This is a genomic window from [Clostridium] innocuum, from assembly GCA_012317185.1.
GTDB classification, from domain to species: Bacteria; Bacillota_I; Bacilli_A; order Erysipelotrichales; family Erysipelotrichaceae; genus Clostridium_AQ; species Clostridium_AQ innocuum.
In genome coordinates, this window is record CP048838.1 from 1 (window position 1) to 230,686 (window position 230,686).

Consider the following 230,686-nt stretch of genomic DNA (forward strand, 5'->3'; position numbering starts at 1 on the left):
ATGTCTAATTTTGCCAAGGTACAGCTTGAGCAGATCTGGCAGAAGACACTTCAGCTCATAAATGAAAGTGCACATTTCGATGATGCCGTATTCAACGCATGGTATAAAGAAGATTCTCATCTCTTTGATATAGAGGATGATTTTGCGACCATTGTTGTTCCTTATAAGATCAACAAGCAGATCATGATGGATTCCATCGATCTGATTCAGCAAAAGCTGTCTGATGTTCTGGATATGAAGGTCTCCTGTCAAATCCTGCTCAAGAGCGAAGTGGATATGCTTCAGCCATCATCTGTCATTAAAAGAAGAAATGAAATTTTATTTGAAGACAAAGTAAAAAAAGAGTACACCTTCGACAGCTTTGTCGTAGGGAAAAACAACCGGGAGGCTCACGCTGCGGCATTGTCCGTATGCTATTATCCCGGTAAATTCAACAATCCGTTGTTTATATTCGGAAATTCAGGCCTGGGGAAAACCCATCTGCTGCATGCCATCGGCAATTACGTCAAGGCAAACAAGGCGGATGAAAAGGTTTTATACATTTACAGTGAGGACTTCGTCACCTTGCTGATTGAGGCGATGAAAAACAAGACGGTTGAGGACGTAAAGGAAATGATCTGTTCGGTGGACTATCTGCTGATTGATGATATCCAGCGTCTGAAGCAGAGCACCTCACAGGAAATCTTCTTCAATATGTATAACAAGCTCATTTCCGACAACAAACAGATTGTCATTACCAGTGATATTCATCCTACAGAGCTGAAGGGAATTGAAAACCGTCTGATATCCCGCTTTTCCAGCGGTCTGTCCGTATCGGTAGGGTCTCCGGAATTTGAAACTGCGAAAGCTATTCTGCAGAAAAAGATGGAAGGCCGCAGCGATGAAATCATGATTGATGACGAGGTTCTCGATTATCTGGCAACCCGCTTTGCAAGTGATGTCAGAAAACTGGAGGGAACGCTCAACGAGCTGTTCTTTAAAGCAATATTATATAATCCCGAGCGGATTGATATCACCTTCGCGAAAGAAATATTCAAAGAAAATCCGATTGTTGTAAAGCAGGAGGATGAACTAACGCCGAAGAGGATAAAGAATGCGGTATGCGAATACTATGGTCTGACCAGAACCCAGATCGAATCAAAATCAAGAACCAAAAATATCGCCAATGCGCGTCATATCGCAATATACCTGTGCAGGACGCATCTGGAAATGCCGTTTGCCAAAATCGGTTTTGAATTTGGAAACCGTGATCATTCCACGATCATGTCCTCGTATGAAAAAATGATGAAGCTGTTAAAGGAAAAGGAAACATTTCAACAGGCAGTCATGCAGATTGAAAGTAATTTGGGGATAAAATAGCTAAGATATCCACATGTTTAAACTTTTCATCCACAGCAAAATTTGTTAAAATAAGCCTATGTTCAAAGTGTTTTTATAGCTTTTCCACACTTTCCACATACTTATTATTGTTTATTTACTTATAAAACATAAAAGAAGGGAGCATCACCCATGTACTTTAAGGTGTCTAAAAAAGAATTCTACAATGCATTATCTGTGGCATCCCGTGCCATCTCTACATTTTCACCACTTCCTGCGTTCTCCGGTATTAAGATTGACGCAAAAGAAGATTGTCTGATTCTGACCGGAAGTGATTCGGATGTATCCATTCAGACGAAACTGACAAAATCGGAAGAATGTGTTCTTGAGATTCGTGATATGGGATCAATCGTTATTGAAGCTAAGTATATTCTGGAAATCGTTCGTAAGATTGATGCTGATGAAATCGAGTTTGAAATGATTGACGGTTCCCTGACTAAAATCAGTGGAAACACTGCAGAGTTCAGAATCAATGGAATGCGTGCAAATGAGTATCCGGCTATCGACTTCTCCAAACCGAAGGAATGCTTTGCATTAAAAGAGGAAACACTGAAGAAAGTGATTTTGCAGACCAGCTTTGCGACAAGTGATAAAGAAACACGTCCGGTACTGACCGGTGTGAATTTCCACTGTGAAGGCAATACGCTGCACTGTGTCGCTACCGATTCCTATCGTCTTGCAAAGAAAACGATTGATATCAGCGAATCCCTGAACTTCAATATCACCATACCTGCCAAATCCCTGTCCGAGGTTGTTAAAACACTGGAAGGTGAAGGAGAGGTGGAAATTGCAGTCAATGATAAAAAAGCGCAGTTTATCATTCATGACACAATCGTACAGACGCGACTGATTGACGGTGTATATCCGGAAACAAGCCGACTGATTCCTTTACAGTTTGACTACGAGCTGACAATCGATTCCCGTGATCTTCTCAATGCTATTGACCGTGCAAGCTTTATTAAAAATGACGGGGTTTCCGTTATTAAATTCAGTCTGAGTGAGCAGGAATGCGTGCTTTCCAGCAAGTCCGTGGAAGTAGGATCCTCCACTGAGGTTTTAAGCAGTGCCAGCTTCACAGGAAACTCTCTGGAAATCAGCTGTAACGGACGATATGTCTTTGACGCAATCAAGGCATTGAGCGGCAGTCTGGTAATCTTCCGCCTCTGTGGAGAAATGAAGCCGTTTATCATTAAATCTGTGGATGATGATAATGTTTTACAGCTGGTACTTCCAGTCAGAACCTATGCATAAACAACAGGCAGTAAGGGGAACATCCTGCTGCCTTTTTCTATGTATTTTAACAAAAGTAGACCTTTTTCAGGAATGGAACGCAGCGTTTGAAAAGCGAATAAATTTACATGTGAAAAATGATGCAGAAAAGTTTGAAAACCATAGGAAAAACTAACAAAAAACCTTTAAATATGATATAATATATAGGAATGTGAAAGAGGTTTTATAATGGATATAAAGATAACCGGTGAATACATAACATTAGGTCAGCTGCTTAAAATGACGGATTTTATCCAGAGCGGCGGTGAAGCAAAATTTGCGGTAAAATCCCTGAAAATCAACGTGAACGGGGAACAGGAAAACCGCAGAGGACGCAAGCTGTATGCAGGTGATGTCATTGACATTGAGGGCAGCGTATTTTCTTTGTCATGAGACTGGAATCACTTCGTCTTCATAATTTTCGCAATTATGCAGATGTAAATGTCAGTTTTACCGACGGCATTCATATTCTGACAGGAAAGAATGCACAGGGAAAGACCAACCTGCTGGAATCTATCCTTTATTTATCAACGACCAGATCCCATCGAACCAGTGAAGATAAAGATCTAATCAAAGAAGGTGAGCAGGCCTTCTTTATTAAAGCCTTGATTGCAAAGGAACAGAAAACGGAGGAAATCCGTGTGACAGTAAATGAAAAGGGGAAAAATCTTTTTATTTATCAGAATCCCGTGAATCGCGTCAGTGACTTCATAGGTGAATTTAACTCCGTTATGTTCTGTCCGGATGATATGAATCTGTTTCAGGCCTCTCCCCGCGTCAGAAGACGCTTTGTGGACATGGAGCTGAGTAAGATAAGTAAGAAGTATGTATCGACGCTTTACGTCGCTACACGGCTCTTAAAAGAGCGGAATGCTTATCTGAAGCAGGAACGGGTGGACCGCTCCTATCTCGAGGTCTTAACCTCACAGCTTGTGGATGCATCTGTTGTCATCATGAAGCAGCGGCATTTCTTTCTGGAGGAGCTGCTGGACAAATGCAGGACATTTTACCGCCAGCTTTCCAATGATGATACGGATATAACGGTTCGCTATCTCAGCTGTGTTCCTTTCTCGGACAGTGAGGAAGCGCTGAAGGAAGCTCTGCTGAAGAAATATCAAAAGCATCAGGATCGTGACCTGCTGTTGAAACAGACGACGGCCGGTATTCATAAAGAGGATTTTATCTTTGAAATGAACGGGCACGAGCTTGTCAGCTTTGCTTCCCAGGGACAGAAGCGAAGTGTATTGCTGGCATTGAAAATCGGTATGATTCATATGATCCATGAAATCATACAGGAATATCCGGTGTTATTGCTGGATGATGTATTTTCGGAGCTGGACAGCTATCGAAAACAGGAATTATTAAAATCTCTGCCCAAAGAGGTGCAGATTTTCATCTCCACAACAGATTTTGTGGAAATGGATGATATGAAAAGTGATCGCAGAGTCACGTTGTGGAATGTAAGCAACGGTACAATCGAGAGATGTTAGGAGGATGAACTATGGATGAGAATCAGATGAAAGAAATCGAAGAAATGGAAGATAAGGTTGATCATTCTTATACGGCTGATGATATTCAGGTCCTGGAAGGACTGGAAGCTGTACGGAAACGACCTGGTATGTATATCGGTTCTACCAGTGAGAGAGGTCTTCATCACCTTGTCTGGGAAATCGTTGATAACTCGATCGATGAGGCTCTTGCCGGATTCGCTACGGATATTGAAATAACGATTGAAAAAAATAACATCATCCGTGTTGAGGATAATGGTCGAGGTATGCCGACGGGAATCGTTGAAAAGACAGGAATATCCGGTGTGGAAACGATTTTTACTGTACTGCATGCCGGTGGTAAATTCGGCGGTGGTGCTTATAAGGTTTCCGGAGGTCTGCATGGTGTCGGTGCCAGTGTTGTTAATGCATTGAGTGAATGGCTGGAGGTTAACGTACATCAGAACGGACATGAGTTTTTCCTTCGTTTTGAAGACGGAGGCAAGGCAACAGGACCTTTGAAAATCATCAATGACAGCGAAAAGCATGGTTCCATTGTGCGTTTCAAGGCAGATCCTGAAATCTTTCAGGAAACACAGGAATATGATTTTGATACTTTGAATGCACGTATTCGTCAGCTGGCTTTCCTGAACAAAAGCATTCGTCTGGTGCTTTGTGATGAACGGGAAGCGGAGCCGAAGAGAATTGAATATAAATACGATGGCGGTATTCGCCAGTATGTGGAATATCTGAATAAGAACAAAACACCGCTGCATGAAGAGGTTGTGTATGTGGAAGGGATAGAGGACGGGATTCTTGCGGAAATCGCCATGCAGTATAACGATGGCTACATTCCAAGCATCTATTCCTTCTGTAACAACATCAACACGATGGAAGGCGGAACGCATGAGGATGGCTTCCGACTCGCTCTGACAAGGATTATCAATGCCTATGCGAGAGAGCAGGGAATGATAAAAAAAGACGAGACACTGGCTGGAGATGATGTGCGTGAGGGATTAACGGCAATTATCTCGGTAAAGCACCCCGATCCGCAGTATGAAGGACAGACAAAGACGAAGCTGGGAAACTCAGAGGTACGAAAAATTGTTTCCAGTATACTGGGTGAACAGCTGGACCGTTTCTTCATGGAGAATCCGGAAACAGCAAAGATTATTGTAGATAAGGCGATTCTTGCGAGCAAGGCACGTCTTGCGGCAAAAAAGGCAAGAGAGCTGACAAGAAGAAAATCAGCCCTGGAAATCACATCACTGCCCGGTAAGCTTGCGGATTGTTCCAGCAAGGATGCCTCAGAATGTGAAATCTATATCGTCGAGGGTGATTCCGCCGGCGGAAGTGCAAAGCAGGGAAGAAATTCCAAGTTTCAGGCAATTCTGCCACTGCGTGGTAAGATATTGAACGTCGAGAAGGCACGTTTGCAGAGAATCTTCGAAAATAATGAAATTCGCTCTATGATCACAGCATTCGGCTGTGGAATCGGAGAGGAAATGGATGTCAGTAAGCTGCGTTATCATAAAATTATTATCATGACCGATGCCGATGTCGATGGTGCGCATATCTGTACACTGATGCTGACATTCTTCTACCGTTACCTGCGTCCGATCATTGAGGGTGGCTATGTATATATCGCCATGCCTCCGCTGTTCAAGGTTGCCAAGGGAAACCGTGTGGAATATGTATATAAAGAGGAAGAAGTGGAAACGGTACGTGCTTCTATGGGTGAGAATGTAAACGTACAGCGATATAAAGGTCTGGGAGAGATGAATCCGGAGCAGCTGTGGGAGACAACCATGGACCCAGCATTCCGTACGCTGAAGCAGGTAAATATTGATGATGCTATGGAAGCTGACAGTATTTTTGAAATGCTGATGGGAGAAGAAGTTGAACCAAGACGTGACTTTATTCAGGAAAATGCAATCTATGCAACACTAGATATCTAAGGAGGTGTAAGGGAACATGGATTTAAACAAGGAAAAACTGATTCAGGTAGATATTTCAAAAGAAATGAAAACCTCCTTTCTGGACTATTCAATGTCTGTAATCGTAGATCGTGCACTGCCTGATGTTCGTGATGGAATGAAGCCTGTTCATCGCCGTATTCTGCATGCGATGAATGAGCTGGGAATTGTGGCAAGCAAGCCGTTTAAAAAGTCAGCGCGTATCGTTGGTGAAGTAATCGGTAAGTATCATCCGCACGGTGATACAGCCGTATATGACGCCATGGTTCGTATGGCACAGGACTTCAGCTACCGCTACATGCTGGTACAGGGACATGGTAACTTCGGTTCCATGGATGGTGACGGTGCGGCGGCAATGCGTTATACCGAAGCCCGAATGTCTAAAATCGCTATGGAAATGATGAAGGATATCAATAAGGATACCGTTGATTTCATACCCAACTATGACAATGAGGAAACTGAGCCGGCTGTGCTGCCTGCCAGATTCCCGAATCTGCTGGTAAACGGTTCTGTCGGTATTGCGGTAGGTATGGCGACCAATATACCGCCGCATAATCTTACAGAAACGATAGACGCAACCTTTGCCATTATGGATAATCCGGAGATTTCCGTTGTGGAGCTGATGGACAATTATATCAAGGGTCCTGATTTTCCAACAGGCGGTATCATTCTGGGAAGAGCCGGAATTCGACAGGCATTTGAAACAGGACGCGGCTCCATCATGGTACGCAGTAAGCATCATCTGGAGGATATGGGCAACGGTAAGACAAGAATTGTTGTGACTGAAATCCCGTATCAGGTGAATAAAGCGAACCTGATTACCAAAATCGCAGACCTAGTAAGAGAAAAGCAGATTGAAGGTATCACTTATCTGAATGATGAATCAAACCGTGAGGGTATTCGAATCGTGATCGAGCTGCGTAAGGATGCTCAACCGGATGTTATTTTGAATCAGCTGTATCGTATGACACAGCTTCAGACCTCTTTCGGTGTCAACATGCTGGCACTGGTAGAGAAAACACCGAAGCAGATGGGAATCCGGGAGGCACTTCAGCATTATGTGAATCATCAGATTGACGTTACGGTACGCCGTACAAAATTTGAATTGAAAAAAGCTGAGGATCGTGCTCATATATTGGAAGGTTTGCGTATCGCACTGGATCACATTGATGAAATTATTCGTCTGATTCGCTCCAGTCAGAATGATGCGGAAGCAAGAACTGGTCTGATGGAGCAGTTTAAACTGACGGAGATTCAGGCAAATGCAATCCTGGAGATGCGTTTGCGTCGTTTAACAGGCTTGGAACGCGATAAGATTGAAAATGAATATCGAGAGCTGATGAATACGATAGCAGATTTACGTGATATTCTTGCAAACCATGATCGTGTTCTCGGGATTATCCGTGATGAGCTGACTGAGGTTAAAAATCGCTTTGGCGATGAGCGTCGTACAGAAATCAGTGAGGCAGATTACGATATGCAGGATGAAGATTTAATTCCTGTTGAGGATGTTGTTATCACAATGACAACAAACGGTTATATCAAGCGTATGCCGACAGATACCTATCGTACACAGAACCGTGGAGGCCGCGGTGTGAAGGGTATGTCTGTAAATGAGGATGATATTGTTGATCTGCTGATTACAATGTCCACTCACGACTATCTGATGCTGTTTACCAATCTTGGCAAGGTTTACCGTATCAAAGGGTATAAGGTGCCGAATTCTGGTAGAACGGCTAAGGGCCTTCCGGTCGTGAATCTGTTAAATCTGGACAAGGAGGAGAAGGTGCGTGCACTTGTTCCTGTTCGTCCGGATAGTGAATCCTCCTTCCTGCTGTTCGTCACAAAGAATGGACTGGTTAAGCGAACACCGATGAGTGAATTCGATTCTATACGTCAGAATGGTAAAATCGCCATTACACTTCGTGAATTTGATGAGCTGGTTGGTGTGAAGGAAACAACCGGAGATGATGAAATTATTATCGCAGGCTCCAATGGTAAGGCAGTTCGATTCCATGAAGATGATATTCGTGCTATGGGACGTACGGCAAGCGGTGTGAAGGGCTTTAATGTTGATGGCTCAATCGTAGTAGGTGCTGCTACTTCTAAAGAGGGAACACATCTGTTGGCTGTTAGTGAAAATGGTTATGGTAAGCGTACCGCTATTGAGGAATACCGTCTGACAACACGTGGAGCGAAGGGTGTAAAGACAATCAATGTTACCAATAAAACCGGTGAGCTTGTTTCCGTTCGCGCTGTAAATGGTGATGAGGATGCCATGATTGTTACAAACTCCGGTATTATTATCCGAATATCTGTTGATGATATTGGTATTTACAGCCGTAATACTCAGGGTGTTAAGCTGATCAACGTGGCAGATGAAGAATCTGTTGCCAAGGTGGCTATTGTTGAAAAGGAAGAAGAGGAGCCGGAAGAAGCTGCAGCTGGTGAAGCTTTGGAAAATAATGAAGAAACTACGGAACAGATAATTGACAATCCTGTAGAAGAATGATATAAAATAATAAAACGTTGAAAAGGTCAAGTAAGAAAGCAGGCTACTTTCAGAGATATAACGGTAGGTGTGAGTTATAATAGCTGCTTATGAAATCCGCCTTTGAGTGAATCAATGAACTATTAGTAGTTGATTACGGTAGCACCGTTATAGCTATGAGAGGGTATATCTTTATAGGTATATCAAAAAGGGTGGCAACACGAGGTATCGTCCCTTTATGGACATACCTCTTTTTTATATTCTAGGAGGTTATGATTATGCTTGATATGAAATTTTTACGCGAAAATCCTGAAATTGTAAAAGAAAACATAAAAAAGAAGTTTCAGGATCACAAGATTGAGCTTGTAGATAAAGTGATTGCTATGGATAAAGAGAATCGCTCTCTTAAACAACGAGGGGATGAGCTGCGAAGCAAGAGAAATGCTATGAGCAAGGAAATCGGCGGTCTAATGGCCAAAGGTTTAAAGGATGAGGCAAATGCTATTAAAGCCAAGGTTCAGGCTATGGCAGATGAAATGAAGGAAACAGAGGTTAAGGAAACTGAGCTTGCTGAGAAAATCAAGGAAATGATGATGCAGATTCCAAATATCATTCATCCTACGGTCCCGGTTGGTAAGGATGATTCAGAAAATGTTGAACTGCAGAAGTACGGCGAGCCTGTGATTCCTGATTTTGAAATTCCATATCATACAGATATTATGGAACGGTTTGAAGGTATTGATCTGGATAGTGCAAGAAAAGTTGCAGGGAACGGGTTCTATTATCTGATGGGAGATATTGCACGACTTCATTCTGCTGTCATTTCATATGCACGTGATTTTATGATTGATAGAGGATTTACATATGTTGTACCGCCTTTTATGATTCGTAGTAATGTTGTGACCGGGGTTATGAGCTTTGCGGAAATGGAAGGAATGATGTATAAGATTGAGGGCGAGGATTTGTATCTGATCGGTACCAGTGAGCATTCTATGATTGGAAAATTCATTGATACAATTCTTGATGAGAAAAAACTTCCTTATACTTATACAAGCTATTCTCCTTGCTTCCGTAAAGAAAAAGGTGCACACGGTATTGAAGAAAGAGGAGTTTACCGCATTCACCAGTTTGAGAAACAGGAAATGATTGTTGTTTGCAAACCGGAAGAAAGTGAAGACTGGTTTGTAAAGCTGTATACGAATACTGTTGATTTATTCAGAAGTCTGGATATACCAGTGAGAACCTTAGAGTGCTGTTCCGGTGATCTTGCTGATTTGAAGAATAAGTCTGTTGATGTCGAAGCATGGAGTCCACGTCAGAAAAAATATTTTGAAGTGGGAAGCTGTTCTAACTTGACAGATGCACAGGCAAGACGTCTTGGCATTCGCGTAAAGGGTGAGAATGGAAAATATTTTGCTCATACTTTGAATAATACGGTGGTAGCTCCACCTCGAATGCTGATTGCTTTTTTAGAGAATAATCTGAACAAGGACGGCAGTGTGAATATTCCGGAAAAATTGCAGCCATATATGGGAGGCACAAAAATATTGATGCCAAAAAATTAAGCAGTATTGAAAAGGTGATTTTTATATAAATTTCACCTTTTTTAGTATCTAAAACAGCTTATTATTTGTTGGTTAAAAATAGCAGAAAAGCCTTTGTTTATCGTGTTATTTGGATAAATAATACGATATTGTGACTCTCTGATTTACATCGGTATTTTAATAATTGGACGATTGGTAATGTCGTTGCAAATGATTGCACAGCTTTTTTTAGGCATTTTTGTTTCACGTGAAACAATTAAGGATAAATCAAGAAATTTCAGCTGTTACTTATGATTGTTTCATAATGTTTTAAAAGAGATAATAAAAAATGTGTAAGCAAATAGAAGATAAGATATAATGATGCTATACAAAAAAAGGTAACCTTATATATGAAAATTATTTTTATACGAAGTAGGCGCAAATCCAATGTTAAGACAATTTCAAACTTTCTTATGTATGCACTAATGATTTTCTAATAATAAAATAAGAAAGCTTCCTCTAGTTGTATCGTGTTTGAGAAAAGGAAGAATCAAATTCTGTTGAAGAATATAATGGTGATAAGTACTCAATGTAGTTATGTTCAACCTGAGTTTATGAACTGTTTAGAAAATTAGCCTGCTCACTTTTTTAAAGAGGATAAAAAGTATTCCGTTTCATTACAATATATTGTATCTGAAATACAATTCATATTACTATCTTGTTAATAGCTCAGATAAAAAAATAGTGTTCGTCTTATAGATAAAGGAGTTTCCTTTATGAAATACAGGATAGACTTGTTCATCACTTGTAAAAGTCAAAATGGCAATTATAAAATATGTGAAAGCAAATTAACTGTTGAAAAAATCAGAGAATATGCTATAATATATAAGCTACTACAATGGTATCTACTGAATTAGGTCAGATTGGGAACAAAGCAGCCTTAAGGGAGCTCTATCATGTGTGGTAGCCCTTTTTTATATCTGAGGTAATTTTATGAAAGAAGAATATATGCGGGCTGCTTTAAGAGAGGCAGAGAAGGCTAAAAAAATAGATGAGGTACCCATTGGCTGTGTTATTGTTAAGGATGATAAAATTATTGCAAGAGGTCATAATCTCAGAGAAACAAAACAGCAGTCAATAAACCATGCTGAAATCATTGCAATTCAAAAAGCTTGTAAAAAGGTAGGAAGCTGGCGTCTTGAGGATTGTGATTTATATGTTACTCTGGAGCCCTGTTGCATGTGTGCAGGTGCTATTCTGCAATCACGTATCAGAACTGTTATCTATGGAACTACTGATCCAAAGGGTGGAAGCATTGAAAGTACCTTGCATATGTATGAACAGCCGGGATATAACCATTATCCGAAAGTTGAATCCGGTGTTCTTCAAAACGAATGTTCACAGCTCTTAAAGAATTTCTTTAAAGAAAAAAGACTAAAAAGGAAATAAAAGCAAATACTGTAAGAAAGAAAAGTATTTGCTTTTCTTATGTAAAATTCATTGTCAGCATGATATAATTGACAGTGGAGAAAGCAGGTGAAGTATGGCATATAAAGCGTTATATCGTACTTATCGTCCAAACAGTTTTGATGAAGTAGCAGGACAAAAGCACGTTGTACAAACCTTGCAGCATGCAGTGGAACAGCATAAGATTGCACATGCTTATTTGTTCTGCGGCCCCCGTGGTACAGGAAAAACATCAATTGCGAAAATCTTTGCGAAAACAATAAATTGTGAGAATCCAAATCATAAACCATGTTTGGAATGTGATAACTGTAGGGCAGTACAGGATGGAAGCCATCCGGATATTATTGAGATAGATGCTGCCAGCAATAATGGTGTAGAAGAAGTACGTACACTGATAGAAAAAGTTAAGTATGCGCCATTGAAGGGTAAATATAAAATTTATATTATTGATGAGGTCCATATGATGTCAACGGGTGCATTTAATGCGCTGTTAAAGACGATTGAGGAACCACCGGAACATGTTATTTTTATTTTAGCTACGACAGAGCCGCATAAGGTGCTGCCTACGATTATTTCACGTTGTCAGCGGTTTGATTTTACTAAAGTTCCACGTGATGAAATCGTTCAGAGGATACATACTATTCTAGAGAGAGAACAGATTACGTGTGAAGAGGAAGTAATTCGGATTATTGCACAGCTTGCTGATGGCGGATTGCGCGATGCTTTATCTATTCTTGATCAATGTATTGCGTATGCACAGAATCATATCCAGGTGCATCATATTAATGAAATTTATGGCATTACAACCATACAGGAAAAATTAGATTTGTATCGTTATATCTATGGAAAAGATGCAGTATCCCTGTTAAATGCGATAGATCAGCTTATTGAAAAAGGTATTGATATCAAAAGGCTGACTGTTGATTTAATTGAAATATTAAAGGAGAGTATCATTTTCGAGTATACAAAGGATGCATCTCTGCTGCATATTCTAAATAGTGAAGAGGTTTTAACTCTGATTGATGGAAAATCTATTGCAGAGAGGTTTCAAATGATACATCTTCTAATGGAAACATATGATAAATATAGAAGTGCAGCAAATGCAGGATCTTATTTTGAGGTCTGTTTACTGCAAATGCTGGATGTAAAGGCAACTGTGGTGACAACGACATCACATCCATTGGAGACTCCTAGGCAGGAACAAAAACCAGTAAGCACTGTTAATAATGTTTCACGTGAAACATCTAAGAAGAAACCTATACTTGAGGTTCCTATGGATGATGAACCATTTACACCATATGATACACCAGTATTAGATTCACCAGTAACAAAGAGTGCGAAGTCTTCACATATACCGGAAAATATAGTAAGCAAGGAAATTACTGCTGTTTCAACAAAAGCTTTAAAGCCATTGGAGAATGAATTTGTTCTTGGACTTCTTGCCGGAGCAAATAAACCTGAAAAAGCAAAGGATAGTCAGCATTTTCAGAAAATACCTGAATTCATGCTCGATTTTAAATATGCTAAATATGGAAGTCTTTTAAAGAATGCAAGTATTGTAGGCAGTGGTAATACCTATATAGTTGTATGTGTCGATAATCAGGCAGTAGCAAATGAAATAAATGAGATGGACAGTAAAAATGAATTTCATGATTTCATTACTGAATTGATGGAAAAGAATAAAAAAATATTTGCTATTTCTGCTGATCAGCAGAAATATGTTATCAAAGAGTTTAAAGACCGTATGATTGCAGGTACATTGCCAGATCCTATACAAATTGAAGCTGTGACGATTGAAAGAAAAGAAGTAAAAGAATTAACACAGGAAGAAGCTGTATTGGATTTGTTCGGTCAGGAAAATATAATAATTACGGAGGAATAAGATTATGAATATGCAGGGATTATTAAAACAGGCACAGAAAATGCAAAAGGAACTTACTAAGCTGGAAGATGAATTAAATGAAAAAGTATATGAAACAACAATGGGTGGTGGTGTTATCAAGGTAGAAGTAAAAGGAAGCATGTCTGTAGAAAGTATCTCAATCGATGAAAGCTTGCTGGAGAAAGATAACAAAGAAGATTTAGAGGATATGCTGAAATCTGCCTTGAATGATGCATTCGCTAAAGCAGTCGAGGATAAAGAAAAAAATATGAATCAAATTACAGGCGGAGTGAAAATGCCAGGTGGCTTCTAATGTATCCTAAGAAATTTGAAGCACTTGTTGAATGCTATCGGAGACTACCGGGTGTAGGAATAAAAACTGCAGAACGCTATGCATTTCAGACGCTCGAATGGGATGATGAAACTATGGACTCTTGGATTCATGCATTTCAAAACGCAAAAGAAGGCTTAAAAAAATGTGCGGTATGCGGCAACTTATCGGAAGATGACACATGTGATATTTGTGGAAATCAAAGTAGAAATAGTCAGATTATATGTGTTGTACAAAGTCCAAAGGATGTTATTGCAATGGAGAAAACAAAAGAATACTCTGGAGTATATCATGTGTTGAATGGTGTAATCTCAACATCAAAAGGTATACTGCCTGAGGATATCAACATAGACTCTCTATTAAACAGAATCAGTGAGGAAACCGAGGAAATTATTATTGCAACCAATCCGACAGTCGAAGGTGAAACTACAGCATTGTACTTATCAAAGCTGCTGGAAAAATATCCGGTTACTGTAACAAGGATTGCACATGGTCTTCCAATGGGCGGACATTTGGACTATGCGGATGAATTAACCTTGATTAAAGCAATTGAAGGAAGAAAGAAAATGGAACCATAATGTTGGTTCTTTTCTTTACTGTATTATAAAATGTAAGAAGTATATAGTAAATGAGGAAGGACAGGAATACCATGCTTTCAAATGTATGGATGTTTAAATAGCGTTTAAATCAAGAATATGAAAAAGGGAACAACCTCCTACAGCAACAGCAAAATAGGCGATACACAGAAAAAGCATCATCTCTATATGAACTAATTGTATAAATCCTAAATCACCATCACCTTATATATAAAAAAGAAATATTTTCATTTTACTGCAAGCGCTATCATGGTAAAATGGATATATAGGAAGAAGGTGATCATATGGGCTCAATTGCTTATATTACTGATAAAAATATGATGGAGTACCATAGACTTCATGGTAACTCTGTTATCAATTTCTGGAAGCCAAGTATCAAAAGTATTACTGATTTTAAAAAGGGAGACATGCTGTTTTTCTTGACAAAGGGGACAGAGCGTGGGAAAAAAAGAGAAAAGGGAATACTTGGATATGGTCATCTTCGAAAGCAACAAAACATGGGGTTTACACAAATGTGGAATGTATATAAAACTCTGAGTGGCTATCCGGATAAGGAATCATTAAAGCAGGCAATCTGCAAAATTACAAAACAGGAGGAAGTACCAGAGCTACTTTCCTGCATGGAATTAGAAAATGTTATCTATTTTCAATATCCGATTTACCTAAGTGAAATCGGTATGAAAATTTCCAATAATATAGAAAGCTTTTTCTATATAGATAAAGAGGATATACAAAATACAGGAAGACTACTGCATCTGGCATCCTCTATTGGTACGGATATGTGGGTGAACAGTACTGTTATTACAAAGGAAAAGAATATGCAGGAGGATGCTGTACTTCAAATACTGGAGAACCTGAGCAGACGTATAGAGACTAGCTTCTATTCAGAATATGAAGAATCAAAAATACGTCATTATATACAAAAACTTCAGGATGCAAATATACAGTCAATTAGAAACAGTAAAACAGAGTATTGGACAAAATGCGATGGAAAAATAATGATTCTACTTCCATGCCTCTTAAACTTTATAGATGCTGAAAGTAAAATGCAGTATAGCATTGGTCATTATCAGCTATTTAAAGTATATATAAATCAAAGTGAATATGCTGATCAGATTTCCATCAAACTATTGTTTAACCAAAAGATCCACAGTAATTGGAGACTTGCTCTCAGCTATTTAAAGATAGAATATGAAGAAAGGCTAGTCGAAGAGGACTAGCCTTATAGCTATTACCTGAAGAATACAAAAGAAAGGGACCATAAGAATGAATTTTGTTTTCCTTATTTTGTGTCGGAAAGCAATCATTCCAAGACCAATACCAAAAGCTCCTCCAAGGAATGCATACAGTAACAGAAATCGCTCAGGTATTCGATAACGCTTATGGATGGCTTTCCATTTATCAATTCCCATCATACAAAATGAAATCACGTTCCAGAAGACGAAGTAGATCATTTCTCCACTGCCTGCAAAGCACGCTGAATCTTAGATGTGCAGTTTTTTTCATAAACAAGCTGCACATGAGAAAGAAGCTTCTGAAAAACAGAGAGCCCGTCATGTGGCTGCTTATATTCATATTCAATTTCATAATCTGTATGATTTCCATAGGTGCTGATATCAAAGCATAGTTCAGCATTCTCTGTTTCTACAACAGCTCTTTTTGTCACCAGAGTAGTTAACGGAATGATTGCAGCTTCAATTTGATACTCATGCAATAGCTGAACAATTTCCTCTGATTGCAGAGCATGAACACTGTTTTCAGATACTTCACACTCACACTCGCACAGCCCATCAAGATTCTCCTGCCGCATCTTTAATGTAAACAGAAACCTTCCATTTCGCTCCCGTATACGCATTGCACCCTTCTTTTTCTGAATGTCCCCGTTTACCGTATCATAATAGGTATTGGTCTGGGTTATAAAATTCAGATTTTCATACAAACCACACAGCTTATCAAACTGTTCCTTGTTCACAAGCATTTTATATTCTTTTTCAACATGTTTATTCATCTTTCATCACCTTATAGGATATGATACAATAGTACCATAACAAAAGGAAGTGATTTGTGATGAAATATTCAGTAGTTGCGAAAAAAGATGCAAAATCACATGCAGTAGAGGAGAAAATCAAAGAGCGTCTGCAGTCTTCTGGCTGGATTTATGACAAAGCAGAACCACAGCTTGTTATCTGTGTGGGAGGAGACGGTACACTGCTGTATGGCGTGCATCAGTATCTGCATCGAATCAGCGAAGTAAACTTCCTTGGCATTCATACAGGAACCCTTGGCTTTTTCACGGACTATACGGAAGAGGAACTGGAGGAATGCCTGCATGATGTATTGGAAAAGGAGCCTGTGATATTTGAATCCGGTTTATTGAAAATAAAGCTGGATAATAATCCAAACCCTTATTATGCATTAAATGAGATGCGTGTTGAGAATATTGTGAAATCTCAAATCATGGATATATATGTAGACGGTGAGTTTTTTGAAACCTGCAGAGGCTCCGGAATCTGTCTATCCACTCAGGCAGGATCCACTGCATATAATCGATCTCTGGGAGGAGCAGTTATAGACTGTGGATTATCTCTTATGCAGCTGGCGGAAATAACAGCTATTCAGCACTCCAAGCACCGCTCCCTCGGAAATCCGTATATCATGATGGAGAACCGTCATGTAACAATGAAAAGTGAAACCTTTGATACAGCAATACTCTGCTATGATCATTTGAATGTGCCGTTGGAAGCCACCAAAGAAATCTATTGCGAGATGTCTAATCGGAAGGTTAGATTCGCACGTTATCGTCATTACAGTTATTTGAGAAGATTAAAGAATTTATACTGACAGATAGTTTTGAAGAAGGGATATGATTTAGTCATAAGCTGCTTCATTAGTCTATTCAGCTGCAGAGAGAACGAAGATTATCGCATCATGAAAAGTAAAAAAACAGATACGCGTGGAATCTGTTTTTTTATCCGTTTTTTCCTGTATCAACCATTATTTACTTTTGAGAAATGTATCAAATATCAATAAATTGAAGTAGCATGCGCATTTCATCCGTTATAAAAAAAGCAAGCAAAATAAAACCAATCACAAAACTTATGATTGGCTTATTCATATACATAATCAGAGAGCTTTTTTGCTTTTGCACTGGCATTCATAATGATTCCAAATGCAATCAGATATGACAGTAATGATGAACCGCCATACGATATCATAGGAAGCGTGATTCCGGTAATCGGCAATAAACCGATTATCATCCCGATATTTTGTATCTGTTGATACAGCAGCATCCCCAGAATACCCAGAATGAAATACTTTTCAAACATATTCTTTGACATGCTGGCAATACGGCATAAATGAATATCAAGCCCAAGACACAGAACCACTATGAATAATGTTCCGATCAAGCCCCAGCTTTGTCCGATAACAGCAAAGATAAAGTCGGTCTGTGCTTCCGGTATGGATACCAGCTCGATTCCCATACCATGACCTGTAAGGCCGGCCGAGCCAAGAGCAAGCAAGGCCATATACAGCTGATGCCCCTCTCCATTGATATCTGTTTCCGGATTCAGCCATGCTGTTATTCGTTTCAGACGATATCCTCCTTCACCACCAATCAGCTCATTCAGAACATTGAAATGATAGTAATACATATAGAAGAATAATACCAGCACAATGACAATCAGGATACCTATGATGACAAACCATTGTTTTTTTATACCGGAACATACGATCATCGCCACCAGTGAAATAGCGATAATCAATACCACTCCGGTATCTGGCTGAGCAAGAATCAGAAGGATAGGGGGAACTGCCCATTTCGCTACATTCATAAACAAAGAGAAATCCATTTCATAGGACTCTGTTAATTTGTTATTGTTATGCTCATCAATCACACCGGCAGTTATTAAAATCAAAACGATTTTCATAAACTCACTGGGCTGAAAAGAACCGAACGGCCCCAGCTTAAACCAGGATGTGGCACCGTTTGTTGTGATGATCATTCCCAGCAGACTGCCTCCGGTCAACATATTGTATACCTTACCAATCAGCAGCACCACAAGACAAACCATAAGAAACCAGTATCCTATTTTTGCGAACTGCAGCATAGAATCATTACCGAGATACATAATCACACCGATCGCGATTGATCCGATAATAAACCACATTGCCTGCTTCATCATATAGTCTATACCGGCTGCCTGACCGATAATACCAAAAGCGGAATAGATGGATAGAAGACTCATGCCAATCATTAAAATCAAATATGTAACTAAAACAAAATCGAACTTATCCGGACTCTTTGCCCTGGATAATCCTATTTTCATTTGCACCACTCCAGACAAAAACCTTTTCGAAACAAGGTTGTACTTATTATAACACGGTTTATATTTCTTATGTTGCAGCATGGTCAATTATTTTCTGAATTTCTATTAAGAAATGAGAATAAGCATACACTGCAGGTTAGGATGATTGTATGAAAAAACAAAAGCATATAGGATTATACCCAATGGTCATGTTATAATAATAAGCAGTGAGTGGAGTTGATAAAATGACTAAAAAAGCTACCTATACACCGATGATGAAGCATTATCTGGAATTAAAAGAACAGCATGAGGATGCAATCATATTCTATCGTCTCGGTGATTTTTATGAAATGTTTTTCGAGGATGCAAAGACGGCATCCAGTGAGCTTGATCTGGTTCTGACAGGAAGAAATGCCGGTGTTGAAGAACGGGTACCGATGTGTGGAATTCCACATCATGCCGCAAAGGGATATATACAGCGACTGATTCAAAAAGGATATAAAGTCGCAATTGTTGAGCAGTTGGAGGATCCGGCACTGGCAAAGGGACTGGTGAAGCGGGATGTCATCAAAATCGTTACACCCGGAACCATCATGGATGAAGTAAGTGATGAGAAAACAACTGTCTATATTGCTTCTCTGCATGACTTTAAATTCGGTCTTGCCGTCATACTCTGTGAAATGACAACTGGAGAGCTGCGTGCACAGTTGATTGATAAGCATGTCATGGCAATACAGAAGGTTCTGCTGGGAAACAATGTACGAGAAATTGTAATACAGGAGAAGTTTGATAAGAAAATCGTGAAGATGATAGAAGAAATGCAGACAATTACCGTTTCCTATCATAATGATAACGCATTAAAGGAAGAATACCGTCATTTGCTGAATGGAATTGAAGATGATCGTGTGGAAACTGCCTTTGGCGTTCTCACCAATTATCTGGATGAAACACAGAAGCGAAATATGGCTCATCTGAATGCTGTTGAAATGGTGTATGAAAATGATTTTCTTCAGATGGATTTTTCGACAAAGCAGAATCTGGAGCTGACCTCCAGTCTGCGCAGCAATTCACGCTCACAGACATTATGGAGCTTTCTTGATAAATGCCGCAGTTCCATGGGCTCTCGGTTATTAAAAAAATGGATTGAATACCCGCTGGTTGATACAGCGATGATTAACCGGCGTCTGAATGCTGTTGAATATTTGAATGATAACTTCATTACGAAGGATGAACTGCGTGAGCATCTGGGCTTTGTCTATGATATGGAGAGACTGAGTGCCAGAGTGGCCTATGGATCTGCAAACCCGCGGGATATCCTGCGACTGATCAAAACGCTGGAGCATACACCGCAGATTTTTGAATTATTTCATGACTGCAGTGCCTATGAGGAATTTCAGAGTATCGATCCATGCCGGGAGCTGTACGATATGATTGAGGGTGCCATCATCGATAATCCTCCTTTGACATTAAAGGATGGCGGTGTGTTCGTGGAGGGCTATAATGAAGAGCTCGATCAGGTGCGCGAAATCGGTAAAAACGGGAAGAACTGGATTCTTGAGCTTGAAAACAAGGAGCGGGAAAGAACCGGTGTAAAGTCTTTGAAAATCGGATACAACCGTGTATTCGGATATTATATTGAGGTTACAAAAACCAATCTTGATTCTATAAAGGATGAATTTGGTTATGTCAGAAAGCAGACACTGACCAACGCAGAACGCTTTATCACGCAGGAGCTGAAGGATAAAGAGGACGCGATTGTACATGCGCAGGAAAGAAGTATCCGTCTGGAAGCAGAGCTATTCAATCACCTTCTGAATCAAATCAAGGTATATCTGCCTAAGCTGCATGATCTTTCACATGCATTGGCCACGATTGATGCATTATATGCCCTTGCAGAGATTTCCAGTGAAAACGGATATACACGGCCACAGTTTCATACCGGTCATTCCATTCACATGAAGGAAGCAAGACATCCAATTCTGGATCGAATGATGAAAACAACACGTTATGTTTCCAATGATCTGGAGATGGGTGAGGACAATGACATTCTGATGATTACCGGACCGAACATGGGTGGTAAATCCACCTATATGCGACAGACCGTTCTTCTTGTCATCATGGCCCAGATAGGCTGCTTTGTCCCTGCAAAGAAAGCGGAAATGCCAATCTTTGATCAGATATTCACACGGATCGGCGCAAGTGATGATATCATGTCGGGACAGTCAACCTTTATGGTGGAGATGATCGAAGCGAACAATGCATTACAGAATGCCACAGCAAATTCACTCATTTTATTTGATGAGATCGGGCGCGGTACCTCCACATATGACGGTATGGCACTGGCGCAGGCTATGATTGAATATATAATGCGAAATATCAAAGCGAAAACGCTATTTTCTACCCATTACCATGAGCTGACAGAAATGGCAGAAAAGAATGCAGGTATCCGCAATGTGCATGTGGATGTACATGAAGAGGATGATAAGGTTACATTTTTATACCGCGTGCTTGACGGCAAAGCAGATAAATCCTATGGAATCAATGTTGCACGTCTTGCACATCTTCCTTCCTCCGTGCTGGAGCGTGCCAAGCAGATTCTGGACAATCTGGAGCTGCAGCCGAATATGGTAAAAGAGGTGAAGCCACCACTCGTCATAGAAAAAGAGAATCCGCAGCACATGCAAATCATCAATCAGGTTAAACAGGTAGATGTAAATAAAATGACACCGATGGAAGCCATGCAGTTTCTGTATGAGCTGAAGGAAAAAATGTCATAGAAGAGAACTCTGTAATCCCGGATTACAGGTTTTCTGTTTTATAAGAAAGAAGGTGTACTTATGGGTAGAATCAATCGACTGGACGAACATCTCAGCAATATGATTGCGGCTGGAGAGGTCGTGGAACGTCCGCAGGGTATTGTAAAGGAACTGGTTGAAAACTGTATCGATGCACACGCATCAAATATAGAAATACAAATATCACAGGGTGGTATTGCGACCATTACGATTATAGATGATGGTGACGGTATGGATCCTGAGGATGCCACGCTGGCATTTGAGCGGCATGCCACAAGCAAGCTGAAAGAGGTTAATGATCTCTGGAATATACATACAATGGGATTTCGCGGGGAGGCACTGCCTTCCATCGCATCTGTTTCTCATGTACTGCTGCGAACAAATGACGGCACAAGCTCTACAGAGGTGGAGATCAACTACGGCAAGCTGATCAGTGCCAGACCATGTGGGACTCCGAAGGGAACCATGATAGAAATTCAGAATCTGTTTCAGAAAACACCGGCACGCTTCAAGCATCTGAAAAGTCCGCAGTATGAATTTTCTCTTATTTCGGATGTAGTTCAGAAGTTTGCCCTTTCCCATCCGGAAATCGGATTCTGCCTGTCTCATGATGGAAGAACGGTTTTTAAAACCAAGGGCAGCGGTAATCTTTTGGAAGTACTTATGCAGATTTATGGAAGAGACAGTGCGAAGAGTGCGATTTCGCTGGATGGAAGTGATCAGGATTATAAGATAAAAGGCTATATCATGCAGCCGCAGTTTAACCGTGCAACAAAATATTATATGCTGCTGTACATCAATGGCCGTATGATACGTAATTACCATTTGCAGAAGGCAATACTGGATGCATACTCACCTTATATGCCGAAGGACAGATATCCTATCGTTGTCATTGATTTACTGATGGATGCACAGCTGGTGGATGTCAATGTACATCCGTCCAAATGGGAAATTCGTCTGTCCAAGGAAAAGCAGCTGGAAAAGCTCCTCTATGAGACCATTCGCAAAGCACTGCAGGAACAGCTTGAGGTTCCACGAGTTAATATTACAAAGGAAACCGTAAAAGAGAAGGTGGAAGAGCAGGAGCTGCAGTTTACGTATGAACGTGATGATAGCATTTCAAGACTGCATGAGGAAGTAAACGACAGCTTTATACATCCGGAAAAGAATGAAAAGCCCTCTCTGGATATGAAAGAGCTGCGTAGAAAAATCGAAGCAGATAAAAACCGGAGAAAAGAATCAGCTGCTTCGATACAGCCTAAGACTAAGGAAATTCTTCCTGAAATCCGGGAAGAAACAGCATCCTACGAGTCTGAGGATTCAACATCGGTAAAGGCGGTGACAGAGGAAGCAGATGTTAAGGTTCAGCATGAGGACACTGACAAAACAGAAGTGCTGCCTGCTGCCGACACCGGGTCTGAGGCACACACACAAGCTATAGAACCAGACATTTCTTCGGATGCAGCTGTTGCATACAAGGAAATCAGTCAGTCCGAGGAGCTTGTCTATGAGAAAAAGGCAGAGGTGGAACAGCCACAGCCTTTGAATCCGAGTCTCCCACAGCTTCGTGTGATTGGTCAGTTCCACAGCTGCTATATCTTGGCAGAGGGTGAAAAGGGTCTGTACATAATTGATCAGCATGCAGCACAGGAGCGCTATCATTATGAAATAATCAGAAAGCAGATTCTTGACGGAAACAATGATACCCAGCCGCTGCTGCTGCCTATAACAATAGAATCTACGATTTCTGCTGTTTCGCAGGCAGATGATTTGAACGCTTTGCTGGAACAGCTCGGCATTCATCTTGAGGTCTTTGGAGATCATACCTTTGTGTGCCGTCAGCTGCCGCTGTGGATGAAGGATGTTGAAGAAGAGGCTTTTCTCTGCGATATGATTGATATATGGGAAAAGGATAAGGAAATCAGTCTGGATAAGCTGCGGAAGCATGCAATAGCTACCATGGCATGTCACAGCTCCATACGCTTTAACCGCAGTCTTACACTGGATGAAATGAAGCGTGTCATAGAGGATTTAGCACATTGTGAGCAGCCGTTTCATTGCCCGCATGGAAGACCGACAATGATCTGTATGGAGGATAAGGCATTGATCCATGAATTTGAACGTGGATAAGCAGCAGGAGGAAACAGCCTGCAAGCATATAGCTGCTTGTAGTCGCTGCCTTTTGAAATGGCATACCTCTGGCTACAGTGAGAACGGATACTGTGAATACTGAGGATATCTTGTGAGAGAACGGAGTTAATTATGGAAAAAGTACTGGTGATTGCAGGTCCCACAGGCGTAGGAAAAACAAGTCTTAGTGTGGAGCTGGCAAAAGCCTGTCATGGAGAGGTTATCAGCGGAGATTCCATGCAGGTTTATAAAGAAATGAGTATCGGAACAGCAAAAATAACAAAGGAGGAAATGCAGGAGGTACCGCATTATCTGATTGATTTCTGTTCCTTTACAGAGGAATACAATGTTAAAATTTTTCAGGAGAAGGCCAGAGAATACATAGCGGAAATCACCAAACATGGGCATCTTCCCATCATATGTGGAGGAACAGGGCTATATATAAAGTCCTGTCTGTATGATTATCAGTTTGTCGATCAGCCGCAGGATACGGAGTTTATGAATTTTCTGGCAGAGCGAAGTACGGATGAAATATGGGGAATGCTGTCAGTCATCGATCCAAAAGCCTGTGAGAATCTGCATCCGCATAACAGGCAGAGAATCGTTCGTGCTCTTGCGATGGCACATACCGGAGAGAAAAAAAGTGAAATCGTTGAGTCACAGGAACACCGTCCTGTTTACGATGCCTATATCATAGGTCTTACAATGGATCGTTCGCGGCTGTATGAGAGAATCAATGCAAGAGTCGATACCATGATGGAGCAGGGACTGCTGCAGGAAATTGAACAGCTCCATACCCTGCAGGAGGATGTCTGGAGTCTGCAAAGCTTTCAGGGAATCGGCTATAAGGAATGGAAAGCTTACATAGAGGACAGGGAATCAGTTGCCACCTGTGTGGAACGTATTAAGAAAAATTCACGTAATTTTGCGAAACGCCAGTATACATGGTTCCGCAATCAGATGCAGGTGCACTGGTATGATGTTGAAGATGAGAACTATCGCGAAAAAATTTTAGAAGATGTAAAAGCATGGATGGAGAACTGAGATGGAAACACCTTTACAGAGAATGGAGCTTCTGATTGGAGAAAACAATCTGGAAATATTAAAGCGTTCCACCGTCATGGTTGTAGGTGTCGGAGGTGTTGGCTCCTATGCTGCGGAGGCACTGGCAAGAAGTGGAGTCGGAACCCTGATTCTTGTTGATGGTGATACCGTTGCACCCAGCAATCTGAACCGTCAGATACATGCCGTCTATGCTACCATCGGTCGATCAAAAACAGAGGTTATGAAGGAACGGATGGAAAGCTATCGCAGGGACTGTACAATCATCTGCAAGGATATATTTTATAAGGAAGAGGAAAATGCAGTCCTCTTTGATAAACCGGTGGATTTCGTTATCGACGCAATTGATACCATGAGCAGTAAGCTTTCCTTAATCACATACTGCCTGAAACATAAAATACCCTTTATCAGCAGCATGGGGATGGCAAACCGTCTGGATCCGACAAAGGTGGAGTGCTGTGAGCTTATGAAAACAAGCTATGACCCTGTTGCGAAAATTATGCGAAATCTGATTCGGAAGCATCATATAAAAGGAAAGATTCCGGTTGTGTTTTCCAGCGAACAGCCCAGCGTACAAACCAAAATCATAAATGAAAACGGTGTTACCAGAAAGCAGAAAATGCCGCCTGCCAGCTCACCGTTTGTTCCGAGTGCTGCCGGTCTTGCAGCGGCTTCCTATGCTATGCGCATACTGCTTGAGAAAGGAGAACACCATGGACAATGAAACTCTGAAGGTTATTCGTAGCCGTACATCCCTGCGTACCTACGCTGCGAAACCGCTGCGTGAGGAAGAAGAAAATGCCATTATCGAGAGTGCTCTTCTTGCCCCTACTGCTGGAAATCAGATGCTGTATTCCATGATCATCATCCGTGATCAGGAAAAGAAAAAGAAGCTAAGTAAGCTTTGTGACTATCAGATGTTTATACAGGATGCCCCGCTTGTTATTGTATTTGTCGCAGATCATCACCGCTGGTTTGATTATTATCGCATGAACGGCGTAAAGAGGTATGCGGAAAAGCACGGATTATCATTTACATCACCTGCGGAGGGGGATTTAATGCTTGCGGTGGAGGATGCGATGGCTGCAGCGCAAAACAGTGTCATAGCTGCGGAATCTATGGGAATCGGTTCCTGTTATATTGGTGATATACTGGAAAATTATGAAACGGTAAAGGAACTGCTTCAGCTTCCCGATGAGACCTTCCCCATCGCAATGCTATGCTACGGACATTATAAACAAGAGCACAAAAAGGTGTTTAGAAAACGCTTTGATAGAAGGTTTGTGGTATTTGAGGATTCCTATCGGCAGCTGCAAAAAGAGGAATATGAGCAAATGTTTGCCGAGCGTGCGGAAAAGGAATTTCTGACACAGAATAAATACGCAGCGAAAAACTATGCACAGCAGTTCTATGCGAGAAAAACGGGAGCCTCCTTCAGTAAGGAAATGACTAGAAGTGTAAAGGAAGCCTTAAAGGCCTGGACAGGGAAATAACGTCTTATCGCTAACAGACTTTATTTGGAAAGGATATTATGAGACAAATAGATGTTGTCTATTCGCCGATGTGTGAAGCTACAGCTGCAATGATTGAAAAGCTTCGGATCTGGCTGGAGGGCACAGACATACAAATCAATTTAATTCCATATCATCAGCTGCCATCGGATAAAAAAAATTTGCGAAAATGTGAAAATTGCTTTATCGATGTATACGATCGTGGTCGAAAAATAGACACGGTACCGTTGCATTAGCAACAGCTGTATGCAGCCCTGCAGATTGAAAGAAATGCAGAGGATGAAGAACCTGTATTCTCAAAGTGGAATGGTTTGACAGCTGAGCAGTTTAAAAATTGTTTACATAAGGTTGAAATTTCATTCATACCTATCACAAAACATAATTATCTCAGAGAAATGTCGATGTGTCTTACCAATTATCCCTTTGGTAATCCCTCTGAGCAATATCATCAAAGCTGTATATCATTAAAATCCAAGGTGTTTTCAGAGGTATGGCAAAAGGAAGATATTGCTGGAATTTTCGCAGTTTTGGATGATAGGGTAATTGGCTTACTGGAGGTAATGCCAAGAGAGATTTTACAAAAATACGGCTATATGACAGGAACAGCAGGGAATAGCGACAGCTATTTGACAATAGGCTGCTTCGAGGTTGGATATGGAGTTCCTCGGGTTGAAATGCTGGATGCTCTGATGGAGAACTTGGAAAAGGTATATCCGCTCTTCCATCGGAAATACCTCGAAGGTATCGGTATTTATGAATGGAGGGATGGATTCAATCCATACTGGGTATATGAAAAATATGGGTACAGCAGAACGGAAAAATTAGCTGATAATATTATTGTAATGTCAAAGAAGCTTTGCATGTAGTGCGATCCATAGCAGATGAGAAGAGGAACAGCTGTTAAGGATGCAGGGTACTCTGTGTCATATTAAAAATATAACATATAAGGAATCAAATTTATCAGTTTATGATATTTGATTCTTTTTATTATGTTCGCTTAATTTCTTGTTGTTATAGAAAAGCCTTATGATCACTGATTGTTCTATAAATGAATAAAAGGAATGAAATATGCAGCAGCCTTTGAGACAGCAGAGTCAGTTTCTATTGACATATAGATAGCACTGCGATATAGTATATATAGAGATTCGATATATAGAGATACAATGTAGTTGGAGGTTATCTATGGATGAAAAAATAAGACGTGTTTATGTGCCGATGACAGAAACCGGTTTTTATATTCTGTTTTCCCTGCAGGAGGAACGCCATGGTTATCATGTAATTCAATATGTGAAAAAAATTACAGATAACGAAATCATTATAAGTGCAGGAACCTTGTATGGAACTCTTTCAAAAATGGAAAAGGATCAGCTGATCAGGTTTACAAGAGAGGAAGAAAAAAGAAAATATTATCAAATTACAGAGCTTGGCAGTACGGTACTGCAGCTGGAGCTGGCCCGTATTAACCGCTTATATATCAACAGTAAAGGAGGATGCTATCATGGAAACAAAGAGAATCTTTAGATTCTTCTCACTTGCGGAATATGGCGAAGAACAGAAGTTTCTGGAAGAAATGCATCAAAAGGGCTGGAAGCTGAAAAGCTATACGGTTTTCAGGGGGTATGTCTTTGAGAAATGCATACCGGAAAACTGGATTTATCAACTGGATTATCGTGATGAAGTAGAGGATCTGAATGCTTATATACAGCTGTTTCAGGATTGCGGCTGGGAATATGTCATGATGTTTAATTCCTTCTATTATTTTCGCAGAAAAGAGAATGGGGAAGAAAACAATTCGGAGATTTTCAGTGATCGTGAAACGCGGCGGGAATATTGTGAGTCTATTTATAAGCGAAGTGTATTTCTTACCTTGTTTTGTGCAATCATATTTTCTATTATCATAGTTCCCGGTCTGTGGAAGGCTTTACAAATGTTTGACAGAGATCCATGGTTTCTTGTTGTATATTCTTTGATTTCCGGTATTATGCTGTTTGAACTCCTGTTTTTAATAAGATGCACGCTGAAATTATATGCGGCAAAGAAGGAGCAGGAAAGCACTTAAGGCGATGCAGTATGCTTCATAATCTGTTACTTTGTGTTTATGAAAAAACCAGAGCTTATTCATAATGAATGTTCTCTGGTTTTTATTATAATTGTATTACTTATGCTCAGGAGTATTTGTTTTACTGGTTACGTGAGATCAATCAGTATAATAATCAACAGGCTTTATGAATATGATATGCTTATATAGAATAATTTCGCTTACCGAAAATCACAGTACCCAGGCGAATCATATTCGAACCATGCTTCAAAGCAATCGGATAATCATCACTCATCCCCATGGACAGATAGCGGATCTGCTCACTGCCATATTCACTCTGCAGCTTGTGAAAGAGGATGTTCATCCTTTCAAAGCATTCCTCAATACGGTCACGATCCGCATCCAGTGGACCAACACACATCAGTCCCTGAACATCCAAGTGTTTATACTGCATGCACTGTTTTACAAAGGCAGGACATTCTTCCATATACACACCAGTCTTGTTTGCTTCTCTTGATATATTTACTTCAATCAGTACCGGCATAATTTTATCGATTTTCGCACACTGCTTTTCTATTTCCTCAGCCAGACGCAGACTGTCGAGACTTTGGATCATATCAGCGAGAGGAACAACATCCTTTACTTTATTGCGCTGTAAATGACCAATCATATGCCATTGATAGCGATCATCATATTTTTCTTTTAATTCCTGTACCTTATTTTCACCAAACACCCGACATCCGCAGGCATAGGCTTCATCAATTTCTTCTTTCGTATGTGTTTTACTTACTGCGATCAGTGTAACATGATCCGGAAGATGTTTCTGTATTTCCTGAAGTTTCTTTTTATCCATTTTGCATCACCTGTATCATATTATAGCACTATTTTGTATAGATAGAAAAGAATCTGTTTCATATGCGGGAAATGAAGAAGAAATTAGTTGTCGGATTACCAAAAAGTTATGCTTATACGCGTTTGCAGTAATCCTTTATTTTACAGTTATTTTGTATAGGATAGGCAGTGAATGTATACTGCAAAGAAAAATTCAATATATGAAATGGCAAAAGACATTAGGAAGAGGCGAACATCAGAGAACAGAAAAGACAGAATCTATTGACTCTGTCCATCTGGCAGGTATGCTGCCTGTATGTTGAAGGGAATGAATGAAGTTCCCTAACACTATCTTATGCAGGGACTGGTGTTTTATACGAAAATTTTGATCGATAAAGAAAAAAGAGAATGCAGGAGCAAACTAGTAATATTTTATGCATTTTTAAGTCTGTACTGTGACAATATAAAAACCTATGCGTGTATTTTTATTATCCATGTGTATTGTATCCAGGTATCATTCATCGGAACCGGTACAGATTAGACCAGAGCAAAGAACTTAATAGAAAAGCTGGGAGGCTTTCCTTATGATGGAAAATTCAAAGCTTACTCCTCAGTATGAGTTCATAATTATGTCTGAAAACATATTCTGCAGCTTATCAGTACACAATGCTGTAAATAGCATGAGAAATCTCTTTGTAGTGCAATAGCTGATTATGCTATAATGATAGGGTCTAGTTAAAGGAGTGTCAGGCTATGAACAAGGGATTGTTTATCACATTTGAAGGAAATGACGGAAGCGGGAAAACAACCATCAGTAAGCTTGCATATGAAAAGCTGAAAGCGATGGGGTATCCTGTACTATATACAAGAGAACCGGGAGGCATAGATATTGCGGAACAGATTCGCAGCATCATACTGGACCCGGCTAATACGGCAATGGATGAACGCTGTGAGGCATTGCTGTATGCCGCCAGCCGCCGCCAGCATCTTATAGAAAAGGTACTGCCTGCGCTGAAGGAAGGAAAAATCGTTCTCTGCGACCGCTTCGTGGACAGCTCTCTGGTTTATCAGGGAATTGCCAGAGGTATCGGTGTTGAGGAGGTCTTTGCTATCAATCAGTTCGCAATTGAAGGGCATCTGCCGGATGCTACGGTATTTCTTTCTGTTGATTTTGAAACAGGACTGTCCCGCGTCACAAGCCGTGGCAATAAGGATCGACTGGACAATGAAAGTATGGAGTTCCATAAGCTGGTTGCACAGGGCTATGAGCTGATCAAAGACAAATTTAAGGAACGTATGCATATTGTGGATGCCAATCCGGATGTGGATACAGTTTTGAACAATACAGTAGCCTGTCTTATGGAGATTATAGAAAACCATGTTTAAAGATATTCTGAGAGAACAGCAGCCGGTGGTATATCACACTCTGCGAAATGCTCTGGAGCATAACCGTCTTGCGCATGCCTATATGTTCAGCGGTCCCAGCGGTACGCCCAAAAAAGAAACTGCATATCTGCTGGCCCAGAGTCTGGTTTGCAGGGAATCAGGCTTCGCCTGTGAAGTATGTGATACGTGTGAGCGTATTGCACACAACGAATATGCCGATATGATATATCTGGATGGAACAAGTGTTTCCATTAAGAAGGACGATATTCTGAAGCTGCAGCATGCATTCGCAAAAACTGGTCTTGAAAAAACCGGAAAGAAAATATATGTGCTGGATCATGCGGAAAATGCGACACCGGATGCATTAAACTCCCTGTTGAAATTTCTGGAGGAACCGGGAAGTGATATGATTGCAATACTGATTGTGGAACAGCTGGACAGAGTTCTTCCTACCATCATTTCCCGCTGTCAGAATATCCCCTTTACCCCGTTGAGCGCATCACAGTGCTATGCGGCGGTACAGGAAGATCTGGAGGCGCTGGATGCCTATCTGCTCAGCAGCATGATCCGCCAGAAGTCGGAAATTCTGGAGGCTTCGGAAAGTGAGGATTATCAGCATGCCCGCTTTTTAATGAAGGGAATGCTGGAGCGTTATCTTTCCTCACCATATGATGCTTTGCTGTTTCTGCAGTTGGAAGGCTTTCCTTCAAAACAGAAAAAGCACGGAAAGCAGGCAATGCTCTATCTGCTTGATATGCTTACTATATTCTTCCGTGACTGTCTGCGTGGCAGTCGTCGGCAATCGGATACATGGTATCAGAATATGCTGAAGGAATATCAGAAGAAAAACATGGATATGGCAGCAATTCTGCAGATTCTCATGCAGACGAAGGATACATTACTGCGTTCGGTCAACCTGCAGCTGCTCGTTGATCAGATGCTATACAGAATGAAAGAGGTGACAGAATGAATCAGTCGGAAGACAGGAACGGGATTTCAAAAGGAAATCCGAATCCGAAGCAGGATAAAAAAAAGCATCATGACAGAGGCTTTGAACAGAAACGGGATATGAAGCATCATCCCAAGCATGATGGAAAACCCAATGTGAAGTCGGAAGCGAAGGAACCACGACAGGAAGTAAAGAAGGAAATGAAGCAGGAACAAAGGCCTGCACAAAAGCCGGAGCACAAGAAGGCAAACCACAATGAGCGCAAGCCGGAAGGCAGAGTTTATAAATACATCGCGTTTGTATCCTTTAAGGATTCAAAAAAAATCTATACCTTCGGTACCGATGTGGATGAGTACCGGGTGGGTGATGATGTGGTGGTTGAAACGATTCGTGGTCTGGAGCTTGGAAAAATCGTTAAGGAAACAGAAACCTTTTTGTCCAACGGAATGGAGATCAAGCCAATCACACGCAAAGCAACAGAGCGTGATTTAAAGCAGGCACAGGAAAATATTGAAAAGGCCGGTAAGGCTATGGAGATATGTGCGGAATGTATCCGTAAGCTTGGATTGGATATGAATCTGATTGAAGCGGAGTATACGCTGGATTGCAGTAAAATCATCTTTGTTTATGTTGCGGATGAGCGTGTGGATTTCCGTGAGCTTCTCAAGGAGCTGGCAAGTATTTTTAAATGCCGCATTGAGCTTCGTCAGATCGGTCCCCGTAACAAATCAAAAATCATTGGTGGTCTGGGAACCTGCGGTATGGAAACTTGCTGTTCCAGATTTATGAATGACTTTGATGTCGTATCTATCAATATGGCAAAGAATCAGCTGCTGGCATTGAATATTCAAAAGCTGAGCGGACAGTGCGGCAAGCTGATGTGCTGTCTGAAATTTGAAGACAGTCAGTATAAGCGGCTGCGTGAGGGTCTGCCGAAAATGAATTCCCAGATTGAATACAAGGGAAGCCGATATCGAATTACCAGTATGAATGTACTGCTTCAGCAGGTAAAGATTGAAAATAAAGAGGATGTACAGTTTCTTTCCTTTAAGGAATTGTGGCCGGATATAGATTTCTCCGATCGGTAGGTGAACAAAATGAATCGTCAGAAGAGCTTCGAAAACGAGAAAGCAACCCTGTATGTGGTGGCAACGCCAATCGGGAATCTGCAGGAAATGACACCAAGAGCATTGAAAGTGCTGGAGTCTGTCGATGTAATTGCGGCAGAGGATACCAGAAACACACTGAAGCTGTTAACGCATTTCGGTATTCATACCAGACTGATTTCCCATCATCAGCACAATGAGGCTCAAAGTGCAAACGGTCTTTTGGAGCTGCTGCGTCAGGGACAGGATATCGCGCTTGTGAGTGATGCCGGCTATCCTTTGATCAGCGATCCGGGCTGTGTTGTAACACAGAAGGTAATCGAGGAGGGCTTTAATGTCGTTCCGATATCCGGAAGCAATGCGATGCTGAATGCCCTGGTATCCAGTGGCATGGACACCAGACATTTTCTGTTTTACGGATTTTTGAAATCCGGTGAAAAGGAACGGATTCGTGAATTGTATGAATTAAAATACTATCCGTTTACCATGGTCTTTTATGAAGCACCGCACCGTGTGAAAAAAATGCTTGCTTCCTGTCTTGAGGTACTGGGCAACCGCAATATCTGTCTGGCTCGTGAGCTTACAAAAAAGCATGAGGAGTTTCTGAGAGGCACTATCGAAGAAATTCTGGAAATTGCGGAGGAGCTTAAGGGTGAAATGGTAATTGTTATGGAGGGCTCCAGAGAAACCAAGGATCCGGGAGAGGATTCCGCAATGCCGCTTGTTCATGAACAGATCAATACCTATATTAAAGAAGGATTGACTACCAATGAAGCAATCAAGCGTGTCGCAAGAGAGCGCGGCCTCAGTAAAAATGAAATATATAAGCAGTACCACGGATTATGTTAAAATACCTGAACGTAAGTGAATCAATTGTTTGAACTACGTTATTGAGCTGTTAATAAGGATTGATTTCTGTATGAAACAGGAGTTAATCCTTTTTTAAAAGGAGAAGAGCATGAATTTAACAAAGGAACCCTGTCTGTATGCGGATATGCTGCAGTGCAGGAATGCAGGCGGGTTAGTTTTATATGAAACAGAGACAGCCCTGCTTTTACAGGGAAGAATTTCAAAGATTTTATACAGTGCTGCGGCAGATAATCAGGCAGGGAAAGAAATCGTGGAGCACCTGCCAAAGCAGTTTGGCATACTGGTTGCCCATGACACCTATACGGATCCCTGGCTGAAATCCATGCGAAAGCTGGAAAGCGAGCTGGAGTGTGTTCACTGTGTATATGTTGAGGATGAACCCCCTGCAGTAGCCCTGCCGGAAGGCTTTGTAATAAATAGGCTGGATGCATCACATACACAGAAAATCATTGCATTATACAGGCATTCAATGGAATCTCTGGCAAATGAACAGTATATCGGTGAATGTCTGCAGGATGGTATGTATGGTGCATTTTACAAAGGTGAGCTATGCGGATTTATCGGAGTACATGAGCAGGAAAGTATCGGAATTCTGGAGGTTCATCCCAAATGGCGGAGAAAAGGACTTGCTGTGGCTCTGGAGCAGGTGATGATTGGCAAACAGCTGGAGCGCGGCAGACTGCCCTATGGTGAAATTGTAAAGGATAATACTGCCAGTATCCGGCTTCAGAAAAAAGCAGGGATGATTACAGATGAAAAGCTTACCTACTGGTATTTTCCCTGAATATTCATAAAATCATCACATAAGGGTATGGCATTCAAGTTATAATACAGATAGAGGTGATAACATGAGCAAACTGCTGGTTGTGGACGATGAGGAACGTATCAGAAGCATGATTCGTAAGTATGGTGAATTTGAGGGACATGAAATTGAGGAAGCAGTGGATGGAATGGATGCCATCGAAAAGTGTAAGCAGACGGAATATGATCTAATCATTATGGATATCATGATGCCAAATCTGGACGGCTTTTCTGCGGTAAAGGAAATCCGTAAGGATGTGCAGACTCCTGTCATTATGCTCTCCGCAAGAGGAGAGGAATATGATAGAATCCACGGCTTTGAAATCGGTGTTGATGATTACGTGGTAAAACCGTTTTCTCCTAAAGAGCTGATGATGCGTGTCAGTGCCATATTAAAGCGATATCATGGTGATGTAAACACCAGAAAAAAGGATATCTATACCTATGAAGGCTTGAAAATCGATTTTACGGCACGCAAGGTCTTTATTGATGATAAAGAGGTGGAGATGTCGCCAAAGGAATATGTTCTATTATTTTATCTGGTACGCAATGAAGGAATCGCACTGACAAGAGAACAGCTGATTCATGATGTATGGGGGTATGATTTCTATGGGGATGACAGAACGCTGGATACGCATATCAAGCTGCTGAGAAAAAGTCTGCAGGGTTACAGCCGCCTGATTATTACACTGCGCGGAGTAGGGTATCGTTTTGAAGCTGAAAAATAAACAGGTGGCAGGCGTCGACAGAAAAGAGCGAAAACCAATCAGCGTCAAGTGGAAGATTTTTGTCACACTGGTGTTCTTTATTGTCATTATCATTGCAGTACTATGGTTTTTTCAGGTATTTTTTCTGGAAAAATTTTATATGTTTATCAAATCCAATTCCGTAAAAAAGGCCGCCAGTGAAGTAAATGAAGTCATTACGCAGAAGCTGGATGGCTCACTGGATATGGAATCCTATAAAACAAAAATTTCAAACATTTCCCGCAATGGGGATTTCTGTGTCATCGTTTATGATGAGGATACGAGCAAGGATCCGATTATGGGCAATGAAAGCGATGGCAAATGTATGCTCAGCAAATCTGCCAGCTATGCTGCCCATGCAGATGTTATTGATGAACTGAAGGGGGAAGCCCTGTCACAGAAGAATGGAATAGCTTCCAGACTGATTGAGGATACTGCCAAGGTGGAGGTGCCCTTTGAATCCTTTCGTTTCTCTTTGACAAAGGAAGGTCTTATGATACCGCGTCCGGAGGCATTTCCATCACGGCTTACATCGGATATCAGAGACAACGGCAGGAATAAACAGAATATGAAAATTTCCAAGGGTGTGCAGAATATGACCTACATCAGTGTGGTCACAGGAAGCAATTCCCATATGAAAATCAGTGTGATCAATGCACAGCTGACACCGGTAAATGCTACGATTGAAACAATCAAGACACAGTTTATCATCATTGCGGCAATATTGACTGTAGTGGCGCTTATGCTGGCCTTTTATCTTTCAAGAAAGATTGCACGTCCCATCATCTCCATTAACAACGGAGCGAAAACGCTTGCGACCGGTCAGTATGATGTTGCCTTCAGCGGTAAGGGATATCTGGAAATTGAGGAGCTGAGCAATACGCTGAACTATGCTTCCAGAGAGCTGAGGAAGGTGGAGAATCTGCGGCGTGAGCTGATTGCGAATATGAGCCATGACCTGCGAACACCGCTGACAATGATCAGCGGATACGGGGAGGTTATGCGGGATATCCCCGGTGAGAACACACCGGAGAATGTACAGATTATCATTGATGAGACAAAACGTCTGACCAATCTGGTGAATGATATGCTGGATCTATCCAAGCTGCAGGCAGGTGTACAGGAGCTGCATGCGGTTTCCATGAATCTGACGGATGAAATCCGCAGCATCATCGAACGCTATGAAACTCTTTTAAAGCAGGATGAGTATGATATTCGCTTTGAATATAGAGAAGATGTCATAATTCAGGGAGATGTAATCAAGCTTGATCAGGTTATCTATAATCTGATTAACAATGCCATCAACTACAGCGGAGAGGATCATCAGGTCATCGTGAAGCAGCTTCTTGAACAGGGAAGGGTTCGTATCGAAATAATCGATCATGGTCCGGGTATCGAAAAGGATAAGCTTGCGTATATCTGGGAACGGTATTACAAGGTGGATAAGACGCATGTGCGCTCCCGGGTTGGCAGCGGTCTGGGTCTGAGCATTGTTAAAGCTGTTCTGGAGCTTCATAAGGCTGAATACGGCGTACTTAGTGAAGAAGGAGTAGGAAGTACCTTCTGGTTCTCTCTGCCTTACAGCAAAAGCCAAAATGCAGAAATAAGGAAATAGCAGCTTTACTATTGCGGTAATATCCTGTTTCCAAAATTTCAATGGGAAATCACCGTAAATAAGAGCATGTATCAGATTATAATCTAGCAAAGCGTATGATACTCGTATGAGTACTATACGCTTTTTTATGAAATGAAACCTCAAGATAGAGATTCAGAAAAGCTTGTCTGAAATAGCAACAAGAAAGAAATACTTTTTTATGATAGATAACTTGCAGGCTGTACAGGTAAAGCAGGTTTGAAAACGAAGCTTAAAGGTTTCGCACACGAAAATTGAAATTACAATTATTCTATAGGTGGAAAGGTTATAGAAACTCTGTTTACTGGTATAAAAACGGTATGGTCCAATAGGAAAGGACTGTTAAATAAAATGTGATAAGAAAAGGCTTTTGATAAGCTGTGAAATTGTCCTATGCTTTGAGATATGCTTGGCTTGGTGAATCGCTGAACAGACTAAATAAAAATACCATTCTTACAATAGTGAAATTGAAAGCTATATATTACATATAGATTCATAAACATTTGCTCAATCATGTTTTCTTTTCTGATTTTACAGCTTGATATCTGTGTGATGTTTCGATAGGATTATCAATATCTATATCATCATTTTACGTACACGAATAGAAAAAGAGAATACAGTGGTAACGCCTAAAGGCAGCGTCCCTGTATCCTCTCATTATCAATTTGCACAGATTATGCAATATTTTCATCTTCTGTTAATCCAGATCCTCACCATTGGATGCAATTACTTTTTTATACCAATAAAAGGAGTCCTTTCTGCTGCGGTTATAAGTTCCGTTCCCTTTATCATCTGCATCCACATAAACAAACCCATAACGCTTTTTCATTTCCCCTGTACCGGCACTGACAAGATCAATACATCCCCATGGACAAAAGCCGATTAAATCTACGTTGTCTATATCAACAGCATCCTTCAGAGCCTTAATATGCTCTCTCAGATATTCAATACGATAGCTGTCATGAATTTTACCATCCTCTACTACATCGATGGCTCCTAAGCCATTCTCCACAATCATAAGTGGTATTTGATATCTTGCATAAAGTTCATTCAGTGTATAACGCAGCCCTAAAGGATCGATTTGCCAGCCCCAATCATTCGCCTTTAAATATGGATTTTTAACACCGCCAAATAGATTTCCTTTTGTTTTTAAAAGGGAATTATCCGTTGAAATACAGTTACTCATATAATAGGAGAAGGAAAAGAAATCTACTGTACCGGCCTTTAAAATTTCGGTATCTCCTTCCTCCATTTTAATTTCTATATTATGTTCTTGCCATATTCGTTTTGCAAAATAAGGATATTTCCCTTTTACCTGTACATCCCCGCAATAATAATTGCAGTATTCCCATGATTTTTGATTTGCTAATTGATCTTCAGGATTACAGGAATAAGCATAATTCGCTGTTAAAGCCACCATACACCCTATCTTGAAATCAGGATTGATTTTATGTCCTAACTGAACAGCTTTTGCTGAAGCGATGAACTGATGATGCAATGCTTGAAACCTCTGCTGTGGAATGTCTACCTGATCATAATTAGAGGTTGTTCCTTCATTAAGGATACCTAATCCCAGATATCCACCAAAAGAATATACTCCTGCATTGATTTCATTAAATGTCAGCCAAAATTTAACTTTATGCTGATATCTTTTAAAAATAGTATCACAATACTTAATATATAAATCAACTAATCTTCTATCTACCCATCCATTATACGTTTCTGTTAAATAAAACGGATTTTCATAATGTGATATGGTCACGATTGGCTCTATGGAAGCCGCAATCAGTTCGTCGAAAACATTGTCATAAAACTGTAAACCTTCCTCATTTGGAGTTTCTTCAATTCCCTTTGGAAATATTCTGCTCCAAGAAATGCTCATACGAAATGCCTTGAATCCCATCTCCTTCATCAATGCAATATCTTCCTTATAATGATGATAAAAGTCACTTGCTTTGTGATTTGGATAGAACAAGTTTTTGTCAATCGTTTTTGTGATATATCTAGGCTCCTTCAATGAGCCGTTCGTCATCATATCACAGATACTCGGACCTTTTCCTCCTTCGTTCCAGCCTCCTTCGAACTGATTAGCAGCAGTAGAGCCGCCCCATAAAAAGTTTTTTCTCATGTTCTCTATCTCCTAACTAATAATTTTCTTTTTCTTTAAATAAAATCAGGGTTAAAACAAATGTAATAACCATAGCAATAACAACGCCGATTATATAATTTACAATGTTCATAATTTCTTTTGACATGAATCCTGCCAAGGCGAATACACCCAAACCACTCATTGCGACTAGTTTTGAACCCATGATTCCCGCATAACATCCACCAATAAAGCCGCCGATAACAGATGCGATAAGTGGCGTTTTAAATCTGAAATTGACCCCGAAAAGCGCAGGCTCTGTAACACCGGCCAGAAAGGCAGTTAAGGATGCAGAGCTGGCAACACCTTTTGTATTCCTATTTTTGGATTTAATGGTTACCGCAAACGCTGCAGCAGATTGTGTAAAGTTCGCAATATAACAAGCTGGAATTATCAATGGGTCATAGCCGAATTTAGTAAAGAATGACATGCAGACCGGAGCCAATGTAGAATGCATTCCTGTTACGATTAGAATAGGATATATTCCTGATAAAATACCTACTCCTAAAAATCCGACATTGTTATAGATTTCTTCAACAATCCAAGTGATTCCATCACCTAAAAAGATTCCTGCGGGAGCTATCAGACAAAGTGTAAGAGGCAGCATAACAATAACAGTACACAGAGGAACCATCATAATTCTAATGATTTCCGGCATCACTTTTTTAAATAACCGTTCTACATAGCTCATTACAAATACAACCATAATTGATGGGAATATCATATTCGTATATGTAGCTGCATAAACAGGCAATCCAAACAATGTAACTGATGTACCTTCTGTAAAGGAATTCATCAGAGAAGGAAATACTAATAAACAGCATAAGCCCATCGCTAGGCTGGGATCGGTCTTAAACTTCTTAGCTGCTGTATATGCTACAAAAATCGGCATAAAATACAATGGAGCATCACTTGCATATCCTAAAACAAGATAGGTGGAGGATTCTGCCGGAAGAATACCTACCAGATTCGCCAGAACCATTAAAACCTTAATCAATCCAGTTGCCATGAAAATAGGAATCAAAGGTATGATAGAACCTGTGATACCCTCTAATATTGCGGCAAAGCTGAATTTCTTTTTCTCACCATCCAAATTTTCGTTAACGGCATCCTGTTGTGCCAACCCTGTTTTCTTACATATCAGCTGATAAGCATCACCTACAGCTTGACCAATAATAATTTGTAATTGCTCACCAGACCATTGACAACCCATAACCCCCTGTACTTGTTCTATAGCTTCTTTTTTCACTAAGCTTTTATCCTTTACATTAAAACGTAAACGTGTAATACAATGGGTGAAAAATGTTATATTTTCTTTTCCACCCACCAGATCAATAACACTATTTGCTAAATCTTCGTATTTTTCTTTCTTCGCCATAAATCTTTCTCCTTTTTTTCTGAATATATATGCAAACAATGTATTTCGCGCGATAATACATTGAATTTGCCTAAAATAAAACCTCAACACAAAAACACATGAAAATACTGTGTTCTTATGTTGAGGTAATGCCCAACTTAATGGTTACAATCCTCTCTGCTACATAATTGATTAATATGTAACATTAGATATAATAACTCTTCTTCACTAAGGGTCCAATCCAATGCTTCTATCAAATATTCCTTAATATGAAGGACACAATGAAATGTGTTTTCATATGCTTCTCTCATATAATCGTACATTTTTTTATTCTCACTTGCTATTGCTGTGTCTTCTTCTCTGCGCTTAAGTAAATACTGCAAATGTGAAACGAATCGGGAGTAATTAAAGCCTTCCTTATCGATATGAATAGCAAAGTCCTCTTCTATCATATTCGTAAGATCGTTAATAATCTGCTTTTCATTGACTTCGTCTGTTTCATTTCTCTGCATATTCTCAGCATTGATGAAATGCAAAGCAATACTGACAGCCTCATCTTTCGATAAATGAACATTCATTTCTTTATTGATAAGTTTAACGGCGAACTCGCCGATATACATTTCATTTTCATATAAATACTGAATATCATATACAAACGGCATTTTGATATCCATATTTTTTTTATATCGGTCAATTGCGAAATTGATATGATCCGCAAGTGTAAATACAATATTCGAATTAATTTCATTCATAATTCGCATTTTTGCCTGATCTGTAATTTTTATGCTTAATGCAAATACATCTTCCGAAATCTCATTCAACAATCCTAAATAGCTGGGATTGATACCATAATAGGTCCTCCAGATTTTATTCAAATCTGTAAGCTCATATGGGATTTTAGGAAAACCGATTCCTTTTCCAAAGGCGATCAATTCATGTCCATCATTATCGATACAAACTGCTACATTGTTGTTGATTTTCTTAATGACCTTCATGAATATTTCTCCCTTCTGCTCCTAATCAAATGAAATAACTTTATCCTCCCCCATTATAACATGACCTCCAGCGTCTTCGATAGTCATTTTGTATTCGCTGGTATTCGTCACAACCATTGGTGTTGTTAGATTAACGCCCTGTTCTTTCATAAATGCTCGATCAATTTCTATCAATGGTGTCCCTTTTTTTACCTTGTCCCCTGTCTGCACGAATGCATGCAGTCCCTGACCATTCAGATTCACTGTGTCCAGTCCAATATGAATAAGTATTTCCGCACCGTTTTTTGCTGTAATTCCCACTGCGTGTGAGGTATGAGCGACCGTTGCGATGATGCCGTCACAAGGTGCATAGACGATTGCATCTTCAAATTGGAAGCCAATGCCTTCACCCATCATCTTTTCAGCAAACACTTTATCAGGAACCTGTGTGATTGCAATTGTTTTTCCTGTAACTGGAGCATATAATGTGATATTTTCTTTCTTTTTAAATACACTAAACATAGGATTCCTTCCTTTCTGACAAATAAAAAACTCTTCAGCTGCTTACACAAAAAACAGATTTAATCCTGTTTAAGGTAATGCCTCCCGAAGAGTTACAATCCAATATCTTATTTGCACCTATATCTTAGCACTCGATGAAAACGTTGTCAATAATATTTTTTGGTAATGTAAAAATGTAAAAAAGTAAAAATGTAATAGGATGTTTTACTATTCACCCATTCATCAAGCTGAAAAAAAGAAAGAAACAAAATGTTCTTTTTATGCAAAGGACACTATTTTACAGCTTATAAAGAGTCTGTATATATTTTCAATATTTTAATTGACATCCTGTAGAAAGTCATACAAATCACATACCTTTAAATTAATTAGGGAAGGGGTAAGCATATAAAAGTAACAAAATAGCTGTTTAAGCATCCTGAGATCATGGAAAGAGCGGTTATAGTTTGTCTGAAAATTACGGATATTTCTTATCTAAAAAGCAGGCAGAATACCCCCACCTCAGTGGTCGATGAACAGGTGGGGGATGAATGCAGCCATCTTTCTTTTCATCCCTGTTTTCTTTCTATTTTCACGAATCTTTCCTTAAGCTTTTCTTACGTTCGTGGTATAATGATGTCAACAAAAGGAGGGGTTCCAACATGAAATCATATCGTACATATTCTAGTATCCTATCTGCTAATCACCCGCAAAACCCCCGGCTTTTCTGCTCTTACGCATCGTGCTAAAAATCTGTACAACATCGCTTCATTCTATATAAGAAATGCGTACAGTGCTTCCATCAAATCAAATGAGGATCGCTTTCCACATGAGTTACAGGTTCTGGAAGAACTCAATGGTGTCGTTGATGAATTGAATGTCATACGTCAAAAGCATCATAGCACACCATTCCACATCATTGATCATGAACATCGCTTTGTTTCCATGCAGCATCTGGATGGTTTTTTCAAATTGCGTGACCAGATCGATTACCGTGCTCTTCCTGCGCAAGAAAATCAGAATGTTTTGCATATGCTGTATCGTGACTGGAAAAGCTTTTTTGCTGCTTTAGCGGATTACAAAGCACATCCTGACAAATATGAAGCAGTCCCTCATATTCCTCGATATGCAGATAAAGACGGTTATAAACCCTTGATCTTCACCAATCAGATATGCAAACTGAGAAAAGACAAACATGGTTGGTATGTAAAGTTTCCTAAGGCAGTGCTGCAGACAGGGTGTATACGTGACCGATATGATCTTGGTAGGATGGACCTGCATGAACAGAAGCTGAAGGCAGTACGTCTGATTCCCAATGAAGATACTATCAAGCTTGAAATCGTATGCGAGATAGAAATCAAGGAACCGGCGATACCAATCCATGAGGCAACCAGAGTAGCCGGTATAGATATTGGTGTCGATAATCTGACAGCGATTGCGTTTACGAGCGGACACCGCCCTGTGCTGATAAAAGGAAATGAAATAAAGGCAGTCAATCAATACTATAACAAACAGATCGCACATTATCGCTCACTGCTAAGAATCGGAAAGAAGGATAGCAAAGGGATCCATCAAACAAAACGAATGAAACGTATCAGCGAAAAGCGAAATCGACGTGTAAAGGATATCCTACACAAAGCATCAAGAAAAATAATAGATCTATGTGTGGAGGAAGGAATCGAAGTTATCGTCGTAGGAAATCATGCGGGTTGGAAGAAGCTGAAAAAAATTAAACGAGGATTGTACAGAAGCAAAAACGGCATTCTAATGAATGCTGATATCAACGGAGCAAGCAATATCATACGAAAAGTATATCCATGTATGCCAAAGCGAGAGCGATGGAGTAGAGGTACGGTGAACGTACCAGTTACGTGTATCTGAACACGGACAAAAAGTTTTGATGAATGTGCAGGCTTTCATTAGAAGCCGCTTGCTCTTTAGCTGGCGGTAGTTCACTAAACATCACGTAAATGGAAGAAAAATATCAGGAAAAATGCTTACACTTTTTCATGTAAATAAAAAAAAGCATTTACAGTCCCACAAACACTGAAATTGAGGTATAATAAGTGTCAGAGCAAATAGAGATGAAGGTTCATCTACAACATAAACAATCTGAATACACGTAAATGCCGCGTGTATTTTCTATTGTCATTGTTCTAGGTTAAGGAGGATTCTATGATCACTAGCATTAAGAAAAGGGACGGACGTGAAATACATTTCTCTCCAGAAAAAATCACAAGAGCTATTTTCCTGGCAGCAAGCAGAGTAGCACAAGAGGAAGGCAGCAAAGCAGATTATGAAACAGCGGAAATACTGACGGAGAAAGTCGTAAATCTTCTGAATAATACATACCAGGGCACAACACCAACCGTGGAAAATGTGCAGGATGCAGTTATTAAGGTATTGATTGAAACCGGTCATGCGAGAACCAGTGAAGCATATATCCTGTATCGTGCAGAACGTACAAGAATCCGCAGCATGAAGACAAGACTGATGAAATCCATTGAGGAAATTACGTTTGCGGACAGCAACGATGCGGATATCAAGCGTGAGAATGCCAATATTGACGGAAATACGGCAATGGGTACCATGCTGCAGTACGGAAGTGCTGTATCCAAGGAATTTTGTATGAGTCAGCTGATGAATCCGCAGCATGCGGCGCTTCATGAAAACGGAGATATCCATATTCATGATATGGATTTTATGAATATGGGGACGCTGACCTGCTGTCAGATTGATTTGGAAAAGCTGTTTGACGGTGGTTTTTCAACCGGTCACGGGCATTTGCGTGAACCGCAGGATATCACCAGCTATGCAGCTCTTGCGGCAATCGCAATCCAGAGTAACCAGAACGATCAGCATGGCGGTCAGAGTATACCTGCCTTTGATTTCTACCTGGCAAAGGGTGTCGCAAAAACCTTCCGCAAGGAATATATCAGTAATCTCAACAAAGCGCTGGAGCTGTTTATCAATCTGGATGCTGATGTGAGAGAATCGTTCAAGGCAGTGGAGAAGGAAACAGGAAAAACTGCAGCTATGATCATGGACGACAGCTTCCTGAACAGCCTGAATGCCATGCTGAAGGAAACCTTCGGTCTTGGTGAGGAACAAATCGAGCTGATCAATAAATTCGCTTATAAAGAAGCAAACGTTGCCACAAGAAGAAAAACCTATCAGGCAATGGAAGCCTTTGTACATAATCTGAACACCATGCATTCACGTGCCGGTGCACAGGTACCGTTTTCCAGTATAAACTTCGGTACGGATATGACACCGGAGGGTAGACTGATCAGTGAAAATCTGATGCTGGCACAGGAAGCAGGTTTAGGGAACGGAGAAACACCGATTTTCCCGATTCTGATTTTCAAGGTTAAGGAAGGCATTAACTATAATCCTGAGGATCCTAACTACGACTTGTTTAAGCTGGCAATGCGTGTATCCGCAAAACGTCTGTTTCCGAATTTCAGCTTTATGGATGCTCCGTTCAACAAACAGTATTACAAGGAAGGACATCCGGAAACAGAAACAACCTATATGGGATGCCGTACCCGCGTTATGGGAAATATCAACGGTCCGGAAATTGCGACAGGAAGAGGAAACAACTCCTTTACCTCCATCAACCTGCCGCGTCTTGGAATCAAGCACGGAGTTGCTGTAAATGGTGATTTCAATGAGGCTGCTTTCTTTAATGAGCTGGATGAAAAGATGGAAATCGTTATTCAGCAGCTGCTGGAGCGTCTGGAAATTCAGGGAAGAAAGAAAGTGAAAAACTTCCCATTCCTGATGGGACAGGGTGTCTGGATCGGCAGTGAGAATCTGAGCTGGGAGGATACGCTGGAGGAAATCATCAAGCAGGGAACGCTGACGATTGGTTTCATCGGTCTGGCGGAATGTTTAAAGGCGCTGATCGGAGAACATCAAGGAGAAAGTGAAGAAGCGCAGAAGCTCGGTCTGAAAATTGTAGGGCATATGCGTGAAATCTGTGATGAAGCTACAGAGAAATACGGTCTGAACTTCTCTCTTATTGCAACTCCTGCAGAAGGTCTGTCTGGAAGATTTACACGGATTGATAAGAAAATCTACGGTATCATACCGGGTGTTACAGATCGGGATTACTATACAAATTCCTTCCATGTACCGGTATACTATCACATAACAGCATTTAAGAAGATTCAGAAGGAAGCTCCTTATCATGAATTCACAAACGGCGGACATATCTCCTATGTGGAAGTGGATGGAGATCCTACCAATAATCTGGAAGCATTTGAATCCATCGTTCGCTGTATGAAGGATGCGGGAATCGGTTACGGCAGCATCAACCATCCGGTAGACCGTGATCCATGCTGCGGCTACAGTGGTGTAATTGAAGGGCATGTCTGTCCAAAATGCGGAAGAGACGAGCGTGAGGAAGAATATAAGTTTGAGAAAATTCGCCGTATTACCGGTTATCTGGTAGGTACGGTAGACCGTTTCAATGATGCAAAGGCATCTGAAGAACGGGATCGTGTAAAGCATGGATAACAAAACCATCCGACTGGCTTCCCCTATGCAGGAGGACAGCTTTGTAGATGGTCCCGGTGTTCGTATGGTTATCTGGACGCAGGGGTGCAGACATCACTGCCCAAACTGTCACAATCCGCAAACCTGGGATACGGAAGGCGGCACCCTGTATTCCGTGGAACAGCTGCAGCAGCAGATTCGTGATGCACAGCTGCAGAGCGGTCTGACACTTTCAGGTGGAGAGCCGTTTCTGCAGGTTGATCCATTGCTGGAAATCGTAAGAACGGCAAAGGAAAAACAGCTGAACATCTGGGCTTACAGCGGGTTCACCTATGAAGAGCTTCTTGCGGATGAGCGTAGGAAAAGGCTGCTTGTGCAACTTGATGTGCTGGTTGACGGTAAGTTTGTGAATGAGCGGAAGGATTACCGTCTTGTCTTTAAGGGAAGCCGGAATCAGAGAATCATCGATGTACAGAAATCACTGCAAAGCGGCAGTGTCATCCTGTCAGAAAAGGATGAACAGAATCAGAAGCTGAAGGAAGAGGATATGATCAATGCATGACCATATCCTTTCTTTTATCTCTTTCTATAGCATAAGAGGAATAGCTGAATCATCGATTCTCTGTGAAACTGCAAACAGCGTCATATGAGCCAAAAGGAAGAGGGAATGCGGCTGTTCTTAAGTATTGCATGCCTTTTTCCAAAGGAGATGCTTTGTGCCCTTGTTATTATGATACAGAAAACTTTATAGATAATTATTTTGATGTGTGAACTATGCAGGCACTGAAGATGACAGCAGCAAGATTGCATATATGCAATGGAAGTTCTTCCATAAGATTTTAAGGAATAGATTGCATGACAGATAAGTGTGTTGATACGAATATAATGTAAAAGGCTGTTGTAAAAGGAAATATGGGGAATTCTACTATTGGTTGAGAAGCAGACAACGAGCAGTTGTGACATTCAACCAGCTCTATCTTCCTTTAGGAAGGAATCATTTCTATAATGAGGGTGTGAAGAAAGGTGGAACACTATATGAAAGCATTAGGAACCAAAATAAGTGAATTGAGAAAAGCAAGGGGTATGACACAGGATGAGCTTGCAGATAAAATGGGAGTTTCGCCGCAGGCTGTATCAAAATGGGAGAATGATCTTTCTATGCCGGATCTTCCAGTATTGATTGAGCTGTCAGACTTCTTCCATATTTCTCTGGATGATTTTCTAAAAGAAAAGGTGCAGACAGTCGAACTGCTTCCGGAAGATAAGCGAAAGGATATCGAACAGATGTTTTTGAGAGTGTATGTGGATTCAGAGAATGGAGACAGAGTACGTGTCAACCTGCCGCTGGCTCTGGTAAAAATGGCCAGAGATATGGGGCTGGACATCCCGCAGATGACAGACAATCCAATGATGCAGAAAATCGATCTGGGAATGATTATGCAGCTGATAGAGAGTGGTGTGATCGGGAAGCTTGTAGAAGTCGATTCTGCAAACGGAGATCATGTCGAAGTGATTGTCGAATAGCATGAAGATACGGATACATGCACAGTCCTGCCGTCTAAATCTTCGCATTCCCGATAACATGCTTTATAATACGCTCACCTGTACAGTGATTAGAAAGACAATACAGGAGAATACGGAAATAGCATGGACAATGGATAAGGAGACCACAAGAAAGATGATGCGGCTTCTAAAGCATTTCAGTAAGGAATACAGGGGATTAACCATCGTTGATGTAGAAACGGCTGATGGGGAAATTGTGCAGATAACATTATAAAAGGATCATGGCTATGATCTTTTTTCTGTTTACACCTGTGCTCCTGAACAAAGAAGAGAAGCATTTTGAAAAAAGAAACAGGTGCCGTTGACCTGTTTCTAAGCTACTTCCTATCTTTTACTGATTATGTAACATGCAAAGCTGTAGTTTTATCTTCAGCTAATGCTGCATTCTTCCAGCAGCTGCAGACAGCCGTCCGGATTGTCTGAATGAAGAAGCGCATTTGTAAATCCCAAATCCATCAGCTTTCTTGCCAGGTTGGAAAGGATTCTAAGATGCTCATTCCCGCTGTTTTCCTTGCGTACAGCAATACCGAATACCATCTGAACCTGATCATCATCCCATTGAATTGGATTTTGTAGTCGAAGAAAGACCAGAGATGTATGCCTGACGCCCAATGACAATGCATGCGGTATAGCGATGCTGGAGCCCATGGCTGTAGATATTTCGTCCTCTCTTGAATAAACATCGTCTATATATTGCTGCTTATCACACAGCCGCTGATTATTCTCCAGTGTATCCGCAATGCAGGAAATAATATCATCCTTGGACTGCAGATTCATATCAAGGAGAATCAGATTCTCATTGATCAACTTCATGTCTTACTCCTGATCCGGTTCATTTCTGATAAAGAAATAAATCATACAGACAGCAACTGCTGTTCCTGCTGCAAACGATAACAGATATAATGGGATATTGCTGACAAGAAGCAATGTTTCCAGACCGCCAATCGGTGCAGATAGTGTAATTCCAAACATGGCTACCAAGGCTCCTGTTACTGCTGCTCCAACACATAAGGAAGGAAGAATTTTCTTAGGCCGGTCTGCTACAAAGGGAATGGCTCCTTCAACAAAGAAACTGAGTCCCATAATATATGCAGCAATTTTTGCCCCCCGTAAATTTTCGCTGAACTTTTTAGGAAACAGCGTACAGGTGACAGCACAGCTTGTAGCAATTACCATGGCACTGCAGCCACAGGAAGCCATGACAACAGACGGTACGGTTCCTCCATCTGCTGCAGTCAGTGTTGCAACAGAGAACAGATATGCAGTTTTGTTGATGGGACCGCCAAGATCAAGTGCCAGCATACCGCCGATTACTGCCCCAAGCAGTGCAGCATTTGTACCGCTGAGACCGGACAGGAAATCTGTAAGCGCATTGCTGACAGGGGCAACGACGGAATTGATTGCCAGCATGGCAAGACTTGTTAATGCAAGACCCAGTATCGGGAATATCAGCAGTGTTTTGATTCCCTCCAGAGATCGAGGTATCCCAGCAGTCAACTTTTTCAGACCGAGAATGATATAACCCGCTGCGAAGCCGCCGATCACAGCGCCAAGAAAACTGGAGCCGCCGTTTGCTGCCAAAGCACCGGCTACCATACCGGTCAGCAGCCCCGGCCGATCCGCTATGGAATAGGCAATATAAGCTCCCATAATCGGAAACATATACCCCATAGCCAGCCCGCCAATCTGATTCAGCCAGGAAACGAAAACATTGGATGAGCCGAAGGTCGCTGTGTTGGCATTCTGAAAATCAAACAGATAGGCACATGCCAGCATAATTCCACCACCTACAACAAATGGCAGGAAGTAAGAAACACCGGACATCAGATGATTATAGCTTTTTTTCCAATTCATAATTTTCTCCTCTTTCTCATTTAATATTCTTTTAGTGCATCATTCAGTTTTTCATATACGCTTTCTACTTTTCTCACGGCATCTGTTACAGAAACCTCCAGGAGCTTTTTCCCTCGAAAGCGCTCCATTTCCACACGGGTATCTGCCGCAATGATAACGTAGTCTGCTTCCTTAATATCTTCCTCACGTAATCGGTTCTCTACACCTCCGGAACCATTTGTTTCAATTTTTACCTGAAAGCCCAGTTTCTTACCCTGCCGCTCCAGATTCTCAGCGGCCATATACGTATGGGCAATTCCTGCCGGGCAGGCACATACTCCGATAATGCGTTTCATAAACAAGTCCTCCTTTATGTTCTTTCTATCTGTATCATTCTGAGTTCACCCTTACGCAGAGGCTCCAGCTCATTGGACAGCGGTTTGTGTATTGTATGATCCAGTGTCGTCAGTGTGTAAACAAGCGCTTCATCACTATGTATTATGCCGCAGGATACCGGCTCTATTTCATTGTTATACAGACGAAGCAGCCAGTAATCTTTTTCCTTCACCAGTGATCCGAAGCAGCCCTGTAACTCATCCATATTCAGAAAGCTCCAGGAATCCGGAAGTCTCTGCTCTGGTGGATTGGTAGGAAAATAGGATATCGGATGCACGGACTTATCAAAATGCTGTCCTTCAAAACAGAGTTGCGGGCAGGCATATTGAATGTAATCTTGGCAGATACGATTACCGTCATAGCTTTCATACCACGTTAAGGCCAGATCAAAGCTGCTTTCTTTCAGCATCTGACATTTCGGTGTTTGGAATATCATGTAGTCCAGACCGCTGGGCCTGCCTGGACGACGATGCAGATCCGGATAGCCCATAGCACCATAGGAACGAAACAATACTACAGCGATATCCTTGTTACCTTCGTCTATCAGCTCATATTCCTTACTGCTTTTCGTCATAACAGTCATGACTTCATCATCCTCTACCGATACATAATTCAATAACGGCCATGTTGGACTGGGCTCTTCAAACCAGCCATCCGCCTTCCAGTTCTTTAAAGCTGCCGGAGTGCTTTCGCGTTTGATGTAGCTGTATTGTGTCCCTGCAAGTGAATACGTATGCGGTGCCTGTCCGGTGAAAACCAGACGTACACGATGATCCATTGCATGATTATCAATCGTTCCCGAAATACGGATACTATTCTTATCTATCAGCTCAAGCTTAATTTTATATCGCATACCGGAATTTCGTATTCTATCTTTTCTATTCTTCAGATTCTGAGGTATCTCCATGGTACCTGTCAGGGTCATGCAGCTGTAAGTCATATTCTGTACGCAGGAAACTTCTGCATGTTCAAAGTAATCTGTAAGAATCCAGTCATATTCTGGAGGAGAATAGTCAAAGCTGTCTCCCTCATCCCCGGATTCCTCCAGATAGATAGCGCTGCGATGCTCCCTATGACTCCTGTAATCAAAGATATGTACACCCTCTTCATCCTTGTGAATACGGAAACGGTTATTTTCAATATAAGGAACCTGCGCCAGTTCATAGCTGACAGATGGCTGATCAATATCCTGAATATACAATGTGCGATAGGAAAAGCCCTTCATATGATCAATCTGCAATATGATTTCTGTTTCATAGAAATAGCCCTTAGGATCCATATCACGGATATCTTTACGTAAAACACCACAGTTCTTTTTTACTGTCTCTGCACGCGTATACGGCAGCTCCTTTCCATCCAGAAGGATTCGGAAATCAGGTTTTCCAGTCTGTACAGTTGTATGCAGTGTCTGTGTTCTTGTATATGGCAGCGTATTGCATACCAGCAGCGGATATCCATCCTCCTTCTTCTGTACAGAAAGAGAAAGCAGCTTCATCAGAAATACCGTTTGAGAGGTTATCAGATTGTAAGCATTCTGTGTTTCCTGCTGAATATAATCATTTGTTTCATCTGTCAGTGTCGCAGAGGAATGTGTCTGGCAGCGCAGCAGACGATTCCATATTTCATCGATCAGTCCGTGGTCATACGGGATACCCTGTGCATCCAGCATGGACATAAGAGGCTGAAGACCGTATGTGATTTTTCGCTCACAGGCATCCTGCAGTGCTTTGATATCTGCGCGTGCGGAGAAAATGGAACGGTGAACCCGATGATACTGCGTCGAGAACAGTTCATGCTCATGGCATTTTAAATTGTGACCATGTTCTCTTACACGATTGCAGAAGTCCTGCCATGTTGTTGATACAAATGCAATGTCTGTTTGCTGTGCGTTATACTCTGCTATTCGTTTTGGTATATCCAGCATTGCCGGATTTTGATCAAAGCCCAGCGGAAATACAAATTCGTGATCCAGTGTGGAATAGGACAGGAGCCGGTCAATCAGACTTTGTACACTGATTTTATTGTAGTCAAGAGCTGATTCATCAAACAATGTACCATTACGGAATGCATAGCATCCGTATCCATAGCCTGCAATCATTGTGCATACCAGCAGCTCACTGCCGTCATTTGATTTCATGTAAAATTCGCTGCCAAGCTTATAATCATCTCCAACACCGCGTGTTATGACAAAATCCTTAATTCCAAACTGATGAAATATCTTGGGAAAATCCCAGGAATGTCCAAAGGAATCCGGCAGATATGCAACCCTGGAAACATATCCGAGATTTTCGGCAGACTGCATGCCGAGTCTCAGGTTGTTGATGACAGATTCACCATTGCAGATAAAGCAGTCAAGCTGCGAGTGAAAGGGTCCGATTACGAGCTTTTTTTCCGTTACGAGAGTTCGTATGTATGCTTCGTCCTCCGGGTGAAGCTTTCTGTATTCATCCATCGGCGCACTCTGTCCGTCGAAAAAGAAATCTGTAATTCTTCCGCTTCGAAAGCCTTCCAGCATCTCCTTCATATTATAGCACAGCTGAACGGTTGCATCCTGTGCTGTGAAATACCAGATCAGATCCCAATGTGTATGATGAATACAATGTGCTGTTTTCTTCATTGCTGTTCCTCCTTGCACCTTTACTATATCAACCGCTGTCTTCAACAATCAATAGAGCACGGCACTTCCTTTTTTCAACATCTACAGGTATTCCTGCAATTTTTTCCAGACAGCTGTATATAGAAATTATGATATAATTTCTATGGAAGAAAGCGGATATCAGATGCTGTTTATTTTCGGCATACAGCTCTCACCTTCGGTATGCGTTCCGAAAGAAAAGCAGAAATTAAATCTGTATCTTTTCCGCAGGATCGAGATAGATACCGTATGGAAGGCTCTTGGCATACTATAATGGGTGATAAAAAAAAGGACAGTGAACTGGAGGCTTATCATGAAAAAAACACAAAGGTGGATGGAACTTCTGAATATACTTGTAGAGGAACAGAATTTTCAGACTGTGGCAGAGCTTGCAGAACAGGTCGCAGTATCTTCGCGAACGATACACAGCGATTTGCAGGATACCAGTTTTCTACAGCTCCTTCATGGTGCCGAGCTGATAAAAAAACCGAACATCGGAATACGTCTTCACTGTACACAAAAACAGAGAGAGGCGATTTACCGGCTGCTTCAAAAAAATCGCTTTGAGACATCTGTCCCCTTGGAAAAGGAAAATGATTTGCATACGGTTTTGCATATGCTTTTAACTTATAGGGATGCGATCCGTATGGAGGATCTTGCAGATGCATTATACCGTTCAAAGTCCTCACTGACCACTGTTCTTGAGGAAGCTGAGAGACTTGCTGAGAACTATGACTGCAGACTTCGAAAACGTTCAAACTATGGTCTGTCTCTGGAAGGACACGAAGAGGATATCCGAAATCTTTTTTACCGTTTTGTAGACACTCTTCCGGTGCAGGGATATCAGCATAATGATCTGGATGTCCGTCTGCCGGATGCATTATATGAAAAAATGAAAATGGTATTTGATGTTCAGATGATTCGTATGATTATCCCGATTGTAAAATCATCGGAAATCAATCTGAATACTCATTATTGTGATTATGATTTCGGTATGCTGATTCTCAAATGCTGTATATTACTTACGCGCTGTCAGATTGACAGGTCAGTTCAAAAGCAGACAACCATCAGCACTGATCTACAGGAATATTATGTAGCCACCATCATGAAGCTGAAAATGGAGCAGACATTTCATGTAAGCCTACCCGAAGAGGAAATATATTATCTGGAACGGGTGATTCTTTCAACCCGCAAGCAGCAAAACCAGGATCAGTTTCAGGAGCTGGACAGTGCCATGCTGGATAGATTCATTTATCTGGTATCGGAACGTCTGAATGTCGATCTGTCAGAAGATAAACAGCTCAAACAAAACCTTTGCAATCATATGAAGCCGGCAATCCGGAGAATGAAGTATGGTATCTCAAGTGAGAATCCTCTGCTGGAAGCAATCAAAACGAAATACACGGAGGTCTATGTCGCAATCATGACAACGATTGATAAGATAGAGGAAAGGGAACACATCTATTTTGACGCCAATGAGCTTGGCTTTATCTGTTTGCATATCGTCGGAGCCTTAAACCGCTCCAGGAATATCCGTTCCATACGCTGTTTATTGATCTGTGATGCCGGAATCACCTTTGAATCCTATATTAAAAGCATGGTTGAAACATCCTTTCGTGAAATAGAAATTGTGAACATTATAGGCAGTGATGAAATGAAAAAAGAAACGGGGCACCAGCATGATCTTATATTGAATGCTACAACGAACCGTCTGCATGCTTCCAATATTATAAATATCGATCACTTGTTTACAGAAGCATCCTGTTCGCAGATTCGTCATTGGATTTTTGCAAGAGAAATCAAGCATACGCTGGAGCTTCGCACAAAGTTTGACAGCTATCTTTCTTATTTTCAGGACAGCTGTGAAAATCGCAGAAGTCTCATTCATAAATACTGCACATATCTGGAGGATAACGGATATGTTACAGAAGCGTTTGAGGCGTCGGTTTATGATCGTATTCAGTATTCTTCAACAGCAATCGGACGTGGTGTTGCAGTCCCTCACGGTACGAAAAAAGCAGTGAAGAATTCCGTTATTTTAATTATCAAACTCGATCATACGATCACATGGGATGATCAGCTTGTTGATCTTGTATTCTTTGCGGCCATCGGTGAGGATATCAGTACGGAATACAGTAAAATATTTCGCCGCATTGTACGGATTGTCTCTGATGATGAGCAGACGCACATGCTGAAAAGCTGTAACAGTCTTGAAGAAATCAGAAAATATCTGTTTGATACCGAACAAAAAGCATAAGCTTTTTATATTTGCTCTTGCAATCCTTTCAGCTGCGTGTAGGATTTATGGTGAGGTGAGGTGGTTACTATGAAAGAATTAAAAAGCTATATACAATCCGTCAATACCTGCAGTGATTCGCTGATTCGTGAGGTGTGGAGTGATCAGGATGAATGCTCCATGATATTTCCAAAAGGGGAAGTGGAAGGACTGGATGCTATCCTTGCTTCCTTTTATCACGGAGCGATGGCTCAGTATGAAACGCGCGACCTTCAACAGGATGATGTTAAGGTTCAGGAATTCTGTGATATTACAATTGTACGCTTTTACTGGACGCTGTATGCGACGATGAAGGACAGCGGGGAACATATCATGAACAAGGGAAGGGAAACACAGATTTACCGCAGCTATCCGCAGGGGAAAAAGCTGGTGCATGTGCATTATTCCAGACTGCCGTAAGGCATGGCGTTAACACCTGTGAACATTCGTATATATCGATATATTGGCTGAACAGCAGAACAAGAAAAAAGCACGATTTTTCACAACCGTGCTTTTTCTATTGTCTGGAATGTAGTGTTTCACGAGTCTGTTCATCAAAATCCAGACCTTCAAACTGCATATGATAATAACTGGCATAGGTGCCGCCCTTCGCAAGCAGTTCATTGTGTGTTCCTCTTTCTTCCATGCCGTTTTCAGATATAACGATAATTTCATCTGCATTGCGTATGGTGGAAAGACGGTGCGCAATTGTGATACAGGTTCTGTTTTTTGCCAGCTCTTCCAGACTTTTCTGAATATGCCGTTCACTTTCATTATCCAGTGCACTTGTGGCCTCATCCAGAATCAATATTCTTGGATCCTTCAGGAAGACGCGGGCAATACTGATGCGCTGCTTCTGTCCTCCGGACAGTCGTGTGCCACGCTCACCGACATAGGTATCATAGCCATCCGGCAGTCCCATAATGAAATCATGAATATTTGCCTTTTTGGCTGCTTCGATAATTTCCTCATCCGTGCATCCGGGTTTTCCATATGCAATGTTTTCTTTTACACTTCCGGTAAACAGATATACATCCTGCTGAACGATACCGATTGCCTTGCGAAGGCTTTCCAGTGTCAGCGTTCGAATATCCTGACCATCCACACGCACAGCTCCGTTCTTCACATCATAAAACCTTGGAAGCAGGGAACAGATTGTCGTTTTCCCTCCGCCGCTTGGTCCAACCAGAGCAATGGAACGGCCTGCTTCGATATGTATAGAAACATCATCCAAAACATGCTCTTCCTCATTATAAGAGAAGGTCACATGATCATAATCTATGACACCCTGAACATTCTTCAGCTCCTGTGCATCCGGTGCATCCTGAATATCCGGCTCTGTTTCAATGACTTCAAGGAATCGTTTAAACCCGGAATAGCCCTTTTGAAACATCTCTGTAAATTCAACAAGCACCTCAATCGGAGCAACAAAGATGTTGATATACAGGGCATAGGTCGCAAGAGAAATTGGATCGAGTGTTCCGTTGGCAATAAAATATCCACCCGCAACCAGAATCGTCAGGTACAGCATCCCCTGAAAGAAATTATTTCCTGCATGAAACAGTCCCATCCGGTAATAGTTATTCGTCTTGGATTGCAGAAACAGCTGATTGCTGTGAGAAAATTTATCACGCTCAATGTCTTCATTGGCGAAGGATTTGACAACACGGATACCGGCCAGAGAATCCTGCAGACTTGCATTGACACCGGCAATCTTACGGCGGTTATCCATAAAGGTTGCCTGCATTTTCTTATTCTGAAGCATACTGAAAATCAGCATGACCAGCGTTACCGCAATCAGAATCAGGGTCAGCGGTACGTGGATGTACAGCAGCAACAGAAAGGAACCGATAATTTTCAATAGCGAGATAAATACATTTTCCGGTCCGTGATGCGCGAATTCTGAAATATCAAACAAATCAGAAACCAGCTTGCTCATCATTTCCCCGGTATTGTTACGGTCATAATAGGAGAAGGACAGGCGCTCAAACTGATCAAACAGATCCTGACGCATATCGCTCTCCATACGTGCTCCCATAATATGTCCCTGCGCTGTTACATAATACCGGCAGATTGCACGAACGATATACATCACAAGCAGTCCTACCCCAAGCAGAAGCAGACTGTCCATAATCATATCCTTTGGTTGAATATAAAATGTAGTATTCAGATAGCTCAGAATCTGCGGAAATGCAAGATCAACCGCACTTATCACAAGTGCACAGAACATATCAAGAAAGAACACAGTCTTATATGGCTTATAATAGCTTATAAATTTCTTCATAACTTCCATTCAAAAATCCCTCCGTTTCGCATACTGCATTATTATACACGAATTAGAAGCGGCTTACAATTCATATCCACTGATTCCAAATCGTATAAAAACAGCTGTAAGCAAAAAAGGAGATATCTCCCTTCTGCATGCGGTCTGTGAAAACATACGCATGCAATCATGCAGTTTAGATTTCTCATTCCGATACAATGGTAATATGATTATCGTATTTTTTAAATCTGGCGGCAGACGTATCCTGTTCGATAAGAATGATATCGCCATTGGAATCCTTAACGATGTAGGCATCCTTCAAATGCCCGGATAGCAGCTTGAAAACCTGTTCATTAAGCTTTTTATATGTACCATGAGATACACGATCACCAGATAAATAATAAAGCTGATCCTCATCATCCAGACTGATATTCGTAAAGCTATCGGCACTGGTATAGGTTCCACGAATACCTTTTGCGAATCGATGCTCTTCCTTGCGTTCACTGACATAGGTGCCTATGGCATACAGCACGGTAAAAAACAAGCAGGATACGAGGATGAAAGAGATTTTAATAATACGGTACTTTTTCTCTAAATTCATGATTTTCCTTTCTATGAATACCTGACTGCGATCTACAGCCTCTGAAAATATATTGTATACAGCTGTGTAATCATCAGTAATCATTTCAACCGTAATCATCATAGCATACCGTCTATAGGGATTAAACTCCATTTAAGCATTATTAAGATTGTTTCAGGCAAGTCTTTTTGCATAAAATGAGAGCTGCATGCAATATAAAAAGATCTAAGTATTTACTTTGAAAATAATCAAAAACCCCTTATAATGAAAAAAAGGGTGATACGATGGGCATACGAATGTTAACAATCAACGTGAATGGGTATGACATACAGGCAAAATACAAGGAAGAGGATATCAAAACAGTATTTATGCCATTTCTTCAACATGTCATACAGCTGCAAAAGGAATCAGGAAAAAGACTCATAGTCTTTCTGGCGGCTCCTCCTGCAACAGGGAAATCCACACTTGCGATAGCACTCTGTCAGTTCGCCAGAGAATTGGGCTGTATGGATATGCAGTATGCCGGTATGGATGGATTTCATTATACGAATGCCTGGCTCGATAACCATTTTCAGGATGGAAAAAAACTAAAGGAACTAAAAGGTGCTCCGGAAACATTTGATGCAGAAGCAATGTATGCATTGATAAAGGAAACAAAAGGAAGCGATACCTGGTGGCCGGTATATGACCGTAATCTGCATGAGCCGCTGAAGCATAGGCTGCATATTACAGGCAGTATTCTTCTTGTGGAAGGTAATTATCTTCTGTTGGACGAGAAACCCTATCGCTCCCTTTCTGCACTATGCGACTATTGTGTGTTTATTCAAGCGGAGGAAAACCTGCTGCGTGACAGACTCATTGACAGAAAAAGCCGCGGCGGGCTAAGCAATGAGCAGGCAGAGGTTTTTTATGAAAAAAGTGATCGCTGCAATGTACAGCGTGTCTTACATAACCGTTTGAATAGTGATGAGGTGTGGAAGCTTTGTACAGATGGAGGGTATCGGCTCATTTCTCGCAGCTTCGACGAATCGTGGCAAACATTCTGTGAATGAGAAAGGAAGCGATACACATTGCCGTGATATAAAGGAGATTGCCTATCCATATGCCGGTACGCTTCATAATTTGAGAGAATACAGGCTGGGTAGTGATTTTGTAAGGACTGATATAAAACATATTGATATCCCCGTAGGAATGAAATAAAACATTGAGCAGTGTGGCAGCTCCTATGCAGATAAGTAAAATCGGAAGGGTTTTTATAAACCCTGAAAGAGAGGTATCACCGTGTCTTGAAAAGCCGATGAAAAAGCTGACAAACAGAAGAAGAAAGTGCCAGACAAAGGCATGCAGCGTCAAGGTGATATAAGGATGCATGAGGCCATCCGGAACCAGCAGCGCCATAAGACCGCCAAGCAGATTGAAATCCATCAGGAAGGTTTCCAGAGGAATCAGCCATCTGCTTTTTTTTCATAAAGGGAAGAATTGCACAAAGATACATAGGAAGACTGCATAGCTGAAAAGGGAAAATCCACCAGTCATAGGTTTTGTTATCCATAACATAAAAATGAAAGAGCTGCTTGTATAATTCGGAAAGCAGTAAAATAACTGCAATAGCAAACAATATACGGTGATAGCTGCGATCACTCACCCTGCGCAGCTTCCATGCCAGCGCAATAGACACAGGGATACCAACTAGCAGCATAACGATATGAAATAGTCCATAGGGCTTTGGCTCAGCCATTGTCCATGCCGTCGCATTCAGAAAATTCTCCATGCGATCACCTCCTGCCTATAGTATGGACACGATAGTATGAAACTGCAATAGAAAAAAGTGTTTTCACTGGAAGCAGCATTGAAACAGAGGTATTCCATACTGCTTAGCAATTTTCCTTCCTGTATGTTCACCCTTGTGATACATAGGGATCGTTCCATGATTTCACTTGATAAACTGCATACCCGCTTTATGGTTCATGCAGAATTGAGAAACTCAAATCATAACAGCATACTGCGGCTATCAATTCTGTTATACACATGTCCGCGAAGAAAGAAATAAAAGGGATGCTCCTTTCTGTCGTGAGTGTGCAGGCAGGCGCATCCTTGTTTTATGTTCGTTGAAAGCTTGTAATCATAATGAAAACACATAAGACCAGAAAGAGGATCGATATCCAGTTACTGAAAAAGGTACGAACACGGGAACCTCTGTTATGAATTATATAATTCCGTATGATCAGTCTTTTCTGATAGAGAGTAAACATCGCATACAGTAGAAACAGCGCTTCCAGTATAAGAAAGACTGTAGAAATCTGGCCATTGTCTGAAAGCAGTGAGACTTCCATGATTGCGAAAGCGTTATTCAGAAAATGAATCGCTATACCTGGCAGGATACTACCCGACGTTAAAACAACATAGCAAATCATCATACTGAGAGCAAAAACAGGGACACTCTGCGGAAGATTTCCATGCAGCAATGCAAACAGCAGACTTGTCACAAGAATAGCGAAGACATTTCCATATCTTTTCAGCGTTTGCAGTATCAATCCGCGAAAGAGAAGCTCTTCCATGATCGGCGCAATGATACAGGCGGAGAGTACAATGCTTAGATTGTAGGCGATATCCGGCTTCATGGAGAAATCCGGCGTTGTCATGACCCAGCCAAAATGGATGAGGATCTGATTTATCAGCTGTATAAGGATTCCTGCTGCTCCAGACAATCCCATAGCGATAATCGTATAGCGAAGGATGGAAAGAAAATTCCACTCCTTGCATAGAGAGTACGGTATTGTTACATGCAGCTTCTTTTTATATATTACAAGCGTTAAAATCGTTACAAAGCAGGTTGCTATCATACTGAAGATGTTTGTGATTGTTTCAAGCTCTGTTTGCGAAGCGCCTGACATGATGTATGCACTGCTTATGATTCCTAAGGTAAAGGCACAGGCAAATAATAAAATATAGTAGAAAAGCAGAGAGCCGGCTATACGTTTACAGTCCTCTTTGCATAGCTGATCTTTATGTTCCTCTTCCAGATACGGCTCATGTTCCATACGGATACCTCCTATCGGTCAAAGAGCTTACGTCTTGCGGTAGATTGAATAAACAGCTCCTTTAGCCCCTCCACATCATCCTGCTCCAGGGTTGCTTTCAGATGATTGACCTCCTGTATGAAATCATCAATTTCCCGAATCAGGTTCTCTTTATTCAGAAAGAATACCTCACTCCACAGATTCTCGTTGATTTTCGCAATTCTTGTCAGATCACGAAAGGAGTCACCGGTGTATTCTACCAGGTGGGTGTTGTCATTGGTGTTCATAAGAGAAACCGCAATAGCATGTGTCAGATGTGAAACAAAGCCGATCATTTCATCATGCTGTGCAACGGTCAGCTCGGAGATATTACTGAATCCGAGTATTTCGGCAAACTGGCGCATGGTCGCAACTGCTTCCTTCGTATTGCTTTCTGTAGGCAGAATAATGAAGTTGGCGATATGGAAGATGGAATCGTCTGCGAATTTTACTCCGCTGACTTCCTTACCTGCCATTGGATGGGAGCTTATGAACTCCACATCCCTGCGAATGATTTTCTGAATGGGTTCTACAACACCTGTTTTCACAGAGCTTACATCTGTAATCAGAGCACCGGGCTTGAAATATTTCTGATAGGTGGTTATCCAGTCTACCGTCATATTTGGATATAGTCCGCTTATTATGATATCAGCTTCCTTTATATAGTCAATATCAAATGTTGAACCGCGATCGATGATGTTATGCTTGATTGCATAGTCAATGCTGAGCTGGTTGATTTCAATGGCATCAACATGATAGCCGTTTTTCTTTAAGCCCATGGCATAGCTGCCACCGATCAGACCTAATCCGACAATAAGAAATCGTGTATTCTCCTGTATCATAGCAGCTCCACCTTTCCACCAATGGACTGTAAATCTTCAAAGAATGTAGGATAGCTTTTTTGGATTGCCTGAGCACCATCAATGATGCAGGAGGTATTGCTGCAGGCTGCTGCGACACTGAGTGCCATAACGATACGGTGATCATTATGGGAGGAAAGCTCGCTCGTACAGGTATAGGAGGAGTTGCCGGTAATAAAGATTTCATCCTCTGTGGAATGAATATCCACACCGAATTTGCGCAGCTCCTGTTCCATTGCTTCAATGCGGTCACTTTCCTTGATACGCAGTCTGCCTGCATTGTAGATATTGGTATTTCCCGGGGAATACATAGCAAGGACAGTTAGGATCGGTCCGAGATCCGGGCAGTCCGCAAGATCGATTCTACAGCCATGCAGGCTGCTTTTATAAATATGGTAGCCGTTTTTTACCTCTTCAATGCGTACACCAAAGTCCTTCAGTATCGAGAGAATTTTTTTATCTCCCTGCCTGGAATCGTGATGAACACCGGTAATGGTAAGATCATGATTGCATGCGGCAAGCACAGCAAAGAAGGCAAGCTGGGAATAGTCTCCTTCGATCGTATAGTCACATGCTGTATACTGCTGATTGCCCGGAATATGAATGGTCAGATCATCTTTGAAGGAAGCTTGTATGCCATAGGTTTTCAGCATTTGCAGCGTGAGATCAACATAGCTTCTGGATTCAAAGGGCGGAAGGATGTGAATGGTGGAATCCTCCTGCAGGAGTGGCAGTGTGAACAGCAATCCGCTGATAAACTGTGAGCTGACATCACCTTGTAATGTAATATCACCGGATTTCAGACATTCACGGATCGTGATACCGGATGCTTCCTGTCGGAAGGTGATCCCCTGCGCGTGGAACAAATCCTCATAAACCTTCTGCGGGCGCTGCAGCAGTCTGCCCTGACCGGTGAAGGTGATTTCCTGATTGCAGAGAGAGAAAATCGGAATGAAGAAACGAAGAGTGGAGCCGGATTCACAGCAAAACACTTCTTTGTTCTTTATTGTAAAATCTTTGATTCCGGTAACAGTAACCTGATCTGCTTCTATGCGGATATCGGCACCAAGCTGCTGCATGCCGGCAATCGTGGTTTTGATATCCTGCGAATAGGCAACGTTTTTTATGACGCTGGTGCCGTTCGCCAGAGAGGCACAGATAATCGCACGATGTGCCATGCTTTTACTTGGCGGAATGACAACATGACCACTGCAGATGGATGGTGCTATATGGGCTTTCATTTACATCGCCCTCCCGATTACACCTGCGATAGCCTTTCCCTTGCGGATCAGCTCTTTAAAGTTATCCGGCTTGAGAGACTGTGCGCCATCACTCCATGCGCATTCCGGATGATCGTGTACCTCCACAATCAGTCCGTCGGCCCCTGCTGCGATTGCTGCAAGCGAAGCTGCCTCCACCAGCTCCCAATCACCGGTCGCATGACTTGGATCAATGATAATCGGAAGATGTGTTTTTTTCTTGATAATAGGAACTACACTCAAATCGAGGGTATTTCGTGTATAAGGTTCAAAGGTGCGGATACCGCGCTCACACAGCATGACATTCGTATTTCCTTCAGAAAGAATATACTCTGCGGACATGATCCATTCTTCAATCGTATTGGCCAGTCCACGTTTCAGCAGTACCGGCTTGTTTGTTTTTCCAACAGCCTTTAAAAGGTCAAAATTCTGCATATTTCTGGCACCGATCTGAATGACATCGACATGCTCTACAAATTCATCCAGCTTATCGGCACTCATCAGCTCAGTAACAACAGGAAGCCCGGTTTGCTTTCTTGCCTGTGCAAGCGCGAGAATTCCTTCTGTTCCCATACCCTGAAATGCATACGGACTTGTTCTTGGCTTGTAGGCTCCCCCACGAAGCATCATTCCTCCTGCATCCTTTACCTCATGAGCGATATGACAAATCATATCTTTCCCTTCAACAGAGCAGGGACCGCCAATGACAACGATTTTTTCCTTTCCACCGATGTGAATGCCGTTTACCTCTACTATCGTATCCTCCGGATGAAACATCCGGCTTGCCTTCTTATACGGGGATGATACGCGGACAACACTTTCCACATGCTTGTTCGCCTCAATGCGCTTCGGGTCAACCTGTGATGTATCTCCAACAACGCCGAAGACATTAAGGTTTTCACCAATACTCTCATGAATCTGAAGTCCCTTATCCTTCAGCTGCTTCATGACATGCTCAATATCTGCTTTTGTTGCACTTTTCTTCATTGTGATAATCATATCTGCTTCCTCCTCTTATATATGTTACTGTGCCGGTGTTTTTTTTATTTCATTGTCAGGGTTGCTGATCGCTCCATCAGCTGATCCAGAATGCCGATGGCAAGCACACTGTCCACGACGATTCTTGCCCGATGGATAATTGCCGGATCATGACGCCCCTGAATCTGAAGCTTCACTGCTTCGTGAGTCTTTAAATCCACCGTATTCTGTTCCTTATATATAGACGCTGTCGGCTTGATAACCGTACGGATGCGAATCGGCATTCCATTGGAAATCCCGCCATTGATTCCACCATTGTTATTTGTAGCGGTATGAAATCCCTTGTCATAGGTGATCGGATCATTGGCTTCACTTCCATACACATCCGAAAATCCAAAGCCCAGACCGAATTCAATTCCCTTTACCGCTGGAACACTGAATAACAGATGACTCAGTGTGCTTTCCAGCGAATCGAAGAACGGTTCTCCCAGACCTGCCGGAACGTTCAGAATACAGCTCTCCAGAATACCGCCCACACTGTCGCCTTCATTTGCCGCTTCCTCTATCATCGCTTTCATATCTGCAGCTGCTGTATCATCCAGTACCGCAAAATCCATTGTATTGACACGTTCCATCTGTTTCTGTAATTCCTCTATATTCTCAGAAAACGGAATATCCTCTATGGTTCTGCTTTTCTGAATATGGCTTCCTATCAGAATTCCCTTTTCCTTCAGTACCTGCATAGCGATTGCACCTGCCGCTACCAGCGGCGCAGTGATTCTGCCGCTGAAATGACCGCCACCGCGATGGTCCTGCCAGCCCATATACTTTTCATTGGCAGTATAGTCTGCATGAGAAGGGCGCAGCCGATATTTCGTCTTTTCGTAATCATGACTTCTTGTGTTTGTATTTTCAATGAGAATCGTCAACGGTGTACCGGTTGTATGACCATTGAAATAGCCACTGACGATATGCAGCTCATCTGCCTCTTTTCGCTGTGTGGATATTCTGCCCTTTGCTTTTCGCTTTTCCATGACGGAGGCTATAAAATCCATATCCAGTTTAATTCCCGGCGCAAGACCGTCAATCACGCAGCCGATGGCTTCCCCATGGCTTTCTCCAAAAATTGTCACAGAATAATTATGTCCGAATGTATTTTTCATGCTTGTGTTCCTTTCAATATAGTACGTACTTCATCAAGCGGGGTTTCTATCAGTTCCGCTGTTCCTGCCTTTGGAACATGAACGATCGTTACATGATCACCGTCCGCTTTCTTATCTCTGCATAAAAGCTGATATACCGCTTCCGGGTCAAAGTCCACATGTGTGGGGATACCCAGACGCTCATACACGCTTATAACACGCTGCTTCAGCTGTTCATCCTCGATAAAATACAGCATTCCCAAAGCAACACATTCCCCGTGCAGATACTCACTCAGGTGATAATAGCTTTCAATGGCATGTCCGATGGTATGACCGAAGTTCAGAATCTTACGCAGTCCCTGTTCCCGTTCATCCTGCTCGACAACACTCTTTTTCACATACAAAGCTTTTTCAATAATCGTATCCAGATCTTTTTCAATATCTCCATGCTCAAACAATGCAAACAGGGAGGCATCATAGATCAGTCCGGCTTTCAGTGCTTCCATCAGGCCGTTGATATAGTGTCTTCTGGGAAGCGTATGCAATGTTTCCGGATCGATAAAGACCATTTTCGGCTGATAGAAGGCACCGACGATATTTTTAACCTCATCCAGATTGATAGCAACCTTTCCACCAATACTGGAGTCTATCTGTGAAAGTGTGGTTGTCGGTATCTGTATGAAGTCGATTCCCCGCATATAGGAGGCTGCCACATAACCTGCCAGATCACCGACAACTCCTCCTCCAAGAGCGACTACACAATCCTTTCTGGAAAACTTGTGTGCCAGCAGATCCTCATTGATTTCCTTGAAGACGGCAAGGTCCTTGGAATCCTCCCCCTGTTCTATGACATGCACATACCCTTTCTTACATTGTTCCCGTACGATATTTGCATAGGCCTCCGGTACGCCGCTGTCTGTAACAATCATCACCTTGCGGTTTAAATCAATATAGTCATTTAAACGATACAGTATCCCGTGTTCCATCAGGATGTCATATCCGTTCTCCTTTAAATCAACGTGTAATTTCATAACAATATCCTCCCTTTTATGAAAAAAAAGCATCCTGTGTGTATCGCAGATGCTTTTGTGTGCTCGTTATAAAGTGAAAATAACCATGACTTCTTCAATGGCTTTATAACGGACTATTCAAAGTAATAAAAGTATGCTTTCTGTATCATGGTCAAATCACTCCAATTACCAATATGATAATATACTTTATGCATAATTACAAGAAAAAAACACAAATTTATGAAAATAATTTCAGTTTATGAAAATGTAATGAAAACATGATGCCGCTATTGCTGATGACAGAGTTAAGACGGTATAGGAGGACTCTATATAGCTATCCGTTACAGCACAATGAGTTTTGGATGATACTATTTGCACACAATTTGTAAAACTTTTCATAAATTTATGTAAGTTTTGGATTTATGATAGGAACTTAAATGGAAATATTGTATAATATTGAGGAAACAGGGGTGAGTTTATGAGTTTATTGGATGATGCCCGAAAACGGATCAATGCGATTGATGAGGAAATGGCAAAACTTTTTGAACAGCGCATGCAGGCGGTTGAAGATGTTATCCGTTACAAACAGGCGCATCAGATGAAGGTTTTGGATACATCAAGAGAACAGTATGTTATTGAACATAATACAGCATTTATCCAGCGTGAGGAATACAGGGACAGCTACATAGAATTTATCAGTGAAATGATGGCAATCTCTAGAAAATATCAGCGATCGATCATCAACCGGGATCTTATCGGTTATTCCGGGACAGAAGGAGCATTTTCCCATATTGCTGCTGAGCGGGTGTTTTTGGATCACCGAAAGAAAAGCTATGCCTCCTTTGAAGACGTATTTCATGCAGTAACGGAGCGGGAAGTGGCCTATGGAGTCATTCCGTTTGAAAATTCATATACTGGTGAAGTGGGAGAGGTACTGGATCTTCTGATGCGTTATGATGTATATATCAATGATATATACGATTTGCAGATATCACAGAATCTGCTAGGTGTAAAGGGAGCATCTCTAGCGGATATCAAACAGGTGTATTCCAAGGATCAGGCGATATATCAGTCAAAGAAATTTCTAGAGGGACGCGGCTATGAGCTGATACCATATCCGAACACTGCGCTTGCGGCAGAGTATGTTGCGAAAGAAAATGATAAATCCAAGGCTGCCATTGCCGCGAAGGAAAATGCAGAGCTGTATGGTCTGGATATACTTGCGGAGGATATCAATACAAGTGAACAGAATACGACACGCTTCATCATCATCAGTAAACAGCTGATACAGCAGGGCAATCGCTTCTCGCTCGCTTTTACAACACACCACAAGGCAGGTGCACTCGTACATGCGATGAATATTATCGCTCAGTATGGATTTAACATGCAGAGTATTAAGTCCAGGTCGATAAAGGAACGTCCATGGGAATACTATTTCTATGTGGAAATAGAAGGAAATCTGAAGGATGCAAAGGAACAGCATCTGATCCACGATTTAAAGGAAGCATGTGAAGAGGTAAAGATACTCGGAGCATATCAAAATGATGAAAGAAAGCAGGGATGAATATGAGTTTTGTGAAACAGAACGTCAATAAGGCGCCAATCGAAGATACAGTATTCGCTATTGTGAAAAAGGCAAAGGAAGCCAAGGCTGCCATCGGTGCAGAGCAGGTTGTCGATGCGACCATCGGCTCTTTATATAATGAAGAAGGGAACATCGTTGCCTTTGACAGCGTGTTTACACCTTATAACGAAATAGCAAAGGAAACAAAGGCTGCCTACGCGGCCAGCTTTGTCGGCAATGATTCTTTCCGTAAGCAGGTTTATGAATGGATCGTAGGCGGCACGGGCTCAACTCTGGCACACAGTGTGATTGCCACACCGGGGGGAACCGGGGCAGTAGCGATCACCATGCAGGAAATACTGGATGAAGGGGAAACAGTTATTCTCCCTGAAATCGCATGGGGCAGCTATAGGCTGATGGCGACCATGGATAATCTGAAGGTGAAAACCTATTCTCTGTTTGAGGGAGATCATTTCAATGTAGAGTCCTTAAAGGAAGCCTGCCGTGAGGTTATGAAAACGCAGAAGAAGCTGCTGCTGGTAATCAATGATCCATGTCATAATCCAACTGGTTACTCTATGAGTATGGAGGAATGGCAGGAGATTGTGGCATTCCTGAACGAATGTGGAAAGGAAGTGCCGGTGGTGCTTCTCAATGACATTGCTTATATTGATTTTTCTTATGATTTAGAGCATTGCCGAAATTATATAAAGACATTTAATGATTTTTCAGAAAATGTTATGGCTGTAATTGCCTTCAGCTGCAGCAAGGCGCTGACCTCCTATGGCTTGCGTTGTGGTGCCGCTATTCTGTTAGCACAGACAAAGGAAGCCGTACGCGATGTGGAAATCGTATTTGAGAAGGCGGCCAGAGCTACCTGGAGCAATGTGCCAAATGCTGCTATGGAAAATTTCACATATGTTACAACAACCAATTATGATGCATATATGAAGGAAAAGGCGATGTATGTGGAGCTTCTGAAAAAGAGAAGTGACATCTTTACAGAAGAAGCAGATGCCTGCGGATTGGATTACTATCCTTATAAAGAGGGCTTCTTCGTAACTGTGAGAATCGAGGACAATGCATTGCGTGATGTTTTCCACGAAAGCCTGATGAAGCAGCATATTTATACAGTAAAGGTAAATAAGGGCATTCGTGTTGCGGTGTGCTCCCTAAGCAGTGAGAAATGCAGAGGGCTTGCGAAGCGCATGAAGGAAATACTTGATACATGTAAATAGAAGCATATTACATTAGCATGAAATAGATAAGCAGACCGGGTATTGCGGTCTGCTTTTACGCTTTTCGTAATCCGATGTATTCACTTTGTATATCGTTTTTTTAGCTTTTTTCAGTTCAAAAAATATAATCGGTAAATCGCTTTTTGTAATTATCTTCGCATTCTGACTTTAAAAGCTGCATCCTGAATACCATCTTCTAAATCCGGTAAGACATTGTAAAAAGTGCCGTTTTTTTCCTGCTGCTTTTCTGAATTACTATCATGGAGATACGGAGCTGTTATATATGACAAAATCAAACACGCCTGTTGTTGTCTGTCTGTCTGGGACAAGTCACCATGAACGCTTATTCCCATACATAATTCCTTCATCAGAGTCATTGTTATCGTTCAGTACTTCTCAGCTTCCTGTAACTTTTCCACCCTTATAATGACGTAGTTTTGCAGCTTTACCAACCATTTATAATTTCAATTTTACAATTTTCACATCTTTTCAGTATTCGAAGGAATATGTAAATCAGAATATACATCATAGAAACCAAATTCGTGCAGTTCGAATGAAGGTTATGGTATAGTATAAGAAAAGAAATGAGGGATAGCATGATACTTTTTGTAAGCGGACGCTGTGATATACCGGCATTCTACAGCACATGGTTTTTCAATCGGCTTCAGGAAGGCTTCGTGGATGTTAGAAACCCGTTCAATCCTCATCAAATCAGTCGTATTTATCTGAATGAACAAAATATTGATGGTATTCTGTTTTGTACAAAAAATCCGATTCCCATGATGAACAGACTGGAGGAAGTACCCTTTCCCTATCAGTTTCAGATTACGCTGACACCTTATCATGAGGATATCGAGGAACATGTAGCATCCAAAAAGGAAATCGTAAATGCGGTAAGAGAAATGTCACTGCGACTGGGAAAGGATCGTATAATCGTTCGCTATGACCCGATCCTGCTTACTCCCAAGTATACCGTGGAGTACCATCGGCGGGCATTTGAAAAGCTGTGCAGCCAGTTGGAGAGCTATGTGGACACAATTATCATTTCATTTGTGGATATGTATAAGAATACGGCAGGCAATCAGAAGCGTATGCAGCTACAGGAAATGCGCCGACAGGATATGCTGGATGTCGGAAAGGCACTGGGCAGTGTCGCTGAGCGCTATGCTGTACATGTACAAACATGTGCAGAGGATATTGATCTTTCCCCCTATCATATTCACAAGGGACTCTGTATGGATCGTAAAAAGCTTGAGAGACTGGTACAGCATTCCTTGGATCATATTCAGGGAAAGGGTGTGCGATCTGTCTGTGGCTGCATGCCGACGGTTGATATCGGTGATTATAACTGTTGTCCGCACGGCTGTCGGTACTGCTATGCCAATTATAATGAAAAACAGATTGCGGAAAGAATGAAGCTCCATGATCCGCAAAGCAGCGTCCTGCTGGGACACCTTGATGAAGAGGACAAGATTACGATACGGGAGGATAAGCATATCCGTCAGATTTCACTGCTGTAGGACGAAAATATTTTCAGGTATGATAAGGAAATCCTAACTTGAAGTTTCTATTGCATAGCTTGTTCTATCCATGCCATTTTCTTTTTGTTCGTGATTCATAGCGTGGTATAATAAACACACAAGGGAGAATGAATTGTTTGCCAATTGGTATAGAGAACTTCAAACTATGATAGATGAAGGTTATTATTATGTTGATAAAACCCTATTCATTAAGGAAGTGCTTAATGAAAAAGTTGCACTGTACACAAGACCGCGTCGGTTTCACAGAATAGTATCGCGATACCTTTGGTATCCGACAAGAGGCGCGCTAGTAGCGGGAAAAACATTAAATATGAGTAGGCGCTGCCCGCCCAGGCGTGCTATATTATTTCTTTTCTATGAAAGAGAAAGAGAATGCGTATCTTTTTGATAATCTTGAAATTTCAAATGATTGTGATGCTTTGCTTCATCAGCATGCATATCCAGTTGTATTTATCACCTTAAAGGATATGAAAAGAGCTGATTATAAGATGCAGATTGAGAAATTCAGTTTTATAATTTCAGACATTGTTAATGCAAATTCGGAATTGCTGAATAGTCCAATGTTAAATACTGCACAGAAAAATTTGTTGACACAGTATCAAAATGAGACCTCAACCATAAGCAACTTAATGGATGCTTTGTTTAAAATCAGTATTTGTATGCAACTGCATTTTCAGAAAAAAGTCATTATTCTGATTGATGAATAGGCGCGCCCGCCCATGGCGTGATGTTCCTTTACAGACTGCATATTTGAATGGCTACTATGATGAAATGGTAGACTTTCTCAGGCATGTGTTTAGTGCAGCCCTTAAAACAAATGATGCTTTAGAAAAAGGTATTTTGACAGGTTGTAGACCTAAAGCCGATGGCAGAAAAGGCTTGTGAACAAATCAAAAATCAGAAATATATAGAGGGATTGTATGCAGATAGCTATGAAGATATTATAGGATATGGAATAGCATTCCATAAAAAGTCCTGTGTAATTACATCCTTGAAAGATATTTGAATGCTTTACATTAAAAAAAGCTGTGATAACTAGAAAGTCTGGTTTCACGGTTTTTTTAAATAATTGTTTGCTATTTTTCATCGCTTATTTGTTAGTCGAAATTATAATGTTCTCTGAAACCTCTTTATTGCGTCTTATGATCCAAAAATTATCATAATAAAGATGCAAGAAAATGCTTTTTATGGATATAGGATGCGTATGGAGTTGATATAATACGATATGATAAATAAATTGGATAGGATAATTTTGAAAGTATATAGTTACAAAGCATGAAAAAGAATACGCCTATATTCTGAATAAACCGCATACATATCCCGTAGTTTCCTCAGGAATCCGAAATTGAGAAAATCAGATAAGAAAATTCACTTTATCTATTGTAATAAAATCAGGTTTCTAGTAAAATAGACATGTATTGACATACATGCTTGTATATACCCTGTAATAAGGTCAGGGAGTTTCTAGCCGTTCACCGTAAACGAACGGGCTACAAGCAAACAATTACTCTTTCTTTTTGTTCTGGGACGTACTTGTTTGCTTTTTATATTGCAGGCAGGTGCGTCTTTATAATTTTTATAGGAGGTCTTACTTATGGTCTTAAGAAGATACGCTATAACAATTACACAATTTAACGGTTTTTAGTGTACATATTGGTGAAAACGATATGTATTTTTTTATTTCAAGGAGGAAAAACAAATGAGTGAAATCAAACCTGTCGTCAGTATTTTAATGGGAAGCCGTTCCGACTTGCCAACAATGGAGAACTGTTTCAACCAGCTGAAGGAATTCGGTATTCCTTTTGAAGCACACGCATTAAGTGCCCATCGGACACCGAATGAAGTTATCAAACTGGCAGAAGGTGCCAAGGATCGTGGAATCAAGGTTATTATTGCGGCTGCAGGCGGAGCTGCTCATTTGGGTGGAGTTATCGCATCCAGCACAACACTGCCGGTAATCGGCGTTCCGATTCAAACAAGTGCACTGGGTGGAATGGATTCCTTGCTGTCCACTGTCCAGATGCCTGGAGGAATACCGGTCGCAACAGTTGCAATCGGAAAAGCAGGCGCAAAGAATGCCGCTATTCTGGCAGCACAGATGCTTGCGTTAAGCGATGAAGCAATGGCTGAAAAAATGGTCGCATTCAAGGCTTCCATGGCAGAAAAAGTAATCAAAGATTCCGTGATTGAAGTGGAATAGGGAAAGGTGAATATACTATGAATTATCGCGTATTTGTGAAGAAAAAGGAAGCATTTCAGGTGGAATCCGCTTCTTTGTTTCATGAACTGAAGCAGAATCTGAATCTTGCAGGATTGCAGGGTGTACAGATGTATAACGTATATGATGTATTCCATGGGGATAAACATGACATGGAGCTTCTGAAAGAAAAGGTTCTGAGTGAGAAAGTAACGGATGAGGTTTTTGATGAAATTGATCTGAAGGGAAAAACCTTCATTGCATATGAATGCCTGCCAGGACAGTATGATCAGCGTGCGGACAGCGCACAACAGTGTCTGATGCTGTTGAATAACAAGCAGGATGTTGTAATCAAAAGCGGACGTATCGTCATTCTGGAGGGCAGTGTTACAGATGCAGAAATTCAGGCTGTCAAGAAATACCTGATCAACCCGGTAGAGATGAGAGAAAAGGATCTTGCCGTACTTGGGTATGAGGAGGATGTGGAGATTGAACCGGTACCTGTTTTAAGTGGCTTCCGTGATCTGGATGAAGCAGGTCTGGAGGCATTGCGCAGTGAACAGGGGCTGGCTATGACGCTGGCGGATGTACAGCATATTCAGAAATACTTCAGGGAAGAGGAAGAGCGTGATCTGACACTGACAGAGCTGAAGGTACTGGATACCTACTGGTCTGATCACTGTCGTCATACAACCTTTGAAACGATCCTTCAGAATGTAAAGATTGATGCAGGCAGTCTGCAGGATACCATACAGAAGGCATATGAGCTGTATCTGAAGCTGAGAAAAGATGTACATGATAATAAGAAATTTGTGACGCTGATGGATATGGCTACCATCGCGGGTAAATATCTGCGGAAAACAGGTAAGCTGGATGATATGGAAATCAGCGATGAAATCAATGCATGTTCCATTGAAGTAACCGTGGATGTAGATGGTGAGGATCAGCAGTGGCTGTTGATGTTTAAAAATGAAACACACAATCATCCGACGGAGATTGAACCGTTCGGCGGTGCAAGCACGTGCATCGGCGGAGCAATTCGTGATCCGCTGTCCGGAAGAAGCTATGTATATCAGGCAATGCGTATCACAGGTGCCGGAGACATTACAAAGGATATTAAAGAAGCACTTCCAAACAAGCTGCCGCAGAGCCGCATATCAAAGGGGGCTGCCGCAGGATATTCCTCCTACGGGAACCAGATTGGTCTGGCAACTACCTATGTAAAGGAAATCTTCAATGACGGCTATGTCGCAAAACGTATGGAGGTAGGTGCAGTCGTAGGCGCCGCACCAAAAGAAAATGTTGTGCGTAAAAAACCGGAAACCGGAGATATTGTCGTACTGATTGGTGGAGCAACCGGTCGTGACGGTGTCGGTGGAGCAACCGGTTCTAGTAAGGAGCATAACGATACCTCTCTTACAAAATGTTCCAGCGAGGTTCAGAAGGGAAATGCGCCAATCGAGCGTAAGCTGCAGAGATTGTTCCGTAATCCGAAGGCAACGAAACTGATCAAAAAGGCAAATGACTTCGGTGCCGGCGGTGTGAGTGTCGCAGTAGGTGAAATTGCGGATGGATTGAGAATTGACCTGGATAAGGTTCCTGTAAAATACAGTGGTTTATCCGGAACAGAGCTTGCCATTTCTGAATCACAGGAACGTATGGCTGTTTTGATTGAAGCGGATAAATTTGAGGAATTCAAGCAGCTTGCATATGAAGAGAATCTGGATTCCTGCATTGTCGCAGTCGTTACAGAGGAGCGCCGTCTGGTGATGAGCTTCCATGGAGAAGAAATCGTAAACATCTCCCGTGATTTTCTGGATACCAACGGTGTCCGCGGACTCCAGGATGTACTGATCCGTGAGGGCCTGAGTGATACCGACCCATTCCACAGCAAAGTGACCTCTGTGGAAGAAAACCTGAAGCAGCCCAATGTGGCGTCCCAGATCGGACTTGCGGAAATGTTTGATGCTTCCATTGGAAAATCAACCGTCCTCATGCCATTTGGCGGAAAATATCAGTTAACGGAAACTGAAGGAAGTGTACAGAAGCTGCCGGTATTCGGCTTTACCAATACATGCTCCATCATGACACACGGCTATCATCCGGAGCTGTCGCTATACTCTCCGTATCTTGGTGCCAGCTATTCTGTTGTTGAAGCACTTGCCCGTGTTACTGCCATGGGTGGCAACTATGAAACCTGCCGTCTGACAAATCAGGAGTACTTTGAGCGACTGCATACCGATCCTGAAAAATGGGGAAAACCAATGCAGGCACTGCTGGGGCTGATTGAAGCGGAAATGGCATTTGAAACTCCAGCCATCGGTGGTAAGGATTCCATGTCCGGAACATTTAACGACATCAATGTTCCGCCAACCTTGATTACCTTTGCGGTCACAACGGAAAAAACAGAGCATATTATTTCACCGGAGTTCAAGGAAGCCGGACATCATATCTATTACATAAAGCATACACCGAACGATAATCAAACACCGAATTATGAAGAACTGAAAGCAAACTTCGCCAAGGTGCGTGAGCTGATTCGTAAAGGCGTGATTTGCTCAGCCGCAACTGTGAAATTCGGAGGACTTGCGGAAGCACTATGCAAGATGAGCTTCGGTAATAAAATCGGTGTTGAGGTGAAGACAAGCGAACATATCTTTGATCTCAGTATCGGAAGCATTGTTGTGGAGAGCAGTGAAGCGATTTACGATGAAGCATTTGTATTACTTGGGAAAACGACGGATGCCGACACGATCTGCATCAATGAGGAATGCATCACAATCGATAAAGCTATCACCGCATGGTGTGAGCGCTACAACACCATGTATCCAATGACAGTGGATCAGGAAAAGGGTGTTATTGAAACACCGGAGTATACTGCAAACGAGCGTGTTCATGCGAAAAAGACGATAGACAAGCCTAAGGTTATTATTCCGGTATTCCCTGGACAGAACTGTGAATATGATACAAAACAGCAGTTTGAGCGCGCAGGTGCGGAAGCTGAAATCTATGTCTTTAACAATCTGAATGTAGAAAGCATTGAACGCAGTTTGAAGGAGCTGAGTGAAAAAATTGCATCGGCTCAGATTCTGATGGTTGTCGGCGGCTTCTCCAGTGGGGATGAACCGGATGGAAGCGGTAAATTTATCGCCAATGTCTTAAGCAATCCTTCCGTAAACAAGGCTGTGCAGACACTGTTGGCAAATGATGGTCTGATTCTCGGTATCTGTAATGGATTCCAGGCACTGATCAAATCCGGTCTGCTGCCATATGGAGATATTACCAAGCTGAGTGAGGAATCACCAACTCTGTTCAGAAACAATATCAATCGTCATGTATCCCATATGGCGACAACGAAAATAACCTCCAACAAATCACCATGGCTGTCCAGCTTTACACCGGGACAGGGACATTCCATCGCGATGTCACATGGCGAAGGTAAATTTGTCGTTAGTGATGAGGTTGCTAAGCAGCTGTTTGAAAACGGACAGGTTGCTACACAGTATGTAGATCTGGATGGCAATCCAACGATGAATGGTACTTATAATATCAACGGTTCCAGCTATGCCATTGAAGGTATTACTTCCTTGGATGGCAGAATCTTCGGTAAGATGGGACACAGTGAGCGTTATGAAGACGGATTGTTTAAAAATATTGATGGGGATAAATATCAGAATATTTTCCAGAATGGTGTAAACTACTTCAGAAATAAATAAAAACAAAACCTATATAGGAATAGGCAAAATGCGTAAAAGAGAAGCAATTGAAGCAAAACCTATATAGGATAACGCAAAATGCGTAGAAGAGGAGCAATTATGGATATACAATCCTTACTGCCTTATATCGGTGGGGCGATCGTTATTATTTTGCTTCTTCTGATCGTAACAATAGGCTATGTTAAGGCACCGCCTGACACAGCCTATATCATTTCCGGTTTGAGGAAGAAAATTATCGTGGGAAAGGCAAGTATCAAGATTCCGTTTCTGGAGCGTTTGGATAAGCTGAGTCTGAAGCTGATTCCAATTGATGTTAAAACAAGCAGTATGGTACCTACCGCTGATTATATCAATATTCAGGTAGATGCTGCAGTAAATGTTAAGGTTGGCAGTGACAGCAATAAGCTGGAGCTTGCAGCACAGAACTTCCTGAATCAGAACAGTGACTACATGGCACGCGTTGCCCGTGAGGTTCTGGAGGGAAATATGCGTGAAATCGTTGGACGTATGCGTCTGGAGGAAATGGTGAGTGACCGTCAGAAATTCGCTGAGCTGGTAAAGGAAAATGCGATGCCGGATTTAGCGGCCATGGGTCTGAATATCGTCAGCTTCAATGTTCAGAACTTCACAGATGCAAACGGGGTTATTGACGATCTGGGTATTGATAATATTTCACAGATCAAGAAAAAAGCCGCAATCGCAAAGGCGGAAGCAGATAAGGAAATCGCTGTTGCGAAGGCGGATGCCGATCGTCAGGCAAACGATGCCAGAGTTGCGGCAGAGCGTGAAATTGCAATCAAGAACAATGATTTGAGTATCCAGAAGGCAGAGCTGAAAAAGGTTGCCGATGTGAAGCAGGCGACAGCAGATGCGGCTTATGAAATCGAAAAGGAAAATCAGAGAAAAACGATTGAGGTCACCTCGGCGGATGCCAATATTGCGAAGCAGGAACGGGAAGTTCTTCTGAAGTCAAAAGAGGCAGAGGTTAAGGAAAAGGCACTGGAGGCAGAGGTCAAGAAACAGGCGGAGGCTGAAAAATTCGCAATACAGCAGAAAGCAGATGCAGAGCTGTATACGCGTCAGAAGGAAGCAGAAGCAAAGAAGTTCGAAATTCAGCAGGAAGCGGAAGCACAGCGTGCAAAAGCGGATGCGGACCGATACAGCCGTGAACGGGAAGCACAGGGTATTCAGCTGGTTGGTGAAGCGGAGGCGGAAGCAATTCGCGCAAAGGGTATTGCCGAGGCAGAGGCAATGGATAAAAAAGCAGAGGCATACCAGAAATATACCGGAGCTGCCGTGGCGGAAATGCTGATCAAGGTTCTTCCGGATGTGGCAGGTAAGATTGCAGAGCCGTTAACACAGATTGATAAGATCACCGTTATCGGTTCCGGAAATGATTCCAGCAGCATTGATTCTGTGGCCGGAAATGTTCCCGGTGTCATGACGAAGCTGTTTGAATCCATGAAGGAAACGACCGGTATTGATCTTGGTGAAATCGTCAGAGCGAATACATATGATGCCAAGGTCACAAGAAATGTGAATTTCTCCGGAATCCCAGCCAGTGATAACGATACAAATGTTGTGGTACAGGCAGCGGACAGCGTAAGGAAGCAGGATGAAAAAAAGCCTGAAAAACCGGTAAAGCCGGTAGAGGAAAAACCGGTTGAAAAGAAAGCGGACAATGATAAAATGTCCTGGGAAAAATAAAAGAAGAAAGCGAGAACGTGTATGAGTGATAAGTATAGAGAAGCCGGAGTCGATCTGGAAGCCGGATATGAATCCGTTCGTCTGATTAAGAGTCATGTCGCTAGAACAAAGGTGAAGGGAGCAATTGATTCCATCGGAGCCTTTGGCGGTATGTATGATCTTTCCGTATTAAACATGAAGGAACCGGTTCTGGTAAGCGGAACCGATGGTGTTGGTACAAAGCTGCTTGTGGCATTTGAAATGGATAAGCATGACACAGTTGGTATTGATGCTGTGGCAATGTGCGTCAATGATGTTCTGGTACAGGGGGCAGCACCAATCTTCTTCCTGGATTATCTGGCAGTAGGCAAAAATGAACCAAAGAAAATCGAACAGCTGGTAAAGGGTGTAGCGGATGGCTGTGTGCAGGCAGAGTGTGCCCTGATTGGCGGGGAAACTGCCGAAATGCCGGATATGTATGATGTGAAGCATTATGATATTGCCGGCTTCTGTGTGGGTGCCGTGGATAAATGCAATCTTCTGGACGGGCAGAAAATCGAGGAAGGCAATGTACTGATCGGTCTTCCAAGTACCGGCGTACATTCCAATGGATTCTCTTTGATCCGCAAGGTATTGTTAAAGGATGCCAAGCTGGATCTGCATAAGGAGTATGAAGAAATCGGAAATCAGAAGCTGGGAGATGTGCTGTTAACACCGACGAAGATCTATGTCAAGGCAATCAAGCATCTGCTAGGCAAGGTTGATATCAAGGGAATGAGTCACATCACCGGAGGCGGCTTCTATGAAAATGTGCCTAGAATGCTGAAGGAAGGACAGGGTGTTACCATTGATACAACAGCTTATCCTCACAAGCCTATCTTTGATATGATTGCGAAATATGGAAATATTCCGATGGATGAAATGTGCAATGTATTCAACATGGGTATCGGCTTTATGATGGCTGTCGATAAAAAAGACGTGGACACCGTACAGAGCCTGTTGAAGGAAATTCATGAGGAATCCTATGTCATCGGTGAAGTTACAAATAGTGGAAGCGTGGATGTAAAATGGTAAATATTGCAATTTTTGCGAGCGGAAACGGCTCCAATTTCGAGAATATTATTCAGGAAATAAACAACGGTCATGTAAACAATGCAGTCTGCAAGGTTCTGATTATCGATAAGGAGCATGCCTATGCGAAAGAGCGTGCTGAAAAGCTGCATATACCCTGTGTATACGTAAATCCGAAGGCATATGCAGGCAAGGAGCCTTACGAACAGGAAATTCTGAGTATATTGAAGGAGCATCAGGTGGAGCTGATTGTTCTTGCCGGATATATGCGTTTTATCGGTAAGGTCCTGCTGGAAAGCTTTCCAAGACGCATCATCAATCTGCATCCGGCATATCTTCCCAATTTCCCGGGAGCCCACAGTATTCAGGATGCGTATGAGGCAAAGGTCGATTTCACAGGGGTTACCGTTCATTTTGTAGATGAAGGTGTGGATACGGGGGAAATCATCCATCAGGAAAAGATTACGATCGATTCCACCTGGTCACTGGAAACCCTGGAAGATCATGTGCATGCCCTGGAGTATGACATATTTCCAAAAGTAATAAAGCATGTATGTAAAATGATAGAAAGCGAGGAAGCATAATGAAGCGAGCATTAGTCAGTGTTTCTGATAAAACAAATCTGGTTCCGTTTGTATCTAGTCTGGTAGAGCTGGGATATGAAATCATCTCTACCGGTGGTACAAAAAAAGCGCTGGAAGCTGCAGGTATCAAGACAATCGGAATTTCTGAGGTAACGGATTTTCCGGAAATCATGGATGGGCGTGTAAAAACACTGCATCCAAAGGTTCACGGGGCATTGCTTTGTGTGAGGGATAACCCTGATCATGTACGACAGATTGAAGAGCTGGGAATCCAGTATATCGATCTGGTATGTGTGAATCTGTATCCATTCAAGGAAACCGTACAGAAGCCGGGTGTCAGTCATGAGGAAATCATTGAGAATATCGATATCGGCGGTCCAAGCATGCTGCGCAGTGCTTCAAAAAATTATAAGTTTATTCCGGTTCTCTGTGATCCGTCAGATTATGATGCTATAGTAAAGGAGCTGCGTGAAAACGGGGAAACTTATCTTACAACAAGAGAATACCTTGCAGCGAAGGTATTCCGTCATACCGCAAGCTATGACACGATGATTGCAAGCTATCTGACAGAAAGAACAGGCGAGAAATATCCGGAGAAGTTTACCATCACCTTTGACAAGGTACAGGAGCTTCGCTATGGAGAAAACCCGCATCAGAGTGCTGCTTTCTATAAGGGAATGAATCCACAGTATTCTCTGGCAAATGCAAAGCAGCTGCATGGCAAGGAGCTTTCCTATAATAATATACAGGACGGCAATGCAGCGATTGAAATTTTGAAGGACTTTGAAGGGCAGCCGGCAGTTGTCGGCTTGAAGCATATGAATCCTTGCGGTGTCGGTATCGGAAAAACGATTGAGGAAGCATGGGATAAGGCGTATGAGGCCGATCCGGTTTCTATCTTCGGTGGTATTGTTGCCTTCAATGAACCGATTCATGCGTCAGTGGCAGAAAAGCTGTCTAAAATCTTCCTTGAAATTATTATCGCACCTGCATTTGATGAAGATGCATTTGAAATTTTGTCCAAGAAGAAGAATATCCGTCTGATGCAGTTGGATACCTCATTGGAGGTAAATGCCAAATACAAGGTTACCAATGTAAATGACGGTCTGCTTGTGCAGGATATTGATGATCATAAAATTACAGCAGAGGATCTTCGCTGTGTGACAAACCGCAAGCCAACGGAGGAAGAGCTGGAACAGCTGTTGTTCGCATGGAAGGTGGTCAAGCATGTCAAATCCAATGCCATTGTTCTTGTAAAGGACAATATGACCATTGGTGTCGGTGCCGGTCAGATGAACCGTGTCGGTGCTGCGAAGATTGCCATTGAACAGGCAGGAGAAAAAGCAAAAGGCTCTATTATGAGCTCCGATGCGTTCTTCCCGATGCCGGATACCGTTGAGGAGGCTGTAAAAGCAGGCGTTACAGCTATCATTCAGCCTGGTGGTTCCATTAAGGATCAGCTATCCATTGACGTATGCAATGAGCATGGAATTGCGATGGTTTATACAGGAGTACGACACTTTAAGCATTAAATTATAAAAAGAGGCTTAGCAAAACAGATTCTTTCCACGTATAGAAAAAAGAATTCAACAGCCGTATGCTATAAACGGATTGAATTCTTAGCTTCTATAAGAGTGTATGAATTTGTGATGCAGCTTCTTTTTTTCTGTCCGCAGCTTTTGACTCTGTGAGATATCTGTATTTCACAATTTTCAAAAGACTGTGATCCATGGTTTTAAAGGTTTTATGAATGAGATAAGCAGAAACTGACAATATGCAACAAGCGGCTGGATGAAAGAATAATAACGTGGTCTGGTCTGTGGATAAGGGGTGATTTAATGTGCTTATCGTGAGAATACATAACAGTGATAAGAAAATTTCTCCACCAAGGCAGATCAGTATTTTATAGGTGCCTGCCTGTTTCAGAAAAAACTTTTTATAACTATGATATGATAAAAGCAGGAACAGGAGCAGCGCTGCAGGATAGCTGTCAATAATGATCAGGACATCAAATACAAATGCAGCAATCCATGCTGCATAGGGGATTGCGAATATTTTACCTTGCACAGACAGACCTCCTCATATATTTATTTCTTTACAGCTGGTCGATAAGGATCCAGCAGAGCTCGTAAATCCTTACCACTTTCATTTAGTTCATCCATTGTGATATCTTCTTTGATCATTCCATCATCTAGGACAACACAGCGGTCAATCACAGCTTCAATCTCTTCTATGTTATGCGTGGAAATCAAAATGATGACATCTTCTTTCACCTGCTCGATCAATTGTCTGACAGTATCCTCCTTGGCATAGATATCCAGTGTGGTAAACGGTTCATCCAGAATAATGAGCTTTGCGTTCATTGCAAATCCGGCACTGATTTCCACCTTTAGCTGCTGACCCTTGGAAAGCGTGCGTATAGTATCTGTTTTGCTTACCTCAAATTGATCGAGTAATTCAAAATAGCGTTCTTTGGAGAAAGCAGGATAATACAGAGATAGAAAATCTCCGTATTCCTTTGAAGATATATAGGGGAAATAACTGCCATCCTCTGTAATGAAGGCAACCTTGTCAAACTGCTCCTCTACGGATTTATCATTCCATGTAATGATTCCATCATCCAGAGGCAGAAGGTTTAGAATACCTTTCAGCAATGTAGTCTTACCGCTGCCGTTTCTTCCCAGAATGCCTGTAATCTCACCTTCTTGAAATTCAATAGTGGTATTGCGCAGACCCCGGTTATTGGAGTACAGCTTTTTTACGTTTTCCAGCTTCAGCATTTGTAACCTCCCGGCTGTTTATAATCACAGCATTTTTTAAGTTGTATGATAAATATTGCACTGTACAATAAGGAAATAAACAGCATGAGTAGATATGATTTCCATGAGGTATAGCTCAGATACATCAACAGCAGATAGCTCGGATACAGCCAACCACTCATGCAGGATATTTCTGATCGGCACGCATATATCACAGAGGTGCCGCCTGTAACAACAGATATATAAAAACTGATTAGAAACAGTATAGATGTAACAGAGGTAGGATATAAGAAGGGGAAAGCAAGCTGCATGGAAAGCATTGTTGTAAATGATTGATATTTCTCAGGGAGAAACAGATGCTGATTTTCCAGCAGCTGTAAGTGATACTGAAATCCAAAATATAAAATTGTTAGACTAATCAGATAAAAGACAAGCAATAGGATGGCCAACAGGAGAGCATCTGCGACAATGCGCGGCTTTTGTGTATAAGCCAGTAGCATCCATCGCGTCTTGCCCTGACGGTAATCAAACAGTGTCCGCAGGATATAGTAGAAAAATATAAGTACAAAGAAACAAACCGTAACACCATAAAAGAGGTTATAGACTAGCGGCAATAGCTCAATCCATGAATCGCTGCTGTATAGCAAACGGATATTTGATGCGATACTCTGCATGATGAAGGCAGAGACCATGAAATAGGCGAGAATGGTTATCAGCAGAATTCTCCAAAGGCGGCGTATATGTTGTATAAATTCACGTTTCAGCATGCTCCTTCACCTCCTGAATTTAACTGGAAAACAGTCCGCGGGCAGTTCTGTAAGAGAAGGCTTTAGTTTTAAGAAATCCAGAGAACCGACATACAGGGTCTTACCGTTTTCTATAACAAGGACCTTGTTCATAAAGTATTCAGCATCTGCGTTCATAGAAACATAAATTCTGCCATTCTTATATAAAATATCATAAATGCTGACATACTCCTGATTAACGCTATCTGAAAGAAGCTGCTTGTTTTTAACACTGATGAGCTGCATGGTATCTGTATTCAATATCTGAATAGTATCATCATAGCTGAAGCAAAGATAGTTGTCATTCTTATAAATGGTATCAAAATAATGGAAGTCCTTTATGCTGATTTCATCCTTCAAATTACCGTTAAGATCATACTTTGTGATATACAGCTTTTGATTTTTTTCGCTGAATACGAACAAATGGTCTGATGAAATCTGCAATGCAAGATAATTTCGGTCCATGCTTACGTTTGTCAGCTTTTCTGCCTTCAGAGATGTGCTCATATCGTAATAGCTATGCTCTGAATCTGCATTGATGCTATAGCTTTCAGGATATTTCATTTTTTTTGCACGGTAGATATAATTCTGACCGCTCATCGCCGTGGTACTCGGTGGAAGAATATAATAATACCCATTATGATAAACAGGCTGCGTGGTACCACCGGATTCTGCCATATCTTCCGGCTGAATCGATCCCGGAATGATCTGTTCTTCTTCAGTATTGTACGTACCGTCTTCTTTCAGAATATGCTCCTTATCTGCAATATAAGTTAACTCTGTCTTGATAAATCCGAAATCGTTAACCAGCTGTTGATTTTCTGTCACCATTACAGATACATACAGGGATGCTTTATTCAGCTTTCGTTTATAGTAGGCTACATCTGTCCGGTTTTGATCCTTTTCCTTCTCCCAGCCACTGATTACCTTGCAGTCATCCTCACATACATACGTGAAGGATGTATAGGAGGAGCTCGGATAAATCTGTGGTTTTGTAATCTTATGAGACTCTCTGGCACGCTCATCATAGGATATCAAAATGGATGCCTCCTCCAGATTTACGGTACCATCAAAGCTGACACCATGCAGTGCGGAGGCATTTCCTATTACATCCTGTAAAGGAAAGGCTGCCTGTCTGGCAATTATAAGAGGCAGGCTCAAACATAAAATGGAAACAAGAGCTATGAAAATCATAAAATTCGTTATCTTTTTCATTTCATCACCCTCCTTTTCCACATGAAGAAAGCCTTCAATTGTATTGCATGTATAGGGAGAAGCAGCAGCATAGCAGCAACTGCGTACCAGTCCTCAATTGCCTGAAAATCCGGCATCATTTGTGCCAGAATCAACTTAATAAAGAGGAAAATAATCAGAAGACCAACATATAGCAGTACTGTTTGTAATCCTTTATATGTTTCCATACCGATTAACAAAAGGGTACTGATACAGGTTAGCGTGATCAGCTTTAATAAATCAAGAAGAATGACAGCTGCAGTAAAGGGCATATAGGTAGCTGCGGTTGCCTGAGAAAGCTGAAAAAACAGAAAGGTGTTGCTTAGGAACGGCTGTTTATCTGCCATAAGGAAGTAAAGAGCAGTCCATGTCAGAAAATGCGTGCAAAGCAAACCGAGATAGGTCATGAATTGAAACAGCAGTTCACTGTAAAGAAAAGTGGATTTCCGGATTGGCAGAAGACGAATCCGGGTTAAGCCTCCTTCACTCATAAAGGTTTTATAGCGCTTCCTGTGTATCAGAAACAGGAGCAGAAAGCTTGGATAGAATGTCAGAAGCATAATAGCGTTGATATCCTCAGTAATTCCGATAAAGCATAGCGCGACCTGAACGAGGAAGATATCCACGTACAGGAATATGATCTTATTCACATAAGGCGCAGAGGTATTTTCAATAAATAAGCGAATCTCTTTCATCGCAGTCTCCTTTCTGTATTGCGTACGCAATACACTTGATGGAAATAAAAATTACGTGTTCCATAGCTTTGTAAGCCAGACAATCGTCTGCTGAAAATCCAGGCCGCTTGTCTGACACTCCTTTACAAATTCCTTCATCGTTTCCTCTATCATTTCACTGCGCAGCTTTTCCAGAATTTTCTCATTGACGATAACTACACTTTTCACATTGCTTATCGTCTTTATAATACCTTCATCTTCCAGCTGTTTATAGGCTTTTTGTACCGTGTTAGGATTGATGGAGAGCTGAAGTGCAAGCTCACGGCGGCTTGGCAGCTCTTCATAATGCTTCAGCTCATCCGCAAGGATTAGCTTTTTGATATAGCGACTGAGCTGTGGATACATCGGTTCTTTCTTGTTAAACTGTATATCCTGTAAGTTCATGCACATTCACCTCTCTTCAAGTGTATTATAACCGCAATACACTGTACAGTCAAGAAAAGCCTGTTTGTTTTTACAGACAGGCAGAAGGTAAATACATTAGAAATTGGTTTCCTCAGCATTAAGAACACCGGTTTTTATCCATTCTGATAGATACTCGCGAATCAGATGCTCGTGTGTGTTTTTATCATTGGACACATAATTCGCAAGGAATGTAGCGAGTGTAACATGCTCCGTACGAAAGGCTCTGCTTTTATCCTTTGTTGTGTTCTGAATCCAGAAAATATAATTGTATGCTTTATACCAGGGGGAAACATATACGTTTATATGATATTGAACATTTGAACGCATATCGATGTAGGCATGAAAAATAGGCTGCTCAGATACAATCATATGCTTATAGTTCTCGAATTCTTCCTTTTGCATCATACTGTCCTCCTTTCTTTTCATCACAGAGGTTAGAAAGCATTTGACAGCGGAACAACTGCGGATGGACTGACCTCTGTACTTAATCATAAAGAATATTATGAAAAAAACAAGCTTTCTGGGACAAGCGGTATTCTACAGGGTGGAAACGGTCATTTTATGCTGTTAAAATGAAAACTCTATGAGTTCTTTAGCTTTCAGAAAATACAGCATTGCAATTCCCTTTGAACCGTGGTAACATTTTATCGTGATAAAAAAGGGGAGCTGGAAACGGCTGAGAGGAAGCGCTCGCTTCGACCCATAACCTGATTCGGATAATGCCGACGTAGGGAACTGTGTACAATATGAGTGACTGCATATTGAGATATGGCCTGCGTTTGCTGTATCTCTTTTTTATTGCTGCATACGGAAGGGGAGCTCCAACCGTACAAAGAACTTCAGCGAGGGAGCCTGCCAGACAGGCTGAGAGGAAGCTGTATGGCTTCGACCGATCTTGGGATATCAACCGGAAAAGCTGTTTTCTTTGTGCTTCCTGTTCTTATCCCTAAGGAAAGCAAACAGGAGGTAAGTAGAAATGAAAAATGAGAATCGTGTTTTCCGCCATGTATTTCTGGCGATGATGGTGGCCGTCGGAGTTGTCATATCGCCAATTCTGCGTGTGGAGGGAATGTGCCCGATGGCACACTTTATCAATATTACAGTGGCAGTGTTGATGGGACCCTGGTATTCGTTTCTGTGTGCGGTACTGATCGGGGTGATTCGTATGGCAGTCATGGGGATCCCACCGCTTGCATTAACCGGAGCTGTATTTGGTGCAGCATTGTCAGGTATCTTTTATAAAATCAGTAAGGGAAACATATGGGCAGCTGTGCTGGGAGAGATTATCGGAACAGGAATCATCGGGGCGATTGTTTCCTATCCGGTCATGGCGTTGCTATGGGGAAGAAACGGTCTGACCTGGATGTTCTACGTTCCTAGCTTCTTTATGGGAACAGTTATCGGCGGTAGTATTGCATTCGTATTTCTGACATCCATGCAGCACAGCGGAATGCTGCTTAAGATGCAGAGAAAGCTGGGAGGAGAACGGAATGTACGAGAAACTCTGGAGTCTGAGAAAACAGCTGCAACACAGTCATAATCTGATTCACTGCATCACCAATCCAATCAGCATGAACGATTGTGCAAATGCTGTACTGGCACTGGGAGCGAAGCCGATTATGGCACAGCATCCGATGGAATGTGAACAGATTACCGCATGCAGTAAGGCACTGGCACTGAATCTTGGTAACTTTGATGACAGTCGTGCGATTGCTATGAAGAAAAGTCTTCATTGTGCAAATGAGAACGGTATTCCGGTTATTATTGATATGGTTGGTGCTGGCTGCAGTGACCTGCGTGAAGCGTTTGCAGAGAAGCTGTTGCATGAAGGTAAATTCTCCATTTTAAAAGGTAATCTTTCCGAGCTGAAGGCAGTTAGTGGCCGCGACAGTCATGCTCTGGGGATTGATGTGGGTGATGATGATCGGGAAGCTCCTGCAAAGAGTGCTGAATGGCTGGCTGAGCTTGCACGCAAATATGGTACTACTGTCTTGTGCAGTGGAGAGGTGGATATTCTAACGGATGGAAAGCAGATATATTTTGTAGAGAACGGGGATTCCATGATGACGCTTTGTACAGGAACAGGCTGTATGCTGAATGTGATTGCAGCAGCATTTTTATCCGTTACAGAGACTGCGCTTGATGCAGCATTGGCAGCGTGTATAACCTTTGAGCTGGCTGCGGAGAAAAGTGTTTCAATCACAGAGGGACCGGGCAGCTTTCATGCATCACTGTTTGATTCTTTATATGAAATAAATGCGCTGGATTTTGCGAAAGCAAGGATTAGGAGAGAGCTATGAGATTTGATTTAACATTATATCTGGTAAGTGATTCAACAGGTTTATCAGAAGAGGAGTTTCTTAGACGACTTGAACAGGCGTTACGCGGCGGTGTTACTCTATTGCAGTTAAGAGAAAAAAACAGAACAACGCTGGAATACTATGAGCTTGCCCGCAAAGTAAAAAAGCTGACGGATGCTTATGGGGTACCGCTTATGATTGACGATCGTGTGGATATCGCTCTTGCAGTGGATGCGGCTGGCGTCCATGTCGGTGCAGAGGATATGCCAGTCAAAGAAGCACGCAGACTCATGGGGCCGGATAAAATTGTAGGTGCAACAGCGAAGCGTGTGGATACTGCCATGCAGGCAGAAGCAGATGGGGCTGATTATCTGGGAGTCGGCGCAATTTATCCGACTACGACAAAGGTGAAAACAGTATTAACCAGCGTGGAAACACTGCAGGATATCTGTGCACATGTTTCAATTCCGGTTGGTGCTATCGGTGGCTTGAATGCAGAGAATTGTGAGATTCTAAAGGGAACGGGTATTAAGGGAATCTGTGTTGTATCTGCTATTATGAAGCAGGAAAATTCCTATGATGCAGCGAAAGCATTAAAAGCTAAAATCATGACAATCTGTAAATAGCATTGTGGATAAGATAAGAAAAAGACAACTTCTAAGGGGTTAAAAGCTCTTAAAAGATGTCTTTTTTATGAAGCTTCCTACAGCCTTTCAACAGTTATTGCAGATGCTTCAGATAATTCATACTGTGTAGTATTCAACCTTACCTTTCTGTTAACTTGTAATCCGATATAATATGAGGCACATTCTAGTTAGCTACTTCCGTAATTCTCTATATCATAGCTGTTATCTATTGTTATTCATATGAAAATATAGTAACAGGATATCCAAAAAAGCAGCTGTAAAAATCCCATGTATATAAAATGTGCATAAATATTTTTATTTGATAAATATCGTTTCGTTAGATTCAAAATGATGAGTGGTGCTATCGAAGTTAATAACAACAACAGCAAATAGAGAAAAACAGGCAGTTTCGTTAGCAGGTTAACAAAGCTTACTATGATACATAAATTTGTAAGAAATAAATATATCTTATGAAAACCGATCGTTGAATTTGATTTCAATCTTGAAAATGCAGAGGCATATACCGGTATCTTAAAGAGAAGTGGAAGAAACATAAGGAATTGAAATATTGATTCTAATTCTCCTTCTACAAATTTCATATAAAATCCTATCCTTTATATTGCTAAAACAATCAGATCAGGAGTCTTTGGAAAGTGTCAGATTGTTATCAGAAATATAATCTTTAATTTTTCCGTAAAACTTAAAGGTATGATATAGCCTTGTATCTTGAATGAAGGCTTCTGTAACATCTTTATTTTCCTCATTTACTACTCTATAGGATTTATCTCCTTCATAAATAGGGTTGATAAATCTTTTCAGATCATCGAATTCCGGATTCATAATGTACATTATATAACCAAAGCACACAATGCATACAATCGCCAGACATACATACCATTTTTTCAGCTTCATACAGCATCCTCCTTATTTGTTTTTTGTACAAGTAAAGCATTTGTAAATTCATCCTGTTATTGTAAGTTTCAGAAATAGCAAGGTGTGTAAATTCTTTATCATACACGCATCTCTGTATCACTTTCATACTATATCCTTACCTATGAAATGACCAGTATTTGGTATTGAATGGCATAATAGCGGGAATCAATGGTTAACAGAATATAAAGCAGTTAATTCGTATGTATGCCAGCTATGCAACCATCCTTCATGGTATAGACAGTATCGCAGCGCTTTGCCAATTCCATATTATGAGTCACAAATACAATTGCCTTCTCCTGCTTTCTTAAGTCTAAGAGTATCTGAAAAACGCGTTCAGAATTTTCGGCATCAAGCGCTCCTGTGGGTTCATCCGCCAGCAGTATCGACGGATTATTGACTAGCGCTCTTGCGATTGCAGTTCTTTGGCGTTCACCACCTGAAAGATCATGGGCTTTTTTCTTTAAAAGCTGCTGTATTCCCAGTGCTTCGCTCAAAGATGATAGTATCGTTTGCTGTTTCGTCTCCGGGATTTTCTTCTTACTATATACGAATGGCAATGCAATATTTTCCATCACTGTGTCCTGTTCCATTAACGCATATTCCTGAAATATATATCCGAAGCTTTCATTGCGTATCGCCGGAAGATCTTTTCCTTCTTTCACCTCCTGTCCGTTTATGATGATTTTTCCCTCATCCGGCTTCATGAGCAGACCGAGCATGTGAAGCAGGGTTGATTTTCCGCATCCGCTGAGACTGCAAATTGCAGTTATTTTATGCGGACAGATATCCATGCTCACATGATTAACTGCTGTAATTGCCTGTTTTCCCTGATGAAATCTTTTTGTTAAATCTTCACAATGTATGAGTGCCATAAAATTCCTTCCTTTCAGTTATCGCATATTTCAATAAGTAAATGTTCAAGCTCGATGGAGCGGATGCTAAAATAACAAATACCTCCCTGAACGAGCAGGAGAATAACAGCAGTTATTAGTATCAGTGCAAAGGACAGATCTTGTGCACTGAAGGTAAAAAGCAGAAGGAAGGGAAGGCCGAACAGGAATGTTATGTACCAATAAAGCCGAAGCCATATATTCTTTCTGCAAGCACCGTAAATCAGGTGAATTGTATATTCTTTTCTATTATTTCGAATCAATAGCTTCAATATATAAAAGAGAAAGATTATGCAGAATATAAACATGGCAGCATAATAAAGCAGAAAATACAGGTTCTCCTGATAGGTACTTTGATAAAGACGGCTTTTAACCACATTATTTTGCGGAACCATGGTTCTGGATTCAGGAAGAGAAGTAAGTAATTGATTTATTTCTGCATTCTGATTTTTTGTAATCGTCAGGTGATCCAGTATTTCCATGTCATAGCTGCTATCCATTGCGTGAAAGGAATTAAAATCACAGATCAGAACCAGCTCGTTGTCCAGGGATATCCTACCCATACCATTATCCAGATAGCTGCTTCCTTTTTTCAGCTTGTCGATTACCGGTATTTCTTTTCCATGGAAGGGGTAGCCTGTCTGATCTGATTGCTTATCATTACCAACAAGTATGCCGATTGCGTTTATATCTTTTCCAGTAAGTTGAAAGAAAGCCGGAAAGGAACCAAAGGCTATAAAATATTCATTTCCAACTTCATCAAAGTAATCGAATATATAAAAATATGCATTCCCGTTGTATCAAAGAGCTGTGGAAAGATACTGCAGAGTATCCCTGTTGCTTTCACTATCATCTACCTGAAAAGAGGAAAACTGTACCGGTGCCGCTTTCTGTATATGATTGAAAAACTGATACTCACGATAGCTGCTTGAAATCTGAGTGCTGAAGATACCGTAGCATGTCGCCGCAATCATAATTACAAACAGTGCCGTAGTGAAGGAGCGCAGCTTATGATATTTGATATCCTTTAATGCAAAGTGAATTTGCTTATTCATAAAGGTAGCCCTCCTTGTTGATGTTCCTGAAAAGGATGAGTATACACGCCGCTGTTAGAAATAGTAAGGAAATTAGCATTGCAAACAGGTTGATCCAGATGCTTTCACGGATAAAAGTCAGCTGTAGCTGTTGTATAATCCAATGATGAAATAAAAGAGCAGGGATACAGCCAATAAAGCCAAGAAAGAATATTTCACGCAGATTTTCTAGTAATAATGCTTTTCTGGACGCTTCCAGCGCCTGTTTTATAAAATATTCTCTTTTCTTACATGCAAAGGAATGGTAAATGAAATAGCTGAGACCAATGAAAACAAATACATAGGAAAACAGCATATAGGCAAAAAATGGATTGTTGATGATGCCGGATAATTTACTCCAATAGGAAAAGGTCTCTTCAGTGTATTCATAATGATGTATATCCAGATTCTGTCGTATAATATTTAACAGCTCATCCGAACCCTTGACAATGAGATTTCCCTGAAGCTTGGAATAGGAGAACAGATTATATATAAGATAATGGTCACTTGGGATTTCCTTCACCGCTCCAAGAACAGTGCCTGTTTCTATTTTATATAATTGAGGATGCTCAAACAAATATGAATTTTTCAGGATATAGGAATAACGCTCATCAGTAGAAAGGCTGTTTGCTTGAAACGTATTTTCAGGAAGTCCATACGCATTTATTAGCTTATGCGATGGGTCATACAATCCTAAACCAATATCATCAACAAAAATCAGTATATCGGTATCCTCATTCAGCGTTTCTCTAATAGAAGCATACAACTGCTTCCCTGAAAGTGGATGTGTGGTATCTGTTTCACGGATTTGCAGAAGCTTGTAGCCTGAGCGTATCTGATATATGTCATCCAGCACACCATTCCTGCATGTGATCAGAGATAAAAACATGATAACGGTAAACATGAGCAGAAAAGATATACAGATATATACAAATCTAGTTGCTCCCATAAGGTCTCATCAAAGCTGTGGTTTTTATTAGGGCTGATTTTTTCATTACAGTTATTTCCTTTTTGATAGCATATATATTGCAATATTACCTAATATAAGGATCAGCGCATTTAAATTAAAAGCAATAGAGGATGTTATTGTGTGACAATCATATAAATAACGTATTGTAAATAGTGAGATAAGACCTAATGCTATAATCATCAATATAATATATAAATTTTTCATATCAAGCCCTTGTTACCCTATATTCCCAGTAGCCACTATTGCATGGACCTGAATAACTAGGCTCACAGCCAGGTATTTTTCCAGGTATGAATCTTCCAGTTAATTCATATTTAACAAGATTTTTTTTCTTAGTGCCTAAATATCTCAGTGCTATTCTACATGCATCTGTTCCAGTTACATAATATACTGCAGAACAAACCCCTACTGCATTCCATATAACCTTGGCAATCGTGATCCATGCGATACGTGTTTTTCCGGTGCTTTTAATATCAAAGGTATTATCATAATTATGACCGTAGTCTCGGATAATTATAGCATCATTTTCCAGATAAGTAACTTCGACATTCTCTTCAAACATTTTTACCTCATTACCGCTTTCATTGATTACTTTTGAAGGCGCTACTGTGCAATCGGAGCAAGGTTCTGCGCCATAAATTTTAAATGCATTTGAATTTAATGCAACATTTATTAACAAAGCTGATAATAACAAATAGCATATGATTTTTTTCATAATATACTCCTTTCCCACTTGAAAATTAAACAAACGTTTGTATATACATATATTACTGCTTCAACGTATGAAATCAATAACTTTGTCATCTAAAAGCATTCCTTGTCATCTAAGGGGATGAAATATCACGTTGACAAATCAAATATGTATAGTAATATGTAGATGATAAGGGATATGAAGGGGAGTGTAGCATATGGGGAAAAGAAAACTGTTATTATGTGATGATGAATTGTCATATGCTGAAGATATTAAGAAAGTGATCGATGATTTGTATCCTGATTTATATGAAATTCAGACAGCAACAGATCAAAGCTTTGATATTGATGCACAATTTGATATTTATTTTTTGGATATAGATATGCCTAGTATCTCAGGTTTTGATTTAGCAGAGAAAATTCATAATCGTTATCCGGAGGCATTAATTGTATTTTTGACTACACATGAAGAGCTTTCCATGGAAGGCTACCAATATCAGGCATTTCGATTTATAAGTAAATTACGTCTTGATAGTATGCTCCCCAGAGTATTAAAAGCGTTAAAAGAGTATTTTGAACAATATGACCAGATGATATATGCAAAAGATGAAAATGATGCCACTGTGCCATTACTGATTAAAGATATCACCTGTTTATTGGCAAAAGGTAATTATACGGATTTCAATACAGAAAAAAATGTGTTTAGTAAAAGAATCAAAGTGAAGGAGTTTTTGAATAGCTATAAGACAGAGGTTTTCATACCTATAGAAAGAGGTCTATGGGTAAACATGCGACATGTAAAAAAATATGACCCAAAAACAGGAGTATTATTTATACAGGAAGGTGTACACCTAACAGTAACAAGAAAATATAAAGCAGAATTTTTAAAACAATATATAAAAAGAGGCACTTTTTGTACTTAGATGACAAAAAGTGTTTTTAAATGACAAATATATTGTGGTCTTTTTAATAAATAATTATGCTATAGAAGAAAGACGAGGGAGTGTTTATATGATGAAGAAGCTGTTAATGGTATTGTTTTGTTTTCCAATTCTTTGCAATATCAATGTATTTGCATCAGAGTATGTGCAAGATGAATTACTGGAAGAGGATTTAGATTTGACAGAAGAAATTGAAATGTTTGATTCCTTTTATCAACAGCCGGACCGCTATATTTTTCAGGATATCAATGGTGATGATTTAAACGGTTTTGTTATGCAGTATAAGGATGAATTCTATAAGAATCAATATCAGACCACTGATTTCCTTATGGAATATGTTAGAAGTGTACAGGACTTAGGAAGTGTTATTTCATACTATTCAGGAAGATCAAAAACATGGGCTAATCAGAAGGTCTATTATACAAAAACCAAATATGCCGTTTATAGTGCTACTGGAAGTTATACAGTAGCAAATAACAAAATCACAGCAGGGAAATGTGCTACAAAAATAATCACAAAAAATAATATGATGTATAATATTTTAAGCACATCTTATTCAATAGAAAAAAATGGAAATAAAATCACTTATACAATTACTCATAGTATAAACAGGAAGATTGTTAAGACAAAGCACGCTATCATGATATAGTTATATTATGTTATAATAAAATTGGTGATAGCTATGGAATACATTGATGCTTCTTTGATTATAACTATTTTGCTGTATTATCTTATTTCTTTCTATATAAAATAATGGAACTGAAAATAAATAAAAAATCAAAAAGGCAAACCTTAATCTTCTTATTATTTCTTTTGATTTTATTCATTGGAAATCTAGCTGTTTTTGCTTTTATTTCATGGGAAGATGAGTTTGGGATTGTTAGATACTATCCGGATATTATAGAAGATATTCTTATGATGTTGATTATTATAACTGTTTTTCACACAAATATATGGAAAAGCATATATTACATCGTTTTCGGTTATGTGTTCGTATTGTCAGTACAGCTTTTAGGAGGAATCATTGATTTCATATTATTAGACTCTATTTTTCATATCATTTTAACGCCTGATCAGGAAGCGATATTATATTTATTAGAAATAGGTCTATTATTCATTATCTACCTGATTATTAAACACCGAAATAATCGCCAGTACATGATTGATGAAAAAGACTGGCCTTTATTTGCCGTACTGGCAATTATTGTATGTGCATATTTCTATTATATCCAGAATGTTGTACCATATATCGATCCGGAAAACAGTATCATGTATGTATCCATGGATTACATTCAACTTGGTTTTATGGTTGGGATATTCTTTCTGTTTGGCAGATATCATATCATCTTGGGGAAAAAGAGTCAGGAGCTTCTAAATACACAGTTGAAGCTGCAAAGTGAAGAATTTCAGTTGAAATTAAGAGATGAGCTTACACATGCGAATACAGAGAACAAAAAGCTTCGTCATGACCTTAAGCATCACTTTACGGTACTTCAGAGTAAAATTAAAGAAGATCCTGAATATGCATTGGAATATGTTAAACAGCTAAGTGACCATGTGGAAATTGTAACGTATGCAAATACAAACAATGAAATCCTGAACTATATTCTGAATACAAAGGCCGCAATAGCACATCAAATGGACATACCATTTGAATATAAAATAAGTGATGCTCTCTTATTTATTAATGATTTTGATTTAATATCCATATTGGGAAATGCATTGGATAATGCAATCGAGGCACTGCAGTTTGTGAAGGAAGCATGGATTCATATGGAAATTGCGAGCTATGAAGACACGGTCATTATTAAGATTGAAAATCCATGCGACTCTGCAAGAATAAAATGGAATGATGATGTATTATCAACATCAAAAAAAGATAAAGATAAGCATGGATATGGACTGAAAAATATAAAAGAGCAATGTGAGAAATATCAGGGCTCTATGGAAATCAATATAGAAAATGCTATATTTCAGCTGATACTGTCATTTCTTAAAATATAGAGGTGTCTAGGAAGGACACCTTTTATAATGTTTGTTTAAATGACAAAACTTGTGCTTAGATACCAAAACAGTAGTTAAAATAACGTTTTTTTGTTATGATGCACTTGGGGTGGTACTATGCAAAATCAGGAAGTTATGAAAGAAGAATCTGTTGGCTTTCTTTTAATTCAATATAAGTATGTTCTTGAATATCTGCAGCTTTTAGCTGAAGATAATTGGAGATTAAAAAAGGTAAAAGATACTTCTTTTTATTTTGAAAGAGGATATAGAGTACAGCATTCCTACTGTTTGATTCCGGTTGACATGTTTGACAGAGAGCTTGAACTGAGGGCAAAGCAATTGGATTGGAAACGAATAGGTGCATGGAAGCATCTTCTTGTTTTTGGAAATGAAACACTGAATGCAATTCCTTTGATAGAAGAGCGTATCCTGAATGAATACATAAAAGCAAGCAGATATAAATGGGAAGACTTTGTTCGTATAGTATGCTATATTATTGGTTCTATAAGCTGTTTTTTATCCTCGTTTTGGTGTGTGTTTCATAAAACTGATTTCATTTCATTTTTCTTTCTCAGTTTGTTATGGTGTGGTGTCTCTGTTTTTCAATTTTGGGTTTTGATTCGCGCAAGCAGATGTATATGGAGGTTTGATTTTGAGACAGTAAAGGATATCGAAAAGGCTAAAAAAACGATATTGGGAATAAATGAAAATATGATTATTAGTATTATTGCTTCAATTCTTATACTTATAGTCGGCTAAGCATCCCCTAAATTCAGGCATTTTAATTTCTTTTTCATCTATATTCATCCATAATATAAGCAGCATTGACAAAAGTGAATGATTTTCTATAGGAATTTACGCCAATCTGTTTTATAATCATAACGTCAGGGATGAATGTAATAGAAAAGGAGGAGCTTATGCTGAACAAGGAAAAAATATATATCACCGGTCACAGGCATCCGGATACGGATTCCATCGCATCCGCCATCGCCTATGCAAAACTCAAGCAGCGTCAGGGCTTTCATGCAATTGCCTGCCGCCTTGGTCCGGTGAATGCGGAAACTGAATATTTACTTGAACGCTTCCACATGGATTTGCCTATGCTGTTCGAGGATGCGCGCGCCACTCTGGATGAAATTGAAATTGACGGCCCGCTGGCAATCAGTCCGCAGACAACCATTATGGAAACACTGGAGCTGATGAGTGAACAAAACAAGCAGTCCTACGGTGTTATCAATGCACAGGGAAAACTGATGGGGATGGTTACCAAATCAGACCTCGCTACGGTTGGTCTGGGAGATACTGCTGTCGCTATTCAGCTTCTGCAGGAGACTCCGCCGGAATATATCGCGAAAACGGTGAGCGGGAAAATGATATACATGGATAAAGCGTATCATTTTAATGGAAAGACAAGCGTCATTGCGATTGCGGAAACAAAGCTTAACAACTATGAACTGCAGGACCGTCTTGTCATTGTAGGGAATGACTCGGAAGCACAGGAAGCAGCAATTCGCAAGGGAGCGGGAATCCTGGTTGCGGTATGGACAGAGCATATTGAAGACAGCGTGATTGCACTTGCGAAGGAATATCACTGTCCTATCATCCTCTCCGGGCATGGAACAATGAATACCTCCCGTTATCTGTTCTTTTCTCCGCCGGTCAAGCTGCTTATGAAAACCGATCTCGTCAGCTTTAACAAAAATGAATTTGTTGATGAGGTGGGAAAGAAAATGCTGAAATCAAGATACCGCAGCTATCCGGTGATTGATGATGAAAACCATCTGATCGGCTATGTTTCACGCTATCACATTTTGAATCAGCATAACAAGAAGGTTATTCTGGTGGATCACAATGAATATGCACAATCAGTGAAAAGTATAGAAAAGGCTGACTTGCTGGAGGTTGTGGATCATCACCGTGTATGTGATATTTCCACTAACCGGCCAATTTCCTTCCGTAATGAAATCATAGGCAGTACGGCATCCATCATAACTTCCATATATCTGGAAAATCAGATGAGTATACCTAAGGATATTGCCGGTCTGCTGCTTGGCGCAATACTCTCCGATACGCTGAAATTCAAATCACCGACAACAACCGCAAAGGATAAGGGACTTGCCAGAATGCTGGCAGAAATTGCGGAGCTGGATATCGATGTATTTGCGAAAGAGATGTTCAAGGTAAGCTCCAATATCAGTAACAAGACACCGCGTGAGCTGTTGAATCAGGATATCAAAAAATTTGAAATCGACGGCAGAACTGTCATGATCTCACAGGTGATTGCCTATCAGGTAAGTGAAGCCAAGGAAATCGAGGATACTCTGCAAAGCGAAATGGTGAAATTTGCACAGGAAAAAGGACTTGATCTTCTGGTTGTTGCATTTACGAGTATACTGGAGAACGGCTCTGTCTTCTATGCTGCCGGTGATATTGCGGATGTGGTCGCTGAGGCGTTTCCAAACCACTTTGAAGAAGAGCATAGCTTTCAGGAGGATATATTATCCAGAAAAAATCAGATTGTGCCATTGCTTTCCCGGGCAATCATCAATTCTGTACACTGATTATCAAAAAAGACAATCCCAGAGAGGATTGTCTTTTTTACAGTGTGTCGGGCATGGATATATCTAACCCGTGAGAACAAGGATGAAAGTGCAAGCCTACAAAAGTTAGAAAAAAACGGTTATATACTATAATTAAAAAGGCTTTCAAAAGAAAACATGCCGGTTCCGAGCCATTAGCAAAGACATTACAAGAGTAAATCAGGTTGTGAGGGGATGGATAAACTATTCCAAAACAGGAAGCATGAAAATATTCCTTAGTAAGTTTGGACAATGGTTACGCCATAAGATAAGATGTGTCATCATAAACAATGGAAGAAATCAAAACGATTTTTAAGAATCCAATGAAATTAAATATTGCATGTAAGGGTAAATTTAGAAAAGAAGATATCTACAAATGTGCAATCACAGAATTAGGATGGTATAGAAGAAGTACGATGAAGGTCGTAAATTTCACATGATCTTCAAAAATTCTAGGCATTAAGAAAGGGGACAGACCTGACCTGGTGCATCCCCTGGATTCTTAAGAGTTTGTAATACCAATATAAATGTAGGACCGTATACGTGACCTGTACGTATAGTTCAATGGTATAAATTTAAGTTTATTCCTCTACCCTATTCCGCAGATTGTTTATTTTGCGCTTTCTATATAGTCCTTTACATTTTCTTCAACAACATGGAATGGTGCTGCACCGCTTTTCAGAATTGCTTCATGGAAGTCCCTGTCATTGAATTTATCCTTTAGTTCCTCCTGTGCATCCTTCTTCAGATTGGCAATCTGGACATATCCTACATAATAAGAGAGGAATGCTGTTGGATTTGCCTGCAGCTGGTTATAGAAATCACTGACATCGGAAACGCCAAGACCGTTTTCCTCCAGGAAATTTGATAAATCTTCCTTTGTCCATCCTTCATAGTGAATACCGATATCGGCAAGAGCTATCAGGCAATCCTGATAGACAACCATATTCTGCTGCAGCTTTACAGCATCCGCAGATACACCGTCAAGATACTTTAATGCATACAGCTCGGTATATGTGGCATAGCCCTCGGTATAACCAAGGAAGCTTGCCATACTGTTTCTCCATGGGTCTTTTACATTCTTATAGGCATATGCAATCTGATACATATGTCCCGGAATCCCTTCATGCGCAACGGTAGAGAAGGTTTCCAGTGACTGTACATCCAATGCATCCTCCATCATATTCACGCGTATCTGTTTCGGTGTCGTACCATCCAGAGCAGGAATGTTGAAGTAAGCCGCAACACCGCCGGATGCCAGATCCTCACCGATCGGCCTGATTCGATAATTCAGTGTTCCCACGGATGGAAAGTCATCCTTAATATCCTTATCAAGATCCTTCAGCATGCTTTCAAAGTCCTTGTACTTAGTTTTGATTTTTCCGTTTACATATTCATCATACAGATTCTTGTTTTTGGAGATCACAGACTGTACGGCAAGCAGGGATGAACGTGACATACTGTTTAATTCTTTTTTAATATCCTCAATGGATTTATCCGTGCCGGTTGCCTGCTTGAACAGAAGCTCATAATACTCTTTTCCGTTCTTCATATGGCTCAGTCCCAGCGTATTGTTTTTAGAGGAATCCAGCTCCTTCATCGTTTTGATGATATCACTGTACGCAGGCAGGAAATACTCCTGAAATGCTTTTTTCAGCTCAGCCTTGTACTGCTTTGTCTTATCATCCCCAAGCTTCAGATTGTCGATACTTTCATTCAGCCCGGTAAGTACACTGCTGTTTACATCCTCCTTAACAACCTTCTCGCAATACTCTTTTACAGATTTGATATCCAGCATCAGTGTGCCTTTTTCTTCCTGCTTTTTCGTATAGGCAAGAATACTGTCCATATACGGACGGACTGATTTCATCAGTGTGATAACATCCTTTACATCCTGCTCATTGCGAAGTGTCCAGTCGGAGAACAGGGTTGGCAGCTGTGTGTGCATACCTGTCATGGATTCCAGTGGCATACTCATATAATCAAACTTGGAATCGTTCATTTCTGTAGTGTAATCCAGCATGTAGCTGTAAATATCATAAGTTTCCTTCTGCTCATCGCTTAACGTATCGCGGTCAAATTCCTTGAAGGCCTTCGCGGATTTCTCATTCAGCTCCTTGTTTTCCTTCATGGTTGTTTCATTCAGTTCTTTATCGATCTGAACCTTGGTCTTGCTTGTATCTACTCCGTAATCCTTTGGGTTTTCCAGAATAATGTGCGTATTCGGATAGCTTTGTTCCATAGATTCCACGAATTCCTGCTTCATAAATTCATCAAATTTTTTCTGTTCTTCTCCGGAATCCTTTTTTGAGCATCCGGTGAATGAAAAAGCCATGATTGCAGATAACATCAATAATGTTATTTTCTTAACGTTCATATTTCCTCCATTTTCTCTCTGTTTCTAAGTAGAGTGCGTTTGTACTACAGATATTTTATGTATCTTACTGTTATTATATCGTCTAATCATGGATTTCACAATGAATTATCCACGGAAACGGGTTTTGTTATGAATCAAGTTGTCGAGTAGAAAGGTTTATGATATTCTAATATAGAAAAGAGTTGATGATTGTGCATGAACGACATACAAAAATACTGGAGCTTCTCTCTCAATATAAAAAAATAGAGGTAACCAGATTATCTGAGTTGCTTTCTGTTTCACAGGTGACGATTCGCAAGGATCTCATGCAGCTGGAAAGCAGTGGTCTGATTCTGCGGGAGCATGGATATGCAGCTTTGCATGACAGTGATGATCTGGCAAACCGGCTCGTCTATCATTATGAAATCAAGCAGAGAATTGCCAGTCTGGCGGTGGCGGATGTTCAGGATGGGGAAACGCTTATGATTGAATCCGGTTCGTGCTGTGCACTGGTCGCGCTGGAAATCGCAAAAACAAAAAAAAATGTGACCGTGATCACCAATTCCGCTTTTATTGCTGATTATATACGTAAGCAGGGAACTCTGCAAATCATTTTGCTGGGAGGCGAATACCAGCAGAGATCGCAGGTCATGGTTGGACCGATGACGAGAAGATGCATGGAGCCGTTTTATGTAGATAAGCTGTTTATCGGTACCGATGGATTCACAGCGGATTCAGGTTTTACGGGAAATGATTATATGCGCAGTGAAACAGTGCGTGATATGGCTCAACAGGCAAATCATGTCATTGTAGTTACAGAATCCACTAAGTTTTCACAGAAGGGACTTGTTCATCTGATAGATACCGATCATATTCATATGGTTGTCAGCGATGATCGTATACCGGAGGAATGCGAGCAGTACCTCACGGAGCAAGGTGTGGAAGTAAAAAAAGTGAAGGTATAAAAAAAGGAGCATCTGCCCCTAAAAGAAACAATCAATACCCTGATTCAGGAAGATTTGCTGATAATCTCTTAAATCTTCCGGATACAGGGCTTTTTTATGCTTCATTTCATAGTCGCGATTCAGCATTTCATATTTCTTTTCGCCGAACTGATGAAAGGGAAGCAGCTGTACCCGTTGAATTGAGAGTGATGTAAGCAGTGCAGCAAGGCCTTTTGCATCCTGCAGGGATGCATTATATCCCGGGATGATGGGTATGCGTGGAAGAACACAGAGCTGATGTTTCACACTCCATGCAAGGTTTTCCAGTATCAGATCATTGTTGACGCCGGTCCCAAGAACGTGCTGTTCTGTGTCATAATGCTTGATATCGAACAGTAAAAGATCAAACAGCGGGGCAAGCTTTTGAAATACAGCGGGCTGGATATATCCGGTAGTTTCAACTGCGACATGGATTCCCTCCTGCTTCAGGCGTAAAACAAGTGCCTTTGCAAATGACGGCTGTGCCAGAGCTTCTCCGCCGGAAAGTGTAACACCACCCTGAGATTCTTCATAAAAGTCGCGGTCCTGCAGGCAGGTTGCGACAACCTCATCAGCATCCCTGCAGACGCCTTCCACCTGCAGGGCTTTTGCTTTACACGTAGCGATGCAGCGAAGACAACCAAGACATTGTGCATCGTCGATCACAATACGGCTGCCCTTTCTTTGAACTGCCTGCTGCGGACATGCCTTTATACATGCGCCATCCTGTATACAAACAGATGCATCATATAATATCTGTGTCTTTGAAAGCTGAGACTCCGGATTGGAACACCAGCGGCAGCGAAGCGGACAGCCTTTCAGAAAAACGGTTGTCCGAATACCGGGACCGTCGTGTATGCTGAATTTCTGGATATTGAATACCATACCTTTACACATTAACATCACTCCTTACTACCGTTATCATAGCACAGGAGTGATAAATTGTAAAATAAATATTTCAAATGAAACAAATATTGTATTCAAATGAAATATTCATCTTGACTTAACTCAATAATATGATACTATAATAGTGTATTGCTTGAATTTATATTTCATATGAAACTAAAAATAAGCGTGGAGGAAAGCATATGGAAAACAGAGAACACTTTGGAACACTCACAGAAAGAATGCATAGCTTCAGAGAGGAGCTTCTGAATACAGAGGCATCCATTGACGCCACACGTGCTGTGCTTGCGACACAGGCATATCAGGAGCATGCGGATAAGCCGCTGCTTGTAAAGCGTGCTTTCATGCTGAAAAATATTTTGGAGAATATGCCGATCTTTATCGAGCCGCAGACACTGCTCGCTGGTAATCAGGCTAAGAAAAACCGGGCAGCACCTGTCTTCCCGGAATATGCGATGGATTGGGTTATAAAAGAGCTGGATGAATTCGAGCTTCGTGACGGGGATGTTTTTCAAATCGATGATGAGACAAAGGAGGAACTAAAAAGCATCGCTCCTTACTGGTATCATAATACAACACTGGATAAAGGACTTGCCATGATTCCTCCGGAAAGCAGAATCTTTTATGATCTCGGTATTATCAAAGCGGAAGGAAATATCACAAGCGGAGATGCACACATCGCTGTTGACTATGGAAAAATTATGCGAAAAGGGCTCAGGTATTATGAGCAGCGAACCTTGCAGGAGAAAAGGAAGCTGGATATGACAGATCCGGATAGCATTTCCAAATATCATTTTTATGAGGCGATTCTGATCGTCATTGCTGCCGTACAGGCATTTGCAAAGCGCTATGCTGAGCTTGCGCTTGCACAGGCTGAAGCAGCACAGGGAAAACGAAAGCAGGAATTACAGAAAATGTCGCAGATACTGGACAGGGTGCCGTATGAACCGGCTGAAAATTTTCATGAAGCTATACAGTCCATGTGGCTTGTCCACCTCGTTTTACAGATAGAATCCAATGGACATTCTCTTTCCTATGGACGTATGGATCAGTATTTATATCCATACGTAAAGCATGATCTGGATATGCGAGTATTGCAAGAGGATCAGGCCGTAGAGCTTTTAACAAATCTGTGGCTGAAAACATTTACTATCAATAAGGTAAGAAGCTGGTCGCATACACAATTCAGTGCCGGTTCTCCCCTGTATCAGAATGTTACGATAGGAGGACAGACTCAAGATGGAAAGGATGCTGTAAATATGCTGTCCTTTCTCATTCTGAAATCTGTTGCACAGACCCGTCTTCCACAGCCTAATCTGACTGTACGCTATCATAGAAATTTATCTGCTGCGTTTATGGATGAAGCAATCGAGGTCGTAAAGCTGGGAACCGGGATGCCGGCTTTTAATTCCGATGAGGTTATAATTCCATCCTTCATGGAAAAGGGAGTTGGTAAAGAAGATGCATATAATTATAGCGCGATTGGCTGCGTGGAAACCGCAGTACCCGGAAAATGGGGATATCGCTGTACCGGTATGAGCTTTCTGAATTTTCCGAAAACGCTGCTGATTGCCATGAATGCAGGTGTGGATCCTGCCAGTCGGGTAAAGCTGGTGAAGGGGCTTACACATTTCTGTGAAATGACATCCTACGCTCAGCTACAGGAAGCATGGGATATAACAATACGTGAGTTCACAAGACATTCTGTAATCATTGAAAACTGCTGTGATCTCGTTCTGGAGCAGGATGTTCCCGATGTATTATGCAGTGCATTGACGGAGGATTGTATCGGACGGGGGAAAACCATTAAGGAAGGCGGCGTTGTATATGATTTCATATCCGGGCTGCAGGTGGGAATCGCCAACCTTGCGGACAGTCTGGCAGCTGTAAAAAAGCTGGTATTTGAGGAACAAAAAATAACTGCGAATCAGCTATGGGATGCATTGATGGATGATTTTACATCACCGGAGCATAAAGCGATACAACAGATGCTGATTTCGAATGCTCCCAAATATGGAAATGATGATGATTATGTAGACCAGCTGATTGTGGATGCCTATGATGTCTATATCAATGAAGTGAAAAAATATCCGAATACGCGTTATGGAAGAGGACCGATCGGAGGAACACGGTATGCCGGTACCTCCAGTATCTCTGCCAATGTCGGTCAGGGAAAGGGAACTCTTGCTACTCCGGACGGGCGTAATGCTGCCACACCGCTTGCTGAAGGCTGTTCCCCATCACATGGTATGGATAAGAACGGACCTACTGCTGTATTCAAAACCGTTTCCAAGCTTCCGACACATGAAATTACCGGCGGGGTGCTGTTAAATCAGAAAATGACGCCGCAGATGCTGTCGAGCGAGGAGAATAAGCAGAAGCTGGAAATGATGATACGTACCTTCTTTAATCGCCTGGACGGTTACCATGTTCAATATAATGTAGTTTCCCGTGATACACTGCTTGATGCACAGAAGCATCCGCAGAAGCATCGGGATTTGATTGTCCGTGTTGCCGGTTATTCTGCTTTCTTTAATGTCCTGTCCAGGCAAACACAGGATGATATAATTGAGCGTACAGAACAAACGTTATAGTCCGTGAAGAAAATCTGTCTGCGTTTATAAAGAAAAAGAATCGTGATGTCCTGCACTATACAGGTTCACGATTCCTTTTTAATGCTTATTGCTATACAGATGTCTTGCGACATAAACGCCGCTTGCACTTGCATGTGAGAGGGAATGGGTAACACCGCTGCAATCACCAATCACATACAGTCCTTCATGCCTGGTTTCCAGATTATGATCAATTTCAACCTCCAGATTATAGAATTTTACCTCTACACCATACAGCAGGGTATCATCATTGGCAGTTCCCGGTGCCACCTTGTCCAGTGCATAAATCATTTCGATAATGTCATCCATCTGACGTTTAGGAATTACCAGACTCAGATCACCCGGTGTAGCGGATAAGGTTGGTGTGACGAAGCTTTCCGCGATACGGGAATCCGTGCTTCTCTGTCCGCGTATCAAATCACCAAAGCGCTGTACGATGACACCGCCCCCAAGCATATTGGAAAGACGCGCAATGCTTTCCCCATATTCGTTGCTGTCCTTAAACGGCTCTGTAAAGTGATTGCTTACCAACAGGGCGAAATTCGTATTCTCTGTATAGCGGGAAGGGTCTTCATAGCTGTGTCCGTTCACCGTTACAATTCCGTTGGTATTTTCACTGACGACAACACCGCGGGGATTCATGCAGAAGGTACGGACCTTGTCCTGAAACTTCGTCGTACGGTATACGATTTTGCTTTCATACAATTCATCCGTCAGATCGGAAAAAATGCTGTAGGGCAGTTCTACACGCACACCGATGTCCACACGGTTGCTCTTCGTGGCAATTCCCAGGCTTTTACAGATGCTTCCCATCCATTTGCTTCCGCTGCGGCCTGTGGATATAATGCATTTGCTGCCGGTAAAGCTTTTATCCCTGCTCACCAGACGATAGCCGTTCTCCAGCTTTTCCACTGCATCTATATGCGTATGGAAGTGGATTTCAATTTTATCCTTCAGCTGATTGTACAGGTTTTCCAGAACAATATAATTCACATCCGTACCAAGATGGCGTACGCTTGCCTCCAGCAGATGTAAATCATTCTGCATGCATTTCTTTTTCAGATGCGTATTTTCATTTGTATAAAGCTTTGTCCCCTGTCCACCGTTTGCCACATTGATCTCATCGACATAATTCATCAGATCAATTGCTTCTTTCCTTCCGATATGTTCGTATAAGGTACCGCCAAACTGGTTGGTGATATTGTATTTTCCATCAGAAAAGGCTCCTGCTCCGCCAAACCCGTTCATAATGGCACAGGTCTTACAGTTGATGCAGGATTTAATTTTCACCCCGTCAATCGGACATTTTCTTTTTTCCAGCGGGTTTCCTGTTTCGAATAAAGCAATCTTCAGCTCCGGGTTCAGTTTCATCGCCTCGTAGGCAGAGAAAATACCGCCGGGACCGGCCCCGACAATCAGTAAATCAAAATCCATATGTTACCTCCATCGTTATATGTATAACTTCCGGGAAATCTTGAATTTCCTATGGTATTTTATCACAGAAACAGAAAAAAGCCAGCGGTATTCGTGAAAACTTTATGAAAACGGTTACTATTCACTAACCTATATTGTATATAACGCTTAGATAAGGGCAAAAGAAAGCTTATATTACTTATGGGTTTTGATTGAAACTGCGTATCATAAGCATAAATAACTCTCCACACTTGTTATGCAGAGAGCCTTTCATTGTATGGAGATATGGTTAAAGGTGTTGCTCTTATACGATCACTTACATCGTGTCAGGTATGTACTTGTTTTTTAATAGCCTCCAGGGTATCACACTTTAAAATTAAACTCGATACGATATGCAACTGGTCCTCGGTTAATGACTGCAGCCACGCTGTGCAGTCTTCCTGATATTTGGCTTCCATAAGACTATGTAAGAGCTGTCTCTCTCCTTCGATTCTACCTTCAACCTTACCTTCAGCTTTCCCTTTAATGATTCCTTCCTTCATCCCCTCTTCAAAGCTGTCCTCCAAGCCGTAGCGATAACGTGCCTCTCCCATCTGAATCGCCATTGCGGTTGACCACAGCTCATCATCCTTCTGCATTTCCTCGTACTTGTCCATGAATACCTTCACCAGCCTTTCCTTTGATTCCAGTATATCATTTTTCGCATTGTTTTCAAACAGGAAGCACTGCTGTTCAAAGTCATCCATCTGCTGGATGGCCTTTTTCTTAGCGATTTCATTGATAACAGGCAGATGGATGTAGGTTCTTCTAATCAATGGGTGTTTACTCTCATCTTCCCCCTGCTCATTGCGCATCTGATAGTGATTGATCAGATTTTTATTATTCCATGCGCATTTTTCAATGAAAATAATCTGATATACCGGCTTTAAATCCTTGTACTTTTCACTGCTATCCAGCTGGTTGTTCAATGCTCTGGCCCCATAAAATTCAAAGCGCATCATTTCCGCTACTCCTGCATAGGTAGTCTGCATTTCCAGGTTAAAAAAACGACCTTTCTCATCCTTCACATGAACATCCAGAATAATGCGTTTCTTCCCGATTGTTCCGGGATCCAGATTCGGATTCTGTACAATGCTTTCCTTTACCTTAATTCCGGTAACACGTTCAATAATGGTGTTGCGGGCGTACACAGAGCCTTCATCCTCACGTGACAGTGTGTACTTGAAGAATACATCATTGCAGTAATCCAATACAGTATTTGCTTTCGTATTTTCCATGACGAAAACCTCCTTCTGTAAGCTCATCATCACTTACATACTTCTATACGTTAAGAAGGTATGAAATTCCAAAAAAATCCACATATTCTTGATTTTTTCCTGCTTTAAAAGGATTGTCAGCTTGCATTTTACAGAGTTGCGATTTCGATCACTTCTATCTAAATGTATATAACAGAAAAAGATGAGGCGATAAAATAGCTTTTCTGCCTTTATAAAGAAACAGGTATAATCCTGCAATCGATGTCCATACTTCAGCTATGAGGTGAAGAAATGAAACGTTATGCAATAATCGGCTGTCTGTGGTTTCTTATGGCATCTGCTATGATTCATGGAAATGCCAGAGCAGAGATTGATTATGAAATCCGCTATGACAGCAATACGAAGCAGACCTATGAGCTGAAACAGAAAATTCAGGATATCTATTCCGAGCTGGTTCGTGGTGTACATAAGGAATCCTATATTCTGATGGTGCTTCATAATAAGGAATTATTTGCTTACCGAAAGGATCTTCAGGCTGACTGGAAACAGAATCAGCTAGTGATTACTGAGGGTGATGGAAAAGGAGATACGATTACCGGTACGCTGCGAACAGAAAGTGTGTGTGTTCCGGAGGTTCAGCCGCGTTCCCTTTTTCAGGAGATATTTCAATAGATATATTTGCAAACATCAACGGCTTTTTCCTGTTGGTGTTTTTTTTTTCTTGCAGGTGAGTCACGGTTTCCTGCAACTTGGTTGAATTTTATAGCTTTTCTATTCATGTGCAAATATAATAAAAACAGGAGGATGCGGTATGAAAATCATTGAGGGTAAGGATTCACAACAGCTGGATGTTCGCATCCGGTTTGACTCGGAGGAGGAAAAACAGGCAGCTTTCCGCTTGCTGGCAGCTATGCATCAAAAGCTGATCGGCTTGCAAAGAGATAAGGAATACCTGCTGCGTCTGGAGGATGTCTGCTTTATCGCTTCCAGTGACAAGCGTACCTTTTTATATACTGCACAGGGCTGTTACGAGTCTATGCTCTGGCTTTATCAGATGGAAGAACAGCTGAATGATGATTTCATACGAATCAACAAAGCAACAATTATCAATATGGAACATGTAACCAGCATGCATGCAGACCTGAGGTCAAGAATCCGGGTATATCTGGATACCGGTCATCAGCATATGGTCACAAGGACCTATGTAAAGGCGTTTAAGCAGAAGCTGAAAGGGGAATAATGGCATGTATAACTATCTGGTTAAATTTTTTAGAAATGTAACAATGTCCTTTTTTACTGCGATTTGTGTAATTGCATTGGCAGGTGTCACATGCCGGGATGGAATTATGAAGGTGTCAAGCTTTTATGTGCAGGGCGGTATTTCCTTTTCTGCTGTTTTTGAGCTTTTATTGCTTTCCTCTCTTCTGGCATTATGCAATTTGCTTCTGGATAAGCCCACAGTATTTCCTGCAATGCGCCTGACCTACAAAATTATTTTGCGTATTGCAGTTGTTATGATGCTGATTCTACCGTTTATTTATGTATGCCGCTGGTTTCCTGTTGATGATCATGCAGCATGGATCGGCTTTGTTGTCTGCTTTCTGTTAAGCTTCTCGGCAGCAACTCTGCTAAGTGTATATGCCACACGAAGAAAGGATCGGGAATATCAGAAGCTGCTGGAGGCCTATAAGGCTAAGAAAGAGGAGAGGAAAAAATGACAATACTGGAAGCGGATCATATACAGAAGAGATTTGCGGAAAAAATGGTTTTAATGGATATCAGCTTTTCCATTGAGAAGCCGGAAATCTTTGGACTTCTGGGACCGTCAGGGTCAGGAAAAACAACGCTGATACGGATTCTACTTGGCTTATTAAAGAAGGACGGCGGCAGCTCATATGTTCTGGGAAATGATTCCGGACAGCTAAGTGATGATACGTATGCACAGATTGGTATAATGCTGGATGAAGCTGGATTATATGATCGTTTATCCTGTATAGATAATCTGGATATATACAGAAGGCTCTATCAGCTTCCTTATAATGTCATAGAACCGGCACTGCGCCGTGTATCTCTGTATGACAGCAGACAGAAAGCAGTCATTAAGCTGTCAAAGGGAATGAAGCAGCGGCTTTCCTTTGCCAGAGCATTGCTTCATGAGCCTAGGGTTTTATTTTTGGATGAGCCTACCTCGGGACTGGATCCGGCAACAACATCCAACATTCATGAGCTTTTGTTTGAGCTGAAGGAAAAGGGTGTCACTATCTTTCTGACAACACACGATATGGAGGAGGCAACACGCCTATGCGACAGAGTGGCCTTTTTGAATGAGGGCTCTATCATCGAATGTGATACGCCGGAAGCTATCTGCTACAAATACAATACGACGAATCAGGTTAACATAACGACAGCGCAGGGAGAGAGTATTGTGCTGGATATCAAGAGAGATGCAGAAAAGATTATGCATCTGATGGAAGCCGGACATGTGAAGACCATCCATTCCATGGAGCCTACACTGGAAACTGTATTTATCTCACTGACAGGAAAGGAGCTGGTCTGATATGAAGCCTTCTCATATATATGCAATCATCCGTAAGCAGCTAAAGGACACCTTTCGTAATAAGCCTACGCTTGTACAGTTTGTGATGTTTCCGGCAATCGCAGCAATTCTGACACTTTCCGCCGGCGAATTTGAACTGCCGAAAAGATACTTTGTAAATCTGTTTTCTGTTATGTATGTATGCATGGCTCCGATTCTCATCCTGTCTGCAATCATCAGTGAGGAAAAGGAAAAGGGCTCTTTACGTATGCTCATGATGTCGAATGTAAAACCGATGGAATATCTGCTGGGCATCGGAGCGTATGTGTTTGTATTTTGTATGGCAGGTGTGCTGTTTATGGGATTACTGGGGAAATACTCCCTGCAGGAGCTGTGGATGTTTCTGCTGCTGAATGCATGCGGTATTCTGATTTCCTCAGTTATTGGCGGACTGATTGGGGTTGTGAGTGATAATCAGACGGCTGCCAGCGGTCTGTCCGTTCCTGCCATGCTGCTTACTTCCTTTATTCCCATGCTGTCAATGTTTAATGCCTCCATACGCAATGTTGGAAAATTTCTATATTCTCAACAAATTTATGAGCAGATCAACAACAGCTCTACGATCGTTCTGTCCGCGCAGTCATTTGTTGTGGTACTGATAAATTTTGCTCTTGTGCTTGTGTTATATGTGTATATGTATAGAAAGAAGCAGCTGCTTGCCTGAGTAGAGAACAAACATGTATAGCTCTTTATGCAGTATTCTTTTGAATAAACCAAACGTATGCCCTTTTCATAAAGCTTGTAAATGAAAACTGCAAGTATCCTACACATACCTGTAGTTTTTTTTGTATACTTCTCGGAAAATTTCACAAAATAGAAAAGAGTTTTTATTCCTGGCATAAAAAGTGTGTGAAAAAAATGCTATAATGAAAGAGCATGAAAGAGAGAAGGGATACTTTTGAAATTAAGCAATAAAGAATTGGTGCAGGATACGTTGTGGATCCTTGCGGGAAATATTGCTCTGGCCATGGGGGTTGCCTGGTTTATATTGCCCAATGATGTACTGACGGGGGGCCTGGCGGGTGTTGCAATCGCACTGGAGCCGCTGATTCATTTAAATCCTGAACTGGTGATCAATGTATTGACCGTCGTACTGTTTCTTGCAGGATCACTTGTCCTGGGGAAAAAGTTTGCGGCAAAAACGATTCTGAGTACAATCTGTTATCCGCTGCTGCTTACTTTACTGTCCTATCTGGCAAAACATGTGATTGCTCCGGATACCTTTATCATGGATAAATATTTAGCCACCATTTACGGCGGTGCGCTGATGGGTATCGGTGTCGGCTGTGTGTTTCGTACAGGTGCCAGTACCGGAGGTATGGATATTCCACCACTGATCATTAACAAGTATACCCATATACCGCTTCCGACACTGGTTTTGATTGTGGACGCGCTTACCGTACTGCTTGGTGCTGCCGTATACGGACTGCAGGCTGCACTTACAGGAATTCTGTCAGTCTGGGTAAGCAGCTATATGATCAATAAAACCATGATGATCGGTGGACATGATGCGCGTAATGTGATGATTGTATCCAATAAGCATACGGAAATTATGGACCGTATTCATGAGGTGTTGGAGCGCGGGACTACGATTCTGGAAGCAACCGGCGGTTATTCTTCCGAGAAACGACCGGTCATAATGGCTGTGGTATCCAAAAAGCAGCTGCCGGAGCTGGAGCATCTGGTGTCGCATATTGATCCGGAGGCATTTGTTATCGTTATGGAAGCAAATGAAGTACAGGGTCTTGGGTTCACTTATGAGGAGGAGCTATAGCTTTTCCTATATAATATAGAAGTTTATGAAAGGAGGCGGAAATATGCAGAATTTTAACTATCACAGTCATACAGAACGGTGCGGGCATGCTGTAGGAAGTGATGAAGCGTATGTAAAGGAAGCGATAAAGAATGGGTATCGGTATATGGGTTTCAGTGACCATGCCCCGTATCGTAACGGTGATGCACCGGGAGAGCGTATGCGGGTGGAAGAGCTTGCAGACTATGTGAGCAGTGTGAGAAAGCTGCAGCATACTTATCAGGATCAAATCGAAATCCGTCTGGGGATGGAAATCGAATATTTTGAGGAACAGCTGGATGAGCTTATGCAATATAAGGAAGAGATGGACTATCTCATTCTCGGACAGCATGGCCCTGCATTGTATGCGCCGGAATTTTATGATAATCACAGCGATGCGGATGTACTTCACTACGCTTCGCTGATTGAAAAGGCCTGTGAGAAGGGATTACCGGATATCATTGCGCATCCTGATCTGTTTATGTTCGGAAAGGAAGTCTGGACAGAAGCCTGTTGTGAGGCTGCCCATAGAATCTGTGCGAATGCACAAAAGCACGGGATTATTCTGGAGGTCAATCTGAACGGCCTGCGCTATGGGAAACGCAAGCTGGGAGAGGAATTTCGCTACACCTATCCATATCGCAGCTTCTGGGAGATTGCCTGTACCTATGATGTGGATATCGTCTATGGTCTGGATGCACATGCACCTCAAAAGTATGCCGATCAGGATTGCTTTGCTGTTGTGAATCAGGAAATTCTATATGATCTGCCGTTGATATTTCGTAATGAGCTGCGGTTTGAAGACAGGAATAGGGGGAACTGAGATGCTGAAGGAAGCTATGTATAAAAGACATTCCCGAAGAAGCTATCTGCGAGAGAAATTGCGGGATGAGGATGCAACCTTTTTAAAGGAACGCATTCATATGTATAACCAGAAGCACGGATTGCATATGAAGCTGGTATGCGGACATCCGGAAATCTTTAAGGGATTTCGCAACAGCTACGGCATGTTTCACAATGTTGAGAATTTCATTATGATGATGGGCAATTCCCGTGATGTATATATGCAGGAGAAGCTGGGATATTTCGGTGAACGACTGATTCTGGAGGCGGTAGAGCGCAATATGGGAACCTGCTGGGTTGGCGGTACCTTTGCGAAAGATGCTTTAAAGCCCTATGTAAAGGAAGATGAGAAGCTGTACTGCGTTATCGCGATCGGCTATACCGCACATAAGAAAACCTTAAAGGAACAGCTGATTTCGCATGCAACACGGCGCAGAGGAAAAACCGTGGAGGAAATGTCAGATATCACAGCGCACAGTCCGGATTGGATGAAAAACGGAATGGAGGCAGTGCAGCTGGCACCCTCAGCACTTTTTAAACAGCCGGTGCGCTTCCGTCAGGAAAAGGATTGTGTTTATGCTGAAGTTGCCCATACGGATTCCTTTGAAATGGTGGATTTGGGAATCACCATGCTGCACTTTGAAATCGGTGCACAAAAAGGTACCTGGACATGGGGAAATCCTGCTGTCTATGAGAAAAAATAAATAGATGAAAATTCAGAGGCTGATTTGCCTTAGGATATAATAGAAGTAGCTTTTTATGAAATTTTATAATATTTATGAAAAGGAAGATGTGGCAGCCTTAGCCTTATATCATCTTCCCTTTTATTCATCTCTTCAATTTACTACGGTTAAGCATTTGTCTGTGACATCAGAATCTCTTTATCAGACACCTTTTTCTTTTAAACAGCTTAATCATTTATATGTTACTGTGTTAGAACTAAAAACCGCTGCACCGCTTTTTATAACAGGCAATACACGCAGCGAGAAAACTTGTCTGTATTGGGTGGAGGTATCTTCGTTTGCACAGCTGCATCAAAGACGGGAGTGAGAGCCCTTGTTTTTCAGGCAGGGTGTATGGTATGCATTTACTTTTGAAAGATGGATATCTCATTTTTTTCACCGATAATCTGCTGTCGTTGTCATAGCTTGTCATATAAATGCCATGTCTGTGGAAAATTCTGAATCCAGTTGCTGCTGCATGCATAAAATTAAAGGAAAGGTAGGGCATCATCCTCTTTGAGTCTTGCAAAGCAAACTTTTCTGTGTTAACGTTTACAATGGCTAGATGTTTGTAACTATGGAGGAGAGTATATGGAATTACTTCGTTTTTCTTATACGAATCTGAGGCGAAAGCCTGCAGATGCGTTCTTTTTCGCATTCTCGATGTTCTCCGCTTCCCTTGTGATTACAATGTTTTTCGCAATCATCGCAAATCCCTATTACGGAAGTGAGTCATTGCGTGATGCCTCTGCAATGTCACAGGGTGGAATGTCGCTTGTTGCTTCCTTTGATGGAGGCATCGGATCCGGAATCTTTACGATGATGCTGTCTTTGTTTATGATTTTCATCTGCATACTGACAGTCTTTTTTTCAAACAAATTTTTTCTGATGTCAAAAACACATGATATTGGTGTAATGATGATCAGCGGTAGCAGTATTATTCGAATAGCCAAGTTCCTGATTGTGCAAAATTTTATGATCATGGGAATTGCAGCACCGCTGGGAGCTCTTGCCGGCTGCTGTGTGTTTCCGCTGGTGAATCATGTCATCTATCTGTCGATGAATATACAGGCACCTGTGTTCACCTTTTCTTCCGCAGCCCTTGGATATTGCATCGCTACCCTTGTGATTGTTTCCGTATGGCTGGTTATTGTCGATGCAGGCTTTGTCTATCGCATGGATTCCATGAATGAACTGCTGCGTGCCAGACGGTCGATGAATCCGATTGGAAAACAGAAGCAGGTATTTATGAAAATCGTATATGTATGTGTGTATGCGCTGACCATATATCTGCTGTTCTCGATTGATTATCATTATATGGATGCCATTTTTCTGATATATCTTGGTGTAGCCATCGTATTCGGCGCAGGGAATGTATTTCGTTATATACTTCCGGATGTATTAACCCTGATGAAAAAACGGATGTTTGCAGAAAATCGCCATTTTCTGATATCTTTGGGAAATCTGCGCTACAGCATGGTCAACGGAAATCTTCTGGTTACGATTATTTTATTGTCAACAGCGGTATTATTTCTATATCTGTGTAAATTTTATAACGACACGGCAACCTTTATGGTTGTTATGATCGCCTTTCTCGTATCGATGCTTCAAATCAGTATCTGTCTTGTTTATAAGCTGTCTGCCGACGGATTGAGTAAGTGTCAGGTCTTTCGCAATATGACGGCGATCGGGTATTTGAAAACGGATATCCGAAAAATTATCAAGCAGGAAATCGTCGGCTTTTACGGCATCATTCTGTTGTTATCTCTGCCGCCTTTACTGGTCATAACTTCATTGTTTGCGGCAGGAGGGGATGTGGCGTGGAGCTTTGTATTACAGCTGCACGGCTTGTATATCGGCTTTTTGCTGGTGGCGGCTGTGGTGATGTATCGCATTTATATGAAACTGATTTTCCGTCAGGATCTGATGGAAGCATATATGGAGGAATAGGAGAGCAGAATATGAATACTATATTGGAAGCTAAGAATATAACGAAGATTTATAATCGTCATACAAAAAATGAATTTGAAGCATTGCGCGGCATTTCACTGGAAGTGCACGAAGGAGATTTTATATGTATTATGGGACCCAGCGGTTCCGGGAAGTCCACGCTGATCAACAACCTTTCCACAATTGATATGCCGACAAAGGGAAAGGTCAAGATCAATGGTGTTGATGTCTACAGTATGCTGGAATCTCAAACGGGAAAATTCCGGTATGAAAATCTAGGATTTATCTTTCAGTCCTTTAATTTGATGGATACTCTGACGCTGAAGGAAAATATCGCATTGCCTCTTACCCTGTCAAACATGTCGAAGGAGGAAATCGGAAAACGTGTGCAGCAAACCGCAGAGAGGCTGGAGCTAGTGGATGTACTGGATAAATATCCGGTGGAATGCTCCGGAGGACAGTGTCAGCGATGTGCTGTCGCAAGAGCCCTGATTAACAAGCCCAAGCTGATTGTGGCAGATGAACCAACCGGCAGTCTGGATTCCAAAAATTCACATACACTGCTCACAATCCTAAAGGAGCTGAATGAGCGTGAGAAGGTCACAATCCTTATGGTGACTCATGATGCCATGATTGCGAGCTATTCCAGGCGGCTGCTGTATCTGCGGGATGGCTGTATCGAAGAGGATCTGGAGCGTGCGGATATGGATCAGAAAGAATACTTTTATAAAATTGTTCAAATCAACAGTAAGGAATCTATGGAGTTGCTGTTTTCGTAAAGCTCTCATCAGTCAACTGAAAATATCATATAAAAAATGTTTCTATACGCAGTTCATCTGCATATGGAAACATTTTATATTTTCTTAGGAATGCGGCATACGATTCCTTTTTTATAAGAGAGGATGCTCTTAGAAAACTCGAAATACCGTTACAGTCACTGCGGCCGCATACCGCATCTGCATGGAGCATTACTTCCTTGTCCGCATGTTCCATGGTAATACCCAGACACACGTCCTTTAGCATGGGAATATCTGTTCTGGTATCGCCAAAGCATAGATAATCGTGTCCGGGAAACCTCCACAGCTTCATCAGCTGGTGAATGCCTGTGGCTTTTGTCACGCCTGCCGGAAATAAATCGTATTGCGATTGCCGGAATAGGTAATTGCGACATCCAACAGCTTCTCAAAATAGGGCTCATAGTGAAAGTCTTTTTCCTGCAGTCTGTGTAATGCATCTATATTTGCAGGTGGAATCTGTCCATGCACCTGATTAAAGCAGGTGTTGCCGATATCAAAGAAAGCGGCTCTGAAATCGGTCAGGTGCCTGCCATATTTCATTTTCATACCTATTGTATAGTAGAAATTGTATACTAAAAAATACAGTCTATTATCAAATACTGTGAGCCCTCTAATGCAGATGGTGAATGAAAATCTAACCCTTTGGTATAGAAAATGTATGGTATTGGGAGGGGAAAGACCCTCTTATATATAAGGAAGCGTAGATTCCCATATGTTTTCTGCACATTTGACAGTTTGTATGATATAATGCATAATTGTTAACACCGGAGGTAGAAAAATGATAGAAACGCAAAATGTCAGTGTACGTTTTGGATCACGGACACTGTATGATAATGTAAACTTAAAATTCACAGATGGTAACTGTTATGGCCTGATCGGGGCAAACGGTGCCGGAAAATCCACATTCCTGAGAGTACTCAGCGGTGAGCTGAAGCCGGATACCGGCTCTGTCATCATCAAGCCGAATGAAACAGTATTTACTCTGAAGCAGGATCACTTTGCTTTTGATGAGTACACGGTCCTGGAAACGGTACTGATGGGAAATACAAAGCTGTATGAAGTAAAACGGGAAAAGGATGAAATTTACTGCAAGGAGGATTTCAGTGAAGCAGACGGTATCCGTGCCGGTGAGCTGGAAGCGGCCTTTGCGGATATGGATGGCTGGAATGCGGAAAGTAACGCGGCAACGCTGTTAAACGGCCTGGGGATTTCGGTGGACCTGCATGATGTATTGATGAAGGAGCTGTCCGGTAGTGATAAGGTAAAGGTGCTGCTGGCACAGGCGTTGTTTGGAAAGCCGAATACGCTGCTGCTGGATGAGCCTACCAACCATCTGGATATCAAGGCATGCTCCTGGCTCGAGCATTTCCTGATGAATTATGAGAACACGGTAATCGTAGTCAGTCATGACCGTCACTTTTTAAACAAGGTATGTACACATATTGCCGATGTGGATTATGGTAAGATTAAGCTGTTTGCGGGAAATTATGATTTCTGGTATGAATCCAGCCAGCTGATCAGCCGTCAGCTGAAGGATGCCAACAGCAAAAAGGAAGAGAAAATCAAAGAGCTGGAAGACTTTATTGCCCGCTTCTCTGCCAATGCTTCCAAATCCAGACAGGCGACATCACGTAAGAAAATTCTGGATAAGATAACACTGGATGATTTACAGCCATCAACTCGAAAATATCCGTTTATTGAATTTAAACCGGAGAGGGAGAGTGGTCGTTCTATATTGTATATTGAGGATGTAGAGAAACAGGTCGAAGATTGCAGACTGACTAATATCTCCTTTAACATGATGAAGGGAGATAAGGTGGCGCTGATTGGCAATCCACTGAAAACCACTCTGCTGTTAAAGCTGATTGCACAGGAGCTGACACCGGATGCCGGAAGCATTCAGCTTGGACAGACCATCAGGGTTTCCTACATACCGGATGATAACAGTGCGTATTTTGAAGGTACGCAGAGTATCTGTGAGTGGCTGAGCCAGTATACGGATATCGACGATATGTCCTTTATCCGCGGTTTCCTTGGAAGAATGCTGTTTAGCGGAGAAGAACCGCTGAAGCCTGTCAATGTGTTATCCGGTGGAGAGAAGGCGCGCTGTATGCTGTCCAAGACGATGCTGGAGGCGGGAAATCTGCTGTTGATGGATGATCCGATCAACCATCTGGATCTGGAATCCATTCAGACACTGAATAATGCTCTGATAAAATATCCGGGAGAACTGATTTTTGTGAGTCATGACCATCAGTTCATTCAGACAATCGCAAATCGTATCATAGAAATCAGAGATGACGGTATCATTGACCGTAGAACAACTTATGATGACTATCTGGAAAAGGAATACGGAATCGAAGAATAGAAATAAAAATGTCCGGAAAAGAGGGGTTGAATTAGGGATTTAATAAATTCATGATTAATCTAGCCTTCTAACGAGACTCTTAAAAACAGAATGACCATACTAGAGTATTAACTTACTCCAGTGTGGTATTTTTATATATTTTTGAACTCCAAATTGCAATTTGTCGCAGTCTGATACATAAAGAGCGAATTCATCTTGAAGTTGCTTAGGTGGGAGGAACTTTAATTTTTTAATAGGGTAGTCATTAACTTGTCATTTTCAATATGATTTACGTGTTTGTATGCAATTTTTCAAGTATGTATGCAAGGTATTTCATATTCACCACAGAATGATCTTTTGCTTTTAGAGTTCCGCATACATTTGTACAATTAAATTACACATCTCTATATAACACAGTTCCTGCATTTACACCGTCAGTGATTTAAGTAATGTACTCTCCTTCAAAATCGTAGGTGTTAATATATTCAAAAATTCCTTCGTTTGTTGTTTATGATGAATACACTGGATATTCCCCGTGATTTGCTACAATGTAATCATTACTAATAACTCTACCTCGCCCATCCTCACAAATTAATCCAATTGGCATAAGTCTATATTTGGAAGTAGTTTCATCCAAAATAAAATTTTCAAAATCAAACATTTCGACAAATTTAACAAGTAGTTCATTATTTAAAATGCCTATCATTCTCTGTTCGATAGAGTTTATCAATTCCTTTTTCATAGAAAAATCTACTTAAGTTTAATTTTTTTTGAAGAGGAATACAGGTAATGTTAGGCATTCTTTTTTATCTGAAGTGTTTGTCTATAAGTTCTTCACGTGCGTTTTTTAGTTTTCCTAGTCTTTCTTGTGCTTCAAATTTCAATTTGTCGCATGAATCAGCGAAATCCTCGAATTCAATTTGCAGTGGTTTCGGTGGAACCATAATTTGATATCTAGAAAAATCGGGTATTGTAAGTTGACCAGCTCCAGAACCATTTTTTTCGAGATTTAAATTATCAATACTACATTGTAAATATCTCAAGTTAATGTCGTCAGTAGGAATTAAAGTTATCAATCTTACAACAGGCGTAAAATAAGCCTCTCTTATTGTTGTATACCCAATAGTACCTCTAGCTGATATTGTCAACGCTGGCTCAGATACACGATATTCTTTGCTGTAGCATAATAAATCGTTTCCTAACTTTCCATTTGAAAATACCGGATATTTATATACATCATTGTATTGTGACGAATAATCATTCGGCTTATCTCCACCCGCGAAAAGTTCTTTTGAAATTTTTTCTATAGACTTATGAACAAAGGACTTTCCTCCAAACATTTCGACAAATTTGGATTTAACCTTCTCAGATTGTTCAGTGATAATTGCTTGCTCATCGGCGATTTTCTGATCAATAGTTTTAATTTCATCGACTATCTTTTGTTGGTCTGCCACAGAAGGAATTTGAATAATTAAATTAGCAATTCTCTGTGTAGATGCTCTATTGCTACGAGAAAATCTTTCAAATTCACCTTCTACCTGGAGTGCTAAAGCCATATATTTAGGCATAATATCATCCGTTTTTATACGTAAAACACCACAGTGGTCTGTCGGGTAGAATGGTTTATTGGCAGGCAGAATGTTTACCATCCAATCACCATCGATTCCCCATAGAATAGAAGGCATAGAAAAATCAGTTATATTCTGTTTATCTATTTTCCCAAATTCCTCAAAAACATTTGCACTATAAATAGGAATACTACCATTTTCAACTACTTCATCTGAAAGTACACGGTTGCCTATGCTTAAATCAAAATAGTTCTTATCAGATAATCTGTAATTTGTGAGTCCCGGAATATCCTTAAGCACTCTTGTGGGAGTGGTTTTAATAGACTTGCTAAACGCTGTACCTGAAAAATCAAGCATATCTTGCAATCTCAGACGATAATAGTACTGATCTAATTCTTCGACATCAAACATATCTCCATCAGAGAAAGCATTTCTAATTAGCCCTGCAATGGAGTTTTTGTCTGCACGGTCAAATGCGTTATATAAACATCCTCCAGCCTTTATTATCTGAATTCCTTCTTGTCCTTTTCTATTGCTCCATTTATATCCTAAAAACTTTTCTTGTTCTTTGTTTTCATCTGGAGCAGAAATTATCAACGTATTTTGATTGTAAACTAATGAATAATAGAATAACTTTTCTTGTTCAACAGAAACAGCGTATTCATAAAACTTCTGATTAAACCATTTTTTCTGTTCTAAACCAGATAGTTTTATAAAAGTTTTCTGATTGCTTTTTTTAGTGTATTCTGATGAGCTTACAAATTGGTTATAGTGTTGATTAAAATAATTATCGGTTTTCCAAAAAGCATAATCTTTGTTTTTGGATAAAAATTCGTTGTAAGTATCCTTTTTTACACCTATTTTCTTTAGGTAGCCTCTCAAAATGGTTTCATCTTCCCAGCCATCAATATCAGCTTTAGAAAGTATAGCTTCAACACTATCAATAACCATATCTGTGCGTTTTGGCGGTTCATTAAACTTTTGTAAGAAAAGAATTACTGTATTAGTTCCAGTAGCTCCGAATGTTTTACTTCCAAGAGTTGAGATAGCTATAATGTTAAAATTCTTAAGAAGCGATTCTCTTGCAGAAATAAAACTTTCGTTTTCCTTGTTTAATATGCTACTAGGCAGAATCACAGCGGCTACTCCATTAGGCTTTAGTAATTGTGATATTCTTTCTACAAACAGTGTTTCAATTTCTGAACCATCATTTGAAATCTTATCTAAAATATCTAATTGATTGTTTGATAACTTCAAGTGAGGCTTGAACGCTTTTACTGAATAAGGTGGATTAGCTACAAGAACATCAAATGATTCCGGTACTATCTCTTTATCAGGATAGTTTTCAAGTCCATCACCAAAAATTATATTTCCATCCCCTGCACCATGCATAAAAAGAGAGATTTTAGATACTCTTGCTAATCTGTAATCCTTTTCGATGCCAAATATTTTTTTCTCTACCCATCGATTAAAAGTCTGCGTACTACTATTTATCGCATTAGCATGGACTTCCACCGCTTCAAAACCTTCAGTTAAGAAATGACCTGCTCCACAGGCATAGTCTATGATCTTAGGATATTCAATACCATCAGTTTTTGTCATTATTTGTTCTAAAGGAAGACTATCCCAAATAAAGCGTGTAATAGGGATAGGTGTGAAAAATTGACCTTCATTTTGTTTGAAACCTTTGTTAAGCAGTTGTTCAAACAAATCACCAAGCATTTGCATATCTGCTGAGCCGATTATTCTATAATCTTGAAAGAGTTGTACTATTTCTACTAAAATTTTACCATTTTGATAAAATAATTCTTCATTGTGGACATCTTTAAAAGCAAAGTCATTATTTGTATAGAATTTGAGTATACGAAGTGTATTTCTCAATTCTTCAATCATTTTAACTCTCTTTTGTTTCGTATATTGTTTTACAAGATTTTCTGCATAATCATCAGACACATAGAAAATTTCTTCACGCATAAATTTTTCCATACCTTCCTTATGAAGTCTTTGAAGTCTATCCTGAAGAGATTCATATGTATCTGTGCCTACTTTATATTGAAATTCGACAATGTCATTATCTGTTTTTTGTATTTCGTCTACTAATTTGCAGATAAATAAGGCAATCAATCGATTAAATGCGTTTTCTTTGTCTGACACATTATTGTGTCTTAAGATTTCCTCAAAACGATTTACTATCTTATCGTTTTCAGAGAAATCTTTTAAATCTTTCTTTCTAAGAGGTTTTGCTCCAATATCATAAGCGACTGAATCATCTCTGAAAATAACATCACCGCTGAATCTTCGCTCATAGGTCTCTTTCCATGCTTCGTAAAGTTCTGAAACAGTATGAGCATTTTTATATAGAAGAATAGTGGAATCCTTTTTTGCTAGATTTATGATATTATCGTCATCTGAGCAGTCAATGCTATCTGTTGTATACTCAATCTCATTCTTGTCATTTATATTTGATGCATATAAGACTAACCATCTACAACCACGTTCTTGTTGCCAGTAAGAAATTAACTGCCCTCCATCAGAAAGTATGTTTTTCATTTCTTTATTATATTCAGTACCAAATGTCTTACATTCAACAATGAATAGCATTTTTCCATTTTGATCACATACACAAATATCTGCTCGACCACTTTTTTGTTCATGACCAAGAGCCCAAGTGCGTTCAAGTTCAATATTTTCAGGTCTATAACCTTTATCAAGTAACCTGTTTACACATTCTAATACAACAAAGTTTTCTGGTTCAGAGAAATTTGTTGTAGTTGCTACATTGACTTTGAACCCTTTATCTTCAGGATAAATTATTTTTTCATTTTTAAAATCCACAGTAATAGAACAGTCAGAAAATGGATAATATTTTTCAAATTTCTCATTAGAAGTATCGCTAAAACCTGTTGAGATTAACATATTCTTCATATTATATTTTGTTATCATTTTTCTTTTGCCTCCATAGTATAGTTTAGCCATGCTTCTTCAACATCTTCATAGGGAAGACCGGTTGTTTCACAGTAGGCTTTAATATTCTTCATAGTTCTAATATTTGGTCTGGCTTTTCCCGCTTCCCAGCGGTTGACTGTAGAAAATACTACACCAACAATATCAGCGAACTCTGTTTGTGTTAACAAAGCACGTTCTCTAAGTTTTTTTATTTCGTTTGGAAAATTCATGTCTATTCAACTCCTTAAATTCCATATGCACCAATATAGCGTTATTATAACATAAAAACTATAAATATTTCTACCCTCCAAGTCCATCTGTAACTTTTACAGGTGGTTCTAAAAAGCTTAAGCTATAAGAAAAGTAATAAAAAAAGAAAACCTCCGATATAATGTAAGTGGCTTGGCGGTCACAACAAAATAAAGGAGGAACCACAAAATGAAATTGCAATTATCACATCGTTTTCGCGCCTAAGTATAGAAAGCAAGTAATATATGGATAATGGATGCAGTCGCATGCAGACATTGTCGTAAAAGACATGAGCCGATTAGAGCATGATTACCTTAAAGTCAGTTACTATACGGAAGTGGCATTCCCAGAAGCCGAAGTACGATTTATTACAACAAACAACGGTGTCGATAATGCCAATCAGCAAGACAGTGACTTTATTCCATTTCTAAATATCATTAACGAATGGTATGCAAAGGATACAAGCAAGAAAATCAAAGCTGTGTTTAAGGCTAAGGGAGAATCTGAAAAACCACTGTGTACTAATCTACCCTATGGATATATGAAAGATCCGGAAAATAAAAAACATTGGATTAATGACGAGCCTACCGCTGAGGTAGTAAGACATATATTTGATTTATGTATCGAGGGCTTTGGTCCAAGCTAGGTTGCGGATAATCTACAAGATGATAAGGTGTTTTCACCATCTGCTTATCTTAAATCAAAAGGTGAGAATCTAACAGCCGTGTCCTATGACGAATGTGGGTGGACAGCTACAGCAGTTTCAAAAATCCTAGAAAGGAAGGAATATCTTGGACACTCTGTCAATTTTAAAACAAGAAGAAAGTCATTCAAATCAAGGAAGAAAAATGAAAACGATCCTTTACAATGGAAGATATTGGAAACACCCATGTGGCAATTATAAATCAAGACACCCTTGATGCCATACAACGCATTTGTTATGGCAGACGAAAAAGTAACCACTAGGTAAAATGCCAATACTATCTGGAATGATATATTGTGCAGATTGTGGTGCTAAATTGTATCAAATACGAGGTAAAGATTGGACACAGGAAAAGGAATAAATGGTATGTGCAACTTATCGTAAAAAAAGAAAAGAAACTTGTACATCTCATCAGATTAGAAATGTAGAAATTGAAGCTGCATTACTTTATGCCATTCAGCAAGTCACTGTGTTTGCGAAAGAAGGTGAAGATGAATTTATTGAACTTGTAACAAAGAACAGCGCAAAGACTGTCGAACGAGCTATTCGTGACAGCAAGAATAACGAGCAAGGCACCTGTAGAACGAAAAAACTAGATACCTTTATCCAGAAATTGTTCGACGACGATGCAGAAGGTATAATCAGTGATGAGCGTTTTATGAAAATGACCGCTGCTTATGAAGCTGAGCAAAATCAACTAAAAGAGCGATTGGCAAGGTTAGAAGTAATCATTAATGACACCAAAAAGAAATCAGCTAACATTGATAGTTCCCTTGACATTGTACATACCTACACTGATATTAATGAGTTAAACGCAGAAATCATAAGAACCTTTATCGAAAAGGTATATGTGTATCAATCAGAAAAGTTATGGTCACGCAATACCAAGAAGATAAAAACTATATTCAATTTTATTGGCGAAATTGAAATCCCATCTAATGTAAAAACGGCATAGCCGCTATTAACGACTATGCCGAATTTTAAAAACCCTCTAAAATCCCTAAGTTTGGACTACAGATCGGGCTTTTTTTTCGTATTTTCTTCACAAGTGGAGAAAACGGTGCGATAAAGCGATAAACAGGGGAGCGACAGCGGTTTCAGAAAACTGAAACAAATGAAAAAACAAATATCATTTGTGAATAGATACCGAATTATCACAAATAAATTTTCACATAAAAATCAGATATCTGACATAATATAGTTCATAGATACCTTTATTTAAAGGGTCTGGCATAAATGCCTCTGCAAATTCATATGTATAAAATACAATGTAGAGGGGAAAATAAACATAAATACATGTTAAAAAATAAAAATATTGGACAAGTCAAAAAAAGTATGCTAGACTAGTGTCTGTTTCGTAAAAGGAGGAACATCAATGAACTCAAAACGAATAAAATTCGCTTTATTCATCTGTGTTTTCGCTTTATATGGATGTGCTTCCAGTGCCTCTGTACCGCAGAAGTCACTGAACACTGTGAATAACAAACATACGGTATCTCAGGATACCCTTCATACAAACAGTCTGATTCAGACAAAGGATACCAGCATGGCCGCCATGGCTTTTCATGCCTATGGTCCTATGCAAAAAAGTGGCTCCATGTTTCGCAGCATGAGGGATGAGCATGGTGTGCTGCTGATGAAATCCGATGTCGAAGGCTATGCGAAAAAAATGAAAGAAAAGGTTGTAAAGGAACGGAAGCGTCAAGTGCAGCTGGAGAAAAAAAGAAAAGAACAGGAACGCCTGAAAAGGATGGAAAAGGAGTCCTCACAGGCATTCAGTCCGAAAATCACAACCTACGGCGTTGACTGCTATGGATGTGGCGGCGAAAGCGGCCGCGGCGGTACTTCCCTAGGTGTGGCACTGGATTTAACCCTTGGTGTACAGATGCCGGATGGCTCATGGCAGCCGGGTATCCGGTATGGTAATTACTATATCGTTGCCGCAGACCCAAGCATTCCACTTTGCTCGATACTGAAAATCAGTGATCACGGTCTGAGTGGAAGTGGTATTACACCGGATCAGCCCTACTATGCCATTGTACTGGACCGAGGCGGGGCTATTCAGGGAAATCATATCGACCTGTATATCGGCAGTGAGAACTCCGGTGCTATCGTACCGGTGAAAAACACACAGGCAAAGGCGCAGATCATCCGTGAGGGTGGTAAAAACGGAGCCAGAAGCTGTGCATTATAATCATCAGGACATGGAAGCTGGTTTTCTGTGTCCTTTTGCTTTTACAAAAAGCTAAGCTGGTATTCTCTGTATTTAACATGATATAATTATGGTACTATAGTAATTAAGGAAAGGCTGATGCTTGTGAAGATGAAAGAAATCCTTGTGGTTGAGGGAAAAAACGACACAAATGTACTGAAAAGCTTTCTGGACTGTGATACCATAGAAACAAACGGTACGCATTTGGGGAAAGAAATCCTGCGACAGATCAGACTTGCTCAGAAAACGCGCGGTGTGATTATATTTACGGATCCGGATTTTCCCGGAGAAAAAATACGTTCCTGCATCAATGCGGCAGTACCCGGCTGTAAAAATGCCTTCATTGATAAGGCAAAGGCCAAAACAAACAAAAAGGTTGGTGTGGAGCATGCCTGCAAGGAAGATATTCTGGAGGCATTAACGCATCTGATGACCTTTGATGAACATCTGCAGGATACACTGAGCTATGAGGAATATCTGGATCTGGGACTAAACGGCAGAGAGGACAGTGCCGAAAAGAGAGCGCAGATTGCCCGCTCCCTGTATCTGGGAAAGCCGAATGCCAAAACACTTTTCAAGCGTCTGAATATGCTGCAGCTGCATAAAACAGATGTGGAAAAGCTGCTTGGACAGCCATATGAATGAGCTTGTTAAGGTAACGTTTGCCCTGCGTCCCAAGGAACAACTGGAAAGCTGGGTATCTGAAATCCTGCAGGAGGGATGGGAATTGTCCTCCTTTCGCTATGTCATGCTTGGCTCTTTAATGAATTTTCGTTTTGTAGAGGGAAAACGACGGCATGTGAAGGTTTGCTTCTACGATGTGAAATACGATGCAGACGAAAGCATCTTTCTGGCTGAGGGATGGAACGTGCTTTGCCGAAACGGTCTGAGCGTTATTTTCTATCATGAAAATCTTGATCAGCCGCTGCCGCTTCTGGATATGAAGCTGTATACGAAGCGAAGAATCTTCAAAATGACATGCAATTTGCTGTATCTGTTTTCATTGCTGTATTGTGTGCGTGTGGAGGAGGAGGCATTGCGGAAGCCGCTTCTTTTCGTCTTTACCCTTCTATTGTTTGCGCTGCCGCTGCTGTTTGATGTCAAAAGCACGACAAAATACAGTAATCTGATTCGAATTATAAAAAACCTGTTGTATGCAGTGCTTTTAACAGGTATTGTATATCTGCTGATAGAATTGCTGGTATCCACCTTCTATCTGCTGTTTTAGAAAGGATAAGCTTATGAAGAAACCCATTGCGACACCTTCCAGAACAAAGGAAATTCTGGAAACACATGGAATGTTTGCGAAAAAAAATTACGGACAGAATTTTCTGATTGAATCCGGAATTGTAGATAAAATTGCACGACATGCAGTCCTGTCGGATCACTGCGTGGTATTTGAAATAGGACCCGGTATCGGTGCATTGACACAGTATCTGTGTGAGTATGCAAAAAAGGTTGTATCCTTTGAAATTGATGAGCGGCTTCCTGATGTTCTGGCAGACACGCTGCAGGAATATGACAATTTTGAGCTGGTCATGTCTGATTTTTTAGAAATCGATTTGAAAGAATGGTGCAGAACGTACAGGAAAGAGGGCTATGATGTCGTCATTGCTGCCAATCTGCCATACTATATCACGACACCGATTCTGTTTAAAATCTTTGAATCCAAAGCGGACGTTGCGGCAATCACCGTCATGATGCAGAAGGAGGTCGCAGACCGCTTCGCTGCTGAAGTAAATACCAAGGATTACAATGCGTTAAGTATTATCACACAGTATCGCTGTGAGGTAACCCCGGTGATGAAGGTGCCGAAAAACGTTTTCCTGCCAAAGCCGAATGTGGACAGCGCAGTCTTGCAGTTCCGTTTCAGGGATACACCGCAGAATATCGAGGAAGAAAGTTTTTTTTCATTGGTCAAGGCTTGCTTTCGCCAGAGAAGAAAGACCATACTGAACAATTACGGGGAATATTGTCAGGATAAGCAGCAGGCGCGTGCAGAGCTTGAGAAAAGCGGTATAGACTGCACAAGACGGGCAGAAAGCGTCACACTTGCGGAATTTATCAACTTATATGAGGTACATAGAAATGAAAGTAAAAGCACATGCGAAAATTAACATCTGCCTGAATGTCGTATGCAGGCGGGATGACGGGTATCATGAGCTGGAAATGATTATGGTTCCTCTGATGCTCCATGATGAGCTTACCATAACACTGTCCAGTGAGGACTGCTATACGTGTAGTGATGCACAGCTGCGGATGGATGAAACGAATACAATCATTCAGGCGGTGGAGCTGATGCGAAGGACCTTTTCTCTATCGGAATGCTTCCATGTGCATGTGGAGAAGCATATCCCCGCACAGGCAGGACTTGCCGGAGGAAGTGCAGATGCCGCTGCAGTCATGCGTGGAATCCGTGATTTGCTGAAGCTGGATATCTCACTGGAGGATCTGGCACAGCTGGGAAAGCAGGTTGGCGCAGATGTACCGTTCTGCATCATGGAAACCTGTGCTTTGGTAAAGGGGATTGGCGAAAGGATAACACCGTTCGCCATGCCTTGCGATTTTCATATTCTTCTGGTGAAGCCAGCGATGGGCGTACCTACCGGGAAAGCTTTTTCTATGCTTGATTTTGAGAAATGCGACCATCCGGACTGCAATGAGGTTATCCATGCATTACAGCAGGGCGACCTTGCGCAGCTTTCAAGTGTCATATCCAATTCCCTGGAATACAGTGCCTTTCAGCTGGTTCCGGAAATTGCGGACATCAAACACCAGCTGCAGAGTATGGGGTTTGATGCGGTGCTGATGAGTGGCAGTGGAAGTACAGTATTTGCAATTACAAGGAAGAAGGAACTTCTGCGGCAAGCAGAGAAGCGGTTCCATAACAAAACGTATTTTGTATGCTGTACAGCGATCAAGCAGTAAATGGAGGTTAAGGCTATAGACAAACAGGGGATATCTCTTCTTTGATGTCTGCCTGAAAAGCAGCAGTGCTGGCTTCATAAAGAAAAAACGGCATAGGATTACCGGTTTCGGTTTGTCTGTGCCATTTTCATATTATCCGTATGAAAGCCTTCATAGATCCCCACAGGATTCAAAATGCTACAGCTTGGATATATCCGGCTTTTGAATGGGTGGATTCGGCAGCGTGCTTTCTCTGATATCCGTAAGCAGAAGCTGTTCATGCCGAAAGAAATATGGGTGATGCCGAAAACGGGTGAACAGGAAGAGCAGGCTTATGAAAAGTCCTGTATAAAGCAGGACAGCATACAACAAATCCAGAAACATCATAAACAATAGGAAACAGGGAACACCGGTAAGTAATATAAAGACGCCCATTCCGATATAGGTGAGAACACGGTTTCCATATGTTATCATAAGAGAATACAACCGATCCTGCCAGGTGATCAGACTGCGCTCCAGCTCCGTATAAGGAAGCCATACAGTCCCGGTATCATCCTGCAGCAGTATTTTGCGAAATGCAGAGATATCCTCAGTCTGTAAAGCCTCACCGACATATTCCCTGCGCAGAAGCTTAAAAAAGGGCTGCTTTCGCATATGTCTGTTACCGGTAATGAGGTCGCCGCCGCAGCATTGCGTCCTGCCACAGAGGGTTCGGTACAGCTCCGGTATGAGATAGGCGGGATGACGGGTGTCGGTGAGCATAAGAAAGTCACCGTTTGACAGCTGTGCTCCCAGAAATATAGCAGACACCGGCGTAACACGGTGATTCAGTGATACGTAATGGCATGCATAATCCTGCTGTGACAGCAAGCGCAGAATAGCGGAGCTTCCGTCTCTGGACGCATTGTCAATAAAAAGAAGCTCATAGCTGACCGGCAGCTTCTTTACTTCCCGCAGGACATCCGTATACACTCTGCGTAATGCTCCCGCATTATTATGACAGGGTATAATGACACTGATCTTATCCACACCATCACTCCTTCTATAAACATTATGGCATACTATTGTGATAAATCCAGTTTTGAAATCTTAAAAAGTCTTAACACTGATTTAACAAATAACAGGCAGAAGTCCCCCATCTCTGCGACGATAAGCAGATGGTGGGATGAATGCAGCCATTTTCCTTTATCCTTCACACCAGATAAATACGATTAAATTTCTTAGATTCAAAAAAAGCAAAAACATTTGAGAAAGGATTTTGCTCATGCTTTTTATGACTGTTGAGTGAAAATATCAAGAGATGAGCACAATTACATATAATTGATATGACTTTGTTAAATAAGGAATGCCTGAATAAATTTCCATCTATATCTTAAGTCAAATAAATGCGTAAGTTCTGTCCCTTTTCTTTATAAATATGGTAAATCAGACCGCCTTGTGGTATACTATGAGTATAAAAATAGTTTCGGTCGATATTATGAAATGAGGTGTATTTATGCTAGATTTAGACAGTAATGCTCATTCAGTATTTGCTCTCCGTTATCATTTGATCATGACAACCAAATATCGGCGTCGTGTGTTCGATGATGTCATCAGTGATCGTGCAAAAGATATCTTTCTTCATATTGCCAGATCCTATAACATCTCTCTTCAAGAATGGAATCATGATGTCGATCATATTCATATCCTGTTCTCTGCTCACCCTAACTCTTGTCTTACGAAATTCATCAATGCGTATAAGAGTGCCAGTTCACGTTTATTGAAGAAGGAGTTTCCTGAAATTCGTGAAAAGCTTTGGAAAGAAGCATTTTGGAGTCAGAGCTTCTGTTTGATCAGTACAGGAGGTGTCACCACCGACATCATCAAAGCTTATATCGAAAGTCAAGGTGAGAAGAATGGTGTCAAGAAAAGGGTATCAGTTTAGAATCTATCCAAACAAGAAGCAAGAGATTTTCTTTACCAAAACATTTGGTTGTGTCCGTTTTCTGTATAATCATATGTTAGATGACAAAATCAAATATTATGAAGAAACTAAGAAAATGAAGCAAACGACACCTGCATCCTATAAGAAGGATCATCCATTTCTCAAGGAAGTAGATTCTTTGGCATTAGCAAACGCTCAACTACATTTAGAAGCTGCTTTCAAAAAGTTCTTCAAAGAAACAGATATCGGTTTTCCCAAATGGAAATCAAAGCATCAGGCGAAACAAAGTTACACGACAAATATGGTCAACGGAAATATCCGATTGTTTAGTACGATACAAAACCAAACGACCTATCTACGTTTACCAAAGGCAGGTGATGTAAGGATCCATATGCATCGCATACCACAGGGGATATTAAAAGCAGTGACGATAAGCAAACAGCAGGACCGTTATATTGCGACATGTCTGTTTGAATATGAAAATAAAGTAGAAAGTAAAGAAGTAGTACATGTGTTAGGTCTTGATTATTCGCAAAAACATTTATATGTAGATAGTGAAGGTCAGGTATGTGACTATCCCCATTTTTACTGTGCGAGTGAGAAGCGATTAGCAAGAGAACAACGCAAACTTTCCAAGATGGTCAAAGGAAGTAATAACTATAAGAAGCAAAGAAACAAGGTAGCCAAGCTGCATGCCCATGTAGCACAGAATGAAAGAATCTATCAATGTCCGAAGTGTGGTCATATAGAGGATCGTGATATCAATGCAGCGAAGAATATACGTGATGAAGGTATACGATTACATAGAGGTTAGAAAATAAGGATTACAAAGAACCGCTGGACGAGCGGGGATAGCTTGCTTATGCTTAGGATATTGGTTCTATCGAACACACTCTGCGCACCCGAAGGGTGAGAAGCTCCCACTTCTATGCTAGTCATAGCATATGTGGTGAGAGTACGTCACTGAACATTAGGTAGTAGGAGCCTGTATTTTGATATATAATGAAAGAGAAAAGAAATGAGGTGTGGACGATGGGAAGCAGAATACTCATTGTGGATGATAATCAGGAAATTCGTGAGGTAGTAACTGTTCTTCTGGAGAACGAGGGCTATGAGGTGGAGGAAGCCGGTGATGGAGAAGCAGCAATAGCTAAAGCAGAGGATATGGACTTAATCATTCTGGATGTTATGATGCCGAAAATGGATGGCTTTAAGGCATGCCGTCAGATTCGTGAGGTCACGAATGCGCCGATTCTGTTTTTGACTGCAAAGACCATGGACCAGGACAAAGCGCTTGGATTTTCCAGCGGCGGAGATGATTATTTGGCGAAGCCGTTTTCCTATAATGAACTCATTGCCCGTGTGAAAGCACTTCTGCGCAGATATTGCATTTACAAGGGGAAGGAGGAGCCGCAGGAGGGCGATCAGATTATCATGCATGATCTGGTCATCAGCCGAAACAGCAATCAGGTGAAAAAGAAGGAGGAAGCTGTAAATCTGACAGAAATGGAGTATCAGATTTTGTTACTGTTGGCGGACCATCCGAAAAAAATTTTCTCCAATCAGGAGCTGTATGAAGCTATCTGGAAGGGGCCGTATATGTATTCCGCAAATAATACCATCATGGTGCATATCCGAAATCTGCGCAAGAAGCTGGGAGTGGATCCGCAGAATCCGGTGTATATAAAAACCGTCTGGGGAAAGGGGTACCGTTTTGATTAAGAAAATAAGCCCTGTCGGAACAAGAAAAAAGCATATCTCCAAGCTAAGCCTGAAATTTATCGGTATCGTTATACTGGCGGCAGTTGTTTCCGTATCACTGTTCGGGTTTTTATTTTTTAACCGGTATCGTATGTTTCATCTGGCTGTCGGTGAAGAGGCAGTAAAGAAGGAAACGAGTGAACAGATTCAGACCCTGCAGGATACGATAACGAAAAAGGATATTTCGAAAAAGAATAAAAAAGCCATCAAACGGGAAATGAGAAAATACAAGGATCTCACGCTGTATCTGTATGATGATGAGGATACGCTGAGTGAAACATCATTCAGTACGATGGAGGATCAGGCATATGTGGGTACCATGTCCTTCTGGCTGAATCTGTATGAGCCGGACGATCAGGAATATACGCTGAAATTTCATGATGGTGAAGCCTATCTTGTTGTCTATTCCTTTATCGGTCTTTCCTTCATGATTCGGTTTCTCATTGTGGCGGCAGTTGCTTCAATCCTGCTGTTCATTGTAGTGATTATGCAGTTTGTACACCGCAAAATGAAATATGTCCTCAGTATCGAAGAGGAAATGCAGCTGATTGAAGCCGGTGATTTTCACCATACGATCATTTACAAGGGAAATGATGAATTGACGGATCTTGCCCGGCAGCTGAATCATCTGCGCAATGCATTGTATGATAATATGCTGAAGGAAGAAGAAGCACGCAATGCCAATCAGGAGCTTGTTACAGCCATGTCACATGATCTTCGTACACCCCTCACCTCTCTGCTTGGATATCTGGATATTCTTCAAATGAAAATCTATAAGAGTGATGCAGCGAGGGATGACTATATTCGAAAAAGCCGGCAGAAGGCCGAACAGATCAAGGATATGTCAGATAAGCTGTTTAATCATTTCCTTGTGTATTCCCGTGATGAGGAGCTGCAGCTGCATCCCATAGAGGAGCAGGCGGTACTGAATATGCTGGAGTTCTATTGCGAGGAGCTGCGTGAACAGAAATTTGAGATATTGACAAAATTTGAAAGGGGCAGCTGGAAAATCATGGGGGAGGAAGCCATGCTGATGCGTGTGTTTGATAATGTATTTTCCAATATCCGAAAATATGGGGATAAACACATTGTGACTGTTTCTTTACAGGTGGAGAAGGGGAATGTGCTGATTCGGTTAAAAAATCGTAAGAAAAAGGACGCATCCCGGGAGGAAAGCACCCAGATTGGTCTGAAAAGCGTTAATAAGATCATGAAAGGGATGAATGGCAGCTTTCTATATGAAAATGATGATACGGAATTTGTTGTAGAGCTGTTCTTTCCTTGCCGTCAGGAATAGCACTGCTATATTCGTGTTAGACATGTAAAAAGAATAGTTCTGCATTTCTGCAGCATATATGTAACAAGGCATCTGTTGTCTGTCCTGCACAAACACAGCTGCTTTTTTATGATTAGTTCTGCATTAAACGGTAAATTGACCTTCTAACGGAAAAAGGATGAAATGCGGAAGGGAGTAAAAAAACAGCCTGGATAACCAAGCTGTCATAATGCAGGGGATTATAAATCCAGCAGCCTCATCTGCCGCAATGCATGATATATGCCATCCTCGGATACATCCCTTGTGATGATGTCGGCAGCGCGCTTCGCTTCCTCATGGGCATTTCCCATTGCGACTCCGATTCGTGCATGCTGCAGCATTTCCACATCGTTCAAACTATCTCCAAAGGCTAGATAGTCCTGCATCTGAAAATGATCAAGAATAAAGCGGATACCGATCGCCTTGCTAAAGCCCTTCAGCACAACATCTGCATAGGTCGACTGCCCGATCATAACATCAACGCTGGGTATCGCCATATATTCCTCATAGGCATATCCCATAGGACCATAGGCAATCATCATAATGACATCACTGCCGTCATATGCTTCCACATCCGGTATGGATTCCTTAAAGAATTCTGCAGAGGTAATCACGTATGCATTCGGCTTGCGGGTAAGAATCTGCTTCTTTCCCATAATCAGCAGCGGAGCCTCCTGCGTTTCCGCAGCCTGAATGCAGGCCTCGACGCTTTCTCTTGGAATCGGTGTCATATGCAGAAGGCTTTTGTCGTGATTGTAAATAGCCTGTCCGTTATTGCAGAGAAAGATGTCCCAGTCAATCAGCTCATCAAAGTGACCGTCTGTTACAGATTGCAGAGATCGTCCGGTAGAAATGCATAGAATATGGCCGGCCTTCTTCAGCTTCTGCAATGCGGCTCTGGTGGATGCAGGAACAATATGCGTGGTACTATCCACCAAAGTACCGTCTATATCGAAAAACAGAATCTGTCTGTTCATAAGGTAACCTCCCATCAACACGGTTATGATAGCACAACTATTCACATATTGTAATCATTTCCGGCATATTTCATTATTCCAGTGTCCGAAATCCAATTTGCATGATGGTAAAGTATACGGGAGCATGCTGTTTCCTCCATTCTTTGCTGTGATTGTATGCTTTTTCCTTAATTCACGGTGAAACCTTACAATTCGTCCATAAAACGTATAGGAAATAGGCACTTAGCCTTTTTTTTACTGTCACTTTTTGATAAAATAGTAACGGAGGTATGTTTTTATGAAATCTGCTATTGTTTTAGCTGCCGGAAAAGGCACAAGAATGAAGTCAGCTTTGAACAAAGTGATGCATCCCGTCTTAAACAAACCGATGATCGGACACATTGTTGATACCCTGAAAGCAAGCGGAGTGGAACGCATTGTTGTTGTGGTTGGACATGGTGCTGAAAGTGTAAAGGAATATCTGCAGGATTCTGTAGAGTATGCTATTCAACAGCCTCAGTTAGGAACCGGACACGCTGTCATGCAGGCAAGTGTTCTGGAAGGTCTGGATGGAGATACCATTGTTGTTAACGGTGATGGACCCTGCATTCAGAAGGAAACGATTCAAAAAGTATTTGAAAGCAACCGTGATGCCGCTTGTACCGTACTGACGAGTGTGCTGCCGGATGGAGAACGCTACGGCAGAATTATTCGAAATGCACAGGGCATGGTCGAGAAGATTGTTGAAGCAAAGGATTGCAGTGAAGAAGAATTGGAAGTAAAAGAGATCAACACCGGAATTTTCTGTTTCAATAACAAGGCACTGTTTGAAGGTCTGAAGGAAATCACCAACAGCAATGCACAGCAGGAATACTACCTGACAGATCTTGTGGAAATTTTTAATAAAAAAGATCTGTGTGTCAATGCTATGATTGTGGATGATCCAAAGGAAGCCATGGGTGTCAATGACCGTGTGGATTTAGCGAAAGCAAATGCATGGATGAAGCGTCATGTAAATGAAGCACACATGCGTGCAGGGGTAACGATTATCGATCCGGATAACACATACATTGATGTGGATGCTGTGATTGGTGAGGATACGGTCATTTATCCCAACGTACACATTCAGGGGAAAACTGTCATTGGTAAGAATACTGTGATTTTACCGAACTCGTTCCTGCGCAATGCTGTAATCGGTGATGATGTAACGATTGACAGCAGCAAGATCGTTGAAAGCAGTGTTGGAAACCATTCCACGGTGGGGCCGATGTCTCATTTAAGAAACAATACAGAAATCTGCGAAGACTGCCGTATTGGGAACTTTGTGGAATTTAAAAACTCTCACTTTGGTGATAGCTCCAAATGCGCCCACCTGACATATATCGGAGATTCCGACTTTGGTAAGAAAATCAATGTCGGCTGCGGTGTGGTTACAGTCAATTATGACGGCAAGCACAAATTCCGCACAACGGTACATGACGGTGCGTTTATCGGAAGCAATTGTAACCTGATTGCGCCTGTGACCATCGGTGAGAATGCTCTGCTTGCGGCAGGCTCTACGATCACGGATTCTGTAGATGACGGTGATATGGGGATTGCCAGAGCACGACAGTCCATTAAAAAGGGATTCGGAACAACTTACAAGAACAAATAGGAAAGGAACAGGATTGTAGAACAATGGAAAACAAAACAGTAGTTTTTGCGTTAACTTCAAGCGTTGAGCTAGCAAATGAAATCGTGGGAGAATTAGGGATACCTTTGGGTCAGTGTGATGTAAAGCACTTCTCCGACGGGGAAATCATGGTAGAATTAGGGGAGTCCGTGCGCGGGAAAAACGTCTACATCGTTCAATCCACATGTGCACCTGTCTCCAGCAATATCATGGAGGTACTGATTGCCATTGATGCCTGCAAACGTGCCAGTGCCGGTCATATTTCTGTCGTTATGCCATATTTCGGATATGCACGTCAGGACCGCAAGGCAAAACCGAGACAGCCGATCACATCCAAACTGGTTGCGGATCTGCTGGAACGGGCAGGGGCAAACCGTGTCATTACCATGGAACTGCATGCAACGCAGATTCAGGGATTCTTCGATATTCCTGCAGATGACATCTCCGCCATCTGTATTATCGGTCAGTATTTCAAGAGCCTGAATCTGAAAGATGTTGTGGTCGTATCACCGGACCATGGCGGAACTACTCGTGCGAGAAGACTTGCGGAAATTCTTCACGCTCCATTAGCAATCATTGATAAACGTCGTCCGAAACCAAACGTGGCAGAGGCTATGAACATCATTGGGGATGTAAATGGCAAAATCGCTATCGTGGTAGACGATATTGTGGATACTGCAGGGACGCTGACTGCAGGTATCCAGATGCTGTATGACAAAGGCGCTACTGCTGTATATGCATCCTGTGTGCACGGCGTTCTTTCCGGGCCGGCCATCGATCGCTTGAAGGCTGCGAATCTGGAAGAATTCGTATGTACCAATACGATTCCTCAGGATGACAAGGCTGCATTGTACCCACAGATGAAGGTATTGTCTGTAGGACCTGTTTTAGGACAGGTTATCAAGGCTGTGGAAGAAAGCAGACCAGTCAGCGAAATCGTTGCGAAATACGCAGAGTAAGCCTACATAGAAAGGAAACTGTATGCTGGAACATTTCATAGAATTCATGCTGCCGGAGATTGTATCCATTTTGGAAATCATCGGTATCGTTGTGATAACCATCGGATCACTGAAGGCGTTTTATCACTATATCAAAGCGCTGTTTACCCATAAACATTATCCGATCCGTATCGAACTGGCAAATGCTCTGGCATTAGGTTTGGAATTTAAAATGGGTGCCGAAATACTGAAGACGGTACTCGTCAGAAGCTTTTCGGAAATCTATATTCTGGGAGCCATCATTCTGCTGCGTGCACTTCTGTCCTTGATGATACATTTTGAAATCAAGACTGAGAAGGAACACGGATCCGCAAGTGAGGCATCACCGAATAATTATTAAATGAGCAGTACAATATCTATAGCCGGATATTGTACTGCTTTTTTATACCGCTTACATTTTTTAAATTCATGCTTTACAACTTTTCGTTCATCTGCTATTATGAATATGAGGACAAGACGTTATAACGTCTTACTGAGTAATGGTGATTCAGTTGAATGGAAGGAGTGAATTTATGGAATCATCTGAAGTATTGGCAGCAAAACTGCTGGAGTTTATGGGGGGAAAAGAGAATATTATCTCTGTTACGCATTGTGCAACAAGATTACGTCCACAATTAAAGGATAGAAGTCTGGTTGACGCTGATGCTATAGAAAAACTTGATGGTGTCACAGGCTTGGTTAATAAGGATTCCGGGTTGCAGATTATTATCGGTATGAATGTAGGGGATATTTATAAAGCTTTTATGAAGGTATGGGATTCAGAACGCTTAGAGCGGGAGGGTTTGATAGAAAAGGAAGAAGCAGGTCCGAAAAGGCATGAATGGTTTAATGAATTTATCGCTTTAGTGGTCAGTATATTTTCGCCATTGCTTCCTTTGCTAGCCGGATCAGGTTTATTAAGAGGGTTTACCATATTGGCGAACGAGCTAGGATGGCTGTCAACAAGCAGTACAACAAATTTAATACTGACATTAACGGCAACCTCTGTTTTCTACTTTCTTCCGCTATTGACGGCGATGACTGCAGCAAAGCGGTTTCAAACGAGCCCGTATATCGCTGTGGCTGTCATGGGTGCACTTATTATGCCTGATTTTCTGGCATTGGTACAGGGAGATGGAGGCAATGGTGTTGAATTTCTTGGTATCTCGATTCCAGTATTTAATTATACCAGTCAGATTATTCCTGCAATTATCATGACTTGGCTACAGTCACAAATGGAACATTTTATGATTAAGAAAATTCCTAATAGTCTGCATATGATTATCATTCCAACCGTACTGCTGTTGGTTCTGGTACCGATAACTGCTGGCGTGATAGGACCTATTGGAAATTATATCAGTATCGGAGTTGCACAGGCAGTTACCTGGCTGGCGAACATCAATCAGGTTATCACAGGAGCTGTTATTGGCGGAATTTGGAATATCCTTATCATGTTTGGAGTGCATTGGGCACCGAATACCATGGTTATTATCCCTGATATCGCAAAGAACGGATGCTCTCCATTCATCGCATATGGTGCGAATGCTAACTTTGGTATGGCTGGTGCTGCATTTGCCATATTTCTTCGTTCAAAAAATAAAAAGCTGAAAAATTTTTCACTGACAGCGATTACATCCGTTATGCTATCCGGTATTGTTGAGCCGGCTATTTACGGGCTTGGAGTAAAATTCAAAACACCGCTAATCGCAGGCTGCATGGGGGCGGCACTTGGTGGTGCGTTCATGGGACTGTTTCATGTTGTGGGTAATGCATTCGTATTTGGAGGGCTTACCACGATACCGGCATTTGCAGGAACAACTCTATGGGCATATATAGTCGGTTTGGCCATATCCTTTATTGGTGGTATGGTACTGACGTTCATATTTGGCGTTAAAGATCCAGAGGCACAGATGACTTCGAAAAAGTAAAGAAAAGAGGAAAAATCAATGGAATTGAATAAGAAAATAGAAGGTATTTTAGGATTGTCGGCGATTGGTGATGCAATGGGAGCTACCACCGAGAATTTAACCTTCGGGCAGATTCGTGAGATGTTCACTGCTCCTGTGACAACATTTCAAAAGCCGGGAAAAACTGCCTTTGCTTTAGGAAATGAGGCAGGTGAGATTACAGATGATTTCTCACAAATTTATATGTTATCAAAAGCAATTTTGAGCAATAAAGGGAGAATAACAAGGGATATCGTGATAAAAGCAATACTGGAATGGTCAGATATTCCTAAATATTTCAATCGCTTTGCAGGGCCTACAACCAGAAGTGCAATTGAAATGTATAAAAACCCCGGTATGGAAATGAAGCCGCTTCCTGGTGCTGTAGCTGTAGACTATGCATCTAAGGCAACAAATGGAGCAGCAATGAAAATTGCGCCGGCAGGAATTCTACATCCGGGAAATCTGGAAGCTGCTATTGATGATGCTATTGTCATAGCACAGGTAACGCACGATAATTCTCTTGCCATTTCCGGGGCTTGTGCTATTGCTGCAGCAACGAGCGCATCACTTGCAGAAAAGGCTACTATTGAAGAGGCGATAAGTGCAGGTGTTTATGGTGCAATACGTGGAGAAACAAAAGCAAAAAGTGTTTCCAGAGTAGTCGCGGGAGCAAGCGTTGTAGAACGCATAAAGTTAGCACTGCAGATAGCTGAGGGAGCCGGTAGTAAAGAAGAGAAGCTGCTGAAATTATCACAGATAATCGGTAGTGGTCTCCATATTTCAGAAGCAGTACCTTGCGCTTTTGGAATTGCAGCCTTAAATAAAGACAGTGCCTTGCAGGCTGTCATTGATGCTGTAAACATCGGGTATGATACAGATACGATTGCTACGATTGTCGGGACGATGGTAGGTGCTTTTGTAGACTTTGAGGATAAGAACTTCCTAGATTTATATGACAAGGTGCAAAAAGCAAATGAAATAAATCTTATTATATTGGCTGATGAACTTGCTACAGCTGCAAAAGTAGGATAATATTTATAATACGCAGGAATGGTATGTATGCCATTCCTTTTTCTATTCATAATCGTGCCGGTAGGATTACAATGAATTCCTTGAAAAGTATTTACATTAAATAGGCATTCATTTATAATGAAATTTAAAAGGAAGTATGTTACGGCTATATGAGGTGAAGAAAAATGCGAACAAATAGTATAAAATATCTTTCAATTTATGAAGATCTGAAAGAAGAAATCATAAATGGTACATATCCGATAGGTGGACTGTTTCCAGCAGAACCAGAGCTGCAGACCCTTTTTGGCGTAAGTAGGATAACTGTTCGACATGCTGTTCAGCTCCTTGTTGATGAAGGGTACCTGCAGCGAATTCATGGTGTAGGAACTGTGGTCGTTAGTCAGAAGGAATCATTGCAGCTGCAGAATCTGCTTAGCTTTTCTGAAGAATATAAAGGAGCCGGTGTTCATTCAGATATTATTTCATTTGAAGAAAGAATATCTGCTTCATCCCTAGTGTGTTCTAAATTGAATCTGTCTAAGGGATCAGAGGTAAGCTGTCATGAACGCTTGCGTTGGAGTGATAACAGTCCAATTGGCTTCCAGCGTGTATACTGTCCGCTTCATTTAGCATTGACAAGGAATGAACTAATAAGACCTAATGTATCTTTATATCAGCTATTTAAAGAAAAGGGCTACAGTGTGAAGAATGCCAATGAAACAATAGAATCAGTGATTGCTGATAAAAAGATTGCAGATTATCTGCATGTAAAAGAGGGGAGCCCATTGCTGTTTGTACAGCGAGTCACGAAGGATCAGCGTGATAGAATTGTAGAGTATGCTGAATTTTATTATAGAGGGGATCGATATCGGTATAGTGTGCAGCTCCATGTTCCAGATTGATATGGATGGGAGTAAGAGTTAAAATGTCATTCAAATCTACAAGCATCCAGCCATAATGTAGTATGGAGAATCATACAAATCTAATTGGATTTTATTGATTCTTTTTGTTTGTTTCTTCACTTTCTAAATTTTCCTGTACATCTTCATGATATCTTTCTACATCGCGGCTTCTTTTTAAGTCCTTCCATTCTTTACTTTTGTGTATTTTGGTCGAAAAGGGCAGTTTCCACACATATTTTTGATTTGTCCGTGGATACATAGGATGTAGCTTTCATATGAAGAATGTGTTAACGAACGATGACAGCTGTATGAATAAAAAGCACATTAAAAAGCCATGCGATCACTCACATGGCTTATCTGCATTAGCTTGCTTTATAATATATGACAGATTCATAAGGACGAAGTGTGATACACTTGTCAGCTTTACTGTCCTTATAATTGCTTAACAACAGCACATAATCTGTCAGATTTTCTTTTATTTCCACACGTACAGCTTCTGCATAGAAATTGCTGAGTACAATCAGTTCTCCTTCCTCTCCTTTGCGTTTGTATGCAAAGATTGTCTTATGATCCTGCAGTAATGGAATATACAGGCCATCCTGAATCACCTTATACTCTTTCCGCATGCGTATCAATTTATGATAATGATAAAATACGGAATTTTCATCCTGTAGTGCATTTTCAATATTGACAGTTTTATAGTTATCGATTACTGACAGCCATGGAGTACCATCTGTAAAGCCTGCATTTTGCTTGCTGTTCCATTGCATTGGTGTTCTTGCATTATCCCGGCTGCGTTCCTGTAATATATGCAGGATTTCTTCCTTACTGCGCCCTTCCTTCTTAAGAATATCATAGAAATTTGTACTTTCTACATCGCGATATTGTGATATATCATGGAAATATGCATTGGTCATACCGATTTCCTCACCCTGATATACATACGGTGTCCCCCGCATGCAGTGAAGCACAGTAGCCAGCATTTTAGCGGCTTCTATACGATAGTTTTTATCATCGCAAAATCTTGAAAGCGCACGGGGCTGATCGTGATTACACCAGAATAAGGCATTCCATGCATCTGCTTCCTGCATACCTGTCTGCCAGTCATTCAAGAGCTGCTTTAGCTCGATGAAATCAAACGGCATCAGCTCCCATTTCTTTTTGTTTCTATAGTCTACCTTCAGATGATGGAAGGTAAATACACTCGTCAGCTCATGGGCGTCACTTCCTGAGTAACGTGTGCAATTCTCTAAGGTTGTTGAACTCATCTCACCAACCGTCATACTGTCTTCATCCTTGCCAAAGCTGTTCAGATTCAGTTCTTTCAAATATTCGTGTATGTGTGGACCATCCGTGTAAAACTGCCGGCCGTCAAAGAGGTTTGGATCATCCTCGAAGGAGCCTTTTGATACAAGATTAACTACATCGAAGCGGAATCCATGAACCCCTTTACTGCGCCAGAAGTTGACGATATCAGCCAGTTCTTTTCTGACTTCCGGATTGTCCCAGTTTAGATCAGCCTGTGTGACATCATACAGATGCAGATAGTACTCATCCAGCTCCTTGACATATTCCCATGCAGGACCGCCAAACTTTGAATTCCAGTTATTCGGAGCACTGCCATCTGCTTTTCCTTTGCGGAAAAAGAAGTAATCTTTATATTTCTCTTCGCCCTTTAAAGCCTTCTGAAACCAGACATGCCACGTTGAAGCATGATTGAACACCATATCCAGCATGATATCAATGCCACGCTTTTTTGCTTCCCTGCATAATTCAGTAAAATCCTCCATAGTTCCATAGCGTGGATCGATTGCTCGATAATCTTCTACATCATAGCCATTATCCCGTTGCGGAGATACAAACATTGCATTAAACCAGATATAATCAATACCAAGCTTCTGCAGATAATCGAGTCTGGAAATGACACCCTGTAAATCGCCCCATCCATCGCCATTGGAATCCTGAAAGGATTTTGGATAAATCTGATATACTGTTTTCTCTTTAAAATTCATACTGCCCTCCTATTTGTATGTGATGATATGAGCATCACCAGCTGCTATCTTTTCGTGCTGTTTTTCAAGTGTGATCGCTGTCCCGTCCGTAAATACCACTGGAGAAACAAGAGATTTTCCTTTCCTTTTGATAACATCCAACTCTACATCAACCAGTACGTCACCCTGTTTTACGACATCTCCAGCCTTTACGTGCGGGTGGAAGCCTTCTCCATTTAATTCCACAGTATCCATACCAATGTGAATCAGAACCTCTTTTCCGTTATCTGCCTTGATACCGTAGGCGTGGCCGGTCGGAAATGCGACCATGATGGTTCCGCTGAACGGAGCCAGAACACGGGTATCCTGTAATTCTACTGCAAAGCCGTCACCCATAGCTTTGGATGCAAATGCCTGATCCTCTACTTCTTCCATCGGCATATATATACCGCTCATTGGTGAATGGAAGCTTTCCTCTTCGGCCGAGACGATGACAGCAGCTTCCTTTTGCTGCAGTTTCTTTTTTCCAACAAGCAGAGTCAAAACAAACGGAATGATAATCGCCGCTGCCATAGCTGCAAGGAATGCCAGCCAAAATTGTGATTTTATGGAAATGATGCCCGGTAAACCGCCGACACCGATGCTGAAAGCCTGCACCCCGCATCCTACAGATATCACTGCTGCAGCTGCAGAACCGATCATGCCGCAAATCAAAGGAAAGCCATATTTCAGATTGACACCAAATAAAGCCGGTTCTGTAACACCGAGATAGCAGGATATCAGGGCCGGGATATTGATCTGCTGTGCTTTTTCATCCTTTTTCTGAAGAACTGCCATTGCAAGAACACTGGAGCCCTGCGCAATATTGGATAATGCAATCATTGGCCAGAGAATTGTACCGCCAAACATATTCGTCAGCGTTGTATCAATTGCATTCGTCATATGATGTAAGCCGGTCATAACGATTGGCGCATAGATCAGCCCAAATACCGCGGCAAACAAAACGCCAAAGCTGGAGGTTAGTCCGGTATAGACAATATCCGCAATTGCATTTCCTATTGTCCAGCCTACAGGTCCAACCAGAGTATGAGCAATAACAACTGCCGGGATCAGTGAACAGAACGGCACAACAATCATAGAAATGACAGCAGGACAGTGCTTACGGAAGAATTTTTCAAGATATACGAGGACAAAGCCTGCCATCATGGCTGCGATTACCTGCCCCTGATAGCCAATCATTTGAATCTGTGTGAAACCAAAATCCCATACAGGAATAGCGGAAGCCTCGGTTCCGGCTACCTGGAAGCCATTTAACAGCTGCGGAGAAACAAGGGTTAGCCCAAGGATGATTCCAAGAATCTGTGTTGTTCCCATTTTTTTAGTAATGGACCATACGATACCCACCGGCAGCATGTGGAAGACGGCTTCACCAATCAGCCATAGAAAGCTGTATACGCCATTCCAGAACTGTGAGGCTTGGGCGAGTGTCTGTCCGTCAAACATCGCAATCTCGCCTATGATATTGCGAAACCCGAGAATCAGACCGCCGCAGATCAATGCCGGGATCAGAGGTGCGAAGATTTCTCCAAGAGCACCCATCATTTGCTGTAATACTGTCTGATTTGATTTTGCAGAGCTTTTCAGTGAATCCTTGGAAACTCCTTCAATGCCTGCATAAGCCGTAAATGCATTGTAAAATTCACTGACCTCATTTCCGATTATGACCTGAAACTGACCGGATTGTGTGAATGTCCCCTTTGCACTGGGAAGGGATTCGATTGCCGCAACATCTGCCAGCTCCGGCTTTTCCAGTACAAATCGCATTCTGGTAACACAGTGAGAAACGGCCTGTATGTTCTCTTTACCACCGACGTATAGCAATAGTTTTTTTACATCTTCCTGAAACTTTTCCATAAGCTCCTCCTTAAACATGTACGTACATCTCAGTACAACAACAGTATAACTTGTACGTACATGTATGTCAATATCTTTTTTAAATAATCATTTGTTTTGTAAAAGAACAAATGTAGCAGGTAGCCGTCTATTCGTTAATGGTATTTCAAATAAAAAAGCCGGCAATTTGCCGGCTCATGCTATTATACTAATTTTACGCGTCTTGCGAAATCTTTAAATCGGAATTTATCCGGGCGGTGTCTTGCATTGGTATATTGAAAGATTCGTGCATCATCAAGATATGAGCAGGACTCCACATTCACAACCATATCATACTGTTTCATATCCAGAACCTTCGTATCCAGACCGCTCACGTTCTGGCATGTGATTTCCTTTTCCGCATAGGCGATTTTCAGATGCAGGGTTTCTTCGATATAGGAGTACAATGACTGTTCCAGAATCTCTTCGTTCAGCTCCGGAATAATAGAAGCATCCAGTATATCCGTATCCAGAATAACGGCTTCATGGTCAATGATCCGAACCCTTTGAACAAGCCAGACTTCATCCTCCGGGCTCATATGAAACAATTGCCGGATACGGGCATCCGGATGAGTTTTTTCAAGACAAATCACCTTTGTCTGCACATCCTGTTCCATTTTATCGGCAAGCTCTTTAAAGCTGACAACACCGGAAACCGGAAAGTCATAGCGCTGTCGGTCCAGAACAATACTTCCTCTTCCCTTGGATTTCTGTATATATCCGTTTTGTGCAAGCAGCAGCAAGGCTTTTCGAATGGTATCTCTGGATGCTTCATAGATTTTCATAAGCTCATATTCACCGGGAAGCGTATCTCCGGCTGCATAGAGATTTTGTTCAATTCTTCCTAATATATCCTTGTAAATCGCTTCGTATTTTGACATTGTCATCACCTACTTGATTTTATCATGTACGTACAAATTCGTCAAAGGGAATTCTGTTTTCATAAAATCAAATATCGTATTCGCTTCGTACGGCTTCATATATCTGACGTGTAATCTCGTCGAAGCATATCAGATAAACAATCTTTATACAGGTTTCCTTTTCTTCCAGTATTGTCCGGATGGCAATGCGGGCAGCCTGTTCCAAGGGGAAGTGATATACGCCGGTACTAATGGCAGGAAAAGCGATGGAGGTTATATGATTCTCCTTCGCCAGCTTCATACAGCTTCGATAGCAGCTTTCCAGCAACTCGCATTCCCCATGATTTCCACCCTGCCATATCGGACCCGGTGTATGAATTACATAGGAACAAGGCAGCCGGTATCCCTTTGTGATTTTTGCTTCTCCTGTCTTGCACCCGTGAAGGGTACGGCACTCTTCTAAAAGCTCAGGTCCGGCAGCACGATGAATTGCTCCGTCGACACCGCCTCCCCCAAGCAGGGAAACATTGGCTGCATTCACGATGGCATCCACCTGTAGGGTTGTAATGTCGCCTGATAAAATCTTTATCATCATATCATTCCCTCACTCATGAAATATCGTCTGAATGAAATTTTTCGGTCCGTGTCTATACAGCAGAACAATGCCTTCTTTGCCAAGGTCACGATAAATATCATCAAAATAAAACATGCCTGCAACAGAGGGGAACTGATTCCAGAATTCCTGTGTCACGGCATTGACCAGGATCTTATGCTGTAAGGCTTTTGTTTCCACCTGCAGCGCCTGTGAAAGAAGACCGAAGGCACGCTCCTTATGCGCTTCATATTTCTGTGTATAAAACTTATAGCTGCTGCAGGAAGCATTCCATGCCAGATAATTCGCAAGACCGTTTGTGAATGCCAGATGGTTTAACAGGCTGAGATATTTACGGGAACGTACAGGGAACTGCTTCTGAATCAGATACTTTGATAGCTCGAAGGTCAGATAATTCTGCAAAATATAGGTCATCTGTGAAACGATACGGGTATAATCAGCAATATGAATCAGATCAATCAGGATACAAAGCCCTTCCTCTGATTTCACAATGCGGTTTTCCTTTGTGCCGACAACCGCCATGATACAGACAGTCTCCAGCTGCTCCCTGTAATTGGGAAAAACAGCCTCAAAAAGCTCCTTGTTAAAGGTCGGAAATTCTTCTACGATGCTTTCCAGCTGCGAGTCCAGCTCCTGTACGATATCCTTTCGTTTCGAATCAGCCTCCTTGTACTCCTGCAGCAGGTAAAAATGCTTTTCCTCTGTTACAGGTCTTCCTTCCAGAAATGCGGCAGCTATGCGATTGTCATACAGCATAAAAGACCCCTCCTTTTGTAATTCATTATATCACGTTTCCATCACCTGCGTGAATGTTTTGCCATATCCCTTATAAGATGCACATTCCCGGGGAAAGCTAACAGAGAGGATGTGATTATATGAGAAAAGAAGTATGGCGTGATGTGATTTTAAGCAGTGTGGCATTTCTTGCACTGATGTGGGTTGCTTTTTTCTGGGCCCAGAAATATTTCCCGATGGAACAGGATAGTGCTGCAGTCGCCAAGGTGGAAGAAAAAAAGGTTGCGTATTTAACCTTTGATGACGGTCCCAGCAAGCACACGCAGGAGGTACTGGATATTCTGGATACCTACCATGTCAAGGCTACGTTTTTTGTGACGGGAAGCAATCCGGAGTATTACGACCTGATTAAGAAAGCGGATGCTAAGGGGCATGCGATCGGTATTCATACCTTCTCCCATGATTATGGTAAAATCTATTCCAGTGAGGAGGCGTATTTTGAGGATGTCAATAAAACGAATGCGCTGATTGAAAAACAGACGGGACATAAGGTGAATATCCTGCGCTTTCCCGGAGGCACCAGCAATACGGTATCCAGAAAGTACAGCAGCGGCATTATGAGTACGCTGGCAGCTTCTGTAACGCAAAAAGGGTATGAATACTATGACTGGAATGCTTCAAACGGGGATGGAAACTGTTATGTAGGAAGTGATTCACTGATCAATACGGCATTAAAGGAAATCAGGGATAAAAAAGAGGTAATGATTCTGATGCATGATGGAACCGGAAACAAGGCAACGGTAGAGGCGCTTCCTACGATTCTGAAAAGTATGCTGTCGCAGGGCTATGAGTTTCGTGTCATTGACTCTTCCACCCCGGTATTTCATCATCATATCGCAAACTGAGAAAGTATGGTATAATATTTCATATGCAGTTGCTTGACAGGTGATGAAATATGAAAATAACAAGAGAAAAAAATCTGGATGAAATAAAAAACGGATATACAAAGGACAAACGTAATTTTTACCATTGTAATTTTTGCGATGCAGTGTTTGAGGATGGTGAAATTTTTCCGATAAACGGGCATTTTTACCGTGCTGAAAAGGCGGTGCAGATGCATATACAAAAGGAGCATGGTTCTGTGTTTGAACAGCTGCTGCAGCTGGATAAGAAATCCTGCAGTCTGACCGATGTGCAGAAAAAGCTCCTGCAGTATATTCATGAAGGGAAAACCGATAAGGAAATAGCCTCGCTGACAAGTACAAGTGCGTCAACCGTCCGCCATCAGCGCTTTGTATTCCGAGAAAAAGCAAGACAGGCGAAAATGTATCTGGCTCTATATGAGCTATCGGTGGAGGGTATGATGGATAATCTGCTGGAGGTGCATGACCATGCCGCACAGGTGGATGAACGCTATGTCGCAACCAGTGAGGATGAGGAGCAGGTGCTGAAGACGATGACGCTCTCTATCGATCCGCTGAAATTAAAGCAGATTCCGGCTAAGGAAAAAAAGAAAATTATTATACTACGAAAAATTTGTGAATTTCTGGAGCCGCATCAGGTATACAGCGAAGAGGAAATCAATGCCTTTTTAAAGCAGATATTTGAGGATTTTGTATCACTGCGCCGCTATCTGATTGAGTACGGCTTTTTGCATCGGACAAAGGATTGTCAGTTCTATTCAATGGATCTAGGAAGAATCCGGGAGGTGGAAGACCATGAATGAAAGCCTGCACTGGTATGAAAATGAGGATCAGGTAAAGCATGTCTCGCGCTGTATGCGAATGTATCCTTTCTAAGATTACGATGAAAGGAGGAGCATAGTATGCAAAGCATCGTACATGCTTACTGGAATGCAATACATGAGCTGCGTTTTCAAGATGTGAGAGAGTTGTTCTGTGATACTGCAGAAATTACATGGCCCAATACGGAGGAAGTCTTTACCCTTGATGAATTTATAGCTGTAAATGAAGCCTATCCCGGAGAATGGGAGGAAGAGGTTCTGAAATGCTATGAAATAGGGGATATGATTATAAGTGAAACAATGGTGAAGGGACAGGAAGTATCCTTTCTTGCCATTGGTTTCTTCACAATACAGGGAGGGAAAATCACTGCCCTGCGTGAGTATTGGACTGCTGTGGAAGCAGTCCCGGAATGGAGAAAAGAGCTGTTAAAAAGCAGATAGGGAATGCATGCATTCCCTGTCTTTTTATCTCACCATTCACGGAGCTTCTGACCGCCGTTCGATACATTGTAATTGTTTCAGCAGACGGATAAAATTATCATATAGGTGTTAGATGGTGGATACTATCATCATAGGTATGGAAGAGCTTCTGCTGTTCGTCCCATTCGGTGGAAGTATGCATTGTAAAAGGAGCTGGTTTCATGAAGTTTGCGACAAGTCTTACCAGCCTTGCATGCTGGCTCATGGCAATCGTACCCGGTGTGTACCTGCTCGCCTATCTCAGTGCCCGATACCTTCATTTGCCATCTGCATATTATTATACAATACTGGCGCTGGCTGCCACCGGCTACGCAATATTCCTGTTCCTGGTGTATCGGCTGAAATGCCGTATTCACAATTCCGCGCGCAGCCGGGATGGGGAAACCTCGGCAGACTGCATGAACAGTGATCAGTAGGACGAAAGGGTTATTGAGTAAATAACCTTTTTTTCTCGTCTTTTTGTGATACAATTACGTAGTAAATGGCAGGTGTTTTTATGTTGAATGATACAATAGCCGCAATCTCCACAGCGGCGGTGGATGGGGCAATCTCCATCATCCGAATGAGTGGAGCGGATGCCTTGTCGATTGCGGACAGCATTCTGAATTTTAATGTAGGAGAGAAAAAAAGCCATACGATCAGCTATGGCTATGTTTATGATCAGGAGCACGATGAACTGATTGATGAGGTGCTTGTCAGTGTTTTTCGTGCACCGAAGACCTTTACCTGTGAGGATATCGTAGAAATAAACTGTCATGGCGGACGGTTTATCACAAAGAAAATTCTGCGGCTGTGTCTTGCGCATGGCGCACGTCTTGCGAATCCCGGTGAATTTACACAGCGTGCTTTCTTAAACGGCCGAATTGATCTGACGCAGGCAGAAGCTGTGAATGACATGATACAGGCAGATACCGATGAAAATGCACGCATGGCTGTGCAGGGTATTCGCGGAAGCGTCAGAAAGCTGCTGGAGCCCCTGATTCAGGATCTACTGGATATTATCGCAAACATTGAGGTAAACATCGATTATCCGGAGTATGATGATGTGGAGCAGCTGAGCAGCGAAATCATTCAGCCAAAGGCTGAGGAGTGGATGATGCGTATCCGGCAAATTCTGGACCGTGCACAGAGCGGTCAGCTGTTGAAGGAGGGCATCAAAACAGCAATTGTCGGTAAGCCGAATGTCGGGAAAAGCAGCCTTTTGAATGCGCTGCTTGAGGAAGAGAAGGCGATTGTGACAGATATCGCAGGAACTACACGCGATATAGTGGAAGGACATATCCATTTGCAGGGACTGACTCTGAATCTGATTGATACGGCAGGAATACGGGATACAGAGGATGTTGTGGAACAAATCGGTATCCGGCGAAGCTTACAGGCAATTTCCGAGGCACAGCTTGTAATCGTCGTACTGGACAGCAGCCATGTACTGGATGCGCAGGATGAGGAGCTGCTGGAGCTGACGAAGGATAAGACGCGTATCATCGTATACAATAAAACCGATATCTCCCATCGCTGTGAGGGCATATGCATATCCGCAGCCAGTGGTGAGATTGAGCCTTTGATGGCAAAGATACATGAACTGTTCGACGGTCATCAGCTGGTACTGCAGGAGCCGCTGCTGCAAAATGAGCGCCAGATTTCTTTAATGATGAAGGCAGAGAGCTGTATGCGGCAGGCGCTTGCTGCCATGAAGTCGAAAATGGAGCTGGATATCGTTGCTATCGATATACAGGAAGCCTATACAGCCTTAAAGGAGATACTCGGGGAAGTCCATCGTGAGGATCTACTCGACACCTTATTCTCCAATTTCTGTCTGGGAAAATAAGCAGGAGGGAAAAATGTTATGAATACATTGATCGATACACATTGTCATATCACCTGTGATGCCCTGTATGAGCGCATTGACGAGGTATTGGAGAATGCAAGGCAGGCAGGTATAGAAAAAATGCTCATCATCTGTACGGACTTTACAGAATATGAGCGTGCACAGCAGCTAAAGGAGCGCGAACCGGAGCGCTTTGATATCGCACTGGGCTTTCATCCGAACGATTTGTACGCGTTTCAGGAAGCCGATTATGAGCGGCTGGAGGAGCTGCTGAAACAGGAGCGCCTTATCGCCGTCGGTGAAATCGGACTGGATTATCATTGGGAGGATGTACAGCCGCAGGATCAGAAGACCGGCTTTATCCGGCAGATCAGGCTTGCGCAAAAATACAACAAACCGATTCTTATTCATATGAGAGAGGCAACGAAGGATACGCTGGACATTCTGAAGGATATGGGTCCGCTGAAGGGGATCATGCATTGCTACAGCGGAAGTAAGGAAGTGGCTATGGAGCTGATAAAAATCGGTTTTTATATATCCTTTGGCGGGCCGCTTACATTTAAAAACTCAAGAGGGGCTCCGGCTACGGCAGAAGCGCTTCCTTTGAACCGGCTGTTTGTGGAAACTGACAGTCCCTATCTGACGCCGCATCCGTTCAGGGGCAAGCAGAATGAGCCGATGTATGTCAGATATACATTTGACAAGCTGTGTGAAATCAAAGCGGTGGAGAAAGATCTGGCGGCAGAGCAGCTGCGGAAAAATTATGAGGAATTATTTTTAAAATAAGTATACAGGCAGCTGATGGACATCTTAAATTGTAAAAAAGAAAGTCACCTATCCAACAGATGGAAAGAGCGGCTGATAGAGAAAATGCTGTCATGTGCATAAGAGAAAACCTTTCGCGCATGAGTCATCCTGCCTGCTGTTGCTTTTGATAGAAGTATTCTAAAAAGGTAGACGATTTTTAAAAGTCGTCTACCTTTTCAGCAGTCATCAGGTACTGGTAAGCAGGGTACAGCATGTATTACATCAGGATTGCCTTGCCTCTGTACCAGGTATTGATATGTATGAGACACACTGCTTGAATTTGAAAATGCGGATTTGATTCCTGCTGCAGCGCTATTTCCAAGCACAGAATTACACAGCTGCATGATTAGGAAAAAACGCTATGTAAGTCTTCTGATAAGGGACTTATCCATGGATAAGCATATGTTATGAATAAAAAAAGCCTTTTTTCAAAGGCTTATCAGCAGAAATGGTCGGAATGACAGGATTTGAACCTGCGACCTCTTGCTCCCGAAGCAAGCGCACTACCAAGCTGTGCTACATCCCGATGTCCTATACTATTTTATTCCGTTTTATGAAAATATGCAACAAAAAAAAGCGCATTTTCATAAAAAAGCGCTATCTTTTGAAATTTTTGATTTTCTGGAAGGTATCTTCGCTGATCACATGCTCAATATGACAGGCTTCTTCCTCTGCTGTATCCGGTGCAACACCAAGTACATCCTCCAGAAAGGAACGAATAGTCGTATGACGCTGATACACCTTGACAGCCAGCTTTCTTCCCTCCGGAGTAAAATGAATATCCCCATAGGTTTCCTGCTGAACAAGTCCTTTTTCCTTTAATACATTCATAGCCTTATTCACACTTGGCTTGGAAACATCCATTTTTTTTGCCACATCCACACAACGGATCTTGCCGTTTTCATTATCCAGGATCAGCAGAGTTTCCAGATAATCCTCCAACGATTCACCTAATATCACCTTTATCACCTCAATGCCTTTTCATCAATATACCACATATTTGTTATTCTGAACATAAATTTTTATATTTCTCTTCCTTGAATCCGACCGCAATTCCTTTTTCACAGATCAGCAGCGGACGCTTGATCAGCATACCGTTTCCGGCAAGTAAATTCAGCTGCTCCTCCTCGCTAAGCTCCTTCAAACGATCCTTCAGCTTCAGCTCCTTGTAAACATTTCCGGAGGTATTAAAAAATTTTTTTAATTCCAGTCCACTCTGTTTTACCCACGCACGAAGCTCCTCCACAGTAGGTGTTTCTTCAACGATATGGCGAATTTCCAGCTCCATTCCGGCATCCTGCAGATATTCCTTTGCTTTTCTGCATGTTGAGCAGGTTGGATATTCAATAAACAGCATACGCATAATTTCAGTCTCCCATCTTTTTTATAATCATAACCAAGAATACATGAAATTGCAAATACATTGCCTGTAGGAAGGGTACAATAAGCAAATGTAATGAATAATTCCTATTTATATATCAGGTAGAAATGCAATCTGCTTTCGATAAACATGCAAAGGATTTCATACATCATGAATTGCGGCATGTTTTTGGTAAAGCATGCCTACATCCGTTTCCAGCCATCGTATAAACATTCATAAGGTGATATCCCGGTTCCTGTTAAAAGCCTGTAACAAAAAAAGGGTACCGTGATGTACCCAATAAATTTACTGATTGAAGTAAAAGCCGTCGAAGGTGTATTTATAAACCCGGTAAATATACTTTTCACCCTCCATGGTAAAGGAACGAATCAGCGTATGGTCACTGTCATATTCCTGGAAATTAAATGCCATACCACTGTCCACAATAGTATTGCCACCGATATTCTGCACGCTGGATACATAGGGGGAATACGGAACATCAAATGTATCCACAAGCTCATAGGTGCCCTTGCTTTCATCTACCAGATATTTGTAATATTTGCTAACAGCATCCTCTGCCTTCACCTCGGTAGGGATATTCAGCTGACTCCAGTCATAGGCTGTATTCGTGGAAGAGTATCCGAAATTATTATTGAACATATACAGATAATACTGACCATCCGCAAGAGAATCGTCTTCCACATAGGTTATGGAATGCTGTCCGGTCTGCGAGGTGAAGCTGTTCGCCTTATCCAGCAGCAGGTCTGCATAGTCACTGTCTTCCCAATAGGTTTTTTCTCCCATCATATACGCTATTTCCGGTGTACCATAGATATCCGTGATTTTGACGATGGTGCTAGTTTCCCGGCTGCTTACAAGAATTTCATTATCTCCCATCCACTGAATGGTATTCAGGTGTGTCCAATCCAGCTCGTCGTTGTCTTTGTCGTATACAGAAGCCTTATAGGTAGGAAACAAATCCCCCATATCCACGACCTGAGACACGGCACCGCTGGAAACATCAAGGCGGATAATCATATCCTCAACAGTATCCTTTGTCGTATCGGTCGCGAGAATCAGCATATCTCCGTTATCATCAAAGACATAATCATGATGCAGATCATAGTTTCCCAGATCAAATACATTGGTAATCTGTCCCAGTGCATCCATCTCAGCCATCTTATTTGTACTGATACTGTAATACATGCGTTCATTCGCAAACAGCAGACGGTGTGAGCGATAGCCTTCAATTGGAACCTCACCGCGCAGGATACCGTTGTTATCATAATAATACATGAAGTCATCCTCATCACTGTCATTACCGAGAATAACGTACAGACCATCGCTGAGCTCTTCTCTGCTGCTACCTTCCTTTGCTTCCAGCTGAATGGATTCGTTTCCTCTTAGGGAGCCGCAGGTATAGGTATATGTGACATCCTTATTCGTACCGTCTTCATATTCCATATGCAGGGTAATCGTATTCTCGTGATCCGGTATTAGACCAATCAGCTGATATTCGTGTGTTCGTGTATAATCACTGTTCAATGTGCGTGTGAAATCCGCAATCTTATCATCCTCCACATGGATCGTGTAGCTGATTTTCGCCCCCTGTGCAGTTGTGAAATAAGTATACATGGAAAGTGTGTTTGTACCAAACGGATTATAGACCATCAAAGCATTGTTTTCGCTGTGGCTCCCCTGTGCAATCTGTTCATCCAGAGTTTTACGAATGGTATTCTGCTTTTCCACATTATAAATTTCCTTTACTGCTGTTTTTCCGGAAACAATACTGCCAATCGTATTTGTCGTATTTGGCTTGGACAGCCAGGTCACCAGACATAGAGATACCGTCACAATCGTTAAAATCATAGCACTTCTTTTCTTTTTGTTCATTTTTATCACCACAGCTATTGTATCAATGCTCTGTGAAGTTTTTCTGAAGCAGCTGTGAACGCTTTTCAAAAATAAGGGCAATACCATGTGAATCCTGCTGCAGTTAAAAAGACAGTCCGAAGGGACTGTCCATATTATCTGTGGTATAGCTTTTTCGTCTGATATCTGTCTTCGCATGTCAGATTGACATTCAGCTTGCGGAAGGTATTCGCATCCACCTGGGACAGAATTACCGTGCTGTGTGCTTCGCAGTCCTTCAGCTTATCCAGCTGCTGCAAGGCTAGATGTGATACCGGATTGGTGGTTGCACTGATAGATAGCGCAATCAGAATTTCATCCGTATGCAGTCTCGGGTTATGATTTCCCAGAGAGTTCACCTTCAGCTTCTGAATCGGCTCGATGATGTTTGGTGAAATCAGTGGAATTTCATCGTTAATATTACCCAGTGCCTTCAATGCATTCAGCAAAGCGGCAGAGCTTGCCCCCAGCAATGAGGTTGTTTTTCCTGTTACGATCCGCCCGTCCGGCAATTCGATTGCCACAGCCGGTGCCTCTGTTTCTTCAGATTTATCCAGTGCGGGTTTCACAACATTTCGCTCCTCAGGCTGAATGTTCGCCTGTGACATGATGATTTCTATCTTACCGATGGTATCTTCACTCGTATGTCCTTTTTTATAATCTACTCTGGCTTTATAATAGCGGCGTATGATCTCATCGCTGCTGGCACGCTTTGCGGCCTCATCATTCATAATGCAGTAGCCTGCCATATTCACACCCATATCCGTTGGAGATTTATAAGGGCTTGTTCCAAGGATTTTCTCAAACATGGCATTCAGAACCGGGAAAATTTCTACATCACGGTTATAGTTGACAGTCGTTTCCCCATATGCCTCCAGGTGGAACGGGTCGATCATATTGATATCGTTTAAATCCGCGGTTGCAGCCTCATAAGCCAGATTCACCGGATGCTTCAGCGGAAGGTTCCAGATCGGGAAGGTTTCAAATTTCGCATATCCCGCCTTGATCCCGCGTTTGTGCTCATGATAGAGCTGAGACAGGCAGGTTGCCATTTTACCGGAGCCGGGTCCCGGTGCCGTTACAACGATCAACGGCTTTGTTGTTTCTATGTATTCATTCTTGCCGTAGCCTTCATCGGATACGATCAAAGGTATATTGTTCGGATACCCTGCGATTGGATAATGCAGATAAACATGGACACCCAGATGCTCCAGATGTGCTTTAAAGGTATCTGCAGAAGCCTGATTCGCATATTGTGTGATGACAACACTGCCGACGTACAGCCCGGTATCACGGAATGCATCAATCAGACGCAGCACCTCAACATCATAGGTGATGCCCATATCGCTTCGTATCTTGTTTTTCTCTATATCATTTGCGGATACCGCAATGACGATTTCCACTTCCTCTTTCAGCTCAAGGAGCATTTCCAGTTTACTATCCGGCTGAAATCCCGGCAGAACTCTGGCAGCATGGTGATCATCAAACAGCTTTCCGCCAAACTCCAGATATAATTTATTGTCAAAATTGCTGATCCGTTCCAAGATGTGCTTGGATTGCAGTTTTAAATACTTGTCATTATCAAATGCCATTTCTTTCATCGTTCCACTCCTTTTCAACCCACTATTTCGTATTATACCAAAAAAGACATGCATTTACTAATTAAATGGGAAAAAATCGGGAATATTTTATGATGTACAGCGGATTCGTATGCAGGAAATGACAAGTTCTTAAGATTTTTCTTTTTATATAGATATCTGTCCTGAAATGCTTTATAATAATAATGCACTTTTGCGCCTGTAAAGAATCACGCGAACAGTAAATCACAATAAAATAGTAATACTGGAAGGAGAATTGTCATGGAAGAAGTTATAAAGATTGAAGGAAAGCATGCATTAGAGGGGACAGTTAGAATCAGTGGTTCGAAAAATGCCACGGTTGCACTGATCCCGGCCGCCATTCTGGCAAATGGACCAGTTACTATTTGTGGAGTTCCTGAAATATCTGATGTACAATCCCTGTCTGTACTGCTGAGAGATCTGGGTGTTCTGGTGGACATCCGTTCTTCTGATACCATTGTTATAGATCCAACTTCAATGGAAAATCGTCCTCTGGTACAGGACGCTGTAAATAAACTTCGCGCTTCCTATTATTTCATGGGAGCACTGCTGGGCAAATACGGCCATGTGGAAATTAAAATGCCGGGAGGCTGCTATCTGGGACCCAGACCGATTGATTTGCATTTAAAGGGCTTTGAAGCATTAGGAGCTGAAATACGCTATGACCACGGCTCCTATATTCTGGATGCACCACAGCTGACAGGAACCAAGATATTTCTGGATATCGCCAGTGTGGGAGCGACCATCAATATTATGATGGCTGCCGTTCATGCAAAGGGAAGAACAACGATTGAGAATGCCGCCAAGGAACCGGAGATTATTGATGTGGCAACACTGCTGAATAAAATGGGTGCCAATATCCGTGGTGCCGGTACAAATGTTATTACGATTGACGGTGTGGATCAGCTGGCGGGATGCTTTCATGAAATCATCCCGGACAGAATTGAGGCTGCCACGTATATCGTGCTTGCCGCCGCAGCCGCAAAGGAGGTACGTATCGACAATATTATTCCGCATCATCTGGAGGCACTGCTTTCCAAGCTGAAGGAAATCGGTACAGATTTGGAAATCGGTGTGGATAATGTGGTGATTCGCGCTTCCAGGGACTTAAAGGCTGCGGATATCAAGACACTGCCATATCCGGGCTTTGCGACAGACATTCAGCAGCCGCTGACAGCACTGCTGACGCAGGCACAGGGACAGTCGATTGTAACGGAAACGATTTATACAGAACGGTTCAAGCATTGTCAGGAATTAAACAAGATGGGGGCAAACATCAATGTAATGATACCGAGCTCCTTTATCAATGGGCCAACACCGTTATCTGGTGCCGAGGTCTATGCGACAGATTTAAGATGCGGTGCCTGTCTTGTGATTGCAGGACTGATCGCAGATGGTGTTACAACCATACACAACATCTATCATATTGAACGCGGATATGAGCATATCGATGAAAAGCTCACAGCTCTCGGCGCAAAAATATGGAGAGAAACAGTAGAATAAGCAAAGAGAAGAACGGCTGGCAACGGCGGTTCTTTTTTCGATCCCGGAATTACCGCAGGCAGTGGTGCTTCCGTTTATTCATTCTGCCGGATATGGAAGATTCTATTCTGCGAAAATGAGACAGAGAAATGTTGAAGGGTTAGGCAACCGGACTTCACTGCGCATAGAAAAAAATCGCAGGCAGACCTTTGAATATGATATACTGTCCTTAATACAGGGTCTTGTTTCCTGTGAAATATGGCAGATAGGAGAATGTATATGAAATTAAGAGAACATCTGTATCTACTTTCCGGAGGTGTATATGGCAAGCTGGGAAATGTCTATGCCCTTCAGCATGACAGCGGTTATATTCTGATTGACTGCGGACGATATGATGCACTGGATATCATACGGCAGAATATGGCTTACTGGAATATATCCGAACACAAAATCACGCATGTTCTTTTGACGCACGGTCATGATGATCATGCGGGCAGTTCTTCCTGGTTTCAAAGCATGGGGGCACAAATTTATGTAGGAGCGGGCGATGAAAAGAATATGATCACCGGAAATTTCGGCCCGGAAAGCCCATTTACCAATCATGTGATGCCACCGTGTCATCCGGATGTATGTATTCACGAGGATATGGATATTTCCGCAGGAGGTCTGTGTATCCATGCACTGCGCATGCCGGGACATACCAGCGGCTCCATGCTTTATCATGTAATGCTGGATAAGGAGGCAGTGCTTTTCAGCGGTGACATGTTTTTTGCGGATGGAGAAACAGGTGAAGCAGCCTATACCGGATGGAAAGGCGATATGGCATATGACGGCTTACGTTTGCTGGAAAGCTTTCAAAAGCTCTGGCGGCTTCAGCTGCATCCGGATATTGTAGCCGGCGGACACGGTATACCGGTGATCGGCAGCCATGCAGATCAGATAATTATGATGGCATATAAATACGCAATGCTGAACAACCGCTAGTTACCATATACTCTTTCCTATAAACGGCGTATAATAAAGCTGTATAAAAGGAGGAGAAACAAATGAAAAGAATGATTGTGAATGCGGATGATTTCGGCTTCAGTGAGGCGGTAAATCATGGCATATTAAAGGGTATGCAGGAGGGAATTGTCACATCGACTTCGATTATGGCGAATATGCCAGGCTTTGCCCATGCAGTTCAGCTGTATCACGAGTATCCGGATATGGATATGGCTGTGGGTGTACATCTCAATCTTACCTGTTATCGCCCGCTGCTATCCACACATAAAACCCTGGTTACGGAAACCGGCTATTTCCACAAACAGGACGATCTTGCAGGTTATAGTGAAACGGAAATGTATGAGGAATTAAAGGCACAGATAGACTGTGTTCTTGCGCATGGTATTCGGATTGATCATCTGGATTCCCATCACCACATTCATACAACCGGCAAGCTGCAGAAGGTGATGGAAAGACTGAATAAGGAGTATGCATTGCCATTTCGCGGCGGCTTTACATATCCCGTATCCTTTCCGCATGCGAAGCTATCTATGGATTTCTATGATTCCGGAGTATCCCTATCAGCTTTGGAGGCTGTTTGCGCTAACATTTCGGATCACGAGGTAACGGATTTGATGTGCCATCCCGCCTATATTGATCAGTTTCTGTATGAAACAACCTCATATTCATTAAAGCGCATGAAGGAGCTGGAAATCCTGTGCAGTGAAGAAGCGGCTGCTCTGCTTCAGAGATATCAGATACAATTGTGTACCTATAAGGAAGTATAAAACAGAACGACGCGGGGGTGATGCTTATGCTGAGAATAGCGATATTGGAAAATGAAGAGGCTGCGAAAAACATCATGTTTTCTCTTGCACAGTACCTGCAGGAGGAGGACTGCTGCTTCTACTGCTTTAAAAAGATATCCCAGTTCGCAAAAGCGGAGGCGGAGAAGGAATTTCATGTCGTAATTTTTCATGAAAAAATGGAAGTTCCCAGAATAACACAATCCTTTGTTTTACGTAAGCCTCAGCGTATCATCATCTATACAAAGACGAAAATCAGTGCATCTGAACAGCAGATTCTTCCGTTTTCACGTATATTTTATGTGGAACGCAAACATCTCCAATCAGAGATGGAGAGAATTCTTCCTCATATGCAAAAGCTTCTCCGCAATCAGGATGAGTATTTGTTCTCTTATAACAATGTAAAGGTGCCATTGAAAATCAGCGATATTTATTATATTGAGAAAGAAGGAAAGCTGCTTGTATATCATACACGGCGCGGGGAATTCCGTGAGCGTAAGAATATGAAGGATGCCTATGAAATCTTCAAACCGTATAACTTTCTCTGGATTCATGTCAGCTATCTGGTAAATATTATGTATATTATGAAAATCGAGAATGATATGGTCATGCTGCCATCGTTGCATCTGCCCATTTCCAGATCGAAGAAAGCAGAGGTATTAAGCGCCTTCCATAGCTTAATAGAGTAAGATCACAAAAATCCATTTACCTGTAAATTATTCCAAAAAAATTTACATATATGCGATGTTGTATATAATAAACGTGTAAACGGCATTACAAAAGAAAGAGAGCGGTGAAAAGATGGGAAAGTTAGCAGTTAACTATAATGGAGTATCTTCCGTGCAATTTGTTTCTATTGATGTAAAATCGACCTATTGGCCTGGTAGTGGTTCAATTCAAATGGTACTATGAGAAAGAAATCAATTATTCTTTTCATCTTATTACTTTGTATGGCTTTTGGTGTTGTTTGCTATGTAACGTGGATGAGAGGTATAGAAGAAGCCATTCATTTCATTAAGGAAGATAGCCCAAGAGAAATACTTTGGGGAGAGTCACTGGCCGAGAAAGATTTTGTAGAATTAGATTCTTCTGCCAAGGATGCGACTGTCCTGTTTCATTATGATGATTCCATTATCAATAAAGAACAGTTGCTTACGGTAACAGTTAGCTGCAAAGGGTATAAGACAAGCCGGGCTTTCAATTTGACAATTGTTGACAGGGATCCTCCAATTATAAAATATACGGGACCAGTGAACATAGAAAGTGATCCCAACGTTAGATTAAGTGATTACCTGAAGGTTTATGATGTTCGACCCTATGATAAGGTGGAGTTTGATTTGCAGGAAAAAGATGGGGATAAAGCATACCGCTATTATGAATATACCTGTGATGAAAATAACCAGACCTGTAGTTTTGATGAGGATGCTGTTGGCGTTCATACTGTTCATATATCTGCGTATGACGGGCATGGGAATCAGGCATATAAAACAATAAAGATTATCGTTACATCCCCTGCCTATCATTGAAAATTTGGACTCTAATTTTGCTTGGGGATTCTAGCAGAAATGAGATTATGGGAAGTATAACGTAGGTAAATTACCAATTATTCCAAATTTCTGCAAATTATTCCACAACCCTTTACAGCAGCTGTTCAGCGAATATAATAAAGGTGTAAAAGAAATAACAAAGAAAAGAGAGCGGTGAGAAAATGGGACAGTTAGCTAGTTAGATTATTCTGGAACTTGTCATTAGAAGCTGATGCGTGAAAGGGTTTCTTGTATAGGAGCTTGTCAGTGGAAAGAAAGTTATTCGAATATCATAATAATCTAACGTAAAACGGAAATACGGTGTGGATCATCGGAAGTTTAAGCCTGAAGAAGAACTGGTGACAGCAGACAAGGTATCAGGAAATGATATGAGTGATCGTATCAACTGGTAAAACAGAAAACTCCAAGGTAATTTGAATGTTAATACAAGTAGACAAATCGAACGGCTGTTGAATATCGATGGTTAAGTAAATAGATCTATATCTTATGACCGGCTGGACTATGATTTGATGGGAAAGCAAGCGTTTAAGGAGAAACTGATGAGAAACGAAACATGAGAATTGTTGTCCGTTACAAAGATCAGGATGTGTATCCGGTTAACAAAAAGATGTCATATGGAACCTGAAACTATCTAAACTGATGAGATTGGAAGGATATCATAAGAACCATCACTTCCGGCAAAGTCAGGAAAAAATATAGAAAGCATCAGGAGGAATGCAGATTACGTAAGAAGCAGGGATAAAGCAAATCAGCAACCTGCAACAGATATGGTTGAAAGAAAATACTGCAGATTCCATTAATAGTTCAAATACGAAGCGTTCATTGAAAGCTTGTCATGATGTATTGTAATTTGATTTGAATCCTAAGATTTGTATCTTATACAAAGACATAGATAAGAAGAAATGGATGTGATAAAATACAAGTAAATGATAAAGCCTCTGGCACATGTGAAATGCTGTCAGAGGTTTTTTTGACGCTTCACTTATCCACTTGAATCACAGTGCTGTTGGAGTTCTCACAAGATATGAACTGCTGCTGTATGAACTTCATTCATATCATATGCTATGGATAACCCGTAGCTATTTCAAAGAAAGAACTTTTATTACCTACATGTTGCAGTAAGACAATAGCCTACAGGTTCAATATATCTGTTTTTCTCCCTGTTATAAAGCGATTACATATTACGAGCTGCTCTATGTGGAAAATTCACAAACAAAATGTTTAGTTAGAGAGTGTTCTTTGATATAATAGTAGGTGCTGGAGGGATACTATGTCCAATATATTTCATAAAGAAGACTTTTCCAAGGTGCTTGCAAAGCACGGTATGATATTGCAGGAGCATCAGCTTCGGCAGTTTGAAGAGTACGCATCCATGTTGATCGAATGGAATCAGAAGATAAATCTAACCGCCATAACCGATCCGGATGAGATTTATGAAAAGCATTTTCTGGATTCCATATTGCCTTCCTTTGATATGTCGATACAGGGCAGCTTCTGTGATGTCGGGGCGGGGGCAGGTTTTCCGGGAATACCTTTAAAAATCATATATCCCGAGCTGGAGCTGACAATTGTGGAGACTCTGGGAAAAAGAATTACTTTTTTAAATGCATTATGCGACAAGCTGAAGCTCAAGGGCGTTGCCTGTGTGCATGAACGCGCTGAGGTCTATGCAAAGGACCATCGGGAAAGCTTTGATATCGTCAGTGCAAGAGCTGTGGCGAATCTGCCGCTACTAAGTGAGCTGTGCATACCGCTGGTGAAGAAGCAGGGCAGCTTCCTCGCGCTAAAGGGTGCCAATGGGGATGAAGAATACGCATTGGCTGAAAAAGCAATTCGACTTCTGGGTTGTGAAATGAAGCAGAGGGATGTGCATACATTGTCAGATGGATCACAGCGGATCAATTTCGTTTTTGTAAAAACGAGACCGACACCGAAGAAATATCCGAGACCGTTTGCACAGATGAAGAAAAATCCCCTTTGAGGAGGAATAGAATGAAAGATACAAGAATTGTGGATATTGATCTGGTCGAGCCGAATCCTTATCAGCCGCGTCTGGAATTTGATGATGAAGCGCTGATGGATCTGGCACAATCCATTCGTGAAAACGGGCTGATTCAGCCAATCACGGTTCGCGAGATGGATGGAAGATATCAGATTATTGCAGGTGAGCGAAGATTCCGTGCACTGAAGCTGAACGGTGCTGTTGATGTACCGGTTCTGATCATGGATGCCAATGAAGTGCAAATGGCGGAAATGGCACTGGTTGAAAATATCCAGAGAGAGAATTTGAGTGCGATTGAAGAAGCGAAATCCTATGTGGAGATCATGAAATATTCCGGACTGAATCAGAGTCAGCTGGCATTGCGTGTCGGCAAGAGTCAGTCGTCTATTGCGAATAAAATCCGTCTGTTGAATCTGGATGAGGATGTGCAGGAGGCTGTCAGTACTAAAAAAATCAGCGAACGGCATGCACGGGCACTGATTGGGCTGGATGAAGAAAAACAGCACGATGCCCTCGAAAAAATTGTGAAAAAGGGCATGACGGTTGCACAGACGGAAAAAATGCTGAAGGAACAGGCACAACCGAAAAAAGAAAAGAAAAAAGTGATGCTGAAGGGTATCAGCAAGAATATTAAAATCGCGATCAATACGATCCATCAGGCGGTCAGTATGGTGAATCGCGCCGGTACAGCGGCAGAAATAAACGAAGAGGAACATGAGGATGAAGTAATCATTACCATTCGCATTCCAAAATAGAAAGGAAATGATCTTATGGGTAAAATCATAGCGGTATCCAACCAGAAGGGCGGCGTAGGTAAGACGACGACATCAATTAACCTTGCTGCAGGCTTGGGATACCTTGGCAATAAAGTGCTTCTGGTCGATTTTGACCCCCAGGGAAATGCCACTCAGGGTGTCGGTGCAGAGGTCGGTGAGGATAAGCTTTCTGTTTATAATCTGATTATGGAGGATTACAAGGTGGAGGATATCCGGAAGAAGCTGACATCTCCACCAATCGATATTGTTCCTGCAAGTATTGCACTGGCGGGAGCCGATTTGCAAATGGTAAAATTTGAAGTAGGAAAAGAAGAGCTGCTAAAGAATAAGCTGGAGCTGATCAAGGATGAATATGACTTTATCATCATTGACTGTCCGCCTTCTTTGGGATTGTTGAATACAAATGCTTTAACTGCAGCGGATTCTGTAATTATACCGGTACAGTGTGAGTATTATGCATTGGAGGGAGTTACACAGCTGCTTTTGACCATTCGTCTGGTACAGCAGCTCTTCAACCGTAATCTGATGATTGAGGGTGTTGTGCTTACAATGTATGATGCACGAACAAAGCTGAGCGTTGAGGTACAGCAGGAGGTACGTCAGCACTTTAAGGATCGCGTTTATAAGAATTACATACCTAGAAATGTCAAGCTGAGTGAAGCACCGTCCAGAGGAATGTCCATTTTTGAATACGATGTCCGCTGTGAAGGCGCAAAGGCATATGCAGGGCTGTCGAATGAAGTTGTGAAGATGAATAAGAAAGCAAAAGCCAGATAGGGAGGTGGATGAATGCCGAAAAAAGAGAATAGCGCAAGACTTGGAAAAGGATTGTCTGCCATCTTTGGTGAAGATGTCGGTAATGTGCTGGAGGATATTCAGCAGGGAAAGACTGAGGTTCATGAGGACTCCAAATTTGAGGTTGAGGTAAAGGATGTAAAACCGAATCCGTATCAGCCGCGAAAAAACTTTGATGATGACAAGATTCAGGAGCTGGCTGATTCTATTAAGCTGCATGGTGTATTTACGCCTATACTGGTCAAGAAAGCGGTTAAGGGCTATGAACTGATTGCCGGAGAACGCCGATTGCGGGCCAGCAAGGTTGCCGGATTAAAAACCATCCCTGCTATTCTAATGGAATTTGATGATCAGCAGATGATGGAAATCGCACTGCTGGAAAATATTCAGCGCGAGGATCTGAATGCCATTGAGGAAGCACAGGGCTATGAAAAGCTGATCAAGAAGCTTGGCTATACACAGGAAGAGCTGGCGAAGCGGATTGGGAAGTCAAGAGAGCATGTGGCGAATATGCTGCGGCTGTTAAAGCTTCCAAAACCGGTACAGCAGTATGTTATCGATAAGCAGCTGAGTATGGGACATGTGCGTGCTCTGCTTGGTTTAAAGGATGCATCACAAATAGAGGATGTGGCAAAAAAAGCCATTCAGCTTCATCTGAGTGTGCGTGCTGTGGAAACACTGGTTAAAAATATGAATGAACCGAAAAGTGCACCGGAGAAGAAGCAGCGGGATATCAATCTGGATAAGGTACAGGATCGCCTGCAGAGCCGTTTCCAAACAAAGGTACGCATTGATGAGAAGCAGATTACTATACGCTATGATGGCAATGAAGATTTAAACCGCCTGCTGGAAATGCTGGGCGGCATTGAGGAAGAATAAAGAAAAAACAAAAGTCAGATGATTCGATTTCATTTTCAGGCGATATTAAAAACGAAAAAACGTATAAAGATCAGGCTCTTTCAGATGGTTCTTTCTCAATTGTGGGTAAATAAAACAGGGAGAATACAACACTATTGTATTTATCAATAAAAGTTGTATTCTCCCTTTTGCATACACCTTAAAGAAAGAACCTTTTAGATTACTTGATCTTTTTTTATTTATGAGCCTTTCTATGCAGATGAAGTCCTTTTCTGCATTTTTTATTTTCGTATGAATTATGTGTATTACAAACAATCATTATTTATACAAATCATCAGACATGTGTCTTGTCACCTGTCATTATATATGCTATACTGAGGCAGATACAACGGTTTAGAGAAAGGGAGATGAAGATACTGCATAAATCAGCAGTATCATCAAAGGATATGACAAAACAGGAAGAAATTAAACAGCTGAAGCTTGAAAAGGATGCCGTATTGCTGGCACATTACTACGTACCTGCACAGGTGCAGGAGATTGCAGATTATGTAGGAGATTCCTTCTATCTGAGTAAGGTGGCGTCCAAACTGACGAATAAGGTGTTGGTTTTTTGCGGAGTTTCCTTTATGGGAGAGAGTGGAAAGCTATTAAATCCGGACAAAGCAGTGCTGATGCCGGATGCGTCCGCTGACTGTCCGATGGCACATATGGTAACAAAAGAAGAGATTGATGATGTAAGGGCACGTTATGAGGACCTTGCAGTTGTATGCTATATCAACTCAACTGCTGAGATCAAATCATGGTCGGATGTATGCGTCACCTCAGCGAATGCAGTGCAGATTGTGAAGAAGCTGCCCAATCAGAATATTTTATTTATCCCGGATAAAAATCTGGGACGTTATGTGGCAGAGCAGGTTCCGGAAAAGAATGTCATGCTGGTAAAGGGATACTGTCCGGTTCATGAGGAAATGAAGGTAAAGGAAATCCAGGAGCTGAAGCAGCTGCATCCGCTTGCGGAAGTGCTTGCTCATCCGGAGTGTAATGCCTCTGTGCTTTCGATTGCAGATTATATCGGTTCAACAACCGGGATTTTGAAGCAGGCAGCTGCAAGCAATGCAAAGGAGTTTATCATTGCTACGGAGATTGGTGTCCGCTATGAGCTTGAAAAGCAGAATCCTAAGAAGACATTTTACTTTCCGAAAACAGAGCCGGTATGCATGGATATGAAGAAGATTACACTGGATGGTATTCTGCACGTTCTGCGTACTGGAGAAAACGGTGCAGCTGTAGCTTCGAATATCGCCGAGCCATCAAAGGCAACCCTGAACAGAATGCTGGAGCTTGCGGCGTAAACCGCCTTAAGGAGGCGAATTATGCAATCAGATATGTATTATGATGCCGTCATTGCAGGGTGTGGAGTTGCAGGTCTTTATACGGCTTTAAATCTGCCGGAAACCATGCGAATACTGATGATCTGTAAGGGGGATATGGCGGAATGTGATTCCATGCTGGCACAGGGGGGGATCTGTGTGCTTCCTGATGAAGAAGATTATACTGCCTATTTTGAAGATACCATGCGTGCAGGCCATTATGAAAATAACAGAGAGAGTGTTGACATCATGATTCGGCAGAGCAGACCAATTATAGAAGAACTGCTTCGGCTGGGTGTCCGCTTTGAACAAAATGAGGATGGAAGTCTGCGATATACCCGTGAGGGAGGACATTCCCGTGCAAGGATATGCTTCCATAAGGATATAACAGGAAAAGAAATTACGACTGCCCTGCAGATGCATGTTCGAAGCTGTTCGAATATTACTGTTATGGAGCATGCCCGGATGTGTGATCTGCTTGTCGAGCATGGTGTCTGCAAGGGAATCGCACTGGAAACCAAAGATCAGCAGGTTGTCCATGTCCATGCAGAGGATACGGTGCTTGCGACAGGAGGTATCGGTGGTTTGTATGAGCATTCCACCAATTATCCAAGTCTTACAGGAGACGCCTTGCGCATTTGTAAAAAGCATGGGATTCAGCTGGATCATCTGGATTACGTGCAGATTCATCCGACCAGCCTGTACAGCCGAAAAAAGGGAAGAAGCTTTTTGATTTCCGAGTCTGCCAGAGGAGATGGGGCGATTTTACTGAATAAAAAAGGGGAACGCTTCGTAAATGAGCTGCTGCCAAGAGATGTTGTATCTCAGGCTATTTTTGAGGAAATGAAGAAGGATGACACCGAGCATGTCTGGCTGTCCTTTCAAAATGTCCCCAAAGAGACCATACAAAGTCATTTTCCAAACATTCAGGAGGCCTGCCGTAAGGAAGGCTATGATATTACAAAGGAAAGTATCCCGGTAGTTCCTGCGCAGCATTATTTTATGGGAGGAATCCATGTGGAAAGTCATTCACAGACAACAATGCAGCATCTGTATGCTGTTGGAGAAACCAGCTGTAACGGTGTGCACGGGAAGAATCGCCTTGCCAGCAACAGTCTGCTGGAGAGTCTTGTTTTTGCGAAAAGAGCAGCTGATAACATAACAGTCTGCCGGAAAGGAAAAAAAGCATATGAATCCAATTACGATGCAGCTTGTTGCTGATAAATATATCCGTCTCGCTTTAGAGGAGGACATTAACGGTGAGGATGTAACAACCTGCTCCGTTATGCCTGATTATAAGGAAGGAGAGGTTCAGCTTATTTGCAAGGAAGACGGCATCATTGCCGGTCTTCAGATTTTCGAGCGTGTATTTACGCTGCTGGATCCGCAAACACAGGTTGATTTCCTTGTTAAGGATGGAGATAAGGTCACAAACGGTCAGCTGATGGGGAAGGTGCACGGGGATATTCGTGTTCTGCTATCCGGTGAGCGGACTGCGTTGAATTATTTACAGAGAATGAGTGGAATTGCCACATATACCAGAAACGTAGCGGATATGCTGGAAGGCTCTAAAACCTGTCTGGTAGACACTAGAAAAACAACACCGTGCATGCGGGTGTTTGAGAAATATGCTGTTCTTGTCGGAGGCGGAAAAAATCATCGCTATAATTTATCCGACGGGGTGCTGTTGAAGGATAATCATATCGATGCGGCAGGCGGTGTAAAGCAGGCAATTGAGGCCGCAAGAAGGCATGCGCCGTTTGTCCGTAAAATCGAAGTCGAAACAGAGAATCTTGACATGGTGAAGGAAGCAGTGGAGGCCGGTGCAGATATTATCATGCTGGACAATATGACCCCTGCCCAGATGAAGGAGGCTGTACAGCTGATTGACGGACGTGCAGAAACGGAATGCTCCGGTAATATCACAAAAGAAAACATTGAGCTGATGAAGGATCTCGGTGTGAATTATGTATCCAGTGGAGCATTGACACATTCCGCTCCGATTCTGGATATCAGCCTGAAGCATTTGAGCGTCCTTGGTAAGTAAAGAGAAAATCATATGGATAAGAAAGTAGCAGACAGCCCTATGGCTACAGCTTTGACAGGCTCTCAGCGCAGAAAACGTATTCTGACCATGATGAGGCAGTCTTCCCGTCCACTCTCCGGTGGTGCACTGGGAAGAGATACTGGTGTCAGCCGTCAGGTTGTGGTACAGGATATTGCTCTGCTGCGTACGGAGGGATATCCGATCATCGCCACTGCACGGGGCTATATATTGAATGAAACAAAAAAAGCAGTTCGCCTGTTTAAGGTCTGTCACACAACAGAGCAGATCAGTGAAGAGCTGGAAACGATTGTTGATCTTGGAGGAAGTGTGGAGGATGTGATGGTGAATCACAGAGCCTATGGAAAAATGTCGGCGCCTCTGCGCATCCGAAACCGCCGGGATGTGGCAGTTTTACTGGAAAATCTAAAGACAGGTAAATCAACTCCACTGATGAATGTGACCGCAGGTTATCACTTTCATCATGTAACAGCGGATTCACAGGAAATACTGGATGAAATTGAAGAGCATCTCCGTCAGAAGCATCTGCTTGCGGAATTTCTGCCTTATGAGCTGGAGGAGGAAAGCATACCGGATATAAAATAAACAAAGGCTGCATTCTGGCCTTTGTTTTCTCTATAGGAAGAGACTATTTGAAACTTATTTCAGTTCTTCAGTATCTCTTTTCGTATAAAATCAACAGTAGCGTCCGTTCCATGATCACGCTGATATTCCAGAATCATCTTCAGCATTGCCTTTGTCTCTTCATGCATGATAACATTGTCATAGCCGTTCATGAAGTATTCGTACGCACTTCCGTCATGATAATTTTCCTTCATATAGATGCGGGAAGCGGCAGTACGGTCGCAGTACATTTCCACAAGATAATGAAGTGGCATTTTCACCGGACGGATACCGCCTACGGCATTATCCAGCCAGTATTCCCAGTGATGCTTGTTGCGGCCTTTATGATGCAGCCAGCCTAGGGAATAGCCTTTTACTTCCTTTTCATAATCAATGGGACTGCGATTTCCCTGGAAATACTTGACACCTGCACAAAATTCAACAGGAGTGTATTTGGATAGATCATGCAGAAGTCCCTGTTTATATAAACCACAGCGAAAACACAGCTTTGTGACCGCAAGCTTGTGTGCAGTTATTGTTTTAAAATGTCCCCACAGCTTATTCATAATCTGCACTCCTTTCACATTCCAGTCTATTTTACCACGATAGGAATTGTTCAGACAATTCTTTTCCCTAGTTTATGAAGCTTCCCGCTTTACGAATGGATGTATTGCTTATTTCTTTTCCTTTTCATATAACGTTCACGTAGTGTTCACAAAGGGGATGTATGATATAGACACAAGCAAAGCAATGCTTGTGAAATCTTAATAAAGGTAATGGAATGTTTCCCCATCCCTATAAAAAAACAAACAGCTATCATGTTTACAATATTTTTTCATTTCCATTACCTGCCTTCATGCTGAACCTCTGTCCCTCGCAGAGGTTCTTTTATTCGTTTGATTTACATGAAAGCTTTTTCTTAAGCTTTACCGGCAATAAAACAACAGCTAACGCGGGAGCTGCTGTTAATGACTCACTTAAATTACATGCGATAATACGATGTGCAGCTACTGTGTGAAGTGTTTGCATTTGAAAATCATATTCTCTGCATTTCTGTATCCGTTTTTCGTATAAAAATGCGAGTGCATCTCATCATTTACGCTGAGCAGCTCGATGAAGGAAGCACCGTTCTCTTTTACGGTTTTCTCCATTTCATTTAGAAAATGCGTGCCAAGATGTGCTCCTTGAAATTGTCTGGCAATCACGATTTCTTCCAGATAATAGCCGGTCAAATCATCAAATTCTTTGAAATATCCCATGACGAATCCGCTGATAGCATGATCAGCCATCTGTATAAAACACAGCGCATCCTCTATCGTCATGAGCTGATGGAGTCTTTTATATGCTTTATCATAAGTCCAGCAGCCTCCTTCATAGGTATTATAATAGTCTATGTACAGCTTTACCACTGCATCTAAATGTTGACTCTCCATTCTTTTGTAGCGTATATTCATCATTGTCTCACCTGTCCTTTTCTATAAAATATATGCTTATCTTTTTTGACAGCATACTGTGAATGGAATCCGGATTATAAAGGATATACACAGGGACCTTCTTTGCCATTCTATAACATCATTATACAGATATTGTATAAATATTCAAACATACTTCACCTGCTGTTCACACGCAGGGTGTATGCTGTACATACAGACAGTTTTGTCTGAAAGAAGGGTAATGACAATTTCCTACTCATCCATATGTTATCCATCGTCATTGCCGCAAAGCCTCTGTCCTGTCACAGAGGTTTTTTTTGAGGTGTTTTAAAAGTATATATGTTTTTATATAAAAATATATATTTATGTTGCGCATTGAGAATTTTGAGTTATAATATAAGCATCGGAGGTGTGCTATGATACCGAAATATATGCAGGTATATACAGAGATAAAGGATACGATTCAGAAGGGAAGCTATAGCGCAAACGAAATGCTGCCAAGCGGAGAGGAATTCGCAAAGCAGTATGCATGCAGTGTGTTAACGGTTAAAAAGGCGCTGGATCGTCTTGTCAGTGAGGGTGTGATTGTAAGAAAAAGAGGTCTGGGAAGCTTCGTAAAGAAATGCAGAACAGGTCCGGACAGAATGCAGGGGGTACCTGTTATCGGGCGGGATCTGATTCGTGAGGAGGTTACCTCTGTTGTTGAGAGGTTTGAGGTAGTGACATGCACTGCAGAGCTGGCGGATAAAATGAATATACAAGCCGGAGAGTTTGTGTATGAAATAGAGCGTATTCGCTTGTATAAGCAGGAGCCAAGAGTTGTAGAATATACATGGATGCCGCTGCAGATCATACCGGGACTTCAGCGAAGGGATGTGGAAACCTCTATTTATGCGTATATTGAAAAACAGCTTCACAGGCATATACAGGGTGCACATCTGTCATTTCAGGCTGTTCGTCCGCAGGCACTGGAAAAGAAATATTTTCACATGAATGACAATGATTTTGTATGTCAGGTGGAAGAGCTCGCATATCTGGATACATCTGAGATATTTGAGTATTCCATAGCACGGCATCTTCCACAGTATTTTCACTTTGAAACCAATGTAATAAAGGAACTATATGATAACTGAACCAATGTTGAATACCCGCATACAGCGGGAGAATGGAGGATACAATGTATTTTGAAAAAACAGCAGGATTTCCAGATGATTTCCTATGGGGCAGTGCATCCGCTGCCTACCAGATTGAAGGTGCGGATCGCGAAGATGGCAAGGGCATTTCAAACTGGGATGAGTTTGTAAAGATACCTGGGAAAACCTTTAAAGGCACTACCGGTGCAGTCGCTGTCGATTTTTATCATCATTATAAAGAAGATATTGCACGAATGGCTGAAATGGGATTAAAGACCTATCGGTTTTCTATTGCTTGGACAAGAATATATCCACAGGGAAATGGAAAAGTAAATGAAACAGGTTTAGCTTTTTACGATAATGTTATCAATGAATGCTTAAAATATGGAATCGAGCCTATGGTTACCATCTATCACTGGGACATGCCGCAGGCGCTGGAAGATGCATATCATGGTTGGGAGAATCCACAGATTATAGAGGACTTTGTAACGTATGCCGTTACTTTGTTTGAACGGTATGGAGATCGTGTAAAATACTGGATAACCATGAACGAACAGAATATTTTCACCTCTATGGGCTGGATGGAAGGACTTCATCCACCGGGAAAAACAGATCAGCTGAAGCTGTTCTATCAGGTAAATCATCATGCGAATGTTGCACATGCACGGAGTGTATTGGAATTGAAGAAACGCTTTCCTCATGCGATGGTGGGCGCAAGCTTTGCGTTTTCTCCATGCTATGCGATTGATTGCCGTCCGGAAAATGCGATGGCAAAAGCAGACTTTGATGATTTACGCAATTACTGGTGGCTGGATATCTATGGATATGGCCGTTATCCAAAGAGTGCTATGAAATATCTGAAGTCTATTGACTGCGCACCGGATATTACAGCGGATGAAATGCAGGATATCCGTCAGGCTGCGTCTTTGATTGATTTTATGGGTGTCAATTACTATCAGACAGCGGTTGCCGAATATAATGATATTTATGGTGTTGGCGCTAATCACGAGGTGAACACAACAGGAGAAAAGGGAACAGCAAAAATCAGCGGAGTACCCGGATTGTATAAAAATCCTGCCAATCCGTATTTGAAGACAACGGATTGGGATTGGACAATCGATCCAATGGGTATCCGTATGTGCTGCAGGACAATAACCTCACGTTATGATTTGCCTATCATTATATCCGAGAACGGTCTTGGAGCGTTTGATAAGCTGGAAGAGGATAAGACGATACACGATCCTTATCGTATAGAATATCTTCGCGCACATATTGCGGAACTGAAAAAGGCGGTTGCTGATGGCTGCGAGGTACTGGCATACTGTACATGGTCCTGCACGGATTTGTTAAGCTGGTTGAACGGATATCAGAAGCGTTACGGTTTTATTTATGTGGAGCGGGAAGAGGATGATGCCAGTGCAACCTTGAACAGGTATCCAAAGGACTCTTTTCACTGGTATGCTGAGGTGATAAAAACAAACGGGCAGAATTTGTAAAGTGTATAACGTGGATAGATTGATAAATATGGATAATCAGAATTATGCTGTTCATGATTTCCCATTTCAGGTATAATAGGATATATACGAAAGCGGTAAAGGATGGGATTATATGAGTCGCGAAAAATTAAAGGAACACTATGCAGAGATAATCAGAAATCAACTTAAAATGCAGAACCCGGAAGGTACGGTTTCCATATATCATAAGCTATTGGAAAATGAATATGAGGAAGATTCTGCTGTTGATGTACTGGCATTCTATATGGAAAACATGGTTGTGGACATGCTGAAGCATGAAGAAGATTATGATGAGCAAAAATGGAATCATATGCTAAACGGGATTCGAATTTATAATCTTGAAGAAGCGGATAAGGTCACTGCTTATGATATGAAGAAAATAACCGCAAAATTAAAAAAAGAATTCGGAAGTATAAAACATGGTGATGAAGAGCCTTATTTGGAAGGATTGGCAGCTTATGAGAATAATCTTCAGGTTATGGTGGAGCGCTATCAACTGAATTCCAGGCAGCTTCGGACGATTGTTGAGATATGGATGCTTCTGCTTTACGGCTCTCTGCATCAGAAGACCTATGACTTCTGCGCAGTTGCTGACCTGGATTTGATTGAAATAGCAAAAAGTTTAGAATGGTATAGTAATCCAATCATAAATCCAAAGCTGTATGATACTCTTAAAGCTGAAGATATCGCAGCTTTGGATAAAAATAAGATATGTGAAGGATCTGTAACAATGGCATTTCGACTGCTCATCAGAATACACGAAAGTATGGATTTTTGGGAAAAGAAACTAGGTAGTAATGGATATTTGAATTATTTATCAAATGTAGAAGCGTTTGAGTAAAGAACGAAAAAGCATGGTGTACTTATACGCCATGCTTTTTTGTAAGAATACAGAAACATCAGATAAACTATTTAACAGCCTTTATTTGCCGCAACGAAAGCTGGTAATGATTTCATGAATTTTAGCGGCATTGGCTGCAATATCTTCACTGCTTCCTTTTGTCAGAAGTCCTCCGAACCCGCAGACATCCACACCGTTTTCCAGCCATGTTGTCAGATTGTCAAGATTGATTCCCCCGCTTGCCAGAATCGGCATATCCGGAATCGGTGTTTTAAAAACCTTTACCAGCTTTGGACCATAGAAATCGGAAATAGGAAATGCCTTGACGAATGCCGCTCCGCTGCTTAGCGCATCAACACATTCGGTAATGGTGGTACATCCCGGTGCATAGGGAATCTGATAGCGATTGCACATTTTTGCGACCTCTTCATTATAGTTCGGGGCAATGATAAAAGCAGCACCATGCAGGATTGCGTGTCGTGCTGTTTCTGCGTCCAGAACTGTTCCGGCACCTACGCAGAGTGCATCTCCATATTTTTCAGAAAGACCCTGTATGATATCTCCGGCGTTATTTAACGTATAGCTCATTTCCATGACAGGTACGCCGCCCTTCATGCAGCCCTCGGCTATTTCACATGCGCGATCCAGTGTTTCCGCACGAACGATTGCAAGTGCACCTGCCTCATACATACGGTTTGTGACGTTCATTTTTTTCATATTCATAATGACATCCTCCTTGCCTATATCTTACGTTGTTTTAGAAACGCTTACAATTGGATGAGTGAACAAAATTAGAGGTGAAATATGTGCGCTTAAACAAATGAGATAGCAGCTGAAAAGATATTGTACATCCGGTTGGCTTATGCTTAAAAAGCCTATGAATAAAGGATTTTTTGAAGGTCAGCTAACACACATATGATATATAGAAAACATTATGCTCCGGCTTTCGGATGCTTTTTTTCAACTTTGTGCGTTTGACCAAAAACGGCACAGGCTTTTTAGTTTGTTTGAACATAGCGACTTGAAAGCGATTTCAATATAATGTAGGTGTAAGGAGGAATTCAAGATGAGTATTGAATTGACTAGAGTAGATTTCAGACTGATTCACGGTCAGGTTATCACCAGATGGCTGACACAGTACCAGATCAATGAAATCGTAACAATCGACACTGCCCTGAGCAAGGATGCTTTCATGCAGGAAGTATTTAAAATGGCAGCTCCAAAGGGTGTAAAAATCACAATTGTAAATGTAGAGGATGCGGTAAAGCGCCAGCAGGAGGGTGCCTTCGATAAGAACCGCGTTATGGTTCTGTTCAAGGGTGTGGCAGAACTGAATGCCGCAGTACAGGCAGGCTTGAAGCTGGAAAAGGTACAGATCGGCGGTCTTGGCGGAGGGCCGGGTCGTAAGGCTGTCAACAACGCAATCACACTGGACAGAGCAGATGCGGATACTCTGCTTGAACTGGAAAAGATGGGGATCGAAATTTATTTCCAGACAACTCCGGATTATCCTTCCGAAACACTTCAAAAAGCTGTCGCTAAATTATAACAGGAGGACATGTATATGGTAATTCAAGCAATCTTAGTCGGTATACTGTACTGGCTATCCATGGGACGCGCGAGCTATTTTATCTCGTTTGCATTCCGTAAGCCGGTCGTACTTGGCGTATTTATCGGTCTTGTATATGGGGATGTACAGACCGGTCTGCTGTATGGTGCAACCATTCAGCTGATGTATATGGGAGGTATCGAAGCCGGCGGAAATATTCCAAGTGATCAGGGACTGGCAACATGTATCGCAATCCCTGCCGCTATCGCAAATAATCTGGATCCGGCTGCTGCCGTGGCTCTGGCTGTTCCATTCGGGGTACTTGGCGTTTTAATCAATAATGTGCGTCGTACCATCAACTCTTTCTATAACACGAAGGCTGATAAATTCGTAGAGGACAAGCAGTATGACAAGCTGTCCATCTTCTCCTTTGTACTTCCATGGCTTACCAATGGTGTGCTATATTTCACACCGGTATTCATTGCGACATTATTCGGCTCCAGCGTTGTACAGGCATTCATCAATGTAATTCCGGAATGGGCGATGAACGGACTCACCAACGCAGGCAATATGCTTCCGGGGTTAGGTTTCGCACTGACACTGGTTGTCATGGGAAAAAAGAAATATCTGCCATTCTTCGTACTGGGATTCTTCCTGTATTCTGTCATGGGCTTCTCCATGCTGACAGGAGCAGTCATTGCATTATGTCTTGCACTGATCGTATCCCTATTCAAACAGAACGATGAGGAGGAAGTTGCATGAGTGAAGCAGTAAACAGTGTAGCCGCTGAAGAAAAGAAAACAATCGTAACAAAAAAAGACCTGTTAAAGGCATGGTGGAAATGGACACTTGCAGTCGAGGTTCCGGTAAGCTTTGACCGTATGCAGGCACTTGCCTTCGGATATTCCATGAACAAGGTATTGCGTAAGCTGTACAAGGATGACCCGGAAGAGCTGCAGGCAGCAATGCGCCGTCATACATCCATGTTCAATACAAACTGTGACTGGGGAAGTATCATTCACGGTATTACGATTTCACTGGAGGAACAGCGTGCGCTAGGTCATGATGATATTTCTCCGGAGGTTATTCAATCCTTAAAGCTCGGTCTGATGGGACCACTTGCCGGTATCGGTGACAGTGTGGATCAGGGAATTGTTGCGACAATTCCATTGGCAATCTTTGTTCCGATGGCACTAGAGGGCTCTGTAATCGCCGCCTTTATTCCTGGCTTAATCTATATCGCATGGAGCTTTGGCTGGTCCTGGTTCCTATTCAACAAGGGATATTCTCTGGGTAAAAATTCCGTATTGGAAATCCTGCACTCCGGAGCAATCAAAAAGGTTATTGACATCGCAAGCATCGTTGGTCTGTTCATGATCGGATGTCTGTCAGCCTCTTATATAAAGGTGCAGACCATTGTGGAATTCGCCAGTGATACATCAACGGTGAAGCTGCAGGAAATCATTGACGGAATCCTGCCGAATATGCTGCCGTTCATCGTTGTTATGGGAATGTATCTGTATATCACGAAACGCGGACCGAAGTATATCCGTCTGATGATTTATACAATGATTATTGCAATCGTATTGACCTTCTTCCATATTATATAAGATGTGAACAAATCCATGGAAGAACATGGATTTGTTTTCTTTACAGACATATGGAGGATAAGAAAAGGAAGGAGCTTATATGAAGGTACTGATAACCCCGAGAGGGTTTGCGAATTACGGTCTGGATCAGGTGGAGCGAATGAAGTCCAAGGGTCTGGAGGTACATTACAATGCCACGGGTAAGGCATATACACATGAGGAGTTTAAAGCACTGGCGAAGGATGCCGATGCCATTATTGTCGGTGTGGATAAAATGGACAGAGAAATGATGGAGGGCTGTCCGAATCTGAAGGCGGTCTGCAAGTTCGGTGTCGGAACGGATAATATCGATCTGGATTATGCAAAAGAGCGTAATATCCATGTCGGACGCTGTGTGGGAAGCAATTCCCGCTCCGTTGCAGAGCATGTACTGTCTATGATGTTTATGGAAGCAAAGAATCTGTATACGAGTGTAAGGGATGTGAAGCATCATGGCTGGAATAAACCGACAGGCAGAGAGATCTATGGAAAGAAGCTGGGAATCATCGGCTTTGGAATGATCGGCAAGTATCTTGCCGAGTATGCTTACGGCTGTGGCATGGAGGTATATGCCTATGATGCCTTTGCAATCGCAGAGGAAACCGCAAGGCAGTACCATGCACAGATTTCCACACTGGAGGATATCCTTACAGACTGTGATTATATCTCTTTACACGTACCGCTTCTGGAGTCCACACGGAATATGATTTCCACAGAGGAATTCAAAAAAATGAAGAAGGATGCCTGCCTGCTGAATGCAGCACGCGGCGGTATCGTGGATGAGGAAGCTTTATATGAAGCATTGAAGAAGAAAGAGATACGAAGTGCATGCTTTGATGTGTACAGCAGCGAACCTCCAAGGGAAGATGATAAGCTGCTTACACTGGATAATTTCCTGTTAACGCCGCACACAGCCGCAAGAAGCATGGAAAGTGAACAGCGAACCTGTGCAATGTCTACGGACATCATACTGGAACAGCTGATAGGGAACTAGGTGAATATATGATAGAATGTGTAAAAGAATATCTGAGCAATATTACATCGGAATTAGGGAAAAATATAGAAGATATGGATATGGAAAGCATTGAACGTGCAGCCCATATCATAATGGAAAGTGAAAAGCAGGGAGGACGGATCCATGTCACGGGAATCGGAAAGCCGGGGCATGTGGCAGGCTATATCGCATCCCTGCTGTCTTCCACAGGAACGAGTGCCTATGAGCTGCATGGAACAGAGGCCGTTCACGGATCCAGCGGTCAGGTGAAAAAAGGAGATGTGGTGATTGCCATATCCAACAGCGGAGAAACGATGGAACTGGAGGCAACCGTACAGACACTTATAGCAAACGGAGCACACATCATCAGCTGTACGGGAAATCCGCAATCGACGCTGGCAAAGCAGTCGGAGGTATGTCTGGTAGCGCATGTGGATGAAGAAGGGGATGCGCTGAACAAGCCGCCGCGTGCCTCCATCCTGTCGGAGATCCTCATCCTGCAATGTCTGAGCGTAGTCTTGCAGGAAGCGAAGAAGCTGGATTTAAACCAGTATGTGAAATGGCATCCGGGCGGAAGTCTTGGTAAAAGTATCAAAGAGCTGCAAAAATAAACAGGAGGAGCTATGGAAAAATTTAATATTGTAATCGGAACACATGGAAGATTCGGAGAGGAGCTTGTAAACTCTGCGAGAATGATTGCAGGAGCATTGGAAAATGTACAATGCTGTTCTCTGCTTCCGGAATATTCCTTTGAGGACTACATGAAGCTTGCGGATGAAACCATGTGCACCAAGGAAGGCTTTACCATTGTCCTTGTGGATCTGTATGGCGGAACTCCATGCAATGTATTTACCGTCATGAGCAGAAAGTATCACTACCCCGTGCTTACCGGACTGAACCTTCCAATGCTGATCGATCTGTATCTGAAGCTTTCCAATATGGATGAAGCGGATCTCGATGAGGAGGCACTGCTGAGGGAAACGATGGAAACTCTGCAAACCAGCTGTGTTCATACGAATACACAGCTGGAATCCTGAACAAAGCTGTCTGGACAAACCCTGTCATATGAATTATAATTTCCATGAAAGCACTATCATGCAGAAGGGGATATATTATTCTGGTTTACCGTGTGGTACTATTGGCATACAGGGAAGATGTCAGACTTCATGAGAGTTCAACTCTTGCGAAAGGAGAGATCATATGCTGATAGGTGAAGTTTTTGAGGAGTTTATAAATGTCGTTCAGGAAAACAATCGCTATACGATTGGGCTTGTGAATGATAATATGACAGTGACATTATGCAGTAATAAAGCGGAAATCGGACGGCAGATTGATGTAAACCGTCCGGATAAGCACAATGCATTTTTTGAAGTACGTGTAAAGGGACAGGATTTCGGCTTCCTGTGGGTGAGTGGCAATGATGAAAATCTGCCGATGATCAGTAAGCTTTTGAATGAATCCCTTACCGTACGGCTGATGTATGAAATCAATCAGAAAACCTTAAACCAGAAGGTCACTAAGGATGACGAGCTGGTGAAGTATATACTGAATACGGAAAACTTTGATATGAATCATGTGTTAAGCCTTCTGGATGAACTGGAAATAGATAAAAATAAACCAAGGGTGGCGATTTATGTGGTTCATAATGAAGGATTCAATACAAAGGATGTCATGCGATTGAAAATGAAGCCGGACAGTAAGGAAATCATCTATTCTCTGTTGAATAGCAAATGCCTGCTGATCTTCAAGGATTTGCCGGAAACTTGCCAGTCATCGACAGATTTCAAGCCGTTTATACGTGACTATATCCGCAGTCTGCGGGAATGGGAGATGACAGACTGTTATTACTTTGTCGGTTCCATTCAGAAAAAGCTGCGGCAGTATGCAATCAGCTATCAGAATTGTCTATGGCTGAAGAACCATGTAACATACGAGAAGGATGTCCCGGTATTTTTCTCCGATTATCTCTATGACTATTTTCTGTCAAAGGTAGCGGTGGATGATATCAGGGATGTGTTTGATTATTATAGGGAATGCGGAAAAGGTGTCGATATTGAGGAAATGGTGGACATCTGCGATAAACTGTTTGTGAATGATTTCAATCTGACACAAGCCGCAGACGATCTGTTTCTGCATAAAAATACATTGATATATAAGCTTAAGAAATATGAGGAAGTTTTTCAGATAGATGTCCGGGGAAGTTTTCAGGGAAAGGTTCTCTTAATGCTGATATCCTATGCATTGAGAGAATATCAGAAACGAGTTCAAGTAGGTGATGAAGCATGAGTACAAAAATCAAACTTGCACGGATAGACAAACGATTACTGCATGCGACAGTTGCTTTGAACTGGAATCAGTTTATCGATGCAGACAATGTACTGATTGTTGATCCGGATTATGTGAATGATCCATTTATTGCTGATGTAATGCAGCTTTGTCTTCCCAAGACCATGAAAGTTAAAATTTTCTCCATAGAACAATTTCTTGAATATATCAATGAAGGACGCAATATTAAGGCAATGGTTATTTTTCCTAATTTAAGTGTTGCCTGTGATGCAGTGAAAGCGGGTTTCCGTACGAAGGAAATTCAAATGCCGTATCCGGCAAGCCGTATGATGATCAAAAGCCTCTCGGATTATTTCAGTGAAGAAGATATTGAAAAGATCCGTTATATCCAGAGTCAGGGAATCCGTATGTTCTTTCAGACGGCGCCCTTTGACAATAAGGATTACTCGATCTTTAAAAAATAAAGAAAAGAGGACAAATATTTATGTTTGACGGTATTATAACACCAATCGTAACACCGTTTCATCGTGATGAGGAACAGAGTATCAACTATGAAGCGACAAAGCAGCTGATCGATCATTTGATCGCTAAGGGCGTTAAGGGAATCTTCATCCTTGGAAGCAATGGAGAGTTTCATGTGATCGAGGAAGCGGAAAAAATAGAATTTGCCGAAAAGGTGATCGGGATGGTTGACCACCGTGTGCCGGTCTATGTAGGGACAGGGGCATGCAGCACAAAGGAAACCATCCGTCTGTCAAAGAAGATGGAGGAGCTGGGTGCGGATGCTCTGAGTGTCATCACACCGTATTTTCTGACACCGACAGAGGAAGAGCTGGTACAGCATTTCACAGCGGTTGCGGAAAGTGTAAGTATTCCCATCATTCTCTACAACATCCCAAAGGCAACAGGCTGTAACTTAAGCGCAGAGGTTGTGGGACGTCTGGCAGAGGTAGAAAACATTCGCGGTATCAAGGACAGCAGCGGAAAGGAAGAAAATCTGAAGGCATACGCAGAGCTTGCGAAGCGGGATGATTTTGATCTGCTGATCGGTTCGGATTCCAAAATCAGCTATGGCTATGCTTTGGGGGCAAGCGGTGCCGTGGCAGGAACCTCCAATGTGATAACGGAGGTGCTGGTGGAGCTGGACAGGGCACTGCGTAAGGGAGAAACAGAAAAAGCAGAGGAATTGCAGAAGGACATTGATGTACTGCGCGGCGTATTGAAGCTGGGAACGGTACCGGTTGTCATGAAGCGTGCGGCAGAGCTGGCAGGGATTGCGGAAATCGGACCGGCAAGAAAGCCGGTACAGGAATGCAGTGCACAGGATGATGAGAAAATCAAAGAGATGCTGCAGCATTATCATTTATTATAAAAAAGACCTGTATCCTTTTGGGATATGCTTAAATAAGGTTTAAGAAAAGAGGAATTCAAACTATTGGTGTTCATCCATAGATATTGAATTCCTTTTTTAGGATTTGTTTGAAGTGTATTTGGAAATATTTACAAGTTGTAATTTAAAAAGGCATTATCTACAATCAGATTGATTCATATACACTTATAATTGAAAATATGTATATGGATTATAAGTGGAAAGCTGTGAAATATTATCATCTAAGGAGATACCACCTGTAAAATTGTCTATGAGAACATCATCGAAAAGAACTGGGTGTACATACAGCTCAATGATTGATTCACCTGATAATCGCTGCTTATATTTCAAATATTTAGGGATACTTGAAATATAAGAAAGATGCTTTAGACCTGTTGACTGTAATTCAGATTGCAGCCAGGTAGCGTAAATATGATTATATATGTCGTCACTTAGAAAGCTATGATATATGCCGCGAATCGATGTAAATCCATATCGGAGTAAAAGTGGTCTGACAGCAAGCCAGACAGGGAGATCAACAAGCTGATTACAATGTGAATCTATATGCCGGCAGGTAAATCCAAAAGCTATGAACCTTTGAATCTGCGCTTCCAATTCCTTTCGTAATGCAAAGACTTCCTTTTTAAATGCGGGTGATGAGACAGAATCTCTGTATGTATAAAGGGGAGATTTTGTATAAGACTCTTTCCTCATGAATTCAGGTATATAACAGAATTCACCATTTTTTACATATTTTGAATATTGCTTAATATCATCCGTTAAAGGGAATCCCTCGCTCAAATTCAGATGAAGTCCCGTCTTGTCTTGAAAACCATAATTATGTGCAATAGCCGCACCCTCTCTGCTCCCTCTTGAATTAACGATTAGTGTTGTCTGTGTGACATATCCCCGTTCAAAAGCTTTTAGAATACCATAATTGGACTCTTTCGTAAGTCCCAGATCATCTGCATTTATAATTATTTTCATACGCATACCTCCTATAGGAATTATAAAAGAAAAGCTGATTGGTATTAGTATATCTTTTTACATGAATTTTGATGAAAAGTAGAACCTATTAAGCCTGAGTAACCGGGCTATAATGAAGACACAAAGAAAGGCGGTGTTGCAGAATGGTCATAACTAGAAACCAGTATATGATATTAAAATTTCTACTATCGAATCAGAACAAGTGCAGTTATTTTCAGCTGCTGAATCAAACAGGCTGTAATAAAGAAGAACTGGATGCAGCACTACACGATTTACAATACAATATGCGCGGGATTCTTCGTATTGAAAAAAAGAAAGAAGTGGTGAAAGCTGAAATTAAGGATAAGGAAAAGCTTTTTGCACTTATGGATAAGAAAGACAATATACTGGACAGAAACATAAAAGAGGAGCGCTATAATCAGATTGTTAACAGACTGATACGATATAAGGATAAAGGGAAAGGGTATGTCAGTCTTGAACGACTTGCTGAGGATTTATTTATCAGCAGAAGTACCTTGATCAAAGATATGAGCGTTGTAAAACATAGTATCAGCGCATACCAGCTATCAATTAAAGGAATTACAAAAAAGGGAATTACAATCAATGGGAATGAAACTAATATCAGGCTGTTTATATTAAATCATTTCTTTCAGCTGTATAGGGACAGTCAGGCTCATCCTGTGTGTTTACATAATAGAATTCTGTATTTAATCGAAGAAATAGCCAATCATTTCATGATAGATCAGCACACAAAGGAAATATTCGAAAGAGTGATTCAGATAACGATAATACGATGCGGTTTCAATCAGCATATCCTGCAATCCACAGCATATTTTCACAGCTCCTATCAGGAGGATCCACTACTTGTTGAATTAAAAGCCGGTATTTCTGCATTGGTTGAAATCAATGATTATGATTTTGAATTTCTGTGCTTTCCTCTTTATCTTGGTTCGACAAAAAGACCGCGTAATGAAAAAAGTGAAGTGGATCAAATGCTGGAAAATATGCTGGATAGGATTTATACGGAATATCAATTTTATCTGGATAAGGTTTTCATAGATGAGGAAATTAAAAGTCATCTCTCCTATATGATCAATCGCATCCTGTTTCATATGCCGCCGTCTGTATCCATGGATGAGAAAATAGAAGCGAATTATCCATTTGCATATCAAATTTCAAAAAGTGCATGCGATGTGCTTGAACAAAAGCTTCAGGTACATATCAACGCACAGGAAATCGCATATCTGGCATTGTATTTCCAAATGGCGATACAGAAGAAGTACAATGCTTCTAAAAAATTCGGTGTTGTACGTTCCACTGGGAGATCCATTTCGAAATTAGTGGAGGACCGCATTCGACTCATGTTTTATGAAGGCTGTGAATTCATTGAAATAGAAGAGTCGCAAATCAGTGAACTCAATCCGGAAGAAATAAATGCAATCTTCACGCTTAACCCTATATACATAGACAGCAGAATACCGATTATACTTTTATCTAATATTTTTGATTCAGAATACATTGCACATATTGTAAATCAGGGAGAACAGAGAACCTTGCTTGCGAACAGTGATATTGTCTATCATAAAAATATTATCGAAGTGAATGATCGAATACATGCATATAATCAGAATATCGTTGATATACTTGCAAATCTTTACAAGCAGGAGCTTATCAACAAGGAATTCAAAGATGTCATACTTACATTGGATGAAAAAAAATTCAGCTATGTATCAGCTTATATGCCGCATGCAATTCTAAAGGGTCAGAATAAATATCTATTAAGTATGACGCTATATCTTTCCGCAAAGAAAAAGCAGCAGTATCAGCTTATTTGTTTAATTGGAATACCGGAGAATGTACGCGATGGAAAGGAATTTCTAATCGTTCAGATTTATGACTATATTTTTGATATTATCAATCAGTTTTCAGAAGCCTCACAACAAAGAAGCGATTTGAGAACAGTCATTGAGAAATTGGAGAAAGAAGGTAATCTATGAGTTCACGGGATGTAATGGTGATAGCAGGACTATTTGTGGCTGCGTATTTACTGCAGTTCTATTTGTCATATCTGCAAATGAAGCATATAACAAAGCAATATCTTGAATTAACGGATAAATATAAGGGAGAATATTTCATTGGAATGAATCGTAAGAAAAAAATTGGCTGTAATCCTGTTGTGATTCTAGTGACAGATCATAGAAACATGATACAGGAATTCTATATGCTGGACGGTTTGCTTGTAACAGCTAGGATGAAGCGCGTGAATTTGGAAGAGGAGGTGGATATCGCAGAACTTGAACATCATAAGAATTATCTTAAAGGAAAAGTAGGGGAAAAGGGGTTTCGTGCTCTGCAGAATGCTGCTGAGAATATTATGAATTATTGTTAAAGGAGATGAATTTATGGATGTAATTGTTGAATTTGCGGAAGGCTTTATAGGGTTATTTAAAGCCGGAGCGGAAACGCTGGTTGGAAATATCACAGGGATATTACCACTGCTTGCGGTTATTATCACAGTATTAAACGCATTGATGGCTCTGATTGGTGAGGAACGGGTTGCAAAGATTTCTAAATATGCAGGAAAGAGTGTGCTCATACGTTATTCTTTACTGCCTATTGTATTTACCTTTACAATGGGCTCACCCACCAACTTTGCTATGGGAAAACTATTGGATGAGAAATATAAACCGGCATATTGTGATTCTCTGACAGGTATGGGACATCCGTTTACAGGATTATTTCCACACACAAACCCGGCTGAATTGTTTGTATTTCTCGGTGTGGCACAGGGTATAACCAAGCTTGGCTTAGGGACTACGGAATTAGCTGTACGCTATTTGCTGGCTGGAATTCTGTTGGGCTTATGCAGGGGTATTATTACAGAAAAGGTATATAAAATGATGTTGAACAGAAAACGGAAAGCGTTGCATAACGGGGAATAGAAAGGCGGTTGAATGAGTGTATGAATAAATTTATAGATATGGTTTCAAATATAGCAACGAAGTTTGGTAACGGCTTTGGTAATGTAACTGCTGTATTATTTCAAGCAGGAAGAGATACTGTCGATATGATTCTGCATACAGTGCTTCCCTTCATGATTTTTGTATCAGCATTGGTAGGTATTATTTCTACTTCAGGAATAGGAGATATCATCGCGCATTTTCTGACACCGCTTGCCGGTACACTACCGGGCTTGTTCGTATTATCGTTTATTTGCAGTATGCCGTTTTTGTCACCTATCTTAGGACCGGGAGCTGTAATCGCACAGGTTGTAGGTGTACTTATCGGTACCGAAATCGGAAGTGGTAATATTTCACCACAGCTCTCTCTGCCTGCGCTGTTTGCCATCAACTCACAGGTCGCAGCGGATTTTCTTCCGGTAGCATTAAGTCTGGCGGATGCCGATCCTGAAACGATTGAGATTGGTGTGCCGTCTATTTTAATGGCAAGGGTAGTAACCGGTCCACTGGGAGTGCTTATAGGATATTTACTTTCCATCGGTTTGTATTAAAAGGATTGTAGCGTATAAGAGAAATAAAGCTTTGTAAAATGAGCAGTAATAATATGTATGCTTGCGTACAGCAAGAGAATGGAGGAAATGATGAACCAGATTATAATTACAAAGGGCAGTGGTGGTTATGGCGGCCCGTTAGTGATTAAGCCTACAGATAAAAAAAATAAAGTGATGTATATAACTGGAGGAAATGAACCGGCTATATTAAAGCGCATTGTTGAACTGACAGGCTTGATTCCTGTTAATGGATTTAAGACGAAGGTTCCGGATGAGGAGATAGCTGTGGCAATCGTAGACTGTGGAGGTGTTGTGCGCTGTGGTGTTTATCCGCAAAAAGGCATTCCAACTGTGAATACTAGAAATACGGGAAAAGCAGGGCCGTTTGCTAAATTCATCACTCCGGAAATATATGTATCTGGAGTTACAAAAGATCATCAGATACAGCTATTGGAGGAGTAAGTGCCTATGGATTTCAAAGTAAATACGAGGGTGAAGGAAGTTGGTTCCGATGCTATAGGCTTTGTAAAAGAAAATATGATACTTTTCTTTGGAGATATGGCACCGGAAGATCTCCGTCAATACTGCTTTATTTTAAATTCACATGAGCTTTATGAAGAAATACAGTCGGGAGATTTACTATTGATTGACGGATATGTATATACGATTGAAGAAGTAGGAAGTGTGGCTAATGAGAATTTCAAAAATCTTGGTCATATTACCTTGCATTTTCAGTATGATGAAAGCGAAATCCTTGGAGGTAGTATTTATTTGAAAGAGCCTTTGACACATGAATTGCATAAGGATTCCATAATCGCTGTAAAATCAGCCAGCATGCAGGATAAATCATAAAGTGAGGAGAAGGGGTATGAAAGTAGTGATAACCCCGAGAGGGTTTGCGAATTACGGTCTGGATCAGGTGGAGCGAATGAAGTCCAAGGGTCTGGAGGTACATTACAATGCCACGGGTAAGGCATATACACATGAGGAGTTTAAAGCACTGGCGAAGGATGCCGATGCCATTATCGTCGGTGTGGATAAAATGGACAGAGAAATGATGGAGGGCTGCCCGAATCTGAAGGCGGTCTGCAAGTTCGGTGTCGGAACGGATAATATCGATCTGGATTATGCAAAAGAGCGTAATATCCATGTCGGACGCTGTGTGGGAAGCAATTCCCGCTCCGTTGCAGAGCATGTACTGTCTATGATGTTTATGGAAGCAAAGAATCTGTATACGAGTGTAAGGGATGTGAAGCATCATGGCTGGAATAAACCGACAGGCAGAGAGATCTATGGAAAGAAGCTGGGAATCATCGGCTTTGGAATGATCGGCAAGTATCTTGCCGAGTATGCTTACGGCTGTGGCATGGAGGTATATGCCTATGATGCCTTTGCAATCGCAGAGGAAACCGCAAGGCAGTACCATGCACAGATTTCCACACTGGAGGATATCCTTACAGACTGTGATTATATCTCTTTACACGTACCGCTTCTGGAGTCCACACGGAATATGATTTCCACAGAGGAATTCAAAAAAATGAAGAAGGATGCCTGCCTGCTGAATGCAGCACGCGGCGGTATCGTGGATGAGGAAGCTTTATATGAAGCATTGAAGAAGAAAGAGATACGAAGTGCATGCTTTGATGTGTACAGCAGCGAACCTCCAAGGGAAGATGATAAGCTGCTTACACTGGATAATTTCCTGTTAACGCCGCACACAGCCGCAAGAAGCATGGAAAGTGAACAGCGAACCTGTGCAATGTCTATGGACATCATACTGGAACAGCTGATAGGGAACTAGGTGAATATATGATAGAATGTGTAAAAGAATATCTGAGCAATATTACATCGGAATTAGGGAAAAATATAGAAGATATGGATATGGAAAGCATTGAACGTGCAGCCCATATCATAATGGAAAGTGAAAAGCAGGGAGGACGGATCCATGTCACGGGAATCGGAAAGCCGGGGCATGTGGCAGGCTATATCGCATCCTTGCTGTCTTCCACAGGAACGAGTGCCTATGAGCTGCATGGAACAGAGGCCGTTCACGGATCCAGCGGTCAGGTGAAAAAAGGAGATGTGGTGATTGCCATATCCAACAGCGGAGAAACGATGGAACTGGAGGCAACCGTACAGACACTTATAGCAAACGGAGCACACATCATCAGCTGTACAGGAAATCCGCAATCGACGCTGGCAAAGCAGTCGGAGGTATGTCTGGTAGCGCATGTGGATGAAGAAGGGGATGCGCTGAACAAGCCGCCGCGTGCTTCCATCCTGTCGGAGATCCTCATCCTGCAATGTCTGAGCGTAGTCTTGCAGGAAGCGAAGAAGCTGGATTTAAACCAGTATGTGAAATGGCATCCGGGCGGAAGTCTTGGTAAGAGTATATTATGCAGGAATGAGAAGGAGAGTAGTCATGTTTGACGGAATCATAACACCAATCGTAACACCGTTTCATCGTGATGAGGAACAGAGTATCAACTATGAAGCGACAAAGCAGCTGATCGATCATTTGATCGCTAAGGGCGTTAAGGGAATCTTCATCCTTGGAAGCAATGGAGAGTTTCATGTGATCGAGGAAGCGGAAAAAATAGAATTTGCCGAAAAGGTGATCGGGATGGTTGACCACCGTGTGCCGGTCTATGTAGGGACAGGGGCATGCAGCACAAAGGAAACCATCCGTCTGTCAAAGAAGATGGAGGAGCTGGGTGCGGATGCTCTGAGTGTCATCACACCGTATTTTCTGACACCGACAGAGGAAGAGCTGGTACAGCATTTTACAGCGGTTGCGGAAAGTGTAAGTATTCCCATCATTCTCTACAACATCCCAAAGGCAACAGGCTGTAATTTAAGCGCAGAGGTCGTGGGACGTCTGGCAGAGGTAGAAAACATTCGCGGTATCAAGGACAGCAGCGGAAAGGAAGAAAATCTGAAAGCATACGCAGAGCTTGCGAAGCGGGATGATTTTGATCTGCTGATCGGTTCGGATTCCAAAATCAGCTATGGCTATGCTTTGGGGGCAAGCGGTGCCGTGGCAGGAACCTCCAATGTGATAACGGAGGTGCTGGTGGAGCTGGACAGGGCACTGCGTAAGGGAGAAACAGAAAAAGCAGAGGAACTGCAGAAGGACATTGATGTACTGCGCGGCGTATTGAAGCTGGGAACGGTACCGGTTGTCATGAAGCGTGCGGCAGAGCTGGCAGGGATTGCGGAAATCGGACCGGCAAGAAAGCCGGTACTGGAATGTAGTGCACAGGATGATGAGAAAATCAAAGAGATGCTGCAGCATTATCATTTATTATAAAAAAGACCTGTATCCTTTTGGAATATGCTTAAATAAGGTTTAAGAAAAGAGGAATTCAAACTATTGGTGTTCATCCATAGATATTGAATTCCTTTTGCTGTAGGCATATGAAATACAGAAGGAATGCTGATATTCAGCATTTTTTTGTTAAGAAAGGGAGCTTTGTTTACTATCGCAGCCATGCATACACGATTTCAGCTATGATATTTAAAACAGCTTCTTTCATTCTTTAGGTTGTTTGCAAAAGGGAGACTTCAGCTTCTATTGATAAATACAATACAATAGTGTTGAAGTCTCTCTGTTTTATATTTACTCACAATCGAGAAAGAACCTAAGATATAGCAGCTTTCTTCTTCTATCAGTATGAGCGAAGAGTAACCTATTTCTTTGTTGACAGTTAAACACTTTCCTCTTACAATGAAGCAGATGAAGGGTTGTGAGATTATGAAGGCATTGGCGAGTGATTTTGATGGAACGCTGTATCTGCATGATGCAGCAGAAAGCTATCGTGAAGGGGATATAGCAGGAATCGGGCAGCTGCAGAAGCAGGGCTGTCTGTTCGGTCTTTGTACCGGGCGTCCTTTATGGGGTATTACAGCATTTCTTTCTAAGCGACTGCATCCTGATTTTTATATCGTAAGCAGCGGAGCAATGATACTGGACAGAAATCAAAGGATATTGTTTGAAAGCTGTCTTTTACCTGAAACTGCAAAGCGGCTCAGTATGCTTACGAAAGATGTGGAAAGCACCGCTATTCAGGCTGGCGGGAACATCTATGCATATAAGAAAGCAAGAGCATTTACAGATATTCCAGTCATTCACGATATAGAAGAAATAAAGGGGCAGCAAATACACGGATTATCCTTTCGCATGACAGACGAGGCAGCCGCAGAACAGTTATGCAGTTCTCTTGAAAAGCAATTTCCGGACACCTGTGCCGCATTCCAGAATCAGAATTTCGTTGATGTGGTACCTTACGGCTGTTCCAAGGGAAAGGCGCTTTTGAAGCTGAAAAAGCTTATGAATCTGGACAGCTGCTATGGCATTGGAGATTCCTACAATGATATCCCCATGCTGCAGGATGCAGATGTATCCTTTACCTTTCATGCTTCTCCTAAGAAGGTAAAAGAAGCAGCCGATCACCTGGTGGATTCTGTAGGTGAAGCGATTCAATCCTATATGCTAAGGAAGGAAAATTAAATCCGTTCCTGGTGGTAATAGTTTAATAACCGTAAAAAAGGTTCCTTTAAATTTTAAGGAACCCCCTTTCATATCTTACTCACGTTGCTTCTGTGAGCAGGCTTATGTATTCTTATTATTAGCTCTTTTCTTTCTCCATGCCTGTAAAGGAACATAGATCATCAGAAGAAGCAGTACCGATGGAATCAATATATTCCACGGCTTTGCGAATTTCTCAATATAGCCCTGAAAGAAAATATAGATCACAACAACAGGCAGTATGTAGGAAACATAAAATCTCGCCCACATAGGGAATTGAAAGCCTACACCGCTGTTTGCCTCATCCGTGAAATTTTTCCAACCCCAACCATAGCGGAAGGTACAAAACAGCAGATACATGAGGGATCCAAGCGGCAGCATATTATTGGATACAATGAAATCCTCCAAATCCTGTATGGTACTTCCATCCCCAAGCGGCTCTATAAAGGAAAGAAGATTGAAGCCGAATGCACAGGGAAGTGATAAAAGCAGAATCAGGATAAAGTTTACACGAACAGCTTTTTTCCTGGACCAGCCGCTGTCCATTGCGAAGGCCACAATATTTTCAAATACCGCAATAATGGTCGTGACAGCTGCAAAAGACATGAACAGGAAGAACAGAAAGCCCCATAACCTTCCACCAGACATGGCATTAAATACATTCGGCAGTGTAACAAACACCAGACCGGGACCGCTGTCTGCTGCAACGTTGAAGGAGAAGCAGGAAGGAAATATAATCAGACCTGCTATAAAGGCCACACAGGTATCCAGAATACAGACATTAAGACTCTCACCCAGCAAAGAGCGGTCTTTTCCGATATAGCTTCCAAAGATTGCCAGAGCACCGATTCCAAGACTCAGAGTGAAAAACGCCTGTCCCATAGCTGCGAATATGGCGTCCCATAAGCCGTTTGCCATCATTTTCTGAAAATCTGGAATCAGATAGAATTTTAAGCCTTCAACAGCGTTTGGCAGGGTAACTGCCCGAATCACAAGAACGAGCATGACAATAAACAGACAGGACATCATATATTTGGACATCTTTTCCACACCGTTTTGAAGACCTCTGCTGCAAATAAAGAAGCCGATAACCGTAATTGCAATCATCCAGAACAGATTTTGTCCCGGACTGGCAAGCATATTGGAGAAAGTTTCACCCACCTGCTCTGTTCGCAGACCCTCAAAGGTACCACTTGCCATTTTCAAACAGTAATTGATCATCCATCCACCGACTGTTGTATAAAACATCATCAGCAGATAGTTGCCTCCCATACAGACATACTTTATAAGATGCCACTTGGTTCCTTCCGGCTCCAGCAAATCGAAGGACTTCGCTGCGGAGCGCTGGGAGGCACGTCCCACGGAGAATTCCATCACCATAATCGGTAATCCCAGCAGTATCAGGAAAACCAGATAGAGCAGTACAAAGGCTGCTCCTCCATATTGGCCTGTAATATATGGAAACCGCCATACATTGCCAAGACCGACTGCACATCCAGCGGATATCAGAATAAATCCCAGTCTGGATGATAGCTTTTCTCTTGATTTCATATACTTTCTACACACCTTTCCTGTACATTTTATAAGCTGAGATTGGGAAAGTCAATGTAAAAATGAAAGGATTTTCATATACTTACACAAATTCATACATGAGAATTCCTGTTATCATACTAGCCGCAGAGGCCTCATGCTTAAAGCTTTACACACCCTTCATGACAGCTTCACGAGGTATTCACATAAAAGGTGTAAGATACAGGTACAGACAAAGATATGTCTGTTTGCTTAAACGGCGACAGTTTTGTTTCCTCATCCTGATAAATAGCTTTTTCATAATAGCTGTTGCCCTTTCTCTTTCACGAAGATCTCTGCCTTTCCCACAGAGGTCTTTCCTTTTTATATAAGTAATTATCATTTTTTTACTATATTGCTTCGGTTTTTTAGCTATCTTGTTGGTAAGGTAACAATTTTTCATATCAAATTAACGAAAAATTGGTGTAATTATCAATTTTGTGTTATGATATAGGAGAGCTATCATGGGGAGTTGCTCAATATTCAATGGGAGGGTGGGCATGACTGTAACAGATAACGAAATTTATCGTATAATTGTTGATATCATGGATATACAGAATGAACCTGAGAATATATTTGAACTGGATAACTGGATCCGGCAAATTGGTCTTCAGGAAGTATATAAAAAAATCATACAGATTTATTCCATCAATCTTATGTAGAGATTTCCAATGCGGAATCTCTTTTTACTATTGCAATGCGTTTTATATTATGGTTTAATATAGATGCCTTTTTATCAAGAGTTGGGGTAGAGAGTTAGCTCGCTTGATCCCACGCCAACCTGTATGACGCATCATATAAGGTGGTACTGCTAACAGCGATAAGAGAAACAATCACATAACGATTTGCCTTCTCTCACGCTAGGGAAGGCATTTTTCTAATAAGAAGCAAAGGAGATTTGAGAAATGAAAAATTACATTTTTACATCAGAAAGTATTACTGAGGGACATCCTGATAAAATTTGTGACCGCATTGCGGACAGTATTCTGGATGAGGCTCTGCGTCAGGACCCTGCCAGCAAAATGGCTGTGGAGGCAACGATTAAGGATGATTTCGTACTTATTTACGGTGAGGCTAATACCAAGGCAAAGCTGGAGTATGAGGAAATCGCAAAAGAGGTTATTCGGGAAATCGGGTATACGGAGGAGTATGAGGTGCTTGTGAAGGTACGCGAGCAGTCTTCGGAAATCAACCACGCAGTTGTACAGGATGATGGCGAGATCGGTGCGGGAGATCAGGGAATTATGTTCGGATATGCATGCGATGATACAGACAATTACATGCCTGCCGCTATTGAATATGCACATAAGCTGGCAAAACGTCTGAGCGATGTCCGCCGTGGAAATGCATTGCTGCTGCCGGACGGCAAGACACAGGTAAGTGTTGAATATGAAAATGATAAAATCAAGAGGATTGATACGATTGTCGTTTCCACACAGCATGTGGCAGAGGCATCACAGCAGCAGATTGCCGATATCGTTATGAAGGATGTCATAACGCCTGTCATTCCGGATGAGCTGCTGGATGAGGATACCATTTATCTGATCAACCCAAGCGGAAGCTTTGTCATGGGAGGTTCCTTTGGTGACAGCGGTACAACAGGAAGAAAAATCGTTGTGGACAGCTATGGCGGTATGGGAAGAATCGGCGGTGGCTGCTTCTCCAGTAAAGATCCATCCAAGGTTGACCGCAGTGCAGCATATTACTGCCGTTATGTCGCAAAGAATATTGTGGCACATCAGCTGGCAAGTAAATGTGAGGTACAGGTTGCATATGCTATCGGTAAGGTGAAGCCGGTATCCATTATGGTAGATACCTTTGGAACAGGAAACAAATGTGATGAGGAGATTCTTGATATCATACGCAGCAATTTCAGCTTTGAGGTAAAGGATATCATTGAGGAACTCAAGCTTTGCCGTCCGATTTACAAGGCAACATCCTGCTATGGACATTTCGGCAGAGAAGAATTCAGCTGGGAGAAGATAAAGGATTTGAAGTATTAAAAGCTGACAGTTTCCTTAGAAGAGCTTCAAAGGAATAATTGTATATAAAAAAGGTATCGAAAGACATACGGTAGGAAGCATACCGTTTTGTCCTTGCGGATACCTTTTCTTAGTATATAGAACTTGCCACAACGCTTTTTGTATGTTGTCGGCGTTCCATAAGAAACCCCTGAATGCTAAGCAAGCCATATGCTGGGTATACAAAGGGATGGGGATTGTATGAAGATGCTATTCTAATGGGCTGTTATTAGGTATATATTTCTAATTTTGTTATATTCAGTTTCATAAAAAGCTTGTAAGATGATGTTTAAAAAGCTATAGGAATACATATTGATTTCTTCTTATCTTTATCTGTTTAATCCTGGCAAGTGAGCAGTGATAGGAACGTAGGATCGTGACCTGTTAGGATATCTCAGTTTGTTTTCTAACAGTAATAACAGCCTGTTTACTCAAAGGTTCCTTTCTTCAAAAGCTTTTGATTTTTCATGAACCAGCGTCCGTTTGCCATTACATCATGAAGCTGCCAGTCATCATCAAACAACAAGAGATCAGCATTACTTCCGACAGAGATGCAGCCCTTTGCAGGATATAGTCCCAATACACGGGCCGGATTCGCTGTTGAGAAGGATATGCACTCGGTAATTGAAAAATCCTGATTCCGCAGCATTTCCTGTACATTTTGCAGGAGGACAGAAACATCGGAGACACCGATTGCGGTAAGGTTACCATATTCATCATAGTCTGACCAGCTCCCCTGTCCGTCAGAGCTTAAGGTGATTCTTCCATAATCCTTTGGGTTCGCCTGCTTGATCCAGGAAGCACATCCCTCATGCTCCTCACAGGTTATATCTATGGTACCACCCATATATAAAAGCTGCAGGGCTTTTTGAAACAGCTGTTCATTTCTTGTGACATGGGTCGGGTGAAACATGGTGCAGGGAAGTCCTGTGTTTTTCACGGCTTTCATGACATAGGCAAGGTCGTCAGCTTCATCACCCATATGCAGTGTCATACAACCCGGCTTTCCTGAGAGCATACCGGCTGTCCTGACTTCACTGGCCAGTCTGAGAAATTCCTCAAATGATATATGTGAGCTTCTATGATCACTTAATGCAAGCTTGACACCAAGGATTTCGTCTATAAACAGGATATCTTTTTTTACTGAGCCTGTAATTGTCGTACTCGGATAAGCATAGGAGCCTGTCATGGCGTAGGCGGAGATACCTTCACTGTTAAGAGCTTTGACCTTGGCAATCAAATCCTCAACACTGCGCGTCACACCGTCAGTCCCAAGTAAACCAACCACCGTGGTGATACCTGCCTGTATGAGAGCGGATAACTGGATTTCCGGCGTCCTTGTCGCAAAGCCGCCTTCTCCCCCTCCTCCGCTTACATGAACATGACGGTCAATCAGTCCCGGTGTCAGTTGTTTTCCACTGCCGTCAGTGATTTCCATATAGGGAGCCGTTTCTATGTGAGGTGCTATATGGGCAATGTGTCCTTCTGAAATGAGAATATCCTGTATCCCCAGATCCTGTGGCGCAAATATATGTACATGTTTAATCAGTTGCATATCGTTTCCTCCTATAGGGTTCCCAGGCTTTTTAATATATACAGCCACATCGTCAATGTAAATGCACTTCCAAGCGTCGTCATCATGACAACACTGCTGGACAGCGTTCCCTCATGACCCATATTTCGCGCCATGATATAACAGCTTACCGTCGTGGCAGAACCAAGCATGACAAGAATTGCCACCAGCTTATCATTTATAAAACCTAAAGAAACTGCAATCGGTAGAAAAATCGCAACAAATAGAATCAGCTTCATGAAGCTACAGATCAGGGCAGGCTTTCGTTTGGCATAGAGATCGTGAAATTCAAAGGAACCTCCCATCGCCATCAGACCGAGCGGTGTCGCAAGGGCTCCCAGATTATGCAGTGACTTCTGCAGTATGACAGGCTGCGGGATTCGGAGCAGGGACCATAGCATTCCGGCACCAATTCCCAGAATAATCGGATTGCAAAGTATATCTCTACCTGTTTGTAAAATAAGCTCTTTTCGCAATATGCCACGCTTTGGCTTCATGAGCGACAGCACAATGACAGCGATAATATTATATAAAGGAACAGTCGCAACAATCATAAGCGGAGCCATTCCTGAATTTCCATAAATATTTTGAATAAAGGCGATGCCCAGAATTGCGGCACTGCTGCGATAGCTTGCCTGTACAAATTCTCCCTGAATACTTCGATCCTTTAATCGATAGGATACAGCAATCGAAAAGAGTATGGACAGCAGTGTTGCCAGAAAGCAGAAGATGACAAAGGATGTATCCCACGCTTTTCTAAGGTCTGTGGTGCTGATATCCTCAAACAGCAGGACTGGCAATGCTGCAACAAATACAAATTTATTCATTTTTGAAAGGAAGGCTGCATCAAACAGGTGTATTCTTTTAAAGAAGTAACCAAAAATCATTGTTATGAATACCGGAATCGTGGCATTCAGACAAAATATTAAATTTTCCATTATATATCCCTCAGCTTTCTATTATACATCGAAATTTAAAAAAAGGAACGCAAGATTTTATAAGGAGAAGCATTTGGTTTGTGATATACTGAAGGTAAGGATCATGATAAAGTGAACAAATGGAAATGAGGGCTGATTATGTATATGAATGAAGAGCTGATTCAGGAAAAGCTGGAGGAAATGAATGCAACAAAGATTCAGAAGCTGGACTCACAGATGTATCTGGTTAATTTTGATTTGAAGGAGGATATGCGGATATCCTATGTCTTCAATATTACACGGGAAGGGAAGTATTTTCTGCAGAGGATGCGCCCGTATTCCATGGTACATGGCAAGTTCTCCAATGAATATGAGGTGCTGTCCTTCATCAAGCATGATGTTGAGAAGTTCCAAAATGCAGCAAACAGTACCAATTTCATAAAGTTTCTGGAAATTTCCAACAAGGGACTGCAGCTGACGGAGGAAATCGAAAATGCCTTTTTAAATTATAATGTAGACGGAGAAATTCTGGATGAGCTGAATGAAAAAATGGAAGAGGTTTTTGACCAGATTTATCTGCTTTCCGATATTTCAAGAAGAGTGCTGCTGCATGAAGATGAGTAGGGATAAGCTGCATTTGCTGGAGCTATCCGGCTTTGAAAGAGAACAGCTCGCCCGCATACCGGACAGCTATATTGTCACATGTGCTGATAGAACGAGCGTGAGTGCTGCTATGGTAAAAGAAGCAGATGTCATTATTGGCAGAGTGCCGGTCGAGTTTTTAGGCTATGCACGGAAACTGCGGCTGCTGCAGCTGGATTGTGCTGGCAGTGAGCAGTATACAGCAGATGGTTTGCTTGCGAAGGATTGTCAGCTGTGCAATGCCTCCGGTAGCTTTGGACTGGCGATCAGTGAATATCTGATTTGTACAATTTTAATGCTGATGCGGAATATGAATCTGTATATACGCAATCAGGAGCAGGCGTACTGGCATATGGAAGGACCTGTACAGTCGATATACGGATCTACGGTTTTGATAGCAGGAACCGGTGATCTGGGACAGGAATTTGCGAAAAGAGTGAAAGCAATGGGGGCACATACCATAGGAATTCGCCGGCGGATACAGGAGAGTGTTCCTTATTTTGATGAACTGCATACTATGGAAGAAATGTGCAATCTGCTTCCGCATGCTGATGTGGTGGTACTGGCACTTCCGAGTACAGAAAGGACTCGCGGATGCTTTGGCAGTGAGCAGCTTGCCTGTATGAAAAAAACTGCGATTCTTGCCAATGTAGGAAGAGGGGATGCTTTGAATACAAATGAATTCCTGCAGGCTATACAGCGTAAACAGCTATCTGGTGCTGTTCTTGATGTATGTGACTGCGAGCCTCTTGCAAAGGAGCATCCGCTCTGGAAGCAGCCGAATGTCATCATCACACCTCATATTTCCGGCACCTTCCAGCTGAAGGAATCCTTTTATCGCTTTACAGAAATTGCACTTTATAACCTGCAGGCATTATTGGAAAACAAGGCACTGAAGAATGTCGTTGACCGAAAGCAGGGATACCGTGTGCATACTGTCGATTATATGGAAAAATAATTCAGCGCTTAAGTTTCGAAGAAGCATTTCTATATTTCGATACACTTGCTGCATGTAAAAAGGGAGAAACAGATCTATATAAGTTCAGACACAGTTTCATCCCTTTTAGTCGTTAAGAAATGCGTGAGATACGGCTGATCTGTAGGCCTGGCTACAGATAATTAACTGCCAGAATAGCGATACCGAGCACTGTAAGCACAACTCCGGTAGCCCGATTCAGTGTTTTGGCGCTGGCCTTATTGGCAAATCTAGCTGCAATTCTTGCCCAAAGCAGGGTAGAGGCGATGCAGAGAATCAGAGCTGTCATATCCGGCATACCTCCAATGGTAAAGTGACTGACAGCACCGGTAAATGCGGTGAAGGTCATGATAAATACGCTGGTACCAACCGCTGTTTTCAATTCATAGCCAAGTACGCTGGTCAGAATCAGCAGCATCATCATACCGCCGCCTGCTCCGATGAATCCGCAGATAAAGCCGACCATCGCTCCGGACACCATGGATTGCATAAGTCTTTTTTTCGGATCGGTATGCTCCATACTGCTTTTTGTTGTCATCACCGGACGTACGATGAATTTAATTCCAAGCAGCAGTGTCATAAAGGTGGAGAATCTGCCCATTGCTGTTCCCGGAACCAGACTCGATACATAGCTGCCAACAAGTGTGAAGATAAGTACGAATATCATCATAATAAGACCGTTGCGGATATCCAGATTTCCGTGTCTGCCATATGTATAAGCGGAAACAGCGCTGGCCAGCACATCACTTGCCAGGGCAATTCCCACAGCCATATAGGGTTCCATATGCAGGAACGTAATTAGCATCGGGGATATGACAGCTGCGGCACTCATCCCTGCAAAGCCTGTGCCAAGCCCTGCGCCAATGCCGGCAATGAAGCAGATTACAAAGGTATATAGCATAAACATAACTCCTTTTTTGTTCATAATGTATGAATATCATTATACTCCTGCAAAAAAGGGGATGCAAATAATTTTACATCAATTCAAATCTATATGCTTCCTTATGATTCGTGCGACTTTTTTGAAAAAGATAAAACCACCCTTTTTATCAAAGGATGGTTTTATCGTGCTTTTGTAAACAGTTTCCTTTATTTTGATGTATTATTTAGTATTGCTTTTATACGATTCTTCAATTCCTCTAAGGTATCACATTCCAAAAGCAGATTGGATACGATATGCAGTTGATCCTCGGTTAATGACTGTAGCCATGCTGTACAGTCTTCCTGAAATTTGGCTTCCATGAGCCTATGTAAGAGTTGTCTCTCTCCTTCAAGCTTACCTTCTGCTTTCCCTTTTATGATACCTTCTTTCATTCCCTCCTCAAAGCTGTCCTCCAAGCCGTAGCGATAACGTGCCTCTCCCATCTGAATCGCCATTGCGGTTGACCACAGCTCATCATCCTTCTGCATTTCCTCGTACTTGTCCATGAATACCTTCACCAGCCTTTCCTTTGATTCCAGTATATCATTTTTCGCATTGTTTTCAAACAGGAAGCACTGCTGTTCAAAGTCATCCATCTGCTGAATGGCCTTTTTCTTAGCGATTTCATTGATAACGGGCAGATGGACGTAGGTTCTTCTAATCAGTGGGTGTTTACTCTCATCTTCCCCCTGCTCATTGCGCATCTGATAGTGATTGATCAGATTTTTATTATTCCATGCGCATTTTTCAATGAAAATAATCTGATATACCGGCTTTAAATCCTTGTACTTTTCACTGCTATCCAGCTGGTTGTTCAATGCTCTGGCCCCATAAAATTCAAAGCGCATCATTTCCGCTACTCCTGCATAGGTAGTCTGCATTTCCAGGTTAAAAAAACGACCTTTCTCATCCTTCACATGAACATCCAGAATAATGCGTTTCTTCCCGATTGTTCCGGGATCCAGATTCGGATTCTGTACAGTGCTTTCCTTTACCTTAATTCCGGTAACACGTTCAATAATGGTGTTGCGGGCGTACACAGATCCTTCATCCTCACGTGATAGTGTGTACTTGAAGAATACATCATTGCAGTAATTTAATACAGTATTTGCTTTCGTATTTTCCATGACGAAAACCTCCTTCTGTAAGCTCATCATCACTTACATACTTCTATACGTTAAGAAGGTATGAAATTCCTAAAAAATCCACATATTCTTGATTTTTTTAATATATTCTCATAATAAGGGTTTTTTCATAGATACCAGGAGAGTTTGTTGTATCTCCGTTACAGCAGAGCCCTGTATACCGCCTGTATCGTTATGTGATGTAAGATTTCATAATCCGCACTTAATTCACTCAGAACTTCCAACAGTAAATTTTGCTGTTGCATCAATGAAGGAATGATATTTATATAGAAAAATACTTGGAATGCGCTTTCATGTGTGTTATACTATGGTTGTTGAGTGGTATAGACCACTGGAAAACGTGATGTTTAAAGGAGATAGGGCATATGGAAGATACAGTAAAGCTGAAATGGTATTTTCGACTGTTTTCAAAACTAGATAATGAAGCATGTAATGTGGACATGACAAATCGTGCAGTAGCATGGGGGATTGATTGGATAGCTGGCTCACTGATTACTGCATTTCCTACTGTCATATTTTATATGGCTTTAACTAAAACACAGGAGGTCAACCAAAATCTGCTTGCATTTGATCAGCCTTATGGCTGGGTGGCAGGTATACTCAGCCTGCTGTTCTGCATCGCATATTATGTGATTTATCCTTATCGTCATAACGGTCAGACATGTGGAAAGAAATTCATGGACATGAAAATCGTTAAGCGGGATGGAAGTGATATTGATTTGAAATCATTATGTAAACGGCAAATTTTAGGTTGTATAATTCTGGAAGGCTGTCTGATTCCCGGGGGCAGCTACGTTTGTCAGCTGTTATCATTGGCAGCGGGATATGATCTGACGCTGGTTCTTGGTGTAGCAAGTGGTGTCATCTGCTTGTTGTCTATCTATATCGCAATGAAAAAGAAATCCAGAAGAATGATTCATGACTACCTGGCAGATACAAAGGTAGTCGCGATTGAGAAATAATGAAAGTTATTTATAAGCAGACTTCCATGAGGTCTGTTTTTTTATTTGTCAAGGCAAGGAATAAATTCATATATGAAGCATCTTTGGCAAAGCGTATGAAGTTCATGGTGAAGTTATTTAAATAACAACGAAATTTGACCAGCTAGCCAGTATGAATGAAGAGATATAAAAAGCTGCATAATCCGTATAATATGCCGGCATTCCGGATTCTTTTAAAAAGAGAGATTAAGTTACCATACTGTTCCCGGAATTATGCACTTACTATATTAAAAGTGTAAATTGACACGCTAAGGTTAACTGGCTCCCATGAAAAATATGGAAGAAGCGATGCATGGCTATCATCAGCTTTCTTTGATATACTTTGTGCATGAGAGAATTGTATTTTCTGAGAAGTGTAGAGCTGTCATAGATTGGAATAGTGTTTAAAATCGGGCAAGAAGTGTGTAAAACATTATGTATTTGAATAATTCTAATTTCTGTATGGCAATTCTTTTGGAAATTTAATTTTTTAAGCATCTCAGAGAATAAAATAAAGGTGCATAAGACCTAGGACCTTATGAGGAGGAAACACAGTATATGTATAGTGGAACAAAGAAATTAATTCTGGACTATCTGATGGATGAAACTGCATATCTAAAAAGAAAAAACAGGCATCATTATTCTTCCGCATATATTGCAGATAAGTTTATGATCAGCCGGAGTCTGTCGAGTCATTACTTAAACGATTTGTACAAAGAAGGGGAATTGATTAAGGTAAATGAAAGACCGGTACTGTATTTGCATAAGGATATATTACGTAGCCGCATTCGCGGAAAATCACTGCGAAGTGAATATGATACCGTTGAAGATCTGGAAGAGCTGCTGCATATGGGTGTTTCAAAATTTACAAATGTGATAGGGAGTGATTACAGCTTAAGAAGTAGTATCGAAAATATTAAAAAGGCACTGCACTATCCACCACACGGACTTCCAATTGTACTTTGCGGAAAGCCGGGTTCTGGAAAACGGTTTCTGAGCAGACAGATATATGCATACTGTCAGGCAGAACGGCTGATCAGTGAAAATGCAGAATATACCTACATATCCTGTGATACCATCGAGGAGCCTGAGCTCTTTACATTGCTGTTTGGAAAGAATGATGAAAAGAGCAATGAAACAGGGATATTAAAGAATTCAAAGTATGAGTATATTGTATTTAACAGCTTTCGAAATGCAGGAAAAAACATTCAGAATGCACTGGCAGACTATATAGATGAGGGTGCGACACTGAATGGGCCGAAGGCAAAGCTGATCTTTCTTTGTAATCAGCAGCTTGAAATGACGTTTACACAACAGTTGCTGGGACGCCTTTTGACGATTGTAACGATACCATCACTGAAAGAGCGGACAATCTATGAAAAGGAATCACTGATTCTGCATTTCATACGGGAAGAATCAAAAAAGGTTCAAAAGGGCTTGAAGATTACAGATTACTTCATGGAGCTGATGATTGCACAGGATTTTGAAGACAGCATAGAACAACTGCAAAGTGCGATTGTGCGATCCTTCTTCCATGCTTATGAGAAAAAGGAAGAGCATATCTGTCTGGATGTATCCTGTATTCCAAGTGAATTAAAATACAGGGTGAGCGTTTATGATAAGGAGCATGCCTATCTTCTGGAGGAATATCAGCTGATATACCATGGAATCACAAAGGAGCTGTTTTATGATATCCTGCGGTATGCCGAGGAATATTATTATGATACGGCATCAAAATCCGGGAAGAGGCTGTATGCGGCGGTCGAAAAGTTTAATGATCATATTATTTTCCGCCTGCCAAAGTTCCAGAAGAGCTTGGAGCAGTATAAAGCAATCATCCAAAGTGTCACCGATATCTGTCACTCACGCTCAAATATTTCCTTCAGCAACAATATGCAGAATCTGATGGTATTTTCTTTATATTGCCAGTCGATTGAATATCAGATATTCTATGAATTTATGGAGCGGTATGAGGAAAGAATCAAAACACTGCTCACAATGCTGTATGATGTTGAATCAAAGGAATATCAGGTTTACAGCGAAGTGGAATTTTTGCTGCATAAGACATTTTCCATAGAAACCAATGCCTTCCTGAAGCTGCTTATGATTCTGAATTTAAAGTACGATCAAACAGCATTTGACAATGATTATGCAGTAGGCTTAATCATCTGTCATGGTTATTCAACTGCTTCCAGTATTGCGAATGCCGCAAATGCATTGCTGGCAGAGCAGGTCTATGTGGCATTTGATATGCCTCTGGATGTACAGGTGGATGAAATCGTAAAGAAAATTGATACCTATCTGAATGAAAAACAGTTTTTGGATAATGCGTTGATTCTGGTGGATATGGGATCTCTGGAGCTGATAGGCAATAAAATCAGAAATCGTTATGATATCAATATCGGTATCATAAACAATACGACGACCTCTATGGCTCTGCATATCGGATATGGTATCCTTCAGAAAAGAAATATTCAGGAAATCCTGCAGGAAGCGAGTAAACAAACGGTTTGTACGTATAACTTTATTCAAAAAAAGGCGAAGAAAAAAGCAATTATCTTTACAAGCGAAAGCGGAATGTCTACTGCTGAGAAGATAAAAGCTCTGTTCCAGGACAGTATTCCCAAAACGATACCGATCCAGCTGATATCATATGATTATTATCAGATTCTGAATGAACAGACGCAGGAGGAAATATCGGGTTCCTATGATATTCTGTTTGTCGCAGGAACAATGGATCCAAAGCTTGCGGGATCTGATTTCATCGATTTGGGAGATATTATCAATCTGCGTGCAATACGCCGTATCAATGATATATTCAGAAATTATATGGGAGATGATGAAATACAGCAGTTTAACGATGATCTACTAAAGAATTTTTCATTGATCAATGTCATTGAATCTTTAACCATTCTAAATCCAAGGGCCTTGCTGGATATCGTTGAAAAATCAATACATCTGCTTGAGCGTGAGCAGTCTTCGAAAATCGATCCGAAAATTCTGATAGGTCTGTACGTGCATATCTGCTGCTTTGTAGAGCGCATGGTAAAACGCATACCGGTGAAAACGTATCCCGATTTGCAGAAATTCGAGGTTGAACAAAAGGATTTCATACATCATATGAGAATAGCATTTCAGGAGCTTTCACAGCATTATGGAATAGAGATTCCCTGCAGTGAGATAGCATATATCTATGATTATATGCACATTCTGAATGGAAATGATAAAGAGGTTTATAGTGATGAATAGGAAAGGAGAATGAAATATGGCAATCGTTTTAACAAGAATCGATAATCGCCTACTGCATGGTGTGGTAGCGACGCAATGGGCACCGTCAACCGGCTGTACCCGCTTAATGGTCATTGACAATGAAGTGGCAGATGATCCGCAGAAAAAGGAAACCATGAAATTCGGGCGGCCCAGTGGCGTAAATTTGTCCATTATCAATGAGGAGACAGCTCTTACAAATTTTAAAAACCATAAATATGACACACAGAAGGTGTTTATTGTGACGAAGCATCCGGACATTCTGTTGAAAATCGCAGCTGTTGAGCCGTTGAAAAAAGTTAATATCGGGGGGACTGTGAGAATTGAAAACGGTGTTGAGCTGTCAAACCGTGCGATGGCAGATGAAAAGGATATCATCGCATATAAGGAATTGACGAAACTAGGCGCAAAAGTCGAGATACAGTATGTGCCGAGTGATAAGGCGACACCGTTTGAAGCTATTGTTAAATAGGAAAGGAGATTGATCTAGTCTTAGATCAAATATACATATGAATGCTATACAAATAATTTTAATTACATTGCTGGCCGCTTTGAAAAAGGTTGACCAGAAGGGGCCGCAGATTTTTATTTACAACACTGTATTCTGGGGGTTTTTAGCCGGTGCTATTATGGGGGATATCATGACAGGGATGGCAATTGGTGCCACCTTTCAGCTGATGTCGCTGGGAGTTGCGGCAATCGGTGGAACATCAGTTCCGGATTATCAGATTGGAGCCATCATTTCTATTGCGATAGCAGTCAGTACCGGACAGGGAATTGAGGCAGGAATCGCAGTTGGTCTTCCTGTAGCTATGCTTGCTGTACAGTTGGATGTACTTGGGAATATCGCACATGGTATCTTCGTGCGCAAGGCTCAGACATATGCGACGGAAAGGAAATGGAATTCCTTCAATATGATGTATATTATCTGTATCATCATAACCGCATTAACGACTGGATTACCTACCTTTCTTGCTGTAGCATTTGGTGATGTGCTTGTCACCACGATTATAGATGCCATGCCGGTCTGGTTCACCTCCGGTTTATCACTTGCCGGTAAAATATTACCGGTTGTAGGATTTGCTGTTTTGCTGAAATATATGCCAGTTAAACAGAATATCGAATATCTGCTGATTGGGTTTGTATTTGCGGCATATTTAAATGTTCCTGTTTTGGGAGTGGCAATTGTTGGAGCTGCATTAGGTTTCAAGCTGTATAAGGATCAGAATCGATCTTTGGAAATGGCGGTATCTGCAGGAGGTGAACAGTATGATGACGAATAATGAAAAGAAAGCGATTTTATCAAACAAGGATTTAAATCAGGTAGGAATAAGATGGTTCATGTCCATTGAAACTTTCAATTACGAAACCCAGCTTGCCGGTTCCTATGCTTTTGCTGTAATGCCAGCACTTCGTAAAATTTATAAGGATGATAGCGAATTGACGGAAGCGATGGATAACCATTTTAAATATTTCAATTGTATGCCTTGGCTGACAAATTTGATTCTGGGGGCTACTCTAGCATTAGAGGATAATCAGGGTATACAGGCTAAGGATGCTGTTCAGGACCTTAAGGTATCTTTGATGGGACCGCTTTCCGGTATTGGTGACAGTATCTTCTTTATTCTGATACCAACAATTTTGGGTTCGATTACAGCATATATGGCACAGGATGGAAATCCTTTGGGCATGATTGTATGGTGTATATATGGTATCGTAATCGGTTTTATCAGGATTAAGTCTGTATCCTGGGGATATAAGGGCGGACTAAAGCTTGTGAATGAGCTTGGCAAAAAGTTGTCTGTTTTTACGAATTCAATATCAGCAATGGGATTAACTGTTGTCGGTGCTTTAATACCATCCCTTGTGAAAGTGACAACACCTCTTGTATTTAAAATGGGCGAGGTAACACAAGAGGTTCAAACAATTCTGGACACCATTATGCCTGCGATGATACCTGCAATATTCACATTCATCTCCTATAAGCTGTTGGGAAGAAATGTAAAAATATCATGGCTTATCCTGATTATCATCGTATTTTCCTGGATTTGTGCAGCTTTTGGAATTCTGGCTTGATTTATGCTTGTATCAACCACTGCAATTGATATAACACCGCATTGTCCCGTAAAGCTGTGCGGTTATATCAATGACATAAGACTTGCCCAGAGAACACAGACCGCTCATGCTCCAATTTATGCAATAGCACTGCGTCTTGTCCTTGAAAACAGTCAGCTACTGATTTTGACAATGGATATCCTTAGTATTATGAAAAACAGAGCTGAGCAAATAAAGGATAGTATAACACAGGCATATTCCATAAAAAAAGAAGAAATATTCATCCATGCAATTCATACACATGCCGGACCAAGTGGATTCAGTGCAGATGCTATGGGGAAAGAATATGAGGATAATGTTACATATAGAGAGGATGTGATATCCAGAATATGTACAGGATTAAAACCTGTTTTTGCAAAAGCTGAAGAAGCTCGTGCATTTATGGGGAAAACAGAAATTCATGGCTTTTATGATAATCGAAATGACAGGAACAGGTATTATGATGCAGATGCATACAGGCTTCAGTTTCGAAGCGATGATCAGCTGATTGCTGAGCTTGTGAATCTTAATGTTCATTCTACTGTACTTGGTCCTACTAATATGGAGATATCCTATGATCTTATCGGTACGATACGTGAGGAATTGCATAAAAGAGAGAATATATATCCTTTACTCTGTATCGGTACCTCGGCAGATATCAGCAATCGCCATTACCGCGAGGGTGATGATTTTAAAGAGCTTAATCGTACTGCGAAAGGAATCACCAATCAATTGCTGGAAATACAAAATTTTACTGAGATTGATATGCACACACTTAAGCTGGATACCTTTTCCTATACCGTTTCCTACGACAATACATTGCTGTTTTCCGGTTATCAGAAGGAACTGGAAGAAATACAAAAAAATCTGGAGGCGGAAACGGATAAAACAAAAAGAAAGCTGCTTCTTTCATCCAAAGACAAATTCGAAAGCAAGCTGCTTATTCATAAGGTACATAAGGAACTGAAGCTGTCACTGTTGCGCTTTCCAGAACTCTTGTTGGTAACCTTTCCAGGAGAACTAACATCCGTGTTTGGTAAATATATAAAAGAACAAACAAAAACTCCCTTTACCTGTATAATGACCTGTACCAATGATCATCATGGTTATTTTATTGAGCAGGATCAATATGGAAGGTGTTATGAAGCAACTGCTACTTTAATTCCAAAGGGAGAGACAGAAAAAATGATAAAAAAACTGGGGGAACTATTATGAGACGACTTGTTATCGCATCACATGAACGTATGGCGGAAGGTGTAAAAAATACATTGGATTTCATAACAAATAGCAGTTTCTCCGTATATGCTGTAAATGCATATACTACACAGATACCGTTGGAGAACCAGCTACAATCTGTTTTTGAAGAATTTGAAACAGAGGATGAAATTGTAATTCTCACAGATATGTTAACCGGGAGTGTAAATCAGGCATGTATTCCCTATCGTAATGATCATGTATTCCTTATGACAGGTTTCAACATACCGGCAGCTCTTGAAATACTATTGTATCCGCAGGATAAAAAACTGAGTGAGAAAGAACTCCTGCGTATTGTGGAAACAGCAAGAGCACAGCTGCAGTTGGTTGTGAGTACAGAGGAACTGGAAGACGAATAAACATGGAGCTTTCTATCCTAATTATGAAGCAGCTGCTTGTTATGTTTTCACTGTCAGGTATTGGATTCTTGCTGGCAAAGTTGAAGCTTATTAGCAATGAGGGCTGTAAAGAGCTCGTAAATCTTCTGTTGTATGCGGTCATACCACTGACTGTACTTAACTCCTTTCTGGTCGAAAAGACACCGGAAAAAACACAGCTTCTTTTATATTCACTGTTGCTGAGTCTTGCAGTTTTCGCTGTTTCTATGCTGTTATCCTACATTATATATGGGAAAAGAAAAAGAGTTGAAAATTTCTCAGCAGCATTCAGTAATGCGGGCTTCATTGGTATTCCACTGGTACAAGCAACTGTTGGACCACACGCAGTATTTTATATTGCAGGCTTTGTAGCCTTTCTGAATATATTCCAATGGATTTATGGTGCTTATGTTATGGGAGCGGAACGAAGGATGATTTCTTTTCAGGTAATTGCTAAAAATGCTGTTCTGTTATCCTTTATAACAGGCTTTACTCTATATTTATGCGACTTGGGTAATATCCTTTTTATAAAGGATATAGCAAATACCGTAGCAAATATGAATTCACCGCTGGCGATGATCATAATCGGTGTTTATATGTCGCAGATTTCTTTTATGAGAATGTTACAAAGAGAAAGCAGTTATATCTGCAGCCTGTGTCGCCTTTTCGTGATTCCATTGGCCTCTCTTGGCTTACTTGCTGTGATTCCCTTAGATTGTTATGAGGTGAAAGTAGCGATATGTATTGTACTTTCTGCACCTGTGGGTGCTAATGTAGCTATGTTTGCTCAGAAATTTCATCAGGATTATACATATGCAGTAGAAATAGTAATATTATCAACACTGATGTCTGTTGTAACACTTCCATTGATTGTTTATGCCGCACAGATTGTTTTATAAATATACATTTTGCATAAAAAATCCCAGACAGGGATTTTTTTAGGTTCTTTCTTACTTAAGGGTGTTTGCAAAAGGGAGATTTCAACTTCTATTGTTAACCACAATAGTATGGAAGTCTCCCTATGTTAAGTTTACCCACAATCGAGAAAGAACCTTTTTTTATCTATTACTTATCTATTTATCTCTTATCCTCGTTCATTGCATAATCTGAACATTGTATGTTTATCAGAGGTTCGTATAATTGAACGGCTGTTGACTTTGACTTTACGTTACTTCTGTATACAGTAAGCGCGTATTGCTTCCGGATTCCTTTTTCAATTTTAAAGGTGATAGATGCATATCAAATACGTGCAAGGATATATTCATCATAATGAAAAGCAGTCTTAGGATTGCCGAAATTCATATAAACAATAAAATTTTTTAATATTATAGACGGATATAGAACAATAATTATTAAAATTGAAAAATTTGATTACAAAATTATTGACTATAATAATTTATGGCGTTATGATATAGTTGTAAAAGGAGGCTACAAACATGAAAATTGTCGTATGTAAGGATTATGATGATGTCAGTAGAGTTATGGCAGAAAAGGTGGTCGAACAAATTCGTAAAAAACCTAATTTGGTATTCTGTCTGCCTGCGGGGAACTCTCCTATCGGGATGTACAAATATCTTGTTCAGATGTACAAAGAGGGAAAGGCTGATTTCTCACAGCTGAGAACATTTGATATGGACGAATATGCAGGGCTGACTCCGGACGATTCACACAGCTTCATTTATTTTATGCATCAGCACTTTCTGGATCATGTCAATATCAATATGGATAATGTACGTTATCCGAAAGCAGATGCAGCAGATCTGGATGCGGAGTGTAAACAGTATGCGCAGGAAATCATTGATGCGGGCGGTCTGGATATCGCAATCACCAGCATTGGTGATGATGGGCATATTGCATTCAATGAACCGGGAGAGTATTTACTGCCACGCACACATGTCGTTAAAATGGATGAGGCAACCAGACAGCAGAATGCAAAAGCATTTGCTGACTGTGCAGGAGGTGTTCCGGAATATGCGATTACAACCGGTATGGAAGAACATATGAAAGCCAAAAAATATTATGTCGTTTGTTCTGGCACCCACAAAGGAAAGCTATTGCATAAGCTGTTCGAAAATGAAAGGCTGGATCCTAAATTTCCTGTTTCCTGGCTACGTATGCACCCGGATGTTGAATTTATCATAGATGAGGCAACTGCTGCAGAAATTCAGGAGGATGCACTGGAATATTACAGAGAGAAATAAACATAACGGCTCATTTGATTCTCACATCAAATGGGCATTTTATGAAGTCTTTGATACTATACAGCATAGAAAACAAATCAGAATATTTCAAAGGGAAAGGAAAGATATGAAGCTGCAAATTGCAACTGATATTGCAAATACCGAGACAGTATTCAGCATAGCGGATGCAGTCCATGATGTTATTGACATACTTGAGGTTGGAACACCGGTAATCACGAAGGAAGGACTAGTACCTGTATACCATGTAAAACTAAGATATCCGAATCTGTGTGTGTTTGCCGATACAAATATCATTGATGGCGAAGCTATGGAATGTGAGGATGCCTGTAAAGCTCATGCGGATATCGTAATGTAAGGGCAATGGCAGATACTGCAACAATGAAAGAGGTTGTTGATACAGAGAACCACTACAAGTCGTTAATTTTATTTGGATGACAGACGGTTTACAGATGCTATACATAGGGAATAAATTCTGGCTTATGTGCTTGTATGATTTTTTTAATGATAATATTCCATTTCCATATGAAAAAGCGGTCTCTTGATAGAGACCGTTTTCGTGCAATATTGTAGCTGCATTATATTGGTTATGAATTGGTTTCCTATAGAAATTCAGGTAAAAGATGATCATGTAAAATATAATATTTCTTGGGAGAATCAGAATCATCGCTCAATAGGAGGTATCCTGCTTTATTATCCCATAAGAAAGTTTTATCCTATATTTCTAAAAGCGACATTATTTAAACCATCTAAGTATGCTGACACAGGATGGGAAAACAAAGATTTTTAAATATTACCAGCATCCTTACAAATTCCGGGATTTCCTTTTATCCTCATACATAGCTTGATCTGCCATGACCAACAGCTTCTGAATTCCCTTATTCCGGGATGTATTGCTGGAAAATCCCTTTGCTATTGATAAAGGAAGCTCAGCCGTTTGATTATATTCTTTCAGTCTTTGATCCAGCAGGCTGAACACTGCCTGTGCGGACATATAATTTTTCTCGCTGAGAACTACAAATTCATCCCCACCTACCCGATATATTTGTCCGATATCTGTAAACACGGTATGCAGGAGGTCGGCAGCACTTCGAATAATGGTATCTCCGGCATGATGTCCGTAGGTATCATTGGTATGCTTTAGATTATTGATATCAAACATAAAGACCGTCAGAGGAGCATCTGGTTTTAGCTTTGCCATTTCCTGACAGCGCTGTTCGTATGCAGAGCGATTCCGTGCTTTTGTCATGGTATCCGTATAGGCAAGCTGGCGGTAAAACTGAATCTGTTCCTGCTCCTGAGACAGCAGATAAACCTTATGAAAGGAAAAGCAGCTCAGCATGACGATAAACAATAATAATCCGACAATGAAGAATATATTATAGTCATCCATTGGATGCAGGTAAAAGGCAGTTAGTGCCACTGTGGAGAATAGGGCAAGGATAAAGAAGGCAAGCAGTATATTGCGGGAATAATCCGTCTTATACAGGCGAACCTCACGAATCAATGCAAACAGCAAGGCGGCAATACTAACCATCATCAACAGATGGGTAAATGGCAGCATCTGTACAAAATCCAGGATGCCTGCCTGATAAAGAATACACTGGACAATGGTATTTCCCAACAGTAAAAGCTGAAGCAGGGTCAGGGAACGGCACCGCAGCTTTAATGCGTCATTTATAAAGACCAGAAGCGGGATTGGCATAAGCATAAAGCTGCAGAAGGATAATAAAACGATACGCAGACTGCCGCTCACATACAGCTGTAATATAGGAGAATCTGTAAGCAGCCACAGTGCTGTGAGGAAAATGAAGCTCATAAGCGCATATAGCGATGTTTTAGACAACCAGAAGCTGCGGTTCTTCAGCCATATAATCAAAAAAACAAGAATGATGTCAAGCAGTAGCAGCAGGATTACTGTGATAATGATTCCGGCATTCTCCTGTAAAATATAAAAAGCAAAAGAGGATGCGGAAACCAGCATTGGATATTCTATATCAGAGGAAACATTTGAGTAATTGTTTTTGAATTTCAGAAGCAGCTCTTTGCCACTGTCTTCTGATGTAACCGGCATACGCACATATACATTACCTAATAATTTAGTATCATCGCGATGATAGCCGTAATCCAGGCGGACTTCGTTATCGATACAAATCTGTACACCGCGGTAGTTGTTTCTGATCACAAGCATAGTATCCTTCGCTATCTGTGGCAGTGTCCTTTTTCTACTGAAGGTTTTATCACGTATATCTGTCTTTGCCTCAGCTTGAGCGGCTCCATCCTTCCAGCCGTTCTTTAATACCTCAATATCATTGGATTTCGGTGGTATAACAGCTGCCGGCGGTGTCTTTTGCGGAAAAATAACAGATACCACAAGACATAAGCCAATAATCCACAGGCATATGTAAAGAAGCAGCATTTTCTTTCTTGTCATCCTTCCACATCCTTTCTATCCTGATAATTTTAACATACTTTTCATGCACATTATATTTTTTGTTAAATTATCACATAAAAAACTGTTTCACATTGACACTGATTGTTAACTGTGGTAAACTTTTATCCGATAAGTTATCTTAAACTAACAAGGAGGTACTATGATTGACAAACGACTTTTAAAAGAGATGCCGGAAACAAAGCCATATATCATGAAGCAGGTAGCGATGCAGTGGTTCTCTCTGCTATGCAATATTGTCTTTGTGGCACTGCTGGCAAATGTACTTTCACACATATTTAATAAAACCGTCAATGAACAGCTTCTGCTTCTGACAACGTGCGGAGTCATTTTGTGCATCGCACTAAGAGCAGTCTGTGTCCGAAAAGCGAGCTTATATTCCCATGAAGCTTCCTGTCATGTGCGTGAGCAGCTTCGCATGCGACTGTTCAAAAAGCTGCTGGAAATGAAAAGCAGCTATACCGAAAGCGCACCGACAAGCGAGCTGGTGCAGTTGAGCGTAGAAGGCATTGACCAGCTGGAGATTTACTTCGGCCGATATCTTCCCCAGTTTTTCTACAGTATGCTTGCCCCGGTTACACTATTCCTGATTCTTGTATGGATGGATGTAAAAAGTGCACTTGTACTCTTACTCTGTGTACCACTCATTCCAATGTCTATTATCGCAGTACAGAAATTCGCAAAGAAGCTGCTATCCAAATACTGGAGCAGCTATACGACGCTGGGAGACAGCTTTCTGGAAAATCTGCAGGGTCTTACCACGCTGAAAATATATCAGGCGGATGAATGGAAGCAGCAGGAGATGAATAAGGAAGCGGAAAATTTCCGTAAAATTACGATGAAGGTACTGACTATGCAGTTAAATTCTGTCAGTGTCATGGATCTGATTGCATATGGCGGTGCTGCTCTGGGCAGCATTGTCGCAATTCTTGGTTTTCAAAACGGCAGTCTGTCATTATTTCAGGTGATTTGTATTGTATTGCTATCCTCAGAGTTCTTTATACCGCTGCGTCTGCTGGGCTCCTTCTTTCACATTGCAATGAATGGAATAGCGGCCAGTGATAAAATATTCCGTATTCTGGACAAACCGCAGAAGCAGGCAGAACAAAAGCAATGGAAAGCAGAGACAGTGGATATTCAGCTGCGTGATTTGAGCTTTTCCTATGATGAACAGCGCACTATCCTGAAGCATGTCTATATGCAGCTTAAGCCTGGTCAGTTTACTGCTATCGTTGGAGAAAGCGGTTCAGGTAAGAGTACGATCGCCAAGCTGATAGCGGGCATTGTCAAGGATTACCACGGGCAGCTGCTGATTGCGGATACACAGCGAAGAGACATTGATGATGATGCCTTTTATCAATCCTTTCTGTATGTCAGTCATCAGCCGTTTATCTTCAAGGGCAGTGTTCGTGAAAATCTGGCAATTGCAAAGGACTCTCTAAGTGAGGAAGCAATGCTGGAGGCACTACGTAAGGTGGCATTGCTTGATTTCGTCATGGAACAGGGCGGATTGGATATGGAACTGCAGGAACAGGGTAATAATTTATCGGGCGGACAGAAACAGCGTTTATCCATTGCAAGGGCATTGCTGGCACAGCGGGATGTTTATATCTTTGATGAGGCCGCAAGCAATATCGATGCAGAGAGTGAGGACGCTATTGTTTCCGTTATTTATAAGCTGGCAGAAACAAAAATGGTAATCATGATTACGCATCGGTTAAAAAGCATAAAAGGCTGTGATCAGATCTATGTGATTGACCAAGGTACCTGTCAGGAACACGGAAGACATGAGGAACTGCTGCGTTTGCGGGGAACCTATGCAAGGATGTATGAAAAACAGCAGGAGCTGGAAGCTATGGAAGGAGCTGAACAGTATGCATAAAACAGGAAATATTCGATTGATGGCACGTATGAGTCTGCTTGTAAAACCGCTTGCCCCCCATATGCTGCTGGCTGTGTTTCTTGGTGTAGCCGGTTTTCTGTGTGCGATTTACATTCCGTATTTCAGTGCACTTCTCATCAGCCATATTGCCATACAGGCAGCGGATTTCCCAATTGGCGTGTTCTTTGTCATTATGCTGGTGCTGGCATTTCTTCGCGGTATTTTACATTATGGGGAACAGGCCTGCAACCACTATATTGCATTTAAGCTGCTTGCCATTCTGCGGGATAGGGTATTCACCGTTCTGCGTCGCCTTGCTCCGGCGCGGCTGGAGGGGCAGGACAAGGGAAATCTGATTTATCTGATCACCAGTGATATTGAAGCACTGGAGGTGTTTTATGCACATACGATTTCTCCTGTGCTGATTGCAGTTGTCACATCCGGCATACTGCTGATACAGTTTGCGAAAATGCACATCCTGTTCTTTATGATAGCATTGCTCGGATATCTGTTCTGTGGCGTCCTGCTGCCTCTTATCATAACAAAGCTGGGAACGCAGGAGGGCTGTCAATCCCGGGAGGGGTTTGGAAGATTGAGCAGCTATGTACTGGAATCTCTGCGCGGAATGCAGGATGTGCTGCAATATCGTATCGGAAGTCAACGTATGGAGGAAATGCAGAGAAAAAGTGAAGAGCTGCACGATACAGCAAAGCGTCTGAAGCTGCACGAAGGGACCTCTTCGATACTCGGAAATGCAGTTGTTACGTTATTTACCCTTCTTATGCTGCTGGGCGGCTGTCTGCTGTATCTGCAGGGGACGGTAAGCTTTACAACGGTGTTGATGAGTACCGTGCTGATGGTATCAAGCTTTGGGCCGGTTCTGGCGCTTGCCAGTCTTTCCAATAATCTACTCATTACCATGGCAAGTGCGAGACGTGTGTTGCAGCTGCTGGATGAAAAAGAAGAGGTTGAAGAAATCAGCGGAAAAAAACAGGCAGTCAGCGGGGATATTAAAGTGGAGAATCTGAGCTTTTCCTATGAAGAGGAAGAGGTGCTGCGCAATGTGCAGGCAACCTTCAAAAAGGGAAAGATTACCGGAATTCACGGAAAAAGCGGTTCCGGGAAATCAACACTGCTGAAGCTGATCATGCGATTCTGGAATGTATCACAGGGCAGTATTTCTGTGCACGGCGTTGATTTAAAGGATATCAATACCTCGGATCTGCGTAATATGCAGAGCCTGGTAACACAGGAAACGGTTCTGTTTCATGATACTATTTTCAATAATATTCGAATTGCAAAGCTGGATGCCTCTGTCGATGAGATTGAAGAAGCCTGCCGCAAAGCGGGAATTCATGAGTTTATCATGTCACTGCCAAAGGATTATGCGACACCGGTAGCAGAGCTTGGTGATTCTCTTTCCGGAGGAGAGCGTCAAAGGATTGGCTTGGCCAGAGCATTTCTACATGATTGTGACTGTATCCTTTTGGATGAACCAACCAGTAATCTGGATGCGTTGAACGAAGCAGTTATTCTGAAAAGCATTCAGGCACAGAAGGATAAAACGATTCTTCTGGTATCGCACAGACCAACTACCATGCGCATTGCGGATACGGTGCTTTCTGTGGAATCCGGGAGAGTCAGCTGATGGAAGCCGCAGCCAAGCGCGAAAAGGAAAAGCAGGTCATACAGGAAATGATATCCCTGTACTGCCGGAAACAGCATCATGGACAAAGCCTCTGTAAGGAATGTCAAACGCTTTGCAGGTATGCACATCAGCGCATAGACTGCTGTCCGTTTATGGAAAGCAAGACCTTCTGCAGCAACTGCAGCGTGCATTGCTATCAAAAGGAACGGCGTGAACAAATCCGCAGGGTGATGCGCTTCAGCGGACCAAGGATGCTTCTGCACAGACCGCTCATGGTCATTCAGCATATGTGGCTGTCACGAAAGGAGAGACATACATGAAACCTGTTTATTTTATCATCGGTATCGTATCTATGCTGCTGGGAGCCGTCGGTGTTGTGCTTCCTGTTCTGCCTACGACACCGTTTCTGCTTCTTTCCGCCTGGTGCTTTGCGAAAAGCTCCCGGCGCTTTCACTGCTGGTTTATCTCAACAGCACTTTATAAAAATCATCTGGATTCCTTTGTACAGCACCGCTCCATGACATGGAGAACCAAGTTTTCCCTACTGGCATTTGCCAGTACTATGCTGTTATTTGCCATGTATTTTATGAGTAACCTGTGGCTGCGTCTGTTTTTGCTTGCACTCATGCTCTTTAAGTATTACTATTTCCTCTTTCGCATTAAAACGATACGGGAATAAGATTTCATTAAAGCATTGTATGTATCAGATAAAAAGGTATGCACGCGCATACCTTTTGTTAGTTGGTAACGTAAAGGGTCAACGGCCCTTATGCTTTGCCTTTTTCTTCATCTGCCGCAGACGAAACGCTTCCTTCTGTCCTTCTCTGTTCTCCTTTCGTCTTTCAGCTTTCAGCTCTGCGCGTTCCTCCTGCTGCTGTTTTACTGCAAGCTGTGATTTTGTAAGGGAAAGCCCTGTATCCTGTGCCTTGCGGGCTTCACGCTGCATGCGTTTGGGATTTCGATGGCTTGCCTTTGAGCGCACGGTTTCCACAGGAGCCTGAAAACTGATGGAATACCAGCAGCCTTTCAGCCATTCATATACCACCTGTTCACTGGGTTCACTTCCAAATACGATTCGCTTCAAATACAGCAGCTGCTGTTCACGGTATTCGAACAAGCCAATCCAGAAAGGGTCTTCAAAGAAGACAGTAAAGCTTAGCGAAGTCTGATTCATAATGCTTCCTCCTTATATACTTCATAAGGAAACGGACAACCAAGGAGGCAGGTTACTGACAATTCTCATTGCGTCTGGACTACCAACCAGACTGTGTTTTTATTCCGTTATTATACTATCAGGAGTGAACGCAATCGTCAACAGATTATCCGTGCTGTATAGTTTTAAAGTAGTATAGTTCAAGAATCTTTTCCTGCAGGCCTTCTAAGAAATCACCATATATAGGCAGGTTCTTCATTTACCAGGATGGCACGTACCAGCTCCTGAGCAGTAAACTGCTTCAACCCCCTGTGTACCTCATCCTGAACAGGCGGATATGGATCTATGATGTAGTAGGACGTAATCTGATCCTTATTTTTTTCATAACCGATCACTATCACCATATGGTTTGCATGTGCAAGTGCAGGATATAAAGCATTTAAATCAACTGCGGCAAAAACTGGATATCCGTCATCTATATTTTGTATACAGCGGCGTGAAAATGTTTCTGAAGCATCCTGCGTGTGGTCATCTGGCGACAGTGTCTGTACATGATAGCCTGGCTCATCAGCTGAGGGTATGCTAGTGCCGGGAAACAGGTAGCTGTTTAAGACTCTTGCCATATCCACATATTCCGTTCCGGTTACAGGATCTGTATGAAGCTGCTGTGCCAGGTGCTGCTGGGTGCTTTCTATAGCGTGATAGCGAAGTGCCATCTGTAAACAAGCCGGTACACAGTAATATGAAGTTTCCTGCATACTCTGAACAATAGGAAGCTTATTCTGTATATGTTCATCATCCGTTTCGCTCTGTTCACGTTTCTCAGGCATGTTCTCCGTATCACTTTCCATAAGAGAACCTTCCTTTTGTCTGTCAGCAGCTGCAAAAGCGTCATTCCTGTCAAAATGCTGTGCAGATAGGCCGGTGGAAATCGTTCCGTAAACCGGTATCTGCGTGCACGCTGTGCGCATAATGTATGCAAATAGAAAAACAATGATACTAGTTAACAGAATAAGGATACTGCTGTAGGTTCGTTTCATACAGATACGTTCTCCTTTCATTATCTATACGAGGCAGAGATAGTATATATTTCATTTCACTGCAATAAAAAATCAGAACCTAAAAAAATCAAGAATATGTGGATTTTTTAGGAATTTCATACCTTCTTAACGTATAGAAGTATGTAAGTGATGATGAGCTTACAGAAGGAGGTTTTCGTCATGGAAAATACGAAAGCAAATACTGTATTGGATTACTGCAATGATGTATTCTTCAAGTACGCCCTTTCCCGTGAGGATGAAGGCTCTGTGTACGCCCGCAACACCATTATTGAACGTGTTACCGGAATCAGGGTAAAGGAAAGCACCGTCCTCAATCCGAATCTGGATCCGGGCATCATCGGAAAGAAGCGCATCATTCTGGATGTCCATGTGAAGGATGAGAAAGGTCGTTTTTTTAACCTGGAAATGCAGACGACCTATGCAGGAGTAGCGGAAATGATGCGCTTTGAATTTTATGGAGCCAGAGCATTGAACAATCAACTGGATAGCAGTGAAAAGTACAGGGATTTAAAGCCGGTATATCAGATTATTTTCATTGAAAAATGCGCATGGAATAATAAAAATCTGATCAACAACTATCAGATGCGCAATGAGCAGGGGGAAGATGAGAGTAAACATCCACTGATTAGAAGAACCTACGTCCATCTGCCTGTTATCAATGAAATCGCTAAGAAAAAGGCCATCCAGAAAATGGATGACTTTGAACAGCTGTGCTTCTTGTTTGAAAACAATGCGAAAAATGATATACTGGAATCAAAGGAAAGGCTGGTGAAGGTATTCGTGAACAAGTACGAGGAAATGCAGAAGGATGACGAGCTGTGGTCAACCGCAATGGCGATTCAGATGGGGGAGGCACGTTATCGCTACGGCTTGGAGGACAGCTTTGAGGAGGGGATGAAGGAAGGTATCATAAGAGGTAAAGCAGAAGGTAAGGCGGAAGGTATGATTGAAGGCAAGCTTGAAGGAGAGAGACAACTCTTACATAGGCTCATGGAAGCCAAATTTCAGGAAGACTGTACAGCATGGCTACAGTCATTAACCGAGGACCAACTGCATATCGTATCCAATTTACTTTTGGAATGTGATACCTTAGAGTCAGTCAAAAAACAATTAAATAGACGCAACACCATATAAGAATACTTCATCAACAGCACCTTTATACCTATGTCTGTACAAAGTAATGGTTATTTATGTGTCTAACCGAAAGAAGTCATGAACAGCATATTTATAATAAAGGAATCAACAGATGCAATACGAAAATTTTTACAAATCCATACATACCTTGCAGCCTATTTATTTAACGGCTGCGATAAAAAAGCTCTCAGCGTAATTACAATGATTTGCTGAGGGCTTTTCATGTCTGCTATATCACTGCTTCAAATTGCGGCTTGATTTTTCGTTTCATAATGAAAAAGGAAATCACCAGCAGAAGATAGGTAATATCAAAATTAGCATATGCGGCAGGTGTCACGATTTTTATAAATACACATGCGACAATTGCAATGATATCCATACGCATATAGAAGCTGCCGAACTGGTAGCGTTTCACGATTCTTTTGCGTATCAGGAAATTTTTCATTGCAATTCCACCAGCGATACAGGCAACGATGACATCTACCAGATAATTCACAATAAATTTCTGGTCCATCAGATTTTTAAAGAAGAACAGCACGATACAGAGTGAGAATACATACCAGATACTGCTGATTTGCATTTTCTCATAATCCTGATTGCGTATTTTTCGTTTCATATCCTTATATACATTGCCACGGGATAGCTTTGTCGTATATTCTTTCAGATCCCTGGGAATTACCAGCGTTGCTTTCTTTCTGTTTTTCATGCCCTCGAGACATTGTTCAAGGGCGGTATTAACAATGATATTGATATCCGCATCGGATGTATTGCTGTGCAGTACATAGTCATAGAAACGCATAAATTCTTTATGATAATCCTCATCCAGCTTTTTCATCAGGTAGAGATTGTCAATATGAATTTTTTTCTGACTGCTTTGATTTTTCATGGAGACCTATGCGACCTCAATCGTTTCGCTGTCGGTAATATGAAGATTGGTGTTATAGAAGGTTGTCAATGCACGAATCATATACTCACTGTCTTTGATACCTGCGGTTTCATAGGAGGAATGCATGGCAAGCTGAGCCAGTCCGATATCCACAGTATGCATGGATACCTTCTGGCTGGAGAGATTTCCAAGTGTGCTGCCTCCTGCTGCATCACTTCTGTTAGCAAAATGCTGAACAGGAACCTCTGCTTTTTCACAGATTCCCGCAAAGACTGCCGAGCTGACTGCATCGGTTGTATATTTCTGATTCGCACTGAATTTCACAACGATTCCCTTATTCATATAGGTGCAGTTTGTATCATCTGTCTTTTCCGGATGATTCGGGTGTACTGCATGTGCATTGTCACAGGATACCATGAAGCTTTTCGCAACAGCACGGTAGTAATCCTCTTTTGTGTAACCAAGGTTGTCGTTGATTCTCTGCAGAACATCATACAGGAAGGTTGAGCATGCACCCTGCTTGGTTCCGGAACCGACCTCTTCATTGTCAAAGCAGGCAAACACATTGACTGCTTGTTCATTTGTCCCGTGCAGTAAAGCTTTCAGGGATGTGAATGCACATTGCAGATCGTCCAGCTTCGGTGATGAGATGAATTCCTCCTTCACTCCCCAAATGCTTGGGGTCATGCGGTTCACCAGATACAGGTCTGTCCCGAAGATGTCCTCTTTTGCACAGCCCAGTTCATCGGCAAGCAGCTGGGCATAATCACCCTCATTGCATTCTCCGGCTGAGAACAGCGGCAGCATATCTATCTGATTGTTATATTTCATACCGTTATTTACATCACGGTTCATATGAATGGCAACATTGGGAATCAGAAGCAGATCACGGTCAAAGCTTACCAGCCTGCTTGTAAAGGTGTTTCCTTCTTTCACAAGAACACGTCCTGCTAAAGACAGCGGGCGATCCATCCATGTTGCGCACAGCATACCGCCATAGCCTTCCGTATTCAGCTGCAGATAGCCGCCCTTTCCCTTCAGCACTGCTTCTTCCTTAACCTTAAAGGTTGGTGAATCTGAATGGGATGAAGTAACCTGAAAGTGGTAATCCTCCAGACTGCTTCCAATGTGGAAGGCGATCAGACTGGAGCCGTTTCTTGTAGTGAAGTATTTTCCGCCCTTTTCCAGCGTCCAGGCTTCACATTCCCGTAATTCCGTATAGCCGTCTTCTAGCAGCATATCTTTCATAGTGTTCACTGCATGAAAACAGCTTGGACTTTTCTGAATGAAGCTTAGTAATTCGTTCGCAATATCTTTATACATAATTGATTTATCCTCCTGTAATCTACACGTACAGTATAGCATGGTATGCTTACGGGGTAAACATGCCCAATGATATACCAGATCAGCGGAAGGGGGATTTCCTGCAAGGAAATCATACCCTGTGCACAGCATTTTCTATAAATATTTTTTGGAGTCTATGCTAACCTCTCAGACGATTTACCACATTCCTCCTGCATGAAGGGTGAGCAGTAAGGGGAAAAGGTATAATGCATAGGATGAGCCAATAGTAAGAAAGACAAGACCGGCTGATCTTGTCTTAAGGTTTATGCCTTTTCGTTCCTTTTGATAACCGGCAGGATCACACCAAGCGCTGTCAGTACGACTGGTGTGATGACATTCAGTGCTGTGGTGAACATGTCTCCCGGTGTATACATACCCATGATACAGCATGCAGCAGTCAGAATAAAGCACCAGATACCAAAGGTCATAGCGACTCCCTGATTCTTAACAAACCGGTATTCCGGCTGAAATTTGTTTCGTGCCGAACGCAGTGCGATATAGGCGGCAAATACCCATAGATACCGCATAGGCATAGTGACAGAATTCAGCTTGTTCAGCTGTGCAAGCACGCTGGCAGCACCAGGCACGAAGGACTGAATCAGAATAATGCTTCCGGACAAAATGACAACCATCCAGATTCCGTTGATATAAGCACCATATTTGTTTTTCTTAAGCAGTCCGGATGGAATAAACTCTCTGGCTTCCTCGTTGTCCAGCAGCATACGCAGCGGAGCATCAATACTTAATACCAGAGTTGAGAACTGACCGATCATGTTGCACAATGCATAAATAATCAGCAGTGCATCTCCCATGTGATAGTAGCCGCCCAGCTTCTGGAATGCCCAGTAGGAGCCGTTGGATACATAGGAATTAAAGGATTCCTGTGTTCCGTTAATTACGGCAGGATCAAACATCATACCCATTGCAATCGTACCCAGAATGGCACATACAACAACCATGATTGCCAGTGTAATCATACCCTTCGGGAAGCCCTTGCTTGGATTTTCCACCTTATTAACATAAGGGGAGATCTTTTCACAGCCACCCACGGCAAACACCAGAATGGACAGCGATGTAAAATACTGCAGATTAAACTGCGGGAAGATATTGTCCCAGCTGAAATCCGGAGTGACAAAGCCGCCGTTTGGATTGATGAGCGGTGCGGCAAACATCATAAGAATGTACAGTATGGACATGATGAACATACTGCTTCCGGCAATCGTCGCCAGCTTCTTCAGCGGATTTAAACCGCGGCTTGCGACCCAGCAGAAGAACAGGAAGACTGCCAGCGTACCCAGCTGTACATAAACGGTTGGAAATGTGTCATACGTTTCCGCATTGCGAAACACAGCCCAGCTAAGTGCTTTTAGTCCACCGCTGCCTTTACTTGCGATGTATGTAATGTGACATGCCCAGTAGGTCCACCCGGCATAGTAGGCGAATTTCGGACCAATTGTTTCATTGATCCATGAGCTGACTCCACCACCGGAGTCTTTGAATGCGGATCCCAGTTCTCCGACCATGAGCGCATACGGCACAAAGTACAGAGCAAACATCAGAATCCAGCTGAATATAACCTGAATACCATTGAAGTATACGAAGCCGTTTAATACATTTCCAAAACCCCAAACGGTAGAAAATGCCATAAACGCAAGGTTATACCAGACTATTTTCTTTGAACTTTCCATTTTTACCCTCCTTAGAATATAAATGTCGAGCCTAGCTATCATACCATAGGTAGTTCATAAACTCCATGATTTTTCAACATTTTGTTCGCAAAATATACTACAATTTCCAGATTTTGTTTATGATTCTCCATTAACTTTCCATCATTTTCTATCCACTGTATGTTTTGTGGAAATTCTGTGCTACAATGCTGATAAACAGAAAGGAAATGATGAACATGGAAACCAGACGGTTTGATAAAAAAGATGTAAAGGAAGTCGCAGAGCTGTTGAAAAACGGGAAGGTTGTGGCATTTCCTACAGATACGGTGTTTGGTCTGGGGGTCATTTATGAAAATGAGGAAGCCTTGCGCAAACTGAAGGAAAGCAAGGGACGTCCGGAGAATAAGCCGATTCCCACCATGGTTGCGGATGTGGAGCAGATGAAGTGTATCGCACAAATGCCTGCAGAAGCTGTGGCACTGGCGGATGCCTTTATGCCGGGAGCATTCACTATGATCTTGAAAAAACAGGAGACGCTGCCGGATTATGTGACGAACGGATTTCCTACCGTGGGAATCCGGATGCCGGATGATCCATTTGTATTGCGTCTGATTAAGGAATGCGGAAAGCCGCTTCTGGTAACGAGTGCAAACCGTTCCGGAGAGGAAACTGGTGTTCGGGATGAGCAGGTGCTGGAACAGCTGGACGGCAGAATTGATGCGATTGTTTTAGGAGAAGCAAAAGGCAAGCTGGCGAGCACGATCGTAGATATGAGCGAAGAAGAACCGCGCATTGTCCGTGAAGGCCCAATCTCTGCGGATGATATCAAAAGGGTGTTACATAACGCATAAGGGATAGCTTCTGCTGAATTTCATATAGTTATATTGTCAAGATAAATACAGGAAAATCAGAAAAATTGAAAATCACTGTCCGTTAATGGCTTTGTTTTTTCATGATTTCTGATTTTTTTCAGCCCTCTTTTCATGAGATGGATTTGTGATAAAATGAAATCATAGAAAGCAGCGAGGATATCCTATGAGAAAGAAAAATATATTGAAAATTCATCTGCTGGGTGAATTTTATATGGAAAACAAGAATTACCGGTTTCCGCAGGAAACAAAGAAGAGTACACAGCTGATCCTTTTGATCGCCTATCTGATGATGTATCGGCATACGGTGGTATCCAAGGAAAAGCTGATTAAAATATTGTGGAAGGAAGATGAATCGGATAAGCCGGAGGGTGCCTTGCGCAATCTTGTGTATCGTGCAAGAAAGGAATTGCAGAAATTTTATCCGGATAATCCCGAGCTTTCCTTTATTCTGTCAAAAGGCAATACGTATGCATGGAATTCTGAAATACCATGTGAGATTGACATCGTGCAGATGGATGAGCTGTGCAAAAAAATCGAAGAGGAGGAAGCACCGGAAGCCTCTTATCAGTATTGCAAAGAGCTGCTCAGCAATTATATGGAAGACTTCATGTTTGAATTTCATACGCAGGACTGGGTGGAGCTGCAGAAAACCTATTATGACAACAATCTAATGCGGGCAACCAACCGCAGCTGCAAGCTGTTGATGGATAAAGAATATTATGATGAAGTAATCAAGCTGTGTGATATTCTGGGCTTTAAGCATTATGCGAATAACCATATTCATGAATACAAGCTGGAGGCATATCGACAGACCCATCAGTATTCGCTGGCGATTTCGTATTACCACAAGGTGGCCGATATGTATTACGGAAGACTGGGGATCGAGGTAACACCGCTCTGCAGAGAAATTTATGCTGAGGTTGTACAGTGTATTGCCAGCAATCCGGTTGATGTGGATGAGCTGGAGCAGCAGCTGAAGGAGCATGTCCGAAATGAAGGAACCTTCTATTGCGACTTTGATGTATTTAAAAATATTTATCAGATGAATCTGCGTTCTGCGAGACGATCCTCCCGTTCCCGTTATCTGGTGCTGTTGACCATGCGGCAGCCGGAGGGTGTTAAGGAAGATGCTCAGCAGAGAGAGTCGGATATTCTGCGCGATGTTATAACGATAGAGCTGAGAAAAAACGATGTGTTTACGAAATGCAGTCCGTTTCAGTATTCCCTGATTATTGCGACAACCTCGATGGAGGGTTGTGATAAGGCAATTAGTCGTATTCTGGACAGATTCCAACAAAAGAAGACGATACCGGAAACAAAGCTAATGTATGAGTATAAGCATATAAATTGAAGATAATGGTGATAAATTGTTTTGATTTTGTGAAAAAGGGGAAATAGAAAATGGATAATATGGATGTATCTCTGTTTGGAAGTTTTCAGATTACTTATCATGGAATATGTCTGGATGAGCAGGGTATCCACTCAAGTAAGATGGCGGCACTCTTATCATATTTTCTGATATATAATGACCGCAAGATATCTACAACGGAATTAAATGATATACTTTGGGAGGATGATTCTAATATCAGTAATCCGCTGAGTGCTTTAAAAAATCTAATGTACAGGCTTCGCAGTCTTTTAAAAAAAGAATTTAAAACAGCTGATATGATTATTACAGGAAAAGGCTCTTATTACTGGAATCCGCAAATAAAGGTGCACTTGGATACAGACAGTTTTGAAGAGCTGGATAAACTATTAAAAAAAGAACACTTTTCTACCTGCAAAGATGTTGATAAGTTAAATTCAATTTTAAAGCTTTATAAAGGAAAATTTCTTCCTTGTATTAGTGACAAAAGATGGGTGGTATCTCTATCTACCTATTATCACTCGTTATATTTACGCTGTGCCAAGGCACTTGCAATAAAATATGAAGACCTGGATGAATATGAAAAGATGAATTCGGTTTGCAAGGATGCACTTGTACAGGATCCCCTTGATGATGAAATGCAATATTTATTTATTATTTCTCTTATACGACTTAAACATTATGATGTCGCAAAGGAGCAGTATCATAGGGCGTGTAGTCTTCTCTATGAGCGACTTGGAATCAAACAGTCACAGTTTCTTCAAAAAGTATATATGGAACTGATAAAAAATAACAACCAAGTGAATGTAAATCTGGATGCTATCCAGGACAGTATCGCTGAGAAAAAAATGGAACAGGCTTTTTACTGTGAGTTTGGTGTCTTTAAAGAAATATATCATCTTGAATTAAGAAGAATGGTTCGAGAAGGATTTTCTGAATATGTTGTGTTGATGACATTAAAACCAAAAAAATTTATAGATGCGAATTCAAAAGAAGGCTTACATCTGTTATCAAAAGAAATGGAAGCTTTGAGAATTGTTTTATGCAAATGTTTGCGCAATGGAGATGTCGTATCAAAATACAGCGGGTCACAATTCATTTTTATGTTGCACAGCTGCAATGCAGAGAATGCTAAACGTGTAATTGAACGTATTTTGAATACGTATGCTTCTTTGAATAAGCATCATTTAATAGATTTAAGTTATACATATGATGAACTGCAAGTATTTGATAATGATACACTGAGAGGGTGAAATGAATGCAAAAGAATATATTCTATCCCAAAAACGCAATACGATTGTGTCTTGCTAATCAAAAACAAGAGCATTTTGACGGCATCTTATACAGCTGTGTCAGGAAAGAGGGTTTTGCTTTTTCAAATTTTACTTCTTTTATTATGCTAACAGATGAAATTCTTGATTATTTAGGCACACCGCAGTCCTTTCAGGAAAGAAGATCTTTTAACACAAAGAAACGACATTTATGTATTGATCAACTAATGATTCATGAGGATTGCTCTTATATATATGAACAATCAGGAAAAGCAGGTACCTATGATATTATTATCACAACAAGACAAAAAAGTGACTGGCAAGGTATCGTGAAATGCAGAAATAAGATTTTAGGAGAATTTAAAAGTATTTTGGAATTAATGTATATATTGATATGAAGCAGATTGAAAAGATTTGATTCCTTGTAGAATCAGATTTTTTTTTGAAAAAGTAAACCATCGGTTATACTGGTGGGACAAAAAACTTAAGATTTAAAAAGTAATTAAAAAAATAAAACTCCTTATCATAATAGAAGAAGGTCTACCAAACCATTTTTAAATAATAAGGGGGCCCAAAACGGACATACATAGTTCATCATACAGCAAATGGAGATGTACATATCACATTGTATTTGCACCCTAATATATAAGATTGATGATATGCGGAAATTATAAAAAGAAATAGGAAAGATTTTAAGAACGATATGCGAAAGAAAGGGAGTAACGATAATAGAGGCAGAATTATGTCCGGTTCATATCCATATGCTAGTGGAAATACCACCAAAATAGCGGATCAGCGTTCATGGGTGAACTAAAAGGAATCTTATGATAGATGACCGATTTGCAAATTTAAAATAAAAATGCAAATCGGTCATTTTAGGGCAGGAGGATTTTTCGCAGATACAGTATGGAAAACACGAAAATGATACAAGAATATATACAACAACAATTGGCGGTAGACAAACTTGTAAATCAAATGAGTAAGAAAGAATTAGTTGACCCGTTTACGGGTGGAAAAGTCGTAAAAGAAGGCAGGTAA

At 41.5% G+C, this 230,686-nt stretch carries 222 protein-coding genes, 1 tRNA gene, 1 other RNA gene, 5 pseudogenes, 2 riboswitches and 1 other annotated feature; of the genes and pseudogenes, 156 read left to right on the top strand and 73 right to left on the bottom strand.

Annotation, left to right across the window (positions count from 1 at the left end):
* The 13 genes from dnaA (at position 1) to G4D54_00065 (ending at position 15,619) form a co-directional block, all read left to right on the top strand.
* A complete protein-coding gene (gene dnaA / locus G4D54_00005; GenBank protein QJA00899.1) occupies positions 1-1,359 on the top strand; it encodes a chromosomal replication initiator protein DnaA in 1,359 nt (452 codons plus the stop codon).
* Between the two features lie 150 nt (positions 1,360-1,509).
* The gene (dnaN, locus tag G4D54_00010; protein ID QJA00900.1) at positions 1,510-2,628 is read left to right on the top strand and encodes a DNA polymerase III subunit beta; all 1,119 of its coding nucleotides are present in this window, start codon (positions 1,510-1,512) and stop codon (positions 2,626-2,628) included.
* 207 nt (positions 2,629-2,835) lie between these two features.
* The gene (gene yaaA / locus G4D54_00015; GenBank protein QJA00901.1) at positions 2,836-3,039 is read left to right on the top strand and encodes a S4 domain-containing protein YaaA; all 204 of its coding nucleotides are present in this window, start codon (positions 2,836-2,838) and stop codon (positions 3,037-3,039) included.
* On the top strand, positions 3,036-4,136 hold the full coding sequence (recF, locus tag G4D54_00020; protein ID QJA00902.1) for a DNA replication/repair protein RecF: 1,101 nt from the start codon (positions 3,036-3,038) through the stop codon (positions 4,134-4,136). The genes yaaA and recF overlap by 4 nt, the downstream gene beginning before the upstream one ends.
* Positions 4,137-4,147: 11 nt before the next feature.
* Positions 4,148-6,091: a DNA topoisomerase (ATP-hydrolyzing) subunit B gene (gene gyrB, locus G4D54_00025; GenBank protein QJA00903.1), complete on the top strand. Its 1,944-nt coding sequence runs from the start codon at positions 4,148-4,150 to the stop codon at positions 6,089-6,091.
* A gap of 16 nt (positions 6,092-6,107) precedes the next feature.
* Positions 6,108-8,621, top strand: coding sequence for a DNA gyrase subunit A (gyrA, locus tag G4D54_00030; GenBank protein ID QJA00904.1), 2,514 nt, complete (start codon positions 6,108-6,110; stop codon positions 8,619-8,621).
* Between the two features lie 8 nt (positions 8,622-8,629).
* Positions 8,630-8,839: a binding site (T-box leader), on the top strand.
* A 39-nt stretch (positions 8,840-8,878) separates the two neighbouring features.
* Positions 8,879-10,165, top strand: coding sequence for a serine--tRNA ligase (serS, locus tag G4D54_00035; GenBank protein QJA00905.1), 1,287 nt, complete (start codon positions 8,879-8,881; stop codon positions 10,163-10,165).
* Between the two features lie 840 nt (positions 10,166-11,005).
* Positions 11,006-11,103, top strand: an RNA gene (gene ffs / locus G4D54_00040) — signal recognition particle sRNA small type.
* A gap of 13 nt (positions 11,104-11,116) precedes the next feature.
* Complete coding sequence (locus G4D54_00045; protein QJA00906.1) at positions 11,117-11,572, top strand: nucleoside deaminase; 456 nt, start codon at positions 11,117-11,119, stop codon at positions 11,570-11,572.
* Between the two features lie 94 nt (positions 11,573-11,666).
* On the top strand, positions 11,667-13,472 hold the full coding sequence (gene dnaX / locus G4D54_00050) for a DNA polymerase III subunit gamma/tau (GenBank protein QJA00907.1): 1,806 nt from the start codon (positions 11,667-11,669) through the stop codon (positions 13,470-13,472).
* Positions 13,473-13,476: 4 nt separating this feature from the next.
* Positions 13,477-13,785: a YbaB/EbfC family nucleoid-associated protein gene (locus G4D54_00055; protein QJA00908.1), complete on the top strand. Its 309-nt coding sequence runs from the start codon at positions 13,477-13,479 to the stop codon at positions 13,783-13,785.
* A complete protein-coding gene (gene recR / locus G4D54_00060; protein ID QJA00909.1) occupies positions 13,785-14,381 on the top strand; it encodes a recombination protein RecR in 597 nt (198 codons plus the stop codon). Before G4D54_00055 ends, recR begins: the two co-directional genes overlap by 1 nt.
* A gap of 302 nt (positions 14,382-14,683) precedes the next feature.
* Positions 14,684-15,619 carry a hypothetical protein gene (locus G4D54_00065; GenBank protein QJA00910.1) on the top strand — a complete coding sequence of 312 codons (936 nt, stop codon included), beginning with the start codon at positions 14,684-14,686 and terminating at the stop codon, positions 15,617-15,619.
* Here the strand turns inward: G4D54_00065 and G4D54_00070 are convergent.
* Positions 15,602-15,853, bottom strand: coding sequence for a DUF1294 domain-containing protein (locus tag G4D54_00070; GenBank protein ID QJA00911.1), 252 nt, complete (start codon positions 15,851-15,853; stop codon positions 15,602-15,604). The two genes, G4D54_00065 and G4D54_00070, sit on opposite strands and share 18 nt — an antisense overlap.
* Entirely contained in the window at positions 15,850-16,407 is a 558-nt protein-coding gene (locus G4D54_00075; GenBank protein ID QJA00912.1) for a CYTH domain-containing protein, read from the bottom strand. Before G4D54_00075 ends, G4D54_00070 begins: the two co-directional genes overlap by 4 nt.
* A 59-nt stretch (positions 16,408-16,466) precedes the next feature.
* On the opposite strand from G4D54_00075, the gene G4D54_00080 reads away from it, so the two are divergent.
* Complete coding sequence (locus tag G4D54_00080) at positions 16,467-17,240, top strand: NAD kinase (GenBank protein QJA00913.1); 774 nt, start codon at positions 16,467-16,469, stop codon at positions 17,238-17,240.
* A 266-nt stretch (positions 17,241-17,506) separates the two neighbouring features.
* Here the strand turns inward: G4D54_00080 and G4D54_00085 are convergent, their stop codons facing one another.
* The gene (locus tag G4D54_00085; protein ID QJA00914.1) at positions 17,507-18,727 is read right to left on the bottom strand and encodes an FtsW/RodA/SpoVE family cell cycle protein; all 1,221 of its coding nucleotides are present in this window, start codon (positions 18,725-18,727) and stop codon (positions 17,507-17,509) included.
* Positions 18,728-18,951: 224 nt separating this feature from the next.
* Between G4D54_00085 and mutS the strand changes: the two genes are divergently transcribed.
* From mutS to G4D54_00130, 9 genes are all read left to right on the top strand, one after another.
* A complete protein-coding gene (gene mutS, locus G4D54_00090; GenBank protein QJA00915.1) occupies positions 18,952-21,483 on the top strand; it encodes a DNA mismatch repair protein MutS in 2,532 nt (843 codons plus the stop codon).
* A 60-nt stretch (positions 21,484-21,543) separates the two neighbouring features.
* Positions 21,544-23,631, top strand: coding sequence for a DNA mismatch repair endonuclease MutL (gene mutL, locus G4D54_00095; GenBank protein QJA00916.1), 2,088 nt, complete (start codon positions 21,544-21,546; stop codon positions 23,629-23,631).
* Between the two features lie 132 nt (positions 23,632-23,763).
* Positions 23,764-24,675 carry a tRNA (adenosine(37)-N6)-dimethylallyltransferase MiaA gene (gene miaA / locus G4D54_00100; protein ID QJA00917.1) on the top strand — a complete coding sequence of 304 codons (912 nt, stop codon included), beginning with the start codon at positions 23,764-23,766 and terminating at the stop codon, positions 24,673-24,675.
* A gap of 1 nt (position 24,676) precedes the next feature.
* The gene (locus G4D54_00105) at positions 24,677-25,417 is read left to right on the top strand and encodes a tRNA threonylcarbamoyladenosine dehydratase (GenBank protein QJA00918.1); all 741 of its coding nucleotides are present in this window, start codon (positions 24,677-24,679) and stop codon (positions 25,415-25,417) included.
* Positions 25,407-26,186, top strand: coding sequence for a nitroreductase (locus G4D54_00110; protein QJA00919.1), 780 nt, complete (start codon positions 25,407-25,409; stop codon positions 26,184-26,186). Before G4D54_00105 ends, G4D54_00110 begins: the two co-directional genes overlap by 11 nt.
* Positions 26,187-26,224: 38 nt before the next feature.
* Entirely contained in the window at positions 26,225-26,440 is a 216-nt protein-coding gene (locus G4D54_00115; GenBank protein ID QJA00920.1) for a hypothetical protein, read from the top strand.
* A 165-nt stretch (positions 26,441-26,605) separates the two neighbouring features.
* Positions 26,606-27,070, top strand: coding sequence for a hypothetical protein (locus tag G4D54_00120; GenBank protein ID QJA05126.1), 465 nt, complete (start codon positions 26,606-26,608; stop codon positions 27,068-27,070).
* A 316-nt stretch (positions 27,071-27,386) separates the two neighbouring features.
* Positions 27,387-27,725: a PadR family transcriptional regulator gene (locus G4D54_00125; protein QJA00921.1), complete on the top strand. Its 339-nt coding sequence runs from the start codon at positions 27,387-27,389 to the stop codon at positions 27,723-27,725.
* Complete coding sequence (locus tag G4D54_00130; GenBank protein ID QJA00922.1) at positions 27,703-28,263, top strand: DUF2812 domain-containing protein; 561 nt, start codon at positions 27,703-27,705, stop codon at positions 28,261-28,263. Before G4D54_00125 ends, G4D54_00130 begins: the two co-directional genes overlap by 23 nt.
* Before the next feature lie 181 nt (positions 28,264-28,444).
* On the opposite strand, the gene G4D54_00135 is transcribed toward G4D54_00130, so the two are convergent.
* Positions 28,445-29,095, bottom strand: a complete 651-nt coding sequence (locus tag G4D54_00135; protein QJA00923.1) for a YggS family pyridoxal phosphate-dependent enzyme — start codon at positions 29,093-29,095, stop codon at positions 28,445-28,447.
* A 731-nt stretch (positions 29,096-29,826) separates the two neighbouring features.
* Between G4D54_00135 and G4D54_00140 the strand changes: the two genes are divergently transcribed.
* From G4D54_00140 to G4D54_00170, 7 genes are all read left to right on the top strand, one after another.
* The gene (locus tag G4D54_00140) at positions 29,827-30,459 is read left to right on the top strand and encodes a dTMP kinase (protein ID QJA00924.1); all 633 of its coding nucleotides are present in this window, start codon (positions 29,827-29,829) and stop codon (positions 30,457-30,459) included.
* The gene (locus G4D54_00145) at positions 30,452-31,429 is read left to right on the top strand and encodes a DNA polymerase III subunit delta (GenBank protein QJA00925.1); all 978 of its coding nucleotides are present in this window, start codon (positions 30,452-30,454) and stop codon (positions 31,427-31,429) included. Before G4D54_00140 ends, G4D54_00145 begins: the two co-directional genes overlap by 8 nt.
* Complete coding sequence (locus G4D54_00150; protein ID QJA00926.1) at positions 31,426-32,496, top strand: stage 0 sporulation protein; 1,071 nt, start codon at positions 31,426-31,428, stop codon at positions 32,494-32,496. Before G4D54_00145 ends, G4D54_00150 begins: the two co-directional genes overlap by 4 nt.
* 9 nt (positions 32,497-32,505) lie before the next feature.
* A complete protein-coding gene (rsmI, locus tag G4D54_00155) occupies positions 32,506-33,363 on the top strand; it encodes a 16S rRNA (cytidine(1402)-2'-O)-methyltransferase (protein ID QJA00927.1) in 858 nt (285 codons plus the stop codon).
* A gap of 109 nt (positions 33,364-33,472) precedes the next feature.
* Positions 33,473-34,168, top strand: a complete 696-nt coding sequence (locus tag G4D54_00160) for a GNAT family N-acetyltransferase (GenBank protein ID QJA00928.1) — start codon at positions 33,473-33,475, stop codon at positions 34,166-34,168.
* 64 nt (positions 34,169-34,232) lie between these two features.
* Positions 34,233-34,913: a response regulator transcription factor gene (locus tag G4D54_00165; GenBank protein QJA00929.1), complete on the top strand. Its 681-nt coding sequence runs from the start codon at positions 34,233-34,235 to the stop codon at positions 34,911-34,913.
* Positions 34,897-36,546, top strand: a complete 1,650-nt coding sequence (locus G4D54_00170) for a HAMP domain-containing histidine kinase (GenBank protein ID QJA00930.1) — start codon at positions 34,897-34,899, stop codon at positions 36,544-36,546. Before G4D54_00165 ends, G4D54_00170 begins: the two co-directional genes overlap by 17 nt.
* A 715-nt stretch (positions 36,547-37,261) precedes the next feature.
* Here G4D54_00170 and G4D54_00175 read toward each other — a convergent pair.
* The 5 genes from G4D54_00175 to G4D54_00195 all read right to left on the bottom strand — a co-directional run bounded on the left by G4D54_00175 (position 37,262) and on the right by G4D54_00195 (position 42,571).
* Positions 37,262-38,692, bottom strand: coding sequence for a glycoside hydrolase family 1 protein (locus G4D54_00175; GenBank protein QJA00931.1), 1,431 nt, complete (start codon positions 38,690-38,692; stop codon positions 37,262-37,264).
* Between the two features lie 16 nt (positions 38,693-38,708).
* Positions 38,709-40,088, bottom strand: coding sequence for a PTS transporter subunit EIIC (locus G4D54_00180; GenBank protein QJA00932.1), 1,380 nt, complete (start codon positions 40,086-40,088; stop codon positions 38,709-38,711).
* 137 nt (positions 40,089-40,225) lie between these two features.
* On the bottom strand, positions 40,226-41,062 hold the full coding sequence (locus G4D54_00185) for a PRD domain-containing protein (protein QJA00933.1): 837 nt from the start codon (positions 41,060-41,062) through the stop codon (positions 40,226-40,228).
* A 21-nt stretch (positions 41,063-41,083) separates the two neighbouring features.
* Positions 41,084-41,563, bottom strand: coding sequence for a PTS glucose transporter subunit IIA (locus G4D54_00190; GenBank protein ID QJA00934.1), 480 nt, complete (start codon positions 41,561-41,563; stop codon positions 41,084-41,086).
* Between the two features lie 810 nt (positions 41,564-42,373).
* Complete coding sequence (locus G4D54_00195; GenBank protein QJA00892.1) at positions 42,374-42,571, bottom strand: hypothetical protein; 198 nt, start codon at positions 42,569-42,571, stop codon at positions 42,374-42,376.
* Here G4D54_00195 and G4D54_00200 point away from each other — a divergent pair.
* From G4D54_00200 to G4D54_00220, 5 genes are all read left to right on the top strand, one after another.
* Complete coding sequence (locus G4D54_00200; protein ID QJA05127.1) at positions 42,485-43,420, top strand: transposase; 936 nt, start codon at positions 42,485-42,487, stop codon at positions 43,418-43,420. The two genes, G4D54_00195 and G4D54_00200, sit on opposite strands and share 87 nt — an antisense overlap.
* Before the next feature lie 294 nt (positions 43,421-43,714).
* A complete protein-coding gene (locus tag G4D54_00205) occupies positions 43,715-46,060 on the top strand; it encodes an anaerobic ribonucleoside triphosphate reductase (protein ID QJA00935.1) in 2,346 nt (781 codons plus the stop codon).
* Positions 46,053-46,601 (top strand): anaerobic ribonucleoside-triphosphate reductase activating protein, encoded by a 549-nt coding sequence (nrdG, locus tag G4D54_00210; GenBank protein ID QJA00936.1) that lies wholly within the window; start codon positions 46,053-46,055, stop codon positions 46,599-46,601. The genes G4D54_00205 and nrdG overlap by 8 nt, the downstream gene beginning before the upstream one ends.
* A 473-nt stretch (positions 46,602-47,074) precedes the next feature.
* Positions 47,075-47,563 carry a helix-turn-helix transcriptional regulator gene (locus tag G4D54_00215; protein ID QJA00937.1) on the top strand — a complete coding sequence of 163 codons (489 nt, stop codon included), beginning with the start codon at positions 47,075-47,077 and terminating at the stop codon, positions 47,561-47,563.
* Between the two features lies 1 nt (position 47,564).
* A complete protein-coding gene (locus G4D54_00220) occupies positions 47,565-47,816 on the top strand; it encodes a hypothetical protein (GenBank protein ID QJA00938.1) in 252 nt (83 codons plus the stop codon).
* A 155-nt stretch (positions 47,817-47,971) separates the two neighbouring features.
* On the opposite strand, the gene G4D54_00225 is transcribed toward G4D54_00220, so the two are convergent.
* Genes G4D54_00225 through G4D54_00240 form a run of 4 tightly spaced genes read right to left on the bottom strand, consistent with a single transcriptional unit; the run spans position 47,972 to position 52,448 of the window.
* Positions 47,972-48,415 carry a PTS sugar transporter subunit IIA gene (locus G4D54_00225; protein QJA00939.1) on the bottom strand — a complete coding sequence of 148 codons (444 nt, stop codon included), beginning with the start codon at positions 48,413-48,415 and terminating at the stop codon, positions 47,972-47,974.
* A gap of 3 nt (positions 48,416-48,418) precedes the next feature.
* On the bottom strand, positions 48,419-49,456 hold the full coding sequence (locus G4D54_00230; GenBank protein ID QJA00940.1) for a PTS fructose transporter subunit IIC: 1,038 nt from the start codon (positions 49,454-49,456) through the stop codon (positions 48,419-48,421).
* A 20-nt stretch (positions 49,457-49,476) separates the two neighbouring features.
* The gene (locus G4D54_00235) at positions 49,477-49,791 is read right to left on the bottom strand and encodes a PTS sugar transporter subunit IIC (protein QJA00941.1); all 315 of its coding nucleotides are present in this window, start codon (positions 49,789-49,791) and stop codon (positions 49,477-49,479) included.
* Between the two features lie 14 nt (positions 49,792-49,805).
* Positions 49,806-52,448, bottom strand: coding sequence for a PTS fructose transporter subunit IIA (locus G4D54_00240; protein ID QJA00942.1), 2,643 nt, complete (start codon positions 52,446-52,448; stop codon positions 49,806-49,808).
* A 331-nt stretch (positions 52,449-52,779) separates the two neighbouring features.
* Here G4D54_00240 and G4D54_00245 point away from each other — a divergent pair, with 331 nt between their 5' ends.
* Together G4D54_00245 and G4D54_00250 are read left to right on the top strand one after the other, a co-directional pair.
* Complete coding sequence (locus G4D54_00245; GenBank protein QJA00943.1) at positions 52,780-54,723, top strand: PTS transporter subunit EIIA; 1,944 nt, start codon at positions 52,780-52,782, stop codon at positions 54,721-54,723.
* A gap of 69 nt (positions 54,724-54,792) precedes the next feature.
* Positions 54,793-55,161: a nuclear transport factor 2 family protein gene (locus tag G4D54_00250; GenBank protein QJA00944.1), complete on the top strand. Its 369-nt coding sequence runs from the start codon at positions 54,793-54,795 to the stop codon at positions 55,159-55,161.
* Between the two features lie 97 nt (positions 55,162-55,258).
* Here the strand turns inward: G4D54_00250 and G4D54_00255 are convergent, their stop codons facing one another.
* On the bottom strand, positions 55,259-57,034 hold the full coding sequence (locus G4D54_00255) for an ABC transporter ATP-binding protein (protein ID QJA00945.1): 1,776 nt from the start codon (positions 57,032-57,034) through the stop codon (positions 55,259-55,261).
* Positions 57,035-57,209: 175 nt separating this feature from the next.
* On the bottom strand, positions 57,210-57,737 hold the full coding sequence (locus G4D54_00260; protein QJA00946.1) for a hypothetical protein: 528 nt from the start codon (positions 57,735-57,737) through the stop codon (positions 57,210-57,212).
* A gap of 131 nt (positions 57,738-57,868) precedes the next feature.
* Here G4D54_00260 and G4D54_00265 point away from each other — a divergent pair, with 131 nt between their 5' ends.
* Positions 57,869-58,636 (top strand): nucleoside/nucleotide kinase family protein, encoded by a 768-nt coding sequence (locus tag G4D54_00265; protein ID QJA00947.1) that lies wholly within the window; start codon positions 57,869-57,871, stop codon positions 58,634-58,636.
* Here the strand turns inward: G4D54_00265 and G4D54_00270 are convergent.
* The 7 genes and pseudogenes from G4D54_00270 to aroB form a co-directional block, all read right to left on the bottom strand.
* Positions 58,590-59,355, bottom strand: a pseudogene (locus G4D54_00270) (YwaF family protein). The gene G4D54_00265 and the pseudogene G4D54_00270 overlap by 47 nt on opposite strands.
* 328 nt (positions 59,356-59,683) lie before the next feature.
* Positions 59,684-60,625, bottom strand: coding sequence for a CPBP family intramembrane metalloprotease (locus G4D54_00275; GenBank protein QJA00948.1), 942 nt, complete (start codon positions 60,623-60,625; stop codon positions 59,684-59,686).
* An 11-nt stretch (positions 60,626-60,636) separates the two neighbouring features.
* Positions 60,637-61,485 (bottom strand): prephenate dehydrogenase, encoded by an 849-nt coding sequence (locus tag G4D54_00280; GenBank protein QJA00949.1) that lies wholly within the window; start codon positions 61,483-61,485, stop codon positions 60,637-60,639.
* Positions 61,482-62,744, bottom strand: coding sequence for a 3-phosphoshikimate 1-carboxyvinyltransferase (gene aroA, locus G4D54_00285; GenBank protein QJA00950.1), 1,263 nt, complete (start codon positions 62,742-62,744; stop codon positions 61,482-61,484). The genes G4D54_00280 and aroA overlap by 4 nt, the downstream gene beginning before the upstream one ends.
* On the bottom strand, positions 62,745-63,761 hold the full coding sequence (gene aroF / locus G4D54_00290) for a 3-deoxy-7-phosphoheptulonate synthase (protein QJA00951.1): 1,017 nt from the start codon (positions 63,759-63,761) through the stop codon (positions 62,745-62,747). It abuts the gene before it with no gap.
* Positions 63,762-63,805: 44 nt separating this feature from the next.
* A complete protein-coding gene (gene aroC, locus G4D54_00295; GenBank protein QJA00952.1) occupies positions 63,806-64,903 on the bottom strand; it encodes a chorismate synthase in 1,098 nt (365 codons plus the stop codon).
* The gene (gene aroB / locus G4D54_00300; GenBank protein ID QJA00953.1) at positions 64,900-65,913 is read right to left on the bottom strand and encodes a 3-dehydroquinate synthase; all 1,014 of its coding nucleotides are present in this window, start codon (positions 65,911-65,913) and stop codon (positions 64,900-64,902) included. Before aroB ends, aroC begins: the two co-directional genes overlap by 4 nt.
* A 457-nt stretch (positions 65,914-66,370) precedes the next feature.
* On the opposite strand from aroB, the gene G4D54_00305 reads away from it, so the two are divergent.
* Together G4D54_00305 and G4D54_00310 are read left to right on the top strand one after the other, a co-directional pair.
* Positions 66,371-67,456, top strand: coding sequence for a chorismate mutase (locus G4D54_00305; GenBank protein QJA00954.1), 1,086 nt, complete (start codon positions 66,371-66,373; stop codon positions 67,454-67,456).
* Between the two features lie 2 nt (positions 67,457-67,458).
* Positions 67,459-68,694, top strand: coding sequence for an aminotransferase class I/II-fold pyridoxal phosphate-dependent enzyme (locus tag G4D54_00310; protein QJA00955.1), 1,236 nt, complete (start codon positions 67,459-67,461; stop codon positions 68,692-68,694).
* Between the two features lie 149 nt (positions 68,695-68,843).
* Here G4D54_00310 and G4D54_00315 read toward each other — a convergent pair whose 3' ends face one another.
* Entirely contained in the window at positions 68,844-69,047 is a 204-nt protein-coding gene (locus G4D54_00315) for a hypothetical protein (protein ID QJA00956.1), read from the bottom strand.
* Positions 69,048-69,290: 243 nt separating this feature from the next.
* Here G4D54_00315 and G4D54_00320 point away from each other — a divergent pair, with 243 nt between their 5' ends.
* From G4D54_00320 to purH, 9 genes and pseudogenes are all read left to right on the top strand, one after another.
* Positions 69,291-70,214 (top strand): DUF1848 domain-containing protein, encoded by a 924-nt coding sequence (locus tag G4D54_00320; protein QJA00957.1) that lies wholly within the window; start codon positions 69,291-69,293, stop codon positions 70,212-70,214.
* Between the two features lie 128 nt (positions 70,215-70,342).
* Positions 70,343-70,525: pseudogene (locus tag G4D54_00325) on the top strand (AAA family ATPase).
* A gap of 66 nt (positions 70,526-70,591) precedes the next feature.
* On the top strand, positions 70,592-70,942 hold the full coding sequence (locus tag G4D54_00330) for a hypothetical protein (GenBank protein QJA00958.1): 351 nt from the start codon (positions 70,592-70,594) through the stop codon (positions 70,940-70,942).
* Between the two features lie 704 nt (positions 70,943-71,646).
* Positions 71,647-71,748: riboswitch (purine riboswitch) on the top strand.
* A gap of 186 nt (positions 71,749-71,934) precedes the next feature.
* Positions 71,935-72,435 carry a 5-(carboxyamino)imidazole ribonucleotide mutase gene (gene purE / locus G4D54_00335; protein ID QJA00959.1) on the top strand — a complete coding sequence of 167 codons (501 nt, stop codon included), beginning with the start codon at positions 71,935-71,937 and terminating at the stop codon, positions 72,433-72,435.
* Positions 72,436-72,452: 17 nt separating this feature from the next.
* Positions 72,453-76,148, top strand: a complete 3,696-nt coding sequence (locus tag G4D54_00340; protein ID QJA00960.1) for a phosphoribosylformylglycinamidine synthase — start codon at positions 72,453-72,455, stop codon at positions 76,146-76,148.
* Between the two features lie 99 nt (positions 76,149-76,247).
* Entirely contained in the window at positions 76,248-77,855 is a 1,608-nt protein-coding gene (locus tag G4D54_00345; protein QJA00961.1) for a flotillin family protein, read from the top strand.
* Positions 77,856-77,876: 21 nt separating this feature from the next.
* Positions 77,877-78,908 carry a phosphoribosylformylglycinamidine cyclo-ligase gene (locus tag G4D54_00350; protein ID QJA00962.1) on the top strand — a complete coding sequence of 344 codons (1,032 nt, stop codon included), beginning with the start codon at positions 77,877-77,879 and terminating at the stop codon, positions 78,906-78,908.
* Positions 78,902-79,489, top strand: coding sequence for a phosphoribosylglycinamide formyltransferase (gene purN / locus G4D54_00355; protein QJA00963.1), 588 nt, complete (start codon positions 78,902-78,904; stop codon positions 79,487-79,489). Before G4D54_00350 ends, purN begins: the two co-directional genes overlap by 7 nt.
* Positions 79,489-81,021, top strand: coding sequence for a bifunctional phosphoribosylaminoimidazolecarboxamide formyltransferase/IMP cyclohydrolase (purH, locus tag G4D54_00360; protein QJA00964.1), 1,533 nt, complete (start codon positions 79,489-79,491; stop codon positions 81,019-81,021). The genes purN and purH overlap by 1 nt, the downstream gene beginning before the upstream one ends.
* Positions 81,022-81,115: 94 nt before the next feature.
* Here the strand turns inward: purH and G4D54_00365 are convergent, their stop codons facing one another.
* From G4D54_00365 to G4D54_00395, 7 genes are all read right to left on the bottom strand, one after another.
* Positions 81,116-81,556 (bottom strand): hypothetical protein, encoded by a 441-nt coding sequence (locus G4D54_00365; protein ID QJA00965.1) that lies wholly within the window; start codon positions 81,554-81,556, stop codon positions 81,116-81,118.
* A 20-nt stretch (positions 81,557-81,576) separates the two neighbouring features.
* The gene (locus G4D54_00370; protein ID QJA00966.1) at positions 81,577-82,269 is read right to left on the bottom strand and encodes an ABC transporter ATP-binding protein; all 693 of its coding nucleotides are present in this window, start codon (positions 82,267-82,269) and stop codon (positions 81,577-81,579) included.
* Positions 82,263-83,015: a hypothetical protein gene (locus tag G4D54_00375; protein QJA00967.1), complete on the bottom strand. Its 753-nt coding sequence runs from the start codon at positions 83,013-83,015 to the stop codon at positions 82,263-82,265. Before G4D54_00375 ends, G4D54_00370 begins: the two co-directional genes overlap by 7 nt.
* A gap of 6 nt (positions 83,016-83,021) precedes the next feature.
* Positions 83,022-84,248: a hypothetical protein gene (locus tag G4D54_00380; GenBank protein QJA00968.1), complete on the bottom strand. Its 1,227-nt coding sequence runs from the start codon at positions 84,246-84,248 to the stop codon at positions 83,022-83,024.
* Positions 84,245-84,961 carry a hypothetical protein gene (locus G4D54_00385; protein ID QJA00969.1) on the bottom strand — a complete coding sequence of 239 codons (717 nt, stop codon included), beginning with the start codon at positions 84,959-84,961 and terminating at the stop codon, positions 84,245-84,247. The genes G4D54_00380 and G4D54_00385 overlap by 4 nt, the downstream gene beginning before the upstream one ends.
* A gap of 51 nt (positions 84,962-85,012) precedes the next feature.
* Positions 85,013-85,384: a GntR family transcriptional regulator gene (locus tag G4D54_00390; protein QJA00970.1), complete on the bottom strand. Its 372-nt coding sequence runs from the start codon at positions 85,382-85,384 to the stop codon at positions 85,013-85,015.
* Positions 85,385-85,480: 96 nt separating this feature from the next.
* On the bottom strand, positions 85,481-85,810 hold the full coding sequence (locus G4D54_00395) for a hypothetical protein (protein QJA00971.1): 330 nt from the start codon (positions 85,808-85,810) through the stop codon (positions 85,481-85,483).
* A 244-nt stretch (positions 85,811-86,054) separates the two neighbouring features.
* Positions 86,055-86,156: riboswitch (TPP riboswitch) on the top strand.
* Positions 86,157-86,381: 225 nt separating this feature from the next.
* Here G4D54_00395 and thiW point away from each other — a divergent pair.
* From thiW to thiE, 3 genes are read left to right on the top strand one after another with little or no spacing between them, the layout of a single operon-like run.
* Positions 86,382-86,945 (top strand): energy coupling factor transporter S component ThiW, encoded by a 564-nt coding sequence (gene thiW / locus G4D54_00400; GenBank protein ID QJA00972.1) that lies wholly within the window; start codon positions 86,382-86,384, stop codon positions 86,943-86,945.
* Complete coding sequence (thiM, locus tag G4D54_00405) at positions 86,896-87,705, top strand: hydroxyethylthiazole kinase (protein ID QJA00973.1); 810 nt, start codon at positions 86,896-86,898, stop codon at positions 87,703-87,705. The genes thiW and thiM overlap by 50 nt, the downstream gene beginning before the upstream one ends.
* Positions 87,702-88,331, top strand: a complete 630-nt coding sequence (gene thiE / locus G4D54_00410) for a thiamine phosphate synthase (protein ID QJA00974.1) — start codon at positions 87,702-87,704, stop codon at positions 88,329-88,331. Before thiM ends, thiE begins: the two co-directional genes overlap by 4 nt.
* 236 nt (positions 88,332-88,567) lie before the next feature.
* On the opposite strand, the gene G4D54_00415 is transcribed toward thiE, so the two are convergent.
* The 7 genes from G4D54_00415 to G4D54_00445 all read right to left on the bottom strand — a co-directional run bounded on the left by G4D54_00415 (position 88,568) and on the right by G4D54_00445 (position 92,912).
* Positions 88,568-88,930: a hypothetical protein gene (locus G4D54_00415; protein QJA00975.1), complete on the bottom strand. Its 363-nt coding sequence runs from the start codon at positions 88,928-88,930 to the stop codon at positions 88,568-88,570.
* Positions 88,931-88,967: 37 nt separating this feature from the next.
* Entirely contained in the window at positions 88,968-89,243 is a 276-nt protein-coding gene (locus G4D54_00420) for a DUF523 domain-containing protein (protein QJA00976.1), read from the bottom strand.
* A 212-nt stretch (positions 89,244-89,455) separates the two neighbouring features.
* The gene (locus tag G4D54_00425; protein ID QJA00977.1) at positions 89,456-90,136 is read right to left on the bottom strand and encodes an ABC transporter ATP-binding protein; all 681 of its coding nucleotides are present in this window, start codon (positions 90,134-90,136) and stop codon (positions 89,456-89,458) included.
* Between the two features lie 14 nt (positions 90,137-90,150).
* A complete protein-coding gene (locus tag G4D54_00430) occupies positions 90,151-90,717 on the bottom strand; it encodes a hypothetical protein (protein ID QJA00978.1) in 567 nt (188 codons plus the stop codon).
* Positions 90,718-90,954: 237 nt separating this feature from the next.
* Entirely contained in the window at positions 90,955-91,209 is a 255-nt protein-coding gene (locus G4D54_00435) for a hypothetical protein (protein QJA00979.1), read from the bottom strand.
* Positions 91,202-92,176, bottom strand: coding sequence for an ABC transporter permease (locus tag G4D54_00440; protein ID QJA00980.1), 975 nt, complete (start codon positions 92,174-92,176; stop codon positions 91,202-91,204). The genes G4D54_00435 and G4D54_00440 overlap by 8 nt, the downstream gene beginning before the upstream one ends.
* A gap of 226 nt (positions 92,177-92,402) precedes the next feature.
* Entirely contained in the window at positions 92,403-92,912 is a 510-nt protein-coding gene (locus tag G4D54_00445) for a hypothetical protein (protein QJA00981.1), read from the bottom strand.
* Between the two features lie 193 nt (positions 92,913-93,105).
* Between G4D54_00445 and G4D54_00450 the strand changes: the two genes are divergently transcribed.
* The 6 genes and pseudogenes from G4D54_00450 to G4D54_00475 all read left to right on the top strand — a co-directional run bounded on the left by G4D54_00450 (position 93,106) and on the right by G4D54_00475 (position 98,917).
* Positions 93,106-93,810, top strand: coding sequence for a response regulator transcription factor (locus G4D54_00450; GenBank protein QJA00982.1), 705 nt, complete (start codon positions 93,106-93,108; stop codon positions 93,808-93,810).
* Between the two features lie 88 nt (positions 93,811-93,898).
* Positions 93,899-94,477 carry a hypothetical protein gene (locus G4D54_00455; GenBank protein QJA00983.1) on the top strand — a complete coding sequence of 193 codons (579 nt, stop codon included), beginning with the start codon at positions 93,899-93,901 and terminating at the stop codon, positions 94,475-94,477.
* A gap of 33 nt (positions 94,478-94,510) precedes the next feature.
* A pseudogene (locus G4D54_00460) lies at positions 94,511-95,832 on the top strand (GHKL domain-containing protein).
* Between the two features lie 117 nt (positions 95,833-95,949).
* A complete protein-coding gene (locus tag G4D54_00465) occupies positions 95,950-96,591 on the top strand; it encodes a hypothetical protein (protein ID QJA00984.1) in 642 nt (213 codons plus the stop codon).
* Between the two features lie 158 nt (positions 96,592-96,749).
* Positions 96,750-98,393, top strand: coding sequence for a putative manganese-dependent inorganic diphosphatase (locus G4D54_00470; GenBank protein QJA00985.1), 1,644 nt, complete (start codon positions 96,750-96,752; stop codon positions 98,391-98,393).
* Positions 98,394-98,521: 128 nt separating this feature from the next.
* Positions 98,522-98,917, top strand: a pseudogene (locus G4D54_00475) (maturase).
* 104 nt (positions 98,918-99,021) lie between these two features.
* Here G4D54_00475 and G4D54_00480 read toward each other — a convergent pair.
* The gene (locus G4D54_00480; GenBank protein ID QJA00986.1) at positions 99,022-100,788 is read right to left on the bottom strand and encodes a DUF885 domain-containing protein; all 1,767 of its coding nucleotides are present in this window, start codon (positions 100,786-100,788) and stop codon (positions 99,022-99,024) included.
* Positions 100,789-100,973: 185 nt separating this feature from the next.
* Here G4D54_00480 and G4D54_00485 point away from each other — a divergent pair, with 185 nt between their 5' ends.
* The gene (locus G4D54_00485) at positions 100,974-101,732 is read left to right on the top strand and encodes a DeoR/GlpR transcriptional regulator (GenBank protein QJA00987.1); all 759 of its coding nucleotides are present in this window, start codon (positions 100,974-100,976) and stop codon (positions 101,730-101,732) included.
* 18 nt (positions 101,733-101,750) lie between these two features.
* On the opposite strand, the gene G4D54_00490 is transcribed toward G4D54_00485, so the two are convergent.
* Complete coding sequence (locus G4D54_00490) at positions 101,751-102,647, bottom strand: glycyl-radical enzyme activating protein (GenBank protein ID QJA00988.1); 897 nt, start codon at positions 102,645-102,647, stop codon at positions 101,751-101,753.
* 191 nt (positions 102,648-102,838) lie between these two features.
* Here G4D54_00490 and G4D54_00495 point away from each other — a divergent pair, with 191 nt between their 5' ends.
* Positions 102,839-105,250: a glycyl radical protein gene (locus G4D54_00495; protein ID QJA00989.1), complete on the top strand. Its 2,412-nt coding sequence runs from the start codon at positions 102,839-102,841 to the stop codon at positions 105,248-105,250.
* Positions 105,251-105,328: 78 nt separating this feature from the next.
* Here G4D54_00495 and G4D54_00500 read toward each other — a convergent pair whose 3' ends face one another.
* Together G4D54_00500 and G4D54_00505 are read right to left on the bottom strand one after the other, a co-directional pair.
* Positions 105,329-106,702 (bottom strand): NAD(P)/FAD-dependent oxidoreductase, encoded by a 1,374-nt coding sequence (locus G4D54_00500; GenBank protein ID QJA00990.1) that lies wholly within the window; start codon positions 106,700-106,702, stop codon positions 105,329-105,331.
* Between the two features lie 305 nt (positions 106,703-107,007).
* Positions 107,008-107,958, bottom strand: coding sequence for an Rpn family recombination-promoting nuclease/putative transposase (locus G4D54_00505; protein ID QJA00991.1), 951 nt, complete (start codon positions 107,956-107,958; stop codon positions 107,008-107,010).
* Positions 107,959-108,228: 270 nt separating this feature from the next.
* Between G4D54_00505 and G4D54_00510 the strand changes: the two genes are divergently transcribed.
* From G4D54_00510 to G4D54_00560, 11 genes are all read left to right on the top strand, one after another.
* The gene (locus G4D54_00510) at positions 108,229-108,609 is read left to right on the top strand and encodes a multidrug transporter (GenBank protein ID QJA00992.1); all 381 of its coding nucleotides are present in this window, start codon (positions 108,229-108,231) and stop codon (positions 108,607-108,609) included.
* A gap of 139 nt (positions 108,610-108,748) precedes the next feature.
* Complete coding sequence (locus tag G4D54_00515; GenBank protein ID QJA00993.1) at positions 108,749-109,177, top strand: LytTR family transcriptional regulator; 429 nt, start codon at positions 108,749-108,751, stop codon at positions 109,175-109,177.
* 4 nt (positions 109,178-109,181) lie between these two features.
* Positions 109,182-109,655, top strand: coding sequence for a hypothetical protein (locus tag G4D54_00520; protein ID QJA00994.1), 474 nt, complete (start codon positions 109,182-109,184; stop codon positions 109,653-109,655).
* Positions 109,652-110,494 carry an ABC transporter ATP-binding protein gene (locus tag G4D54_00525; protein QJA00995.1) on the top strand — a complete coding sequence of 281 codons (843 nt, stop codon included), beginning with the start codon at positions 109,652-109,654 and terminating at the stop codon, positions 110,492-110,494. Before G4D54_00520 ends, G4D54_00525 begins: the two co-directional genes overlap by 4 nt.
* 1 nt (position 110,495) lies before the next feature.
* Entirely contained in the window at positions 110,496-111,197 is a 702-nt protein-coding gene (locus G4D54_00530) for an ABC transporter permease (protein QJA00996.1), read from the top strand.
* 234 nt (positions 111,198-111,431) lie between these two features.
* Complete coding sequence (locus G4D54_00535) at positions 111,432-112,307, top strand: YitT family protein (GenBank protein QJA00997.1); 876 nt, start codon at positions 111,432-111,434, stop codon at positions 112,305-112,307.
* A gap of 43 nt (positions 112,308-112,350) precedes the next feature.
* On the top strand, positions 112,351-113,148 hold the full coding sequence (locus G4D54_00540; GenBank protein ID QJA00998.1) for a histidinol-phosphatase: 798 nt from the start codon (positions 112,351-112,353) through the stop codon (positions 113,146-113,148).
* Between the two features lies 1 nt (position 113,149).
* Entirely contained in the window at positions 113,150-113,872 is a 723-nt protein-coding gene (locus tag G4D54_00545) for a nitroreductase (GenBank protein QJA00999.1), read from the top strand.
* Positions 113,873-113,927: 55 nt separating this feature from the next.
* Complete coding sequence (locus tag G4D54_00550; GenBank protein ID QJA01000.1) at positions 113,928-114,218, top strand: hypothetical protein; 291 nt, start codon at positions 113,928-113,930, stop codon at positions 114,216-114,218.
* A 263-nt stretch (positions 114,219-114,481) separates the two neighbouring features.
* Entirely contained in the window at positions 114,482-115,840 is a 1,359-nt protein-coding gene (locus tag G4D54_00555) for an ABC transporter permease (protein ID QJA01001.1), read from the top strand.
* A gap of 11 nt (positions 115,841-115,851) precedes the next feature.
* Positions 115,852-116,619 carry an ABC transporter ATP-binding protein gene (locus G4D54_00560; GenBank protein QJA01002.1) on the top strand — a complete coding sequence of 256 codons (768 nt, stop codon included), beginning with the start codon at positions 115,852-115,854 and terminating at the stop codon, positions 116,617-116,619.
* A gap of 25 nt (positions 116,620-116,644) precedes the next feature.
* On the opposite strand, the gene G4D54_00565 is transcribed toward G4D54_00560, so the two are convergent.
* On the bottom strand, positions 116,645-116,959 hold the full coding sequence (locus G4D54_00565) for an HAD hydrolase family protein (protein ID QJA01003.1): 315 nt from the start codon (positions 116,957-116,959) through the stop codon (positions 116,645-116,647).
* The gene (locus tag G4D54_00570) at positions 116,956-117,177 is read right to left on the bottom strand and encodes a hypothetical protein (protein QJA01004.1); all 222 of its coding nucleotides are present in this window, start codon (positions 117,175-117,177) and stop codon (positions 116,956-116,958) included. Before G4D54_00570 ends, G4D54_00565 begins: the two co-directional genes overlap by 4 nt.
* A 238-nt stretch (positions 117,178-117,415) precedes the next feature.
* On the opposite strand from G4D54_00570, the gene G4D54_00575 reads away from it, so the two are divergent.
* Complete coding sequence (locus G4D54_00575) at positions 117,416-119,005, top strand: ATP-binding cassette domain-containing protein (GenBank protein ID QJA01005.1); 1,590 nt, start codon at positions 117,416-117,418, stop codon at positions 119,003-119,005.
* Positions 119,006-119,492: 487 nt separating this feature from the next.
* Here the strand turns inward: G4D54_00575 and G4D54_00580 are convergent, their stop codons facing one another.
* The 3 genes from G4D54_00580 to G4D54_00590 form a co-directional block, all read right to left on the bottom strand.
* The gene (locus tag G4D54_00580; protein QJA01006.1) at positions 119,493-119,726 is read right to left on the bottom strand and encodes a hypothetical protein; all 234 of its coding nucleotides are present in this window, start codon (positions 119,724-119,726) and stop codon (positions 119,493-119,495) included.
* Between the two features lie 64 nt (positions 119,727-119,790).
* Entirely contained in the window at positions 119,791-123,495 is a 3,705-nt protein-coding gene (locus G4D54_00585) for an N-6 DNA methylase (protein QJA01007.1), read from the bottom strand.
* A complete protein-coding gene (locus G4D54_00590; protein ID QJA01008.1) occupies positions 123,492-123,728 on the bottom strand; it encodes a helix-turn-helix transcriptional regulator in 237 nt (78 codons plus the stop codon). Before G4D54_00590 ends, G4D54_00585 begins: the two co-directional genes overlap by 4 nt.
* Before the next feature lie 275 nt (positions 123,729-124,003).
* On the opposite strand from G4D54_00590, the gene G4D54_00595 reads away from it, so the two are divergent.
* The 9 genes from G4D54_00595 to G4D54_00635 all read left to right on the top strand — a co-directional run bounded on the left by G4D54_00595 (position 124,004) and on the right by G4D54_00635 (position 129,590).
* Positions 124,004-124,393, top strand: a complete 390-nt coding sequence (locus tag G4D54_00595; protein ID QJA01009.1) for a hypothetical protein — start codon at positions 124,004-124,006, stop codon at positions 124,391-124,393.
* A 27-nt stretch (positions 124,394-124,420) separates the two neighbouring features.
* Positions 124,421-124,651 carry a hypothetical protein gene (locus G4D54_00600; GenBank protein QJA01010.1) on the top strand — a complete coding sequence of 77 codons (231 nt, stop codon included), beginning with the start codon at positions 124,421-124,423 and terminating at the stop codon, positions 124,649-124,651.
* A gap of 67 nt (positions 124,652-124,718) precedes the next feature.
* Positions 124,719-124,811, top strand: coding sequence for a hypothetical protein (locus tag G4D54_00605; GenBank protein ID QJA01011.1), 93 nt, complete (start codon positions 124,719-124,721; stop codon positions 124,809-124,811).
* Positions 124,812-125,405: a DUF4368 domain-containing protein gene (locus G4D54_00610; protein ID QJA01012.1), complete on the top strand. Its 594-nt coding sequence runs from the start codon at positions 124,812-124,814 to the stop codon at positions 125,403-125,405.
* Positions 125,406-125,825: 420 nt separating this feature from the next.
* Complete coding sequence (locus tag G4D54_00615; GenBank protein ID QJA01013.1) at positions 125,826-126,644, top strand: peptidoglycan-binding protein; 819 nt, start codon at positions 125,826-125,828, stop codon at positions 126,642-126,644.
* Between the two features lie 117 nt (positions 126,645-126,761).
* Positions 126,762-127,307, top strand: a complete 546-nt coding sequence (gene rnmV, locus G4D54_00620; GenBank protein QJA01014.1) for a ribonuclease M5 — start codon at positions 126,762-126,764, stop codon at positions 127,305-127,307.
* Complete coding sequence (locus tag G4D54_00625) at positions 127,300-127,890, top strand: DUF2812 domain-containing protein (protein ID QJA01015.1); 591 nt, start codon at positions 127,300-127,302, stop codon at positions 127,888-127,890. Before rnmV ends, G4D54_00625 begins: the two co-directional genes overlap by 8 nt.
* Positions 127,891-127,903: 13 nt before the next feature.
* Entirely contained in the window at positions 127,904-128,779 is an 876-nt protein-coding gene (gene rsmA, locus G4D54_00630) for a 16S rRNA (adenine(1518)-N(6)/adenine(1519)-N(6))-dimethyltransferase RsmA (GenBank protein ID QJA01016.1), read from the top strand.
* Positions 128,751-129,590: a 4-(cytidine 5'-diphospho)-2-C-methyl-D-erythritol kinase gene (locus tag G4D54_00635; GenBank protein ID QJA01017.1), complete on the top strand. Its 840-nt coding sequence runs from the start codon at positions 128,751-128,753 to the stop codon at positions 129,588-129,590. The genes rsmA and G4D54_00635 overlap by 29 nt, the downstream gene beginning before the upstream one ends.
* Before the next feature lie 177 nt (positions 129,591-129,767).
* On the opposite strand, the gene G4D54_00640 is transcribed toward G4D54_00635, so the two are convergent.
* Entirely contained in the window at positions 129,768-130,598 is an 831-nt protein-coding gene (locus tag G4D54_00640) for a glycosyltransferase (protein QJA01018.1), read from the bottom strand.
* Between the two features lie 466 nt (positions 130,599-131,064).
* Between G4D54_00640 and tnpA (G4D54_00645) the strand changes: the two genes are divergently transcribed.
* The 4 genes from tnpA (G4D54_00645) (at position 131,065) to G4D54_00660 (ending at position 134,551) form a co-directional block, all read left to right on the top strand.
* The gene (tnpA, locus tag G4D54_00645; protein QJA01019.1) at positions 131,065-131,493 is read left to right on the top strand and encodes an IS200/IS605 family transposase; all 429 of its coding nucleotides are present in this window, start codon (positions 131,065-131,067) and stop codon (positions 131,491-131,493) included.
* Positions 131,465-132,307, top strand: a complete 843-nt coding sequence (locus tag G4D54_00650) for a transposase (GenBank protein ID QJA01020.1) — start codon at positions 131,465-131,467, stop codon at positions 132,305-132,307. The genes tnpA (G4D54_00645) and G4D54_00650 overlap by 29 nt, the downstream gene beginning before the upstream one ends.
* Positions 132,308-132,525: 218 nt before the next feature.
* Positions 132,526-133,215 (top strand): response regulator transcription factor, encoded by a 690-nt coding sequence (locus G4D54_00655; GenBank protein QJA01021.1) that lies wholly within the window; start codon positions 132,526-132,528, stop codon positions 133,213-133,215.
* Positions 133,208-134,551 (top strand): HAMP domain-containing histidine kinase, encoded by a 1,344-nt coding sequence (locus tag G4D54_00660; GenBank protein QJA01022.1) that lies wholly within the window; start codon positions 133,208-133,210, stop codon positions 134,549-134,551. Before G4D54_00655 ends, G4D54_00660 begins: the two co-directional genes overlap by 8 nt.
* A 218-nt stretch (positions 134,552-134,769) precedes the next feature.
* Here G4D54_00660 and G4D54_00665 read toward each other — a convergent pair whose 3' ends face one another.
* A complete protein-coding gene (locus G4D54_00665; protein QJA01023.1) occupies positions 134,770-135,546 on the bottom strand; it encodes a Cof-type HAD-IIB family hydrolase in 777 nt (258 codons plus the stop codon).
* Positions 135,547-135,823: 277 nt separating this feature from the next.
* Here G4D54_00665 and glmU point away from each other — a divergent pair, with 277 nt between their 5' ends.
* The 6 genes from glmU to G4D54_00695 all read left to right on the top strand — a co-directional run bounded on the left by glmU (position 135,824) and on the right by G4D54_00695 (position 142,036).
* On the top strand, positions 135,824-137,179 hold the full coding sequence (gene glmU, locus G4D54_00670; GenBank protein ID QJA01024.1) for a bifunctional UDP-N-acetylglucosamine diphosphorylase/glucosamine-1-phosphate N-acetyltransferase GlmU: 1,356 nt from the start codon (positions 135,824-135,826) through the stop codon (positions 137,177-137,179).
* 23 nt (positions 137,180-137,202) lie between these two features.
* A complete protein-coding gene (locus tag G4D54_00675) occupies positions 137,203-138,156 on the top strand; it encodes a ribose-phosphate pyrophosphokinase (protein QJA01025.1) in 954 nt (317 codons plus the stop codon).
* A 22-nt stretch (positions 138,157-138,178) separates the two neighbouring features.
* Complete coding sequence (locus G4D54_00680) at positions 138,179-138,535, top strand: DUF1622 domain-containing protein (GenBank protein QJA01026.1); 357 nt, start codon at positions 138,179-138,181, stop codon at positions 138,533-138,535.
* Between the two features lie 172 nt (positions 138,536-138,707).
* A complete protein-coding gene (locus tag G4D54_00685; GenBank protein QJA01027.1) occupies positions 138,708-140,102 on the top strand; it encodes a PTS transporter subunit EIIC in 1,395 nt (464 codons plus the stop codon).
* Between the two features lie 18 nt (positions 140,103-140,120).
* Positions 140,121-141,155, top strand: coding sequence for an ADP-ribosylglycohydrolase (locus G4D54_00690; GenBank protein QJA01028.1), 1,035 nt, complete (start codon positions 140,121-140,123; stop codon positions 141,153-141,155).
* Positions 141,156-141,319: 164 nt separating this feature from the next.
* The gene (locus G4D54_00695) at positions 141,320-142,036 is read left to right on the top strand and encodes a GntR family transcriptional regulator (GenBank protein QJA01029.1); all 717 of its coding nucleotides are present in this window, start codon (positions 141,320-141,322) and stop codon (positions 142,034-142,036) included.
* Between the two features lie 362 nt (positions 142,037-142,398).
* On the opposite strand, the gene treC is transcribed toward G4D54_00695, so the two are convergent.
* The 5 genes from treC to G4D54_00720 form a co-directional block, all read right to left on the bottom strand.
* Positions 142,399-144,048 carry an alpha,alpha-phosphotrehalase gene (gene treC / locus G4D54_00700; GenBank protein ID QJA01030.1) on the bottom strand — a complete coding sequence of 550 codons (1,650 nt, stop codon included), beginning with the start codon at positions 144,046-144,048 and terminating at the stop codon, positions 142,399-142,401.
* Between the two features lie 9 nt (positions 144,049-144,057).
* Entirely contained in the window at positions 144,058-145,941 is a 1,884-nt protein-coding gene (treP, locus tag G4D54_00705; protein QJA01031.1) for a PTS system trehalose-specific EIIBC component, read from the bottom strand.
* 182 nt (positions 145,942-146,123) lie between these two features.
* Positions 146,124-146,840 (bottom strand): trehalose operon repressor, encoded by a 717-nt coding sequence (treR, locus tag G4D54_00710; protein QJA01032.1) that lies wholly within the window; start codon positions 146,838-146,840, stop codon positions 146,124-146,126.
* Positions 146,841-146,907: 67 nt separating this feature from the next.
* Positions 146,908-147,414, bottom strand: a complete 507-nt coding sequence (locus tag G4D54_00715; GenBank protein QJA01033.1) for an O-acetyl-ADP-ribose deacetylase — start codon at positions 147,412-147,414, stop codon at positions 146,908-146,910.
* A 9-nt stretch (positions 147,415-147,423) separates the two neighbouring features.
* A complete protein-coding gene (locus tag G4D54_00720; protein QJA01034.1) occupies positions 147,424-148,188 on the bottom strand; it encodes a hypothetical protein in 765 nt (254 codons plus the stop codon).
* A gap of 119 nt (positions 148,189-148,307) precedes the next feature.
* On the opposite strand from G4D54_00720, the gene G4D54_00725 reads away from it, so the two are divergent.
* The 6 genes from G4D54_00725 to G4D54_00750 all read left to right on the top strand — a co-directional run bounded on the left by G4D54_00725 (position 148,308) and on the right by G4D54_00750 (position 153,005).
* Positions 148,308-149,072 carry a polysaccharide deacetylase gene (locus G4D54_00725; protein QJA01035.1) on the top strand — a complete coding sequence of 255 codons (765 nt, stop codon included), beginning with the start codon at positions 148,308-148,310 and terminating at the stop codon, positions 149,070-149,072.
* 50 nt (positions 149,073-149,122) lie between these two features.
* Positions 149,123-149,893: a DUF2087 domain-containing protein gene (locus tag G4D54_00730; protein ID QJA01036.1), complete on the top strand. Its 771-nt coding sequence runs from the start codon at positions 149,123-149,125 to the stop codon at positions 149,891-149,893.
* A 99-nt stretch (positions 149,894-149,992) separates the two neighbouring features.
* A complete protein-coding gene (locus tag G4D54_00735) occupies positions 149,993-150,352 on the top strand; it encodes a nuclear transport factor 2 family protein (GenBank protein QJA01037.1) in 360 nt (119 codons plus the stop codon).
* A gap of 200 nt (positions 150,353-150,552) precedes the next feature.
* A complete protein-coding gene (locus tag G4D54_00740; protein ID QJA01038.1) occupies positions 150,553-150,807 on the top strand; it encodes a hypothetical protein in 255 nt (84 codons plus the stop codon).
* Between the two features lie 80 nt (positions 150,808-150,887).
* Positions 150,888-152,219 (top strand): tRNA uridine-5-carboxymethylaminomethyl(34) synthesis GTPase MnmE, encoded by a 1,332-nt coding sequence (gene mnmE / locus G4D54_00745; protein ID QJA01039.1) that lies wholly within the window; start codon positions 150,888-150,890, stop codon positions 152,217-152,219.
* 18 nt (positions 152,220-152,237) lie between these two features.
* A complete protein-coding gene (locus tag G4D54_00750) occupies positions 152,238-153,005 on the top strand; it encodes a TatD family hydrolase (GenBank protein QJA01040.1) in 768 nt (255 codons plus the stop codon).
* 470 nt (positions 153,006-153,475) lie between these two features.
* Here the strand turns inward: G4D54_00750 and G4D54_00755 are convergent.
* From G4D54_00755 to G4D54_00775, 5 genes are all read right to left on the bottom strand, one after another.
* Positions 153,476-153,552: transfer RNA gene (locus tag G4D54_00755), tRNA-Pro, on the bottom strand.
* Between the two features lie 71 nt (positions 153,553-153,623).
* A complete protein-coding gene (locus G4D54_00760) occupies positions 153,624-153,986 on the bottom strand; it encodes a metal-dependent transcriptional regulator (protein QJA01041.1) in 363 nt (120 codons plus the stop codon).
* A 43-nt stretch (positions 153,987-154,029) separates the two neighbouring features.
* A complete protein-coding gene (locus tag G4D54_00765) occupies positions 154,030-154,389 on the bottom strand; it encodes an arsenate reductase family protein (GenBank protein ID QJA01042.1) in 360 nt (119 codons plus the stop codon).
* A gap of 303 nt (positions 154,390-154,692) precedes the next feature.
* A complete protein-coding gene (locus G4D54_00770) occupies positions 154,693-156,366 on the bottom strand; it encodes an aryl-sulfate sulfotransferase (protein QJA01043.1) in 1,674 nt (557 codons plus the stop codon).
* A 47-nt stretch (positions 156,367-156,413) separates the two neighbouring features.
* Positions 156,414-157,898 (bottom strand): DUF1846 domain-containing protein, encoded by a 1,485-nt coding sequence (locus G4D54_00775; protein QJA01044.1) that lies wholly within the window; start codon positions 157,896-157,898, stop codon positions 156,414-156,416.
* A 258-nt stretch (positions 157,899-158,156) separates the two neighbouring features.
* Here G4D54_00775 and G4D54_00780 point away from each other — a divergent pair, with 258 nt between their 5' ends.
* The 13 genes from G4D54_00780 to G4D54_00840 all read left to right on the top strand — a co-directional run bounded on the left by G4D54_00780 (position 158,157) and on the right by G4D54_00840 (position 171,186).
* Positions 158,157-159,419: a UDP-N-acetylglucosamine 1-carboxyvinyltransferase gene (locus tag G4D54_00780; protein ID QJA01045.1), complete on the top strand. Its 1,263-nt coding sequence runs from the start codon at positions 158,157-158,159 to the stop codon at positions 159,417-159,419.
* 258 nt (positions 159,420-159,677) lie between these two features.
* Positions 159,678-160,382 (top strand): MBL fold metallo-hydrolase, encoded by a 705-nt coding sequence (locus G4D54_00785; GenBank protein ID QJA01046.1) that lies wholly within the window; start codon positions 159,678-159,680, stop codon positions 160,380-160,382.
* A gap of 62 nt (positions 160,383-160,444) precedes the next feature.
* Positions 160,445-161,170, top strand: coding sequence for a carbohydrate deacetylase (locus G4D54_00790; protein QJA01047.1), 726 nt, complete (start codon positions 160,445-160,447; stop codon positions 161,168-161,170).
* Between the two features lie 26 nt (positions 161,171-161,196).
* Complete coding sequence (locus tag G4D54_00795) at positions 161,197-161,877, top strand: LytTR family transcriptional regulator (GenBank protein QJA01048.1); 681 nt, start codon at positions 161,197-161,199, stop codon at positions 161,875-161,877.
* A gap of 219 nt (positions 161,878-162,096) precedes the next feature.
* On the top strand, positions 162,097-162,714 hold the full coding sequence (locus G4D54_00800; GenBank protein ID QJA01049.1) for a DNA-binding protein: 618 nt from the start codon (positions 162,097-162,099) through the stop codon (positions 162,712-162,714).
* 1,291 nt (positions 162,715-164,005) lie between these two features.
* Positions 164,006-164,716 carry a 16S rRNA (guanine(527)-N(7))-methyltransferase RsmG gene (gene rsmG / locus G4D54_00805; protein QJA01050.1) on the top strand — a complete coding sequence of 237 codons (711 nt, stop codon included), beginning with the start codon at positions 164,006-164,008 and terminating at the stop codon, positions 164,714-164,716.
* Between the two features lie 11 nt (positions 164,717-164,727).
* Entirely contained in the window at positions 164,728-165,492 is a 765-nt protein-coding gene (locus G4D54_00810; GenBank protein QJA01051.1) for a ParB/RepB/Spo0J family partition protein, read from the top strand.
* A 15-nt stretch (positions 165,493-165,507) separates the two neighbouring features.
* A complete protein-coding gene (locus G4D54_00815) occupies positions 165,508-166,290 on the top strand; it encodes a ParA family protein (protein QJA01052.1) in 783 nt (260 codons plus the stop codon).
* 12 nt (positions 166,291-166,302) lie between these two features.
* Entirely contained in the window at positions 166,303-167,187 is an 885-nt protein-coding gene (locus tag G4D54_00820) for a ParB/RepB/Spo0J family partition protein (protein ID QJA01053.1), read from the top strand.
* Positions 167,188-167,612: 425 nt separating this feature from the next.
* Entirely contained in the window at positions 167,613-168,518 is a 906-nt protein-coding gene (gene nadA, locus G4D54_00825; GenBank protein QJA05128.1) for a quinolinate synthase NadA, read from the top strand.
* Between the two features lie 21 nt (positions 168,519-168,539).
* A complete protein-coding gene (locus G4D54_00830) occupies positions 168,540-169,757 on the top strand; it encodes an L-aspartate oxidase (protein ID QJA01054.1) in 1,218 nt (405 codons plus the stop codon).
* Positions 169,726-170,583: a carboxylating nicotinate-nucleotide diphosphorylase gene (nadC, locus tag G4D54_00835; protein QJA01055.1), complete on the top strand. Its 858-nt coding sequence runs from the start codon at positions 169,726-169,728 to the stop codon at positions 170,581-170,583. Before G4D54_00830 ends, nadC begins: the two co-directional genes overlap by 32 nt.
* A gap of 39 nt (positions 170,584-170,622) precedes the next feature.
* Positions 170,623-171,186, top strand: a complete 564-nt coding sequence (locus G4D54_00840) for a transcription repressor NadR (GenBank protein QJA05129.1) — start codon at positions 170,623-170,625, stop codon at positions 171,184-171,186.
* A gap of 59 nt (positions 171,187-171,245) precedes the next feature.
* On the opposite strand, the gene G4D54_00845 is transcribed toward G4D54_00840, so the two are convergent.
* Positions 171,246-171,770, bottom strand: coding sequence for a catalase (locus G4D54_00845; protein ID QJA01056.1), 525 nt, complete (start codon positions 171,768-171,770; stop codon positions 171,246-171,248).
* A gap of 441 nt (positions 171,771-172,211) precedes the next feature.
* Entirely contained in the window at positions 172,212-172,661 is a 450-nt protein-coding gene (locus G4D54_00850; protein ID QJA01057.1) for a GNAT family N-acetyltransferase, read from the bottom strand.
* 392 nt (positions 172,662-173,053) lie between these two features.
* Between G4D54_00850 and G4D54_00855 the strand changes: the two genes are divergently transcribed.
* The 3 genes from G4D54_00855 (at position 173,054) to G4D54_00865 (ending at position 176,125) form a co-directional block, all read left to right on the top strand.
* The gene (locus G4D54_00855; protein ID QJA01058.1) at positions 173,054-173,770 is read left to right on the top strand and encodes a GntR family transcriptional regulator; all 717 of its coding nucleotides are present in this window, start codon (positions 173,054-173,056) and stop codon (positions 173,768-173,770) included.
* Between the two features lie 44 nt (positions 173,771-173,814).
* The gene (locus G4D54_00860) at positions 173,815-175,266 is read left to right on the top strand and encodes a glycoside hydrolase family 1 protein (protein ID QJA01059.1); all 1,452 of its coding nucleotides are present in this window, start codon (positions 173,815-173,817) and stop codon (positions 175,264-175,266) included.
* Between the two features lie 112 nt (positions 175,267-175,378).
* Positions 175,379-176,125 carry a hypothetical protein gene (locus G4D54_00865; GenBank protein QJA01060.1) on the top strand — a complete coding sequence of 249 codons (747 nt, stop codon included), beginning with the start codon at positions 175,379-175,381 and terminating at the stop codon, positions 176,123-176,125.
* Positions 176,126-176,206: 81 nt separating this feature from the next.
* Here the strand turns inward: G4D54_00865 and G4D54_00870 are convergent, their stop codons facing one another.
* The gene (locus G4D54_00870) at positions 176,207-176,848 is read right to left on the bottom strand and encodes a ketohydroxyglutarate aldolase (GenBank protein ID QJA01061.1); all 642 of its coding nucleotides are present in this window, start codon (positions 176,846-176,848) and stop codon (positions 176,207-176,209) included.
* A 343-nt stretch (positions 176,849-177,191) separates the two neighbouring features.
* On the opposite strand from G4D54_00870, the gene G4D54_00875 reads away from it, so the two are divergent.
* The 9 genes from G4D54_00875 to dapA (G4D54_00915) all read left to right on the top strand — a co-directional run bounded on the left by G4D54_00875 (position 177,192) and on the right by dapA (G4D54_00915) (position 183,954).
* On the top strand, positions 177,192-177,674 hold the full coding sequence (locus tag G4D54_00875) for a PTS sugar transporter subunit IIB (GenBank protein QJA01062.1): 483 nt from the start codon (positions 177,192-177,194) through the stop codon (positions 177,672-177,674).
* A 15-nt stretch (positions 177,675-177,689) separates the two neighbouring features.
* Positions 177,690-178,436, top strand: a complete 747-nt coding sequence (locus G4D54_00880) for a PTS sugar transporter subunit IIC (GenBank protein QJA01063.1) — start codon at positions 177,690-177,692, stop codon at positions 178,434-178,436.
* Entirely contained in the window at positions 178,433-179,284 is an 852-nt protein-coding gene (locus G4D54_00885) for a PTS system mannose/fructose/sorbose family transporter subunit IID (GenBank protein QJA01064.1), read from the top strand. The genes G4D54_00880 and G4D54_00885 overlap by 4 nt, the downstream gene beginning before the upstream one ends.
* Positions 179,285-179,363: 79 nt before the next feature.
* Complete coding sequence (locus G4D54_00890) at positions 179,364-180,296, top strand: phosphoglycerate dehydrogenase (GenBank protein ID QJA01065.1); 933 nt, start codon at positions 179,364-179,366, stop codon at positions 180,294-180,296.
* A gap of 8 nt (positions 180,297-180,304) precedes the next feature.
* Positions 180,305-180,907 (top strand): SIS domain-containing protein, encoded by a 603-nt coding sequence (locus G4D54_00895; protein QJA01066.1) that lies wholly within the window; start codon positions 180,305-180,307, stop codon positions 180,905-180,907.
* Between the two features lie 12 nt (positions 180,908-180,919).
* The gene (locus G4D54_00900; protein ID QJA01067.1) at positions 180,920-181,333 is read left to right on the top strand and encodes a PTS mannose transporter subunit IIAB; all 414 of its coding nucleotides are present in this window, start codon (positions 180,920-180,922) and stop codon (positions 181,331-181,333) included.
* Between the two features lie 163 nt (positions 181,334-181,496).
* Positions 181,497-182,582, top strand: a complete 1,086-nt coding sequence (locus tag G4D54_00905) for a PucR family transcriptional regulator (protein ID QJA01068.1) — start codon at positions 181,497-181,499, stop codon at positions 182,580-182,582.
* Positions 182,579-183,046 (top strand): PTS sugar transporter subunit IIB, encoded by a 468-nt coding sequence (locus G4D54_00910; protein QJA01069.1) that lies wholly within the window; start codon positions 182,579-182,581, stop codon positions 183,044-183,046. Before G4D54_00905 ends, G4D54_00910 begins: the two co-directional genes overlap by 4 nt.
* Before the next feature lie 20 nt (positions 183,047-183,066).
* Positions 183,067-183,954 (top strand): 4-hydroxy-tetrahydrodipicolinate synthase, encoded by an 888-nt coding sequence (gene dapA, locus G4D54_00915; protein ID QJA01070.1) that lies wholly within the window; start codon positions 183,067-183,069, stop codon positions 183,952-183,954.
* Between the two features lie 183 nt (positions 183,955-184,137).
* Here dapA (G4D54_00915) and G4D54_00920 read toward each other — a convergent pair whose 3' ends face one another.
* Positions 184,138-184,938, bottom strand: coding sequence for a ChbG/HpnK family deacetylase (locus G4D54_00920; GenBank protein QJA01071.1), 801 nt, complete (start codon positions 184,936-184,938; stop codon positions 184,138-184,140).
* 143 nt (positions 184,939-185,081) lie between these two features.
* On the opposite strand from G4D54_00920, the gene G4D54_00925 reads away from it, so the two are divergent.
* The 10 genes from G4D54_00925 (at position 185,082) to G4D54_00970 (ending at position 192,959) form a co-directional block, all read left to right on the top strand.
* Complete coding sequence (locus tag G4D54_00925; GenBank protein QJA01072.1) at positions 185,082-186,935, top strand: PRD domain-containing protein; 1,854 nt, start codon at positions 185,082-185,084, stop codon at positions 186,933-186,935.
* Positions 186,932-187,327, top strand: coding sequence for a transcriptional regulator (locus G4D54_00930; GenBank protein ID QJA01073.1), 396 nt, complete (start codon positions 186,932-186,934; stop codon positions 187,325-187,327). Before G4D54_00925 ends, G4D54_00930 begins: the two co-directional genes overlap by 4 nt.
* A gap of 13 nt (positions 187,328-187,340) precedes the next feature.
* A complete protein-coding gene (locus G4D54_00935; GenBank protein QJA01074.1) occupies positions 187,341-187,880 on the top strand; it encodes a PTS sorbitol transporter subunit IIC in 540 nt (179 codons plus the stop codon).
* A gap of 20 nt (positions 187,881-187,900) precedes the next feature.
* Complete coding sequence (locus G4D54_00940) at positions 187,901-188,449, top strand: PTS glucitol/sorbitol transporter subunit IIB (GenBank protein QJA01075.1); 549 nt, start codon at positions 187,901-187,903, stop codon at positions 188,447-188,449.
* Positions 188,450-188,536: 87 nt separating this feature from the next.
* On the top strand, positions 188,537-188,911 hold the full coding sequence (locus G4D54_00945) for a PTS sorbose transporter subunit IIB (protein ID QJA01076.1): 375 nt from the start codon (positions 188,537-188,539) through the stop codon (positions 188,909-188,911).
* Between the two features lie 6 nt (positions 188,912-188,917).
* Positions 188,918-189,301 (top strand): PTS glucitol/sorbitol transporter subunit IIA, encoded by a 384-nt coding sequence (locus tag G4D54_00950; protein ID QJA01077.1) that lies wholly within the window; start codon positions 188,918-188,920, stop codon positions 189,299-189,301.
* A gap of 16 nt (positions 189,302-189,317) precedes the next feature.
* Positions 189,318-190,250 (top strand): phosphoglycerate dehydrogenase, encoded by a 933-nt coding sequence (locus G4D54_00955; GenBank protein ID QJA01078.1) that lies wholly within the window; start codon positions 189,318-189,320, stop codon positions 190,248-190,250.
* A gap of 8 nt (positions 190,251-190,258) precedes the next feature.
* Positions 190,259-190,879: an SIS domain-containing protein gene (locus tag G4D54_00960; GenBank protein QJA01079.1), complete on the top strand. Its 621-nt coding sequence runs from the start codon at positions 190,259-190,261 to the stop codon at positions 190,877-190,879.
* Entirely contained in the window at positions 190,872-191,759 is an 888-nt protein-coding gene (gene dapA / locus G4D54_00965) for a 4-hydroxy-tetrahydrodipicolinate synthase (GenBank protein QJA01080.1), read from the top strand. Before G4D54_00960 ends, dapA (G4D54_00965) begins: the two co-directional genes overlap by 8 nt.
* A 417-nt stretch (positions 191,760-192,176) precedes the next feature.
* On the top strand, positions 192,177-192,959 hold the full coding sequence (locus tag G4D54_00970; GenBank protein ID QJA05130.1) for an HAD family phosphatase: 783 nt from the start codon (positions 192,177-192,179) through the stop codon (positions 192,957-192,959).
* Between the two features lie 102 nt (positions 192,960-193,061).
* Here G4D54_00970 and G4D54_00975 read toward each other — a convergent pair whose 3' ends face one another.
* On the bottom strand, positions 193,062-194,528 hold the full coding sequence (locus G4D54_00975; GenBank protein ID QJA01081.1) for a sodium-dependent transporter: 1,467 nt from the start codon (positions 194,526-194,528) through the stop codon (positions 193,062-193,064).
* A gap of 482 nt (positions 194,529-195,010) precedes the next feature.
* On the opposite strand from G4D54_00975, the gene G4D54_00980 reads away from it, so the two are divergent.
* Positions 195,011-195,208, top strand: a complete 198-nt coding sequence (locus tag G4D54_00980) for a hypothetical protein (protein ID QJA01082.1) — start codon at positions 195,011-195,013, stop codon at positions 195,206-195,208.
* Positions 195,209-195,451: 243 nt separating this feature from the next.
* Entirely contained in the window at positions 195,452-196,549 is a 1,098-nt protein-coding gene (locus tag G4D54_00985) for a methionine adenosyltransferase (GenBank protein QJA01083.1), read from the top strand.
* A gap of 445 nt (positions 196,550-196,994) precedes the next feature.
* On the opposite strand, the gene G4D54_00990 is transcribed toward G4D54_00985, so the two are convergent.
* Together G4D54_00990 and G4D54_00995 are read right to left on the bottom strand one after the other, a co-directional pair.
* Positions 196,995-198,122, bottom strand: coding sequence for a beta-aspartyl-peptidase (locus G4D54_00990; GenBank protein ID QJA01084.1), 1,128 nt, complete (start codon positions 198,120-198,122; stop codon positions 196,995-196,997).
* Positions 198,123-198,133: 11 nt separating this feature from the next.
* Positions 198,134-199,078 carry an AEC family transporter gene (locus G4D54_00995; protein QJA01085.1) on the bottom strand — a complete coding sequence of 315 codons (945 nt, stop codon included), beginning with the start codon at positions 199,076-199,078 and terminating at the stop codon, positions 198,134-198,136.
* A gap of 138 nt (positions 199,079-199,216) precedes the next feature.
* Between G4D54_00995 and G4D54_01000 the strand changes: the two genes are divergently transcribed.
* Both G4D54_01000 and G4D54_01005 read left to right on the top strand, forming a co-directional pair.
* Positions 199,217-199,681 carry a hypothetical protein gene (locus tag G4D54_01000; protein QJA01086.1) on the top strand — a complete coding sequence of 155 codons (465 nt, stop codon included), beginning with the start codon at positions 199,217-199,219 and terminating at the stop codon, positions 199,679-199,681.
* Positions 199,668-200,657, top strand: coding sequence for a D-2-hydroxyacid dehydrogenase (locus tag G4D54_01005; GenBank protein ID QJA01087.1), 990 nt, complete (start codon positions 199,668-199,670; stop codon positions 200,655-200,657). Before G4D54_01000 ends, G4D54_01005 begins: the two co-directional genes overlap by 14 nt.
* Positions 200,658-200,808: 151 nt before the next feature.
* On the opposite strand, the gene G4D54_01010 is transcribed toward G4D54_01005, so the two are convergent.
* Both G4D54_01010 and G4D54_01015 read right to left on the bottom strand, forming a co-directional pair.
* Entirely contained in the window at positions 200,809-201,576 is a 768-nt protein-coding gene (locus tag G4D54_01010; GenBank protein QJA01088.1) for a sulfite exporter TauE/SafE family protein, read from the bottom strand.
* A gap of 188 nt (positions 201,577-201,764) precedes the next feature.
* Entirely contained in the window at positions 201,765-202,724 is a 960-nt protein-coding gene (locus G4D54_01015; GenBank protein ID QJA01089.1) for an Rpn family recombination-promoting nuclease/putative transposase, read from the bottom strand.
* 383 nt (positions 202,725-203,107) lie between these two features.
* Here G4D54_01015 and G4D54_01020 point away from each other — a divergent pair, with 383 nt between their 5' ends.
* The 10 genes from G4D54_01020 (at position 203,108) to G4D54_01065 (ending at position 213,270) form a co-directional block, all read left to right on the top strand.
* Positions 203,108-203,704, top strand: coding sequence for an RDD family protein (locus G4D54_01020; protein QJA01090.1), 597 nt, complete (start codon positions 203,108-203,110; stop codon positions 203,702-203,704).
* A gap of 576 nt (positions 203,705-204,280) precedes the next feature.
* The gene (locus tag G4D54_01025; GenBank protein ID QJA01091.1) at positions 204,281-206,971 is read left to right on the top strand and encodes a PRD domain-containing protein; all 2,691 of its coding nucleotides are present in this window, start codon (positions 204,281-204,283) and stop codon (positions 206,969-206,971) included.
* A gap of 16 nt (positions 206,972-206,987) precedes the next feature.
* Positions 206,988-207,461, top strand: a complete 474-nt coding sequence (locus G4D54_01030) for a PTS sugar transporter subunit IIB (protein ID QJA01092.1) — start codon at positions 206,988-206,990, stop codon at positions 207,459-207,461.
* A 37-nt stretch (positions 207,462-207,498) separates the two neighbouring features.
* Positions 207,499-208,272, top strand: a complete 774-nt coding sequence (locus G4D54_01035; GenBank protein QJA01093.1) for a PTS sugar transporter subunit IIC — start codon at positions 207,499-207,501, stop codon at positions 208,270-208,272.
* The gene (locus G4D54_01040) at positions 208,259-209,065 is read left to right on the top strand and encodes a PTS system mannose/fructose/sorbose family transporter subunit IID (GenBank protein QJA01094.1); all 807 of its coding nucleotides are present in this window, start codon (positions 208,259-208,261) and stop codon (positions 209,063-209,065) included. Before G4D54_01035 ends, G4D54_01040 begins: the two co-directional genes overlap by 14 nt.
* Positions 209,066-209,068: 3 nt before the next feature.
* Positions 209,069-210,298: a hypothetical protein gene (locus G4D54_01045; GenBank protein QJA01095.1), complete on the top strand. Its 1,230-nt coding sequence runs from the start codon at positions 209,069-209,071 to the stop codon at positions 210,296-210,298.
* Positions 210,295-210,696 (top strand): PTS fructose transporter subunit IIA, encoded by a 402-nt coding sequence (locus G4D54_01050; protein ID QJA01096.1) that lies wholly within the window; start codon positions 210,295-210,297, stop codon positions 210,694-210,696. The genes G4D54_01045 and G4D54_01050 overlap by 4 nt, the downstream gene beginning before the upstream one ends.
* A 2-nt stretch (positions 210,697-210,698) precedes the next feature.
* Positions 210,699-211,613 carry a transporter gene (locus G4D54_01055; GenBank protein ID QJA01097.1) on the top strand — a complete coding sequence of 305 codons (915 nt, stop codon included), beginning with the start codon at positions 210,699-210,701 and terminating at the stop codon, positions 211,611-211,613.
* Positions 211,614-212,150: 537 nt separating this feature from the next.
* On the top strand, positions 212,151-212,915 hold the full coding sequence (gene nagB, locus G4D54_01060; GenBank protein ID QJA01098.1) for a glucosamine-6-phosphate deaminase: 765 nt from the start codon (positions 212,151-212,153) through the stop codon (positions 212,913-212,915).
* A 106-nt stretch (positions 212,916-213,021) separates the two neighbouring features.
* Positions 213,022-213,270 (top strand): hypothetical protein, encoded by a 249-nt coding sequence (locus G4D54_01065; protein QJA01099.1) that lies wholly within the window; start codon positions 213,022-213,024, stop codon positions 213,268-213,270.
* A 447-nt stretch (positions 213,271-213,717) separates the two neighbouring features.
* Here the strand turns inward: G4D54_01065 and G4D54_01070 are convergent, their stop codons facing one another.
* Positions 213,718-215,346, bottom strand: a complete 1,629-nt coding sequence (locus G4D54_01070) for a diguanylate cyclase (protein ID QJA01100.1) — start codon at positions 215,344-215,346, stop codon at positions 213,718-213,720.
* Between the two features lie 160 nt (positions 215,347-215,506).
* Between G4D54_01070 and G4D54_01075 the strand changes: the two genes are divergently transcribed.
* Genes G4D54_01075 through G4D54_01090 form a run of 4 tightly spaced genes read left to right on the top strand, consistent with a single transcriptional unit; the run spans position 215,507 to position 219,573 of the window.
* Complete coding sequence (locus G4D54_01075; protein QJA01101.1) at positions 215,507-217,246, top strand: ABC transporter ATP-binding protein/permease; 1,740 nt, start codon at positions 215,507-215,509, stop codon at positions 217,244-217,246.
* The gene (locus G4D54_01080) at positions 217,239-218,894 is read left to right on the top strand and encodes an ABC transporter ATP-binding protein (protein ID QJA01102.1); all 1,656 of its coding nucleotides are present in this window, start codon (positions 217,239-217,241) and stop codon (positions 218,892-218,894) included. The genes G4D54_01075 and G4D54_01080 overlap by 8 nt, the downstream gene beginning before the upstream one ends.
* On the top strand, positions 218,894-219,214 hold the full coding sequence (locus tag G4D54_01085; GenBank protein ID QJA01103.1) for a nitrous oxide-stimulated promoter family protein: 321 nt from the start codon (positions 218,894-218,896) through the stop codon (positions 219,212-219,214). Before G4D54_01080 ends, G4D54_01085 begins: the two co-directional genes overlap by 1 nt.
* Complete coding sequence (locus G4D54_01090) at positions 219,211-219,573, top strand: DUF454 domain-containing protein (GenBank protein ID QJA01104.1); 363 nt, start codon at positions 219,211-219,213, stop codon at positions 219,571-219,573. The genes G4D54_01085 and G4D54_01090 overlap by 4 nt, the downstream gene beginning before the upstream one ends.
* A gap of 78 nt (positions 219,574-219,651) precedes the next feature.
* Here the strand turns inward: G4D54_01090 and G4D54_01095 are convergent, their stop codons facing one another.
* A complete protein-coding gene (locus G4D54_01095) occupies positions 219,652-220,068 on the bottom strand; it encodes a YjdF family protein (GenBank protein ID QJA01105.1) in 417 nt (138 codons plus the stop codon).
* Between the two features lie 212 nt (positions 220,069-220,280).
* Positions 220,281-221,087 carry a hypothetical protein gene (locus G4D54_01100; protein QJA01106.1) on the bottom strand — a complete coding sequence of 269 codons (807 nt, stop codon included), beginning with the start codon at positions 221,085-221,087 and terminating at the stop codon, positions 220,281-220,283.
* A 180-nt stretch (positions 221,088-221,267) separates the two neighbouring features.
* Here G4D54_01100 and G4D54_01105 point away from each other — a divergent pair, with 180 nt between their 5' ends.
* Complete coding sequence (locus G4D54_01105; protein QJA01107.1) at positions 221,268-222,242, top strand: hypothetical protein; 975 nt, start codon at positions 221,268-221,270, stop codon at positions 222,240-222,242.
* A 229-nt stretch (positions 222,243-222,471) separates the two neighbouring features.
* On the opposite strand, the gene G4D54_01110 is transcribed toward G4D54_01105, so the two are convergent.
* The 3 genes from G4D54_01110 to G4D54_01120 all read right to left on the bottom strand — a co-directional run bounded on the left by G4D54_01110 (position 222,472) and on the right by G4D54_01120 (position 226,160).
* Positions 222,472-223,128: a transporter gene (locus tag G4D54_01110; GenBank protein ID QJA01108.1), complete on the bottom strand. Its 657-nt coding sequence runs from the start codon at positions 223,126-223,128 to the stop codon at positions 222,472-222,474.
* A gap of 6 nt (positions 223,129-223,134) precedes the next feature.
* Complete coding sequence (locus G4D54_01115) at positions 223,135-224,451, bottom strand: M18 family aminopeptidase (protein ID QJA01109.1); 1,317 nt, start codon at positions 224,449-224,451, stop codon at positions 223,135-223,137.
* A 284-nt stretch (positions 224,452-224,735) separates the two neighbouring features.
* Entirely contained in the window at positions 224,736-226,160 is a 1,425-nt protein-coding gene (locus G4D54_01120) for an amino acid permease (protein QJA01110.1), read from the bottom strand.
* A 215-nt stretch (positions 226,161-226,375) separates the two neighbouring features.
* On the opposite strand from G4D54_01120, the gene G4D54_01125 reads away from it, so the two are divergent.
* The 5 genes and pseudogenes from G4D54_01125 to tnpA (G4D54_01145) all read left to right on the top strand — a co-directional run bounded on the left by G4D54_01125 (position 226,376) and on the right by tnpA (G4D54_01145) (position 230,686).
* Positions 226,376-226,990 carry a threonylcarbamoyl-AMP synthase gene (locus G4D54_01125; protein QJA01111.1) on the top strand — a complete coding sequence of 205 codons (615 nt, stop codon included), beginning with the start codon at positions 226,376-226,378 and terminating at the stop codon, positions 226,988-226,990.
* A gap of 184 nt (positions 226,991-227,174) precedes the next feature.
* Positions 227,175-228,362 (top strand): helix-turn-helix domain-containing protein, encoded by a 1,188-nt coding sequence (locus G4D54_01130; protein ID QJA01112.1) that lies wholly within the window; start codon positions 227,175-227,177, stop codon positions 228,360-228,362.
* Positions 228,363-228,412: 50 nt separating this feature from the next.
* Entirely contained in the window at positions 228,413-229,630 is a 1,218-nt protein-coding gene (locus tag G4D54_01135) for a diguanylate cyclase (protein ID QJA01113.1), read from the top strand.
* A gap of 5 nt (positions 229,631-229,635) precedes the next feature.
* Positions 229,636-230,046, top strand: coding sequence for a hypothetical protein (locus G4D54_01140; GenBank protein ID QJA01114.1), 411 nt, complete (start codon positions 229,636-229,638; stop codon positions 230,044-230,046).
* 163 nt (positions 230,047-230,209) lie between these two features.
* Positions 230,210-230,686: pseudogene (gene tnpA, locus G4D54_01145) on the top strand (IS200/IS605 family transposase).

Excerpts from the sequence above, each read along its gene's own strand:
- G4D54_00265 (QJA00947.1), top strand. The coding sequence starts at position 57,869 with ATGGGCATACGAATGTTAACAATCAACGTGAATGGGTATGACATACAG.
- G4D54_00490 (QJA00988.1), bottom strand. The coding sequence starts at position 102,647 with ATGTGTAAAGGTATGGTATTCAATATCCAGAAATTCAGCATACACGAC.
- G4D54_00690 (QJA01028.1), top strand. The coding sequence starts at position 140,121 with ATGGAATTGAATAAGAAAATAGAAGGTATTTTAGGATTGTCGGCGATT.
- G4D54_01035 (QJA01093.1), top strand. The coding sequence starts at position 207,499 with ATGAATGCTATACAAATAATTTTAATTACATTGCTGGCCGCTTTGAAA.
- G4D54_00115 (QJA00920.1), top strand. The coding sequence starts at position 26,225 with ATGAGACAAATAGATGTTGTCTATTCGCCGATGTGTGAAGCTACAGCT.
- G4D54_00150 (QJA00926.1), top strand. The coding sequence starts at position 31,426 with ATGAATCAGTCGGAAGACAGGAACGGGATTTCAAAAGGAAATCCGAAT.
- G4D54_00455 (QJA00983.1), top strand. The coding sequence starts at position 93,899 with ATGATGAAGAAGCTGTTAATGGTATTGTTTTGTTTTCCAATTCTTTGC.
- nadA (QJA05128.1), top strand. The coding sequence starts at position 167,613 with ATGACAAAACAGGAAGAAATTAAACAGCTGAAGCTTGAAAAGGATGCC.
- G4D54_00960 (QJA01079.1), top strand. The coding sequence starts at position 190,259 with ATGATAGAATGTGTAAAAGAATATCTGAGCAATATTACATCGGAATTA.
- G4D54_00180 (QJA00932.1), bottom strand. The coding sequence starts at position 40,088 with ATGGCGAAGAAAGAAAAATACGAAGATTTAGCAAATAGTGTTATTGAT.
- G4D54_00145 (QJA00925.1), top strand. The coding sequence starts at position 30,452 with ATGTTTAAAGATATTCTGAGAGAACAGCAGCCGGTGGTATATCACACT.
- G4D54_01050 (QJA01096.1), top strand. The coding sequence starts at position 210,295 with ATGAGACGACTTGTTATCGCATCACATGAACGTATGGCGGAAGGTGTA.
- rsmI (QJA00927.1), top strand. The coding sequence starts at position 32,506 with ATGAATCGTCAGAAGAGCTTCGAAAACGAGAAAGCAACCCTGTATGTG.
- G4D54_00315 (QJA00956.1), bottom strand. The coding sequence starts at position 69,047 with ATGGGAATAAGCGTTCATGGTGACTTGTCCCAGACAGACAGACAACAA.
- G4D54_00330 (QJA00958.1), top strand. The coding sequence starts at position 70,592 with ATGAAAGAGAAAGAGAATGCGTATCTTTTTGATAATCTTGAAATTTCA.
- thiW (QJA00972.1), top strand. The coding sequence starts at position 86,382 with ATGAAAAATGAGAATCGTGTTTTCCGCCATGTATTTCTGGCGATGATG.
- G4D54_00215 (QJA00937.1), top strand. The coding sequence starts at position 47,075 with ATGAAAGCATTAGGAACCAAAATAAGTGAATTGAGAAAAGCAAGGGGT.
- G4D54_00165 (QJA00929.1), top strand. The coding sequence starts at position 34,233 with ATGAGCAAACTGCTGGTTGTGGACGATGAGGAACGTATCAGAAGCATG.
- G4D54_00890 (QJA01065.1), top strand. The coding sequence starts at position 179,364 with ATGAAGGTACTGATAACCCCGAGAGGGTTTGCGAATTACGGTCTGGAT.
- G4D54_01005 (QJA01087.1), top strand. The coding sequence starts at position 199,668 with ATGAAGATGAGTAGGGATAAGCTGCATTTGCTGGAGCTATCCGGCTTT.
- G4D54_00730 (QJA01036.1), top strand. The coding sequence starts at position 149,123 with ATGAAAATAACAAGAGAAAAAAATCTGGATGAAATAAAAAACGGATAT.
- glmU (QJA01024.1), top strand. The coding sequence starts at position 135,824 with ATGAAATCTGCTATTGTTTTAGCTGCCGGAAAAGGCACAAGAATGAAG.
- G4D54_01090 (QJA01104.1), top strand. The coding sequence starts at position 219,211 with ATGAAACCTGTTTATTTTATCATCGGTATCGTATCTATGCTGCTGGGA.
- G4D54_00345 (QJA00961.1), top strand. The coding sequence starts at position 76,248 with ATGGATATACAATCCTTACTGCCTTATATCGGTGGGGCGATCGTTATT.
- mnmE (QJA01039.1), top strand. The coding sequence starts at position 150,888 with ATGTTGAATGATACAATAGCCGCAATCTCCACAGCGGCGGTGGATGGG.
- G4D54_01055 (QJA01097.1), top strand. The coding sequence starts at position 210,699 with ATGGAGCTTTCTATCCTAATTATGAAGCAGCTGCTTGTTATGTTTTCA.
- G4D54_00540 (QJA00998.1), top strand. The coding sequence starts at position 112,351 with ATGCAGAATTTTAACTATCACAGTCATACAGAACGGTGCGGGCATGCT.
- G4D54_00990 (QJA01084.1), bottom strand. The coding sequence starts at position 198,122 with ATGCAACTGATTAAACATGTACATATATTTGCGCCACAGGATCTGGGG.
- G4D54_00310 (QJA00955.1), top strand. The coding sequence starts at position 67,459 with ATGAGTTTTGTGAAACAGAACGTCAATAAGGCGCCAATCGAAGATACA.
- G4D54_00470 (QJA00985.1), top strand. The coding sequence starts at position 96,750 with ATGCTGAACAAGGAAAAAATATATATCACCGGTCACAGGCATCCGGAT.
- G4D54_00525 (QJA00995.1), top strand. The coding sequence starts at position 109,652 with ATGACAATACTGGAAGCGGATCATATACAGAAGAGATTTGCGGAAAAA.
- G4D54_01015 (QJA01089.1), bottom strand. The coding sequence starts at position 202,724 with ATGGAAAATACGAAAGCAAATACTGTATTAAATTACTGCAATGATGTA.
- G4D54_00940 (QJA01075.1), top strand. The coding sequence starts at position 187,901 with ATGAATAAATTTATAGATATGGTTTCAAATATAGCAACGAAGTTTGGT.
- G4D54_00650 (QJA01020.1), top strand. The coding sequence starts at position 131,465 with ATGGTGTCAAGAAAAGGGTATCAGTTTAGAATCTATCCAAACAAGAAG.
- rsmA (QJA01016.1), top strand. The coding sequence starts at position 127,904 with ATGAAGAAACCCATTGCGACACCTTCCAGAACAAAGGAAATTCTGGAA.
- G4D54_00880 (QJA01063.1), top strand. The coding sequence starts at position 177,690 with ATGGTAATTCAAGCAATCTTAGTCGGTATACTGTACTGGCTATCCATG.
- G4D54_00685 (QJA01027.1), top strand. The coding sequence starts at position 138,708 with ATGGAATCATCTGAAGTATTGGCAGCAAAACTGCTGGAGTTTATGGGG.
- G4D54_01110 (QJA01108.1), bottom strand. The coding sequence starts at position 223,128 with ATGAAAAATCAAAGCAGTCAGAAAAAAATTCATATTGACAATCTCTAC.
- G4D54_00610 (QJA01012.1), top strand. The coding sequence starts at position 124,812 with ATGGTATGTGCAACTTATCGTAAAAAAAGAAAAGAAACTTGTACATCT.
- G4D54_00415 (QJA00975.1), bottom strand. The coding sequence starts at position 88,930 with ATGAAATTTGTAGAAGGAGAATTAGAATCAATATTTCAATTCCTTATG.
- G4D54_00625 (QJA01015.1), top strand. The coding sequence starts at position 127,300 with ATGAATGAGCTTGTTAAGGTAACGTTTGCCCTGCGTCCCAAGGAACAA.
- G4D54_00985 (QJA01083.1), top strand. The coding sequence starts at position 195,452 with ATGAAAAATTACATTTTTACATCAGAAAGTATTACTGAGGGACATCCT.
- purE (QJA00959.1), top strand. The coding sequence starts at position 71,935 with ATGAGTGAAATCAAACCTGTCGTCAGTATTTTAATGGGAAGCCGTTCC.
- G4D54_00945 (QJA01076.1), top strand. The coding sequence starts at position 188,537 with ATGATGAACCAGATTATAATTACAAAGGGCAGTGGTGGTTATGGCGGC.
- G4D54_00125 (QJA00921.1), top strand. The coding sequence starts at position 27,387 with ATGGATGAAAAAATAAGACGTGTTTATGTGCCGATGACAGAAACCGGT.
- G4D54_00085 (QJA00914.1), bottom strand. The coding sequence starts at position 18,727 with ATGAAAATAGGATTATCCAGGGCAAAGAGTCCGGATAAGTTCGATTTT.
- dnaN (QJA00900.1), top strand. The coding sequence starts at position 1,510 with ATGTACTTTAAGGTGTCTAAAAAAGAATTCTACAATGCATTATCTGTG.
- G4D54_00775 (QJA01044.1), bottom strand. The coding sequence starts at position 157,898 with ATGAAAGAAATGGCATTTGATAATGACAAGTATTTAAAACTGCAATCC.
- G4D54_00350 (QJA00962.1), top strand. The coding sequence starts at position 77,877 with ATGAGTGATAAGTATAGAGAAGCCGGAGTCGATCTGGAAGCCGGATAT.
- G4D54_00665 (QJA01023.1), bottom strand. The coding sequence starts at position 135,546 with ATGAACAGACAGATTCTGTTTTTCGATATAGACGGTACTTTGGTGGAT.
- G4D54_00250 (QJA00944.1), top strand. The coding sequence starts at position 54,793 with ATGAAAGAATTAAAAAGCTATATACAATCCGTCAATACCTGCAGTGAT.
- G4D54_00785 (QJA01046.1), top strand. The coding sequence starts at position 159,678 with ATGAAATTAAGAGAACATCTGTATCTACTTTCCGGAGGTGTATATGGC.
- serS (QJA00905.1), top strand. The coding sequence starts at position 8,879 with ATGCTTGATATGAAATTTTTACGCGAAAATCCTGAAATTGTAAAAGAA.
- G4D54_01025 (QJA01091.1), top strand. The coding sequence starts at position 204,281 with ATGTATAGTGGAACAAAGAAATTAATTCTGGACTATCTGATGGATGAA.
- recF (QJA00902.1), top strand. The coding sequence starts at position 3,036 with ATGAGACTGGAATCACTTCGTCTTCATAATTTTCGCAATTATGCAGAT.
- G4D54_01115 (QJA01109.1), bottom strand. The coding sequence starts at position 224,451 with ATGTATAAAGATATTGCGAACGAATTACTAAGCTTCATTCAGAAAAGT.
- dnaX (QJA00907.1), top strand. The coding sequence starts at position 11,667 with ATGGCATATAAAGCGTTATATCGTACTTATCGTCCAAACAGTTTTGAT.
- G4D54_01010 (QJA01088.1), bottom strand. The coding sequence starts at position 201,576 with ATGCTATATACCTTTGTAATCTGCTTCATTGCCGGCATTGGCGCAGGG.
- tnpA (QJA01019.1), top strand. The coding sequence starts at position 131,065 with ATGCTAGATTTAGACAGTAATGCTCATTCAGTATTTGCTCTCCGTTAT.
- treC (QJA01030.1), bottom strand. The coding sequence starts at position 144,048 with ATGAATTTTAAAGAGAAAACAGTATATCAGATTTATCCAAAATCCTTT.
- G4D54_00495 (QJA00989.1), top strand. The coding sequence starts at position 102,839 with ATGGAAAACAGAGAACACTTTGGAACACTCACAGAAAGAATGCATAGC.
- G4D54_00585 (QJA01007.1), bottom strand. The coding sequence starts at position 123,495 with ATGATAACAAAATATAATATGAAGAATATGTTAATCTCAACAGGTTTT.
- G4D54_00770 (QJA01043.1), bottom strand. The coding sequence starts at position 156,366 with ATGGTATTGCCCTTATTTTTGAAAAGCGTTCACAGCTGCTTCAGAAAA.
- G4D54_00895 (QJA01066.1), top strand. The coding sequence starts at position 180,305 with ATGATAGAATGTGTAAAAGAATATCTGAGCAATATTACATCGGAATTA.
- G4D54_00580 (QJA01006.1), bottom strand. The coding sequence starts at position 119,726 with ATGAAAAAGGAATTGATAAACTCTATCGAACAGAGAATGATAGGCATT.
- G4D54_00230 (QJA00940.1), bottom strand. The coding sequence starts at position 49,456 with ATGAATTGGAAAAAAAGCTATAATCATCTGATGTCCGGTGTTTCTTAC.
- G4D54_00510 (QJA00992.1), top strand. The coding sequence starts at position 108,229 with ATGAAACGTTATGCAATAATCGGCTGTCTGTGGTTTCTTATGGCATCT.
- G4D54_00340 (QJA00960.1), top strand. The coding sequence starts at position 72,453 with ATGAATTATCGCGTATTTGTGAAGAAAAAGGAAGCATTTCAGGTGGAA.
- G4D54_00810 (QJA01051.1), top strand. The coding sequence starts at position 164,728 with ATGAAAGATACAAGAATTGTGGATATTGATCTGGTCGAGCCGAATCCT.
- G4D54_00970 (QJA05130.1), top strand. The coding sequence starts at position 192,177 with ATGAAGCAGATGAAGGGTTGTGAGATTATGAAGGCATTGGCGAGTGAT.
- treR (QJA01032.1), bottom strand. The coding sequence starts at position 146,840 with ATGTCAAAATACGAAGCGATTTACAAGGATATATTAGGAAGAATTGAA.
- G4D54_00055 (QJA00908.1), top strand. The coding sequence starts at position 13,477 with ATGAATATGCAGGGATTATTAAAACAGGCACAGAAAATGCAAAAGGAA.
- G4D54_00870 (QJA01061.1), bottom strand. The coding sequence starts at position 176,848 with ATGAATATGAAAAAAATGAACGTCACAAACCGTATGTATGAGGCAGGT.
- G4D54_00520 (QJA00994.1), top strand. The coding sequence starts at position 109,182 with ATGTATAACTATCTGGTTAAATTTTTTAGAAATGTAACAATGTCCTTT.
- G4D54_01100 (QJA01106.1), bottom strand. The coding sequence starts at position 221,087 with ATGAAACGAACCTACAGCAGTATCCTTATTCTGTTAACTAGTATCATT.
- G4D54_00275 (QJA00948.1), bottom strand. The coding sequence starts at position 60,625 with ATGGAACATGAGCCGTATCTGGAAGAGGAACATAAAGATCAGCTATGC.
- G4D54_00875 (QJA01062.1), top strand. The coding sequence starts at position 177,192 with ATGAGTATTGAATTGACTAGAGTAGATTTCAGACTGATTCACGGTCAG.
- G4D54_00045 (QJA00906.1), top strand. The coding sequence starts at position 11,117 with ATGAAAGAAGAATATATGCGGGCTGCTTTAAGAGAGGCAGAGAAGGCT.
- G4D54_01045 (QJA01095.1), top strand. The coding sequence starts at position 209,069 with ATGCTTGTATCAACCACTGCAATTGATATAACACCGCATTGTCCCGTA.
- mutL (QJA00916.1), top strand. The coding sequence starts at position 21,544 with ATGGGTAGAATCAATCGACTGGACGAACATCTCAGCAATATGATTGCG.
- G4D54_00800 (QJA01049.1), top strand. The coding sequence starts at position 162,097 with ATGAGAAAGAAATCAATTATTCTTTTCATCTTATTACTTTGTATGGCT.
- gyrA (QJA00904.1), top strand. The coding sequence starts at position 6,108 with ATGGATTTAAACAAGGAAAAACTGATTCAGGTAGATATTTCAAAAGAA.
- G4D54_00780 (QJA01045.1), top strand. The coding sequence starts at position 158,157 with ATGGAAGAAGTTATAAAGATTGAAGGAAAGCATGCATTAGAGGGGACA.
- G4D54_00130 (QJA00922.1), top strand. The coding sequence starts at position 27,703 with ATGGAAACAAAGAGAATCTTTAGATTCTTCTCACTTGCGGAATATGGC.
- G4D54_00615 (QJA01013.1), top strand. The coding sequence starts at position 125,826 with ATGAACTCAAAACGAATAAAATTCGCTTTATTCATCTGTGTTTTCGCT.
- G4D54_00635 (QJA01017.1), top strand. The coding sequence starts at position 128,751 with ATGAAAGTAAAAGCACATGCGAAAATTAACATCTGCCTGAATGTCGTA.
- G4D54_00995 (QJA01085.1), bottom strand. The coding sequence starts at position 199,078 with ATGGAAAATTTAATATTTTGTCTGAATGCCACGATTCCGGTATTCATA.
- G4D54_00790 (QJA01047.1), top strand. The coding sequence starts at position 160,445 with ATGAAAAGAATGATTGTGAATGCGGATGATTTCGGCTTCAGTGAGGCG.
- G4D54_00135 (QJA00923.1), bottom strand. The coding sequence starts at position 29,095 with ATGGATAAAAAGAAACTTCAGGAAATACAGAAACATCTTCCGGATCAT.
- G4D54_00280 (QJA00949.1), bottom strand. The coding sequence starts at position 61,485 with ATGATACAGGAGAATACACGATTTCTTATTGTCGGATTAGGTCTGATC.
- G4D54_00715 (QJA01033.1), bottom strand. The coding sequence starts at position 147,414 with ATGATGATAAAGATTTTATCAGGCGACATTACAACCCTACAGGTGGAT.
- G4D54_00190 (QJA00934.1), bottom strand. The coding sequence starts at position 41,563 with ATGTTTAGTGTATTTAAAAAGAAAGAAAATATCACATTATATGCTCCA.
- G4D54_00480 (QJA00986.1), bottom strand. The coding sequence starts at position 100,788 with ATGAACGTTAAGAAAATAACATTATTGATGTTATCTGCAATCATGGCT.
- G4D54_00225 (QJA00939.1), bottom strand. The coding sequence starts at position 48,415 with ATGAAGTTGATCAATGAGAATCTGATTCTCCTTGATATGAATCTGCAG.
- G4D54_00975 (QJA01081.1), bottom strand. The coding sequence starts at position 194,528 with ATGAAATCAAGAGAAAAGCTATCATCCAGACTGGGATTTATTCTGATA.
- G4D54_00255 (QJA00945.1), bottom strand. The coding sequence starts at position 57,034 with ATGGAAGTTATGAAGAAATTTATAAGCTATTATAAGCCATATAAGACT.
- G4D54_00840 (QJA05129.1), top strand. The coding sequence starts at position 170,623 with ATGGCTACAGCTTTGACAGGCTCTCAGCGCAGAAAACGTATTCTGACC.
- G4D54_00605 (QJA01011.1), top strand. The coding sequence starts at position 124,719 with ATGCCAATACTATCTGGAATGATATATTGTGCAGATTGTGGTGCTAAA.
- G4D54_01000 (QJA01086.1), top strand. The coding sequence starts at position 199,217 with ATGTATATGAATGAAGAGCTGATTCAGGAAAAGCTGGAGGAAATGAAT.
- G4D54_00900 (QJA01067.1), top strand. The coding sequence starts at position 180,920 with ATGGAAAAATTTAATATTGTAATCGGAACACATGGAAGATTCGGAGAG.
- G4D54_01085 (QJA01103.1), top strand. The coding sequence starts at position 218,894 with ATGGAAGCCGCAGCCAAGCGCGAAAAGGAAAAGCAGGTCATACAGGAA.
- G4D54_00740 (QJA01038.1), top strand. The coding sequence starts at position 150,553 with ATGAAGTTTGCGACAAGTCTTACCAGCCTTGCATGCTGGCTCATGGCA.
- G4D54_01140 (QJA01114.1), top strand. The coding sequence starts at position 229,636 with ATGCAAAAGAATATATTCTATCCCAAAAACGCAATACGATTGTGTCTT.
- treP (QJA01031.1), bottom strand. The coding sequence starts at position 145,941 with ATGGAAAAGTTTCAGGAAGATGTAAAAAAACTATTGCTATACGTCGGT.
- G4D54_00925 (QJA01072.1), top strand. The coding sequence starts at position 185,082 with ATGGTCATAACTAGAAACCAGTATATGATATTAAAATTTCTACTATCG.
- G4D54_00725 (QJA01035.1), top strand. The coding sequence starts at position 148,308 with ATGAGAAAAGAAGTATGGCGTGATGTGATTTTAAGCAGTGTGGCATTT.
- G4D54_00855 (QJA01058.1), top strand. The coding sequence starts at position 173,054 with ATGATACCGAAATATATGCAGGTATATACAGAGATAAAGGATACGATT.
- G4D54_01135 (QJA01113.1), top strand. The coding sequence starts at position 228,413 with ATGGATAATATGGATGTATCTCTGTTTGGAAGTTTTCAGATTACTTAT.
- G4D54_00320 (QJA00957.1), top strand. The coding sequence starts at position 69,291 with ATGATACTTTTTGTAAGCGGACGCTGTGATATACCGGCATTCTACAGC.
- G4D54_00445 (QJA00981.1), bottom strand. The coding sequence starts at position 92,912 with ATGAAAAAAATCATATGCTATTTGTTATTATCAGCTTTGTTAATAAAT.
- G4D54_00830 (QJA01054.1), top strand. The coding sequence starts at position 168,540 with ATGCAATCAGATATGTATTATGATGCCGTCATTGCAGGGTGTGGAGTT.
- G4D54_00070 (QJA00911.1), bottom strand. The coding sequence starts at position 15,853 with ATGATCTACTTCGTCTTCTGGAACGTGATTTCATTTTGTATGATGGGA.
- G4D54_00595 (QJA01009.1), top strand. The coding sequence starts at position 124,004 with ATGCAGTCGCATGCAGACATTGTCGTAAAAGACATGAGCCGATTAGAG.
- G4D54_00425 (QJA00977.1), bottom strand. The coding sequence starts at position 90,136 with ATGGCACTCATACATTGTGAAGATTTAACAAAAAGATTTCATCAGGGA.
- aroC (QJA00952.1), bottom strand. The coding sequence starts at position 64,903 with ATGAAAAATACATTCGGACATAATTATTCTGTGACAATTTTTGGAGAA.
- G4D54_00955 (QJA01078.1), top strand. The coding sequence starts at position 189,318 with ATGAAAGTAGTGATAACCCCGAGAGGGTTTGCGAATTACGGTCTGGAT.
- G4D54_00385 (QJA00969.1), bottom strand. The coding sequence starts at position 84,961 with ATGAAAGAGATTCGCTTATTTATTGAAAATACCTCTGCGCCTTATGTG.
- G4D54_00865 (QJA01060.1), top strand. The coding sequence starts at position 175,379 with ATGAGTCGCGAAAAATTAAAGGAACACTATGCAGAGATAATCAGAAAT.
- G4D54_00380 (QJA00968.1), bottom strand. The coding sequence starts at position 84,248 with ATGAAAAAGATAACGAATTTTATGATTTTCATAGCTCTTGTTTCCATT.
- G4D54_00175 (QJA00931.1), bottom strand. The coding sequence starts at position 38,692 with ATGAGAAAAAACTTTTTATGGGGCGGCTCTACTGCTGCTAATCAGTTC.
- G4D54_01125 (QJA01111.1), top strand. The coding sequence starts at position 226,376 with ATGGAAACCAGACGGTTTGATAAAAAAGATGTAAAGGAAGTCGCAGAG.
- mutS (QJA00915.1), top strand. The coding sequence starts at position 18,952 with ATGACTAAAAAAGCTACCTATACACCGATGATGAAGCATTATCTGGAA.
- purN (QJA00963.1), top strand. The coding sequence starts at position 78,902 with ATGGTAAATATTGCAATTTTTGCGAGCGGAAACGGCTCCAATTTCGAG.
- G4D54_00815 (QJA01052.1), top strand. The coding sequence starts at position 165,508 with ATGGGTAAAATCATAGCGGTATCCAACCAGAAGGGCGGCGTAGGTAAG.
- G4D54_00505 (QJA00991.1), bottom strand. The coding sequence starts at position 107,958 with ATGGAAAATACGAAAGCAAATACTGTATTGGATTACTGCAATGATGTA.
- G4D54_00980 (QJA01082.1), top strand. The coding sequence starts at position 195,011 with ATGGGGAGTTGCTCAATATTCAATGGGAGGGTGGGCATGACTGTAACA.
- thiM (QJA00973.1), top strand. The coding sequence starts at position 86,896 with ATGTACGAGAAACTCTGGAGTCTGAGAAAACAGCTGCAACACAGTCAT.
- G4D54_00420 (QJA00976.1), bottom strand. The coding sequence starts at position 89,243 with ATGAAGCTGAAAAAATGGTATGTATGTCTGGCGATTGTATGCATTGTG.
- G4D54_00220 (QJA00938.1), top strand. The coding sequence starts at position 47,565 with ATGAAGATACGGATACATGCACAGTCCTGCCGTCTAAATCTTCGCATT.
- nrdG (QJA00936.1), top strand. The coding sequence starts at position 46,053 with ATGGATAACAAAACCATCCGACTGGCTTCCCCTATGCAGGAGGACAGC.
- G4D54_00240 (QJA00942.1), bottom strand. The coding sequence starts at position 52,448 with ATGAAGAAAACAGCACATTGTATTCATCATACACATTGGGATCTGATC.
- G4D54_00680 (QJA01026.1), top strand. The coding sequence starts at position 138,179 with ATGCTGGAACATTTCATAGAATTCATGCTGCCGGAGATTGTATCCATT.
- G4D54_00235 (QJA00941.1), bottom strand. The coding sequence starts at position 49,791 with ATGAAACGCATTATCGGAGTATGTGCCTGCCCGGCAGGAATTGCCCAT.
- G4D54_00375 (QJA00967.1), bottom strand. The coding sequence starts at position 83,015 with ATGCTGAAACGTGAATTTATACAACATATACGCCGCCTTTGGAGAATT.
- G4D54_00675 (QJA01025.1), top strand. The coding sequence starts at position 137,203 with ATGGAAAACAAAACAGTAGTTTTTGCGTTAACTTCAAGCGTTGAGCTA.
- nagB (QJA01098.1), top strand. The coding sequence starts at position 212,151 with ATGAAAATTGTCGTATGTAAGGATTATGATGATGTCAGTAGAGTTATG.
- aroB (QJA00953.1), bottom strand. The coding sequence starts at position 65,913 with ATGAAATTACACGTTGATTTAAAGGAGAACGGATATGACATCCTGATG.
- G4D54_00305 (QJA00954.1), top strand. The coding sequence starts at position 66,371 with ATGAGTTTATTGGATGATGCCCGAAAACGGATCAATGCGATTGATGAG.
- G4D54_01065 (QJA01099.1), top strand. The coding sequence starts at position 213,022 with ATGAAGCTGCAAATTGCAACTGATATTGCAAATACCGAGACAGTATTC.
- G4D54_00655 (QJA01021.1), top strand. The coding sequence starts at position 132,526 with ATGGGAAGCAGAATACTCATTGTGGATGATAATCAGGAAATTCGTGAG.
- G4D54_00440 (QJA00980.1), bottom strand. The coding sequence starts at position 92,176 with ATGGGAGCAACTAGATTTGTATATATCTGTATATCTTTTCTGCTCATG.
- G4D54_01040 (QJA01094.1), top strand. The coding sequence starts at position 208,259 with ATGATGACGAATAATGAAAAGAAAGCGATTTTATCAAACAAGGATTTA.
- G4D54_00370 (QJA00966.1), bottom strand. The coding sequence starts at position 82,269 with ATGCTGAAGCTGGAAAACGTAAAAAAGCTGTACTCCAATAACCGGGGT.
- G4D54_00795 (QJA01048.1), top strand. The coding sequence starts at position 161,197 with ATGCTGAGAATAGCGATATTGGAAAATGAAGAGGCTGCGAAAAACATC.
- G4D54_00450 (QJA00982.1), top strand. The coding sequence starts at position 93,106 with ATGGGGAAAAGAAAACTGTTATTATGTGATGATGAATTGTCATATGCT.
- G4D54_01030 (QJA01092.1), top strand. The coding sequence starts at position 206,988 with ATGGCAATCGTTTTAACAAGAATCGATAATCGCCTACTGCATGGTGTG.
- gyrB (QJA00903.1), top strand. The coding sequence starts at position 4,148 with ATGGATGAGAATCAGATGAAAGAAATCGAAGAAATGGAAGATAAGGTT.
- G4D54_00185 (QJA00933.1), bottom strand. The coding sequence starts at position 41,062 with ATGAAGGTCATTAAGAAAATCAACAACAATGTAGCAGTTTGTATCGAT.
- purH (QJA00964.1), top strand. The coding sequence starts at position 79,489 with ATGAAGCGAGCATTAGTCAGTGTTTCTGATAAAACAAATCTGGTTCCG.
- aroF (QJA00951.1), bottom strand. The coding sequence starts at position 63,761 with ATGATTATCACAATGAAGAAAAGTGCAACAAAAGCAGATATTGAGCAT.
- G4D54_00550 (QJA01000.1), top strand. The coding sequence starts at position 113,928 with ATGAAATTTTATAATATTTATGAAAAGGAAGATGTGGCAGCCTTAGCC.
- G4D54_01130 (QJA01112.1), top strand. The coding sequence starts at position 227,175 with ATGAGAAAGAAAAATATATTGAAAATTCATCTGCTGGGTGAATTTTAT.
- G4D54_00820 (QJA01053.1), top strand. The coding sequence starts at position 166,303 with ATGCCGAAAAAAGAGAATAGCGCAAGACTTGGAAAAGGATTGTCTGCC.
- G4D54_00935 (QJA01074.1), top strand. The coding sequence starts at position 187,341 with ATGGATGTAATTGTTGAATTTGCGGAAGGCTTTATAGGGTTATTTAAA.
- G4D54_00590 (QJA01008.1), bottom strand. The coding sequence starts at position 123,728 with ATGAATTTTCCAAACGAAATAAAAAAACTTAGAGAACGTGCTTTGTTA.
- G4D54_00465 (QJA00984.1), top strand. The coding sequence starts at position 95,950 with ATGCAAAATCAGGAAGTTATGAAAGAAGAATCTGTTGGCTTTCTTTTA.
- G4D54_00195 (QJA00892.1), bottom strand. The coding sequence starts at position 42,571 with ATGCAAAACATTCTGATTTTCTTGCGCAGGAAGAGCACGGTAATCGAT.
- G4D54_01075 (QJA01101.1), top strand. The coding sequence starts at position 215,507 with ATGATTGACAAACGACTTTTAAAAGAGATGCCGGAAACAAAGCCATAT.
- G4D54_00905 (QJA01068.1), top strand. The coding sequence starts at position 181,497 with ATGCTGATAGGTGAAGTTTTTGAGGAGTTTATAAATGTCGTTCAGGAA.
- G4D54_00200 (QJA05127.1), top strand. The coding sequence starts at position 42,485 with ATGCAGCATCTGGATGGTTTTTTCAAATTGCGTGACCAGATCGATTAC.
- G4D54_00910 (QJA01069.1), top strand. The coding sequence starts at position 182,579 with ATGAGTACAAAAATCAAACTTGCACGGATAGACAAACGATTACTGCAT.
- G4D54_01105 (QJA01107.1), top strand. The coding sequence starts at position 221,268 with ATGGAAAATACGAAAGCAAATACTGTATTGGATTACTGCAATGATGTA.
- G4D54_00950 (QJA01077.1), top strand. The coding sequence starts at position 188,918 with ATGGATTTCAAAGTAAATACGAGGGTGAAGGAAGTTGGTTCCGATGCT.
- G4D54_00245 (QJA00943.1), top strand. The coding sequence starts at position 52,780 with ATGAAAAAAACACAAAGGTGGATGGAACTTCTGAATATACTTGTAGAG.
- yaaA (QJA00901.1), top strand. The coding sequence starts at position 2,836 with ATGGATATAAAGATAACCGGTGAATACATAACATTAGGTCAGCTGCTT.
- G4D54_00075 (QJA00912.1), bottom strand. The coding sequence starts at position 16,407 with ATGAATAAACATGTTGAAAAAGAATATAAAATGCTTGTGAACAAGGAA.
- G4D54_00765 (QJA01042.1), bottom strand. The coding sequence starts at position 154,389 with ATGCGTATGCTGTTTATTGAATATCCAACCTGCTCAACATGCAGAAAA.
- G4D54_00485 (QJA00987.1), top strand. The coding sequence starts at position 100,974 with ATGATTGTGCATGAACGACATACAAAAATACTGGAGCTTCTCTCTCAA.
- G4D54_01095 (QJA01105.1), bottom strand. The coding sequence starts at position 220,068 with ATGAATCAGACTTCGCTAAGCTTTACTGTCTTCTTTGAAGACCCTTTC.
- G4D54_00065 (QJA00910.1), top strand. The coding sequence starts at position 14,684 with ATGGGCTCAATTGCTTATATTACTGATAAAAATATGATGGAGTACCAT.
- G4D54_00560 (QJA01002.1), top strand. The coding sequence starts at position 115,852 with ATGAATACTATATTGGAAGCTAAGAATATAACGAAGATTTATAATCGT.
- G4D54_00735 (QJA01037.1), top strand. The coding sequence starts at position 149,993 with ATGCAAAGCATCGTACATGCTTACTGGAATGCAATACATGAGCTGCGT.
- dapA (QJA01080.1), top strand. The coding sequence starts at position 190,872 with ATGTTTGACGGAATCATAACACCAATCGTAACACCGTTTCATCGTGAT.
- G4D54_00845 (QJA01056.1), bottom strand. The coding sequence starts at position 171,770 with ATGAATAAGCTGTGGGGACATTTTAAAACAATAACTGCACACAAGCTT.
- G4D54_01080 (QJA01102.1), top strand. The coding sequence starts at position 217,239 with ATGCATAAAACAGGAAATATTCGATTGATGGCACGTATGAGTCTGCTT.
- G4D54_00120 (QJA05126.1), top strand. The coding sequence starts at position 26,606 with ATGTGTCTTACCAATTATCCCTTTGGTAATCCCTCTGAGCAATATCAT.
- G4D54_01020 (QJA01090.1), top strand. The coding sequence starts at position 203,108 with ATGGAAGATACAGTAAAGCTGAAATGGTATTTTCGACTGTTTTCAAAA.
- G4D54_00885 (QJA01064.1), top strand. The coding sequence starts at position 178,433 with ATGAGTGAAGCAGTAAACAGTGTAGCCGCTGAAGAAAAGAAAACAATC.
- G4D54_00850 (QJA01057.1), bottom strand. The coding sequence starts at position 172,661 with ATGATGAATATACGCTACAAAAGAATGGAGAGTCAACATTTAGATGCA.
- rnmV (QJA01014.1), top strand. The coding sequence starts at position 126,762 with ATGCTTGTGAAGATGAAAGAAATCCTTGTGGTTGAGGGAAAAAACGAC.
- G4D54_00390 (QJA00970.1), bottom strand. The coding sequence starts at position 85,384 with ATGAACTTACAGGATATACAGTTTAACAAGAAAGAACCGATGTATCCA.
- G4D54_00545 (QJA00999.1), top strand. The coding sequence starts at position 113,150 with ATGCTGAAGGAAGCTATGTATAAAAGACATTCCCGAAGAAGCTATCTG.
- dapA (QJA01070.1), top strand. The coding sequence starts at position 183,067 with ATGTTTGACGGTATTATAACACCAATCGTAACACCGTTTCATCGTGAT.
- G4D54_00395 (QJA00971.1), bottom strand. The coding sequence starts at position 85,810 with ATGATGCAAAAGGAAGAATTCGAGAACTATAAGCATATGATTGTATCT.
- G4D54_00575 (QJA01005.1), top strand. The coding sequence starts at position 117,416 with ATGATAGAAACGCAAAATGTCAGTGTACGTTTTGGATCACGGACACTG.
- G4D54_00110 (QJA00919.1), top strand. The coding sequence starts at position 25,407 with ATGGACAATGAAACTCTGAAGGTTATTCGTAGCCGTACATCCCTGCGT.
- G4D54_00695 (QJA01029.1), top strand. The coding sequence starts at position 141,320 with ATGCGAACAAATAGTATAAAATATCTTTCAATTTATGAAGATCTGAAA.
- G4D54_00105 (QJA00918.1), top strand. The coding sequence starts at position 24,677 with ATGGAAACACCTTTACAGAGAATGGAGCTTCTGATTGGAGAAAACAAT.
- dnaA (QJA00899.1), top strand. The coding sequence starts at position 1 with ATGTCTAATTTTGCCAAGGTACAGCTTGAGCAGATCTGGCAGAAGACA.
- G4D54_00080 (QJA00913.1), top strand. The coding sequence starts at position 16,467 with ATGAAATATTCAGTAGTTGCGAAAAAAGATGCAAAATCACATGCAGTA.
- G4D54_00435 (QJA00979.1), bottom strand. The coding sequence starts at position 91,209 with ATGAATAAGCAAATTCACTTTGCATTAAAGGATATCAAATATCATAAG.
- G4D54_00515 (QJA00993.1), top strand. The coding sequence starts at position 108,749 with ATGAAAATCATTGAGGGTAAGGATTCACAACAGCTGGATGTTCGCATC.
- miaA (QJA00917.1), top strand. The coding sequence starts at position 23,764 with ATGGAAAAAGTACTGGTGATTGCAGGTCCCACAGGCGTAGGAAAAACA.
- thiE (QJA00974.1), top strand. The coding sequence starts at position 87,702 with ATGAGATTTGATTTAACATTATATCTGGTAAGTGATTCAACAGGTTTA.
- recR (QJA00909.1), top strand. The coding sequence starts at position 13,785 with ATGTATCCTAAGAAATTTGAAGCACTTGTTGAATGCTATCGGAGACTA.
- G4D54_00750 (QJA01040.1), top strand. The coding sequence starts at position 152,238 with ATGAATACATTGATCGATACACATTGTCATATCACCTGTGATGCCCTG.
- G4D54_00530 (QJA00996.1), top strand. The coding sequence starts at position 110,496 with ATGAAGCCTTCTCATATATATGCAATCATCCGTAAGCAGCTAAAGGAC.
- G4D54_01070 (QJA01100.1), bottom strand. The coding sequence starts at position 215,346 with ATGACAAGAAAGAAAATGCTGCTTCTTTACATATGCCTGTGGATTATT.
- G4D54_00260 (QJA00946.1), bottom strand. The coding sequence starts at position 57,737 with ATGGAGTTTAATCCCTATAGACGGTATGCTATGATGATTACGGTTGAA.
- G4D54_00920 (QJA01071.1), bottom strand. The coding sequence starts at position 184,938 with ATGAAAATAATTATAAATGCAGATGATCTGGGACTTACGAAAGAGTCC.
- rsmG (QJA01050.1), top strand. The coding sequence starts at position 164,006 with ATGTCCAATATATTTCATAAAGAAGACTTTTCCAAGGTGCTTGCAAAG.
- G4D54_00930 (QJA01073.1), top strand. The coding sequence starts at position 186,932 with ATGAGTTCACGGGATGTAATGGTGATAGCAGGACTATTTGTGGCTGCG.
- G4D54_00860 (QJA01059.1), top strand. The coding sequence starts at position 173,815 with ATGTATTTTGAAAAAACAGCAGGATTTCCAGATGATTTCCTATGGGGC.
- aroA (QJA00950.1), bottom strand. The coding sequence starts at position 62,744 with ATGAAAGCCCATATAGCACCATCCATCTGCAGTGGTCATGTTGTCATT.
- G4D54_00500 (QJA00990.1), bottom strand. The coding sequence starts at position 106,702 with ATGGATTTTGATTTACTGATTGTCGGGGCCGGTCCCGGCGGTATTTTC.
- G4D54_00570 (QJA01004.1), bottom strand. The coding sequence starts at position 117,177 with ATGAAATATGGCAGGCACCTGACCGATTTCAGAGCCGCTTTCTTTGAT.
- G4D54_00160 (QJA00928.1), top strand. The coding sequence starts at position 33,473 with ATGAATTTAACAAAGGAACCCTGTCTGTATGCGGATATGCTGCAGTGC.
- G4D54_00140 (QJA00924.1), top strand. The coding sequence starts at position 29,827 with ATGAACAAGGGATTGTTTATCACATTTGAAGGAAATGACGGAAGCGGG.
- G4D54_00205 (QJA00935.1), top strand. The coding sequence starts at position 43,715 with ATGATCACTAGCATTAAGAAAAGGGACGGACGTGAAATACATTTCTCT.
- nadC (QJA01055.1), top strand. The coding sequence starts at position 169,726 with ATGAATCCAATTACGATGCAGCTTGTTGCTGATAAATATATCCGTCTC.
- G4D54_00555 (QJA01001.1), top strand. The coding sequence starts at position 114,482 with ATGGAATTACTTCGTTTTTCTTATACGAATCTGAGGCGAAAGCCTGCA.
- G4D54_00720 (QJA01034.1), bottom strand. The coding sequence starts at position 148,188 with ATGCTGTATGACAATCGCATAGCTGCCGCATTTCTGGAAGGAAGACCT.
- G4D54_00430 (QJA00978.1), bottom strand. The coding sequence starts at position 90,717 with ATGGGTAGGATATCCCTGGACAACGAGCTGGTTCTGATCTGTGATTTT.
- G4D54_01120 (QJA01110.1), bottom strand. The coding sequence starts at position 226,160 with ATGGAAAGTTCAAAGAAAATAGTCTGGTATAACCTTGCGTTTATGGCA.